Here is a 171,837-nt window from a genome sequence, read left to right on the forward strand (position 1 = left end):
CTGGTCGTGCCCGCCTTGCGGCGATAGGTCTCCCGCAGGTAACTTGGGCGCATTCGCGTCACCGGGAAATTACGGATGGGCGCGGCGCGAATAGATGCAAAAAATGCGGATCGCACGCGGCTGAAAGTCTCGGCTGCGGTGTTTTGTCCGACATGACAAAAATGTCAGCTCAAATTGAGCTGGGGTGGCTTGCGGCTCGGAACCGAATACGGTCCAAGTCGCGCATTGGATGGAGGGCACAAACCAATGAACTTTCCCTATCTCGTTCGCTTTCAACCCGTTCTCTTGAGCCTGTTTCGCTTTATGACTGGACTCCTGTTGCTCCAGTACGGCATCGCCAAGCTGTTCAAGTTTCCGGTGCTTCCCTACTTCGCAAACATCCCGCCGATCATCTACGCAGCCGGTACGCTTGAGCTCGTGCTTGGCGCGCTGCTGATGATCGGCCTGTTCACCCGCCTCGCGGCGTTCATCCTCTCGGGTGAGATGGCCTTCGCCTATTTCATGGGCCACATGTTCAAGGGCGAGACGCCGGTGTTCCTGCCGCTGCTCAATGGTGGCACCGCGGCGATCCTGTTCTGCTTCGCCTGCCTCTATCTCTCGGCAGCCGGCGGCGGCTCGGTCAGCGCCGATGCGGCGATGGGCAAGGACTAGCGGCACAACCGGCGGCGCGCTCGCGCGGCGCTGAGGCGTCAGCAATTGATTCGTGAATAAAGGGATGGCACCAGTATATTTACGGGTGCCATCTCAGCGCGAGCCCAGCACGTTCCAGACCAGGACGAGGACCGCGACGAGCAGCATCGACATGATGAGGCGATGAACGAATCGGTTCATGTCCGCTCCCATCGCATTCGATCGCGACTAAAGACCCACACAATTTTCTCCGACTTGACGAGCCATGCGCCCACGCGGCGCATTTCCGCATGGATGTCTGCGCATGCAGCTCGCGGACGCCGCTTGCGCGGCAGCCCGTCGCACGCGTCCATTCATGATTGGTAAGAATTTCATGCTACCGACGCGAGCAACAATAACCATTCCGTCGAGGCCGTGATGAAGCTGCTGAGTCACCTCAAGATCCGCACCAAGCTCGCCAGCATGGTCTGTCTCTCGGCGCTCACGGTCACGGCCATCATCGGGGTGTCGTCCGTGCTCAGCAAGAGCCGCATGCTGGAGGACCGCGTCCAGCAGATGCGGACCGCGGTCGATATGCTCCACAACCTCGCCCAATCACTTGAGGAGGAGGTCGGCGCCGGCAAACTGACGCAGGCCGAAGCGAAGGCCCAGTTCCATCTGCGCGGCCGCCGCATGAGCTTCAATGGCGGCCAAGGCTATCCGGTGGTCTACAACGCCGATACGTCCCTCATCGTCAACGGCGCCAACCAGCAGCTCGAAGGCAAGATTACCGGCGCAAAGGACTCCAATGGCGTCCTGATCGCCGACGCTATTATCAAGGCCGGCGCTGAGACCGCACAGGGCGGCGTAACCTCGTATCTCTATCCCCGCCCCGGCCAGACGGAGCCCGTCCGCAAGACCGTGTTCGCGCGCAAATTCGCGCCCTGGAACGCGACGATCAGCTACGGCCTCTATGTCGACGACATCGACGCCGACGTGCGAGCCTTGACGCTGGAATTGGGTGCGATCGGCATCGGCCTGATGCTGCTGATGGCGACACTGTCCTGGCTGATTGCCCGCGACGTGCTCGGCGCGCTCGACCGCCAGAAGAACCGCATGCAGGCCATTTCCGAAGGCGCGATCGACGCGGCGGTCGAGGAGACCGGTCGCGGCGACGAGATCGGCCGCATGGCCGAGACCCTCGAAGTGCTCAGGCAGACCGCGCTGACGGCGCGCAAGCTGGAGGCCGAGCAGGTCGCCACCAAGACCCGCAGCGAACAGGAGAAGCGTGACGCGCTGATCTCGCTCGCCGACCGGTTCGATGCCTCGGTCGGCCAGCTCGTCGGCCTGATGGCCTCGGGCTCCGGCGAGCTGGAGGTCACCGCCAAGTCGATGTCGTCGACCGCGGAAGGCACCAACCGCCGCGCCGCCGTCGTCGGCTCGGCCGCCACGGAAGCCAGCCAGCGCGTGCAGACGGTCGCCGCCGCCGCCGAGGAGCTCTCCTCCTCCATCACCGAGATCAGCCGTCAGGTCGCGCAGTCCGCCGTGGTCACCGGCCGCGCCGTGGACAGCGCACGCCGCACCGACACCATCGTGCGCGCGCTCTCCGATGGCGCCCAGCAGATCGAGCATGTCGCCGAGCTGATCTCCAGCATCGCGGCGCAGACCAATCTGCTCGCGCTCAACGCCACCATCGAGGCCGCACGCGCCGGCGAAGCCGGCCGCGGCTTCGCCGTTGTCGCCTCCGAGGTGAAGTCGCTGGCGAGCCAGACCGCGGAAGCCACCCGCGAGATCGGCGAAAAGATCGCCCAGATCCAGGGCGCGACCAAGGAAGCGGTGGACGCCATCGGCGGCATCACCGCCACCATCGAGGAGGTCAGCCGGATCGCCACGTCGATCGGCGCTGCGATCGAGGAGCAAGGCGCCGCCACCGCCGAGATCGCCCGCAGTGTCTCGCAGACGGCTGAGGCGACCCAGGAAGTCACCACCAATATCGGTGGCGTCAGCACGGCAGCGAACGAGACCGGCAATGCCGCGGGCATGGTGCTCGCCGCGGCCTCGAACCTCTCCAAGCAGGCCGAGCAGCTCTCCGGCGAAGTCGGGACCTTCCTGGCCGGCGTGCGCGCGGCGTAGGCGGCCGGAATGCTCACAATGATCTCGTCATGCCCGGGCTTGTCCCGGGCATCCACGTCCTTGACGCCGCGGGACAAGGCGTGGATGGCCGGGACAAGCCCGGCCATGACGCCGGAGACAGCTGCTCGCCGCTATCGCCGCGCGAGGGTGCAGCCGCTTGATAGCTGACGCGTCGATCCGCTCGAGCCATCGTTCGACTGCGACGGGAATTCCTCGAACGGCGAGTTCTGTTTGCCGGTGTTGAATTCGAAGATCTTGCGGAATAGACCCGGCGCCATCGCCGAAATCGGATTGACGCGCATCACCGGCGCGGCGGGCGTGCCGACGACCTCGTAGGTCACGCCGATCAACCCTTCATTGTTGCCGCCGCCGAGGAAGATACCGAACAGCGGTATCTGGCCGAAGATGTTGTTGACGCCATACATCGGCACGAAGGTGCCGCTCATGCAGACCTGATTGCCGGGAAAGTCGATTGAGCCCTCGATGGTGGCGCCGATCATCGGCCCCTTGACCACGCCGTCGCGGATCGTGAGCGCGCCGTTCTGCCGCGTGAACTCCGCACGCAACGCCGTGAAGGCCACGCCGCTCTGCGCACCGTTGGGAGCGCCCGCCGCGACGCGATCGAGTTGATCCATTCCCTTGACCGAGAAGTCGCGCACATTGATCAGGCCTTCCCGTGTCGTAGGCTCTGACGTCGGCGGCTCCATGGCCACCACCATCTGGCCGCCGTAGACCTTGTTGGTGGTGTCTGTGAAGCGCAGGAAGTTGCCGGCATCGCTGGTCTGGAGATAGATGACCTCGCGGTTGCCCTGGGCGCGGCCGCCGCGCAGGTCGGCGGCCACGGGCGTGTCTTTTCCGATCCTGCCGCTCAGCGTGAAGGCTTTGACCGCACCGTTGCGCCGCGACATCTTGGCTTCGACGCTGCGCATCGCCTCGCCGTTGAAACCCATGACGGCGCCGAGCTTCACGTCCATGTCGAAATCGACGTTCTTCGTCTTGCTCTTGGCGTCGTCCTTGGAATTGCCTGAAATCGCCGATTTCAGGAAGCCGCGGCCGTCGAATACGTCGCCGCGCATCGTGCCCTTGACCACGCCCTCCTGGCTGCGCTCCACCTTCAGCGACGCCTTGTCGCCGTCTGACGGCGCATAGGTCGGGAAGTTCGCGTTCATGAGATCGCCGTTGGCATCGACCTCGAGCGACCCCTTGATCGAGGCGCCGCCGCCTTCGATGACGATCTCCTCCAGACGCGTCGATTGCGCCGTCGGCACCACCTTGAAGCTGGCCTTGCCCGCTCTGCCCGGCAGCTTGACCCAGCCGGGCAGGATGTTGTCGAGCTTGACGGAGGTCAGGTCGGCCTCGATGCCGAGCTTCGTCGTCTGGTCGGGCCCCCCTGCGATCTTGCCCGACAGCTTGATCGGCACCGATCCGCTGACGGCGGGACCCAAGTCAAATCCGAGGCGCGCGCGGCTCGCATCGTCGAGCGTGGTCTGCAATTTGACGTCCGCGTCGCCCTCGGCCGGTTTGCGGTAGTCGAGCGAGGCCGCCTGCCCGTTGATCTTGACGTCGCCCTTGACCTGGTAGCCCTGGTTGCTCGCGACGATCTTGAGGTTGTTGGCCTCCAGCTTCTGGTTCATCACGAGCTTGTCGGCACCAAAACCGTTGAGATCGGCGGTAACGCTGTAGGTGGTGTCGGCTTTGGTCAGCTCGCCCTTGACCGGCAACCCAAGCTGGACGTTCGCCGAGAACGTCCCCTTGCTCGTATTGGGATCGATGACGGTCGACGACAGATCGCTCAGGCGATCGTTGGAAAGCATTTCGGCGGCCGCAGGCACCGGGCCTTCGACACGGAACCTGGTCCGCGACGGCGAAGGCTTGGGCGCCATATCGGGCACCTCGAAGACAAAGTCGGAAATCGTGACCTTGCGGCCTGCTGGCGTATCGGCAATGCCCTGCCCGATATTCACCGTCGCGGTGCGACCGGTCACGCGTGCCTTCAAATCGGCATCGTGCACCACCGGCAAGCCATCCACGGGGCGAACCGTGACACCGCTCGCTACGATATTGACCGACAGGCCGTCGTCGGGAATGGGCGGGCCCTTGCGCGGAAGATTCTTCGTCGGTGAATTAACGCCGATCTCGATGCGCTGGAGCGTTCCACGCTCGATCCGCTCGATCACCCATTCGCGCAACTCGGGAACGACAAGCGTCGGCCACATCCGCTTGAGCGCGGAGGCCGACATCGGCGTTCCCGCAAAACCCAGTGTCAGCCGCGGCTCGCCCGAATAGTCGATGGCACCGGTGCCGGCGACGCCGATCTCCCCGTTGGAGATATCAGCCTGCGTCAACAGCAGCCTCTTGTGGTCGGTGTCGAAACGGAAGCCGATCGCAATACGGTTGAAGACCAGCGGCGGCTCGTTGTCGATGCCGCCGAGCAGGATCGAACCGCCGCTGAAACCCAGCTGCCAGTCATTGACGGTACCGTTGGGCGGCTCGACATGAGCCAGAAGCGTCAGACGGTTCGCGCCCGAGAGGACCTTGAAGGGAGCGACCAGCACCCGCCGATTGGCGTCCCACTCGACATTGATCTCAGCCGAGTCGATCGCCATCGGATAGTCGGGCGTATCGGTGTCGATGATGTTGCCCGCGCCGACCGCGATCTTGCCGCGAAAGAAGGTCGGCACGCCGTCGCGGCCGAGCTCGCCCTTGAGCTCGCCGGTCAGCGGCAGGTCGGCGGTGTAGGTGAGGTCCTTCACCCGCAGCGCCAGCAGGATGTTGGCGGTCGAGACCTTGTCGGCGCGGATATCGACCGAGCGCACGCCGTTCTCGGCGGGGCCGATCGTGGCGCGCAACGACCACGGACGCGGGCCCTCCTCGCCGAGGCTGAGCGCGACGCCGCCACGGCTCGGTCGGCGCAGGCTGAGCGTGATGTTCTCAAACGTCCATTTGCTGCCGCGCTGCTGATCGTCGACGATCAGATTGCCGTTCTTCAGGCCGATCTCGTTGAGGTTCTGGCCGTCGAGGCCGGTCATGCTCAGACTGTCGAGCCAGTCGAGGCCCTGAAGAATGCCAGTCGGGGCCGCGGCCTGGGGCGCGGCTTGCGATGCGTCGGGGGTCGCAGGCTCGGTGGCGAACGGCGGCGGTGGCACACCGTTGCGCGGGAAAGTCGGCGGCAGCCCCGCGTCCTTCTTGGAGGCGACGCCGGTTGCGAGCGGCTTTGCGGTGTCGCCAGCCGACACCGTAACGGTGCCGTCAGGCGCGATCCGGATCGCGAGCTCGGCATCGACGAGGTTGAGGCTTTCTGCGCGCAGATGCCCCATCAGCAGGCCCGCACCCGACAGCTTCACCTCGGCCTTCGGTGCGGTGGCGACAATGACGTGATCGTGGTCGCGCACGACGATATCGCGGATGCGCACGGCAATGCGGATCCGCCCGGCCCGTTCGATCTGCGTGCCGCCGACCTCCACGGTGTTGCCGTGACCGATATTGTCCTCGATCGCGGCGGCGAGCCACGGCGTCGCAATGTCGAGATTGATGGGACCGGCGCCGAGTCGCCACCACAGCGCGCCGAAACAGCCGACGAAGATGACGATCAGGGCACCGACGACCACGGCCACGCGCTTCAGCCAGCGACCGCCGCCCAGCCAGCGGCGCAGCGGCCCAAACCCGTCAGCGAAGCGATGGAAGCCCGAATTGGAACGCGACAACAGCCGGCGCGCCCGATAGCCCGCCGCCGCTTCCTGATCCGGATCCCAATCGGCGTCGTCCCATTGCTGCGACTCTGTTTGGCTGCCGCGCCGATCCAAATCCCGATTGTAATCCTGGGGCGACGTATTCCTTGCCATTGCCTCTCGATACAGGCGCCCGTCGTGGGATTGAGCGCCGCCGGGGCCGCAGCCGTCGACGGGAAGCGAAGCTTCCCGCGCCGGCATTGCCGCCATACCTCGAATATTCCTTCTGTTCGTCATGTCGCCCCGGGAGCGCGTTCAACGAGCAGTGGGGTGGTGCGTGGAATTCCTTGTAACCAGACTCCGGCGTCGTCAGACTCGCCCTGCCGAGGGCACGATTCCGGCATAGCGGAAAAGGGCTGCAATACCGCTTTGGTTGACCCGCCGAAAGCGACGAAAGGAAGGCGTATGTCCAAGAAATCCCAAAAGAAATCGTCCAAAGCGCCCTCCGGCAGTCCGACGGCTAAAAAGACGCCCGTGAAAGCGCGGGCTGCGACTCAAACCAAGTCCGCGAAAACACAGCGGACACCGGCGAGCAAATCAACTGGGACCATAGCAAAGACAGCATCGCATAAGGCCGCATCGAAACGGTTAAATTCTTCCAAATCGGCACCCGCACCCGAAAAGGCGACGAAGGCCGGCCTGGCCGAGGGTCAGGATGCTCCCGCCTTCCGCCTGCCCCGCGACGGTGGCGGTGTCGTCGCGCTGTCGGATTATACCGGCCAGAAGCTGGTCCTGTTCTTCTATCCCCGCGCCGATACGCCGGGCTGCACCAGGGAAGCCATCGATTTCACCCGGCTGACCGGCGCCTTCGCCACGGCTGGCACCGCCGTGCTCGGTATCTCCGCCGATCCGGTCAAGGCTCAGGATAAATTCCGCGACAAGCACGGTCTCGACGTGCCCCTGATCTCGGACGAGACGCACGCGATGCTGGAGGCCTACGGCGCCTGGGGCGAAAAGTCCATGTATGGCAAGAGCTTCCTGGGAGTTCTTCGTACCACGATGCTGCTTGGCGCCGACGGCAGGATCGCCCGGATCTGGCGCAATGTCCGCGTCGATGGCCACGCCGACGAGGTCTTGGAAGCGGCAAGAACCCTTTAACCAATCATTTAAATTCAAGCGGTTCCGTTTCCGGAAAATTAACCATGACTGGCCCAGATTGCCGCGGCAATTAGGCCGTACGGACTCATCCGACCGGCGCGGGAGTGCCGATGTCGAAAAGTTCTGCCCAGCTCTCGCAGTACCCCCAACATCACCCCCACGACCACGGACGAGCCTTTCATCGCCGTGCTGCCGCGGTGGCAACCGCGCTTCCCCTTCCGGACACCGACGACGCCTACACCATCGTGCATCACGGCAAGCAGGTTCGCCTGGGGCCCGTGGTGTTCTGGATCGTGGTCGGCACCGTGGTGTTGCTCGGGCTCTGGTCGGCCGCGACCGCGACCTATTTCGCCTTCCGCGACGACGTCCTCACCCGGCTGATCGCCCGGCAGGCCGAGATGCAATACGCCTACGAGGACCGCATCGCCGAGCTGCGCGCCAAGGTCGACCGCACCACCAGCCGGCAGCTGCTCGACCAGGAGCAGTTTGACCAGAAGCTCGACCAGATCATGAAGCGCCAGACGGCGCTGGAGTCCCGTGCCACGGCGCTCGGGTCCATGCCGGACGTGACCGGATCGATTCCCCGTTCCAACCCGCAGCGTGGCGATGCCAGCCAGACGACGCAGGGCACGCCAAAGCCCTCGCCGATCAGCGACACCGTGATCTTCGTGGCGCCGCCGGATCGCGAAGCGCGGCTCGAGTCGCGCGCGCCGACCCTCGCAGCTCCGCCCGTCAATCAATTCGCCAAGAATCAAGGGTTCGACAACGTCGTCGTTCGGCTCACGACCTCGCTGGACCAGGTCGAGCGTCGCCAGATGGCGGCGCTCAACGCCGTCGAGGAAGGCATGGATTCACGCATGCGCCGGATGCGCGGCGTCGTCAGCGATCTCGGCCTGAACCTCGCAAATCTCGAAGCCGCCGTGCCGCGCACGGCAATGGGCGGGCCCTTCGTACCCGTAAAGCTCACCGCCAGTTCGGGGCCGTTCGAGAAGCAGCTTCACCGCATCAACAGCACCCGCGCCGAGATGGACCGGCTCAATCGCACGCTCGCACTCGTGCCCTATCGCAAGCCCGTCATCGGCGAGGTCGAGTTCACCTCCGGCTTCGGCGTGCGCAGCGATCCATTCCTCGGCCGGCCCGCGATGCACACCGGGCTCGACTTCCGCGCCGCGAGCGGCGATCCCGTTCGCGTCACCGCCAACGGCAAGGTCGTCTCGGCCGGCTGGTCAGGCGGCTACGGCCGCATGATCGAGGTCGATCACGGCAATGGTCTTGCGACCCGTTATGGCCATCTCTCCGAGATCAACGTCAGGGTGGGCGAGATCGTGAAGATCGGCCAGGTGGTTGGTCTCGTCGGCTCGACCGGCCGATCCACCGGCCCGCATTTGCACTATGAAACCCGCATCGACGGCGAAGCGGTCGATCCGCAGAAATTCCTGCGCGCCGGCGTGCGCCTCAGCGCGGGCTAGGCCTGCGCTTCTCGCATTCTATTGGCCGCGCTCGTGGCCGACCTCACCGGTGATGACGTCGCCGAACAGCTCCCAGGCCTGCCCGTTGAAACGCATCAGCTGCATCTGCTCGATCGGGAAATAATCGTCGGGCGACGTATTGACCATGATGCCGGGCAGCATCAGGTCGGTGTGGAAATCCTTTAGGTTCGTGGCCTGCTTCATCACGTTGTCACGTGTGAGGTTGTCGCCGCACTGCTTCAGCACCTGCGCCATCGCCTCCGCCTGGACGTAGCCGTAGACATTGTTGGAATTGGCCTTGTCGCCGTCAGGGTAATATTTGTCCATGAACTCGCGCCATTTGATCACCGCAGGATCCTTGTCCCAGGTCGGATCGGTCGGGTCCTTCAGATAGACGGTCGAGATGATGTCCTTGGAATAGTCGAGCCCGGCTGGCTTGAGCACCGAGGCGACCGAGGTCGCGGTGTTGGCCAGAAAGAATTTTGGCTTCCAGCCGAGCTCGCCGACCTTCCGGATCGCCTGCGCCGATCCCTTGGGCGCGGCCCATGAGAAGAAGATGTCGGCGCCGGAATCGTGAAGCGCGACGATCTGCGAGTCGATCGAGGGATCGCTGACCTCATAGGATTTATCGGCGATGATCATATTGGCCTTGTCGCCGAGGCCGTCCTTCAGGCCCTTGAACTGGTCCTTGCCGGCGTCGTCGTTCTGCCAGAACACCGCGATCTTGCTGTTCGGAAACTTGTCACGGATATATTTTGCGTAGATCCGCCCCTCGCTCTGGTAGTTCGGCTGAAATCCCATGGTCCACGGGAAATTCTTGGGATCGCCGAACTTGGTGCCGCCGGAGGCGACGAAGAGCTGCGGCACCTTCTTGGAATTCATGTATTTCATGATCGCTGAGTTCGAAGGCGTGCCGAGCGGCTGGAAGATCAGCAACACCTCGTCGCTCTCGACCAGCTTGCGCGCCTGCTCGATCGCCTTCGGCGGCGAATAAGCGTCGTCATAGCTGATGAAATTGATCTTGCGCCCGTTGATGCCGCCCTGATCGTTGATCATCTTGAAGAACGCGGCCTCAGTCTTGCCGATCACGCCATAGGACGATGCCGGCCCGCTATAGGGCATGATGTTGCCGAGCTTGATTTCGGTGTCGGTGGCGCCGGGATCGTATTTTTTCTGCGCCAGGGCCGGTGTCGTGACGAGCACGCCGGCAGCAAGAATGGCGAGGGCAGCAAGGCTTTCGCGACGACCCGGCATCGTTCTCTCCCCTGTGTTTTGTAGTCTTGTTTTGCCGAGAGTGTCGCAAGGCCGCCTGCGGCTGGCAAGCGCCACGATTTTCCGTGAGGTGAAACGGCCGCTCCAGAACTATGTGCCGCGCCGCAGCAGGTTCAGAACGCGCCCATCGATCACCAGCAATGCACTGCCGATCACGATCGCGCCCGCGATCTCACGCATCGAGATCGGCTCGCCCAGCACCAGCCATCCCAGAAGGATGGCGGTGACGGGAATGAGCAGCGTCACCAGCATCACATTGGTCGCGCCCGACCGCCGCAGTATCTGGAAGAAGACGATATAGGCGAGCGCCGTCGACAGGCCGGCAAGGCCAAGCACCGCGAGCCATGTCGTCACGCCCGGCATCGGGAGACGCCACGGCTGCTCCATCGCGCCGACAACGATCGCCATCATCCCCGTGGAAGCCATCAGTTGAAATGCTGCCGTCCCCAGCGGGGCGGCATCCTTCAACAACCGCCGCGCGGCCAACGCCGCAAAGCCATAGCTGAAGGCGCCGCCGAGGCAGAGCAGGATGCCGAGCCCCTGCCCTGCTCGTGTCTCGACACCCCATCCACGCAGGATGATCACGCCGGCGAGACCCAGTGCCACGCCGCCGACGCGGCGCAGCTGCAAGGCCTCTTCGCCTGCCGCCGCCATCACGATCACCGTGAACAGCGGCGTGGTGGCATTCAGGATCGACGCCAACCCGCTTGGAATGAAAGTCTGACCGATCACGATCAGCGAGAACGGGATGACGTTGTTGAGGAGTCCAATCGCAAAGAACGGTTTCCAGCCCCTCACGCCCTTTGGAAATCGGATGGCCTGGATACGGAGCAGCGGCAGCAGAATGGCCGCGCCAAGCGCGACACGCAAAAGCACCAACGTCAGCGGCGGCAATTCCCGCAGCGCCGCGCCGTTGAAAAAGAACGAGCCGCCCCAGAGCACCGAGAGCACAGCGAGCAGCGACCAGTCTCGCGCGTCGATCCGGTTGTCATTCGGGGGCATGGCGTCTCGTGTCGGTAGGCGAGACAGCCGCCCTAGGACAACGCGGCGAAAAGCGCCACCCGATTTCCGATGACGCGTCGGTTTACACAACCGATGCTCGAACGAGGCTGCGTATGCGGATATGATCCGCTACGACGGCTTCTTCGGCCGCGACACCAGCTCGATCATCTTGCCTTCATCGTCGTCAGGCATCGCGGCCTTGGCCTGCGCGTAGGCCTCGACCGCGGCGCGCGCGACCAGCGGCTTGTCGGCCAGCAGGCTCTCGGCGAGCTTCACCGCGTAGGCGGCATCCTTGTGCCGCAGCGCCGCCGTGAACGTCGCGCCGGAAAAATCGCGGGCGACCATGCGCTTGGAGTGACGCTGCACCTGCGGACTTGCGGCAACGCCAGCCTGAATCGAGTCCAGCACCAGGTTCATGTCGAGCCCGGCCTGCTCGGCAATGGCAAGACCCTCGGCGAGGCCGGCGATCTGGATCGCGCCCATCAGATTGTTGATCAGCTTGTAGACCGTGCCAGCGCCGACCGCGCCGAAATGGCGGATGGTCGAGCCGATCGGCGTCAGATAAGGCCGCGCGCGTTCGAGATCGGCGGCATCGGCGCCAACCAGCAGCGTCAGCTTTCCGCTGGCGGCGGCATCCGGCAATCCCGTCACGGGGCAATCGATATAGATCAGCCCACGCGCGTTCATTTCGCGGCCCATCTCGCGCGCGTGGTCATAGGAGACGGTGGAGCATTCGATCGCGATGGTGCCGGCCTTAGCCGTCTTGGCCGCGCCCTCGGGCCCGAGCCAGACCGCACGCGAGGCCTCATCATCGGCGACCATGGTGACGACGGCGTCGGCGTCGATCGCGGCATCCTCAGGCGAGGTCGCCCATTGCGCGCCGCGCGCGATCAGGTCTTCCGCCTTCGCCTTGCTGCGATTCCACAGCGTCACCGTGAAGCCGGCATCGAGATAGCGGCCGGCCATGCCGTGGCCCATCCGTCCAAGCCCGATGAAGGCGATCCGGGGCATCAGTCGACGTCCTCGATGTCGGCGCCGGGAGTGCCGAAGGCGCGCTGCGCCAGGGTCGCGGCCATGAAGTCGTCGAGATCGCCGCCGAGCACGCCTGATGTGTCGGAGGTCTGCACACCCGTGCGCAGGTCCTTCACCATCTGGTACGGCTGCAGCACGTAGGAGCGGATCTGGTGGCCCCAGCCGATGTCGGTCTTGGCGGCCTGGTCGGCGGCGGCTTTCTCTTCCCGCCGCTTCAGCTCGATCTGGTAAAGCCGGGCGCGCAGCATGTCCCAGGCCTGCGCCTTGTTCTTGTGCTGCGAGCGACCGGCCTGGCAGACCACGGCGACGCCGGTCGGGATATGCGTCAGTCGTACCGCGGACTCGGTCTTGTTGACGTGCTGGCCGCCGGCACCACCGGAGCGCATGGTGTCGACGCGGACGTCGGATTCCTTGATGTCGATCTTGATGGTGTCGTCGATCACCGGAAACACGGCTACGGATGAGAACGAGGTGTGCCGCCGCGCGTTGGAGTCGAACGGCGAGATCCGCACCAGGCGGTGCACGCCCGCCTCGGTCTTCAGCCAGCCATAGGCATTGTGGCCGGAGACCTGGATGGTCGCGGACTTGATGCCGGCCTCTTCGCCTTCGGACTCTTCCAGCATCTCGACCTTGAAGCCGTGGGTTTCGGCCCAGCGCGAGTACATGCGGAGCAGCATCTGCGCCCAGTCCTGGCTCTCGGTGCCACCGGCGCCGGCATGCACTTCGAGATAGGAATCGAAACTATCGGCCTCGCCCGAGAGCAGCGCCTCGAGCTCGCGCCGGGCGACTTCCTTCTTGAGATTCTTCAGCGCGGCTTCGGCTTCCTTGACGACGCCCTCATCGCCCTCGGCTTCGCCGAGCTCGATCATGCCGATGTCGTCTTCGAGCTCCTGCTCGACCTTGCCGATACCGGAGAGCGAGTCCTCAAGCGAGGTGCGCTCCTGCATCAATTTCTGGGCTTTCTGGGGATCGTTCCAGAGGTTGGGATCTTCTGCGAGCTTGTTCAGCTCAGCGAGGCGCGCCGTCGATTTCTCGACGTCAAAGATGCCTCCTCAGCAGCCCGACAGACTGCTTGATCTCTTCTACCAACCGTTCGATTTCGGCGCGCATGGGGTTCTCTGATCTCGCGGAATTGTTCCGCGTCTAATGACAACGGGATGTAGCGGCGGCGGCTGCAAAGCGCAACCGCCGCGGCGAAGAACGCCCTTATTGTCCTAAGTCCTAGTACAGCCCGCCGGTGCCCGGCCGCATGAAGAAGCCGGAATCCGGCTGCTGCTGCTGCGACGCCGGCATGCGGCCGTCGGCATCGGCAACGCCGATGACCGAGTAATTGTCCGGCGGCGCCGTGCCCGGCTTGAAGGCTTCGAGGATGGTTCCGCCGGTCTCGCCCGGACCGGCGCGCATGCCGGACTTGGCGACAACCCGCACCAGCTTGATGCCGGCCGGCACCTTGAACGGGACCGCAGGCTTGTCGGCAAGCGCGAGCTGGAGGAAGTCGCGCGCGATGGGAGCTGCGAGATGGCCGCCGGTCGCGGCGTTACCCTTGCCGAGCGGACGCGGCTTGTCGTAGCCCATATAGATGGCGACGGCGACGTCGGGCGAGAAGCCGACGAACCAGGCGTCCTTGGCCTCGTTGGTGGTGCCGGTCTTGCCGGCGATCGGCTTGCCGACCTGCTTGACAACGGTCGCGGTACCGGCCTGGACCACGCCCTCCATCAGCTCCGTGATCTGATAGGCGGTCATGGAATCCAGCACCTGCTCGCGGCGATCGATCAGCTGTGGCTCGTTCTGGTTCTTCCAGCCGCCCGGTGCGTCGCAGCCGCGGCATTCGCGCTGGTCGTGCTTGAAGATGGTGTGGCCGTAGCGATCCTGGATGCGGTCGATCAAGGTCGGCTTCACTCGGCGGCCGCCATTGGCCAGCATCGAATACGCCGTGACCATGCGCATCGCCGTGGTCTCGCCGGCGCCGAGCGCGTAGGACAGATAGTTCGGCAGTTCGTCATAGACACCGAAGCGGCGGGCATATTCGCCGATCAGGGGCATGCCGATGTCCTGGGCGAGGCGCACCGTCACCGTGTTGAGCGACTGCCGCAGCGCGTTGCGCAGCGTCACCGGCCCCTGGAACTTGCCCGAGGAGAAGTTTTCAGGCCGCCACACGCCCGCGCCCTGGCCCTGGTCGATTTCGATGGGCGCGTCGAGCACGACCGTCGAGGGCGTATAGCCGTTGTCGAGCGCGGCCGAATAGACGATCGGCTTGAACGACGAACCGGGCTGCCGATAGGCCTGCGTGGCGCGGTTGAACTGGCTCTGGTCGAACGAGAAGCCGCCGACCATCGCCAGCACGCGGCCGGTCCAGGGGTCCATCACCACCATCGCGCCGGACACTTCGGGAATTTGGCGCAGCCGGTACTGACCTTCGACAGGCTGGGCGTCCTTGTACAGCGGATCGGCGTAGATCACGTCGCCGGGCTGGAGCACCTGCGACACTGCGCTTGCCGCCCTGCCCTTCGCAGCCCCCGAGGCTGCTCTTGCCCATTTGATGCCGTCGAGCGTGATGAGGCCGGTCTCGCGCTGCTTGCTCACGGCGCCGCCGAGTTCACGGCTCGGCTGGAAGCCGATGCGCGCCGACTGGTCGCTGGTCTCCAGCACCACGGCCATGCGCCATGGCGAGATATCGGACAGAGACTTGATCTCGGCGAGCTTCACGCCCCAGTCGCCCGAAATGTCGAGCTTGCTGATGGCACCGCGATAGCCCTGTTGCTCGTCATAGTTCACGAGACCGGCGACCATGGTCTTGCGCGCCATGACCTGAATCTTGGGATCGAGCGTGGTGCGGACCGAAAGGCCGCCCTCGTACAGCTTCTTCTCGCCATAGCGCTCGAAGATGTCGCGGCGCACTTCCTCGGCGAAATATTCGCCGGCGAAGGTGTGGGCGCCGTTGGAACGGCTGGTAACGGCCAGCGGCTCCTTGCGCGCCTTGTCGGCGTCAGCCTGCTTGACCCAGCCGTTCTCAACCAGACGATCGATCACGTAGTTGCGGCGCTCGATGGCGCGGTCGCGGTTGCGGACGGGATGCAGCGTCGCGGGCATCTTCGGCAGCGCCGCGAGATAGGACGCTTCCGCCACCGTCAGCTCGTTCACCGACTTGTCGAAATAAACCAGCGACGCGGCCGCGATGCCGTAGGCGCCGAGGCCCAGATAGATTTCATTCAGATACAGCTCGAGGATCTTGTCCTTCGAGTAGGTCTTCTCGATCCGCATGGCCAGCAAGGCTTCCTTGATCTTGCGGGCGAAGGAGACCTCGTTGGTCAGAAGGAAGTTCTTGGCGACTTGCTGGGTGATCGTGGAAGCGCCCTGCGGACGGCGATTGGAGCCGTAGTTCTGGATGTAGACCACGCCGGCGCGCGCCATGCCGGTGTAGTCGATGCCGCCGTGCTCGTAGAAATTCTTGTCCTCGGCCGCGAGGAAAGCGTTGATCACGAGTTTCGGCACCGCCTGGATCGGCAGGTACAGCCGCCGCTCCTTGGCATATTCGCCGAGCAGCGAGCCGTCGGTCGCGTGCACGCGGGTCATCACCGGCGGCTCGTAATCCTGAAGCTGAGAGTAGTCAGGCAAGTCCTTGGAGAAATGCCAGATCAGGCCTGCGACGGCACCCACCCCGACAAGGAACAACACCGTTCCCGCGGCGAACAGGAAGCCCATGAACCGCACCAGCAAGCGCATTATCTATTTATCCGTTCAAACTCTGGATCAGCCCAAAGATCAGCCCAAGACCAGCTTAAGATCAGCCCTCGGCACCCGAAACAGGCGCCAAACCATCGCGAATTCACCGGCCTTACTCAATACTATCAGTGCCGGACCCAAGACGCTTGCCGAACGGGATTCTCGCCGATTCCGGAACCCCCTGCGGCGTTTTTATAAAGCGCCCGCTGTGGCCAAACTAGGGCTTTTGCGGCGTGACGGAAAATCACTCTCAATTCGTGGCCCCCCCGGTCGTCAGTTCGATCCGGCCGTGGCCATCCGCTTGGCCAAGAACCCGTCGATCGCCTGTGCCATCGAGCCGACCGCACGCGACCGCCATCCTTCGGAGACCAGATGCTCGAGGTCGCCCTTGTTGGAGACATAACCGATCTCGACCAGGACCGACGGCACGTCGGGCGCCTTCAGCACTCGGAAGCCGGCCGACTTCAGGGGATGCTTGTGCATTCGCACCGTCGACTTCATTTCGCCCATCAACAGCCGGGCAAAACGACTTGAAAATGTGCGGGTTTCCCGCTGGGTGAGATCGATCAGGATGTCGGCGACATCGGTAGGCTCCTCCGCGAGGTTGAAGCCCGCGATCGCGTCCGCCCGGTTTTCCGCATCCGCCAGCCGCTGCGCCTCGGCGTCGGAAGCCTTGTCGGACAAGGTGTAGATGGTCGCGCCCTGCGCATCGCCCTCGGCACGCGGCAGCGCGTCGGCATGGATCGAGACGAACAACGCAGCCTTGAGGTTGCGGGCGACTTTGACCCGGTCGTTGAGCGGGATGAAGGTGTCGTCGTCCCGTGTCATCACCACGCGATATTTGCCGGTCTTTTCCAGCCGTTCGCGCAGCGCTAGGCCAAAGGCCAGCACCAGATTCTTCTCGCTCTCGCCGCTCGACTGCGTGCCGTTGTCGATGCCGCCATGGCCGGGATCGATGACGACCACCGCGCGGCCATCGGCCTTCTGCCCGGCTTCAGGGTGTGCAGATGCGGGAACCGTCGCGGGCGGCGGATCGGCAATTGCCGGCCGCAGTTCATGACGGTTTTCCGGAGCCAGCGACGGCACGAAGGCGGTGCGCTCGACCTCCTCCAGTTCGAGCACCAGCCGCGCCGGCTGACCGTTGGCTGCCTCCACCACGTAGGAATTGGCGATCTTGGCCGGGCCCGTCAGGTCGAACACGATTCGGGAGCCGCCGGGCATCACCAGCCCATAGCGGAAGGCCTTGACCAGCCCGCGTCCGCCGGCCCCGGTGCCGGCGGGAAGCTGAAAATTGACCTGGGGGACGTCGACCACCACCCGATACGGGTCGGCCAAGGCGACGGCGCGGAAGCTAACGGTCTGGTCGATGTCGAGGACAAAGCGAGTTTGCCTCCCGTCACCGGCCAGCCGGGCGGCCGAGGCCGTCGGGAAATTCGCTGATGCAACAGGGAGTTGAGGCTGACTTTCCGCGGCCTTCAGGCGCGAGGAATCAGCACATGGCAATGCCGCCGCGCAGAGCAGCACGCATCCCAACAAGATCCTTTGATTTGCGCGGCTCGCCACCGATTCCGTGCCTCCGAGCAGCCTCTTTAACGCAATAGAACCACAGGGTTAAACGATCCTTAATGACAGACACGCGAAACTCGCTGACTGTGACCGCCGTGCGACGCTCCTTGCACGGATGGTCCAATCCACGTATGTACGGAATGCTGACGGCCGATATTTCCGGTTGTGTCGCATTCAGCCTCCCGGTGCAGCGCCGGAACTCTCAAGGTTTGGGAATTCCAGCGTTTTTCCGTTCCCCTCTAGGTCCAGCGCGGTGCGCGGCAGCGAGGTGGAGCGGGGCAAGCCCCGGCGGCGGACGGTCTCCGGTTACCACCACGTTTCCGGGACGGTTCTGACAGCGGCGCAACCCGTTACCCGGTCCCTTAATCTCAAGGGAGCGGTTCGTACTACCCAAGGCGAGCGCGCTCGCGCCATGCCTGGCCAACAGCAACTGATTGAGGGGCGGCCCCGCCGCCCAATGTTTCATACGGGCCGACGCTTGATGCGCCAGACTGTGCCGACCAATTCTGAAGGACCATTCGCGACGCTGCGGAGTGACAATTCCGCGCGCCGCTTTGGCCCTCCGGCTTCCGGTTCGGCAAGGCGCGAGAGACGGCGTTTCGGCCTTCCCCTCACCCCCGAATCAGGTGGACCGTCGCGTCACCCGGCAGCGCTGATGGCGCCCACGGTGAATCGCGCCCGCCGCCGCCAAGAGTTAAGACATGCCCAACAAGATGTTGATCGATGCCACCCACCCGGAAGAGACCCGGGTTGTCGTGGTCCGCGGCAATCGCGTCGAAGAGTTTGATTTCGAGACCGCGCAACGCAAGCAACTGCGCGGGAATATCTACCTCGCCAAAGTCACAAGGGTCGAACCCTCGCTCCAGGCCGCTTTCGTCGAATATGGCGGCAACCGCCACGGCTTCCTCGCCTTCAGCGAAATCCATCCCGACTATTACCAAATCCCCGTTGCCGACCGGCAGGCGCTGATCGAAGCCGAAGAGCAGGCCCATCGCGAGGCCGAGGAAGAGAGCGAGAACCGCTCCCAGGGCCGCCGCCGGTCGCGCCACCGCAATTCCCGCCGCCGTAGTCATGGCGAGCGCGTCCGCAGCGACGTCGTCGAAGGCACCGATCCCGCCGCCCAGCAGGTCCAGGGCGAGGCCCTGCCCGAGGGCGCTTCGCACGAGGGCGAGCACCTGCATGCCGGCGCAGAGCATCACGGCGAGCACGAAGGCCACGATCATCACGGCCACGAAGCACGTGACCACGAAGGGCATGACCACGACGATCATCATGCCCATGGTGACGATCATCACGCCCACGATCATCACGACCACGACCACGATCATCATGGCGAACACGATCATCACGACCATGATCATGCCGACGAGACACCGGCGCCCGTCGCAGCGATCGGCGCCGAGCCCGCGGTCGCCACAGAGGCCGTTGCCGAGCCGCAGGAGGTTGCCTCCGACGCCCACGCCGACGATCTCGCCGAGGCCGTGACAGCGGCTGCTGAGCCTGCCGACGCCGTGTACGCCGCAGGCGAGAGTGCGCAGCCTCCGCATCACGAATCCGAAGCGACGGCCGAGGATGACGACGAAGACGAGGACGACGAGGAAGCCGAAGAGGACGTCGTTGAATCCGTCGGCGGCGACGATGTGCTGGAGGAAGTGCCGGAGCGCACCTTCCGTCCCCGCCGCCAATACAAGATCCAGGAAGTCATCAAGCGCCGCCAGGTGATGCTGGTGCAGGTCGTCAAGGAAGAGCGCGGCAACAAGGGCGCAGCGCTGACGACCTACCTCTCGCTCGCCGGCCGCTATGCCGTCTTGATGCCGAACACCGCACGCGGCGGCGGCATCAGCCGCAAGATCACGAGCGCGCAGGACCGTTCGCGCCTGAAGGAAGTGGTGCAGGATCTCGACGTGCCCGAGGGCATGGGGATCATTCTGCGCACCGCCGGTGCCGCCCGCACCAAGCCCGAGATCAAGCGCGATTTCGAGTACCTGATCCGGATGTGGGAGACGGTGCGCGACATGACGCTGAAGTCGCAGGCCCCGACCCTCGTCTACGAGGAAGGCTCGCTGATCAAGCGCTCGCTGCGCGACCTCTACAACAAGGAGATCGACGAGATCTCGGTCGCCGGTGAATCCGGCTACCGCGAAGCGCGCGACTTCATGAAGATGCTGATGCCCGCCAATGTGAGCGCGGTGAAGCAGTATCGCGACGGCCAGCCGCTATTCTCGCGCATGGGCGTCGAAAGCCAGCTGGATGCGATGTTCTCGCCGACCGTGCAGTTGCGCTCCGGCGGCTACATCGTGATCAACCAGACCGAAGCGCTGGTCTCGATCGACGTCAACTCCGGACGTTCGACCCGCGAGCACCATATCGAGGACACCGCGCTCAAGACCAATCTCGAGGCTTCTGAGGAGGTCGCGCGTCAGCTTCGGCTGCGCGACCTCGCCGGCCTGATCGTCATCGACTTCATCGACATGGACGAAAAGCGCAACAATCGCGCGGTCGAACGCAAGCTGTCCGACTGCCTCCGGCAGGACCGCGCGCGGATCCAGGTCGGACGCATCTCGCATTTCGGCCTGCTCGAGATGTCACGTCAGCGCATCCGCGCCAGCGTGCTGGAATCCTCGACCGATCCCTGCACGCATTGCGGCGGCACCGGCCATGTGCGCTCGGTATCCTCGGTTGCGCTCCAGTTGCTGCGCGGCCTCGAAGAGATCTTGATGAAGGGCGCGACCCACAATCTGGTGGTCCGCACCCGCACCGACGTCGCGCTCTATGTGCTGAACCACAAGCGCGGCCATCTGCGCGACCTCGAGAACGGCTTCAAGGTCACGTTGGCGGTGATCGCCGACCCGAGCGTCAGCGGACCGCAGGCCTATGTCATCGACCGTGGCGAGCAGGTGCATACGCTGGAAGCCGCCAAGGCTCTGCTGGTGGCGCAGGCGGCCGCAAGCCCGCCGCCCCTGATCGAAGAGGCCTATGACGACGAGGAGTTCGATCCTGAGACCGAATCCGAGGTCGAGACCGAGGAGACCGAAGGTCTCGCCGAGGAGCAGACGGCAGGCGATGCCGCTACCGAGCAGGACGGCCAGCGCCGCAAGCGCCGCCGCCGCCGCCGCGGTCGCGGTGGCCCGCGCGACGAGGAGACGCGCGAGGATGGCGCTCCCGCTATTGCCGAGACGGCCGTGGCAGCCGGCGAAGGCGAAGAGGATACCGAGGCCGAGCCGGACGGCGAGGAAGGCGAGGAACAGGCAGCCCGTGGCGAGCAGCAGGGCAGCGCCGATCGCCGTCGCCGGCGTGGTCGCCGTGGTGGCCGCCGCCGTCGTGGTCCTGGCGAGGAAGGTCTCGCCGGCTCCATCAGCGACGAGCTCGCAGCCAATGCGCCGTCGGAAGCGACCGACGCAGTCGCAGATTTCGACGGTTTTGGCGGCGAGGCTGCGCCCTCGATCGCGCAGGCCGAGCACACCTCGCAACCGCAGGTCACCCAGCCAGAGCCGCGCGCCGAGGCAAAGATCGAGGCACGGATCGAGGCAGCGCCCCAACCTGAGCCGGCTCCTGCTGCAGCGGACGATGAGCACGCCGACGACAAGGCCGCACGACGCCGTTCGACGGTTCGGGAAAAGGTAAGCTTCCTGTCGAGCAGCCAGAGTGAACCGGCACCGGTCGCTCAGGCGGCCGAGCCGGTTGCCCCGCCCGCACCGGCTCCGGAGCCCGCGCCCGCAGCGGCAAGCGAAACGTCGGCCGCACCGCGTCGTGCCGGCTGGTGGTCGCGCCGCTTCGGCGGCGGCGAATAGACGAGCAAGACAGTTGAAACCGCCCGGCCAAACCGGGCGGTTTTGATTTGGCGAGGTCAGTTTGATGCAAAGCGCGATCGTACTCGGCGGCGGCATGATCGGCGTCAGCGCGGCGCTGCACCTCCAGCAGCGCGGCTGGTCCGTCACGCTCATCGACCGCAGGGAGCCGGGCCGCGAGACCAGCTACGGCAATGCCGGGATGATCCAGGCGGAAGCGGTGCGCCCCTATCCGATGCCGCGCGACCTCGCCACGCTCCTGAAGATCGCGACCGGCCGCACCAACGACGTGCGTTACAGCCTGTCGTCGCTTCATCTCCATATCGAGCCCCTGCTGCGCTATTGGTGGCATTCGGCACCGAAGCGGCATCGTGAAGCCATCGACGCCTGGGCGCGGCTGATCGCCTACGCGACGGCGGAGCACGACATCCTCATTCGCGAAGCCCACGCCGACAATCTGATCCGCCGCGCGGGGTACCGGCACCTGCATCGCGACGCAGCTTCGTTCGATCTCGCCGTCAAGGCGGCGGAAGAGGACGAGCGCGAATTCGGCGTGAGGTTTCGGGCGCTCTCGGGCGCCGAGCTCGCCAAGGCCGAACCTGTCCTGCGCGACGATCTGCCCGGCGCGATCCATTGGCTCGACACCTGGACGGTGTCCGATCCCGGTGCGCTGGTCACGGCCTATGCCGATCTGTTCGAGCGCCTCGGCGGCAATATCGTGCTTGGCGATGCCCAGACCTTGCAGCAGACCGCGGCCGGCTGGTCGGTCGCGACCGACATTGGACACATCGAAGCCGCCCACGCCGTCGTGACGCTCGGGCCGTGGTCGCCCGATCTCCTGCTCAAATTCGGCTATCGCGTCCCGCTGGTGCGCAAGCGCGGCTACCACATGCATTACAGCGGCGGCGCCTCGCTCGATCTGCCGCTGGTCGACAAGGCCGGCGGCTACGCCATGGGTCCGATGGCCAAAGGCATTCGCATCACCACCGGCGCGGAGTTGACCGGCCTGGACGCGCTCGCAACGCCCGTGCAGCTCGCCAGCGCGGAAGCCTCCGCGCGCGAGTTAATTGACCTCGGCAAGCGGGTCGAGCCCGACCCATGGTTCGGCACCCGCCCCTGCACGCCCGACATGCTGCCGGTGCTCGGCCCTGCCCCACGCCATCCCGGCCTCTGGATGAACTTCGGCCACGGCCACCAGGGCTTTACGCTGGGACCAGCGACCGGGCGCCTGCTGGCCGAGATGATGAGCGGCGAAACGCCCGCGATCGATCCGACTCCTTATCGGCCGGAACGGTTCTAGCGCTCTGCGCTCGCGGCGAGAATCTCGAGTGTCGCCGCAAGAAAAAGGGCTGATCGAGGATCTCGACCAGCCCTGCTATTTCAAGACCTGACGGCGCGCCTGGCGCCGTCGGTGAAAGCTTGCAGATCAGTCCGTCGTGAGCGCCGTTTCCATGTCGGTCGGATCGATCTGCCTGGCGAGGTTGGCGTTGAGCTTGTCGCGATCGAGCTCGCCCTCCCACCAGGCGATGATCACGCAGGCAACGCCGTTGCCGCACAGATTGGTCAGCGCGCGGCACTCGCTCATGAACTTGTCGATGCCGAGCACGATCGCCATGCCCGGCACGAGGCGCGGATCGACCACGGCGAGCGTTGCCGCCAGCGTGATGAAGCCCGCGCCCGTGATGCCGGAAGCGCCCTTCGAAGTCAGCATCGCCACCACCAGGATGGTGAGTTGCTGACTGAAGGAGAGATCGAAGCCCAGCGCCTGCGCGATGAACAACGTCGCCAGCGTCATGTAGATGTTGGTGCCGTCGAGATTGAACGAATAGCCCGTGGGCACCACGAGGCCGACCACCGATTTGGAGCAGCCGAGGCGCTCGAGCTTTTCCATCAGGGACGGCAACGCGCTTTCCGAGGACGAGGTGCCGAGCACGATCAGCAGCTCGTCCTTGATGTAGGCTAGGAACTTGAAGATGGAGAAGCCGGCGAAGCGCGCGATGATTCCGAGCACGACGAAGACGAACAGCGCCGCGGTCACGTAGAACGTCGCGATCAGGCCGATCAGGTTGAGGATCGCCCCGGTGCCGAACTTGCCGATGGTGTAGGCCATCGCGCCGAAGGCGCCGATCGGCGCCGCGCGCATCACGATGGAGATGACGCCGAACACCGCATGCGCGGCGTCGTCGATGAAGCTGCGGATGGTGTGGCCGCGTTCGCCGAGCCCCATGATGGCGAAGCCGAACAGCACCGAGAACAGCAGCACCTGCAGGATCTCGCCTTGCGCGAAGGCGCCGACGACGGTGTCCGGAATGATGTGCAGCACGAAGTCGACCGACTTCTGGCCTTCGGCCTGCTTGGCGTAGTTTGCTACGGCCTGCGCGTTGGCGGCGGCGCCGCCGAAGCCCGCACCCGGCTTCACCAGATTGCCGATGATCAGTCCGATCACCAGTGCGAAGGTCGAGACGATCTCGAAATAGACCAGCGCCTTGACGCCGATGCGGCCGACCTTCTTGGCGTCCTGTATATGGGCGATGCCCGAGACCACGGTGCAGAAGATGATCGGCGCGATCACCATCTTGATCAGCTTGATGAAGCCGTCGCCGAGTGCCTTGATCCACTCATTGGTGGCGACTAACGGCCAGAGCCAGCCGACGATGGCGCCGAGCACGATCGCGATCAGCACTTGGATATAAAGTACTTTGTACCACGGCTTGGCGGCGGGCGGCGCGACCGGCGCCCCCGCCATCGTTGTCGTCGTCATTGTTTCACTCCCCCTCAAACGCCAAGCCAGCCAAGATCAACTTGGCCGGCCCTGTCAATCGGAACTGCTCGTTATTGCGCGCTTTACCCGCGATCGACCACCCGGCGTGTCGCCGGCATCAATGTCGCGCCCAGCGCGTTCTTGACCAGCGACGCCGCAACGAACGGCATCAGGCCAACCTGCCACGCTTTTGCGGCGCCAAGGCCGAGACCGAACGCCAGCCAGCCAAAGCCCGCGGCCAGAATGAGGATGTGGCCGACGGCCATAGCGGCAAACAGCAGAAATACGCTGCGATCCCAGCCGCGCTCGGTGAGCCAGCCGGTGACGAAGGCGGCGCCAATGAAGCCAAACAGATAGCCCGCGGTCCGGCCGACCAGCGGTGCAATTCCACCGACGGGGCCGGCGAACACCGGCAGGCCCATTGCGCCCTCGGCGAGGTAGGCGATCATGGTTGCGCTGCCAAGCCGCCAGCCATAGGCGGCGCCAATCATCAACACGACCAGCGTCTGCAACGTCATGGGCACGTAAGGCAGCGGCAGGTTCACCTTGGCTGACAGGGCCATCAAGGCGGAACCGAGCGCAATCAGCACGACAGCACGCAAAGCGCCGACGGTTTCACCGGGCCGGACTGGCCACATCAATGCGGCGAGAGGAGAATGCGTGGCGGTAGACGGGGCGGAACGGTCAGGCAAGTTGCACTCCAGAAGGCTGTCGAAAACTGGCGGCTATTTAAGCCAGTGAGCGATCCGGTCAACTGCTTCCCGCATCTCCGCAGCCGAACGCGCATAAGAGAGCCGTATGAATGAACGACCATGGATGGGATCGAAGTCGAGGCCCGGCGTGGCCGCGACATGGGCCTGCTCGAGCATCTGCTTGGCGAACTCGAAACTGTCGGAAGTGAAGTCCGAGACGTCCGCATAGAGATAGAATGCGCCGTCGGCCGGCAGAAACCTGGTCAGGCCGGCCTTGGGCAATCCCTCGATCAGGATGCGCCGGTTTTCCTGATAGCCGTGCTTGATCTCCTCCATCTCAGCCGCGCCGTCGAAGGCCGCTTCGGCCGCGATCTGCGACAGCGACGGCACCGAGATCGACAGGTTCTGCTGCAGCCGCTCGATCGGCCGCACCAGAATCTCGGGCACGACCATCCAGCCGACGCGCCAGCCCGTCATGCAGAAATACTTCGAGAACGAGTTGATCACGAGCGCGTGGTCCGACAGCGCCGCAGCCGTCACCGCGGGAAATGCGTAGTCGAGCCCGTGATAGATCTCGTCCGAGATGAAACGGATGCCCGCGTCTTCCGCCGCCGCGATCAGGCCGGCGAGCGCCTCGCGGGACATCATGGTCCCGGTCGGATTGGCGGGGCTGCCGACCAGCACACCCTTCAGCGGCGCCTTGCGATGGGCGGCCAGCAGCGCCTCGCCGGTCAGCGCATGCCGCGTCTCGTTCGTGGTCTCGATCAGCACCGGCTCGCAGCCGAGCGCGGTGAGGATATGTCGGTACGGCGGATAACCCGGCACCGTCACGGCAACGCGGTCGCCCGGCTCGAACATCGCCAAGAAGGCCAGGATGAACCCGCCGGAGGAGCCGGTGGTCACCACGATCCGCTCGGGGCTGATGTCACAGCCATAGGCATCGCGATAATGCCGCGCGATGCGCGCGCGCAAGGAGGGGATGCCGAGTGCGGAGGTATAATCGATCCGCCCTGCCTCGAGCGCCGCATGGGCGGCCGCAATCGCGGTCTTCGGCGCGCCCGCGGCGGGCTGGCCAACCTCCATGTGGATGACATGGCCCCCCGCCGCCTCGATCCGGGCCGCGGCGGCCATGACGTCCATCACCATGAACGGGGGAACATCGCTGCGGCGGGAGGGCTCAAGCCACTGCCCCAACCGGTTCCTCAATGTCGTATCGTGCATCGATTTCTGCTATTCGCTGGCGAACCGGTCCGTCCGACCCGGAAACGGGGTGCTTGCGCCCCAGACTGGCCGCATTGTACGGCTCATAAGGGGTACGGCTCAAAGGGGCATATCGCGTATCCGGTCCGCCGCCAATCGCCAAAAACCAATCACGAAACTGCTTGACCAAGAATGCCTGACAAGCCTGCCGACAAGACCCGTTTGACCCAGACCGCTTGATGTTATTCCAGATCGCATTGCGCAAGAAGGCCACCGCCCTCACCTCCCTCGTTGCGGCGGCTGCGATCGCGCTGACGCCGTTCTCGGCCGCGCATGCGCAGGCCAAGGGGCCGCCGGTCCTGCGCGACACCGAGACCGAGCAGCTGCTGCGCGAATACACGCGTCCGATCCTGCGCGTCGCGGGTCTGGAGAAGCAGAACATCCAGATGGTGATCGTCAACGAGGGCTCGTTCAACGCGTTCGTCGCCGATGGCCGCCGCATCTTCGTCAATTACGGCGCGATCCTCCAGTCGGAGACGCCGAACCAGATCATCGGCGTGCTCGCGCACGAGACCGGGCATCTGGCCGGCGGCCATCTCTCCAAGCTGCGGGAGCAGCTCGCCAACGCCCAGACCCAGATGATCATCGCCATGCTGCTCGGCGCTGGCGCGATGGCCGTGGGCAGCACCCGCGGCAGCGGCAGCGCCGGCAACAATGGCCTTGCCAATGCCGGAGCCGCCGCCCTCGCCGGCCCGCAGGAGATGATCCGCCGTACGCTGCTGTCCTATCAGCGTCAGCAGGAGGAGAACGCCGACCGCGCCGGCGTGAAATTCCTGACGGCGACCCAGCAGTCGCCGAAGGGCATGTACGAGACCTTCAAGCGCTTCACCAGCGAGAGCCTGTTCGCGGCACGCGGCGCCGATCCCTATCTCCAGTCGCACCCGATGCCCGCCGAGCGCGTCGCTTCACTCCAGGAGTTCGCCAGCGCGAGCCCTTATTGGGACAAGAAGGATGATCCCGCGCTCCAGCTCCGCCACGACATGGTGCGCGCCAAGATCTCCGCCTTCATGGAACGGCCGGAGACGGTGTACCGCCGCTATCCCCTGACCAACGACAGCATGCCGGCGCGCTACGCCCGCGCCATCAGCACCTATCTGCATGGGGATTTGCGCAGCGCGCTCGCCCAGATCGACGCACTGATCCAGGTCCAGCCCAACAACGCGTATTTTTACGAGGTGCGCGGCCAGGCCCTGCTGGAGGGCGGCAAGCCGGCTGAGGCGATTCCTGCCCTGCGCAAGGCTGTCGCACTTTCGAACAACGCGCCCCTCATCGAGATGTTACTTGGGCAGGCTCTGGTTGGGTCCGATAATAAGGCCTACACCGATGACGCCGTTCGGATTCTCCGGGCCGCGGTGGCACGGGAACCGGAGGCCGTTCTCGGCTACATGCAGCTCGCGATGGCCTATGGCCGCAAGGGCGACTATGCCGAGGCCGATCTGGCGTCGGCGCAGGCCGCTTATCTGCGCGGCGACAACAAGACCGCCCGCGAGCTTGCGACGCGCGCGAAAACCCGTTTCGCCGTCGGCACCCCCGGATGGGTCAAGGCCGACGACATCGTGGCGTCGAAACCGCCGCGCAACTGACAAGACCAAGACGACGCCTTGCACCACGACGTCACGACACCGAGCTTAAGTCCGCCGGGACGTTTTCCGAAACCTGCTTTGGATAAGAGGATTTGCCTATGCCTTCGCTGCGCCTGCTTGCTCCCGCGCTGTTTGCGCTCGCCATGTTCGGCGCAGCCGCGCCCGCGTCGGCCGACAGCTTTTCCGATGCCCAGCGCACGGACATCGAGGTGATCATCAAGAACTATCTCGTCACCCATCCCGAGGTGCTCGAGGAAGCGATGACCGAGCTCACCAAGCGCCAGGCCGCCGCCGAGACGCAAAAACACGAGGCCAGCGTCGCACAGAATTCCGATGCGATCTTCAACTCGCCGCGCCAGGTCGTGCTCGGCAACAAGGACGGCGACGTCACCTTCGTCGAGTTCTTCGACTACAATTGCGGCTACTGCAAGCGCGCGATGGACGACATGCTCACCCTCATGAAAGGCGATCCGAAGCTGAAGGTGGTGCTGAAGGAGTTTCCGGTGCTGAGCCAGGGCTCGGTCGAAGCAGCCCAGGTCGCCGTCGCCGTGCGCATGCAGGATCCCTCCGGCAAGAAGTACCTCGACTTCCACCAGAAGCTGCTCGGCGGTCGTGGCGCGGCCGACAAGGCGCGCGCACTTCAGGCGGCCAAGGAAGCCGGCCTCGATACCGCGAAGATCGAGAAAGACATCGGCAGCGCCGAGGTGCGCACCACCATCGAGGAGAACTTCAAGCTCGCCGAAGCAATGGGCATGAACGGCACGCCGAGCTACGTGATTGGCAAGCAGATCGTTATTGGCGCCGTCGGTGTCGAAAGCCTGAAGGAAAAGATCGCTGTGGCCCGCTGCGGCAAAGCGACTTGCTAACAAGGCGACTTGCTGATCACGTCTACAACTCACGCATGCAACGAGGCCGGCTGAAAAGCCGGCCTTTTCATTGCGCCGAAATCTGGCGCGCGCGTTCATCTGGCATTCAACAAACAAATGCCGCGGAACCGCCAATGTTCCGGAACTCCTGATACCTCCTTTCGTTGTCGGCGCGGGCAATGACGCAGAGAAACACGTGAGGAGAATTCAATGTCTAACCGCTTTATGATCTCGGTCGCCGCGCTCGCGCTCGTCGCCGGTACCGGTCTGGCGAACGCACAGGGCACCATGAACCGCGACAGCGGTGGCGGCGCAGGCGCGCAGCCGACGCAGCACTCGCAGCCTTCCGGCGCCGCCGAGCGCGGCGGCTCGATGGGCCGTGAATCCGCTCAGGAGAAGGGCACCGTCGGCCAGACTGGCGGCGCCATGAAGCCCGGCGGAGCAGCCGAGGAGAAGTCGTCGGGCGGGATGGACAAGTCCGGCGCGATGAACAAGAACGCGGCCGACGAGAAGGCCGGCGCGGCGAAGGGTGAGCACGCCCAGGGCGCGCAGGACAAGTCCGCGCAAGACAAGTCCACGCAGGACAAATCCATGCATGACAAGTCAGCGCAGGATAAGGCAGCGCAGGACAAGTCGAAGAGCACGATGGACAAGTCCCAGACGGACAAGACCAAGAGCACGGAGACTGACACCAAGAGCGGTAACATGAACGCCCAGACCAAGGGCGCAGACAGTCAGACCAAGGGTGCAGACAGCAAGGCTGCCGATACCAAGTCTCAGACCACGACCGGCACGGCCTCCGCGACCGCTTCTGCGCCGCCGCCCGAGAAGCGGACCGAGATCTCATCCGCGATCAAGTCGACCAAGATCGAGGAAACGACCAACGTCAACTTCAACATCTCGGTCGGCGCGACCATCCCGGCGAGCGTTCGCTTCCATCCGCTCCCGCCCCGGATCGTCGAGATCTATCCGGAGTGGCGCGGCTACGAGGTGATCTTCGTGCACGGCCAGTACGTCATCGTTCGCCCGCAGACGCGCGAGATCGTATACGTCATCGAAGGCTAAGCTGCCTCGCTGATGCCCAAATGAGCCCTTGCCGAGAGATCGGCAGGGGCTTTTGGGCTATCGGGCGCTCCTCCCCCGCCTCTCCCGTCCGGCAGCCACGATTAGAACTGGTTAACAAGCAATTTCCGTAGCTTGCGCACAGGTTTTTGCACCCCGGATGAGGCATCTGAAGCCACCTCGGAGGTCCTTCAAGGCTTCCCCTCACGCGCTTTGTTACCTATAACCCCCGCCACGCCGAAGCACCTCTTGCGGGATTGGAATGGCCGAACCAGCAACCGACACGATCCTTGTCCTGAACGGGCCGAACCTCAACATGTTGGGGACACGCGAGCCCGAGAAGTACGGGCATGCGTCGCTGGCCGACGTCGAGGCGCTGTGCCGGGAAACGGCGGTGACGTTCGGCCTCAAGGCCGACTGCCGGCAGTCCAACCGCGAAGGCGAGCTGATCGACTTCATCCACGAGGCGCACGCCCGCAAGATGAAGGGCATCATCATCAATGCCGGCGGCTATTCGCACACGTCGATCGCCCTGCACGACGCGCTGCTTGCAGTGCAGATCCCGACGGTCGAAGTGCACGTCACCAATATCCACGCCCGCGAGAACTTCCGGCATCATTCCTACACCGCGCGCGCGGCCTTCGCTTCGCTCTGCGGTTTCGGCATCGAGGGCTACCGCCTCGCCATCCAGGGCCTTGCCGCCAAGCTCGGCATCAAGCCCAAAGCCTGACGCTCCCCCTTCACACAGAACATTCGGATCAAACAACATGGCGCGCCAGCCAGACGACAAAGCAGCCGCAAAGTTTTCCAGCGAGGATTCCGCCCTCGTCCGCGAGCTCGCCTTGCTGCTCGATGAGACCAGCCTCACCGAAATCGAGATCGAGCGTGCCGGCCTGCGCCTGCGCGTCGCCCGCAACATCAGCGTCGCCGCGACCATGCCGATGCAGATGGCGGCCGCCCCCGCCGCTCTCCCAGCGGCCGCCGTTGCCGCCGCGCCTGCCGCTGCCGACCTGTCGAAGCATCCCGGCGCCGTGACCTCGCCGATGGTCGGCACCGCCTATTGGGCGCCGGAGCCCGGCGCCAAGCCGTTCATCGAGGTCGGCAGCAAGGTCTCAGTCGGCCAGACGCTGCTGATCATCGAAGCCATGAAGACCATGAACCAGATCCCCTCGCCGCGCGCCGGCACGGTGACGCAGATCGTGATCGAGGACGGCCAGCCGGTCGAGTACGGCGAGCCCCTCGTGATCATTGAGTGACGGTCGAGGGCGGTCTCATCGCCCTGGCCGCTTTCCGCGCGTCAGTCCAATAAGGACACCATGTTCGACAAGATCCTCATAGCCAATCGCGGCGAGATCGCCCTTCGCATCCTCAGGGCCTGCAAGGAGCTCGGGATCGCGACCGTCGCCGTGCACTCCACCGCCGACGCCGATGCCATGCATGTGCGCCTGTCGGACGAGAGCGTGTGCATCGGGCCTCCGGCGTCCAAGGACAGCTATCTCAACGTGCCCGCGCTGCTCGCGGCCTGCGAGATCACCGGTGCCGATGCCGTGCATCCCGGCTACGGCTTCCTGTCGGAGAACGCGCGCTTCGCCGAAATCCTCGCCGAACACAATCTGCATTTCATCGGCCCGAAGGCCGAGCACATCCGCCTGATGGGCGACAAGATCGAGGCCAAGAGGACTGCCAAGAAGCTCGGCATTCCCGTGGTGCCCGGCTCCGACGGAGGGGTCGGCCCCAACGACGACGCGATGGCGATCGCCAGGAAGATCGGCTTCCCCGTGCTGGTCAAAGCCGCGGCGGGCGGCGGCGGCCGTGGCATGAAGGTGGCCGAGAGCGAGGCCGATCTTCAGGTCGCGCTGTCGACGGCCGCCAACGAGGCCAAATCCGCCTTCGGCGATGCCTCCGTGTACCTTGAAAAATATCTGCAGAAGCCGCGTCACATCGAGATCCAGATCCTCGGCGACGGCCGCGGCGGCGCGATCCATCTTGGCGAACGCGACTGCTCGCTGCAGCGACGTCACCAGAAGGTCTGGGAGGAAGGCCCCTCGCCCGTGCTGACCGCGGCTGCACGCGCCAAGATCGGCGAGACCTGCGCCAAGGCGATGCGCGAGATGAAATATCTCGGCGTCGGCACCATCGAATTCCTGTTCGAGGACGGCGAGTTCTACTTCATCGAGATGAACACGCGCATCCAGGTCGAGCATCCCGTCACCGAGAGCATCACCGACATCGACCTCGTGCTGGAGCAGATCCGCATCGCCGCCGGCGGCGACCTGCCGGCGCGGCAGGACGAGGTCCAGGTCATCGGCCACGCGATCGAGTGCCGCATCAACGCCGAGAATCCGCAGACCTTCCGTCCTTCGCCCGGCCGCATCACGCAATATCACCCGCCCGGAGGGCTCGGTGTGCGCATCGATTCCGCCGTCTATCAGGGCTACACGATCCCGCCTTATTACGATTCGCTCGTCGGCAAGCTGATCGTGCACGGCAAGACCCGCGGCGAGTGCCTGATGCGGCTGCGCCGGGCCTTGGACGAGATGGTGGTCGAGGGTATCGAGACCACCCTGCCGCTGTTCCGCGCTCTGGTGCGCGAGGACGACATCATCAACGGCGACTACCACATCCACTGGCTGGAACAATATCTCGCCGGCAAGGCGGAACCCGCCTCGAAGTAGTCGTCCCTCCGCATGGAACCCTTTGGCCCCAATCGCGTTTGGGACGATGGGGACAGTTCCGAGGGGGCGTTTTGAAGTCCGGCAAGCCTGACCGAGCGAGACCGTCGTGACTGCTGACGCACAGCGACGGCGTACATTTTGGCAGATCCTGCTGTTCGCGGCGGGGCTTCTCGTGCTGACCGTGATCAGCGCCGGCTCCGTCTACCTCGTCAACAAGGCGAGAGACGACAGCAAATGGGTGGTTCACACCATCGAGGCGGAGAACCAGATCAACGCCCTCCTGCTGGAGATCCGGCGGGCCGAGAGCGCCGCCCGCGGCTACCTTCTGACGCAAGGAGAGGATTTCAAGGCCGACCATGACAAGTCCGTGGCGGCCATCATCCCGGCTCTCGACAAGCTCACGCGCCTGATCGGCGACAATCCGGCGCAACGCGAGAACATCGAGAAGCTGAGCGCGTCGATCGAGACCAGGCTCGGGCAGTTCGTGCGGGAGATGGATTTCATCCGGCGGGGTGAGCCGGAGAAGGCCGCAGCGCTGGTCCGCGAGATCGCCTCCACGGACGCGACAGCCGCGATCGCCAAAGTCGCGACCGGGATGATTCAGGAAGAAGAACGGCTGTTCCGGCTTCGAACGGTCAATTCGGACCGCAGCCAGACCCTCGCGGCGTCGATGACCGGCATCGGCTCCGGCCTCGTCGTGCTGCTGGCACTGATCTCGATCTGGCTGGTGCGGCACTCGGTCCGTGCCCGTGACGATGCCGAGGCGCGCCTGCGCGATGCTAATGTCAATCTGGAGGCCGTAGTGGACGAACGCACGGCCGATCTGCGCGAAGCCAACAACGAGATCCAGCGCTTTGCCTATATCGTCAGCCACGATCTGCGCTCGCCACTCGTCAACATCATGGGCTTCACCAGCGAACTCGAGGAGCTCGGCGGCGACATTTTCCGCCGCATCGGCGGCCTTACCCATGTCCCGGCCGACGGTCCGCCGCCTTCGACCGGCGAGATCGCGCTCGAAGGTCCCGATAAGCAGCTTTCAGCGGATTTTGCCGAGGCGCTGGGCTTCATCAAGTCGTCGATCGCCAAGATGGACCGCCTGATCTCGGCGATCCTCAATCTCACCCGCGAGGGCCGGCGCGAGTTCCAGCCGGAAAAGATCGACACGCGCGAGTTGATCGAAGCCATCGTGTCGACGCTGGCGCATCAGGCCGCCGAGGCGCAGGCAGAAATCCATGTCGCCCCCCTGCCCAATCTCGTCAGCGACCGCCTGGCGCTGGAGCAGATATTCTCCAATCTGATCGACAACGGCATCAAATATCTCAAGCCCGGCGTCCCCGGCGAGATCAGAATTCGCGGGCGTACCAAGCTCGGCTACGCTATCTTCGAGATCAGCGATAACGGCCGCGGCATCGACCCCAAGGACCACCAGCGGATCTTCGACCTGTTTCGCCGCGCCGGAACCCAGGACAAGCCCGGTCAGGGCATCGGTCTTGCGCATGTGCGTGCACTTGTGCGTCGCCTCGGCGGCACCATGTCGGTATCATCGGAACTGAATACGGGCAGTACCTTCACCATCACGCTGCCCATCACCTGGAACGCCAGCAACCGGAACGCGGATCAATGACTCAACCCGTCAGCATCATCATGATCGAGGACGACGAAGGACACGCGCGGCTGATCGAGCGGAACATCCGAAGGTCCGGCGTCAACAACGAGATCATCTCCTTTGCCAACGGCACGGACGCGATGAAGCACCTGTTCGGGCCCGACGGTAGCGGGCTGGTGCAGAAAGGTAATGCGCTCCTGATCCTGCTCGATCTCAACCTTCCCGACATGACTGGGATCGACATCCTCAAGCAGATCAAGGAGAACAAATACCTGAAGGCCTCGCCCGTGGTGGTGCTGACCACCACCGACGATTCCCAGGAAATCAAGCGCTGCTACGAGCTCGGCTGCAACGTCTACATCACCAAGCCCGTGAACTACGAGAATTTCGCCAATGCCATCCGGCAGCTTGGCTTGTTCTTCTCGGTCATCCAGGTCCCGCCCGCCGCCCCATGAATCAACGTACGCCCACACTGCTCTACATCGACGACGACGGGGCGCTTGCGCGCTTGGTCGATCGCGGCCTGACACGGCGCGGCTACAAGGTCGTCCATGCCGCGAGCGGCGAGGAGGGCCTCGAGCTCATCCGCCGCGCGGGCACGACCGGCGGCATCGACGTGGTGGCGCTCGACCAGTACATGCCCGGCCTCGACGGGCTGGAGACGCTGGAGCAGATCATGGCGATCCCGGGCGCGCCGCCGGTGGTGTTCGTCACGGCGTCGCAGGATTCCAGCATTGCGGTGACCGCGCTGAAAGCGGGCGCGGCCGACTATCTCGTCAAGGACGTCAAGGGCGAGTTCATCCCCCTGCTTCACGTCGCGGCCGAGGGCGCGCTGCGCCAGGCCGAATTGCAGAAGGCGCGCGAGGAAGCTGAAGCCGAGATCCATGCCTCGCGCGACCGCTACGCAGCGCTTGCTGCCGAACGCGAACTGCTGCTGCGCGAGGTCAACCACCGCGTCGGCAACTCGCTGCAGATCATCGCCTCCCTGCTGCACCTGCAGGCAAGCTCCGCCGCGCAGGACGAGGTCAAGGCTGCGTTGACCAATGCGATGGGTCGCGTCGCCGCGGTCGCGCAGGTGCACCGCCGCCTCTACACCTCGCAGGACCTCAAGAGCGTGGTCCTGAACCAGTATCTGGACTCGCTGCTCGAGGACTTGCGCCGCTCGGCCGAGGGCAACCGGATGTCGCGGCTGACGCTGAAGGCCGAACCGATCGAGATCGATCCGGATCGTGCGGTCGCCGTCGGCATCATCGTCAACGAGCTGGTGATGAACGCGGTGAAATACGCCTACCCCGACGGCGCCGGCCCGATCCATGTGGAGCTGACTTCGCAGGGCGACGATCTCCTGCTGTCGATCAGCGACGATGGCGTCGGCGACAACGTCAAGGCCGATCCGCGCTCCACTGGCATGGGCCAGCGCATCGTCGCAGCCATGGCCACCAAGCTCGACGCTTCGGTCGAGCGCGACCCCACCCATTCCGGAACCCGGGTCATGTTGAGGTTCCGCCGTGTACCGGCCGCCGCCAGCAAGCCGGCTGCTGCCGCAGCGAACTGATCCGCACCGCCCATCGCAACCGCATTGCGATCCTGCTATTGTGGCGAGCCATGACTTCGCGCGACTCTGCCCCGTCTGAAATCACGCCGGCCGTGCTGCTGCGTGCCTATGCCTGCGGCATCTTTCCGATGGCCGAAAGCGCCGATGATCCGACCCTGTTCTGGGTCGAGCCGGAGTTGCGTGGCGTCATCCCGCTCGACGGATTTCGCGTGGCCTCGCGGCTCGCGCGCACCGTGCGTTCGGATTCATTCCGCGTCACCGTCAATACCGCCTTCAAGGCCACGATCGCCGGCTGCGCCGCGCCGCAGGCCGGGCGCGAGGACACCTGGATCAACAAGCGCATCCGCGACCTCTATGGCGGGCTTTACGAGCTCGGCCATTGCCACAGCGTCGAGGCCTGGCAGGGCGAGGACCTCGTCGGCGGGCTTTACGGCGTCAGCCTGGGGCGGGCTTTTTTCGGCGAGAGCATGTTCCACACCGCGCGCGATGCCTCCAAGGTCGCGCTGGTGCATCTGGTCGCGCGGCTCATCCATGGCGGCTTCGAGCTGCTCGACACCCAATACGTCACCGAACACCTGAAGAGTTTTGGCGCGGCCGAGATTTCGCGGCGGCGCTACACGGCGTTGCTTGACAAGGCGCTCGCGGGCGAGCCCGGCGATTTCCTGAGGCTCTCCGCCGGTGAAGCGATCCCGGGCGCACGCGCGCTCGAGATCATCGCCGCACGCCAATAACCAGGCATTTCCGACCGAATTCGGGGGATTTGGCCTAGCGGCCAAACCCGGGGATACCGAACAGACCCGGGCGCTGCTCGGGCGGCGGAGGTGGCGGCGGCGGAGCCGGCTGCTGCTGCTGGATCGGCGGCAAGGGCTGCGGCGGACGCTGCTGCACCTGCTTGGGCGCTGCTTTCTTCTGCGCGGGCGGCGGCGGTGCTGCCGGCTTGGTGCCGGGATCCGGTGCCGCGGTCGCAATCGTTTGCTGCGGCTCTTTGCAGTCGGTGAGCCAGATATCGTAGATCGGGTGCTCGACGCCGTGCAGGCCCGGACTTGCCGCGTACATCCAGCCCGAGAAGATGCGCTTCACCTCACCCTGCAAGGTGATCTCATCGACCTCGACGAAGGCGTCGGTGTTGGCGGCCTCGGTCGCGGGCCGGGTGTAGCAGGCGTCGGTTTTGACCCGCAGCGCCCCGAACTGCACGGTCTCGCCGATCTCCTCGTCGAAATTGATGATGCGCCCGGTGATCTTGTCGAGGCCGGAGAAGGTCGCCTTCTTGTTCACGATCTTCTGGGCCGGCGGCTCGGTAACGACCTCGTCGCCCGGCTGAAGGCTCGCCGGAGTCTGCGGGACTGCGCCGCCCGGCCCGCCCTTCTGCTGTGGCTGGCGCTGACCGGGCGCACCCGGGGCGCCTTGCGGACTGGGCGGAGCGACCGCGACGGGCGGCGGCTGGTTTGGCGGAGCGGCGCTAGAACCGGGCGGCGGCGCCAGAGGCTGGGTCTCGACCGGGCCCGGCATCACATTGCCCTGCCGGCCCGGCGGCGGCGCCATCGGACGCGACGGCAGCACACGGCCCTGCGGCGGCAGCTCCGGCACCTCTTCGTCGTCGTCGGGGATCTGCTGCTGCGGCTGGGGCTGGCCCCGTGGAATGTTGCCGGGCGGCCGCAGCGGCGGCGGATCGGAAAAGATCGTGCCGATCTGCGCCTGCGCCGGCGTCGCAGCCGTCAGTGCGGTGGCGGCCAGAAGCGCCGCAAGACCTGTCAGGGTAAATGTTCGAAACATCTCGCGCGGCTTCAACAGCGAATCGGGCTTGCTGGACATTCTACAGGGGATACCGCCGCTCGCAGGCCATCCGGTTAACACGGCGAATACGGCGGGGGAAGGGCGGCATCCCTGCCCTTCCCGGCCTGGTCTGGCCAGATCGGCCCCCGGATGGGATAGTCGAGCGCCCTTCCCCGGGGGCCAGGCGGCGCCGCTCCCAAAAAGAACTCCAACCATAACTGGAAACCCAGAGGTCGCTTCCCCATGTCCGTCGTGCTCGATCCCGATGCTGCCGCCGTCTACAAGGCCTTCCAGGAGGCCGGCCGCCCCGCCTACGAGACCCTGACCGCCCCGGAAGCGCGCGCCTATTACGCGCAGGCGCGCTTTGCGACCAATCCCGAGCCACCGGACCTCGCGCGCGTCACGCCGCTGTCGATCCCGGCACCGCACGGCGCCATTCCCGCGCGCCTCTATGTTCCGAAGGAGCCGCGCCGGCACGATGGCTTGTCCCCGGCGCTGGTGTTCTTCCATGGCGGCGGCTGGGTGATCGGCGATCTCGACTCCCATGACGTCGTCTGCCGCCAGCTCGCCGACGCCGGCGCGCTGATCGTGATCTCGGTGGACTATCGCCTCGCGCCCGAGCACAAATTTCCCGCCGCCGCCGATGACGCGATCGCCGCGACCAAATGGGTCGCCGCCAGCGCGCGCGAGCTCGGCATCGACGCCTCCCGGCTTTCGGTCGGCGGCGATAGCGCCGGTGGCAACCTCGCCGCGGTCGTCGCGCTCGCCGCGCGCGACGGCAACGGACCCGCCATCGCGGGCCAGTTGCTGATCTACCCCGCGACCGATTTCGCCATGACGCACGGCTCCCACAGCGAGCCCGAGACCAGCGTGCTGCTGACGCATTCGGTGATCCGCTGGTTCCGCGACCATTACCTCAACGGCGCCGCCGATATCCACGACTGGCGCGCCTCGCCGGCACGGGCGGAAAACCTGGCCGGCTTGCCGCCGGCCTATGTGCTGATCGCCGGCGCCGATCCCCTGCGCGACGAGGGCGACGAATATGCCGAACGTCTGAAGCAGGCCGGCGTGCCCGTGGCTACCAAGCATTATCCCGGCCAGTTCCACGGCTTCTTCACGATGGGAAAATTGCTGCGAGAGGCCAATGTCGCCGTGAGCGAGATCGGCGCGTGGCTGAAAGGATTGGGCTGAAACGCCATTCCCGATGCCGCCCGTTCTTCAAAGCATATTCGCCCTCCCCCTGCGCGGGCTGACATGGCTCGGTGGCCAAGGCACCCGCGCGGTCGCCGCCGTCGTGTTCATCGCGCTCGCGGTGCCGCCGCTCGGTGCGTTGCTGCGTCCCTACGTCACCGAGGCGATCTTCGTCCTGCTCTGCATCTCCTTCATGCGGGTCGATCTGGCCGCGCTCTCCGGCCATCTGCGGCGGCCGGCGCTGGTGGCGACCGCGACCGTCTGGACCATGATCGGCGTGCCTGTGATCGTCGGGCTGATCGTCCATCTCACCGCGCTCACGGCGCGCGCGCCCGACCTTGCCCTGGCATTGATGCTGCAGAGCATGGCGTCGCCGATGATGGCCGCGCCGGCGCTGGCCGCGCTGATGGGCCTCGACGCCACGCTGGTGCTGGTCACGCTGGTGAGCGCGACCGCGCTGGTGCCGTTCACGGCATCGCTGTTCGCAAGCCTGTTCCTCGATGGCATGCTCAGCATTTCGCCGCCTGCGCTGGGCTTGAAGCTGCTCGGCATCCTCGCAGCATCGCTGCTGGCCGCGACCGTGATCCGACAGATCTTCGGCGCGGCCGCGATCCAGCGCCACAGGCAGCCGATCGACGGCTTCAACATCGTCATTCTGCTGGTCTTCGCGACCGCGATCATGGGCGACGTCGCGAGCGATCTCGTCGCCCGGCCGGTCTCCACCCTCGGCTTCGCAGCGCTCGCCTTCGCGATCTATTTCACGCTGCTCGCCGTCACCACGGTGCTGTTCCGCCGTATCGGCTATGAGCGCGCGCTGGCGCTCGGGCTGATGGTGTCACAGCGCAATCTGGGCCTGATGCTCGCCGCGACCGCCGGCGCGCTGCCGCCCACCACCTGGCTCTATTTCGCGATGACGCAGTTTCCCATTCACCTGGCGCCCTATATGCTGATGCCGATCGCGCGGCGCTTGACGGCGCGCGCACAGGCCTCGGGCGCCGCGGCAACCGACGGCAAGGCCGCATCGGGCTGAATCAATCTTCACGTCATGTCCGCTGTGCCATCGCGAAGCCGCTGGTGACCAGGCGAATGTCGTCACGCAGCGCGCCAATTTCCCTTGTGAATATCGAACTTCACAGCGCCTTCGTCACGCATCTTCAACAGGAGCGATTGGCAGTCGTCCTGGTTCTTGATGTTCACGCGCTTCATGACTTCGAAAGTCTTCAGAGGCTTTTCACGAAGGGCAATCAGGATCTTTTCTCGATCGGTCATTGGGGTTCCTTGCATAGGTATCGGCGACGGTACGTGTTGTACCGATCGTCTACAACGGGTGCATCCGCTTGACGAGGTCCGTTCCGGGTCAAAAGGCGGAACGCCCGGCCATATGCAAGTCTGCTCACCCGCTCAAGCGGGCTCTCCAACCCGATCAATTCTCCCTACCCGGCCCTTGCCGCGCGCCGCAGCGCCTGCGGCGGCTGGCCGAAAGCACGGATAAAGGCACGACGCATGCGCTCGGGATCGCGAAAACCTGTCGCCTCCGCGACGAGCTCGATCGCCTCGCGCGAGGACTGCACGCGCTCGCGCGCGACCTCGATGCGCAAGCGCTCGATGGCCTTCGAGGGCGTCGTGCCGGTCTCGGCGGCAAAGGCGCGGGCAAAATGCCGCGCACTCATGCCGGCGCGGTCGGCGAGATCTTCGACCGTCAACCGGGCGTCGAGGTTCTCGCGCGCCCATGACAGCAGCGCGCCGAAGCGACCGTTCGGCGTCTTCAATTCCAGAAGTGACGAGAATTGCGACTGGCCGCCGCTGCGGCGATGATACAGCACGAGCTGCCGCGCGGTGTCCTGCGCGATCTGCTCACCGTGATCCTCCGTCACCATCGCGAGCGCGAGGTCGATGCCCGCCGTGATGCCTGCCGACGTCCACACATTGCCATCGCGCGTGAAAATCTGGTCCGGCTCGAATTTCACCTTGGGATAGCGCGCGACGAAATCCCGCGTGCGTCCCCAATGCGTGGTGGCGCGGCGGCCGTCGAGCAATCCCGCCTCGGCCAGCACATAGGCGCCCGAGCAGACGCTTGCGACCCGCACGCCGCGCCGCGCCAGCCGCTGCACGAAGGCGCGCGTAATCTCGCAGCGCGCGGCATCCGTCACGCCCGCGCCTCCCGCCACGACCAGCGTCGTGATCGCATTCGCCGACTTGAAGTCGCGCGCCATCATCTCCACGCCGGACGAGCTGCGCACGGGCCCCGCGTTCACCGCCAGCACGCGGATCCCGGTCGTCGTCTTGCCCGTACACCGCGCCGCGATCTCGAACACCGAGATCGGGCCGGCCGCATCGAGCAACTGGAAGTCCGGGAAGATCAGGATGCCGATCATGGTCATGTCCGAAAGCGAGGGAAATACGCCATTTTGGACAGAAGGGCATCATGACAGGCTGCCTCCGTCAAGCTCATAATTGGAGGCTCTCATGTCGTCCCCGCTCCAGATCGGTCTCTTGGTGTTTCCGCGCGTCACCCAGCTCGATTTTACGGGTCCCTTGCAGGTGTTCTCCTCCGTGCCCGGCGCAAAGCTGCATTTGATCTGGAAACGGATCGAGCCGGTGCCGAGCGATTCCGTGCTGACGCTGACGCCGACCACGACATTCGCCGACTGCCCGCAGCTCGACGTGATCTGCGTGCCCGGCGGCGGCGGCACCAACGATCTGCTCAATGACGAGGAGGTGCTCGGTTTCCTGCGCCGCCAGGCCGAGGGCGCTAAATACGTCACCTCGGTCTGCACGGGATCGCTGGCGCTCGGCGCCGCCGGCCTCCTGAAGGGCTACCGCGCCGCCACGCATTGGAGCGCGATGGAGATGCTCAGCCAGTTCGGCGCGACCCCGACCAAGACGCGCGTCTGCGTCGACCGCAACCGCGTGACCGGCGGCGGTGTCACCGCGGGAATCGATTTCGCGCTGACCCTGGTGTCGATCATGGTCAATCGCACCACCGCGGAGGCGATCCAGCTTCAGCTCGAATACAATCCGGCCCCGCCGTTCAATGCCGGCTCGCCGGATACCGCGCCGGCGGAAGTGGTGGCGTTGCTCAGAGAGCGTGGCGCGCAAGGCCAGGCGCGCCGCCTCGAAGCGGTGAAGCGCGCAGCCGAGCGGATGACCTAGTCTCCACTCTCGTGTCCCGGACGCGCTGCAGCGCGTAGCGGTACTGCGCAGAGCCGGGACCCAACAAGCCACGCGGCACGCCGCGGCATGGGCCCCGGCTCTGCAGCGCATCACTCCGTGCTGCGCCGCGTCCGGGGCACGTGACGTCCAGTTGTCCCTTCACGAAAGAAAAAGGCCGCCCGGTTTCCCGGCGGCCTTTCCTGTCTTACGGCGGCTGCACATTTCATCGGGCGATTTCGGAGCTTCCAGACCGGGGGCCTATCTCCCGATCGAGTCCTGGTCGGCGGCCGCTGCATTTCGAGACAGTCGCGAACTGTTGCCCGAACCGAACGCGATGGTCTCCCATCTCCGTAAGATGCGACCATTGAGCCGCATCGCTCGCACGGCTGCAACCAGTGCGCAGCAATCATCCCCGCTGTTCCCGCTGTCCACAGCAAAGCGAGGCGGATGCGGGTGCATCCACTCCTACGACAAGGATTCAGGCGGGGATCGGAAGCCTAGCTGGGCGTCCAGGGCTGATAGTCGCCGGTCGCCTTCGGCCGCTTGCCGCTGGCGAGCGTCGAGCCCGAAGGACGGTAGGCGTTCGCCGTGCCGGTGAGATTGGGCTGGTGCGGCTTTTCCCATTCGCGCGGCTGGTAGTTGTCCTGCGTCGGCGGCACGTCGACGGTGTGATGCATCCAGCCGTGCCAGGACGGCGGGATACGGCTGGCCTCGGCATAGCCGTTATAGACCACCCAGCGCCGCTCGAAGCCGAGCGCCGGATCGATCGCCCCGCCGCGGGTGCGATAATAGAGGTTGCCCTGTTCGTCCTGGCCGACCAGCTCGCCGTAGCGCTTGGTCCAGAGTTGAGTGCCAAACGTCTGGCCATTCCACCAGGTGAAAAACTTGAGGAAGAACTGTTTCATGCGGCAAGGGCCCTGCTTCGTCGGGTCCTGATGCCATCCGGACGGCGAAATGTCCAGTTCGGCGCGGGCGGCGGTGCCCCGCTGCAGATGCGGTCGCCGGGCACACGGACGCTGCCGCAAATCGGACGCGATCCGTTCATGCCGGATACAGCGTGGCCATGAAAGCTTATCCTCGCACGCAAACCGCCGTGATCCCAGGAACTACAGCCCTTTCATGGGGTTTGCTTCCGGGAAAAGGAGTTTTGATCATGAAGAGTCTGAAAGTCTTGAGCGCGGCTGCGGCCGTGGCGCTGGTTCTCCCGTTGGCGACGCCAAGCTTCGCGCAAGGTCGCGGCGGACATGGCGGTGGCGGCGGTGGGCATTTCGGCGGTGGCGGCGGTGCCCACTTTGGCGGCGGAGGTGGCGGTGCCCACTTCGGCGGCGGTGGCGGCGGCGCTCACTTCAGTGGTGGGGGTGCTCACTTTGGCGGTGGCGGCGCCCGCATGGGCGGCGGCAGTTTCGGCGGCGCGAGGATCGGTGGTGGCGGTGGCAATTTCGCCGCCGGCGCAGCGGTACGTCCCAGCGGTGGCAGCTTCGTAGGCGGCACCGCGAGCCGACAGGCCTTTTCGCCGTCCTACAGCGGGACACGCAGCGTCGCGACTGCGGGCAACTGGCAGGGCGGTAGCGGCAATTGGAGTGGTCGTCACTGGCATCATCGTCGCGGCGGCGGGTTCTGGCCCGGTGTCGCCGCGGGTGCTGCGATCGGCGGCCTCGGCTCGTACGCCTATTACGGCGGCGGCTATTACAACGACCCCTACTACTATGGCGACGACAGCTATTATGACGAGCCGTCAGTGGCCGTGGTCCCCGATAGCGGCGGCGACTCCGAGGGCTACTGCGCGCAGCGCTACAAGTCCTACGATCCGGCGTCCGGCACCTATCTGGGCTATGACGGCCAGCGTCATCCTTGCCCGTAAGCACACCGGCAACATTTGAAGAAGAAGGCGTCGCAGCGATGCGGCGCCTTTTTGCATTGGGGCGCTTCACCTGTTTCGCGTGTTCGTCATCTGCAATGCCGCGTACCAACCGACGCGAGCGGACCTTTATTCACCGCACCGTGCATATCTACCCTTATCCAATCCCAAATTGACCCGACGCGCGATTCACCTGTATCAACTTGGCTATGGGGACTTCGATGACTGGGAAGTGTCATGCCGCGTATTCTCGTGGTTGATGACGATCCGATGGTCGGCGCGACCATCGAGGTCCTCCTCCAGCGCCAGGGCTTCGACGTCACGTTGACTGACGGCGGAGAAACGGGTTTGGCTGCGCTCGAAACACAGAGTTTCGATGTGATGCTGGTCGACATCTTCATGCCGCATATGCGCGGCTTCGAGTCCATTCGCATCTTTCACGAGCGCGCGCCGGCGGTTCCGCTGATCGCGATGTCCGGCTACGCCTTCGCGTCATCCGCCTCGCCCTCTCCCGACTTCCTCCGGATGGCGCTGGAGCTCGGCGCGACCCGCTGCCTGCGCAAGCCGTTCACGCCGGACGCGCTGCTGACCACGATCCGGGAATGCATCGCCGGGCCGGGCGATGGCTCACAGCCGAAGGACAAGAAAGAAGCCCCTTGATCCCAACGCAGCGCGTCATTCTCGGTGCTGGACTTGCCATCCTCCTGATCATCACCGCAGCCTCGATCGGCCTCGACGTCAAGTCACGGTCCGATGCGGCATGGGTCAATCACACCGTCCAGGTGCTGAAGAAGATCTCCGACCTGCGGGTGCTGATGCGCAGCGCCGAGAGCGCCGCACGCGGCTACGAGATCTATCGCAGCCCGAGCTTCAGCGAAGAATTCCAGGCGGTGCACGCCCGGATCGCACCGGCACTCGCCGACCTCAAGCGCAGCGTGCGCGACACGCCCGAACATGTCGCGCTGCTCGAGGGCACCGAGCCGCTGGCGCTCCGCCGGATCGAGATCGCCGCCGAAGTGATGCGCCTGCGCGCCGGAAACGATCAGGCCGGCATTGCCGCGGTGCAGGGCAAGGGCGAGGGCCGTGGCCTCATGGACACGGTGATGGGCAATTTCGATCGTTTGAGCGCAGAGGAAGAACGATTGCTCGCGGCGCGCTCCCAGGATTCGCGCCGTACCGGCATCGTGCTGCTCGGCATCGACCTCGCCGGCGCGCTGGTGATCCTGCTGCTGGTCGTGATGATGATGCGCGAGAGCCGGCGCACCGAGGGCGCACTCAAGAGCACGCTATTGGAGACCACGGCCGCCAAGCAGCAGCTCGAGTCCGCAGTGGCCGAGCGCACCGAGCATCTGGTCACCGCGCATGACGAGCTGCGCCTGTCGGTCAACGTGCTCCAGAGCACGTTTCACAGCATGGCGGAGGCCGTGCTGGTCATCGATGCCGAGGGCAACGTCCTTCTGTCCAATCCGGCCGCGGAGCGCATGCTGCTGCACCGGAGCGGCATGAACCTGCGCAATCTGCGCGCGATGTCCAGTGTGCTTCACGGCGACGGCGTCACCCCGCTCAAGCCCGACGAGCTGCCGTCGGCACGCGTGCTTCGCGGCGAGCCGTTCGAGAATATGGAGATGATCGTCCGCCCGCACAGCGGCAATCCTTCCCGCCATCTCATGATCAGCGGCCGGCCGATGCTGGACGGGCAAGGCAACGTCTCCGGCGCGGTGCTGGTCTATCACGACGCGACCATGTCGCGCGAGACCGAGCGGCAGTTGTACCAGTCGCAGAAACTGGATGCCATCGGCAAGCTCACCGGCGGCGTCGCGCACGACTTCAACAACATGCTCACCGTGATCTCCGGCAATACGGAGACGCTGGTGGCAAGCCTGAAGCAGCAGCCCGACCTCCAGCGCGTGGCGCGCCTGATCGACGAGGCCGCCGAACGCTGCGCCGAGCTGATCCAGCATCTGCTCGCCTTTGCGCGCAGGCAGCCGCTCCAGCCGCGCAACGTCGAGATCAACACCGCGGTCGGGGACATCGCGAAACTGCTGCGCCCTACCCTCGGCGAGCAGATCGAGATCGAGACCGTGCTCGAACAGGGGCAGATGACCGCGCACATCGATCCGTCCCGCCTCACCAATGCCCTGCTCAACATGGCCATCAACGCCCGCGACGCCATGCCGAACGGCGGCAAGCTGCTGCTCGAGGCCCACCGCGTCGTGCTCGACCAGGCCTATGCGCAAAACAATCCCGACGTACGGCCCGGCCCGTACGTGATGCTCGCCGTCAGCGACACCGGCACCGGCATGCCGGCCGAGGTGCAGCAGCAGGCGTTCGAGCCGTTCTTCACCACCAAGGAGGTCGGCAAGGGCAGCGGCCTCGGCCTCTCCATGGTCTACGGCTTCGTCAAGCAGTCCGGCGGCCACATCAAGATCTACAGCGAGGAAGGCCACGGCACCACGATCAAGCTCTATCTGCCGCCGGGCGAAGGCATGGCCGAGGCGGCCCCCACCACGACGCCGCAGGCGGAAGGCGGCGCCGAGACCATTTTCGTGGTCGAGGATGATACTCTGGTGCGCAACTTCGTCACCGTGCAGCTCCAGAGCCTCGGCTACCAGACCGTCGCCGCGCCCGACGGCAAGGCCGCGCTGGAGTTGATCCGGGCCGGCCAGCCGTTCGACCTGCTGTTCACCGACGTCGTCATCCCCGGCGGCATGAGCGGGCGCGAGCTCGCCGACAAGGTGGCGACGATCCGCCCCGGCGTGAAGGTGCTCTACACCTCGGGCTATACCGACAACGCCATCGTCCACCACGGCAAGCTCGACGACGGCGTGATGCTGCTGACAAAACCCTACCGCCGCAACCAGCTCGCCGAGATGATCAGGAAGGCGCTGGGAGGCATGCCGGCCGGCTAGCGCATCTGCTTGGCGACACATCCAATGGCGTTGCAGATGATCCGCGCTGCGCAGATTGCCCCGATATTCTGCACATCACGCTCCGGCACCAATTCGACCAGATCGAGACCGACAATTCTGGCCTTCGAGGCGACGCCCGCGATCAAGTCTATGACGTCGAAATAGGACAGGCCGTGTACATAACGTCGGCTCACCAAGGCCAAGCGGAAGCTCCTACGTTGGGCGTGATCGGCGACTTGTGACCCAGTCCGGACATTCGTGGCGCGGGTTTTGTTCGTCGACTTCGATTTTTGACGGGAACCTCTTCGCTTCAAAGCCATCCAAGGAGACAGCAAGGAGAGCGCCGATCAGACGGGGCCTGAACGCCAACAGTGGCGGCGTACCCGTTGGCATCGGAGGACGCCGAGCTACGACACACCGTGCTCAAGGCGGTGAGGCCTTTTGAGCCATCTCTAAGGAGCTGCCAATGACAAAGACTCGTTCGACTTCCATCACGCGACGAAGCATCGTCGCAGGATTGGCGATGATTGCTGTCCCCATGGCTTTGGCGAGTGCGGACAACGCGCAAGCACAGAACAAGCAAACCACGCCTGAGAAAAGCCTCTATGAGCGGCTGGGCGGCGCTTTCGCCATCGCGGCTGTAGTGGATCACTTCAGCGATGCCGTCGTGAAGAATCCCATCGTCGGCCAGAAGTCCAAGAATCCGCAGCTCCGAGAATGGCACACCAAGAGCCTGGAAAGGCTCCCCGGCCTCAAATTCATGCGCACGTTGTGGGTCTGCGACGTTTCGGGTGGCCCCTTCAAGTTTGCAGCAACCAGGCCCGGCGCAACCCCGCTTGGCCTTGAGGAGGCCCATCGCAACCTCCGGATCTCACCTGCAGAGTTCGACGAGGTCGCAGCGGAACTCGGACGGACCCTGGATCACTTCAAAATCCCGAAGCGCGAGAAAACCGAAGTTCTGGAAGCCTTCGCTGCCCACAAAGACGAGGTCACCGCGGGCGCCAAGCGCGGCTGAACCGTCATAACGCCCCGGCCTTGGCGGAATTGTTAGCTGCGCGCTGACGCGGGCGATCGAAAGTTGCGAACTGCTGAGTCGCGATGCGTCCGCTCGTGGGCCCATTGCTCCAGTTTGCGCTACAGCGAAGTGTCCGAAGCCGGGAGTAGACCGGAAGTCGTCGAGCTACCGGCGAACCAACGTGTATGCCCCCGAAGCAGACCTTCACTTCGAGTTCTGCGTCCGAGGCATTGTTATCAACCACGCTTCCTCGGGGAATGCGGCCTCCAGGTCAGCCAGGCGATGCTCGGCTGCCTATTCTTTATTTTCTGAGTGCTGCCAGCAACTCCTTGGCCAGGAGCCCGGCCGAGGCGGGATTCTGGCCAGTGATGAGGCGTCCGTCGACGACGACGTGAGGTTGCCAGTTTGCTGCGGACGTATACTCGGCACCCTCTGCCCGCAGGGCATCTTCGAGTTCGTAAGGAACGTCTTCGCGTGCGTAGTCGTACTCTTCCTTCTTCGAGAACGATGTAAGCTTCTTGCCCTGCACGAACGGCTTGCCATCGCCTAGGTCTACCCCGAGCAGCGCGCACGGACCGTGACAAACGGCAGTTACAAACTTTCCAGTGCTCCAGGCACGCACGACTGCATTTTGAACGACGGGGTTACGCTGAATGTCGACCATCGGTCCAAGACCGCCTGGCACGAAGATGGCTTCGTAATCGGCAGCATCCACCTCAACTAGTTTGCGACTGCGATTCAAACGGCGAAAGGCCTTGCTTTCGAGAAAAGACTTCTGCGCGGGATCTTTCTCGTCGTAGGCATTATATGGCGTCCACCCGCCCCTTAGAGAGGCGAACTCAACGGCAATGCCTGGCTTGTCAAGCACATCGAACGGATGTGCGACCTCGGCAAAAAAGAAGCCCGTCTTACGATTGTGCGGACCGATCACGGCCGCGTTGCTGACAATAACCAGGACGTGTTGAGTCATCGTATTCCCCTTGAGTCTTGTGAAGGCACTAAGCCCAAACGTCGTAATATTGCCGCCAGCATGGTGCCGGTGATATCAATCTGCTTCTCCGGCTGCGCTTTCGATGAAGGCTGCAACTTCCCGCGGGTGAGAGAGCATCGCGGCATGGCTGCTCGGCAGCTCGGTAAGCTTCGCTTTTGCTCGCGAAGACATGAAGCGCTGTGTGCTGGGCGGCACCATGTGATCTTGCGTTGTCAGCATGTAGTGCACGGGCTTGTCTTTCCATGCTGCGCCAACGATCTTGTGTTCGACCGCTTTGAGTCCCCACGGAACTTGTGCTGCGGCCATGAAGGCGGTGATGGACGGATCAACATCCTGCGCGAACGCAGTCGGAAACTTCGCCGGATCAACCAGAAGAAAGCCGCCGCTCGGCGGCAACAACGGTGCACCGGCCTCGCCCGGAGTAGGACGCGTCGCGAGCTCGTAGACGGATTCTCCGACCTCTGGCGCGAAAGCGGCAATATAGACAAGCTTGCGAACCTTGGGATCGCTTCCGGCTTCGGTGATGACGGCACCGCCATACGAGTGGCCTACCAAAATGATCGGCTTTCCCGCCTTGCGTATGACCTCCCGCGTTGTCTCGACATCACCGTCGAGCGTTGCAGTCGAGTTCTGGACGACCAAAACCTCATAACCGTCGCGGGTCAGAATGTCGTAGACAGCCTTCCAGCCCGAGCCGTCAACGAAGGCGCCGTGTACGAGAACGATCGAGACGGGCTTGCTTGCGGGCGTCTGCGCGAACGAAGGAAGGCTGGCCGCCATGGTGAGGAGTGCTCCCAGGATCAGGTGTTTCATTGCGATACCTTTCGGACGGACGAAACTGCGATCGAGCGACTATAGTCCGGTGGGCGGTGCGGATCGGTTAAATCAGGTAAATCCGCCGTTCGTGGCAGGGGCCGCACGAAGCCCAAGGAACGCTTTGGATCCTGCGACAAAATGCTCGCTGCGATCGTGCTTTTCAAAATCGCGATGTTCAGCAGCCTTGTGACGCATGATATTTTCAACGCACTGTCGCGTCGTTTGGCAGTGAAGAATGCGGGCTACCACGGAGACATTGCAGAGAGGCCGGCGTCGAGAGGAACTCACGTTTTCCTTTGGGCCATTCCAACTCATTCCGCGCCGCCAGCTTCTTCTTTTCGATGGCCACCCGGTCAAAATGGGCGCCGCGCCTTTGAGCTGTTACAGCCAGATCCGCCCAACGTCACCCGCATCGGTATCTCGACCTCCCTGGAGTATGCCAGCAGGTGCTCGAAGACAAACTCCCGATGACTAAAAGTGCTCCGTTAAGGCGAATGCAGAGGCCATCGCCTCAATGCGTTCACATCGCCTTGGCGAGCGCGAACAGCCGGAAATCCTCGAGCGCCGCGTGCCGATGCGGGGCGGCTTCGCGCCGGTAAGTCTCGGTATCGACGATCGAGCGGAAGGTGGCGAAATCGCCGTATTCATTGATCGCCGCTTCGTCCCAGCGTTCGCCTGGCGCGCCGACGAGGCTCGTCAGGACCGGCCCGGAAAACATTCGCACGAGCGGCTTACCGGCCGCGAGGCGCCGAAATGCCGGCCTATAGCGTTCATGAAGGGCTTCGCGGCCCGAGCAGGGCGCGGCGTCGAATCCGTCCTCGTAACGCGCATACGCGCGGTAGCGCAGCAGATTGAGCATATAAACCGGCTGGCCGGGTGGAATCGCGCGCTCGGCGGCGTCGAGGGCTTGCAGGGTGATTTCGATGGGGTTCATGGGACTTCCCGCGGTTTCTAGCGGCGCAGATTGCGCGCTGACACTCCGTATTTAGCCGCTAGGGAATGGCTCTTGTAGTGACTGCATAGCCATGACTATGTGGACTGCATGTCCACAACGACTTTACCTCCCGACCTCTCACGTCTCCTCGCCTTCGTCCGTGTCGTCGAGGCGGGCTCCTTCGCCGAAGCCGCGCGGCGGGCGGGGACGACCACCTCGGCAATGTCCAAGGCGGTCGCCCGCTTCGAAAAGGCTCGCGGGTTGCGGCTTTTGCATCGCTCCACCCATTCGTTGGCGCTGACCGAAGAGGGCGACAGGCTAATGGCGGCGGGACGCGCGTTGGCCGAAAGTCTCGCCCGTGTCCAATCCGCGCTCGGCGAAGTCGCGTGCGACGATGGCGGACGTGTGCGCGTGACCGCCCCCGCCTCGTTCGCGCGCGCCTGCATCCTGCCGCGACTGCCCGCATTCCTGCGGGTACGGCCGGAAATCGAGATCGAGGTCAAATTCCGCAACGAGATTCTCGATCTCGCGGCGGAAGGCGTCGACGTCGCGATCCGCTCAGGGCCCCTCGACCGCGCGCCCGGCCATCAGGCGCGGCGGCTTTGCACGTTCTCCTAGATCGCTTGCGCCTCGCCTGCCTATCTGAACGCGCGCGGCGCGCCGGCTACGCCATACGAGCTTTCCGCGCACGACCACGTCGGCTTCCGGAATCCCGCGAGCGGTCAGATCCTCACCTGGCGCTTCGCCGACCCGCGCGGCAAAGGACTCATTCGCGTCACGCCCAAGCCCAAGCACATTTGCGACGACGCGCACGCTTCGCTCGCTTTGATCGCGAATGGGTTCGGCATCGGCTGGGGGCCGGCGTGGCTCGTCCATGAAGACCTGCGCGCCGGCCGGCTGGTCGAAGTGCTTGCGCCCTGGCGCGCGCCGGCGGAGCCCCTATGGATGCTGCGCACCTCCGACCGCCGCCCGCCCCTGCGCACACAGCGCGTGATGTCGTTCCTCACCACGCTTCCCGCTGCGTTCGGAGACAAGGCGGTGTGAAGCGTCGGTCGTCACCGAAATTTAGGCGCCTACCGCGTTGCCAGCACCACCGCCGCCAGCGTGAAGATCAGCGCGGCAATCTGCCCTGCTCCCAGCGGCTCGTGGAGTGCGATCGCGGATGCCACGACGCCGATGACGGGCACCGCCATCGTGCCGATCGCGGCGACGGAAGCCGGCAGGCGCGCCAGGGCAGCGAACCAGCTGACATAGGCGATGCAGAACTGCACCACGGTCGAATAGACCAGCAGCCACCATCCGACCGGCGTCACCAGCTCCAGATGGGTGGTCTCGACGGCGAGGCCGATGATCGTGATCGGCAGGCAGCCGATCCCGATCTGCCAGGCCGCGGCCGTGATCGGCGGCAGGCGGATCGGGTACTTCTTCGAAAACACCGTGCCGAGCGCGAAGCCGAACGCGCCGCACAGCGCCATGATGATGCCCGGCAGCTTGTCCGCGGTGGCGGCAAAACCGTTGCCGCCCATGATCGAGGCAAGCCCGGCAAACGCCATCACCAGCGCGATGGTGCGCAACAAGGTCGGGCGCTCACCCAGCACCGGCCAGGCGATCAGCGAGGCCCAGACCGGCATGGTGTAGGCGATCAGCGCGGCTTCGCTCGCCGGCAGCCACAGCAGCGCCAGGCCCATCAGCACCATCCAGCCGGTGACGTTGAGGATCGCGGCGGTCACGAGCCGCGGCCAGATCTCGCGCGGGACCCGGAGGCTGTCGCGGCGGATCAGCGCCAGCGCCGCCAGCAGCACCGCGCCCAGCACGCCGGTCACCCCGCGCAGGGTCAGCGGCGGCAGCTCGGAGAGCAGGAATTTCGTCACCGGCCAGTTGAAGCCCCAGCCCACCGAGGTGATGGCGAGGAACATCAGGCCGGCCGGGGCGATGCGCGCGCGCGCATCCCGGCGGGTCGAATCAAGCATGTGGGTAGTCCGGCAAAATCAAGCGCAGCTTGGCGCGGATTCGCGCCTCCCACCACCAGCCCGGCGGGCATGCCTGCCCTTACCTACCGTAGCCCTACGTGAGTCCCGCTGAGGCAAGCCCGCGACTTAAAAATATACCTGCCCTGTGAACAGCGGGGTGAAGCCTCAGCAGGACCACCAGATGCAAATTTTTTCGGTTGGGAATCCCTGAGGACTCACTGATACTTGGCTCCACAACAGGTGCGGGCTTGCCCCCTGTTATCCCCCACAATCCACCATATTTAGTATTTGATTCAGGAACTCGCACTAGTTCTTGACGGGCGCAACGGAGAGTCCTAGTTTTCGATCCGTTCGGCGCGAGTGTGTTTGCGTCCCGCCGGCACTCCCCCAAAGGGTCTGCAAAACAGCACTCCGCCAAGCCAGACAAAGGCAGCGGGATACGGGCTTGTCTGCCCGGCGAGAGCGGACTTTTCGGGCGCCTGAACGGGCTGGAAACAGGCTCGGATGGCAATGGTTGAAGACGTGACGTTGTGGGGCGTTGAACGCATGTCGGGCTCATCCCTTTGGGGCGGATGGGTCTGGACGTGCCGGCGGATGATCGGTGCGCGCATCGAGCAATCGCGTCGGGAGAAAACGGGCCGGGTCTACCGGCTGAACTGCGATGCCAGGGGCCAGGCGGCCGCCGAGCACCGCGAAATGAAATGATGACCCGGCACGCCTGAACGGAGGCGGTTCGGTCAAAGATAGGACGGGGCAAGACCATGCGGATTGAGCGGCGCCACACCACTTCGGGACAGTCACCTTACGCCGGCATCGATTTCCGGCTGACCACGTCGGAGATCAGGAATCCCGACGGCTCGGTCGTGTTCAAGCTCGACAATGTCGAGGTGCCGACCGCGTGGTCGCAGGTCGCCTCCGACGTCCTGGCCCAGAAGTACTTCCGCAAGGCCGGCGTTGCCGCGCGCCTGAAGAAGGTCGAGGAAGAGTCCGTCCCCTCCTTCCTGTGGCGCTCCGTGCCCGACACGGAGGCGCTCGCCCTCCTGCCCGAGAAAGAGCGCTATGTCAGCGAGCTCTCGGCCAAGCAGGTGTTCGACCGTCTCGCCGGCTGCTGGACCTATTGGGGCTGGAAGGGCAACTACTTCTCCTCCGACGAGGACGCCCAGACCTTCTACGATGAGCTCCGCTACATGCTGACCATGCAGATGGTCGCGCCGAACTCGCCGCAATGGTTCAACACCGGTCTGCACTGGGCCTATGGCATCGACGGCCCCGGCCAGGGCCATTATTACGTCGACCCCTTCACCGGCAAGCTGACGCGCTCGAAATCCTCCTACGAGCATCCGCAGCCGCACGCCTGCTTCATCCAGGGCGTCGGTGACGACCTCGTCAACGAGGGCGGCATCATGGACCTCTGGGTCCGCGAAGCCCGCCTGTTCAAATACGGCTCCGGCACCGGCTCCAACTTCTCGCGCCTGCGCGGCGAAGGCGAACGCCTCTCCGGCGGCGGCCGCTCGTCCGGCCTGATGAGCTTCCTCAAGATCGGCGACCGCGCCGCCGGCGCGATCAAGTCGGGCGGCACCACGCGCCGCGCCGCCAAGATGGTCGTCGTCGACGTCGATCACCCCGATATCGAGACCTATATCGACTGGAAGGTGAAGGAGGAGCAGAAGGTCGCCGCTCTCGTCACCGGATCCAAGATCAACCAGAAGCACCTCAAGGCCGTGCTCAAGGCCTGCGTCAATTGCGAAGGCTCGGGCGACGATTGCTTCGATCCCGAGAAGAACCCTGCCCTGCGCCGGGAAATCAAGCTCGCCCGCCGCAGCCTCGTGCCCGACAATTACATCAAGCGCGTCATCCAGTTTGCCAAGCAGGGCTACAAGGACATCCAGTTCGACGTCTACGACACCGACTGGGATTCGGAAGCCTATCTCACGGTCTCCGGCCAGAACTCCAACAACTCGGTCTCGCTCAAGGACGACTTCCTGCGCGCGGTCGAGACCGACGGCGACTGGAATCTCGTCGGACGCACCACCAAGAAGATCACCAAGACGCTGAAGGCGCGCGACCTCTGGGAAAAAATCGGCTACGCCGCCTGGGCGTCGGCCGACCCGGGCCTGCACTTCAACACCACCATGAACGACTGGCACACCTGCAAGGCGTCCGGCGACATCCGCGCTTCCAATCCGTGCTCGGAATACATGTTCCTGGACGACACGGCGTGCAACCTCGCCTCCGCCAATCTGCTGACGTTCTACGACATCCCCTCCAAGCGTTTCGACGTCGAGGGCTACGAGCACCTCTGCCGGCTCTGGACCATCGTGCTCGAAATCTCGGTGATGATGGCTCAGTTCCCGTCGAAGTCGATCGCCGAGCTCTCCTACGAGTTCCGCACGCTCGGCCTCGGCTACGCCAATATCGGCGGCCTGCTGATGACCATGGGTCTGTCCTATGACAGCAAGGAAGGCCGCGCCATCGCCGGCGCGCTGACCGCGATCATGACGGGCATCACCTACAAGACCTCGGCCGAGATGGCTTCCGAGCTCGGCACCTTCCCCGGCTACAAGAAGAACGCCGCGCACATGCTGCGCGTGATCCGCAACCACCGCCGCGCCGCCCATGGCCAGTCCAACGGCTACGAGGCGCTGAGCGTCAACCCCGTGCCGATGGACCTGGTGTCCTGCCCGCAAGGAGACCTCGTCACCCACGCGCAAGCGGCCTGGGATGCGGCGCTCGAGCTCGGCGAGAAGCACGGCTATCGCAACGCCCAGACCACGGTGATCGCGCCCACGGGCACGATCGGCCTCGTCATGGATTGCGACACCACCGGCATCGAGCCTGATTTTGCGCTGGTGAAGTTCAAGAAGCTCGCCGGCGGCGGCTACTTCAAGATCATCAACCGCGCGGTCCCCGCCGCGTTGCGCGCGCTCGGCTATCGCGAGAGCGAGATCGCGGAGATCGAGGCCTACGCCGTCGGCCACGGCTCGCTCTCCAACGCGCCCGGCATCAACGCCTCGACGCTGAAGGCCAAGGGCTTCACGGACGAGGCCATTGCCAAGGTCGAGAAGGCGCTGCCGACAGCGTTCGACATCAAGTTCGCCTTCAACAAATGGACTTTTGGCGAGGACTTCATCCGCGACCAGCTCGGCATCGGCGCCGAGGCGATCGCGGCCCCCGGCTTCGACCTGCTCCAGGCCGTGGGCTTCACTAAGCGCGAGATCGAGGCGGCCAACGTCCACATCTGCGGCGCGATGACGGTGGAAGGTGCCCCGCACCTCAAGGCCGAGCACTATCCGGTGTTCGACTGCGCTAACCCTTGCGGCAAGGTCGGCAAGCGCTATCTCTCGGTCGAGAGCCACATCCGCATGATGTCGGCGGCGCAGCCCTTCATCTCGGGTGCGATCTCCAAGACCATCAACATGCCGAACGACGCCACCGTGGAGGACTGCAAGTCCGCCTACATGCTGTCGTGGAAGCTGGCGCTCAAGGCCAACGCGCTCTATCGCGACGGCTCCAAGCTCAGCCAGCCGCTCAACTCGCAGCTCATCGCCGACGATGAGGACGAGGACGATGCGGTCGAGCATCTCTACGACAAGCCGATGGCGGCACGCACCGCCCAGGTCTCGGAAAAGATCGTCGAGAAGCTGGTCGAGCGCATCATCGTGATGCGCGAGCGCGAGAAGATGCCGGATCGCCGCAAGGGCTACACCCAGAAGGCGGTCGTCGGCGGCCACAAGGTCTATTTGCGCACCGGCGAATATGACGACGGCCGCATCGGCGAGATCTTCATCGACATGCACAAGGAAGGCGCGGCACTGCGCTCCTTCATCAACAACTTCGCCATCGCGGTGTCGCTGGGTCTCCAGTACGGCGTGCCGCTCGACGAATATGTCGACGCCTTCACCTTCACCCGCTTCGAACCCGCGGGCCCCGTGCAGGGCAACGACAGCATCAAGTATGCGACCTCGATCCTCGACTACGTCTTCCGCGAGCTGGCGGTGAGCTATCTCAGCCGCTTCGACCTCGCCCATGTCGATCCCAGCGAGACCGGGTTCGACGTGCTCGGCAAGGGCGTCGAGGAAGGCAAGGAGCCGGATGATCACGGCCAGCGCGCCTCCAAGCTGGTGTCGCGCGGCCTCACCCGCTCCCGCACCGACAACCTCGTGGTGATGCGCGGCGGCTCGACCGCGGTCGCGCAAGGCAACGACAGCGCTCCGGCCGGCGGCAGCAAGGTGACCTCGCTCGCCTCGCACGGCGCAGGCCGTGCCGGCGACGTCCTGGAAGGCGCGGTCGCGCTGAAGCAGGAAGTGGCCCACGACCTCTCGCCCACCGAGAAGTTAGAGGCCCTGCAATGGAGCAAGGCCGGCAGCGCGCAAGTCGCGGTGCCCAGCAAAGCCGAGCGCCGCGCGGAAGCCAAAGCCAAGGGCTACGAAGGCGAGATGTGCAGCGAGTGCGGCAACTTCACGCTGGTGCGGAATGGCACGTGTATGAAGTGCGATACTTGCGGAAGCACGACGGGGTGTAGCTGATACCAATAGCGCAAGCCGCCCGGAGGCATTGATGCCAGTTGCATTACGCCAGGGCGGCTTGCGTTACTACTTCTTCTCAAATGAGGGGCAGCCACCCGAGCTGCCCCATATACATGTCAAAGGCGGCGGCCGGGACGCCAAGATTTGGCTTGAGCCTGGCATATCAATAGCCGACAGTTATGGCTTCAATCCGCGGGAACTTTCGAATATCCTGCGCGTCGTGGAAGACAACCGCGAGCTTCTTCTGAAGGCTTGGCATGACCATTTCGGCAACTAGCGTTCGCTTCGACGAACACACGATGTGGGTCGAACTGTCCGATGGAAGGACACTCGGGATCCCGCTTGCGTGGTTTCCGCGCCTGCTCCATGCAACGCCAGACGAACGCAACCAGGTCGAGCTAAGCCGCGTCGGCTTGCACTGGGAAGCGCTTGACGAAGATATCTCCGTTGCCGGCCTTCTCGCGGGCCGCGGCGATGTAACGCGATCCACGGAACACGCCGCCTAACTGGCTGATCCGTCCGCGGACGCCTCGCCCTGAGCTGCACGCCGCCCCTACTTCGTATTGGCCTCGACCGCGTCCCTCCGCGGCATCTCGCGATGGGACCTCGCAGAAGCGCGAGGGCTTGTTGCTGTTCCTGTTCAGCGCTTGCGTGTCCACAACGGGGTTGTTGCGGCGGCCGGCGTAGAACCCGGGAATTACGATGACAGTGCACCAAATTAATTCGCTCCGTCCTGCCGATCTGCGGCTTCGGCTCGCGTTTGACGGACGGCTTCGATTAAGTGAACTGTCAATGTAGTCGCCGTGATCCAGATTGGTTCCAGCTTCGATGCTCATCAACACCCCGCCGCCGAAATTACCTTTGCGGTCGAGCCCTTCCCTCCTAAACTCCGACCACCGCCGGCATCGGTTCCGACGGCCCGGTAGAAGCGGAGTCAGATTATGCCCAAACCGGAAAGCTTCCCGATCGAGAAGATCTTCGTTCCCACGAAGCAGAAGAAAGCCATCAAGCCCGAGATCGTCGGGGAGATCGCTGAAAGTATGCTGGACATCGGACAACAGGAACCCATTTCCGTCCGGCTCGACGGAGACCGCCTCGTTCTGGTCGAGGGACTGCATCGGCTCGAAGCCTGCAAGGCGCTCGGCGAGACAACCATTATCGGTGTCATCGTCCCGGCGGAGGTGGCTCAACACAGGCCGCTGCTGTCCGAAGGACCCGCAGTCGAGGCAGAGCGCCTCAAGATGGCGCGATTGAAACAGTTGCGCCTGGAGAAGGAAGCCGCGGAGGCATCGATCGCTGGCTCGAAGAGCGTCAACGGAACGGAAGCGCCGCGCACCCGTCCGACGAAAGGCGTTCGCGACAATCCGAAGGCATCACCGGGCCGGACCGTGGGATCGACACCGAAAACATTGTCGGACTGGATCACGCAGCAAAAGGGCCACGGCGGTCGCTATTGATCGCCGGCGATGACGGTGACAGTGCACTTCACCTGTCGATGTAGATTCAGTGCACGTCGCCGTAATGCGGGATATGGTCAGGCCGACACGACCGCAAACGCCCGCGCCCCCCTCGGCCCCTACTTCGTATTGGCATCGACCGCGTCCAGCAGCGGCATCTCGCGATGCGACTCGCAGAAGCGCGAGAGCTTGTTGCCGTTCTTGTTCAGCGCTTGCGTATCCACGACGGGATTGTTGCGGCGGCCGGCGTAGAACCCGGCGAGCCAGACGTTCACGGTCTGCATGTGGGTAATACGCTGGGTGATGTACTGGTCGCAGCTGATCTTGGAAACGTCGACCAGCACCTGTGCCTTGGCCGGCACGGCCAGCAGCAGGGCCGCGAAGGCACCAAGGATGATCGCTCTTGTCTGAACCATGTGTTCCTTCCGATGAATGTCTGCACGGTGGCGACGGTCGGGCGCTGCATGCTTGATCCAGATCAAGGGCGCCCGTTGCATACCCCGCGACCGCCCCACCCCGAGGCCTCGCCATAATTTCTCCTTCGCACGCGCGTTGTCTTGGACGGCGGCAAGACTTATCGTTCGGACGATCGGACTGCCGCACTTCCCATTGACGCCGACTGGATCGAGAGCGCATCGGTGCCCGAGACGAACGACCCCAAACCTGACGACCACAAGCCAGACGCGCCCAAGCCCGATGCGCCCAAGCCGGACGTGGAGCGCGCCGACGGCGGGCTGGCGCGGGCCTACGACCGGATCAAGAGCGCGGAGCAAGACCTGGCGCGGCTGGACCGGCTGGTTTCCGGAATGGAACGCGGCAGCGAAAGCCCACGGCCCTCGCGAGCAAGCGCCGGTGCGGAGACTGTCGAGACTCCCAAGGACAAGGCTCCCGAGGACAAGACTCCCAAGGCCGCGGCGCTGGCGCCGGCCAGCACGGTTCGCACCCAAGGCCTGAAGGCGGATCGGCCCATGATGCGCGCTCTGGTCGGTCTCGTGCTGGCGATCGGCGTTCTCGGTGCCGCCTTCGCTTCGCAATATCGCGATGAGGCCAGGTCGATGGCCAAATCGATCATGGCGCGATGGGCTCCGCCGGCCGCAACTGAGCCTCCGCAAGCGTCCGCGGTGGAAAGTCCGGCGCAACCGCCGGCCGTGCAGCTGGCTGCCGCGGATGACCCCGGCACGGTGCCCGCGCCGCCGGCCGGCAAGGACACGGAGAGCAATGCAGGGTTTGACGCTTCAAGACCCGACGCTCCAAGGCCCGACGCTTCAAGACCTGACGCTTCAAGAACTGGCGCCACAACGCCTGCCCCCTCGTCGTCTGATCTCGCGCAATCGCTCAAGACCATCACCAGCGAGCTTGCGAACATGAACGGAAAGCTCGAGCAACTGAAAAGCCGCAACGAACAGACGCTGCGCGAGCAGGCCGACACCATTCAGCAGCTCAAGGCGGCGCAGGAGAAGGATGCGGCGGCCAATGCGCGCCTCGCCGCACAGGTCCAGGCGCTGCAAAAGGAGCTGACGACGTCATCCGCATCTTCATCCGCACCCGCATCGGCGAAACCCGCCGCGCGCAGCGTGATGAACAACGAGACCGCTGCGCCGGCACGGCCGCACGCGCAAGCGGCCGCACCTCGGCGACCCCGGCCGTCACGAGGGCCGTGGATGCCGCCGCCCTATATGGTTGATCCCTATTACGGCGATCCGGATTGGTGAGCCCGCAGGGCAATGCGAGCACGTCTGCGCCGAAGCTCGCGGACCGGCCTCAATCACGCGGCGAGATCTGAAGCTCCATCAACGCCATGCGCTCCAGGACGACGGGGTCTCGCTCGCCCTCCTTCGCTGTGCGAAGGATTGTTTCCGCGATCGACCGGACATGCGCGGAGCTGACCGGGGCCGGCAGTGACGCAACCGCCGTGTCCAGCGCAGTTTTCATGATGCCGATGGTTTCAGGCGTAAAAGATGCATTCGAAAAGTCTAACATGCTGAATCCGATCCGGAGGTCATCACGAGCGTCGCTTGGTTCGAATGGCTGCGAATCTGCGCAATGCGGTCGACCAGGGCCGTCAGATGTTGCGGCAATGGGTCGTGCTCGCCGCGAAGCTTGATCCGCAGGCGGTCTGCTATTTCATGAGAGATCGCCAGGCTGGAGCCGCGGTCGATCTGAATCGGATTGCGAACATCGGGGTTGTTCATGAAGATTTCCGGTTGGTACGCACGGAGCACGCTTCGCGCCGAGCCGCGCTCACAACGCGACGGCGGTTACTCAGGCGAGGATCGGAGGTTCGATCTCGCTACGCTCGGGGATCACAGGCTCAACGGCCCCATCGGGCCAGAGTTCCCTCCGAACACAACTTAGGTTTGGATTTCACCGATGGCGTTCATGCGGAAAATTCAACGCGGCATGCGGGTCAACGCGATAAAGCGGCAGCTTCTGCGGCTTGCGGCGGTCAAGGACCGTAGCCCGGATGGAGCGCAGCGAAATCCGGGATCTCGCGCCAAGCTACGCTGGTCCCGGATTGCGCTGCGCTCCATCCGGGCTACAGCGACCTCAGACCATCGCTTCCGTGTCCGCCACCGGACGTTTTCCGCCGTCTGCTCCTGAGTGAGGCGTCCTGCTTCCCGCCGCGAAGATGTCGTGCACCAACCCGAGCTTACCAAGCCCGAGAATGATCAGGCCGTTGATGTCGATCTCGTACCAGGCGTGCGAAATGTAGGCGTCGCGCGGAAACCGGTGATGGTTGTTGTGCAGGCCTTCGCCGAAGGTGAGGATCGTGGTCACGAACTCGTTGGTGGTGCCGTCGTCGAGATCGAAGCGGCGGTAGCCGTAGCGGCCGTCGCTGTGGCAGACCGAGTTGACCAGCGATGTCGCCATGGTCATGAGGTAGCTGCGGAACAGGCCGGAGAACAGGATGCAGCCGGTCATCGTGTGCACGCCGCCGAACGCGTAGCCGATCGCGCCCGGAATGATCACCGCCGAGAGCGCGTACCAGTACCAGCGCGTCCTGGTGAAGAACATGGCGATCGGGTCGGCCAGGATATCCTTGGCGTAGTATCCGGCATCGGTGGTGGCCTGGTCCCACACCCAGCCGCCTTGCGCGTGCATCATCCCCTTGGCGAAGGTGACATAGGGGTTGCCGTCGCCGTCATAGTAAGGGCTGTGGACGTCGCCGGGCTTGTCGGAGTGAAGATGATGCCGGCGATGATTGCTCACCCATTTCAGGATCGAGCCCTGCACCGCCATGGTGGCGATAGCCGCGAACAGCGTCCGCATCACCGGACCGCAGCGAAAGCTGCGGTGGACGAAGTAGCGATGCATGAAGCCGATGCCGACCGTGGACAGCGCGAATGTGCCGGCGAAGACCGAAACCTCCACCCAGCCGATGCCTTGCCAGAAGGCCCAGACCAGCGCCGCGATCGAACCGCCGATCATGATGACGAAGGAGATGTAGGAATCGCGAAACTTGGCCTCGACCACCGGCCCTTCGACCAGCACGCCCGGCGGCATTTTCCGCTCCGCAGCTTCCGCCGACACCACGCTTTCGATTACGGTCATTCCAGTCGATCCATTCACACAAAATTAACCCTGCTGCGGCGCACACTACAACCTCGGGTTATTTCCATCAAGGATGCGAGCTGCCGTGGGAGTACGGAGCGGCGACTTGAAAGGGCGCGACCAGAGGGAAAAGAAGCCGGATTTCAAGGCCTGGTGACCGCGTTAACCAGGTGCAAAGCCTCCGCAATGCACTCCCGGAAGACCGATGCCAGGAAGAAGCAAGCCCCTCCTCCCTCGCCTTCGCAAGCTGCGGCGACGCACGCGATGGCTGCGAAAGACTTTCGCGCGCGCACCGCGCATGGTTCGGATCGCGAGCGGCGCGGCGATGCTGCTTGCGGTCGTCGGGCTCGTCAACATCGCCTATCAAACGATGCGCAAGCCGACCGAGCTGTTCGGCCTTGTCGGCCACGCGCTCGACAAGGAGCCATCGGAGACTTGGCGGCAATACGGGCCGCTGTTTCGCAAGCATTCCACCGCGACGATCACGCCCGAATTGCTGGCCGCGCTGGCGCAGGTCGAGACATCGGGCAATCCGCTCGCGCGCACCTACTGGCGCTGGCGATGGAGTTTTAATCCGCTCGCGATCTACCGGCCCGCCTCCAGCGCCGTCGGCCTCTACCAGATGCTGGACGCAGCCTATGCCGACGCCGCGCGGTTCTGTATTCGCAGCAACGCGGTCACGGAGGCCGGCTGCGGTTCTCCCTTTCTCTACATCCGCGCGCTCCCGAGCCACGCCGTCGAGCTGGCATCGGTCTATCTGGACCGCAATGTCGCTGATGTCTTGACCCGTGCGGGCGATGTGAAGGCGAGTGCGCGCGAGAAGCAGGATCTGGCCGCCTTCATCCATCTCTGCGGCGCCGGCCCCGCCACGGCCTACGCACGCCGCAAGTTTGCGATGATCGCCGACGAGCGCTGCGGCGATCACCTCGTCGCAAGCTACGTCGCGAGGGTCAACGCGATGAAGCGGCAGTTTGTGCGGCTTGCTGCCGACGACGGCGATTAGGAACGTAGCCCGGATGGAGCGAAGCGTAATCCGGGATTCGTGCCATGCGGGCGGTCATGCGATGCGGATGGTCCGGCCCCGGATTACGCTTCGCTCCATCCGGGCTACAGGCGCCAATCAATTCCGCGTCCGTCGGTGGTCTTCACCACCAGTACGGCCACCGCCAGCCCTCGTAGCGGACATACGACGACACCAAAGGCGGACCGTAGGGATCGACCCGGTCGTCTTCCGGGCGATAGCGATAGCGTGGAACGATATTGTAATCCCACGGCGTCGGCCTGAGCACGGGGACATCCACCCTCAGCCGTTGTTCATCCACCACGCGGACCTTCCGCGTTCGGGCTTCGGCATCCGATATCCCGAGATTGCACAGCACCAGGGCGGTTCCGAGCGCACACGCGACAGTCATGATCTTCATGCGTTGGTCTCCTTCCCGCCAGAGTGCAAAAGGATGCCAAGCAAGGCAAGCGAATTTGTCCCGAGTCTTCCGCTCAACGCAGACCGGTCGTCACGCGCCGGGCTCGCCATCCAACAACGCGAGCGCCCGCGGCACCTGATCGCGGTCCGCAACCAGCACATATTCCTGCCGCGCCAGGCTGGCGCCGCTCGCGATCACGATCGATTGTTTCGGGCAAAGGCCGAAGCATCCGGTCACGATCAGCTTGGCCGGCTTGTTGCCGTCGCGCTTATTCGCCTTCAGTTCGGATTTCAGCGCACGCCTGACGTCGCGGCCCTCGTCGCTGCGCTTGAGGCACTTGCGGCACACCAGGACCGGCGCCGCGCGGCGCGGGCGCGCGATTATCGGGCTTGCAGAATTGAGGCTTTTAGAAATCGACGGCTTTTCAGACATGGCAACCTATGTGGGACGTCAGTCCATATAGGCATGGAACCGCGACCTCGCCGCCAAGGACGACGACGCGGCGCGCATGGCCGGGCATTTACTCCCGCGCGCGACGCACAGCCTCCGCCAGCTTCATCCTCTGCTTGTCCCACCGGCTCTGCTCCGCCTCGGCGCGTTCGTCCAGCGCAACTCGCTCCGCTTCGATCGCCTCCGCGCGGGCGTCGTGCTCCCGCCTCGCCTCGTCCAGTGCCGCCTGCGCGCTCGCGACCGCTTTCTCGCGGCGCGCGCGCTCCTTGGCGCGGGCGGCCTCCTCCTTGCGGCGCTCGGCTTCCCGCCGCCGCTCTTCCTTCTCGAACGCCGCGGCGGCCTTGCGCGCCTGTTGATCGTCGACCTTGCGTGATGGTTGCTTTGCGGCTTTCGCCCGACGATTTGTCGGCTTGGACTTCGCTTTGCGCTTTGGCTTGGCCTCGTCGTCAGCGAGATCGGTCGGCAACTCGGAATGCTCGGTGAACGGACCGTCCGATCCGACCGGACGCCGGAGCACCACGCCCGGCTTCTCCATCGTCGCCGCGACGATGTCGGGGTCGTCCGTCTCTTTCGCAGCGCCCTGATGAAACAGATTGGACCTGGCGCCCCAGGCGTCCAGCGCCGCCTTCATTGAGGGCGCGGCAATCGCCTGGTCGTAGAAGCCGAGTGAGGTCTGGTAGGTCTTCAGTTTTCTTTTTGGTGTCTTCGGCATGTCGCCCCACGGCCCGGCGAGGCACCATCACGCCAACCTTCGCCACGATGACATCATGCCCCTGTTTTGCCCGACGAGTCAAACTCGATTCGGTATCGCCGAAGTCGATGCGGGGCCCGTAGCCCGGATGGAGCGTCCGAGCTACCCCATTTCCGTGGTAGTCCGTCTTGTCCGCCATAGTCCAAAAAAGCCTATAAGATAGACGGTTCCAGCTTCAAGGCCTGTCCTTGCGAGTGTACCATGCCCGCCGAAATGTACCCTTGTCCGACGTCGGATCGGGGGAAGGATCGGGGGATAGATCAATGCGGACCTGGGATCGGCTGTCAGCGACATTCGTGCGCGGCCTCAAGAAGCCGGGAAAATACTACGACGGCGGCGGCCTGATGTTACAGGCGACGCCGACCCGGACCAAGGGTGTCGTCACCAAGGCATGGTTGCTGCGCTACCAGATCGACAAGCGCGAACGATACATGGGGCTCGGCTCCGCCCGCGTCGTCAGCCTGGCCGAGGCCCGCGCCAAGGCCAACGAGGCCCGCAAGCTGGTGGCCGCCGGCGTCGACCCGCTCGCCCACCGCAACGCCGAGCGGATGGCCGCCCGCGTCGCCGAATTGCACACCGCGACATTCAAGCAGGTGCTTGAGCAGTTGCTCGAAAGCCACGGCGACAAATGGCGGCACAAGCATGCGACGCAATACGCGAACAGCATGATGACCTACGCCAAGTCGTTGTTCGACGTGGCAGTCGGCGATATTGACACCGCGTTGGTCGTCGGGGTGATCGAGCCGGAGTGGAAGCGCGCACCGCAGACCATGGACCGGGTGCGCCGGCGGATCGGCGAGGTGCTCGGCTTTGCCGAGGTGCGCGGCCTTCGCAAGCCGGGACCGCTGCCGACGCGATGGAAGGGCCATCTTGACAAATTGCTGCCGCATCCGCGCGCGTTGAAGCCGGTCGAGCATCACCCGGCGATGGGCTATGCGGCGGTGCCGGACCTGTTTGCAAAGTTGACGGCCACCGACGCAGTGCCGGAACTCTGCCTGGCGCTGTTGATCCTGACAGCGACGCGATCCGTCGAAGCGCGCGGCGCGCGGTGGGACGAGTTCGACCTGGCTGCCAAGCTCTGGACGGTGCCGCCCGAGCGCATGAAGCGCAAACGGGAGCATCGCATCCCGCTGTCGGCCGAGGTGGTGGCACTGCTCAAGCGGCTGCCGCGCAAGGGCGAGCACCTGTTCACCATCAACGGCAACGGCAAGCCGATTGTCGCCATGAGCCTGCGAAAGGCGCTGCATAGGCATGGCGGCGACGCCTTCACGGTGCACGGCTTCCGGTCGGCATTCCGCGATTGGGGCGGCGAGCGCAGCAATGCGCCGCGCGAGTTGCTTGAAGTGGCGCTGTCGCACGCGATCGGCAACGCCACCGAAGCGGCCTATGCACGCGGCGACCTATTGGAAAAGCGCCGCAGGGTCATGCAGGCGTGGGCCAGCCATTGCGCGACGCCGGCGGCGCCGGTTCGCGGCAAGGTGGTGGCGCTGCGCGGTGCCGGCCGTGGGTGATCGCAGCGAAGACGACGCCGTGATGGCACTGGTCGTGGCGGAATTGCTCGCCAACCCGGAGGCCCGCCCGACGCCGGATTACTGGCGTGCCATGCTGCAACGGTTGCTCGAATTGCTCGAACAGGAAACCGCCCGACGGCCAACCGGCCGGCCGCGCGATAACACCGGGCGGCTGGTCGCGATCCTGGTCGAGGTCGGCGCGAGCGAGGAGCGCGCCATCGCGCAAATCGCAAAGACGAAGCAAAAGACCATTGAGAACGTCGCGCGACGCTATCGCGATTACCTGCGAGAGCGGCGTGGCGGAAAGTAAGCCGTAGTTTCCGCCGTTTTGGCGGAAAACCCCTCCCTACTTTCCGCCGCGCGACAGCCGCGCCGAGAGCGTTCATCGTCGTCCGCGTCAAGCGCGGAGACACCCCATGAACGAAGACGACGATATCGACATTGCCAGCGTCGAATTTATCACCATGCCCGAGGTGCTGCGGATCACCCGGCGCTCGCGATCGTCGATCTATAGCGATCCCAATTTTCCGCTTCCGGTGTCGTTCGCCGAGCCCGGTCGCGCGCGGCGCTGCACCCGCTGGCTGCGGCACGAAGTTGAGGCCTGGATGCGAGACGTGATCGCACGCCGCGACGCCGAAGCCGACCAGCGGCGGCGCGATCTCACCGAGCGGAGAGAGCGCAAGCTGGCCAGGCAGCGCACCGGCACCACCGCATAACCCGGCCGCGCCTTGCGCGAGCGCAGACGCGAGCCGGATCAATATCGGTGCGGTGGAAACGTGCCTGATATGCCAATTTTCGCGACTGCTCGCAAGGCCGGCCCTCGATCGAGAGGCGCCACCATGTCCGACCCCGACCTCCCGCTGCTCGCAGCTCGTGCCGAGCTCAATAGTCGCGGCGATCCAACCATCGATTGGCTCGACTATATCAGGAACAACGCGCTCGACGTTCCGACCATCTGCCGATTTGCCGGGCTGCTCGCGGTGACGCACTGCGTTTTTTACGATCACCGCCGGTTCGATTTTGCCGACTCGGCCGAGCGCGAGGCCGAGGCGGCTGCGGTGATCGAGGCCTACGGCGACGACGCCGAGACGGTGATCGACCTGGTGGCCTGGCCGGTGATTGCACCCGGCCGGTTCGGCAGCCTGTTCGGCGATGCCATGCTGCTCGGCGTCGACCGGGTCGGCAATCCCGCGACCTATCATGCCGGGAAGCACCTTCAACTTTTCAAATATCCGTTGTCCTGGCTGCAAGCCGGCTGCACCGGGGCCGTGATCATCGATCCGCACGGCGCGCGACTTATTCTGCGTCGCGCATTGGGTCCGGTCGCCGGCGAAGACATCGACCACGCCAGAGCAATCCAGAAATTGACGAACTTCCCGCCGTGCCGGGTACTCGCGCCACTGAGGGCGGCATGACCGAATTTGCGCCGATGGACGACGCGCGCCACGGCGCGCATCAGGGCGAGGCGGGCTCAAAGCGTACCGTCCTGCCCGGCACCGACTATGCCGACATGACCACGGTGAGCGCAAAGCGATGGTTGGTGCACCATTTGCTCGCCCTTGGTGAGGTGTCGGTGCCGTATGGCGAGCCGGGATCGGGCAAGTCGGTGCTGGCCGAGGACATTGGCTTGCATGTCGCGGCTGGCATGGCTTGGCATGGCCGCCAGGTGACGCAAAGCGCGGTGCTCTATGTCGCACTGGAACGCGCCGCCGTGGTCGCCCGCCGCGCGATTGCGTTCGGCCGCGAGCATGGGCTCGAAACGGCGGCGCTACCGTTCAAAATGATCCGCGGGCCGCTCGATTTCCGCGATGCCCGGATCGCCGTCGAGATTGTCGCCACCATGACCGACCTGGCCGCGCGCTATCGCTGTGATCCCGGTTTGCTGATCGTCGACACGGTGAGCCGCGCCCTCTGTGGCGGTGACGAGAACAGTCCGAAGGACATGGGCGCGCTGATTGCCAACCTCGGCCGCATCCAGGGCCATAGCGACATCCATCTGTTGTTGACGCACCACCAACCCGCCGAAAAGGAAAGGATGCGCGGCCACGGCGCATTGCTCGGCGCCGTCGATACCACCATTCACGTCACCAAGTCGGCGACCGGCCGCCTGGCCGAGGTGGTGAAGTCGTCAGATCACGAGGAAGGCCAGCGCATCGCCTTTTCGCTCAAGAGCGTCACAATCGGCCAGGACGAGCACGGCGACCCTGTCACGGCGCCGGTGGTGGTCGAGGAAGCGGTGCCGTTCGCGTCGGTCAAGAAAGGCACGCTGCCGGCGGCCGCCAAGGTGGCGCTCAATGCGCTGCAAGAAGCCATCGACGACCTCGGCGTGATCCCGCCGGCATCGAGCCATATCCCAGCGATGATCAAAGCCGTGACCATGGATCAGTGGCGCGCTTACGCTTACCGGCTCGGCATCAGCGGATCGGAAGAACCTCGCGCCAGGCAGCAAGCCTTCGATCGCGCCATGAAAACCCTGGTAGCGGCGAAGGCGATCGGCATTTGGGAGCCTCACGCATGGGCCGCATAGGCGAACAAAGCGAACAAAGCGAACATTTTGACCGGCCACGCTGGCGATCACAAAGCGAACACACCCCTATAGGGGTGTTCGCCTTGTTCGCCATGGCTGGATGTTTGGTCCGGTGCTGCGATATCAAAGTGTGGCACGTCTTACGCGAGGCACGTCCGAGGGTCGCGGATTGAAGCCTTAATTGCGGAGGTGAATGCCCAAAATAAAACCCTGGGCATCGCCCAGGGCTTGTTGTTCATTTACTTCGCCAACTTTTCGATAGGGACCCATTCGCCATTGCGCAAGGCGTTCCACCATTTGTATCCATTCGGAGCATGACAAGACTCGCTGACCGTCTTACCCGCGACAAGGGCGGCCTTGCTCGGACTGTCGTAGATTTCATCGTTGAACTCGATCATCCCGTTCGCCACCGTGGCGTAAAGATCCTTCCCAAGATATCGGTGCCACAGCTTCTCACCGTGGGGGAGTTCGAGACGGCGACCGTTGGTGATCGCCACGAACGGCTTGGTGTCGTCATTCGGTCGATCCGTGGCTTGAGCTGTCGTTTTTCCCTCATACTGGGCGATCAGTTCGGCCACCTTTATCGCCAGAACAGGATCGGTTACGTTAAAAGTAATGGAATTCGACATTTAAAAGCTCCTTATCCCGGTGCAGCACCGCGTTGCACTTCAATAGTCTTGTTGTGCTGGTTTTTGTCGGGTTTGTCAACTATTAAAGTATGGCTTCGCCATGCTCAGTGCCTGGTCGCGTATGGAGGGCGTGCTGCCAGGGGCGGGGCGAGCAATTTTCCGAACTGCTTCGGTCGGGAGCGGCGCGCTGAATTTTCTGCATCCATTTATATGGACTGATCGTCCAGAAACGCCGCCGAACCGCGGGACCAACAGTAAGGTCCGCCTTGAACCTCAACGCCAGCGGTCCCGACCAATGTCTACTGGAGGATTGCAGTTTCCAGTTCCAGCGTAGCGCCACTGAGCATTATTGGCTTGGTGGCGTTTTCGTTTACTGGCCCGTATGGAACTCAGAGCGGCCGGCGCGCGAAGGCGTCCTTCACCGTCTCCAGTGCCTTCGGTAACGCTCCGCCAGTTTGAGATATTCTTCGGGGCTCATCATTTGGAACGAGTGTCCACTATGATACTTGGAGACTCACTTTAAGGCTTGGGTGATAGCAGTGGACCGCGATTTTAAGAACGAAGTTTTTTCGAGCTTCGACCCCACCCCGGCACAATCATGCGGCGAGTGTGGCAGAAAGCCCCGCTCCGTGTTGAAAATGTTGAACCCGCAAAGAGCGCAGACTTGGACCGAGGCCGAGAAGTAGCCCACTGAGTAGTGTTGGCTTGGCGGCGTTCAAGGAGGCGCAGTTTGGGGCGGTGTGCACCGCGCGTTTCGCCAAAATCCAGAGCGCAAAGGCCCGGTTCGATGGGGTCTCTCCGGGCCTTCGGCTCCGCTTCGTCGAGCGCCGGTTCGGGATCGAAAACCGCCACAGACGAGACGCCGGCAACGAATGCAACTACAGCCTGAGTCGGATGGTGGAATTGAGGCGCGCAGAGCGCGGGCTGCTCGCCAACGCGCGACGGCCAGAGGGCACCTCAGAAGGAAACGATAAGCATTCCCACCAGCACGACGTTGAACAAGCCCATCGCGACCACGGCGATGTCGACAACGCGGGTCAAGCTGATCATTGGTGTCCCCGATTCACGCCAACCGGGTAGTATGATGCGCCCGCTATGACCGGGCGTCTATGCAGTTCGTGCCACCCTTCACCTGACCATCGCAGCAACGTCGGGCCGCCACACCGCCAGCAACGCCAGGTTCTCGGCTGGCGACCGATCGAGGCCGGCGAGCCGAGCGCGGTGAGCCAGGACGCCGCCGGCGACCTCGAACCCGGCGCCAGGCACCACGATCAGGAATGCCCAACAGCGCGCATCCCTGAGCGCGACCTCGACATCGAGCAGCGTGAGTTGCGGGTTCTCGCCGAGCACATCGCGCACGGCGGCAGCAATTGCTTGGACGTCGAAAGTGCGATCGGCCACGATCAGGGCACGGCGCTGTTTCGGTGAAATCGACATGGCTGTGAGCATAGCAGAATTGCTTTCCGCAAAAACCCGCGTAGACTCGACGTGCTCGCGCCAATGCAGTCAGTGGACGCACCGGCAACGCACCGCGAGCGATGGCATATGCCCCGAAATCACCAGCGGCAATCCGGCCGCAACGGGAAGGCATGTGTCATGGGCGTTGCGACCGATCGCGATATTCTTCGCCGACAACTCAAAAACGACATCATCGAACACCTTCGCCGCGAGCGCGGTGCGCCGGCGCCGGCTCAGACGTTCGCGAAGGTGGTGACCGCCATGGCGCTCGGCCGACGTGACGGCATGTCCGCGGCTGCGGTTGCCGCGCGGGATTTTGCGTATGACAACGACGTGGTGCGCGGCCTGGCGAAGCCTGGCGCAATTTTCAAGGCGGCGAGCGGGCCGGCCCGCACCGACACCGCCGGTTGGGCGGCCGAACTCGCCGGCACCACCGTGGCCGGCGTGTTGACGGTCATCGCGCCAGCGAGCGTCTATGCGCAATTGGCGAGTATGCCGGCCACGATCAGGGTCGATCTGTCCGGCAGCGTCGCCGCCAAGGTGCCGAGCCGCGCGCCGACGCCGAGCCTGGCCGCCCCGTTCGTCGGTGAGGGCCAGCCGATCCCGGTGCGGCAACTCGCGCTGAGCAACGCGACGCTGGCGCGGAAAAAGGCCGCGGTGATCAGCGCGCTGACCGCCGAAATGTTGAACCACAGCGCGCCCGATCTTGAAAAGCTGATCCGCTCGATCATGGCCGCCGACACCAGCCAGGCGATCGACGGCGTGCTGCTCGACGCCAACCCGGCCACCGCCATCAGGCCGGCCGGCTTGCTCAACGGCGTCACGCCGACCACTGCGAGCGCCGGCGGCGGCTTGCCGGCGTTTGGCGGCGACGTTCGCGCGCTGGCAGCGGCTATCGAGGCCACCGGGCCGCTGGCCGCGCCGGTGCTGATCATGTCGATCACCTCGGCGCTGATGTTGGGCACGCAATTGCTCGGCACCATGGCATCGAGCAGCATTCTCGACATGCCGATCATCGCCGCGCCGACGGTGCCGGCGAAACAGTTGATCATGGTCGACACCGCGAATTTTGCGTCCGGCGAAGGTGACACGCCCGACCTGATGACGACCACCGAAACCACCCTGCACATGGAGGACACGACGCCGCTCGCGATCGGCGTGCCTGGCGCAGTGCCAGGGACTGACCCGAATGTCGTCGCGGCGCCGTCGCGCAGCATGTTTCAAACCGCATCGATCGCGATCCGGCTATTGCAGGATGTCGAATGGACGATGACCAGGAGCAACCGCGTTGCATACGTCAACAGTGTCACCTGGTGACCGCCATGACCTTCAAAACCCCGACCGATTTTCTCGCCGAGCCGGAAGCCATGACGGACGTCGACGCGCTCCGCGACAAGCTCGCCGAAGTCGCGGAAAACGCCGCGGATGAATTGAGGATTTTGCCTGTTGAACATATCTGGCCTCAGCTCCAACGCCTGATCATCGCAATGAGCTATTCCGAGCCGGGGCGGCGCCTCGACGCGATCGAGCGGTTTCTCGATGACCTCGGCGATTTCATTTGCGACGCGCGCGACCGGCTGCGGCCCGACTATGGCGAGCGGCATCCGACAGCACGCCGCAGATTGCGCGAGCAGCGGGCCGAGCCGTCGATCGGATTTTTTGCGACATTGCGGGACGATCAGAAATGACCGTTCTCGACCTCTACGGCAACAGCATCGATGACGCCGATGCCGGCGAGCACCGCCAGCCGTTCGGCCGCGTCTGCGGCTTGCACGATCAGAGCGCCAGATATTTCAAATACGATCTGGCGGCCTTCAATGGCAGCGAATGGCGTGCGCGCTATGACGATCCGGGGCCGCTGCCTGGCGACGGGTGGGCGCTCGCTGCGAAAGGCAACCGCGGCAAGCCAGGCGAGCGTGGCGCCGACGGCGTGCACGTCACCGGCATCGCAGTAGTCGGCTATTCGATCAAGATCGAGCTGTCCGACGGCACGACGGTGAGCGCGAATTTGCTGCCGACGCTCGAACGGTTCGCGCGCGAGAAACGGGACGGCCGAACGTGACGTCGACAGCGCGGCAATTGAGCCTCTTTCGATCGCGCCGGCAGCGCGGCCAGGCACCGCCGGCGCCGAGTGAATATCAATTACACTGCGCCGTGGTCGACACGTTACGGCGCTGGCTCATGCCAGGCTGGATTTATACGCACATTGCGAGCGGCGAAAAGCGCGACCAGGTGACGGCGGCGCGGCTGAAACGGATGGGCGTCAACGCGGGATTTCCCGACCTGATGTTTATCGGCCCTCGCGGCCAAGTGTGCTGGATCGAACTCAAGGCGCGCGGCGGCCGGCTCGGTGAGGCACAGGCTGCCGTCGCTGCGCACCTGGTGGCGGCCGGCCACGGTTATCTCTGCTCAAGCGACTATCGGGACGTGGTCGAGACGTTGAAGGCCTGGGGCGTGCTGCGGGCGATCGTCAGCGTGCAGTGACGCGGTGGGCTACGCCGGCGCTTTCACCACTCGTTAGGTTTTCAAAGCCTCCTGCAACGCCTTGAGAAATACCGTCGTATCCAGGAAGTAATTCGGATAGGCGCGCTCCAACGCAACGAGAGAGTCGACCGACACAAGCACTGCCTCGGCGCCGACCATGCCAGTAATCTGCTTTTCGACCTCAAGATACCGAGCAGAGGCGCGGTCTATATCCTGACGCGGAAATCCTTCAATGGTCATCCTGCCAACAGAAGGTTCAAGTCGCAGGAGAAAGTAGTGGTTCCCCTTTTGTGTCTGCTCTCGACCGACAGTGAGCACGCGGCTGTACATTCGCAGTGTGTTTTCAGCATTCAGCAACGTCGAGAAATGAGCCAGTTCCTTTATGAGTTCTGCATTCGAGACGGGCGTGTCTGGCACTCGCGCGGGTGAATTTTCGCGGATAGCTATCGCGGCGCTGGCAAGGGCAAAGAACCTCAGCCACTCTTCCTCGCCCTGACTCGACTTGAGCGATTGACTTAAAAACGTACCGATAGTTTCGACAGCGGTCGCCCATGCGTGTTGCAGCCGCGATCGTATTTGAACCTCAATATAGAGGCCATTGTAGATCGCGGGTGCCTGCTTATCGCTGAAATATTTGTAGATCAGATGAACGCCGCGATACCCTGAGGCCTTGGGACTTTCCATATAGTCGTCGACATCGTCTACGACGTGTTTCAGGTCTCCCTCGCGATAAAGGTCTACGAGTGCTCTGACCTGCGCCGTGGTGTTGACGATAGCACGGCAGCCACCGATGTCCTGCATTTGCGATAGCCGCAAGCTGGGAAACCGGCGCAGCTTTGCTGCGATCGAACTCAACCGCTTGATCCGTTGAGCGACAATGCGATCGGGATCGACCGCCTCGGCCTTACGCCTGAGCGTCACTTTAAATGTGTTCAACGGATAGTAGTGAACGGCCCGATAGTTATTGATCGCCTGTAGCGCAGCCTCAAAGCGCGGGTCCCATGGCTCCAAATCAACGTCGACCAGGGTCTTTCCCGCCTTGTCGATCTGCCCTTTCGAGTGTTTCGGTCTTGCCCATTCCATGATCCGATTTTTGAACGAAATATCTGGCGATTGGAACAGTCCCGCCTCAATTTTCCCGGTAAATCGTCCGTTTGAATGCCGCTATTGGGCAACCAAACATCGCTTCAGACATGCGGGCGCCAATCAGGCGGCATCCGCTCGCCGCGAGCGAAGCGTCGACGTTTTTCCGCGGTCCATGCCTGGTGATCGCGCCAAGCCTGAAAATCGGCCTCGGTGCGCCTGGCGAAAAACATCCCCCATGCCGCCTCGAACGCCGCCCGGGCCGCCTCGTATGACGGCGCCGAGCCACCGCGGTCCTCGCCTGGGTTTGAGCCGGGATAAAAACCGCACTGCCATTGCCAGCTTTCCGCCGCGCCGGGGTTCCCGACGGCTTTTCCGATCGTGCCGACATGCACGTCGCCGAAATAGATGCGCCAGCATAGGGCGCGGTGGGGATCGCTGCGGCGGGTGAGGACGGGCATCGTCGCATTTAAGCGAACCGTGAGAGGTGCGACAATCCGATGCAACCCGGATAACTCCCCCTAAACGTCTAACGACGCAAGGGACTGGTGTCCTGGACCAAGGTCGCTCCAATCCGGTCTACGTTCCAAAATCATATGCCGCAACTTCCTGGGGATAGTGTCGATGTAAAAGTTACAGGCGGGCTCGCCCTCATGAGCGTAGCGCAACTCTTCAAAGGCGCGCGCACCATGCGACAAGGCCTGCCGGACGTCGTCGCTGATGGTGCCGTGAAATCGCGCGGGAAGCCTCTTTCGGAACGCCTCTCGATTTTCGTTGTCCGCTGTCCAGAGGGCCGAAAGCTCTTTTTGAGTTTTGCCGTTCAACCTGTCGAATAGATTTTTGAGATGGTGTCCGCGCGGAATGGGATGACCTTCGAGGCAGATCAGGCATTTGATGTAAAGCTCGATGCTGAAAGCCTGCATCACAATACACGGCACGGCCACGTAAGCACCGATTTCGGGAGCGGTCAGCACCTCGCGGCTGCGTAGCTTCTCATTTGCGAACAGGAAGCGTTCAGCCTGTATATAAATCCGCAGTGGATCGATCGCCGGCTCATCTGCGCGCACTGGCCGCCCCTTTTGCCCGGAGCAAAAGCTACCGCAGGTTGGGCTGTGGCGCGCGGATCAGGCATTGGCTGTGCACAGCTATTCGCGCCGGCTCACCTGATTGCGTCGGCGAGCAATTTGTCGAGGACGCGCTGATCCTCGGCGTCGACCTGGGGCGAGCCGCCGGTGATGCCGGCGCGTCGTTGCTGGCGCTCAAAGCGTTGGCGCAGCCGCTTGCCCAATTCCTCGGCGCTGTCGCACTTCAACGCCCACCGGACCATCACCCGCAAGCTCGGCGGGCGCGGCGTGTCCTGGTAGCGCAGGCGGCGCAGGGAGCGGATTTCGGGTGGCGGGACGTCATCGGGCATCAGGTATTTCTCCCCGTCGACCAGCGGCGGCACCAGGGCCAGGCTCACCGGCACATGCTGCACCGAGCCGTAACCGGACAACGTCGGCATCAGGATGACCATGCTCGGTGCCATGGCCGCGCACGGTGAGCGCGTCGCGACGATCACGCAAGTGGGGCAAGCACCGCCGCTGGAAGGGCCGCCACGTTCGCAGCGCGTGCCGGTAATGCGTTTTGGCGCGATGGGCGTGGAAAGGCCGCGGCGCGCCTCAACGCCCCTAAGGCCTTCCTGGGCCGAGGCGTCACCGCGCCGATCGATGGGGGAAATATCGGGGTAAGGATCGCCAAGCGGCAAAATAACTCAATACTATCAGAGCAATTGCCCGGATGGAGCGAAAGCGTAATCCGGGACGGTGCCCGCCGCAGGACTCCCGGATTGCGCTTCGCTCCATCCGGGCTACGGTCCAACACCAACGATTTTTCGGATTTCCAACACACTGAAATCCCTCGGGATTTCTACTGTGCATGGGGTTGTTTTCGAGGTTTTTGTTTTGGCGGGTCGCCACCTACGCCGCGTCGACATCCTCGGGCGCCGGCCCGGCAACGAGCCCGTCGAGACCAACCATCAGCAGATCGGCGATGTGCATCAGTTGATACAGCGGAATGTCCGCCTCGCCCTGCTCGGCCAGCGACACGAAGGCCGACGTGGCGCCGATGAGCTCGGCGAGCTGGCCTTGCGTGTAGCCGCGCTTGTCGCGCGCAACCTTGAGGCGCGCACCGATCCCGAGTCTGTGCCGGGACTGCTCGTCGGTGGTCATCATCACGGCCTGCTCGTCCGCGCTCGCATAGCCGGCCACGAACGCGCTGCCGATCAGCCTACCCTTGCGCCAGGCGACGCGGCAGTCCTTGCGCAGTCCGCTGCTGAAGACCAGGGTGAATTGGTCGGCGACCCAGAGCGAGGCGTTGAGGCCGAGGCGCGCGCCGGTGCCGGAGACATCGCGGATCGTGCAGGGCGCGTTGATGATCTTGCCGGTGCCGTTGTCGAATTCGACGATGCCGGTGCGCAAAATGTGATGTCTGACTGCGGCGCGATGCTCGCTCATGACCAGAACGCTCCCTTCCGCGGCAACGTCGAACGAACGCCGCGTAAACCCGGACCTCGATACCGCAAACTTTTTCCTGAACTCCTAAATTTCCAAGGGTTCCACCAGGACTGAAAGCCATGGTAAAGGATTTGCTCCCAATCCATCTTTTTCCGGCGGAAAGCGTGCGGCGCGCCCGTGACGGGCGACGAGGCAAACGATGACCGACGCGATGAAATGTCCGACCTGCAACTCCGAACACGCCTATCAGGATCGCGGCCTCTGGGTCTGCCCGGAATGCGGCCATGAATGGAGCGGCACGGCGGAGGCCGCCACCGACGCCGCACAGGATTCCGGCGTGCGCGATGCCAACGGCAATGCGCTCGCCGATGGCGACAGCGTCATCGTGATGAAGGATCTCAAGGTCAAGGGTTCCTCCTCCGTCGTCAAGGGCGGCACCAAGGTCCGCAACATCCGCCTGCAGGACGCCACCGACGGCCACAACATCGCCTGCAAGATCGACGGCATCGGCGCGATGAATTTGAAATCGGAGTTCGTGAGGAAGGCGTAAGCCGCGGCCCAGTGTTCAAAAGTGGACATACGCTGCTGCGTCAGACCGGTACCCATCAGTCGACATCCGCACGACAATTTTGGGAGGCCGCTCTGCGAGGACCGCCAACAAGCGACGCGACCCGGCCAAACCCGACCGATGACATGTTCGACAATCTGAGCGACCAGGCCGTTTTGCGACTGTACGAAAACATCCGGCATCAGGTCGCCGCCGACAAGGCGCTCGGAGGCAGGTATCGGCTGCTCGGCAAATCCGCCAGCGAGCGCGCCGAGCGGCTCGGGCGGGAGCTGACCGGCCGCGGCGTCAAGTTTACCGCCATCGAATGGTAAGCGCCGTTTAGGGTCCGCGATCTATCGCTGCCGCTGCGCCAGATAGAATCCGCACAGCACCGTCACCAATCCCGCCGTCTGCAATAGTGTCGGCGGCTCGCCGAGCAGGAGCCAGCCGGTGAGCACCGTCAGCGCCGGCACGCAGGCGGGGACAACGGCGGCGCGGGCGACGCCGAGACGTTGGACCGAGACGGCGAACAGATAAAGCGCAGCCGGGCCTGCAAGCACGCCCTGCGCCAGCGCCTGGATGGCGTTCTCGCCGATACCGATCGCCGCGATCCGCGCCAGCCCGCCGGTCATGAGGTAGATCGGCAGCAGCAGCAGCGACAGCACGTTGATGACGAGCGCGGCCGACACGGCGGAGACACGCCAGTGGCGCAGCAGCGCGCCGAAACCTGCGAACATCAATCCGGTCAGCACGAAGGTGAGATCGCCGAGCACGCCGTCGACCCCGATATGGCCGATCGATTCCGCGCCGATCACACCGAGCCCGCCGACGATGACGACAGCGCCGGCGATGCGCGACGCGGAGACATGCTCTTTCAGGAACAAGGCGGCGAGCAGCAGGCCGCCGAGCGTCGCGCAGGAGGGCTGGATCACGCTGCCATGGCCGAGCGGCACGAACAGAAAACCAGTGTAGGAGATCAGCGACATCACGGGGCCGCCGAGCACCATCAGCGCAAGGCCCCTGCCCCAGCCGATGCCGCAGAGATCGGAGATCCCGCCGCGTATCACCAGCGGCAGGAATGCGATGCCGGACCAGACATAGCGATGCACCAGCAGATCGACCGGCGTGAAGCCGACCTTGAGCCCGTGCCGCGTGCCGGCAAAGCCGAGCGCCCAGAACACCGCCGCGGCGAGGCCGCAAAGCACGCCGACAAGCGCCGGCGCCGCATCGCTTTTCTGAGTGAGAGCGTCGGCGCCGCTCGTCCGCTGATCCATCAGCAAGCCTTATGTCAGCGCGCGACGAGGCTCAACCCACGCGGTTGCAGATCTGGCTAGAAAAATCCGGGGCTGAGATCGAGCCCATACGTCAGGCTCAGAACGAACACGAACAGCGCGGCGGCCGCGAACAAGGCGAGATGCCTGAGAATGAACGCGCGCGGCGAGACGCTTGCAACAACGGCTTTCTGTGCAACAGGCATGACTACTCCATTATGAAAATGATTCTTGGCTGCTCAATCAGCGGCGCCCGCATCAAGCGCCGCGATCTGCAAAGCAACTATTAAAGAGATCACACTCGCTTTGAACGGCCGTACACAAGTGGCAAGTGATCATGACTAGCTGCGCCAAAAAAAGACCGCGCTCCCGAAAGGGAACGCGGTCCTGGCAGGCTCGAGAAAACGAGCCTGCATCACGTTAGCTTGATGTTGGCTTGTGGCGCCCCCAGATCAGCGGGCGCTGCCGGTCGTGACATCAGCCGTCTTCACCTTGCGCGACGAGAGAACGCGGGCCTGGTGGATCGAAGCGACATTGGTCGGCGCCGAGGCCTGCTGCTCGACATGCGCGGCACCGAGCACGCGCACCTGCATCGGGGACACAGGAAAACCGTTGGCCTCATAAGTCGGCAGCTCGGCGGCGAAAGCCGCGGTGCTGCCCGCGATCGTCAGGATGGCGGCGGCGATCGACAGAGTCTTCTTGTTCATGGGTGATGCTCCTTCAGTGGAAGATTCGGAGCACATTTAAGCGCGTTTTGCTGCATTGCGACATGCATTGTTGCAACGCAACAACGCGCCGGGTGCATGGCAATATGTTTAATGCGCGCAACGCTTTGGCAAAATCACCGCCCGGCGCGACATGACGCTTTTATGGCGGTGTCAGCCGCCGAGCACGTGGCCCCAGCCGTCGAAGACGTAGGCCTTCCAGATCACGGTTCCGTCCTGGCCCGGCCGGCTGGCACGCCTGAAATCGTCGGCCTGCTCAGCGGTCCAGGTGATGATCGTATCGGAGAGCTGGTCGTGCAGGATGGCGGGCTCGGTGGGGTCGAAGGCGTCCATGGGACGAAGCGAGGAGTGCGTCATGGGCGCCTAACGCGCTAGCCGCAGCAAAGTTGCCGCAAGGCGTCGGGCACCGCACCACACAGCTCATTTGAGTGCTGTCGCCAGCGATTGCAGCTTTGCGACGAGGTTGGTGCCGAGGGCGTAGATGATCTCGATGATCGCGAGCGCGATGCCTGCTGCGATCAGTCCGTATTCGATCGCGGTAGCGCCGGATTCATCGGCGGCGAATTCAGCCCATTTGCATTTCAGTTTCATGCGCGTGTCCTTCCCAACTCTGCCGGAAATCGCCGGCACGGGAGACTTGCACGACCACAATCCAAGATTGAGTAAATTCGACCGCCTCAAGTTGACGACAATGAATACTGCATTTGCAGGCCGTTTCGGCTGCGGCACCCCTTGAAACCGCAATGGAACCCGCGTTGCCCGCGCGCAACACCCGCTCGAAAAGCCCTCTTTCGCCGAATTGCGCCATTGCGCCGCCACACCGTCCTCCGAACAATCGACGCGCGGCGTGCCTTTTCGTGCAAGACTGTTTGTCAAGACTGTTTGGTCAAGACTGTTCGGAGAAGACGAGGTTCGACAGAACCGTTTGGAGGCAGGGATCATGAATGATCGGCGGTCTCTTCTGGTGGCGGTCTCCTGCCCCTCGGCGGTTCTCGCCGGCTGGCTGGCGCTCTCTTTGTCCGCCTATGCCCCTGCCCTCATCGAGAACAGCGGCGCCAATGCTTCTGCCGTCTCGCGCGCGAAGGATCTCAGCCGGCTTGACCTCGCAGACATCCCGCACGCTGCGGCCATCGAGGACGGCGTCGCCCTGACCGCCGATATCGCGGCCGCCGTCGCTGCGACACCAGGCACGGTCACCGCTGAAGCGGAAGCGCCCGAGGCGCCAGCTCCGGCCATCAAGCTCGCCTCGGCCGACCCAGTGCTGATCTTGCCGACCGAAGCGCCGCTCGCGCCGCAGATTTCGCCTGACCCGACACCAGTCGCCAGCGAGGTTGCTCCGGCTCCGGCGCCGGAGCCCGTGATCAAGCTCGCATCCGCCGATCCCACCGAGATCGTGACGACGGACGCGCTGTCGCCCGCGACGATCGCAACCGGCCCTGCGCCTGCCGCGAGCAAGGCCTCGCCGTCCGCGGACACGACCGCAGTACTCGACGAATGCTACGTCATGGAAGCCTGTATCGACCGGTATCTCTGGGCGCTCTACCAGCGCACGGCCAAGGAAGACTCGATCAAGGTCACGGATCGCCGCGCCGTCACCGTCAAGCGCAAGGGCAAGATGGTGACCGTGATGCGCAGCTTCACGAAACTGGTCGACGAGGACTTTGGCTGGAAGGATCCGAAGGCGGCCGACCGCGCCGGCCTGTCGATGATGGACTACGTCATCGGCGGCATGGACAAGAGTTTCAAGAAAAAGCTGTTTCGCACGTTGCTCGCGGCTGAGGCTGCCGGGCTTTCGCCGGGCATCACCAGCGCGTTCCGCGACGACTATCGCCAGTCGATCGCGAGCGGCCTGAAGGCCGCCTCCGACCGCTCCTATCACGGCGGCAGCACGCGCGGCGGCTACGGCCACGGCATGGCGGCCGACATCGTCAGCACCAAGGGCGACAACCGCGCGCAACGCTGGGTCTCGACCGAGGTGCTGTGGAAGTGGGTCGATGCCAATGGCAAGGCGCTCGGCATCGGCCGCCCCTATCTTGGCCGCGATCCCCCGCATGTCGGCCCGGTCGACGGGACGGAATACGTCTCGCGCCGAGGCACGTCGGACCGTAAGGAAGCCAACGTCAAGCCCAGGAAGGCGCGGGCCGTGGCAAGCGCAAAGCCGCCAAAGGCGCAGGCGACGCGCGAGCAGAAGGTCCCGGCAAAGCCGCAGAAATCAGCGCAATCGGCCGCGAAGCGCGCGACCTGAGTATGGCGGTCTACCGTCCGGGCGTCGGCAGCGGCACGAGCCGCATCTCGGCGGTGCCGGCCTCCTGCGTGCGCACCAGCACTGCGAAAATGGTTTCGACTGCGAGCCGCACCGCCGCCTCGGTCACTGTGCCCCTAGCCAGATGTGCCGCGATCAGGCCGGTGAGGAGATCACCGGTGCCTGAGGGGCGGATCGGCAGGCGCGGCGTCGCAAAGCGCGACAACTGACCGTCGGCGCACAGAATCGTTTCCACCTGCCCTTCCGCCGTATCAGTGAGCGTGCAACCGGTGGCGACCACGTCGATGCGCCCGGTTCCGGCCAGCGCCGCGCACGCCGCGCGCAGACCCTGCGCATCCAATATGTCGAGGCCTGTGAGCAGGCCGAGTTCGAACTGGTTCGGCGTGGTCAGATTGGCAGCCGGCAGCAGCCGGTGCCGGACCACGTCTAGGATGCCGTCAGCGACATAGACCCGGCCGTCATCGCCGATCACGGGGTCGCAGAGATAGACCAGCTTCGAATTGCGGGTCAGCGCCCGCTCGACGAAATCGGCAATGACAGCGGCATTGCCGGGCGAACCGAGATAGCCGGTGACGATTACCGCGGCCTCGTCCACGAGATCGCGCTCCTCGACGCCTCTCAGCAGATCTGCAACGAGCTCGGTCTCCAGCACCCGCCCGCGCACGGTCGGATAGCGCGGATGGTTCGACAGCAGCGTTGTCGGCACCGCCGCGACATTCACCCCTTCCGCCTGCATGGCATAGGCCGCGGCGCTGTTGCCGACATGGCCGTGGACCACCTGGCTTTGAATGGAGATGACAAGCATGAAAGTCCGTAGGGTCAAATGCCGCGCGAGACAAGGGTCGCCCGGATCACGAAAGACCATACCCAAGCCCGGGCCGCAGCGCCTGCATCTTCCGCGCCAGCCGCCGATGCCCGGTCTCCTCCGACCGCGCCAGCCGGTCCACGACCGCGACGTGATCCGCATCGCTCTTGTGCTGGTTGAGCTTGGCCTGCCCCTCGACGGTATCTACCACGAGATCGATGACGCGAATGGCGGCCAACATGGTCTCGCGCTTGTCCGGCTCCATCTGTGCCAGGTCCAGGGCGCCTTCGGCAGCCGCGCTTCGGCGACCGCGAGTAGCGTATCGCCGTGCCCGCGGTTCTCGTCGAGCCCGCGCAGATGCGCCACGCCGGACAGGTGCACGGCCTCGTAAAGCCAGGTCGAGATGTTGTCGCGCGAAGAATACCAGTCGTTGGAGATGTAGGCGTCGTCGCCGGCAACGATCAGCAGAAAGCGCCGCGCCCCATCCGCGAGCGGGACGAGCGGATTTCTGGCGGTGAGATGGATCTGGACGATCGCGCGCCCCTCGCGTTGCTCCAGCACGAAGGGCACATGCGAGGCGCGCGGCCCGCGCTCATCGGCCGGCACGATCATGCCGAAGCCCCGTCGGGTTGCGAATTCCAGCGCTTGCTGCTCCTCGATGCGGAATTGGGGGCGGAGGACATGCATGGCGGCGCTCGTTGACTGGCTGGAGGAGAAACCGAGGCTAACTCATGATCCCGTCAAGTCGGAAACGATATTGGCCCGCGAACGCGGATGTCAGGAATGACTTCGTCGCCGCGCAAGCTCATCGATATAGGCGCAGAACATGTCGGCCATTGCGTCAGCATGACGCGCGATCTCCGCCTCGTTGCGCGGTGTCTCCGAGAACTGCTTGCCAACCTCGCTCAGCGTCGTCTTGATCAGCTCGCCGGCAAGCTCCCGCGTCGCATCCGGCGCCTCGGGCAGGGCCTCCCGCATGAAGGCCGCGACGATGCCCTTACCGGCGGCCCGCGCGTCGTGTGCTTCGGGCGCGTCGCGATAAAGTGGTGCGGCGTCATCGAGCGCCCCACGGATCGCAGCCTCCTCGCACTCGGAACGAATGAAGGCGTGGACCAGCGCGCGCAGCCGCACCAGTGGCGGTTCCGCCCGGTGCGCCAGGATGCCGCGCAGGAGCTCGCTCGTGCGCCGCCACTCGTCGCTCTGGAGGCGGAACAGGATCGCCGCCTTGTTCGGAAAATATTGATAGAGCGACCCGACGCTCACCCCGGCCCGCTCGGCCACCCGCGCCGTCGTGAAGCGCTGCGCCCCCTCCTTGGCCAGGACCTGAACAGCCGCGTCCAGAATGGCCGCCACCAGCTCGTTCGAGCGGGCCTGCTGCGGCTGTTTTCGTGAGGAAACTGAACGGCTTCGACGATCGGCCATGGCGCCCTCGGGCAATGCGAATAGCGAATGCGACGAATTAGTCGTATTTCAATTCTCACGCAAGCACTCGCCTCGCGGCGACATCTGGAGACTACACATGACCACCCCGACCATCATATCACTTGCGCCACTGCTCGATCGTCTGTTCGACCAGGACGAAGCGGCGCGCGGCGCGATGCGAGCCGCCTTCGCCGATGTGACCGACGCCGACCGCACACGGATGATGCGGAGCAAGACCGCTTACCGCGACCTCTACGGGCGGCTGAAGGACGCACCGCTCGCAGTCTCCCGCGAGACCGGTCACCTGCTTTACATGCTCGCACGCAGCTCCCGCGCCAAAGCGATCGTCGAGTTCGGCACCTCGTTCGGCATCTCGACCCTGCACCTTGCCGCGGGCTTGCGCGACAATGGCGGCGGTCGCCTCATCACCACCGAATTCGAACCGTCCAAGGCGGCCCGGGCGCGCGAGAACCTCGCGGCCGGCGGGCTGCTGGACCTCGTCGAAATCCGCGAAGGCGACGCGCTGAAGATGCTTCAAGTCGACCTGCCCGACACGATCGATCTCGTGCTGCTCGACGGCGCCAAGGCGCTCTACGCCGATATCCTGGATCTGGTCGAAGGCCATCTCCGGCCGGGCGCGATCATCGTAGCCGACAACGCCGACGACAGCCCCGACTATCTGGCGCGCATGCGCAGGCCCGGAAGCGGCTACATGTCCACGGCCTTTGCCGAGGACGTTGAACTCTCCGTGCGGATCAACTAACGCCGCCACCAATGAGCCGCCGCGCGAACCATCGCGCGGCGGTTTCGTGCTGCGCTCCGCCGTGTCGCAGGCTCGTCACTGACACGTGATAGCTGGACCCGGGCAAACGTCACATTCCCCGTACCGCGCGGTATCTTTCTCTGCGCAACACGCCCGAGCCCGTGATGACTTCCGCCTTCAATGCCTACGCAGCGCTTGCCCTCGCTATCGTCCTCGAGGTCACGGCGTCCGCCTTCCTCCAGCAATCCGTGCAGTTCACGCGGCTGTGGCCGACACTGGCGATGGTGCTGTTCTATGTCGCCTCGTTCTACGCGCTGTCGGTCGCGATCCGGGTCATCCCCCTGAGCATCGCCTATGCGATTTGGGGCGGGGTCGGCATCATCCTGACGGCAACCGTCTCCTTCGTGCTGTTTCGCCAGATGCTCGACGCTGCGGCCTTCGTCGGTATCGCGCTGATCGTGTCCGGGGTCGTGGTCATCAACCTGTTCTCGGCGACCACGGTGCATTGACGCCGGCAAGCACGGTATTCACGGGCAAGGCCTTCGGATTCGCGACGCCCTGCGGCAGCCGACTAACGCCTACTGGCTTTGCGACGACTTGGGAGCACGCGGCCCCGATCGCTTCGCGCCAGGTTTGGCCGCAGCCGGCGCCGCATCGACCGCTTCCAGATAGGAGGCAAGCGCCTTGGCTGTGTCCGAACTGGTTGCGTAATGATCCTTCAGGAACCAGGACAGCGTCAGGTTGAAGCGCCCTTTGGCAAGGCCGCGCGGGCTGCGATGGCAGGTCGCGCACCCATCGGCGAAGAGCTTCTGCGGCGACTTGCCGGCATCGAGATTTTGTGCGGCGGCAAATGTCGCTGTAAGGACTGCCGCGGCTGCAAGAGTCATCGTTGGAAGAATCATAAGGGGCGCGATCACGCCGCGCCCCGGTCGAAATGGCGAAATCAATGTCGTCCCCTGCCCGGTCTTGCGGTCAGGCCGCCAATAGCTGATCGAATTCGGGCGGGGCGTAGGCCTTGCCGTCCTGGTCGGTGATGACGACCTTCCACCCCTCGCTTGCCCAAACCTTTGCCTTCGCCACGATCAGCAACCGGCTCTCACGGGCATAACTGCACTTCTCATTGTCGCGTTCTGCGATCATCTTGTAGGCCAATGCGCATCCCCTTGCGTTGCCCTGCACCCGATCTCGTCGTGGCAGCGGGCTTTGGCGGCAATTCGCCGGGAGCGTGGCAATTTGATGCCATCCAAGGCAGCATTGTGCCTTGCTCGGCGGAACGATGGAGGTTGATCGTGCGTCGCGTCATGAATGCGATTCTGCTTGTCGCGGGCTTGCCTGGTGCGGGCTTGCTCGGCGTGACGCCGACAGCCGCGCAGACCTACGACCCGCGCCATCCCGTCTGCATCGAGATCTACACGATCGACGGCCGCAGCATCGATTGCAGCTTTGCGACGATCGCGCAGTGCGCCGCGACCGCCTCCGGGCAATCCGCGCAGTGCTACGCCAATCCTTATGCCACGCAGAGCCGACAGCTGAACTTGGTTCCGTCGCCGCCGCGACGAAGCCGATAGCATCAGGTCTGCGCTCCGATCAGTGGACGCGAATGATGTGGGGGCGGCCAAGATCAATCAGCCCCTGCACCGCCGAGAGGCGGTCGTCGAGGGCTGCGATGGTCAGCAACAGATTGTTGCGGCGTTCGTCGAGAAGGCCCATCTCGGCGCCGGAGAGTTTGGTGCTCGATCGCTCCTTGTGAATCATCTCGAGAGATTGGCGCAATCCGGCAATCAGGCCGGACAGCTGCTTGGCCTCCTTGGTCATCGACCGCTTCGCGACATTGTGGCGGCGCGTCTCCGCCTGGTTCTGTCTCATCGTCGTCATCCTCCCGTGCCCCGCTGCCCCGAGTGGAATGCTTGCAGCTTTGAGTAGACATATTACGATCGATGAAATCTACCCGCGAAGAACTTTCTTAAATTATACGCGCCGGGAACCCGGTCCGACCCAAGCAGAAAGCCCGGCGCGAGGGCCGGGCTTTCGTTGGCAAATTTAGTGCTTCTGGTGTCCGCCGCCGGGACCGCCGGCCGGCGCACCGCCGCCGCGCGGCGCGGCGTTGATGTGAGGAGCGCCGCCGCCGCCGTGCGGCATCGCGGGCGCAGCCGCGCGCGGCCCCGGCATCTGGGCATGAGCATTCATTGGCGAGCCGTGGCTCAAACTGGGCTGGGCCACATGCGGCATCGCGGGCCGGCTTGCGGGAGCGGCTGACACCCGCGGCGCCTCATGCGGCCGCGCCATCGGTTGCGCACGCACAGCCGCGCGGCTCGCGGCCTGCTCGTGCATGATACGGGCCTGTGCATCGCGCGGATTGCGGCTCTGCAGACTGGTCCGCTCATGCGCGACGCGCTCGGTTCGTGCAGCACGGCTCCGGTCCGTCGTCACCGCAGTCTCGCGCCTGGCGATGGCGGCGTCATGCCGTGAAGTTGCGGCATCACGGCCGGAGACCGCGGCCGCGCCCTTGACACTTTCCTTGGCATTCGCGCCGGTACGCCCGAGTGCGACCGCCGCATCGCGCGTTGCCGCGCGGCCGATGCGAGCCGCGCGCGGATCGATCGTCATCCGCGTCGCGTCGCGCTGATGCGAAGTCCAGTAGGTGTTCCAGTGGGCATGCCGCCGATACCAGGGCCGCCCCTCATAATACCTCGACCAGTACGAGGTCAGCACGAAGGGAACGATCGGCACGTCGATCTCGTCGACATAGTCGGGAAGATAGACGTAGTGATTGCGGTAGAGATATTCGAGATATTGCGACGACACCCAGCCACGGTCATCCGAGAAGCTCACGTCGCACCAGGCTTTGCCGCGAAGGCAACCATGGATGTCGACGCGGGCGCCCTCGGGGATGCGATCGACCAGGGGAAAGCCCGAACCCGGCCCGGCGCGCAGGCCGGTCGAGACGGTGACCATGCCCGGTGCGGCCATTGCGGCCGTCGGGGCGAGCAGCAATGCGGCTAACAATACGCTTCGGAATTTCATGGCGTAGTCCTCCTCTTTCGAGTCGGAACGCGCAAGCGGAACGGGCGTTCCGCGTACGAAGGTCACATCCGCCAAAAGATCGAAACGGATGCCGCGCGCGGTTCAATATTCATTCGCCGTTCATCGACACAGCGCGCAACAGCGCCGCCGGCCCGTCAGTTCAGTTGCAGCATGAAGCCGTCGAAGTACGCAGCAAGCGCAGCAAAATCGTCCAGCGGCAGCACGGTCGCGACGTACTGATCCGGCCGCACCACGACCATGCAGCCGACCTTGCGATCGATGCCGCGCATGGTGAAAACGTCCTGACCATTCTTGAGGTCCGGACAGAACATCTTCTCGTAGTCGATCAGGCCGTACCGGCCCTTGCGCGGAAGCAGCAGCGCGGGCATCGCCTCGACGGCGAGCTCGCGATGATCTTGCTGGAAGACCGCCCGCAGGTCGATCACGCTGTCGACGTCGGCGGCCGCGGGCGTGTAACGCCGGACCGGCGACTCCCGCGCCTCGGAGAGAATACTGCACAAGGCGCGAATGGCCGAGCCGGCTGCTGCGGGATTCTCAGCGCCAGAGAAAGCGTAGATGCGGAAGCGGCCATCCGCCGGCGCAGCGTGACCGAGATGCACGGGCTTCGCATCCGCCAGCCGGATCACCGGTGCGGAATGAAAGCGCGTGCCGATGACGAACCCTTGCGCGAGATGCTGGTGCGACGTCGCTCCGGTCAGAACCGACGGACGGTAATGCGTCGCGGTGCCCGCGGTGTAGCGACCGTGCCTTACGAAATAGTCCTGCGTCTTGGCGGCATCGGCGCCGCCGGCCTTGGCGGCGGACGCAAGAATCCCCGCCCATTCGCGGTCGAAATCGATCAGCTCTTTCGCGACCGCCTGGCGCTCGGCCGAATAGGAATGCAGCAGGCTTGGCGCGGACTGCTTCCGCAGAACGGCAGCAAGCTTCCAGCCGAGATTGAAGGCGTCCTGCATCGAGACGTTCATGCCCTGCCCCGCCTTCGGGCTGTGGGTGTGGCAGGCATCGCCGGCGATGAAGATCCGCGGCAGACGCGTAGCGATCTCGGTCTCCGGCACGTCGTCGAACTTGTCGGTCAGTCGCTGGCCGATCTCGTAGACCGACCACCAAGCGATCTCCTTCACATCGAGCGCATGCGGCTTCAGGATCCGCTGCGCTTTCGCGATCACGTCATCGGCGGTGATGTTGCGATTGGCGACGCGCTCGCCGATGTCGAGCTTGGCGAGTTCGACGTAGAGGCGGACCATGTAGCCGCCCTCGCGCGGGATGATCAGCAGGCTGCCGTCCTTGGCGGACTGGATCAGGGCCTTGAAGCGGATGTCCGGAAAATCGGTCACCGCCAGCACGTCCATCACGCCCCAGGCATGATTGGCGGAATCGCCGAGCAACTCGCGGCCGATCGATTTGCGCACCATGCTGCGGGCGCCGTCGCAGCCGACGACATAGCGCGCCTTGATCGTCTCGACCTTGCCCTCGATCCTGGCATCGACCCGTTCGAGCCGCGCCGTCACGGCATGGTCGGCGGGACCCGCGGCCGGATCGACCTGAAGGTCGAGCAGGCGCCGGCTATAATGGGGCTCGAGCCTGGCCGGCGCTTTGTGCATAACGTCGAGAAAGCCATCATGGATGCGCGCCTGATTGAGGATGACGTGCGGGAATTCCGACAAACCGTCCTCGACGTCCTGCACCCGGCCGCTGCGGACGATATTTTCCGGCGCCCGCTCGTCCGGTTTCCAGAACGTCGTCTCGTTCACCCAACAAGCTTCCTTCAGGACGCGCTCGCTGAATCCGAAGGCGTGGAACATCTCCATGGTGCGGCATGCGATGCCGTCCGCCTGCCCGACCAGCAAGCGGTCCGGCTTCTGCTCGACGATGCAGGTCTTTATGTCGGCAAACTGCGCAAGCTGGGCAGCGAGCGTCAGGCCCGCAGGGCCACAGCCCACGATGAGGACATCCACTTCGTCAGGCACGGCCCCGGTGGCGCCGGAGGCCTGAATGCGCGCGGCGGGATCGGCGATTTCAGGATCGCCCGGCTGAAATCCATTGAGATGGAATTGCATGAGCACCTCTCCCCCGATGTTTTGCTTGGATGTTGCTCAGTATGCTGACTATCAGTATACTTGTCAACGACACCGGCCGACCTGCCCCAATGGAGAAATTCGGTGAAAGACAACAACGACATGCCCGGACATCTGGCGCGCCGATTCCAGCAGATCGCAGTCGCGGTGTTTCTGGCCGAGGTTGGAGACGCCGGCTTCGACCTTACGCCGGTGCAATACGCCGCGCTCGCGACCATCAAGGCCAATCCGGGGCTCGACCAGGTGACGCTCGCAGGATTGATCGCCTACGACCGGACCACCATCACCGGCGTGATCGACCGCCTCGTGCAGAAGGGGCTCGCGGAGCGCCGCGCCTCGAGCCGCGACCGTCGTGCCCGCGAGCTCGACATCACCGACGAGGGCCGCCGCACGTTGCGCAAGATCACGCCGGCGGTCGAATCCGCGCAACGCATCATGCTGCGCGGCCTCAGCGCCAAGGAAGGTGAGGATTTGATGCGCCTCCTGCACAAGACCATCGCCGCCGGCAACGAGCTCAGCCGCGCCCCGCTGCGCGAAGCGCAGGCATAGAGCGTTTTCGAGCGACGTGGATGCCGGTTCGCGTCAAGAAAACGCGCCAGGACGATCAGCCCCGTAATTCTACCCGTCATTGTCGTAGATCCGCGAAACCAGGAACTAACCTTCGGCTGTTAGGGTCGGCCGCATTCGGCGTTTAACGCGCGATTAACTTTGCCGGTCTGGAGTTTCGGATGTTCAGGTTCCTCATTGCGGCGGCGGCCATCGCACTCTCGAGCGTTCCGGCGCTCGCGAATGGCCATGGTGGCGGCGATGCCCCTCCTCCGCCGAAGCCCGCGACCTCACCGGCGAAGGTGATCCTGACCAAGCAGGGTCCGACGCTCGTCGACCTCAACGGCATGACGCTCTACTATTACGAGCGCGATACCACCGGCAAGACGTCGAACTGCAACGGCAAATGCGTCGAGAGCTGGATTCCGCTATCGGCAACGGCCGATGCCAAGGCGATCGGCGATTTCACCGTGATCAGCCGCAACGACGGCAGCAAGATGTGGGCATATCGCTATCGTCCGCTCTACACCTCGCCGGCCGACAAGGCGCCGGGCGAGGCCAACGGCAATGCCACGACGTTGCAATGGCGCATTGCACGTCCCGAGAACTAGGGCGACCTCACCCGCGCCAGCTGGGCCGCGCCTCGACCTGCGCGTTCTGTCCGGGCGGCAGCACCACGACCATCGAATTGAGCTTCACCCGGTCATAGAGATCGATCACGTCCTCGTTGCGCATCCGGATGCATCCGGACGAGATCGCCTGCCCGATATATTCCGGCTGGTTGGTGCCGTGGATGCGGTAGAGCGTGTCCTTGTTGCCGGCATAGAGATAGATGCCCCGCGCACCCAGCGGATTGGCGGGACCGCCGGGCACGCGCGCCGGATAGGGTCCGAGCCGCGCCTGGATGTCCGCCGTCGGAACCCAGTCCGGCCATTCCGCCAGACGACCGACCCGCGCCACTCCGGAGAACGCCATGGCTTCCTCGCCGACCGCGACACCGTAGCGGATCGCCTTGCCGTCGGGCAGCACGAAATAGAGATAGCGCGCATCGGTATCGACCAGGATCGTGCCCGGCTGCTCCTTGCGCGGATAATCGACGATGTGACGTAGATATTGCTCGGGCACGCTCGCCTGCGCGTAAGGCGTATGCGCGAGCAGCTGCCGGTCGCGCGGCGTCATGCTCGCGTCCGTCGATGGCGAAAGCGTCGTCTGCATGCAGCCGCCCAGCGGAAGCATGGCAAGGACGAATAGAACGAATAAGGATCTTGGCACCGCCGGCCCCGATAGCGATAGCAGCACCCCCAGCAACACCAGATGCTGCCAAAATCGTGCTGAAAACAAGGCATTGCGGAACACGTGCCCGCGTTTGATGTACCGGGTTCCATCACCACAAACGGCGCAAGAGCGTCGCACAGTCTCCATCCCCTCGCCTTGCTTTGGTCAAACCCGGCTGGACTCGTGCGTCATGTGCTTGGGCCTCGGGGAATTGGATGGGCTCGCCTCACGGATCTGCTCGCGCGAATGCGGACGGCCAAAACTTCAACTACTCAACACCTGGACTTCAAAACACCCAGGCTTCAAAGGAGCTGCGATGCTCTCGACACTGAACTCTCGGCAAATCGTCGATGAGATCGTGAAAGACACGGTCACGAACAACGACCCGCACGACGCCGTGCAGATTTCGCCTGACATTGTGCTGGCCTCGCGCCCTCTCAGCGTCGCGCCCGCGCTCGCGCCTGAGATCACGACCCGTCCGGAACCCAAACTAGATCCGGCGTTCACGCTGAAGCCCAGAATGGATCCGGAGCCGAAGTTCAGTCCCGTCCGCGAGCCGCAGGCGGCAGCGCCCTCGGTCGACACCGCGGTGCGCGTCGCACCCGGTGATGGTCTCAGCCGGCAGAAGCGCTCCTCCGCCGGTAAATGGCTGCGCGGTGCGTTCGTCACGATGCTGTTTGCGGGCGGAAGCGCGGCCGCCACTGTCGCCTGGGAGAAACATGGCGACACCGCAAAACAGATGCTCGCCGAATGGACCCCGGCAGTGGCGTCGCTGCTGCCTTCGACCTCACAGACGGCACCGGTCGCCGCCGCACAGGCCGCGCCGCCCGCGGACCAGGCCGCAACCGATCAAGCGGGAACGGATCAAGCGGCCGACCAATCTGCGGCTCCGCCTGCCACCCCGGTTGCAGCAGCGGTGCCCACGGCAACACAATCCGATCCTGTACAATCGGTGCAGTCGATGACGCGCGATCTCGCCGCGATGGCGCAACAGATCGAGCAGCTCAAGGCCAACATCGCTGAGTTGAAGGCCGGGCAGGAGCAGATGGCACGCGAGATGACGAAGCCGCCCGCGGCGAAGCCGGTGGCCGATGCGAAGCCGCGCATCGATCCGCGCGCGCAAATGTCCGCGCTGCCGCCGCGGCCCGCGACGCCGCCGGTTCGCAAACCCAAGCCGGTCGTCTCGCACACCTACATGCCGGCTTATTCGCCCGCGCCGCTCGCACCGCCGCCGCCGTCGCAGGCTGCCGCAGTGCCTCCGCCAGCTGCCATGACGACGACGCAAGCCGTTGCCGACGACGACGGACCTGTCGTGCGCCCGCCAATGCCGCTGCGCTGAACGATCTCACGCGAGGACATGAAGCGTCGCGCCAGGGACGCTGTCCGAGTCGATGTGATGCGTTGAGTCCGGGTGACTACGGGAAGCAATGCTTCCATTGTTTTCCATCAAGAGAAAAGGCCGTCGGGATCTATGCCGGCGGCCTTCTCTTGCAGCTGCCGGTTCCCGGAGCCCGGTTCTGCTGCAATTCCATGGCTCATGATCACGCCGACATATTTAATAAAATCTTAACACGGTTGAATGTTGCACATCATTTCTGCGCCATAAGCACAGAGATTGCGCGCGCCGTTCATTCGATAAACATCGACTCAGTGGTACCATCAGTCATGTGTTGAAAGCCGAAGCTCAATTCGTCACACCGGGGAATTCGGATGCCTTACTATTCCTTCGATCTCGTGGTTGGTGAAGAGTTCAAGAACCAGGGCGGTATCATCCTCGAAGACATCGAGGTCGCCTCCGATCGTGCCGTTCAACTGGCCACCGAGCTGTCGCAGGTGAAGCCCGAGTTGCAAAGCAAGGGTTGCGCTGTGCGCGTCACCGACCGCGATCACAAAGAGGTCTACCGCACGCCGCTCGATCCCGTGCCGGCCTGGCGGCGCTAGCTCGCCGGCCGCTTCGCTCCCGCACGCCATCCCCATTGCGGAGCGTCGCGCCAGCCGCTAGCCTTCCCGAAAATTCGGGGAGGTACCAAGGATGCGGACTGGTTTTCTGATGACGGCCCTGTTGCTGCTGGCGGCGCCGGCCCAAGCGGCCGACCATCCACGTTCGACCTATGTCACGTTGGTCTTGCAGGCCTTCGCCGCCAAGGTCGAATGTCCCGGCACGGATGTCGTCTACCAGGATCTGGTGCAGAAGGCGGAGCAGATGCAGCTGCCCGAGGGCACCACCGAGAAGGTCCGCAAGGCGATCGCCTGGATGCACACCGGCGGCAAGATGGGCGAGAAGCAGGACGACGATCTGATGGCCGAAGTCGCGGTGGCCACCCAGGCGACCGACCTCAACCAACGCCGCCTCGGCATGCCCAGCTGGTGCGAGGCCCAGAAGACCAACCTCGCCGGCCTGATCCGCAGCAAGGGCGGCTAGGGTTCTCACGTGGCGTTAAGCACGCCGCGCCGGAACTTTTGCTTCGGCCAATAATCGTCACATTCCTCGCCAGCATGCGGCTCTCTTCGAAACTCGAACAGGGGAGCCCCATGCGGATCAACCATGTCCTTCTCGCCGTCGCGTTTGCCGTCGCGGCGGTGCTGACTGCGCCCGTGCTGGCGAAGAATTCCGATGCCCAAAAGGGCGAGGACAAACCGACCTCGTCGTCATCGTGCAGCGCCTATCAGCAGGCGCCGGACGGCTCGTGGGAGCCGCTCCCCTGCAAGGAGACGGGCGAGCGCTCCCAGCCGACACAGAATCGCACGTCGCCGCAGGGCGCCGACCGCGGGGAGCGTTGAGCGCGCGGGAGTGTCAGCTCTGGTGCGGGCCGCGTATGATCTTCATCGCGTCGGCGATGTGACGCCACTCTTTGGCCTCATCGCCCTCGCCGCGGCCCTCGCAGGCCCTGGCCTGTTCAGCGGCCTTCGCGATCGCCGCAAAACCATGCTGTTCCAGCATCTGGCGCGCGACGGTGTGGACCTGGACCTCGGTCATCATGGGCGTTCTCCCGTTTGACGAAACCGCGGTGCATCGCGCCGCCGCGGGTTGTTCACAACGATTGAGCCCCTGACCTCGTTCCGCAGCGTTCCGATCGGCGCGCAAAAGGCGGCCCGCTATGCCCAGCGGACCGCCTTCTCACCCACCCCAAATTTTGAAGCGTCGCGGCCGAGGTCCCTACCCGACTGCCGCGCGCCTGCGCTCGAAATCGTTGGGCACCTCGATATCGACCTCGAGGGTCGAGACCTCGTCGCCGCGATCGAGCCGGACGATGACCTTGGTCGGGTCCAGCGTGACGTGCCTTGAGACGACCGCGAGAATTTCCTCACGCAGCACACCGAGCAGATCGGGCTGGCCGCGCAGTCCGCGTTCATGGGCAAGCAGGATCTGCAACCGTTCGCGCGCGACGGGTGCAGAGGCCTTGTTGCCGCGAAGAAGCCGAAGCAGACCCATGCTCATGCGGCCCTCCGTCGCAGCAGGCGGTCCATGAAGCCCTTGCGCTCGGTCGGCACCTGCATCGGCACAGTGTCGCCGCACAGCCGTCGCGCCGCGTCGATATAGGCCCGCGCCGGTGCGCCTTCCGCGTTCGACAGCGTTACAGGCGTGCCGACGTTGGATGCGCGCAGCACGTCCTGGCTCTCCGGGATAATGCCGAGCAAGGGCGTTGCGAGGATCTCGAGGATGTCCTCGATGGTCAGCATCTCGCCGCGCGCGGCGCGCGAGGGATCATAGCGGGTGATGAGAATATGCTTCTCGACCCGCTCGCCCTTCTCGGCCCGCACCGTCTTGGAATCGAGCATGCCGATGATGCGATCGGAATCGCGCACCGAGGAGACTTCGGGATTGGTGACGATCACGGCTTCGTCGGCAAAGCGCATCGCCATGGAGGCGCCGCGCTCGATGCCGGCCGGGCTGTCGCAGATCACCCAGTCGAAACGACTGCGCAGATCCTCGATGACCTTGCCCACGCCCTCTTCGGTCAGCGCGTCCTTGTCGCGGGTTTGCGAGGCCGGCAGCAGCCAGAGGTTCTCCAGCCGCTTGTCCTTGATCAGCGCCTGCGGCAGCTTTGCGACCCCCTGCACCACGTTGATGAGGTCGAACACGACGCGGCGTTCGGCGCCCATCACGAGGTCGAGGTTGCGCAGGCCGACGTCGAAATCGACGACGACAACCTTTTCGCCGCGTTGCGCGAGCGCAGCTCCCAGCGCGGCGGTCGTCGTCGTCTTGCCGACGCCCCCCTTGCCTGATGTCACGACCAGTACCTTGGCCATCTCTGAAATCTCCTTCTGGTCAGTTCAGCGCAGTAATTCGCATGGTGTTGCCCTGGAGCCAGGCCTGAGCCGGCTTGCCGCGCAGGGCCGCGTCGATATCGTCGGCGGTCTGGTAAAAGCCATCGATTGCAAGCAGTTCGGCCTCGATCTTCTGACAATAGATACGTGCGCTCGTGTGACCGTTCACGCCCGCCATGGCACGGCCGCGCAGCGCGCCGTAGATGTGAATGGAACCGCCGGCGACGACTTCGGCGCCGGAGCCGACCGAGCCGAGAATGGTGACGTCGCCTTCGGGGAAGATTACGGTCTGGCCGGAGCGCACCGGGCTTTCGAGCAGCAGGGAGGTCGGCTTGGTCTCGACCTTCGCCTCAGGCTTCTTCGGAGCGCTCGGTTCGATGACGCAGCTCCGCCCGCCCGACAGCAGCGGCGGCATCATGGGGGTCAGCCGGCTCTCCTCCACGCCCTCGATCCCGAGCACGCGGATGTTGCGGTCCTGAAGGCTGGTGAGGAGATGGCCGATGCCGGATTGGCTGAGATCGACCGAGGACAGGTCGATCACCACGGGGCGGCCGGCGAAGAAGCCCGGCGAGCGCGCGATGGTGGTATCGATCTCCTGCAGCCAGTCCTGGATGGGAACCGTCGGCACGAATACGAAGGCCACATAGGAGCGCCCGCGCAGGCGCACCATTTGGCGTTGAGGTTTTACTGCAGCCTCCATAGCGGCCGACTCGTTCCCTGTTATTGAATGGTTAACGATGCCGCCGATATGGTTAATGGCCGGTTAATTTCTCCGTGGGGTTAGGTGGGGCGGGCGTCGGGCCGTGGCCCTCGGCGACGGGCAGCCGCCCCAGATCTCCGGTGTCGTCCTGGCGAAAGCCAGGACCCATACCGCGGAATCCATCGATGCGGACGGTGGGAGTACCGAACCACAAGTCTTCGCCAAACCACGCCCTGGGGTAATGGGTCCTGGCTTTCGCCGGGACGACGATAAGGAAGCCGCCCTACTTCTTCACCTTGCTCGCGTCCATCTTGATGGCGGGATCGAGCATCTTCGTCGTGAACGCCGTCGTGACATCGAACGGCTTTTCCATGCCGAGATAGGTCTGGACCAGCTCGTAATCCTTCTTCATCCGCTCGCCGTCGATCCAGCCGAGCGACTTCGTCGTCGTGAATTCGTCGGTCATCAGGAATTTGATGCGCTCCCACTGGCGCTCCTGGTTCTCCTTGTCGAGACCGGAGACCTGATCGAGCAAGGCCTTCAGGCAGGGCGCGGCGTCGGCGACGCAGGTCGCGAAGGCCTTTTGCGTGACCCGCACGAACTCCTCAACCAGCTTCGGGTTCTTCTGCAGATAGCCGCCGTTGACGATCAGCGAATTGCCGTAAGGATTGAGCCCGATGTCCTTCCAGTTGACGTAGCCGAGATCGCTTCCGAACTCGATCACCTTCAAATCGTGCTCGTTGTAGAAGTCGCTGATGATGTCGACGGTATGGCTCTTCAGCGCGGCGATCTTCGCGGTCGGCCCGACATTGACGAAGCCGACGGAGTCGGGTGCAAGCCCTGCGGCCTTGGCGAAGGCCGGCCACATCACGCGCGAGGCGTCCCCGGGCGGATTACCGATCTTGTGGCCGGCAAAATCCTTCACCCCGTTTACGCCGTAGCTCTTCAGCCAGTAAAAGGTCTGGCCGGTGTTGGCGTAGACGCTCATCACGGCCACAGCATCAGCCCCCTTGCTCTTCGCCACCAGCATGGTGGCGAGATCGGCGACGCCGAAGGGCGAACCGCCGGAGCCGACCTTGGCGGCGGAGACGCCGGAGCCCTTGCCGACCTCAATGGTCAGATCGATGCCCGCCTTCTCGTACCAGCCTTGTGCCTTGGCGTAATAATAGGGCGAGTGATCGGCCGTCGGCGCCCAGTTCAGGATCAGATTGACCGCCTCACCCGCGTTCGCCGGCATCGCCGGTGAACCGAGCATCAGGGCTACAGCCAGGGCCGAGCCCGCCGCCTGCAAACGCTTCATCGCATCTCTCCTCGTTGCCCGCGACCCGGCTTGTCGCTCTCCCCCTGTGAGGATACCAATGCAACAAGGCCGCCCTCAACTTGTCAACTGTTTGGTTGGAAATGCCCGCAAAACGTTCAGGCGACACCGTGCCGCAGCGGCGCGACCCGGTCGCCACCCGCAAGAAGCTGCTCACCGCGGCGCGCGAGGAGTTCGCCCGGCACGGCTTTGCCGGCGCCCGTGTCGACGAGATCGCGGAGCGCGCCGGCGTCAACAAGCAGCTCGTCTACCACTACTTCGGCGACAAGGACGCGCTCTATCTTGCCGTCCTCGAATGGGTTTACGCCGATATTCGCGAACAGGAGCGCCAGCTCAATCTCGAAGGCCTGCCCCCGGAAAAGGCGATCCGGAAACTGATCGAGGCCTCGTTCGATTACCTCGCAACAAACCCCGATTTCATCGTGCTTCTGAACGACGAGAACCGCGGCGGTGCCCGCCACGTCCGCGGCTCGACGCGGCTGGAGGCGATGCATTCGCCGTTGGTGAAGAGCGTGTCCCACATCCTTCACGAGGGCGTCCGCGCCGGCATGTTCCGCAAGGGGATCGACCCGATCCAGCTCTATATCTCCATCGCGGGCCTCAGCTATTTCTATCTCTCAAACACGCCGACGCTGTCGGCGATCTTCGGCAAGGACCTGTCAAGCCGGGCCGCGCGCCGCGCCCGCCGCCGGCACGTCGCCGATCTCGTGCTACATTCGCTCCGGCCGTAATCAACCAACTGGTTGAAACTTCCCTCAAGGCCGGTTAGGCTTGCGACCAGCGGCAAGGTGGCCGCTGCAACAGGGAGCAACCGGTGACAGGAGACGGCGCCCGCAATACGCGCAGCTTTGCGATCGTCCTGATCGTGCACCTCGCCGTGCTCGTGCTCTGGCAGGTCCTGGTCGACGCCTTCCACGTGCCGAAGTTCATCCTGCCCTCGCCGCTCGCGACGATCCAGACGCTGGGAACCGCGAGCTACGCCTGGGGCGCCAATACGCTGGTGACCGCGATCGAGATCCTCGGCGGCTTTGCGCTCGGCGCATTCGTCGGCGTCACGTTTGCCGTCATCTTCAGCTGGGCGCCGTTGCTCAGCCTCGTGCTGCTGCCGCTGTTCGTGACGCTGAACATGATTCCGAAGGTCGCGCTCGGCCCGCTCCTCATCGTCTGGTTCTCCTACGGCATCGTGCCGAACATCCTGATCGCCTTCAGCATCTGCTTCTTTCCGATCCTGCTCACCACCGCGCGCGGCTTGCGCGAGGTCGAGCCGGATCTGCTCGATCTCGTCAAATCGCTGCGCGGCTCGCGCTGGACGCTGTTCCGCAAGATCCAGCTGCCGGGATCGCTGCCATACATATTCTCCGGCATGAAGGTCGGCGCCATCCTCGCTGTCGCCGGCGCCATCGTCGGCGAGTTCATCGCCTCCGAGCGCGGGCTCGGCTACCTCATGATCCAGGTGCAGTCGTCGCTCGACACGCCCGCGATGGTGATGGCCGTCGTGCTGCTGACGCTGCTCGGCGTCGCGCTTTACGGCTTCGTGCTCGTCCTCGAACGCATGTTCGTGGTCGGTGACGCAACACCGACTTGAAACGGCAGAGCCAAGACCAAGGACCAAAACCATGCTCCTCACCCGCCAGACACTGCCGAAGACCATCCCTGATATCGCCGCGCTCGACGATCTCCTGTGCCGGCCGACGCAGGCTTTGATCGACGACCTCGCCAGGGTCGAAGGCGACATCATGATCCTAGGCGTCGCCGGCAAGATGGGGCCGACGCTGGCGGGGCTGGCCAAAGCCGCAGCGCCCGATCGCCGCGTCATTGGCGTCGCCCGCTTCAGCGACGCCGGCGTCAAGGACTGGCTGCACGCGCGTAGCGTCGAGACCATCAATTGCGACCTGATGGACGAGACCGCGATTCAGGCACTGCCGAAGGCGCCCAACATCATCTTCATGGCCGGCCGCAAATTCGGCGCGGAGGGCGATCTGTCGCTGACCTGGGCGATGAATGCGCACGTGCCGGCGCTGGTCGCGCAGGCCTTCCCGTCGTCGCGGATCGTGGCGTTCTCGACCGGCTGCATCTATCCCTTCGTTCCCGTCGACGGCAAAGGCTCGAGCGAGGACATGGCGCCGAACCCGCCCGGCGAGTACGCCCAATCCTGCGTCGGCCGCGAGCGCATGTTCGAGTATTTTTCGCGCAAGCTCGGAACGCCCGGGCGGCTGTTCCGCCTCAACTACGCGATCGACATGCGCTATGGCGTCCTCCACGACATCGCATTGAAAGTGCTCACGGGCACTCCGATCGATGTTAGCATCGGCCACGTCAATTTCATCTGGCAGGGCGATGCCTCGTCCCAGGCGCTGCGCTGTCTCGCGCATTGCACGGCGCCGACCTCGCCGATCAATGTCAGCGGCCACGAGATTTTGGCGGTGCGCGACCTCGCAGCACGATTCGGCGCCAGGTTCGGCCGCGCGCCGGTCCTGACAGGAAACGAACAGCCGACGGCATGGCTGACCGACACGTCCAAGGCAGTCGAGCTGTTCGGCCTGCCGGTCGTCGACACCGAGCAGCTGATCGCCTGGACCGCGGATTGGATCTCCCGCGCCATGCCGAGCCTCGGCAAGCCCACCAAATACGAGGTGCGCGATGGACGCTACTGACGCTCCGCGCGTCATCCGGCTTGGCGTCGAGGATGCTGCGGCAGGCCTCGCGCTCTCGACAGAGGCGCACTGGAACCAGAATGAAGACGACTGGCGCTTTTTCCTAAGCGACGGCATCGTGTTCGGCATCCGTGATGGCACGCAACTGGTCGCGACCGCGGCGCTCTTGCCCTACCCCGGCAACAACGCCTGGATCAGCATGGTGCTGGTGACGGCAAGCCACCGCCGGCGCGGTCTCGCCACGCGGCTCGTCGACGCCTGCCTGGCGACGGCAGGCAAACGCAACCTGACGAGCTGGCTCGACGCGACGCCGGATGGTGCCGCCGTCTATGGGCCGCTCGGGTTCACGCCGACCCTGCAGTTGCGCCGCCTCAGGCTGGTGAAATCCGCTTCAACGTCGGAGCAGGCACCTTCATCCGCGCCGCTCGACGCGCTCCGCGCGCGTGACCGGCGCGCTACGGGCCTCGATCGAACCGCCCTGCTCTCTGCCTTTGCGCAGCGGCCCGGCTCACGCATCGTCTCCGCGAGCGGCGCCATCGCGCTGGTTCGCGACGGACGCACGGCGCGCCATATCGGCCCGCTTTTTGCCGACGACGCCGCAGCCGCGCTGACCTTGGTCGATGCCATCGCGCGATCGGAAACCGGCCCGCTGCTGCTCGACGCCGTCGCGTCGCAACCTGGGTTCCCTGAAGGATTGACCGCATCGGGCTGGAGCATCGAACGTCCGTTCCAGCGCATGCGGTTCGGCCCCGCCACTGCCACAGGTGAAGAAATGCCATTCGCCGTCGCCGGCCCCGAATTCGGATAGGACATCATGCACCACAGCCAGATCAACAGCGAGATCCGCAAGCTGATCGCCGACGGCACCGTGCTGCCGGCGCATCCCCTCGCGCTCACCGCCGAACGCCAGCTCGACACAAAGCATCAGCGCGCGCTGACGCGCTATTACATCGACGCCGGCTCCGGCGGCCTTGCGGTCGGCGTGCACACCACGCAGTTTGCGATCCGCGATGTCGGCCTCTACCGTCCCGTGCTCGAACTCGCCGCCGAGACTGCGGCGAACTGGACCAAGCGTCCGCTGGCGCTGGTCGCGGGCCTCGCCGGTCCGACCAGGCAGGCCACCATCGAAGCCCGCACCGCGCGCGACATCGGCTACCACGCAGGGCTCCTCAGTCTCGCTGCGATGAAGGGCGCGTCGGAGGACGAGATCATCGCGCATTGCGCAGCGGTCGCTGCCGAAATTCCGCTGGTCGGCTTCTATCTTCAGCCGGCCGTCGGCGGCCTGGTCCTGTCGAGCCGGTTCTGGCAGCGTTTTGCCTCGATCGACAATGTCATCGCGATCAAGATCGCGCCCTTCAACCGCTACAGGACCCTTGATGTTCTGCGCGGCGTCGCGGCGGCCGGCGCGCTCGACCGCGTTGCGCTCTATACCGGCAATGACGACCACATCCTGCTCGATCTGATGCTGCCGTTCGACCTCCGTGACAACGGAATCACCACGCGCACTTATTTCAAGGGCGGACTGCTCGGCCACTGGTCGGTTTGGACCGCGAGCGCCATAAAACAGTTCGAGCGCTGCAGAGCGGCACGGCACAAGGACAGCGTCCCGGCCGATTTGCTCGCGCTCGATGCCCGCGTCACCGACTGCAACAGCGCATTCTTCGACGTCGCCAACAATTTTCACGGCTGCATCGCCGGCTGCCATGAGGTGCTGCGACGACAGAGCCTGATGCAGGGCCTGTGGTGCCTCGATCCGAACGAGGGCCTTAGCCACGGCCAGAAGGATGAGATCGACCGCGTCACTCGCGAGCATTCCGACCTCAGCGACGACGCGTTCGTGGCCGCAAACTTGAACAAATGGCTGGCATGAGCTCAAACCCCTTCATCAGCCTGCAAGGCGTCCGCAAGGTGTATCGCAGCGGCGGAGCCGAATTCCTGGCGGTGTCCGACGTCACCATGGACGTGCAGGAGGGTGAGCTTGTCTCGCTGGTCGGCCCATCCGGCTGCGGCAAGACCACGGTGATGAAGATTTTGGCCGGCCTGCACGACGCCGACGGCGGCACGGTGAAGATCGGCAATGCCAAAAGCCCGTTCGATCCGACCCGCGACATCGGCATGGTATTCCAGCAGGCGCTGCTGCTGAAATGGCGGACGATCCTGGACAACGTGCTGCTGCCGGCGGAGATCGTCGGCCTTCCCATCAAGGCCGCGCGCGAGCGGGCGCGCGATCTGCTCAATCTGGTGGGACTTGCCGGCTACGAGCAGAAATATCCGCGAGAGTTGTCCGGCGGCATGCAGCAGCGCACCGCCATCGCGCGCGCCTTCATTCACGACCCGAAACTGATCCTGATGGACGAGCCGTTCGGCGCGCTCGACGCCTTGACCCGCGAGCAGATGAACTTGGAGATGCTGCGGATCTGGCGCGAGAGCGGCAAGACCATCATCTTCATCACCCACTCGATCCAGGAGGCCGTGTTCCTGTCATCGCACTGCGCTGTGCTGACAGCAGGCCCGGCGAAGATGGCCGATTATTTCCCGATCGACCTGCCCTTCCCGCGTGACCTTCCGCTCAAGACGACGGACGCATTCGGCGCCTATGCACGGCGGATTTACGAGAAGCTCGGGCTGGGCGCGGCTTAATTTACCGCACGATAGATGCTGTAGGGTGGGCAAAGCGAAGCCTGCCCACCATGGCGAGTCAAGCAAGCAGTGGTGGGCACGGCGCAAGTGCGCCTTTGCCCACCCTACGGGAGTTTTGCGCACTCAAGCCTTGTTGCGCATCTTGCCGAGCAGATAATTGTCGTAAAAATTCTCCGCGATCTGCGTGTAGAACAGCAGCTCCTTCATATAGGCGTCGTGGCTTTCCTTGGTGCGCTTGAACAGGTCGCTCTTGGTGGCGAGCTCGTTCAGATGGTCCTGGGTCGCGGCATAACAGGCCTCCAGCACCGGCTGCGGAAACGCCTTCAGCTCCGCGCCATTGGCGATCAGCCGCTTCAGCGCCGCCGGATTCACGCTGTCGTATTTCTCGAGCATCCAGGCGCCCGCGGCCGACGCGGCCTGGTTGACGATCGACTGGTACTGCTTGGGCAACGACGCCCACTTCTCGTCGTTGACGATCATGTGCAGCATGGCGCCGCCCTCCCACCAGCCCGGGAAGTAGTAGTATTTGGCGACCTTCTGGAAGCCGAGCTTTTCGTCGTCATAGGGGCCGACGAATTCGACCGCGTCGATCGTGCCCTTCTCCAGCGCCGGATAGATATCGCCGCCCGCGATCTGTTGCGGCACCACGCCGAGCCGCGCCAGCACATGGCCGCCCATGCCGGCGATGCGGAATTTCAGGCCCTTGAGATCGTCGACGGTCTTGATCTCCTTGCGGAACCAGCCGCCCATCTGGGTGCCGGAATTGCCGCAGAGGATCGCATGCGCCTTGAACGGCTTCAGCGCCTCGTTGGTAAGGTCGGCGCCGCCGCCGAAATGCCACCAGGACTCCTGATGGCGATGGTTCATGCCGAATGGCGCGCCGGTCGCATAGGCCAGCGCCGGCTCCTTGCCGATGTAGAAATAGAGCGGGGTCTGCGCCATGTCGACAGAGGCTGTGCTGACCGCATCGAGCGCCTGCAGGCCGGGGACGAGCTCGCCGGCCGCAAAGGTCTGGATCTGGAATTTGTTGTCGGTGGCCTCGGCAACATATTTCGCAAAAGTCTGCGCGGTGCCGTAGATGGTGTCGAGCGACTTCGGGAAGCTCGACGTCAGGCGCCATTTGATCTCGGGCGCGCTCTGCGCAATCGCGGGTGCGGCAACCAGCGTCGTCGCGCCGGCGAGCGCGCCTCCCTTGAGAAATGTACGGCGTTTCATGATGGGTCTCTCCCTGAACTATGTTTCAACGTATCGGCTTGAGCGCGATCTTCGCAGACCATTGCCTGTCCCTATAGCGGAGTCCAAGCCGTGAGCGGTAGCCCGGATGGAGCGCAGCGCAATCCGGGAATCTCCCCAAATATTTGCCGTGTCGCTCTCAGAGCAGCTTGGCGCTGACAAACAGCGCGCGCACGGCGTTGGTCGCCTGCACGACGAGCATGGCGTTCTCGGCGGCGCCTTCGAGCGCTGCGACCGCGTCTTCATGCAACGAGCGGAATTCCATCCACTCGACCGATTTGAAGTTGGTGAGGAATTGATAGGCCTGGCCGACGGTCGCAATCGCCAGCGTGTCGCCGTTCAGCTTGATCTTGAACGTCGTGCGCAGCGGGGTCTCGGAATTTTGCGGATCACTCATGGGCTGCTTCTGGACGATGACGGCTTAACGAAGGGAAAACGGCAGCCCCGCCGTAGCAGGCAAATATCAGGCGCAGATATCAGGACTCAGTGCTCGCGCGCTGCGAGGCAGTCGCCGACGGGGTCAGCCGGGGCACCACGACCAGACGGTTGAACTCACCGTTGTCGTAGGCCTTCATGAATCGATCATAGTCCTTGATCGAAACGCAACCGTTGGAGTCGCCACGGGGCCCGAGCATGTAATTATGGGTGAGCAAGCCGACGCGGCCGAGCGCGCTGGTGCCCTCGGTGGGCGTCAAGCGCAGTGCGCGGACGCCGTGAAACAGTTTCTCGCGCGGCTTCAGGTCGTAGGTCGCGGGCGGGGTGGCGCCAACCATGCGCTGGTCGACGTGCTCCGGGTCGTCCATCAGCGCGCCCATGCCCGAATGCGCTTCCAGCGCGAGGCCGCTCGGCAGGTAAAGCGCCTTGGCCGAGATGTCGTAGACCGCGGTGCGCGAATCGTAACCGAGCGCGGCGAGATCGGGCGCCTTGCCGAACAGGCCGCTGTCGGGCGTCAGCGAGGCCAGCCTGATCTTGTCGGTGAATTTTTCGAAGAAGTTGCGGTTGTCGACCCGGGGGTTGGTCTCGGCATAGGCCTGGCTCGAGGCGATCTGGGCAGAGATGTCGGCTTGGGGCGGGCGCGAGCGCGGCATCGGGATCGCGTCAACACGCTGCGAAAGTCTCGCCTCTTCGGAAATGTGCCGGTCGTCGTCGGTCAGGGTCGAGCGCCAGTCGTCGCCCTGGAGCTTCTGGGCGAGCATCGCCTTGGCGTCGCGCAGCTTGAGCTGGACTGCACTCACTGCCGAGCGCTCCAGCGTCCGCAGGCCGAGCTCGCGGGCGGGCGGGCTGCCCGATGCCGAAGCGAAACGATCATCGAATGAAGGGGCATTGGCCGGCGGCAGTGCGGCGGTGACAAGCGAGGCCGAGCCGCCGATGTCCGCGACCCAGGCGGCGGCGCCCAGCGCCAGCGCGACGGCGGCCAGAGACAGCAATATCGTCTCGGCTCGCCCAATACGGCGGCGCGACAATAGCCTCTCGGCTTGTGCCCGGTCGGAAACCATCAGCTCCCCAAAATCGACCCCCGGGGGGACCCACCCCCACCCGGAGATTCTATACCAGCTACCACATTGGGAGCCAAAAGTTAGGCATAATCGGGGCCGGCAGGGGTCTGGCAAGGGTCTGGCAAGGCTCCGGCAAGCCATTCCGGGGTATCCCAAGGTATATTATGACTGATCCGTTCGATCTGGAACGCTTTGTCCGGGCCCAGGACCCGGTCTATGGCGACATCCAGGAGGAGCTGACCGGGGGCCGAAAGCAGAGCCACTGGATGTGGTTCGTCTTCCCCCAAATCGCCGGCCTCGGCTTCAGCGCCATGTCGCAGCGCTACGCCATCGCCTCCCGCGCCGAGGCCAGCGCCTACCTCGCCCACCCCATCCTCGGTCCGCGCCTGATCGAATGCACCCGCCTTGTGCTCGCTGTCGAAGGCCGGAGCATCAACGCCATCCTCGGCGCGCCCGATGACGCCAAATTCCGCTCGTCGATGACGCTGTTCGGCGCCGTGTCGGATGAGCCCGTTTTCGACGAGGCGCTCGCCCGGTATTTCTTGGGCGAGCGCGATCAGGCAACGCTCGATATCCTTGCGGCCCTCGACCGACGGCCCAAGTGGTCGCGGCCACCAGCGTAAACCCGGGATTAACATCGCCTGCCTATTGTCCGTGCAAATAGTTTCCCGCGCCAGTTGCCGGACAGAATCATGAAAATCGGTACGCTCCTGACCACCGCCATCGTTTCGCTCTCGACTGTGGGCGGCGGCCTCGCCGTCTACGTCGCCGTGACGAAATACCAGACGATGGAGCGGATCACCGAAGCTCAGGGGCGGCTGGCGATCGTCCGGGCCGTCAGCGACATCCCGCGCTACCTCAATCCCGAGCGCGGCTTTTCCACCAACATCCTGTATGGCCCTCCCGCCGTCGACCCGGCGCTGCTTGCCGAGCAGGGCAAGCTGCGAAAGCAGACCGATGCCGCCCGCGACACGATGAACGCGCTGCGCAAAGACCTGCCCGGCCCGTTTGACGACGGCAACACGACCGGCGGCAACATCGACGCCATCAACTCGAAGTTCACCGCACTGCGCGAGGCCATCGACAAGGCGATGTCGGGCCCGCCTGAGGCGCGCAAGGACGCTGCCAAGAAGATCGTTGCCGACAACGCCGTTCTTAACGCCGGCGTGACCGCGCTGCTCAACGAGCAGGTCCGCCGCATGGCGATCCTCAACGGCGATGCCTATCGGCAGGCCAGCTACGCCAACATCGCGATGACATTGCGCGACGTGGGCGGCTTCAACTCCAGCCTGCATAAGAATCTCGTCGGGGGCAAGAAGCCAGCGACCGACACCGAGAAGGCCGAGATCAGCCGCTCGCAGGGCCGCAACGATCAGATCGTGATGTCGCTGCTGGAGTTGCGTGGCAATCCCGCAACGCCGGCTAACGTCGCCGCGGCGCTGGAAAAATTCAACGCGATCTACATCGAAGAGTTCGGCCGCGAGCTCAAGCTGGTGAAGGAGGGTGCGGTCAGCGGCAAGTACGAACACGACATGGACACCTATTACACCGCCACGCAGCGCGGCCTCAGCACCATCATCGAGGTCCGCGACGCCTTCTACGACAACGCCGAACAGATTCTCGCCGGTGCTTCCACTGCGGCCCACACCAGCTTCACCATCGCACTCGCGGGCCTCCTCGCCGTGCTGATCGCCAGCGCCGGCCTCATCGTCACGGTCCGCCGCCGGGTCTGCGCTCCGATCGTCAACCTGACGACGCGGATGTCGCGGCTTGCCGACGGCGAGGTCGCGGAAGAGATTCCCGGCGCCGAGCGTTCCGACGAAATCGGCGCGATGGCCGCGGCTGTCCGGGTCTTCAAGGACAACATGATCCGGGCCGACAGCCTCGCGGCGGAGAAGCAGGCCGAGAACGACGGCAAGATGCGCCGCGCACAGGCGCTCGACGGGATCACCCGCGCGTTCGAAGCCAAGGTCACCGAGCTCGTCGGCGGACTGTCGAAAGCCTCCTCCACCATGGAAAGCACGGCGCAGTCGATGACCTCGACGGCGGCCCAGACCAACAGCCAGGCCGCGGTCGTCGCCGCCGCCTCGCAGCAGACATCGAGCAACGTGCAGACCGTCGCGAGCGCCACCGAAGAGCTGACCTCTTCGATCTCGGAGATCGGCCGTCAAGTGGCCCAATCCACTGAGATCGCGGCCCGCGCCGTCGACAACGCCCGCCGCACCGGCGACACCGCCCGCGCGCTGGCCGAGGGCGCGCAGAAGATCGGCGACGTCGTGACGCTGATCCAGAGCATCGCCGAGCAGACCAATTTGCTGGCGCTGAACGCGACCATCGAGGCCGCCCGCGCCGGCGAGGCCGGCCGCGGCTTTGCGGTGGTTGCTGCCGAGGTGAAATCGCTGGCGGGCCAGACCGCCAAGGCCACCACCGAAATTTCCGAGCAGATTTCGGCGATCCAGGCCGCGAGCGACGAGACCGTGACCGCGATCCGCAACGTCGCCGACGTGATCGGCGAGATCGACCAGATCGGCACCGCGATTGCGGCCGCGATCGAGGAACAGGGCTCGGCGACCAAGGAGATCGCCCGCAGCGTCCAGGAGGCCGCGCGCGGCACCCAGGAGGTCAACACCAACATATCGGGCGTGCAGCGCGCCGCCGACGACACCGGTACGGCCGCGCGGGAGGTGCTGGGCGCAGCCGAGCAGCTCTCGACCCAGTCACGCGATCTCGCCGGACAGTTCGACCGCTTCCTCGGTGAGGTCAGGTCGGCGTAAGCGCGGCAAACGCGCAGCTTCCTAGCCCGGATGGAGCGAAAGCGTAATCCGGGAATCGTGCCGCAAACACCGACGGCCCCGGATTGCGCTTCGCTCCATCCGGGCTACGGGACCGTCAATACGGGGCTGTCAATAAGGCGGCGCCTTGCGCGCCCGTTGCGCCTTGGCGGCCTCGATCCACCAGGCGAGATCGTCGGCGAAGCGCGGGAACGAGCGTTCCAGCGCCTTGCCGCCCTCGCCGATTGGCTCGCCCGCCTCCGACAGCGTCTGAGCGATCGGGCCGACGCCGATGGTGCTCGACACCACCACCATGCCCATCTCCGACAACGTGCCATGCCAGGCGGTCGAGGCGCGTGCGCCGGACAGGCGGCCGGCCGAGTAGCTCACGATCGCGGCTGGACGCCAGAACCACTCCTCGAGGAAGTGGTCGGTAAGATTCTTCAGGCCGGGCTGGATTCCCCAATTGTATTCGCCAGTGACGAACACGAAACCATCCGCGCCGCGGATATCTCCGGCCAGCTTCTCCAGCGCCTCGGGTGCGGTGCCCTTGGGATATTCCTTGTACATGCGATCGAGCATCGGCAGGCCGATCGCCTTGGCGTCGATCAACACGACGTCGTCGCCGCGGGCGCGCAGGCGATCGATGACGAAATTCGCAAGGCGGATGCCCATGCGGTCGGAACGGTAGGAACCGTAGAGGACGAGGATGCGATTGCTCATAACCGGTAGTATAGCACGGATCATCAGACCGGCCTCAACGTTTTGACGGCTAGGTTCGCCGTCCGCATTCAAGCGTTTGCGACGGTGTCTCGCCGAACTGGTCCCGATAGCTTCTGGAGAAGTCGCCGAGATGCCAGAAGCCGAACGCCAGCGCAACGGCCTTGACGCTGTCGGCACCGGCGAGCAGCCGCTGGCGCACCAGCCACAGCCGCCGCAGGCGCAAGTAGCGGTGCAGGCTCATGCCGCGATAGCGGCGGACGACGTCGTGCATGGTGCGAACGGACAGACCGAGCTTGCGCGCGATCTCGTCGCTGTAGATGGGCTGCGAGAGGTCGTCGGAAAGCAGCGCGCGGATGTCCTGAAAGACCTTGAAGTTGCGCTCGTCATTGGGGCGCAGGGTCCATCGCGCAGGAACGATGCTTTCGAAAACTGCGTCCACAGCGCCGAGCAGGGTCTCCTTCATGGCGGCCGCCTTCAGCGGCACGTCGGGCGCATCGACCGGCTCCGAAGCGGCTGCCAGCACCTCCCGAACCACACCGCGGAGCCGGTTCAAGCCCGCCGCGGTCGTTTCGAAGATGTTGAAGCAGAAGGCTGCTTGTGGCCAACCGCGATCCGTCACCTCCGGCCTGAACACCACCGAGGCGATTTGCCGCTGCACCTCCTCGATGGTGGTGTAAGCCGCGCCGCCATTGCCGATGACGATGACGGGTCGTGTGCGCTGCGTGCCGTTGAATCGAACCGGGACGTCCAAATCGTCCATCGTGAATCCGATCGCCGTACAATTCTCGACGAGCTGTGCGTCGACGACCCGCGGAAATGCCCGCGTCAGATTCACGTCGCAGCCGGGCAGCGACAGAATGGTCTGCTCGGCCGAAATCCTCCGTACGAAAGGCGTGAACTCGAAGTTCAGGCCTCGTATGGCACTTCGAAATTCATCGACGTCGGTGAAACGAAATACCTTCGGCGCCAGCGTCGGCGCATCATCACTTCTGTTCATGGCAATGTGACTTCGCATCGCAACACACGCGCGTCCGGCGACGATGCTGGCCCAACTTCCCCGTTCCGGTGTCCCCTTAAGTCTGAAAGAATCACTTCGAACTATGCTGACCAGTTGGCGAGCGTCGAAGTCCAAGGACAAGGCGACGCATCAAATCTCGCCAATTTTCGATAGCGTTTCCCGTGTGGCCTGCGGTGCACATATACCTAGACGAGCAAAATCCAAATTTCAAATTAACGTTTGTCGAGCGGAATAGGCGCAGTTCGATAGTCCAAATTAATTTTGAGTCAGGCCCCTGCCATGATGGCAAATTCGCCTGCTGATATTCTTGCTGAATTGGAAGAGACGGTCGCAACGTGCCCGGCGGAGCGTTGCGCACGCATTCTCTCCGGCATGGTGCAGTTGCTCATTGGCAGCCGCGACCAGTGCCGGGAATTGCTCAGCAACGTGGTCGACGGTGTTCTGCTGCGATTGACGGAACGGGTCGAGGCCAGCGCACTGGTCCAGCTCAGCACGGCGCTCGCTGAGCTTGACATCGCGCCTCCCGAAACATTGTGGCGTCTCGCCTCGCACGATAATCCGGACGTGGCATGTCCTGTGTTGCTCAAGTCGCGTGCACTTTCCGCAGCCGATCTCGAGGCTGTCATTGACTCCCGTGGCGAGTGGCATCGACGCGCGATCGCCGACCGCAGCGACATCGCGCCGGCCGTGACCGAGGCGTTGATCAAGCACGGCGGCCCGATCTGCCTTGCCCTGATCAAGAACCCGGGAGCGAAATTCTCCGACGCAGCCTATGCAGCGCTGATTGCCAAGGCCGACCAGGACGGCGAGATCACGAAGGCGCTGGTACTCCGGCCCGGCACGCCCGACCTGGTCGTGCGCAAGCTGCTCTCCGTCCCACCAATCCGGAAGGCACCGGCGACGCCCAACCCATCCGCCGCGGCGCCGGTGCCGGAAGCGGAGCCGGCTGCGCCAAAGCGGCCTTGCCGGGCCGACTACGCAAGCGCGAGGCCGGAGATCGTCGTCCTCAACCGAATCGGCAAGCTCAATGATTCCACGGTGAACCGTTTTGCGATCCGCGGCGAGACGGCCAACCTGTTCACGGCGCTGTCGGTGCTTTCAGGGGCGCCGCTTGAAATCATCGAGCATGTCGTGAGCGACGACGATTGCGAGGGGCTGGTCATGGCGTGCCGGGCTTCGCGGCTGAACTGGCAGACCACCCTTACCATCCTGAGCAACCGCAGCGGCAAAAGGCTCTCCTATGCCGAGCGCGAGCGCGCGCAACGGATCTTCGAGACGCTGCTTCTGTCCACCAGCCAATGGACAGTGCGATGGGGGGAAATAGCGGCAAGCGCCAACACGAGCGATCCGGCAAATCGCGGCGCGAAGATGGGGGTTGGCCGATGAAGTTCGACGGTCGCAAGGCGCAGCGCGTGAAAATGGATCACAAGCAGCCGGTCAATCTGATGGGCTCGGACGGCACGTGGCGGCGCAGTTGCGTTCTGCTCGACATATCGCAAAGCGGTGCGAAGATCGAAGTCGAGGGCACGCTCGACGTTCTGCGGGCCAAGGAATTCTTCCTGCTGCTGTCGTCGACGGGGCTCGCCTACCGGCGCTGCGAATTGGTCTGGATCGACGGCACCACGGCGGGCGTGCACTTCGTCACCGTAGACGGAAAGAGGAAACCGGCAGCCGCCGCCGCCGCCGCTGCCGCTCAGAGCAAATAGGCCCAAGGATTCATCGGTCACATCCACTCAGCATAATTCAGGTCAACCGTGCAGAGCGCGCGAATTATATCCCGCCCCGTCAAAGGCGACGGCGGCATCCGAGAGAAGGAAGCGGCACGCCCGTTCGTGCATGTGCTGGCTGATTCCTCAGACAAATTATCGAGCGTCTGTTCGATTCTCGAGCAGCAGTTTGCCGTCTCAGGCGAACGGCTCGACGCGGAAGCCAAGCTGTCCCAGGTGCCGTTCGCGATCGTCATCCGCGCGGAATTGCGTGACGTCCGCACCATTGCGGCCATCAAGAAACGAGCCGTAAAGCTCGCGAAGGCAACGAAGCGCATCTTCCTGGTCGAGCACTCCTCTCACATGAGTATTTCGCAGGCCTACGCGCTCGGGGCCACGCTCGTCCTTCCCGGAACGATCGACAAGATCAAGCTGCTGGCAGTGCTGGCGGAGCCCGCCGAAGTGGCGTCTGCTTTCTCAGGTCACGCGGCGCAGCCGGACAATGCAGTCGAGACCGCGGCGACCGCGATCGCATCGATGTTCACCTCGGTGACATCGGGCCAGCCGATCGACGTCAACGGCGCCAGAGAAGCCGGCCGCCAAATCGCCGATCGCATCAGCCAGCATGGCCTGTCGGAATGGCTCACGACGGTGCGGCGCCATCACGAGGGGACCTATCAGCATTGTCTCCTCGTCACCGGCGTCACCATCGACTTCGGCCTGAGCCTCGGCGTCGGCAGGCCCGATCTGGAGCGCCTGTATACGGCGGCCATGTTCCACGACATCGGCAAGGCCCGGATCCCTCTTGCCATCCTCGACAAGCCCGGCCGTCTCGATCCGGAGGAACGTGCCATGATCGAGACTCACCCGGCAGCGGGCTACGATTTTCTGAAAGACCACGACGATATCTCGCCGGAGATCCTCGATGCCGTGCGGCATCATCACGAATATCTCGACGGCAGCGGCTATCCGGATGCGCTCGGGGCCGAGAGCATTGGCGATATCGTGCGGATTCTCACGATCTCGGACATCTTCGCGGCCCTGATAGAGTATCGGCACTACAAGCCGACGCTGCCACGCGGCGAGGCCTATGACATCCTATGCGGGATGAGCGGAAAGTTGGAGAAGGCACTGCTGATCGCGTTCAGGCAGGTCGCGCTCACGCGATAAGCGCGTCACACCCGTCTCGACTCCAGTCTAGTGCGCGGCGCGATGTCTGGTGCGGCGCGGAACGGACCGGCAGGCGAGCCCGTTGGCCAGCAGCTTCATGTCCTCATGCCGGCCGCTGCGGATCAGCCGGCCGAACTCTTCGGGGGTGAAAGGAAGACTTGGATCATCATCGATCGGACGCCGCACTCGCGGGCCGAAGAACCGTCGAACCAGGCTAGCGAGCCGCCGCATGTCAATTCCCTCGCGCCAGCATCAAACCTTTCAGTCCGCACATTGTTCCTCCCGCACGATCGAGATTGCAAGAGGCCGCCAAGCGGTCCGCACCAAAAAATTTCAGGCGAGAGAATAATCTCCTCTGCCTGCACTACTCCGCGAATCCGACGTAGCGCACGAAATCGTCGTTGCCCTCGCGATCGGAACGCACGGCGTTCGCGGCAAAGTTGTCGTCGGGATAGCCCATCGCTACGCAGGTCATGATCACCTCGTCCTTCGGAATGTTCGCGACCTCGCGCACGATGTCGGAACGCATGATGCCCTGCCCGTTGATCACCGAACCGAGACCACGGTCCCAGGCCGCGAGCACGATGCCGTAGCAGAGCGCGCCCAGATCGAAATGGCAGACCGCGCCGGGATCGAGCACGCGGTCATAGGTCAAGACCAGCGAGACCGGCGCGTCGAACTGGCGGAAGCCGCGCAGCACCCAGTCCTGCCGCATCGGCTTGTCGTCGCGCGCGATTCCCATCGCGCCGAACAGTTTCTTGGCGACGTCGACTTGCCGCGTGCGGTGCACGCCTTGGTATTCGCCATGGCTGACGATGTCGCGCTTGACCTTGGCGCCGCCGACCATTTCCTCCATGTTGCGTCGGCGCAGTTGTTCCAGCGGTCCGCCTGTGAGCACGTGGACATGCCAGGGCTGGGTGTTCATCGACGACGGCGCACGTTTGGCGCTGTCGATGATCGCCTCGATCACCGCGCGCGGCACCGGCTCGTTCTTGAAGCCACGCACGCTGCGGCGCGACTGGACCAGCGTTTCGAATTCCACCTCAAGACCTCCCTGCCCGTTCATTCCCGGCATTGCCACATGCGAGCGGTTGCCGATGCGGCGCGCAAAATCTATGCTAACCCTCAACCAAGACCAAGAACCCTGTGAGGATCCCCATGAAAGCCAACATGGCCGCACCGCTCGATCCCGTCATCGCCCAGATCATTCCGCTGCTGCCGATGCGCGATCACACGACGATGACGCCACAGAGCGCCCGCGATTCCTTGCGCGCACTGGCTGCCTCGCGCGCGGCCATACCGCCGCCGCCGGTCGACATCGTCGCGGATATCAAGGTGAAAGGCGGCGCCGGCCCGCTCGACGCACGGGTCTACCGGGTCGGCACCACGCAGGCGCCGACCGTGGTGTTCTTCCATGGCGGCGGCTGGGTCGCGGGCGACCTCGAGACCCACGACCGACAGGCACGCAACCTTGCGATCGAGACCGGCGCGGTCGTCGTCTCCGTCGACTATCGCCGCCCGCCCGAAACGCGCTTTCCCGGTGCGTTCGAGGACGCCTTTGCCGCGGTCAGCGACGTGTTTGGCCGCGTTGCGGAATTTGGAGGCGATGCAAAACGCCTCGGCGTTGCCGGCGACAGCGCCGGCGGCAATCTCGCAGCCACCACCGCGATCGCCTGCCGCGACGCCGGCATCAAGCTCGCGGCGCAACTCCTGGTCTACCCCGTGACCGACGTCCTCGGGAGTTATGCGGACGCGCGCGAGAACGCACGCTTTCCCTCGCGCGCCGAGAATGCCGAAAGCTACTTTCTCTCACGCGCGGTGATGGAGTGGTTCTGCGGCCATTATCTCGCCGATCCCTCGCACGCCACCGACTGGCGCGTTTCACCGCTGCGCGCGAAGTCGCTTGCCGGCGTCGCGCCCGCGATCGTCACCACCGCCTGGTTCGATCCCCTGCGCGACGAAGGTGCCGCCTATGCACGCGCGCTGGAAGCCGCCGGTGTGCCGGTGAAGCATCATGAGGGCCCCGGCCTGATCCACGGCTATTTCGGCCTCGGCGACGCCTCCGAGGTGGCGCGGTCCGAAGCGCGGCGTGCACGGGCGGACTTCAAGGCGCTTCTCGCGCGGGGCGTATGATGTCGGGAGCGGCAGGATCGACCGCCGCGCCGGCCAGCGGTCAGACCTTGGCAGCAGGCACCTCGAAGAAACCCGTCGCCTGAACGAGCCGGCCGTCGTCGCCGAAGCGGCCGAAGCTCTCGCCCGTGACGAACACGTCACCGGCGCCGTCATACATCGTCCAGCGAAAAAGCCCCTGATCATGGTGCTCGAGGAAGCTGTCATTGCTGAAATGCGCGCCAGGAAACTTGAGCTGGGTTTGACCGATGCGCGCCATCAAGGCGTCACGTCCCTCAATCTGCGAGCCCGGATCGGTATACACGCAGTCCGCGGCAACGCTTTGCTCGAGCAGCCGACGCCGCGCGTCCTCATCGATGGGTCCCCACGCCGCCTGATAGGTGTTCCAAGTCTTCAATCGCGCTTCATCGTTCATCTCGCAGAACCTCTCATGGCCCCATGCAGCTTTGTGCAAATTGACAATTATCGTTATTTTGTCAATATGGCCGACGTTCAATTCCGACCCTCGTGAGGCTCATGGCTCGTTCCGGCATTTCGAAAGAAGAGCTCGCCGTCGGGGCTGCGACGGAAGTCTTCTCCCGCTACGGCCATGCCCGCACGACGATGGGCGACATCGCCGCCAAGGCGGGAATGTCGCGGCCGGCGCTCTATTTGCTCTTCCCCGACAAGGATGCCGTGTTCGCGGCGGTGATCCAGCGAATGGACGAGCAGAAGCATCGGGAGATCAGGGCCGCCATCGCGCGCCTCGACGGCCTTCACGCCAAGCTGCTCCATGCCTGTAAATCCTGGGGATCGCATGGCTTCGACCTGATCGAGGCGCATCCCGATTCGGCAGATCTGTTCGACCTCCGTTTCCCCGCGGTTCGGAAGGTCTACGACAACTTCCAGTGTTTGGTCGCCGACCTCATCCGCGATCAGGTGAAGGCCGCTGGGATAGCGGACGAGCCGGAAGTGCTGGCGCGATGCCTGGTGTTCGGCATGCGGGGGCTGCGCGAAACCGCCCGAAGCGGCAAGGAGATGCGGCGGCTGATCGCCGTTCAGGTCACCGTGCTCGTCAGAAGCATCGATGACGGCCGTTGAGCTGCGAAGAGCCGCCTATCGGGTGCTCCGCGCCCGTTGCGCGTCGGTGTGCCCCCACGTCTGGTCCCAGTCCTGACCGGCGGCATCGACGACGCGGCCGTCGGCTTCGAAGAATTTGTTCGGCACCTGGAAGATCGCCAGGATCAGGGCGCCCTCCGGGCACCAGACGGCATGCCGGCTGCCCGCCTCGCGCCAGATGAATTCGCCGGCCTTGCAGGCGATGCCGCTGGCCGGTCCCTCGTTGTCGACGAGAGCGCCCTCGATGACATAACTCTGCTCGACGCCGACATGCTCGTGATCGGGCAGCACCGAACCCGGCGCAAAGCGCATCAAGGCCGTCATCAGACCGCTGCTGCGATCGAACAGCAGCGTCTTGGCCTCGCAGCCGGGAAAGCGCGTCTTTTGCCATTCCATCTCTTGCGGCCGAACCAGGTGAGAATGCCGGTCGGAAGCGGCATTCGGCATGTTCGCAATCAGGGTCTCCGTCACGATGCTCCCTCCGGCTAAACTCGCCCGAAGCTAGCAGGATTGCCCGGCCCGGTCAGCGAGCAGTGCAGCAGGCGGTGGGCCCTGTCGCACCCGCGCTCGGAAAATCGCTGGGAAGACCGGACGGCAGGCGCTGATCCAGCTTGATTGCGCCACGATTCCCGGCTCCAATCCGCGCGCCATTTCTGGTTTAGGGAGACAATCATGATGAAGCGGATTTTCCTGGCTGCGATCGTTGCCACTTTTGCAGCGGGTTCGGCCTTCGCGGACGACACCTGCGAAAGCAAGGCCGTCGGCAAGGACGGCAAGGCCTTGGCTGGAGCCGCCAAGAGCTCGTTCATGAAGAAGTGCAAGGCCGACGCCTGCGCGCCCAAGGCCGTCAGCGCCGAGGGCAAGCCGCTCGCCGGCGCCGCAAAGAACAGCTTCATGAAGAAGTGCGAGATGGGCGCGTAAGGCGTCGCGAACTCGCTGCATCTTTAGCGGGCAATCGCCAAACGAACACTGTCATGGCCGGGCCTGTCCCGGCCATTCGCGTTTGTGCTTCCAGTGCCGGCGTCCAGACCAAATCATCCGAAAGCCGCCACCCTAGACAGGAGCTCTCGACTGACCGATCATACGGTGCTGAGCGAACCGGGGCGCATCGACAGGGCTTTCTAGGAAAGGGACGTCAAGATGTGGCAACCTCGAGTGCGTCATCACTTCATCGCGGCAATGAGCTTGCTCTTCGCTCTGCTCATCGGACTTGAAGCCGCGAACGCGCGGGGCCCGGGACTGCCCAACGTCATGGTGCTCGCAACCGGCGGCACGATCGCCGGCAGCGGGGCGAGCAGCACCACCGTGGTCGGCTACACCGCAGCTACGGTGGGCATCGAGACCCTCCTGAATGCCGTCCCCGAACTGAAAACGGTGGCCAACGTCAAGGGCGAGCAGGTTTTCCAGATCGCCAGCGAGAACATGAATAACGACTACTGGCTCAAGCTCGCAAAACGCGTCAACACGCTGCTCGCGCAGGACGACGTCGATGGGATCGTGATCACGCACGGGACCGATACGATCGAGGAAACCAGCTATTTCCTCGACCTCGTCGTCAAGAGCAAGAAACCGGTCGTCGTCGTCGGTGCGATGCGGCCGTCGACGGCGATCAGCGCGGATGGGCCGATCAACCTCTTCAACGCGGTGATCCTCGCGGGCAGTGACGAGGCCGTCGGCAAGGGCGTGCTCGTTGCTCTCAACGATCAGATCAACGCGGCTCGCGATGTCACCAAGAACAACACCTCGACGGCGGACACCTTCCGGACACCGGAACTCGGCTTTCTCGGCTACATGCAGGGCAACAAGCCGTACTTCTATCGTCAATCGACTCGGCGGCATACGGCGGACTCCGAATTCGACGTCTCCAGCCTCGATGTCCTGCCGCAAGTCGACATCGTCTACGGCTACGCCAACATGAACCGGGTCGCGATCGACGCCTTTGTCGCCGCCGGAGCCAAGGGGATCGTGCATGCCGGCGTGGGGGACGGCAGCCTGGCTCGGCCCGCGGTCGAGCCGGCCCTCGACGAAGCCCGCAAGAAGGGGGTCGTCATCGTGCGCAGCAGCCGGGTCGGCAACGGCATCGTCGCGCGCAACGGCGAGGCCAAGGACGACGAACACGACTTCGTCGTCTCGGATACGCTCAATCCTCAAAAGGCGCGCATTCTGCTGATGCTGGCGCTGACCAAGACGACCGACACGAAAGAAATCCAGCGGATGTTCTTCACTTACTAGACCGTCCGACGTGCGGTCCCTCCACGAACTCGTCATGCCCGGGCTTGTCCCGGGCATCTACGTTCTTGTTTCCGCGTAGAAGGTCGTGGATGGCCGGGACGAGCCCGGCCATGACGGCGAGGCGGTCGCCTACTCCCGCTTGAAACGGTAGTCAAAGGCGGCGCCGAGCGGCTTGATCAGCCCGACGGTCGGCGTTGGAAAATGAATCGGCAGGATCAGCGTGTCGGTGTCGGCGACGGAAGCAAAAAACTTTCGCCGCGACACCGCCGACTGCTTCGCGTCCCAATCCGGCTTGGCCGACCAGTCCGGCTCGCGGCACTGAATCTGGTGGTGCATGAGGTCGCCGGCGACCACCGCGCGGCGCCCCTTCGAGAAGATGTTGACGCAGCAATGGCAGGGCGAATGCCCCGGCGTCGGCGTCAGCGTGACGGTGTCGTCGAGCGCGTAATCATCATCGACCAACAGCGCTTGGCCTGCCTCGACGATCGGCAGGCAATTGTCGCGAAACACGGTGCCGGGCGGGTTGCTGCCCTTGGCATGCTCGGCCTCCCAGGCCGCATATTCTCCCTTGTGGAAGACGTATTTCGCATTCGGAAACGTCGGCACCCAGCGGCCGTCGCGCAAGGTCGTATTCCAGCCGGTGTGGTCGATATGCAGATGCGTGCAGAAGACGTAGTCGATCTGCTCGAAGCCGATGCCGAGCGCGAACAGCTCGTTGCGCCAGCGCGCCTTGCCCGGAAAATCGAACGGCGGCGGATGGCCCTTGTCCTCGCCGGTGCAGGTATCCACCAGGATGGTGTAGCGCGGCGTGCGCACGACGAAGGTCTGATAGGTGATCATCATCATGCCGCGCGCGGCGTCGAACACCTCCGGCTCCATCGTCGGCAGATGGTGGTTGAACACACCCTCGTCATAAGCCGGGAAAAAATCCTGCGGCCGCCGCCACGGCCCCTCCCGCTCGATCACCGCATCGATGGTGATGTCGCCGATGCGCAGCTGCTTCATGGCTGTGTCACTCCCGCTTTTTTAAGCAGCGTAGCGAGAGCCCCTGAAACGTGCAAGCGAGCGAATGGATTGCAAATCTCTCGATCTGGTTGTAGCCCGGATGGAGCGAAAGCGTAATCCGGGAAGGTGCTCGCGTGGTTCGCTATCGGCGCAATTTCGTCCCTGGCGGGACCTTCTTCTTCACGGTGACGCTGGACGATCGACGATCGTCCGTGTTGGTCGATCATGTGGATAAGCTGCGCCACGCATTCCGAGTGGCACGCGAAGAAAGGCCGTTCACGATCGACGCGATCGTCGCCCTCCCCGATCATCTGCACATCATTATGACGCTGCCGAACAATGACGCTGATCTTTCCGGCCGATGGCGGCGGATCAAGAGCTCCTTCACGCATCAACTGCCTATTTCAGGTGTCCCCATCAGCCGCAATCGTCGGGGCGAATTCGCATTGTGGCAGCGACGTTTTTGGGAGCATACCATTCGCGACGAGACCGATTTCGAACGCTGCGCGAACTACATTCACTACAATCCGGTCAAGCACGGCCTTGTCGCGTCACCGATAGACTGGCCGCATTCGTCGCTTCACCGCTACGTCCGCGAAGGCCTGCTTCCGCTCGATTGGGGAGGATCGGGAGAGATTGTTGGTAGCTTCGGTGAACGCGAAGACTGACCCGGATTGCGCTGCGCTCCATCCGGGCTACAAGATTTCGATGGGCTACTGAACTCCTGTAGCCCGGATGGAGCGCAGCGTAATCCGTGGCCGGAGCAACCGCATCGTGCGACTGCCCGCGCGGCTCGAAACCCGGATTGCGCTTCGCTCCATCCAGGCTACCGATCCCATCTAGCTCCGCAACCCCGGCGCTTCGTGCCCTGTGCGCGCGACATATTCGGTGTAGCCGCCGCCGAACTGGTGGATGCCCTCGGGCGTCAGCTCCAGCACGCGGTTCGACAGGACGCTGAGAAAATGCCGGTCATGCGAGACGAACAGCATGGTGCCCTCGAAATCCGACAGCGCCGTGATCAGCATCTCCTTGGTGGCGAGGTCGAGATGGTTGGTCGGCTCGTCCAGCACCAGAAAGTTCGGCGGATCGAACAGCATCTTCGCCATCACCAGGCGCGCCTTCTCGCCGCCCGACAGTACGCGGCAGCGCTTCTCGACGTCGTCGCCGGAGAAGCCGAAGCAGCCGGCGAGCGCGCGCAACGAACCCTGCCCCGCGGTCGGAAACGCGTATTCGAGTGACTCGAACACCGTCTGCTCGCCGTCGAGCAAATCCATCGCATGCTGGGCGAAATAGCCCATCTTGACACTGCCGCCGACCGCCACCGTGCCCTCGTCCGGCTCGCTCGCACCCGCGACGAGCTTGAGCAGTGTCGATTTGCCGGCGCCGTTGACGCCCATCACGCACCAGCGCTCCCTGCGGCGGATCATGAAATCGAGCCCGTCATAGATGCGCTTGCTGCCGTAGCCCTTGAACACCTTTTTGAGCGCAACGACGTCCTCGCCGGAGCGCGGCGCCGGCGGGAAGTCGAATGCCACGGTCTGGCGGCGGCGCGGCGGCTCGACCCGCTCGATCTTGTCGAGCTTCTTCACCCGGCTCTGCACCTGCGCTGCATGAGAGGCGCGCGCCTTGAACCGCTCGATGAACTTGATCTCCTTGGCGAGCATCGCCTGCTGACGCTCGAACTGCGCCTGCTGCTGCTTCTCGCTCAGCGCACGCTGCTGCTCGTAGAACTCGTAATTGCCGGCGTAGGTGGTGAGCGATCCTGAATCGATCTCGACCACTTTCGAAATCACGCGGTTGATGAACTCGCGATCGTGCGAGGTCATCAGCAGCGTGCCTTCGTAATCGTGCAAGAACTTCTCCAGCCAGATCAGGCTTTCGAGATCGAGATGGTTGCTGGGCTCGTCGAGCAGCATGACGTCGGGACGCATCAAAAGGATGCGGGCGAGCGCCACGCGCATCTTCCAGCCGCCGGAGAGCTTGCCGACGTCGCCGTCCATCATCTCCTGGCTGAAGCCGAGGCCGGACAGCGCCTCGCGCGCGCGGCCGTCGAGTGCGTAGCCGTCGAGCTCTTCAAAGGCGTGCTGCACCTCGCCGTAACGCGCGATGATCTCGTCCATCTGATCGGCCTTATCAGGGTCGGCCATCGCCGTCTCGAGCTCGCGCAGCTCGGCCGCGACCGCACTCACCGGCCCCGCCCCGTCCATGACCTCGGCCACGGCGCTGCGGCCGGCCATCTCGCCGACGTCCTGGTTGAAATAGCCGATGGTGATGCCGCGATCGGTCGAGACCTGCCCCTCATCGGGCAGTTCCTCGCCGGCGATCATGCGGAATAGCGTGGTCTTGCCCGCGCCGTTCGGGCCGACGAGCCCGATCTTCTCGCCCTTGTTGAGGGCGGCGGACGCTTCGATGAACAGGATCTGGTGGCCGGCTTGCTTGCTGACGTTGTCGAGGCGGATCATGAGGTCTTTTTGGGGGATTGTTGCGTTGCAGCGTCAATAGGCCATGCGGGCCGCCAGGGGAAGCCCGGCCGGACCCGGATTCCGCCCTGTCCGCCGCCAAACTCCCGCAATTCGACCCGCAGCTTACGGCTTATAGACCTCCACGGTCTGCATCATGCCCATCTCCTCATGGTTCATCATGTGGCAGTGGAGCATGTAGACACCGGTGAAATCGATGAAGCGGGAGCGGAACACGACCACCCCGCCCTTGCGCTCCACGATCACGGAATCCCGCCATTCCGGCACCGCCAGCGCCTTGCCATTGGCCGAGATCACCTGGAACGGGTTGGTATGGATGTGGAACACGTGGTCGTCGTGCTCATGCGTGTTGACGATGGTCCACTCCTCGACCGCGCCCAACTTGACCCGTTGATCGATGCGGCTGGGGTCGAACTTCTTGCCGTCGACGAAGAACTGGAATTCCTGCCAATGGCCGGCCGCATCGGCCTCCGGCGCGGTGGCCGACAGCACCACCTTGCGGCGGTTGGTGATCTCGGAATCCTTGATGGTCGCGAGCGGCGCCGGCGGCAGGGTGCGCGGCAGCTTCATGTCCATCGGCGCGCCTGAGACCACGACCCGGGCCAGCGGTCCCACCGGCGACGGATGCCCCTGGTCGTAGGGCGCGGCATTGAAGGCGTAGGTGCCGGGGGCGCCTGCCTTCACCAGAATGTCGGCGCGCTGCCCAGGCGCGATCAGGACCTGCTTGAGCGGCTGCATGGCGCCGAGCTGGATGCCGTCATAGGCGATCGCATGCAGATCGTGCTTCTCCAGGTCGAGCAGCATGTCGTCCTGATAGGCGGCATTGAGGATGCGCCAGCGCTGCACCTCGCCTGGCCGCATCTCGATCATCGGCCGGCGCTGGCCGTTGATGGCGAGAAAGCGCGTCGCGGTCTCGGGAAACAGCGTCTCGAAATTCTCGACCATGCCGTTGGAATCGTAGACCACCTGGGTGAGCACCATGAGCCGTTCGCGAGCCGTAGCGATCTCGGGAACGTCGGCGAAATCACCCTCGATGACGACGGCGCCCACCATGCCGGAGGACATCTGGATGTCGGCGCTGCCGTGGTGATGCGGGTGATACCAGTAGGTGCCCCTGGTGTGATCGGCCGGCAGGGTGATTTCGATGTTGTAGCTGCGGCCCGGCGCCATCGAGCGCATGACGTTGTCGGAAATCCCGCTCGGGCTGGTATGCGCGCCGTGGAAATGGAAATTGGTGTTGTTGAACTGGTGCGGATGGCTGATGTCGGCCGGCAATCCATCGCGGTTCGGCGGCAAATCGTTGATCATCTTGATGCGCAGGGTTTCGCCGGGCTTCATGCGCAAGGTCGGTCCGGGGCTGCCGCCCTCATAGGATCTGACATAGAGCCTGACGCCGCCGATCTGGCGATAGGCATAGCCGACGCGCAACGTCGTGCTCAGCACGCCATTGACTGACCGCCGCACCTCGGGCTCGACCAGCGCTTGGTCCATGGCGGGAACGGGCGTTTCAGCGACCATCCCCATGCTCGGCGACATGTCCGCAGTGTGGGACGTGCCCGCATGGTCGTGCATGGCGTGCTGGGCATTTGCGGCACCTGCGAACAGCGACAACGCGCCCGCTTTGAGACCGCAATCCAGCAATTGGCGGCGCGACAGTGTCGTCGTGCCCATCGCCCTGGTGACTGAAGACGCACCGTTCGGATCCTGCTGCATTTGAATTGCGCCCCCCTGTTGCCGGACCGTCTTCCGTTCGATTCGATTCTAAAGCAAGCACGAAACCACAATTCGATCTGCGAGCGCACGACATTCAGCGGTTGTAAACCTTCTCACCCGTTCTATCGTCGCATGATGCATCGTGACGGATTCGCGCTGGCGCGCGCCTATGCCCTTCGGACATCGCATGCTGACGGCATCCCGATGTTCTCGAAATTCTGTACAAGGATATGATCATGGGGACTTCGCGACGCGAGTTCGTGAAGTGGTTGTCGGCGGGAGGCATCTCGGTCAGCCTGTCACATCTGGCGTCCGCGGCCGGTGTGCCCTTCGCAGCGCACGAGACGCTGCCTGGACGCGGCAAGTTCAATCCCGCGACAACGGGCGCCGGCCGTGTCGACGGCGTCGCCAAGGTCACCGGCGCAAAACTTTACGCCTCCGACTTCCGCGCCAACGATCTCCCCGGCTGGCCGCAGGCCACCTCGCACGCCATCCTGGTCCGCGCCAACGACGCCACGCATGTCTATACCGGGCTGGACCTCGCCCGCCTCGGCGGCGCGCTCAAGCCGTCGGTGGTGGTGACTGCCGCCGATCTCGACCGGATCGGGACACAGGTGCCGGAATTCTATGCGGGCGACCTGTTGTGTCCGATCGGCAAGACGCCGCTTTATCTGGGACAGCCGGTCGCGCTTTTGATCTTCGAGAAGTTCGACGCCTTCGACCAGGCGCGTCTGGCGCTGCGCGACGGCACGTTCGTCCAGTTCGGCGAGGAGACCGGGCCCGTCGTCGTCCCCGATTACGGGGCCTTCCGCTTCACCCGCGTGGCCGGTCCCTCACCTGACAAACCGGATGTCTATTCGCCGCTCCAGGCCGGCTGGGTCTCGCCCAAGAAGGTCCAGAGCGCGGCGCTGCCGGTGTGGTCGCCGCTCGCGAAGGACATGCCGGCGGATTACGCCAAGGCGGCGAAATATGGCGAGCAGATCCGCGGCGAGCTTGCCGCGGATGATGCCTCGATGCTGGTGCTCGACCGCGAGTTCGAGACGCAATCGGTCGACCCGATGTTCCTGGAGCCGGAATGCGGGCTCGCCTGGTACGACGGCAAGGGCGGCAATCTCGAACTGCTGCTCGGCGTCCAGTCGCCTTACGAGGCGGCGGAGTCGATCGCGCATCTGCTCGGCAAGGCCCGCGCGCCCTACAAGCCGGCGCACATCAACGCGCAGTTCGCCCATGTCGGCGGGGGCTTTGGTGGTCGCGATCACACGCCTTTTATTCTCTATGTTGCGCTTGCGGCGGTCTGCTTTCCTGGCAAGCCGGTGCGGCTGGCGCATGACCGCTACCAGCAGTTTCAGGCTGGCATCAAACGCCACGCGATCAAGATGCGCTCGCGCATCGGCATCGATCGCGCGACCGGCAAGATCAAGGGGTTCGCCGCCGATCACGTGCTCGACGGCGGCGGGCTCGCCCATTTCTCAGCCAGCGTCGCCGTCGTCGCAGCCACCGGTGCAATCGGCATCTACGACATTCCGAAGGTCGACGTCAGGACCGTCGCGGTGCACTCGCGCGGTGTGAGCGCGGGCTCAATGCGCGGCTACGGCATCCTGCAAGCCATGACGGCGCTGGAGGTCCTGATCGACGAAGCCGCGTCCGAGCTCAAACGCGATCCGATCGAATTCCGGCGGCGCAACGCGCTGCCGCAAAACGGCCGGACCATGACGGGCAATCCCTACATCGTCTCGGTGCGCACGCCCGAAATCCTCGACAAGCTCGAGAAGCACCCGATCTGGCAGCAGCGGGCGCAGTTCAAACAGACCTCATCGGATCGACTGGTCGGCACCGGCGTCGCCTGCGTGACGAAAGACTATGGCTCCGGCGCGGACGGCTCGCTCGGACGCGTGGAGCTTGGACCTGACGGCAAGATCGTCATCTATTGCGATCATGTCGAAATGGGCAACGGCATCGGGACGGCGCTGGCCAACCGGGTCGCCGGTCATCTCGGCGCCATCGCCGACGAGGTCTCGGTCGCCCGCGTCGACAGCTATGACGTGCTCGGGCTGGTCACATCAGGCGATCCCTCCACCATGGACCAGAAGACCCAGGATGCCGCGGAGAAAAATCCGCGCTGGGTGCCCGCGATCAGCTCGCCGACAAGCTCCTCGATCGGCGCGCATGTCGGCACGCATTCCGCCGCGGAAGCCGCCCGCGTGATTTTCCGCTTCGGCCTGTGGCCGGCGGCGCTCGAGCTGTGGCGCATCGCAAAGACTGATCCGCGCGCGCGGCAATGGGCCAGCGCAAGTTGGCAGAATGGCCAGCTCACAATGCCCGGCCTCGAACCGCTCGCCCTTCCCGTGCTCGCGGCAACAGCTCACGCGCGCGGCTTCGTCACCGGTGCGGTCGCGCACAGCTTCTCGCGCTGGGCGTGGTCGCGGGCACGCTTTCCGCTGTCCGGCGAGCAATACCGCGCCGACATCGACGCGCTGGCGATCCGCAAAGGCAACGGCAAGTTCGAGCGGATCAACCGCACCAGCGTCAAGTTTCCGCCGACCGACAACAACCGGATCGGCACCGCCTACACCTCGATGTGCGGCACGGTCGTTCGCGTCGAGATCGAGCGCGCAACCGGGAGCTTGCGCATCGCCAAGGCCTATAGTGTGCTCGAATGCGGCACCGCGCTCGTGGCCGAGGTGGTGATGGGCCAGGCCCAGGGCGGCTTCGCCATGGGCGTCGGCTACGCGCTGCTCGAAACCCTGCCCCCGTTCGAGGGCGGGCCGGGCAACGGCGAATGGAATCTCGGGCGCTATCTGGTCGCACGCGGCTCTGACCTGCCGCTCCGCGATCTCGAGATCGAGATGCTGAAGCCGCAAACGGCAGACGAAGCACCGAAGGGCATGGCGGAGGTCGTGATGATCCCGATCGTGCCGGCGCTGATCAACGCCATCCACGACGCCACCGGCCATCGCTTCCGCGCGCTGCCGGTCACCGCAAGCCTATTGAAGGGAGTGCTCGCGTGACGACCCTCAGCCTCACCATCAACGGCCAGAAGCACGGCCCGATGGACGTCCGCGAAGATCTCTCGATGAACGATTTTCTGCGCGAGATGCTGGGCATGACCGGCACCAAGTTCGGCTGCGGCGCCGCGCAATGCCTGAGCTGCGCCGTCATCATCGATGCGCCCGACGGCACCAGCACCACCAGCCCGACCTGCGTCGCGCCCGCCGTGAATTTCGACGGAAAGTCGATCCGCACCGTCGAGGGGCACGCGAGGGACGGCGAGCTCTCGACCCTGCAAAAGGCCTTCATCGCGCATTTCGCCTTTCAGTGCGGCTATTGCACCGCCGGCTTCCTCAATGAGGGCCAGGTCTTGCTGGAGCGCCTGTCGCGGACACCGGTCGCGCGCGAGGCGCTGGAGCAGACCATCGCGGATGCGCTCGACGGCCATCTCTGTCGCTGCACCGGCTACATCAAATATCACGAGGCGGTGCGCGACGTGATCCTCGCCGACTCGAAGCGCTACCTCATGGCCACCAAGTGACACGCATCATGATCTTCGACGTGCGGTTCAAGATGATTGCCGTGGTCGCCGCCCTCGCCGGCAGTCTCAGTGCGGGCTACGCGGCGTCGGGGACGGCAGGCCACGCCCTCGCGTCACCCGAGAGCTTTGCTTCGATCGGCGACACAGACAAGCGTTCGGCCGCAATCTTCACCGAGCTCGGCAAGGTGCTGACGCATCCGCGCTGCACCAATTGTCATCCGGCCGGCGACAGGCCGCACCAGGGCGACAATGCCCGCCTGCATCAGCCGCCGGTCACGCGCGGCGCTGACGGCCACGGGCTCGAGGCGATGCGCTGCAACACCTGTCACCAGAAGGCCAATTTCGAGCCCGGCCGCATGCCCGGCCATCCCGAATGGCATCTCGCCCCGCGCGAGATGGCCTGGGAGGGCAAGACCGTCGGCGAGATCTGCGAGCAGATCAGGGATCCCGCGCGCAATGGCGGGCGCAAGGTGGAAGACCTGATCGACCATATCGGCAAGGACACCCTCGTCGGCTGGGCCTGGAAGCCCGGCTTCGGCCGCACGCCCGCCCCGGGCACGCAAGAGCAGGCCGGCGCGCTGGTCGAGGCCTGGGTGAAGACCGGAGCGGCGTGTCCGGCGCCGTGACGACGTCGAAGTGGTCCGGTCCGCGAACGGCGTTCAATCAAACTTGTCTTCCACGCCGAGCGTCATCATGTCATGGCGCGGCTTGATCGTTTCCGACGGCACCGCTGCCACCCGAGGAGTTCACCACGCATATCGCACCACGCCCTTGCCGGCGTAGCTGCGCGTCACGTTGGAGAACTCGCCGTCGAAAGTCGCGGCGGTCGACCAGCCGTTCATCCATTTGGTTTCGGCGGATGCGGTGAGAAGCGCGGAATCGCTAGCCTGCGGGGCGCCGTTGACGAATAAGCTGGCGCCCGGCAGCGTCTGGAACGTCGCACCGATGCCGCGGTCGGAACTGAAGTCATGCGCCCAGGCCACGCGGCCGCGCAGCGTCAGCATCGCGCTCTGCATGGCGAAGGATTTGTCGGCGCGCACGCCGAGTTCGCTGCGGGTGTCGGTCACGCTCTTCGCCGTATAAGCGAGCGTAAAGGTGTTGTTGCCCGAGATGACACCTTCCGCATAGGCCGGCAGTTCGAACGTGGTGAACTGGCCCGCCCCGTAGGGCGTGAAGCCAATTCCGCCGATCAGGGGCGCCACGAAGCGGTAGCCGCCCTCGACGCGGCCCGACCAGGCATTGGCGTTGAACTGCGCGCGCAGCCGATCGATGCCGGCGACGGTAACGGTGCGATCGGTGGTGACGTCCTGCCAGCCATAGGCGAGCGCGCCGGAGACATAGGCGGCGTCGATAGTGTGCCGAACGAACGCGCCGGCCTGGAACAGGTCGGAACGCCCGGTGCCGTTATTGGCGACGCTGAAACTGGTGCCGCCGCCGGCCAGCGAGAAGCCGGCGATGGTAAACGGCGAGAAGCGATAGTCGGCGCCAACAGCTGTGCCATAGACCTGCGACGTCGCCGCATTGGAGCCGGTCACGTTGTTGCCATCCGTCGTTTGCGAGCCGCCGAAGCCGGCCGCCCATACGCTCCAGCGCTGCTGGAATGGCACCGCAGCTGGCGCCTTGGTGTAAATCGCCGCCAGCGCATCGCTCGGATTGCGTTTCTTCGCGGCATGCGCCAGCGCTTCCGCGTCGGCGTAACCTGGCGCCGTGCCGGGCGTGTTCGCGCCTTCGTCCCTCCCGGCAATGAACGGGTCGGTCATGACGCCCATGAACTGGTTCATCGCGTTGAACGTGGATTGCTGCGATCCCGTTCCGGTCTCGCCGGCCGCCTGCGAGAGCCCCTTCGGCGACATGTTTGCGAACACTGCGGGAATGCCGCCGGTGGTGTTGAAGAACTTCGTCAGCGCGTCGCCGACCGCCTGCTGATTGGGGTTGAGGCCGCCTGGAATGGCGAAACTCAGCACCATGTCCAGGTAGACGTTGTTGGCATCGTAGCTCAACGTCGAAGAAAAGTTCGATGGCGCACCGGAAGTAATCACGCCACCGAAGGTACCGCCGACGCCACCGGTCGCGGTGAGGATGGTGTACTTCTTCTGCACATAGGTCCCGGGCGCAAAGCTGGCGCCCACCGCAGCGCCGCCAAGCGTCGCTGTACCGTTGACGACCGCAAAAGAGGCGGTCGTGGGGTCGATTTGGGCCAGATATTGCGCGGCCGCCTGGAACGCGAGATTGCCTGTTATCGCCATCGACGAACCTGGCGTGCCGTTGCCAGGCGCAAAGATGCCGGAGATCGTGCTGTTGGCGCCGGTCACTGTGCCGGCGCCTTGCAAAACGGCGAATGTCTGGTTGAAGCCGTTCAAATCCAGCGTCGCGCCGCCCGCGACCGAAAACTGGTCGCTGGTCCCGAACGCGGCGGCATGTCCGGCGCGCAGCGTTCCGCCGTCTACTATCGTTGCGCCGCTATAGGTGCTGGCCGCCGAGAGCACCAGCGTGCCGACGCCGTTCTTGTTCAGTCCCCAGGTTCCGGCGTCGACACCCGTGCCGCCAGAACCGGTCTGGTCGGCGATGCCGTCCGAAAGCGTTTGCGTCGCACCGCCGCCGGGCTGGAAGTTGAGGATGCCGTTGCCTTGAAGGAAGATGCCGGCTCCGAAGGCAGAACCGCCACTACCCGCCGTGCCATTGTCCACGCCGCCAAAACCGTTGCCGCCGGCGCCGCCGACTCCCCCGGCGACGCTGCCGCCGTTGACGTTGAACGCGCCGGCGATCGTTAGCGAGCCGCCCTCCTGAACGAACAGCGCGCCGCCCAATCCGGCACCGCCGCCTCCGCCGCCGCCTCCGCCACTCCCACCGTTCGCCGCGATGCTGCTGCCGTTTCCGGCGCCGCCACCGCCAAATCCTCTACTCCCGCCCGTTCCGGCCACCTCACCCAAGTGGTCGGCCCCGCCGCCGCCGCCGCCGCCGCCGCCAACGCCACCAGCGCCTCCCTGATGGCCCGCTATCGAGTGCCCCCCTGCGCCGCCGCCGCCAAATCCCCCTGTGCCGCCTCTGTCGTCCGCAGCGCTATGACCGCCGCCGCCGCCGAATCCGCCTTGGCCATTGCTGAATATAGGACTTCCACCGATCCCGCCGGCGCCTCCATCGCCGGCACCTCCGCCGTTAATGCCACCGGGGGAACCGCCGAAACCTTGTCCGCCACTTGCCGCGCCCACGACAATGCCCGCTCCACCTCCGACCCCTGTGTCGCCATCGGCGCCGCGTCCGACACCGCCACCGGCCCCACCCCCTGCATTGCCGCCGAGACCGCCGCCTCCGCCGCCGGCCGTTCCTGCGCCCGGCACGCCGTCACCGCCGACAGCGCCGGCGCCGCCCGTTGCGTTGTTGCCCGAAAGAACGACGTTGCTCACGGTCACATGGCCGCCGCTCGCCACGAACAGCGCGCCGCCGGCACCGAGTCCGCCAGCGCCGCCCCCGCTACCGAATCCAATGGTGCCCCCATTGCCGCCGAGCGCCTGGGTGTTCTGGATCGTCAGATTGTTGACGGCGACAGTGCCTGCGTAGACAAAGAACCCGCGCTGCACACCACCGCCGTCCAGCCTGAAGCCGCCGCCATTCACCGTGACGTTGCTGGTGGTGTTGAAGGCGCTCAGCGTGTCGGCCGCTGCGCCAGTCAGCGTTATGTTGTTCTGGAAATTGATGACATAACTCGCGCTGGCATTGCTGTCGGCCTGCGCGATCGCCGCCGACAGGCCGGCGCTGTCGGACACATTGATGACCGTCTGGGCGTGCGCACAGGTGCAACCGATCAGGGCATAAGCCGTGCCGCTCAGGAGAGCTGATCGCATTAGAAGCTCGCGGCGCTGTCGACGGGCAGGCAGATTCTTCACTTCATTGCTCCACCGCCGGCACCCTGGCCGGTGGAAGCTGCGAGTGCCGGAATAGCGCCTGAGAGGACGAAGAAAGGGTCGGGCCATCGCCTGTCCGTCCGGCCTTCGCCGGGCCATCTAAGCCGGGCGCGCCCGTCGTCGTACGCATCGCTGATCTCCCAATGTCGCTACGCTGAGAGAATCCGTCTTCCCAGTCACGCCGCCGAATATCGCGCCGCTGGATAGGTCTGAGAACTACCTAGAAAGGTGGTTCGCCGTGCTTTATGTATGCCCGCGCAGGTCGGCGACCTCTGAGGTCGGAGAAACTCTGCACGCGCACTGGGAATGACATGCTTCTCTCCACGGATCCCATCGATCCGCAAAATCAAGAAATCTATGCGCTCTGGGATCAGTTGGCCGACTTCTCGGTTGCCGATGGTGATGCGGCGCTGACCCACCTGATGTCCGCACTGCGAACCATGTTGTCGGCACGCAATGTGCTGTGGGGCGTGGTCGTGCGATTGCCTTCGCCGAAGCGGGCCGATCCCCTGCTGGGCTGGCGTCCGCGCTTCGTCAGGGTGCTGGACCCGATCCCCGCGGTCGCGGCATCCGTGCAGAAGCAGTACGATACGCTCTGGTCCGACGACGTCGACCTGTCGCAGATCCTGTCAATGTCGGGCGATGAGCCGTTCCGCGTCCGCCTGCTGTTCGAAACGCTGCCGCCGGAATGGTTCGAGGGCAAGCACTATCGGCGGCACTATCTGGATGTCGGCTTCGCCGACAGCATTTCCGTGCGCATTGCGCTCAATGACGATTTGAGGATTCGCCTGTTCGTATTTCGTGATGCGCAGCAACCCCGCTTTACGGCACAGGACGGCCAGCGTCTGGGCTTCGTGATGCGCGCCTTGAGATGGTTTCACCGTCAACAATTGCTCAGCCACGGACTGCTCATCGCCAACGCGCCCCTCACACCCGCTGAACGCCGGGTGCTGCTCGGACTGCTCGCCGGGGACACGGAAAAGCAGATCGCACAGAAGCTCGACCAAAGTCCGAACACCACGCATTTCCACGTCAAGTCGATCTACGCCAAGTTCGCTGTGCGCAGTCGCCAGTCGCTCGCCGCGCTGTGGCTCGGCAGGCTGCGATAATGGGCGAGCAAATGTATTGCTGCTCGATTGTTTCGCCGTAGGATGGGAGCACAAGCTGGAGGGGTGAAATGACTTCTTTTCGAAGGTTGGTGATGGGGATTGTCGAAGCAATGGCGGTGCTCTCGATACTTTTCGGCACGATTGTCGGAGGACTTTATGGTGCAGCGTCTGGAGCGGTTTGGTCGAGCATTTTCGGAATTTCTCCCAACGTTGACATCCGGTTGCAAGGCATGGGCCAGGTAGCGACTACTGGAGTCGTGTTCGGGGTTATCATTGGCGCTATTCTAGGATTTGTTGTCTCGTCAACATTTGGAGGCACCGTCTTCTTTTTTGCCCAAATTGAACGGAACACCCGTAGTCCATTGGAAAGAGAACGCTCTGAAGAGCCGACACAATATCGGATCGCCCCGCGCTTCTAAGCATCCGCTGACGACTCAATGTCGTAGTTGGGTCACTTGCCGATATCGGCCCAAGTCGCACGTCAGGCCTGCTCTACCTTCGCAAGCGGACACCCAGAATTCTAAGCAACCGCCCTACGCCCTTCTCATCAGCTTGAGCGATGCTGCCAACCGCAAGCTACGCTTGCCCGCCAGTGCGATGCCTTCGAGTTCGCCGCTGTCGGCGGTGCAGGTTCCGGAGAAGCCGATCCCGACCTCGTAGCCCCCGAACACGGGGTTTTCGCCTTTCGCTGGCGTGTGCTCCTGGTTGAGCATCTCGCCCTTCCAGCGGCCGTCCGCCGAGGAATAGGAGCCGAGGTAGTAGAAGAACGCATCTCCGCCCAGGATGCGGCCGTCCATCAGCAGCATCACGCCGGAGAGTCCGGCATCGACGCCGTCGAGCGCGCGCAGATGGATCGCATAGAGCCCGTTCACGACCCCGCCCGGACCAACCGTCCCCTGCGGCGGCAACCCCTCGTCATCGAGCCGCGTGAGATTGGCCCAGAAGCCGGCGCCCGGCATCGTGTCCGCGCTGCCCGCGAGACGGATCTGGTTGCCGACGAGCCGGCCGCGTGCGCCGATCGAGGCGACGTCAGCCCCCATCAGCGGCTGGTAGTTGGGATCGTCGTTATGCCGTTCGGTGATGACTTCGGCGATGATCTCGCCGTCGCGCTCGAAATAGCTTCCGAGATGCGCGAAGGCCGAATTGCCGCCCAGCAGCTTGCCCTCATGCATGCACATGATGCTGCGGCCGAAGGCATCGTTGACGCCGTACTCAACCTTGTAGAGCCCGTCCAGCAACGCAAGTGACCCGCAAAATCAGAAGGAAAGCACGCGCTACCTAGCACCGCCATCGCACCAAGACCATCGGGCTTTTTCGCGCAGGCCATTCGCGAAGCCACACCCTGCCATGATGCCATCATGCGCCTGTTTTGCCCGACGGCGCAACCGATTTCGGCATTTCCGCAAGTGGCGATTTCAACAGCATTGCAGAGCTGTGATTTCAACCACTTGGCTACTGTGCATGGGGTTGTTTTTCGACTTTTTGTTTTGGCCGGGTCGCGAACGGCCCTTATGCACTGACCAAAGCCGGCTTCGAACCCCGGCTGAGGCGCACGACAAAGCAGCATGGATCAAATGGAGCCATCAACCGAGGCGCAGATCGCAACCCTCATCGCAAGCGCGGCGAAGCTGCCGCTGCTCGATGCCGCCTTCGAGCTCTGGCTCCGACGCTATCAGCTGGACTCGATCGAGGGGCGCCCCACCGCCGCAGAGGTCCGCGTCAACCGCCTCACACCGGAGCAGAGCAGCGCGAAGTACCGCCGGGATCGCCACCACGCCCATGAGGGACCGACGTTCGGTTATGTGAAGCGTGCTCATCCCGGCGCCGATGACACTGCGATCAGGCAGGCCATCATCACCGCCGTCAGGTTCGAGGACGCGACCTTCACGCATTTCAGCTGGGACGGCGATTTCTGGGACTGCGTCGTCCGCGCGGTGGCGAAGGCCTCCGCGCACTATCCGGATTTTCTCTAGACGAGCTATCGCGACGCCCGCAACAACGTCGCCTACTACTACAAGTGAAGCTACAGCATGATCCGGAAAAGTGCGCAGCGGTTTTATAAACCTAAAGCGCGTTCATCGCGCTTTAGAAGCACAGCGTGGTGACGAGCTTGCCCTGCTTGTCCTTGAGCGCATAGGGACAGCGCAGCCGCTCCAGCGCCTGCTTGGCATCCTCATCGCCGAGCGCCGCGGCGCGCTCGTAATAGGATTTCGCGGCGTCCTTGTCCTTTGGTCCGCCGCGGCCTTCCTGCGCGAAGGCGCCCATCCGCTCCAGCGCCCCGGGATGGTTTTGCGCCGCCGCCTTCTCGAACAGCGCACGCGCCGCGGCGTCGTCCTTCGCACCGCCCGTGCCTTCGGAGAGCATCACGCCGAGCTGGTACTGCGCCTCGGCATTGGTCTCGGCGGCCTTGCCGAGCAATGCGCGCGCCTGCGCGGGATCGGCCGGCGCGGCACCGCCGGTGCCGCCGAGCGCGGCGAGATTGCTGATGCCGCGGGGATTGCCGGCCTGTGCCGCCTTCTCGAACAGTTTGCGCGCCTGCGCTTCATCTCTGGCGACGCCGGAGCCGGTGCCGTAGGCCACACCGAGCTCGACCATCGCCGCACTCGATCCCTTGTCGGCGGCCTTGCGCCAGGCAGCCATCGCGTCCGCCGGCTGCCGGTTGGCCGCATAGGCACGGCCGAGCGCGAACATCGCGCGCCGCGATGATGGCGCAGCCTGCTTGCAGAACTTAATGGCGGTCGCAACGTCGGAGGCCGCAATCTCCGTCACGCCCCTCATATCGGCCGGCTTGTCGGGATCGCTGGGATCGGCGGCGACCCGGTCGCACAGGACGAGATCGGCCGATTGCGCATGCGCCGATAACGGTGCCGCAAGCGTGAGAAGGATGGCAACGAGGAAAGTTCGCATGGACACCAGGTTGCTTCGCAGTCCTGGCAAATTCAAGGCTCGAGTCCCGATTTGCGCAGCACCGGGACGACCTCGGGCGATGCCAGATAGCGCAGCAGCCGATCCGCGGCGTCGGCGTGCTCGGCGCTTGTCATCCTGCCGGCGGAGAACACGGCCGGCGTCTGCAGATCGTGCGGAATCGGGCCGACCACCTCGATGCCTTCGACCTGCTTCAGCTCGCTGATCTGCTGCACGGCGAGGTCAGCCTCGCCGCTCACGAGCCGCTCCGCGGTAAAGCCCTGCTCGACGATGGTGGCTTTGGCGTTGATCTCTGCCGCGATCCCCATCTGCGCGATCAACCGGGCGAAATAGACCCCGCTCGCGCCCAACCGCGAATAGGCCACGGACCGCGCCGCCAGCAGCGTGTTGCGCAGTGCGGATACGGTGGCGATGTCGGGATGTGCTTGCCCTGCCCGCACCGCGATGCCGACGAAGGAGCGCGCGAGATCGGCCGCGCTCTCGGCGATCACACGGCCCTCGCCGATCATCTCGTCGAGCCCTTCACGGGTGAGGATCACGAGATCGGCAGCTTCGCCCTCGCGCAACCGCTTGAGCAGTGCCAGCGTCGGCGCGAAATCGGCGTCGATGTGGACGCCGGTCGCGGTCTCATAGGCGGAGGACAGGCTGCGCATTGCGCCCATCAGGCCGAGCGTCGAAAGCATGCGAATCTTTTCCATCAGCGATTCCCGTGGCGATCAGGCGCGGTGCATCAGCTTGAGCGCGGCGGTCAGGCGCAGACTGCGCTTGCCGGCGAGCGCCGTTGCCTCCAGCACCGCCTGCTCGGCATCATAACTGCCGGAGAACCCGATGCCGACCTCGTGGCCGCCGAAGATCGGATCGTCCTTGGCCGGCGTGTGCTCCTGATTGAGGATCTGGCCCTTCCAGCGCCCGTTGGCGGCGGTGTAGCTGCCGAGATAGTAGAACGATGCATCGCCGCCGAGGATGCGGCCCTTGTTGAGCAGCATCACGCCGGTGAGACCGCCGTCGATGCCATCGAGCATGCGCAGATGCACCGAGTAGAGCCCGTCGGCGATGCCGGCCTCGCCGACGCCGCCGGCGATAGGCATCTCGTCCTCGGTGATCGGCGTCATCACCGATTGAAAGGGTACGCCGGGCAGCTCCTTGAGCTCGCCCTTGAAGCGATAGAGATCGCCGTCGGCCCATCCCTTGGCCAGCAGGGTCGCATCGTCCGTGCCCGCCATGGCGCGATAGTTCGGATCGGGGTTGTGGCGGACGGTGTCGATCACGACATCGACGCCTCCTTCGGTCTTCGTGTAGGTGCCGATATGGGCGAAGGCCGAATTGCCGCCGAGCATCTTGCCATTGCCGGCATGCATCACGCTTCGGCCGACCGTGTCGCCGAGCTGAAATCTCACCTTGTAGAAGCCTTCAAACACCAGCCGTCCCCGGCCTTGCGCGCACCCAGACGCACTCTATCCCGCTTTCGGCGGCGATGGACAAGTTTCCCGCCATGAGGTCCGAGGAGTCTCCGCAACGGCTGTCATCAGAATGAAAAATCCGCCGAAGCCTTTCGGCTTCGGCGGATCGAAGTCCAACCCGGGCCAGCCCCCCAGCCCGGGCCGGGAGGATCTTAGGCGGCGGCCTTCTTGTCGGCCGGCACGGAGGCGATCGTCTTCAGGATCTGCGAAGCGATCTGGTATGGGTCGCCCTGCGAGTTCGGACGACGGTCTTCCAGATAGCCCTTGTAACCGTTGTTGACGAAGGAGTGCGGCACGCGGATCGAAGCACCGCGATCGGCAATGCCGTAGCTGAACTTGTTCCAGGGCGCGGTCTCGTGCTTGCCGGTCAGACGCTTGTCGTTGTCCGGGCCGTAGACGGCGATGTGGTCCATCAGGTTCTTGTCGAAGGCCGCCATCAGCGCCTCGAAGTACTCCTTGCCGCCGACCGTACGCATGTACTCGGTCGAGAAGTTGGCGTGCATGCCGGAGCCGTTCCAATCGGTGTCGCCGAGCGGCTTGCAGTGGAACTCGATGTCGATGCCGTACTTCTCGGTCAGGCGCAGCATCAGGTAGCGGGCCATCCACATTTCGTCAGCGGCCTTCTTGGAGCCTTTGCCGAAGATCTGGAATTCCCACTGGCCCTTCGCGACTTCCGCGTTGATGCCTTCATGGTTGATGCCGGCTGCCAGGCAGAGGTCGAGATGCTCTTCGACGATCTTGCGGGCAACGTCGCCGACGTTCGAGAAGCCGACGCCGGTGTAGTACGGACCCTGCGGGGCCGGATAGCCGGAGGCCGGGAAGCCGAGCGGACGGCCGTCCTTGTAGAAGAAGTATTCCTGTTCGAAGCCGAACCAGGCGCCGGAATCGTCGAGGATGGTGGCGCGCTTGTTGGTCGAGTGCGGGGTCTTGCCGTCGGGCATCATGACTTCGCACATCACGAGCACGCCGTTGGTGCGGGCGGCATCCGGGAACACCGCGACCGGCTTCAGCACGCAATCGGAGCTGTGGCCTTCAGCCTGCTGGGTGGAGGAGCCATCGAAGCCCCAGAGCGGAAGCTGCTCGAGCGTCGGGAACGACGCGAATTCCTTGATCTGAGTTTTGCCGCGCAAGTTCGGAGTCGGCGTATATCCGTCGAGCCAGATGTACTCGAGCTTGTACTTGGTCATTGAGCCTCTCTGTAGATGATGCGAAAGGTGGGGGCCGCAGGCCCCCGCACGATTGTTTACCCGGCCAACATCGGCCGACCCCTTCCAAGCATTTAACGTGCCAAAAGGCCGCAGCGCGTGAGGTTTTCCACCGCGACCGGCCTCCTCTCCCGCCCGGCGGATGGTCGACTGCGCCGTGCGTCATAGCGGCGCACCTTTGCGTGAAGCTGCACCGCAGAAATCCCGCGGAAAACGCCCGATTCTGGAGCAGGCAGGCTGGCGCCAGAGGTTGCCGACTAAACGCGCATCAACATCCGGCAATATTCGCCAAGTCTGTGCCCGTGGCCCGCAACCTTCGCAATGGCCCACGCGTTAGCCACCCGACCGTTGCCTTAGAGGAAGCAGAATGCAGTCTGCCTACAAAATAGGCCAACGCTGATTTCCTTTTCAGCACTTTGCATTTCGGAATGCACGGCCGATATGGGGATTCCAGTAACCACAAGCCAACGAGTCGGGCGCACCATGGAGGCCCAGCGCTGCGATCTCGGGAGATACCGCAATGATGAACAATGGACTGAGTCACGGATCTGCACAGATCTATCAATTCCCTGTCGGGGGCCGCTCGGCTCTCGGGGGGCGCCGCAACGGTGAGACCCGCCTTCCCGCCAACCACGCCTCGCTCCCCGCGAACGAGACGATTTGCAGCGGCAGCTGGTACCATCAGGAAGCAGTCGATGAAGCCAAGCCGAAATGGGATCGCTGATGCCTGCGTTCGGTTCAATACCGCCGCGCTCTCTGAAGCGGCCGGCGTCAGTTTGAAAAGGGTCGAAACAACGAAGTTTCGGCCCTTTTTGATTTTTGTGGAAATGCCGCCGTTCAGATGCCCGCGCAGGCCGTGACCGGCCGCTTCAGATGCTTGACCGTGGTGCTGCCGGTCTTGCCGATCACCAGCGTGATCCCCGCCCCCGAATAGCGCGCGCCGGAGACCGTGATCCGCTTGGCGAGCGTAACAGGCTCGCCGTCGATCTGGAGGAAGGCGCGCTTGTCGGCATCATAAAACCCAACAATGAACTGCGTACCATCGACGCACCGATAGGTCCGGAACGTCTGCGCATCGGCCTGCCGCGCTCCGATCATTGCGCCCGCCAGCATGGCGACCGTCAAAAGAATGGCCTTGTGCCGGCCCATGATCGCCCCCTGTAATAGATCTCAAGGACGCCCGTCGTGCGTCCAATGGAACCATAACGCAAGCTGATCTCATGCAAGACAAGTCCCCGCAAGATAACTCCGGACAAGACTCCCCTGCCCGCCATCTCGCCCTGCAGGGCGCCAGCAATTTTCGCGACCTCGGCGGCTATCCGACCGCAGATGGCCGTACCACGCGCTGGCGGCACATCTTCCGCTCCAACCATCTCGGCCAGCTCACTGCTGCCGATGTCGAGATCGTCCGCGCGCTGGGCGTGCGCAGCGCCTTCGATTTTCGAGGCGTCGAGGAGCGCGCGGCGGGCGTCTGCGTGATCAACGAGATCGCCGTGCATTCGCTGCCGATCGAGCCGACGGTCGTGGCTGCACTGCGCGCCGAGCTCGCCAGGGGCAGGCTGACCGCGCCGGTCGCGCTCGAACTCATGCGCGAGTCCTATCGCAATTATGTCCGCCACAACACAGCCAGTTTCCGCACCCTGTTCGCGCATCTCCTGGAGGACCGCGCGCCGCTCGTCATTCACTGCACCGCCGGCAAGGACCGCACCGGCTTTGCCAGCGCGCTCATCCTGCATGCGCTTGGCGTGCCGGATGACGTCATTGCCGAGGACTATCTGCTGACCAACCAGCACTACAAGCGCGATGCGACAGCTGCCACCGATCTGCCCGAAGACATACGCAATGCCATCGGTAGCGTAGAGGCGTCGTACCTTGCCGCAGCTTTCGAAGCTGTCGGAGCCGAATATGGCGATCTCGAAACCTATCTGCGCGACGGGCTCAAGCTCGGCGCGCCCGAGCGGAGCACGCTCAAGGAGCGCTATCTCAAGTCGTAATCAGGCATGGGCATCTTTGCGTTGCACCGGTCGCCGTTAGGATCGCCGAACGCAGAGCCCGCGCGACTTGCATGGTGCTCCAGTCGCTCTGGTGCAGCTTCAACTCGTCGTCCGGAGCGAGCAGTTGCTCGAGCGAGACGTTGTTGTGCTCGTTCCAATGCCGCATCAGCGCCCAGCGCTGGAACAAATTGACTTTGGCGTCTTGCGCCGCGGCCCTGATCGCCGAGACCATCTTCTCCGAGAGCTTGGCATTGTCCCCGAGCATGGCCGTCACGTATTGCGGGTTGATGAGGATGACATCCGTGGTGGGACGGGCGCGCAGAAGGACCAGTCCCTCGGCGATCTTAGCCACCACCTCATCGAAGTCGAATGCATCGCTGCGAAACACGGCGTTGGTTCCGACCTGCCAGAGCACCAGCGAAGGATTGTCGGCAAAGATGTCGTCTTTGAACCGAGCCACTTCCTGCGGCGCCTCTTCGCCGCCCTCGCCACGGTTGAGCACGTCGATCCGGATGTCCCGATGCGGATCGTCATCCTTGTAGTGCTTTCTCAAATACAGCTCGAGCCGCCCAGGATATGCGACGATGTTGCCAAGTCCGGCCGTCGAAGATGACCCCATCGCCACGATGCGCACGGGCCCCCTTCCGCTCAATGCCTTCCTGAAGTTCGGCAGCGGATACTGCAAATCAACGATCGCAGCAGGAAACTCGAGGGTCGGCAAATTGTCGGTCATGAAACAGCCTCCTCCACGATCTAAAGTTGCATCTTAGCCCAATTTGGAGCCGGCCGCCATTGCAAGTCCAATTCGGGCCGCGCAATAGTCGGCGACAGGTGAAGGACGGAGAGTCTCGTGCAGGGAAAAGTCGTTGTGGTGACCGGCGCACTCGGCTCGCTCGGCAAGGTGGTCGCCGAGACCGCACTGGCACGCGGCGCGCGCGTTGCCGGCATCGACCATGCGCCGTCGCAGATCCCCGCAATGCCCGAGCGCATCGAGATCGGCGGCGTCGACCTGTCCGACGCGGCGCAGGCGAAGACGGCGGTCGAGGCGGCGGCGAAGCATTTCGGCCAACTCGATGCGCTGATCAACATCGCCGGCGGCTTCGCCTTCGAGATGGTCGGCGACGGCGACGTGAAGACATGACAGCGCATGCATGCGCTCAACCTGCTGACGGCTCTCAACGCCTCGCACGCGGCGCTGCCGCATCTGGCCGCGTCCAAGGCCGGCCGCATCGTCAATATCGGCGCCATGGGTGCGCTTCAGGCCGGCTCCGGCATGGGCCCCTATGCAGCGTCGAAAGCCGGCGTCCATCGTCTTACCGAGGCGCTGGCGAGCGAGTGGAAAGGCAAGGTGACCGTGAACGCGGTGCTGCCCTCGATCATCGACACCAAGGCCAACCGCGCCGACATGCCAAAAGCCGACTTTGCCAAATGGGTGACACCGCAGGAGCTCGCCGAAGTCATCCTGTTCCTCGCCAGCGATGCCGCCAGCGGCGTCACCGGCGCGCTGATCCCGGTCGGCGGGCGGGTGTAGTCGCATACCGGTTTGCTTGTCTCTGCGCCGGCTCCGATTCTATCGAAGCCAGGAAGGCTCTACACTGCCCGCAACTGATTCCCCGATCGGACGTAACACTCGGAAGCTTTCCTTGGAAACCACGCTCTACCTGCCTGTCAAACGGTTCCTCGAAGAGCTCGGCTTCACGGTCAAGGGCGAGATCGGCGGCTGCGATCTCGTGGGCCTCAGCGCCGGCGATCCGCCGGTGGTGGTGATCGGCGAGCTCAAGCTGAGCTTCAATCTCGAGCTGATCCTTCAGGCGGTCGATCGTGCACCGGCCGGCGACGAGGTCTGGATTGCCGCAAAGATGTCAGTGCGCGGCAAGGGACGCGAGACCGACGCGCGCTATCGCAATCTCTGTCGCCGCCTCGGCTTCGGCATGCTCGGGGTGACCGACCGCGGTCAGGTCGAGGTGCTGGTGAAGCCGCCGTCGGCAGCCCCACGCCGCGAGCCGAAGGTCCGTTCGCGCCTCGTCGCAGAGCATCAGCGCCGCCAAGGCGATCCTGTGCTGGGCGGTAGCACTCGCGCGCCGATCATGACGGCCTATCGGCAGCAGGCGCTGGCTTGCGCATCGGAACTCGCGGCGGGCCCGCGGCGGGTGAGCGAATTGCGCCAACGCTGTCCCGATGCCGGCAAGATCATGCTTAACAATGTGTATGGCTGGTTCGAACGCACCGAGCGGGGGATCTACGGGCTGACGGAAGCGGGCCATGCGGCGCTGAAACGCTGGCCACAACAGCGGGTTGAGGATGTTGCCGGTGTCGCGTCACCACCCTGACATCCAACCCGTGCATAGCTGAGATGCCACACCGATTTCATATTGCAATGCAACATAGACGGCACTAGGTATCCCGGCATCGAAACGAGGCCGTTATGAACGCAGACTGGAATACCAAATATGGCACGCGGCGCGTGCGCCACGATCCGCCGACCCTAGACGAGGCGATCTTCGCCGCCGTCGGCATCACCGACGATCAGGAGCAGCAGGCCGAGATCGCCGCAGCCCTGATGGGCATGCCGCTCGATGTCGTCCAGGCCGAGGTCAAGAAACAGGTTCGCACCAACAGCCGCATCACCTCGACCCGCGTGATCGCCGGCGAACAGGGTGCGCAGCGCTCGGTGGTGGTCGAACGCCGTGTCGTGCGCCGCTTCGGCAACGACAAGCGCACCGGCACCTGACGGCCTAGTTCCCTACATCCAATACAAAAGCGGACCGGTTTTGCCGGTCCGCTTTTTGATTCCAGTCGGCTTTTTCAGGTCAGGCGGCGCGATTGCCATAGATGCTGGAGATGATCTTCCAGCAGGTCGAGTTGAAGCTGATAAGAGCGCGGCCGGCCGTGAATGGCGAGGCCGCGAGATCAGCAAGTTCGTCCTCAGGCGCCTTGGCAAGATCAATCGTACCGGTCGATTCGCCATGACGGAATTGCAGATGCGCCCCGAATTTCCTGGCGAGCGCCCGCATTGCGTGATTCTCGGCGCCGGTGGTGATGCGCAGGCGCTTGTAGCCTTTCCAGCGCGCTTCCGCGATCAGGCGGCTGAACAGCACGGTGCCGACGTTCTGGCGCCGCGCCGAGGCTTCCACGCTGAAGGCGACCTCGGGCAGCGAATCCCCCTCGGGCGGATGCAGCTCGGCCGCACCGCGGACCACGCCGTCGACGATATAGGCGACGATCACAGTGCCGTCCTCGGCACAGCGGGCGGCGTAACGCTCGATAAAACTGTCGTCGAGAAAACCGTTGAAGCGATCGTGCCGGCTTTCGGCATCGAGCCTCAGCAGATGATCGCGCAAAAGCGGCAATTCTTCCTGCTGGCTCAAGGTGCGCACGTAGCCCTGAACGGACTTCGGGCGGTTGGTTACTTCAAGTCCCAAATCTGCTGCGAGTGACAAGTCAAAACTCCTCTTGGTGTCCCTCGAGGAGGCGTTCGAATCCCTAGGCCTCCAATATTGTGCATCGCAACAAACTTTTCAAGACGGGAACCTGCCCAAGTTTCGGGCATTGGAGGCGCCTAATTCGTTAATAAAATCAAGCCCCCGTATTCATACGAGGACCAGCTGGGTCTGCGTCACCACGGCGACCAGCTTGCCGTCCTCGGTCTCCAGCCGAGTGGTCCAGACCTGCGTCCGCCGGCCCCTGTGGATTGGGGTGGCGATCGCGATCACCGTGGTTCCCTCCTTGGCCCCGCCGATGAAGTTGGTCTTGCTCTCGAGCGTGGTCGTACCCTTGGCGTCGTCCGGCAGATTGATCACGGTGGCCGCTGCGCCGACGGAATCCGCCAGCGCCATCACCGCGCCGCCGTGGATGGTGTGATGAAGCGTGCAGAGATCGGGCCTGACCGTCATCCGCGCCACCACGCGATCTTTCCCGGCCTCGACGAACTCGACGCCCTTGAGTTCGGCAAACGGCATCTTCATCGCTTTAAGTTTCTCGAGCGGCGTCATCGGATCTCCTCCCAAATCATTCTGCTCGCAGGGTGAATTGCTCCGCGCGGCAAAGCAATGACGTCCGAGGTAATCAGTGCGAGCGCGGCGAAGCAATCCAGACTCTTTCCGCGGATACATTTCTGGATTGCTTCGCTGCGCTCGCAATGACGGGGGAGACAGCCTTCGACCTCACGTCACCGCATTCACTACCTGATACTCCGGACGCCGCCACACCTCGCCCGCAATCACCTCCTCGATGATCTCGGCTGCCTTCATCACCTCGGCCTCGCCGATATACAGCGGCGTGACGCCAAACCTCATGATGTCAGGCGCGCGGAAATCGCCGATGACGCCACGGGCGATGAGGGCCTGCATCGCGGCGTAGCCGCCGTCGAAGGCGAAGGAGACCTGAGAGCCGCGGCGCTGATGCGTGCGCGGCGTGACGAGCTTCAAGGACGGGCAGCGGCGTTCGACCTCGGCAATCAGGAGATCGCCGAGCGCCAGCGAACGCGCGCGGACTTCCCTGATATCGACGCGATCCCAGATGTCGAGCGAGGCCTCCAACGCCGCCATCGCCAGCACCGGCGGCGTTCCGACGCGCATGCGCTCGACGCCGCCGGCGGCCGCATAGGCAAGCTCGAACGCGAACGGCTTTGCGTGCCCCATCCACCCCGACAAAGCGGCGCGCACGCTGTCGGCATGGCGCGGCGCGACGTAGAGGAAAGCCGGCGCGCCAGGGCCGGCGTTGATGTATTTGTAGGTGCATCCGGCGGCGAAATCAGCGCCGGTGCCTGCAAGGTCCACCGGCAGCGCGCCGGCCGAATGCGCGAGGTCCCACACCGTGACGATGCCGAGCGCATGCGCTCTTGCAGTCAGCTTCGCCATGTCGTGGCGCCGTCCGGTGCGGTAATCGACCTCGGTGATGTAGAGCACCGCGATCTCCTCCGATAACGAAGCCTCGATCTCCTCCGGCGCCACCAGGCGCAATTGATGGCCACGGCCGAGCGTCGTGATCAGGCCTTCGGCCATGTAGAGGTCGGTCGGAAAATTGCCGGTGTCCGACAGGACGACCTTGCGCGATGCGTTCATGTCCAGCGCGGCGGCGAGCGCCTGATAGACCTTGAGCGACAGCGTATCTCCGACCATGACGGAGCCGGCTTCCGCACCGATCAGTCGCGCGATGCGATCGCCGACATGACGCGGCTGGACGTACCAGCCCGCCGTATTCCAGGCGCGGATCAACTCATCGCCCCACTCGGCGGTGATGACGCGGCTGACGCGCTCGGCGACACCAAGCGGCAACGCGCCGAGCGAATTGCCGTCGAGATAGATCACACCGTCCGGCATATGGAACAGCGCTTTGGTGTCGTCGTAGACGCGAAGCTTGGTCATGAAAATCTCTACAGGATCGTGCGCACGCGCCAGAGTTCAGGAAACAGCTCGACCTCCAGCATGCGCTTGAGATAGCTGACGCCACCGGTGCCCCCGGTGCCGCGTTTGAAACCGATGACGCGCTCGACTGTCGTCACATGGTTGAAGCGCCAGCGCCGGAAGTAATCCTCGAAATCGACCAGCTTCTCGGCGAGCTCGTAGAGCATCCAATGCGTTTCCGGCGCCTCGTAGACGATACGCCAGGCCTGCAGCACACCTTCGTTGAAACTGTGAGTCTCGCGAACATCGCGCGCCAGCACGGCCGCAGGCATCTTGAGTCCGTTGCGGTCGGCGAGCCGCAGCACCTCGTCGTAAAGGCTTGGGGTCGCGAGCTCGGCTTCGAGCAGTTGCGTGGTTTCCAGATCGTGCGCGTGCGGCTTGAGCATGGCGTGGTTGCGGTTACCAAGGAGGAATTCGATCAGCCGATATTGCCGCGACTGGAAGCCTGAGGACTGGCCAAGCTGCGAGCGGAAGCGCGTATACTCGCTGGGCGTCATGGTGCGCAGCACGTCCCAGGCGCCGTTGAGCTGCTCGAAGATCCGCGACATCCGTGCCAGCATCTTCATCGCAGGCTGCACCTCATCCTTCGCGATCGAACGGCGTGCGGCGCTGAGCTCGTGGATGGCGAGCCGCATCCAGAGTTCGGTGGTCTGATGCTGGATGATGAACAGCATTTCGTCATGGGCTTCCGACAGCGGATGCTGCGCGCCGAGGATCGCATCCAGCGCCAGATAGTTGCCATAAGACATGCGCCGGGCGAAATCGGTCTCGGCGCCTTCGCTTGCGGGATCGTATTGGCTGGACGTCATGGCAGGCCCTTTCGATCGATCTTCAAGGCCTCGTCAGTCGAGGCCGATCAGGCGCGCGGTGATTGGCGACGACGGGTCCTTGAGGGCGTCGATCACGGTGAAATGGTTCAGCCCGGGATCGACGACAAGACGCGTCGGCACGTCGAAGCCAGTCCAGACATTGGCCATCAGATCGGACTGGCGGATGAATTCTGGCCGCTCATTGCCGCCGACCCAGGCGGTCACGGGGGAAGGCCCACGCGGCAGATGCAGCGCTGCGCTTTCCAGCGTCGCCTCCTCCATCGTCATGCGCAGGGTGTCGTTCATCCTGGTCTTGAGCAGCGGACGCAGATCATGCAGGCCGCTGATGGAGAGCGTGCCGGCGATGCGGTTGAAGATGGCGGGATCGAGCCGGCTATCATTGCACAGCATACGCGTGACGAGATGACCGCCCGCGGAATGGCCGCCGAGCCGGATCGGACCCGCGACGAGAGCGGCCGCCTTGGCGATCGCTGCGGTAATTTCCGTCGTAATGTCGGAGATGCGCGCGGCCGGCGTCAGTGTGTAGCTTGGCAGTGCCACCGTCCAGCCATGATGACGCGCGCCTTCTGCAAGATCGGTCCATGTCGATTTGTCGAAGCGCATCCAGTAGCCGCCGTGGACGAACACGACGAGGCCCTTGCTGTCGCCGTCTGGCAAGATCAGGTCGAGGCGCTGGCGCTCGCCGGGGCCATAGGCGATGTCGGCGCGAAACTCCTTCAGCTCGGCACGATAAGCCGCAGCCCGCTCCGCCCATAACGCCGGGATCTTGTCCGAGCCTGGGATATGGGCCGAATTGGCGTAAGCGTCATCCCAATCGCGCATCGTTGCTTCCTCGACGGACTCGGGTCTTGTGCAGCTGCCGCCAGTCTGCCACCGGCGCGGGCGGCATCCTAGTCTTTAGTTTAAGCTTAAAGGATTTGGGGCGCCGCTGGATTGGGCAGCCCCGTCATTGCGAGCGCAGCGACTTGTCCGCCGAAGCTTTAGCAAAGGCGGAAGCATGCAGCCTGCCTTCGCGGTGGCAGTCTGGATTGGATCGTCGCAAGGGCTCCTCGCAATGACGGCGGAATGGCCCTACCCCTTCTCCACCCCGCACCAATCCGCGATGAACAGCGCCATCGCCTTGGTGGTCTTCTTCAGCGAGTCCAGATCGACATATTCATTGAAGCCGTGCATCTCGCCGCCACTCGCGCCGAAGCACAGGCTCGGGATACCGTGATTGAGTCCGTAGAAGCGGGTGTCGGTGAGCGCGGTGAAGACGAGGTCTTCGATTTCGCCGCCATAGACGGTGTTGAAGGCCTTGCCGAACGCCGCCTCGGGCGCGGCGGCATCAGTCAGCTCATAGCCTTCCGACAAAAAGCCCGACCATTCGAGCTTCGGGGGATTGTTGGCGAGGAAGCGGTGGTTGCGCGCGGCAGCAGCAACGCAGGCCATGATCTCTTTCTGGTGATCGGCGATCGACCAGCCCGGCAACACGGCTATCCGGCAATCGACGTCGCACCAGGCCGGCACGCTGGAGGCCCAGTCGCCGCCCTTGATGATCCCGGGATTGAAGTTGATGGGATGGTTCAGCGTCTTGAAGTGACGATCGGCTTTCGCGCGCTCGTTCCACTCGATCTCAAGTTTTTGCAGCGCCTGGATCAAATGATAGGCCGCCATGATTGCGTTCGCGCCGGAGCCGGCGAAGGCGACATGGGTCGGATGGCCCTTCACGCGCAGGCGGAACCAGATCACGCCGACCTGCGAGCGCACCATCTTGCCGCCGGTCGGCTCGGGGATGAAGCAGGCATCGGCACGATAGCCGCGTTGAAGCGTCGAGAGCGCGCCGACGCCGGTGCTTTCTTCCTCGATCACGGACTGGAAGTGAATCCGCGCCGTCGGCCTGAGGCCCGCGGCCTTGATCGCATCCAACGCATAAAGCGCGCCGATGGTGCCCGACTTCATGTCGCAGGCACCGCGGCCGAACATCTTGCCGTCCTTGACGACGGGCGAGAACGGCGGGGTGTCCCACAATTCCAGCGGCCCGGCTGGTACGACGTCGCAGTGGCCCTGGAGGATCAGCGATTTGCCCGCCTCGGTTTCGGGCCGGTACGTGCCGACCACAGTGCGCGCCTTCGAAAAATCGTGCTCGATGGGCCCGAAGCCGCGCAGATCCTTGAGGTCATCGACATTGATGTGCCAGTCGTCGACCTCGTAGCCGCGCGCACGCAGGAGGTCGCCGATCATGTCCTGGCATGGCCCCTCCGCCCCACGGGTCGAGGGGATCGCGACGAAATCGCGTGTGGTCGCGAGCTGGGCTTCGAAGCCGGCATCGACGGCGTCAAGAATCCTCTGCTGCGTTTCGGCATTCATCAGGCAACTCCAATCGGGCATTGAGATCATGGATGGAGCGCAAGCTAGCCGATTTCAGCCGTTCGGGTACTCTGCAAAATAGGCATCCCGCAATGCATCTTCGAGCAGCCGACCCTCCGAATAGCCGTTCAGTGTCGCCGGCCGGCGCACGCCGTCGAGCAGCCGCGCGCAAGGCTCCGGCGCGCCCATCACGGTGCGCACCGGGATGCGCTCGGCATAGATCGGCAATGCATAGTCCTCGTCGTCGTCGGCGACACCCTTGGCCCGGACTTTCGCGGAGGCTTCCTCGATCTCCATCGCGATAAAGGAGGTCGCCTTGATCTCCTGCGGATTGCTCGCCCGCAGGCTCGCGGTGCGGTCCGGGAAAAAGCGGTCGACCATCGCGATCACCGCGCGCTCTTTCTCCTCGGGATCGGTGACGAGATAGGCGGTGCCGAACGCCATCACGGCGCGGTAGTCGGCGGAGTGATTGAACCCGCAGCGCGCCAGGACCAGACTGTCGAGATGAGCGACCGTCAAGCACACACGCTCGCCCCGGGTCTGGTTGCGCAGCATGCGGCTGGCGCTCGAGCCATGCCAATACAGCTTCGTCCCTTCGCGCCAGAAGAAGGTCGGCGTGCAATAGGGTTGGCCGTCGATCGCGTAGGAGACGTGGCAGAGCATCGAGGAATCCAGGATGCGATGAACGGTGTCGTGATCGTAGAAGCCGCGGTCGTGACGGCGCTTCACCTGGTTGCGCGCGGACGTCGGATAGGAATTTGGGTTCTCGGTCTGGCTCACGGCCGCTCCTGTCGGATTGGAACAATTCCAGGGCAGTTGTAGCTGCGGATTTGGTCTGCGATAGTGCCAATTCCATGCGAAAAATTCCGACCAATTTAGTCCCCGCGCCCGCCAAGGCCGAGCTGCCGCTCGATCTCGCAGGCCCGCACGTCACGGCTGGCGCCTCGTCGGCGCACCGGCTGTACCAGGCGCTGTGCGAGATGATCGTTGCTGGCCTCGTCAAGCCGGGCGAGCCGTTGCCGCCGTCGCGCACGCTGGCCAAACAGACCGGCTTTCGGCGCAATGCCGTCGTCACAGCCTATGAGCGGCTGATCGCCGATGGCTTCGCCGACGCCACCGTCGGCTCTGGCACCTTCGTCGCCGCGCGCATCCCCGCACGCGCGGCCGAGCCGAAGCGGCCGAAGATCATCGTCGAAACGCCGGGGCAAGGCGCGTTTTCGCTCGGCTGCACCCATATCGACGCGCGCGCAGTACAGCGTTTCCGCGCCTTTGTCGGCCGTCGCATGCGAGCCTTCGGCGCGGAGCATCTGCACTATGGCGACCCCCGCGGCAGCCGCGAGCTGCGTGCGGCGATCGCCGATCATCTGTTGTCGGCGCGGGGCCTGCGCTGCGATCCCGATCAGATTATGCTGACGTCGGGCACACTGCACGCGCTGCGCATCGTGCTGAGCGCGATCCTGAAGCCCAACGACCAGGTCTGGTGCGAAGACCCCGGTTACCCCGCCGCGCGCAAAACCATCGCGCATTGCGGCTATCGTGCCGTGTCCGTTCCCGTCGACGCGCTCGGCATGCGTGTCGCCAGAGGCCGCGCAGCGGCGCCGTCCGCGCGCGCAGCGTATGTGACGCCGTCGCACCAGTTTCCGCTGGGTGTGCAGATGTCGATGCCGCGGCGGCTCGAGCTGCTGGACTGGGCCAGGCAGGCCGACGCCTTCGTGCTGGAAGACGATTACGACAGCGAATTCCGTTACGACGGCGCGCCGCTGATGTCGCTGGCCGGCATCGATCACCTCCAGCGCGTGATCTACATGGGCACGTTCGCCAAGACGTTGTTTCCGGGCTTACGCATCGGCTATTGCGCCCTGCCCGAGCGCTTGCTTGCGGATGTCGCCGCCGCGCGGGCCGCGCTGGACCGCTTTCCCGGCACGCTGATGGAGGGCGCGGTGGCCGACATGCTCAACTCCGGCGCCTTCGCGGCGAACCTGAAGCGCGTGCGCAAGCTCTACCGCGAGGCGCGCGACGCGCTCGCCGGGACGCTCGAAGCCGCATCCGACGGCGTGCTGTCGGTGCCGGTCCCATCGCAGGGCCTGCATCTTGTCGCCCGGTTCGATTCCTCGGTCGATCTGGCTGTGGCGGCAGACGCCAAGCAGGCCGCCGGCGCCGAAGGCTGGCTATTGGGCGACACCTATTCACGCGCGCGTCCTCTGCCCGGTTTCGTGCTGGGATTTTCCGGCCACGCGATTACGAATCTCGTGGCATCCGCCGAGCGGCTCGCGCGGGAATCGCGAGCGGCCTTGCATGCGAGGAGCAAGCCGGCCCGGCGCGCATGACCAACGTTCACTATGAGAATCGGCTGCCGCTCCCTACATTGCGGCATCGATGCCGGGAGCTCACAACATGCTGTTACGCCGTGCGACTTGCCTCTCGCTCCTGATCTTCATCGCACTCGCCGCGACGGCGCGCGCAGGCACGGTCGGACGCGAGCAGGACATCGTCGATCTCAAGCTCGGCCAGCGCGTGCAAGTGGACGACGGAACTTGTCCCGCCGGACAGGTCAAGGAAGTCCGCGGCGCCAAGATGACCGACAAGGGCGTCGCACGGACGAGCACCTGCGTGTCGCGGTTTGGTCCGAAATCAAAGCGATGAGCGCTACTTCGCCGGATCGAACATGCATTGCAGGGTCGGCTTGGCTATCTTGGTGAAGGTCGGGCCGATTTCGGTCTGCTTTGCGGCCGGCACCCAGTCGGTCTCGATCGTCGGCACCCCGGTCTCGCTGATGCCCCGCAGCAGGGCCTCGCGGAGATCGCGATCCTCGACGACGGCGGCAGCATGATCGTGCAGGCAGCCGCAGACCTCTTCCGGATGCTCCCATCGTCCGAGCATGCGCGGCGCGCATTGCCTCACGAACTCAGTACGTGGATCGGGTAATCTGGAGGGAGAGCGCACCTGCGCCTGAGCGGCACTGATCGTCAGAAGGGATATGAACGCCGCAGCGCAGAAACGAACAAGCATGACGGCCTTTATCGGCTGATTTTTCTTGTTGACGATCAGAAGCGCGCGGCAACCACGATTGGCTGCGGCGCCGGGGTCGTGATCGGCGAGCCGCTGTACTGGAAAGTACCGATGCCCGGGACATTGCCATCCGGCGAGCCTGCGAACGAGGAGCCGGCGAGCACGAAAGCGAAAGCAAGGATGAGGCTGAGCGTGCGCATGGAGTTCTCTCTGAATTCGGTGGCCGGCGTGCGCCGTCGTCGTTGTGAGGTTGATAACCATGGGCGGTTTCGCGCGTGATGCGCCAAAGCCGGAAAATGGTTTCATCTCCGTGAGAATTGTTTCGTCCCGCTCGCGGCGACGACATATTCGACGGAAAATCTCAATCTTTTCAGATGGGTCATGCGGCCACCCAATATGGCCTGGCAGGTTCCGGGCGAGTTCGGATGCGCGCCGGAACGCCGGCGCCGTCATCATCCCGCCTCACACCCTTCACATGCGTTTTACGTTTTTCTGTTGAAGAGAAGCCGAACGACGGCTGGGTCCTGTCGAACCGGGGGCGCTTCGACTGCGACCCAAGCTACCGAGACGCCCGGGGCATCGCCGAGTGCGTTCATGTGAGGAACGGCCATCATGACGGCGCAGAATCGCGCAACGACGCGCGATGCGGACCAACGAACGGACCGCCGGGAGCAACAACCTGTTCGCAGCAGCGCCAATTCGCCTGGCGAAATGGCGCTGCAATCGAGCCGGGGCTTTGAGGCAACGCCGCAGTCATTCGTGCGGCTGACCGGCTCCCATCTTGCAAAACCGCGTGGCAGCCGGGCTGACGTCACCGAGTGAACGCAAGCGCGTCACTGAGTGAAAAACTCTCCGCACTTCTGGACGTTGGCGTCCGCCGGTCCCCACGGCATGATCGGCACGGTCGAGGTCGAGTTCTTCGGCGACCCCTCGATCAGCCTGTCCGAATAGACCATGTAGACCAGCACGTTGCGCTTGGCGTCACAGCCGCGCACGATCTGCATCTTCTTGAAGAACAGCGAGCGGCGTTGGCGGAACATGTCGTCACCCTGCTCCATCTTGTTCTTGAACTTGATCGGACCGACCTGACGGCAGGCGAGCGAAATGTCCGAGACCTCCTCCGCAAGGCCCAGCCAGCCCTTGAAGCCGCCCTTCTCCGGCACCGTGAAATGACAGGCCACGCCCTCGACTTCGGGATCGTCGAGGCCGTAGGTCGCAAGCTTGTCGTTCGGGCTCATCCATTTGAACACGGTCGAACGGCGGAAGATCAGATCTGGCTCGTCCGCGGCGAAGGCGGACGCTGCCGGCACGGCCAACGCCAAGAGGAAAGCGAGCACTTTCAAGCGGATGCTGGAAAGACTGGGGAAACGAGATGACATGAAGTTCTCCGGTAACAAGTCCCAGCAATGTAGGCATCGGGCGACCGATCGGGAAGACGACCGGCAAGCCGACACGGCCGCCGTTTACCGCTCCGTGAGGCTTTTTTGCTACGCTTTGGACAAAAGTAGCTGATCGCAGAACCGCCGTGCTGGTGAACGCGTATCCCCTCTGAGAGACTAACATCCGATTTGGATTGTGGATTCGATGATGAACAGCGTGAACGGGTCTGGTTTTTCTGCCAAGCCGGCGCGATTTTGGCAGGTCGCTATTTTGACGGCGGCGGGTGCGATCGGTACGGCGAGCCAGGCGGACGCAGCATTTTATTACTGGACGGATTATTCCGACGGATCGTACGGGCGCCAGGAGCGCCATCCCGAAGTCCCGCGCCAGAAGCCCCAGAAGCGCGGTGGGGCCGGCAAGAAAGACCTCGTTGCCGAAAAAGAAGCCGGCACGAAACCGCAAGGTCCCCTCGTCATCGTCGTCTCGATCGACCGGCAGAAGGTCACGGTCTACGACACCAAGGGCGTGTTCGCGGAATCCCCCGTGTCGACGGGCATGAAGGGCCATTCGACGCCGATGGGTGTGTTCAGCGTCATCCAGAAGCACAAATTCCACCACTCCAACATCTATAGCGGCGCGCCGATGCCGTACATGCAGCGGATCACGTGGTCGGGCGTTGCCATGCATGCCGGTGTGCTGCCGGGCTATCCGGCCTCGCACGGCTGCATCCGCATGCCGATGGCGTTCGCTGTGAAGATGTGGAACTGGACCAAGATGGGCGCGCGCGTGATCGTTTCGCCCGGTCAGATGTCGCCGCAGAATTTCTCACATCCGCTACTTGCATCGGTGCGCGTGCCGCCGCAACCCGCGGCCAGCCTCGAGCCGCAGACCAATGCCGGCGACAAGGCCGATAAGGTCGCGGCCAATACCGGAGCCGCCGAAGCAAAGCCGGTTGAAACGAAGACCGCTAGCGCGGACGGCGTGCTCGAGCTGCGCTCGTCGGTCGGTCACACCGTGATGTCGGACGTGACCACCGGATATGCCCCGGCCCGCGAGGAGCCGGCGACGTCCGCCGACCAGACCGAGACAACGGCAAAGCCCGAGACCAAGACCGCTGAGGCGCCGGACGCGGCCAAGCCTCAGGCCGGAGACGCCGCGCAGCCCGCGAGCACTGAAGCGAAGCCTGTCCAGGCCGCGGAGACGCCGAAGTCCGAAACCACAAAGTCCGAAACGGCAAGGCCCGAACCCGCGAAGACGCCCGATGCGCCGGCCGTGGCGCCAGCGCAGGCGGCAACGCCCGACGTCAAGAAGGACGAAACCCGCGTTGCCGATCCGGCGCCCGTGGCAAAACCTGACGCGCCCAAGCGGGCGGGCCAGATCGCGGTCTTCATCAGCCGCAAGGATTCCAAGCTCTACGTGCGGCAGAACTTTGCGCCGCTGTTCGAGGTGCCTGTAACGATCGCCGCGAGCGATCGGCCGCTCGGCACGCATGTCTTCACCGCCGAAGTCGACAAGACCGATTCCAATGCGCTGCATTGGTCGGTGGTGTCCTTGCCAGTGTCCGTTCGCTCTGCCGCGCGCCAAGATGACGGCCGCCTGACAGGCCGCCAGCGTGGCGCGGCCGTGATTCCCGTCGCTGCCAAGCCTGTGGTCACGCCGGACAGCCCGGCCGAAGCCCTCGACCGCGTCTCGATCCCCGCCGACACGATCGCGAAGATCAACGAAATGCTGACGTCAGGCGGCTCGATCATCGTCTCCGACCAAGGGATCAACCAGGGCGAGACCGGCGAAGGCACCGATTTCATCGTCCGCCTGTACTAGCGCGGCAGATAACGCGGTGTTGACGACGCCGCTCGCACCGGAGGGGTAACATCCGCCCGGATCATTTCGGGGGACGCCGTCATGATGAACCGCAGGACCATGCTCATCGCCGCCTTTGCAAGCACGCTGGCGCCGGCGACGCGTGCACTGGCGGATGGCGGCATGAGCCGAATCTCCGCCTACGCCTTCTCTTTCCCGGCATTGTCAGGCTACGACATCCGGCTTGCGGCCTTCACCGGCAAGCCGCTGCTGGTGGTCAACACCGCTTCGCTTTGCGGTTACACGCCGCAATATGCCGGTCTGCAAGAAATTTGGGGCGAGTTTCGCGAGCGCGGCCTCACCGTCATTGGCGTGCCCTCCAACGATTTCGGCGGACAGGAGCCCGGCGGCACCAGCGAGATCTCGGAGACCGCCCACCACCAATACGGCGTTACCTTCCCTATTGCGGCCAAGGCCGTCGTCGTCGGTGCAAAGGCGCATCCGTTTTACAGATGGGCGGCAGAGGCACGCCCGCGGGAAGTTCCGCGCTGGAACTTCCACAAATATCTGATCGGCCGGGACGGCTATATTGCCGACGTCTTTACATCCACCGTGGAGCCGGCCGACACGCGGATCAAAACGGCAATCGCCAAGGCTCTGGCCGACACTTGACGCCACACGTCTCCCCAACCCGGTTGGGCACAATTGTGTTGGGGCGCCAAACAGCCGTTGCAATGGCGAGGGCCCACCATCTAGGCTAGGATCGTTAGGGGCAGGATGGTTTTGCCGGAGGCGAAAAGCCGCGGCGGAACAACGGGATCAATCTCGAGGACAACACCATGCGTGTGGCGGCAGGACTGATTTTGGCAAGTGCGATGTCTCTTGCGATGACGGGCGCGGCATGGTCGCAGACCCCGCCTGCAAAGCCCGCTGCCGCGACGCAAGCCCCTCCGGTGGCAACGCCGGCTGCGGCTGCGCCCGCTGCGGCTCCGGCACCCGCTCCTGCAGTAGCGGCCGCCGCGCCGGCGGGTTTCGTCAATCCTCCCCCGCCCAAACAAGCTCCGCAACCCGCCCGCGCAGCCTGCAACACGCCGGGCGCGCTCGGCGTCGCCCGCACTGTCGAGATCGACACCACCGGTGGTCCCGGCTTCGGCTTCGAGCATTTCAAGGAGCTCGATTTCCTGCGCGACCACGAGGTGGTGCTGACCTTCGATGACGGCCCCTGGCCTAAAAACACGCCCGCGGTGCTGAAGGCGCTCGCCGACGAGTGCACCACCGGCATCTTCTTCTCTATCGGCAAGCACGCGACCTACGAGCCGGAGATTCTCAAACAGGTTTACGCGGCCGGCCATACCGTCGGCACCCACACCTGGTCGCACGCCAACCTCAACAACAAGAAGCTCACGGAAGCGCAGCGCAAGGAAGAGATCGAGAAGGGCCTGTCTGCCGTGAAGTGGGCGCTCGGCGGCATTTCGCCCTCGCCGTTCTTCCGCTTCCCGGCGCTCCAGCATCCGCCGGAGATGGTCACCTATCTCGGCAACCGCAACACGGCGATCTTCTCCTGCGACATCGACTCCTTCGACTTCAAGGCCTCGAAGCCGGAGAAGGTGGTCGAGACCGTCATGAAGAAGCTCGACAGCAAGGGCAAGGGCATCATCCTGATGCACGACTTCCAGAAGCACACTGCGGAAGCGCTGCCCGAATTGCTCAAGCGCCTGAAGGCCGGCGGTTACAAGGTGGTCGCGATGCGCGCCAAGTTCCCGGCCTCGACGCTGCCGGAATACGATCAGGAGCTGCTCAAGGACGTCAAGCTGCCGACGGTGAGCACCCGGCCGGTCAACAGCGTCGTGACGACGGTCTCCGAATAGCCGCGCCATTGTCCTTTCGGATCGAAGGCTACGTCATCGTCTCCGCGGACGGCATGCTCGCCGACGCGGCCCATGTCATGCCCGACAGCCTGAAATTCGAAGGCGACAAGCTGTTCTTCGAGCAGGCGCTCGATCGCGCCGCGCTGATCGTGCACGGCCGTCACTCGCACGAGCAGCAGCCGAATTCAGCAAAGCGCAAGCGCCTGATCCTGACCCGCAAGATCAAGGCCCTGACCGTCGATCCCGAGATGCCGAACGCGACCTTGTGGAATCCGGATCACGCCAGCTTCGAAGACGCCTGCGCGTTCGCCGATGTCGCTTTCGGCACCGTCGCAATCATCGGCGGGCCCGTCGTGTTCGACATGTTCATGGACCGCTACGACACGTTCTGGCTGTCGGAAGCCCCGCATCTGCGGCTGCCCGGCGGCGAAGGCTGTTTTGTCGAAGTACCGTCGCGTACACCTCGGGAAGTGCTGGCCTCACACGGGATGAAGCCGGGAGCGCCGTATCTGCTCGATGCGGCGCATGACGTGACCGTCACGCCGTGGCGCAGGACGTAGTGGTTTAACCTTCACACGTCCCCGTAGGCTGCCTCCGCCGGACGCGTGACGCGGCCGTAGCCCATGATCATGAACAGCGCGCCGATGATCGACAGGTTCTTGAGGGCGTCGACCAGCATCTTGCCGTTGTCGGGCGGAACCTGGTTCCAGAAGTCGTAGAACAGGAAGGTCGCGACCGCGAGATAGACGATCATCAGCATCGCGAAGAAGCGCGCGCCGAAATTCAGAGCGATCATCACCCCCGCGACGATCTCGAGCACGCCGACCACGATCGCCAGCAGTTGCGGCGTGGTCATGGCCGTCGCCGTCTCGACCTGCTTGGTGTAAGGCGCGATCATGTCCGGCACGACAACCTTGGCGGCGATGAAATCAACCGTCGCCTGCATGGCAAACAGTCTTGCCGCACCCGTGTAGATGAACAGCACGGCGAACAGGATCCGCCCAAAAGTCACGAACGCTGGCATGATCGGCCTCTTTGCTCAGGCTTTTTGAAACCGGATTTTTGGCGAAAGCACTAAGGGATTATGGAGAGTCATTCGCCGGTTTACAAACGGGGAAATGGAAAACTGCGAGCAATTCAAAGTTGGTGGCGCGCTATTCGCTTGGCGCTCCCTAGCGGAATCGAAAAAAGCAGCGACCGCACCGCCCTCGGCGTCGTGGCCGGGCTTGACCCGGCCATCCACGACTTACCTCGCCGCACCAAGAACGTGGATGCCCGGGACATCTAGCGCGAAGACGCGCTTCTGCCCCGGCACGAGGAGCCTGCGGAACGATCGCGGCTCCGAAAGACGCCCAACGTGCCGCCCCGCCTTAGGTAAACAACGTCGGCTGTTGCCGCGACGCGCGCTCCTGCGCTTCCACCACAGCCACCGCGGTCATGTTGAGGATGCCTCGCGCCGTCACCGACGGCGTCAGGATGTGGGCCGGGCGCGCCGGGCCGATCAGGATCGGACCGACCGGCAGCGCGTCCGCCAGCGACTTGATCATCTGATAGGCGACGTTGGCAGTGTCGAGGCTTGGCATGATCATGATGTTGGCCTCGCCCTCAAGGTTGGAGTGCGGCAGCACCATTTTGCGCGCAGCGGCCGAGAGCGCGGTGTCGCCCTGCATCTCGCCGTCGGCCTCGAGCTCCGGATGCTTCTCCTTCAGGAGCTGGGTTGCCCGGCGCATCTTGCGCGAGGATTCGGTATCGTAGCTGCCGAAATCCGAATGCGAGACGAAGGCGATCTTCGGCTTGATGTTGAAGCGTTGGACGTGGACCGCTGCGAGCGAGGCGATCTCGGCGAGCTCTTCGGCGCTCGGATTGGGCCGCACCTGGGTATCGGCGATGAAGAAGGCGCCCTTGCTCGTGATCAGCAGCGCCAGAGCCGCATAGTCGCTGATCCCCGGCGTGAACCCGACGATCTCGCGGACATGGCGCAGATGGCTCATGTAGCGGCCCTCGACGCCGCAGAGCATGGCATCCGCCTCTCCGCGCACCACTGCGAGCGCCGCGATGACGGTGTTGTTGGTGCGCACCACCGTGCGCGCCGCATCCGGCGTCACGCCGCGGCGGCCGGCGACCTCGACATAGGACTGCACGTAGGAGCGGTAGCGCGGATCGTCCTCGGGATTGACGAGGTCGAAGTCCTTGCCGGCCTTGATCGACAGGCCAAAGCGCTTGATGCGCGCCTCGACCACCGAGGGACGTCCGACCAGGATGGGCGTCGCCAGCTTCTCTTCCAGCACCACCTGGGTCGCGCGCAGCACGCGCTCATCCTCGCCTTCGGCGTAGATCACGCGCACCGGCTGGGTCTTGGCCTTGGCGAACATCGGCTTCATGACGAGGCCGGAGCGGAAGGCGAAGCGCTCGAGCAGTGCGGTGTACTCGTCGAAATTGGTGATGGGCCGGGTCGCGACGCCCGACTCCATCGCGGCCTTCGCCACCGCCGGCGCGATGCGCAGGATCAACCTCGGATCAAAGGGACTTGGAATCAGCGAGCCCGGGCCAAACCCTTGCGTCTCGCCGGTATCGAAGCCTTGCGCGACCGCATCGGACGGCGCCTCGCGCGCGAGCTGCGCGATGGCCTCCACGGCCGCGTGCTTCATCTCTTCGTTGATGGCGCTGGCGCCGACGTCGAGCGCGCCGCGGAAGATGAAGGGAAAGCACAGGACATTGTTGACCTGGTTCGGAAAATCGGAGCGGCCGGTACAGATCATGGCGTCGGGACGCACCTTGCGCGCCTCCTCCGGCATGATCTCCGGCGTCGGATTCGCGAGCGCCATGATGAGCGGCTTGTCGCCCATCGCCTTGGCCATCTCGGGCTTGAGAACGCCCGGTGCAGAGAGGCCGATGAAGATGTCGGCGCCGCCGATCACGTCGGCGAGCGTACGCTTGTCGGTCTTCTGCGCATAGACCGCCTTCCAACGATCCATGGTGGTGTTGCGGCCTTCGTGCACGAGGCCGTCGATGTCGCAGACCCAGATGTTCTTGCGCTGCGCGCCCATCGACACCAGCAGGTTCAGTGTCGCGAGTGCTGCGGCCCCTGCCCCCGATGCCACGATTTTGACGTCCGACAGGTTCTTGCCGTTCAGGCGCAGCCCGTTGGTGATCGCGGCGGCGACGATGATCGCGGTGCCATGCTGGTCGTCATGAAAGACCGGGATCTTCATGCGCTCCTTGAGCTGCGCCTCGATCTCGAAGCATTCCGGTCCGCGGATGTCCTCGAGATTGATGCCGCCGAAGGTCGGCTCGAGCGCGGCCACCGTCTCGACCACACGTTCGATAGTGTCGGCCGCGATCTCGATGTCGAACACGTCGATGCCGGCGAATTTCTTGAAGAGGACCGCCTTGCCCTCCATCACCGGCTTCGAGGCCAGCGGGCCGATATTGCCGAGGCCGAGCACGGCGGTGCCGTTCGAAACCACGGCGACCAGATTGGAGCGGATTGTCAGCGTCGCCGCTTCCGCGGGGTTCTTGGCGATCTCCATGCAGGCGGCGGCGACGCCCGGCGAATAGGCCAGCGCGAGGTCGCGCTGGTTGGCAAGCGGCTTGCTTGCCTGGATCTCGAGCTTTCCGGGGCGCGGCAGCCGATGATAGGCCAGCGCCGCCTGGTGGAGATCATCAGAATAGGACGACATGCGGTGTCTTGCCTCGCGTTACCGGCCTCAAACTACGTTGTCCTGACCGGTCCGCCTTCGGGTGGTATTTCCGGATCATGGAAACGGGATGAAGCACGCCGGGCGCCCCGGTGGCAACATCCGATTGCGGCCCCATCAACAGGGCGCGCGGACAAATATCTGATAGCGCTAGCTTTCCCTGGACCGCGCGTTGCTTTGCGAATATGGCAGGTTGCCTCGTGCAACGCGGGCAACTGGAGCTGGGAATGAAGCGAATCCTGATCGGCCTGATCGTCGTGACCGTGGTCGCCGCGAGCGGATGGTTCGGCTTCAGCTTCTACGCAAAACATCGCGTCACTGCCGAGATCGAGGCGGCGTTCGAGCAGATCCGGGCCAGTGGCGGCAAGGCGAGCCACGGCAAGGTGGCGTTCGATCTGACGAGCCGGACGTTGACGATCGAGGATATCGCGGTTGAGCCTGCCAACCAGCCACAGGCTCATGTCAAGATCGCCGCGATCAAGGGCGTGGGCCTCCGCCAGGTCGAAGAGACACGCTTCGCGGCCGACAGCATCGATATCTCGGGCTTCGAGGTCGCGCTGGACGAAATCGGCCCCGCGAAGCTGAAAGTCTTCTACAAGGTGCCGCAGTTGACCATGCGGGATTACGTCGGTCCCATTCATGCTCAGAACGCGCCGACGTCAGGCTCCCTGATCGACATGTACCGTTTCGTGCTCGATCAATACGCAAACGTGACGGCTTCTTCCATCATAGTGCCGACCCTCGCAGTCGCCTTCGATGCGGGCAAAAGCGCCGCAGGCAGTGGCGAGGTCGCCTATTCGGGTCTTGCGATCCAAAAGCTCGGCCAGGGCAAGATCGCCACGATCAAGGCGGAGCGCGCCAGTTTCACGATCAACGTGCCGCAGCCGGGCAAGGCGGACAAGCTGACCGGCGAGGTGTCCGACATCATCATCAATGATTTCGATTCCACCGCGATGGCCGCCGCGCTCGATCCCCAGAAGGCCAACGACGACAGCTATCATCGTGTCTACGGACAGATGTCCAGCGGCACTTATGTCGTGACGTCGACGCTCGGCATCCGGATGCAGGTCGATGGGATCGCCATCACCGACATCGCGGTGCAACCGTCGAAATTCCGGCCCGCCGAGATCCTGGCGCTGCTGCCGGCGGACAGCTCGGTCCCGCCGACGCCGGCGCAATCGCGCGAGATGATGGAAAAGCTCGCCGGGTTCTATGAAGGCCTTCGCGTCGGCAAGATCGAGATCGGCACCATGTCGATGACGACCCCGCAAGGAACGCCCCGGCTGAGGGCCATCAGATACCAAGAGGGCGAGTTCGCGCTCGAGGGCCTCGATGCGCCGACGCCGCAAGGTCAAATCAAGATGGAGCGCTTCGCACTCAAATCGCTCAGCATCGCGAATTTGATGCGTTGGGCGGCAAGCCTCACCACTCCCGGGCGGGCGCCCTCGCCGGATCAGATGCTCGGGCTGTTCGGCGTGCTCGCAGGCGCGGAGATCAAGGGCGTGACGGCGCCGTTCAAGACCACCAAGAAGCTGGTCACGATCGACACGCTGAGCCTGGACTGGGGGCAGCTGGTCGGCTCGATCCCGAGCAAGGCGCATGTGGTTGCCAAACTTGTCACGCCCACCGATCCTTCCGATCCGAATCAGCTTCCATTGCTAGCCGCCGGCGTCGACAAGCTCGCCATCGACCTCGATCTCGGCGCCGCCTGGACCGAACAGTCCAACAGCTTCGCCCTGACGCCCGCGACCCTCGACATCGGAGGGATCGCAAGAGCGCAACTGCGTATCGGCCTCGGCAACGTACCACGCGAGGTGTTTTCGGCCGATCCCGCCCAGCTCATGGGCCAGGCGGCCCAGATCGAGGCGGGCACGCTCGAATTTTCATTGCGCGACGGCGGCGTCGTCGATCTCGTCGCGGCACAGTTCGCGCGCATGCAGAATGTCAGCCGCGATACCGCACGCCAGGCGCTCGTCGAGAGCATCAAGGCTAAACGCGAGCAAGTTGCTTCCGCCAATCCGGATGCAAACGCGGCCGTGGACGCGATCGCCCGCTTCGTCGAGACACCGGCCAGACGCTTTCCATCAAGCTGTCCCCGCGCGCCAAGGCACCGCTGATGCAATTGATGCAGCTCTTGCAAACCGACCCACAGAGCGCGCTTGCGCAGTTCAGGATCGAGGCGTCGACGGGGCTATAGGGAACGACGCTGCGCGCGGGGATGGCAGTTGGACCGGCGAAAATCCCTCCCCGTCATTGCGAGCGTAGCGAAGCAATCCAGGATTCCTCCGCGGAAAGACTCTGGATTGCTTCGCTACGCTCGCAATGACGCTGTGGAGACAGCGTCACTTCTGCGGCAGATTCACCTTCACATGCAGCTCGCGGAGCTGCTTGGGGCTGGGCTCCGACGGTGCGCCCATCAAGAGGTCCATAGCCTGCTGGTTCATCGGGAACAGCGAGATCTCGCGCAGATTGTTGGTGCCGCACAAGAGCATGACGATGCGGTCGACGCCGGCGGCCATGCCGCCATGCGGCGGGGCGCCGTACTGGAAGGCGCGGTACATGCCGCCGAAGCGATCGACGACTTCCTGCTCGCCATAGCCGGCGATCTCGAACGCCTTCACCATCGCTTCCGGCACGTGGTTGCGGATTCCGCCGGAGGCGATCTCGTAGCCGTTGCAGGTGATGTCGTACTGGAACGCCTTGATGGTCAGCGGGTCCTGACCCTTCAGCGCCTCGAGGCCGCCCTGCGGCATCGAGAACGGGTTGTGCGAGAAGTCGACCTTCTTGTCTTCCTCGTTGTACTCGTACATCGGGAAGTCGACGATCCAGGCGAGCTCGAACCGCTCCTTGTCGGTGAGGTTCAACTCCTCGCCGACCTTGTTGCGGGCCAATCCTGAAAACTTCCAGAACTTGTCGGGATCGCCGGCGACGAAGAACGCGGCATCGCCTTCCTTCACGCCGATCTGCGCGCGGATCGCGGCGGTGCGCTCAGCACCGATGTTGTTGGCGAGCGGACCGGCCCCCTCGCCGCCCTCGCGCCACATGATGTAGCCGAGGCCCGGCTGTCCCTCGCCCTGCGCCCAAGAATTCATGCGGTCGCAGAAGGCGCGAGAACCGCCGCCCGGCGCCGGGATCGCCCACACCTGGTTCTTGGGGTCCTCCAACATCCGCGCGAACACCTTGAAGCCGGAGCCGCGGAAGTGTTCGGAGACGTCCTGCATCTCGATCGGGTTGCGCAAGTCCGGCTTGTCGGAGCCGTATTTGCGCAGCGCCTCGGCGAACGGAATGCGGCGCCAGCCCTTGGTCACCGGCTTGCCCTTGGCGAACTCCTCGAACACGCCGGTGATGACAGGCTCCATCGCGGCGAAGACGTCGTCCTGCGTGACAAAGCTCATCTCGACGTCGAGCTGGTAGAACTCGCCCGGCAGACGATCCGCGCGCGGATCCTCGTCGCGGAAGCAGGGCGCGATCTGGAAGTAGCGATCGAAGCCCGACATCATCAGGAGCTGCTTGTACTGCTGCGGCGCCTGCGGCAGTGCATAGAACTTCCCGGGATGAATGCGCGATGGCACCAGGAAGTCGCGCGCGCCCTCCGGCGAGGACGCGGTCAGGATTGGGGTATTGAACTCGAAGAAGCCCTGCCCCTCCATGCGCCTGCGCATCGACTTGATGATTTCGACCCGCGTCATGATGTTCTGGTGCAGCTTCTCGCGACGCAGGTCGAGGAAGCGGTACTTCAGGCGGATGTCTTCAGGGTATTCCTGGTCCCCGAACACCGGCAGCGGCAGGTCGCCGGCCGGGCCCAACACCTCGATCTCGCTGACATAGATCTCGATCTTGCCGGTGGGCAAATCGTCATTGTCGGTGCCTTCGGGACGGCGGCGGACCTTGCCGTCCATCTTGACCACGAATTCCGAGCGCAGCTTCTCGGCCTGCGCAAACGCCGGCGAGTCCGGGTCGACCACGCACTGGGTCAGGCCGTAATGGTCGCGCAGGTCGATGAACAGCACGCCGCCGTGGTCGCGAACGCGATGGACCCAGCCTGACAGGCGGACCGTCTCGCCGATGTTGCTCTCGCGGAGCGCGCCGCATGTATGTGACCGGTAGCGATGCATGGTCGTCCCAAATTCAATGTCGGAGGATCGAATCGAACCGCCGAGACGGCAGGCCCAAAGTTGCGGCAGGGTTTACCCGACGAGGCCGGGTGCGGCAACCAATGGAACGGCCCGCTTTCGGCTGGAAGTGCCCATTTTTGCCCAATCTGGGCTCAAGCCTTTGCCATCAGGCGTTCCACGCCTATCTTGAGGCCATGACAGTCCATTTCCCGTTCCAGAACTCCTATTCGGCGCTGCCCGACAGCTTTTTCGCCCGGGTCGCACCGACGCCGGTGGCGGCGCCCCGGCTGATCAAGCTGAACCGGCCGCTGGCGGTCCAGCTCGGGCTCGATCCAGATGTGCTGGAGACCCCTGAGGGCGCCGAAATCCTGGCGGGCAAGACGGTTCCCGCCGGTGCCGATCCAATCGCCATGGCCTATGCCGGCCACCAGTTCGGACAGTTCGTGCCTCAGCTCGGCGACGGACGGGCGGTGCTGCTCGGCGAAGTCATCGACAAGGATGGCATCCGCCGCGACATCCAACTCAAGGGCTCGGGACCCACCCCGTTCTCCCGCCGCGGCGATGGCCGTGCCGCGCTCGGGCCGGTGCTGCGCGAATATATCGTGAGCGAAGCGATGTTCGCACTGGGCATCCCGACCACGCGCTCACTCGCTGCCGTCGTCACCGGCGAGCACGTCATCCGCGAAACCGCGCTGCCCGGCGCGGTGCTGACCCGCGTCGCCTCGAGCCACATCCGCGTCGGCACCTTCCAGTTCTTCGCCGTCCGCCGCGACACCGACGCCATTCGCCGGCTCGCCGACCATGTCATCGCCCGTCATTATCCGGAGCTATCAGGCGCCAAGCGGCCCTATCACGCGCTGCTGTCCGGCGTCGTCGCACGCCAGGCCGATCTGGTCGCACGCTGGCTGCTGGTCGGCTTCATCCACGGCGTGATGAACACCGACAACTCATCGATATCCGGCGAGACCATCGATTACGGCCCCTGCGCCTTCATGGACGCTTACAACCCTTCGCAGGTGTTTTCCTCGATCGACGAGATGGGCCGCTATGCCTATGCCAACCAGCCGCGCATCGCGCTGTGGAATCTGACGCGGCTGGCCGAATGCCTGCTGCCGCTGTTCTCCAACGATCAGGAAAAGGCGGTCGCCGAGGCCCAGGACATTCTCGGTGCCTTCTCCGAGACGTTCAGCAACGCCTATCAGACGGGCCTGCGCAAGAAGGTCGGCCTGTTCACGGAGCGCGACGGCGACGATGCGCTGATCCAGGACCTGCTCGACGCCATGGCGAAGAACCAGGCCGACTTCACCCTCACCTTCCGCAAGCTTGGTGATGCCGCTGGCGATCCGGCTGCGGACGATGCACGCGCCCAGTTCATGGACCCCGGGGCGTTCGATGAGTGGGCCAGGCGCTGGCACGAGCGCACAGCCCTGGAGCCGCAGAGCCCAGCCGAACGGCAAGCCGCCATGCACGCCGTCAACCCGATGTTCATCCCGCGCAACCACCGCGTCGAGGCCGTGATCCAGGCCGCCGTCAACAACGACGACTACACGCTGTTCGAGGAATTGGTGAAGGTGCTGGCAATGCCGTTCGAGGACCAGCCGGACTACGCCGCCTACGCCGATCCCCCGCTGCCAGACCAGCGAGTGCTGCAGACGTTTTGCGGGACGTAGCGACAAACTCGGTGGGTAGCGTGGATTAGCCGAAGGCGTACCGAGCCGAGCTTGTGGACGCCTCGCGCCACCGGAACCGCTGTCATCAAACTGAAACACTCGCACTCTAACGGCCTGTCAGGGTCGTCTTGCCGGAGGCGCCTGTCCTCCAACAGTCCTGACAAGCGCCATGCCCTTCAAATTCATCCACATTACAGACACGCATCTCACGAACCCCGGGCTGAAGCTGTATGGCCTCGACCCGCGCGCCCGGCTTGACGCTGCGATTGCCGACATCAACAAGCATCACGTCGACGCCGCCTTCGCGGTGGTGACCGGCGACCTCACCCATTGGGGCGAGGCTGAATCCTACGCCAATTTCGCCGACGCAATGGCGGCGCTGGAAATCCCCCACATTGCCATGGTCGGCAATCACGACCGCCGCATCACCTGCCTCGATAGGCTGAAGTCCGCCCCGCGCGATCCCAACGGTTTCGTGCAGGGCACGCGCACCACCGAGCACGGTCTGTTCGTGTTTCTCGACACGCTGGACGAGACCAGCCACGCCGGTGAGATGTGCGCCAAGCGCCTGGGGTGGCTCGCAAGCACGCTGGCAGCCGCGCCGGCGGACATGCCGTTCGTGATCTTCATGCATCATCCGCCGTTCCCGGTCGGCGTCCACGCGATGGACGAAATCTCGCTGGCACAGAGCGCCGAGTTCGCCGAGGTGATCGCGCCCTATCGTTCGCGCATCCGCCACCTCTTCTTCGGCCACGTGCACCGGCCTATCTTCGGCAGCTACGGCAAGATCCCATTCTCGACGCTTCGCGGCACCAACCACCAGGTCTGGTTCGAGCTCGACGCTGCCGCGGCCGAGCATCTCGCCAGCCATGAGCCGCCGGCCTACGGCGTGGTGTTGATCGAAGGCGAGAACCTGGTCGTCCACAGCCACGACTTCCTCGACACCAGTCTGCGCTTTCCCTTCGAGCCACCGGCGGGAGTGGACGGCCGCGACTATGCGCTCAATTTCCCGGCGCGATGAGATGAGCTTCGCAGAACCCGCGGCTCTCCCGGTCGCGGCCTCGGCGCCGCCGCGCCTGCATATCCTGAATCGGTTGTCTCACCGATTCAAAACCTCGCTGCCCGCCTATCTGCTACTGCTGCCCTCGCTCGTCTTCCTCGCGCTGTTCACCTATGGTGCGATCGGCCGCGTCCTCGTCGACGCGCTCTATCAGCGCGCCACGCCCAGGGCGCCGGTCCGTTTCGTTGGTCTCGACAACATCGCAGCGGTGCTTGCGGACCCCGCCTTCACCGGCGCGGTTGTCAACAATCTCGTCTATGCCGTCGGCACCGCGGTCCCGAGCATCGGACTTGCATTGCTGTTCGCGCTGGCGCTGTCGCGCACCAACGCCGTGACCAGCGTGCTGCGCGCCGCGCTGTTTCTACCGGTGCTGATTCCGATGGTCGCGGCCTCTGCGCTGTTCCTGTTCATCTTCCTGCCCAATGTCGGACTGCTCGACTATTACATCGGCAGCCTGCTTCCGGTGCTGCCGAACTGGCTCGGCGATTCCGACATCGCGCTTTATGCGATCATGGTCATCACGATCTGGAAGAACGCCGGCTACTACATGCTGTTCTTCCTGGCCGGCCTGCAGGCGGTGCCGGAAGATGTCATGGAAGCCGCCCATCTCGACGGCGCCGGTCCGTACCAGCGGCTGCGCCACATCATCCTCCCCGAGCTCAAGCCCACCTTCCTGTTCGTCACGGTCATCGCCACGCTCAACGCGGTCACGCAGGTCGACCACGTCTTCGTCATGACTAAGGGCGGCCCGTCCAACGCGACCAATCTCGTGCTGTTCTACATCTACCAGCAGGCGGTCGAACATTACGACATCGGCAAGGCCTCGGCAGCGACACTGCTGACGCTTGCGGCGCTGATGGGTCTCACCGCGCTCTCTTTCCGGACCATGGCAAACCGCGAGGGGTCATGAAGCTGGTCGACCGTCTGTTCAGGGACGTCCCGCTCGCCACGCGCCGCGAAATCACGCCCAAGCTCGGCTTCGCGCTGACCGTGCTGCTCGCGGTGGTCTGGCTGATCCCGTTCCTGTGGATGGGCGTGGCGACGTTGCGTCCGGCATCCGACGGCATCAATCTGATGGCCGAGCTGATGCCGAGCCTGAAGCCGACGCTCGACAACGTCAGGGATGCCTGGGAGATCGGCGATTTCCCGCGCTACACCCTCAACACTATCATCATCTGCACCGGCATCCTCCTGGTGCAGGTCTTCACGATCACGCTGGCGGGCTTTGCCTTTGCCCGGCTCGACTTCGCCGGCAAGACGCTGATCTTCTATCTGTTCCTGATGCAGCTGATGCTGGTGCCTGTGCTGCTGATCGTGCCCAATTTGAGCCTGGTGGCGCAGCTCGGCCTCTACGACACGCTCACCGGCGTGATGATGCCGTTCTTCGCTTCGGCCTTCGGCACCTTCCTGATGCGGCAAGCGTTCGAGGCTATACCGACCGAGCTGGAAGACGCCGCCCTGATCGACGGCGCCAGCCTTCTCCAGCGCATCCGCCACATCTACGTGCCGCTGTCGATGCCGAGCTTCTCGGCCTTCGCCATCATCTCCGTGACCAGCCATTGGAACGACTTCCTGTGGCCGCTGATGGTGATCAACTCGCCGGACAAGCGGCCGCTCACGGTCGGGCTCTCGGTATTCACCGCGACCGCGGAAGGCACGCAGGCCTGGGGCACCATCGCCGCCGGCACGCTGATGGTGATCGCACCGCTGCTGATCACCTTCCTGATCTTCCAGAAACGCTTCATCAGCTCTTTCGTCACCTCAGGTATCAAATAGGAGATTTCTCGATGCTGTTTTCCCGCAGGCTCATGCTTGGCTTTGCTATCGCAGGCACTTTGGCAAGCGCCCTCACCTTCCCGGCACTGGCCGAAGGCCCGACCGAGATCGACCTGTTCTTCCCCGTTCCCGTCGACGGCACGCTCGCCCGCGACATGGGCACCCTGATCAAGGAGTTCAACGAGACCCATCCCGCGATCAAGGCGACCGCGGTCTACACCGGCTCTTATGACGACACGCTGATCAAGACGCGCGCCTCGATCAAGGCCGGCAAGCCGCCGGCTGCCGTGATCATGTCGGCGAACTTCCTGCTCGATATGCAGATCGAGAACGAGCTCACAAATCTCGATCCCTTGATCGCCGCCGACGGCACCACCAAGGAGCAGTTTCTGGGCCAGTTCTTTCCGGCGCTGCAGGGCAACGCGGTGATCAACCGCTCGGTCTACGGCGTGCCATTCCATAATTCGACGCCGCTGCTCTACATCAACGCCGACAAGGCGAAGGAAGCGGGCCTCGATCCGAGCAAGCCGCCGCAGACCTGGGCCGAATTGACCGACTGGGCCAAAAAGCTCACCAAGCGCGAGGGGGACAAGGTGACCCAATGGGGCATCGCGATCCCCTGCGCCTACGACTATTGCGGCTGGATGATGGAAACGCTCACCATGACCAATGGCGGGCGCTACTACAACGAGGAGTTCGGCGGCGAGGTCTATTACGACACGCCCTCGATGCTGGGCGCGCTGACCTGGTGGAACGACCTCGTCACCAAGCACAAGGTTCATCCTCCCGGCGCAACGCCCGGCCCTGCCGTCAGCACCTCCTTCATCTCCGGCAACGCCGCGATGATGATGCTCTCGACGGGCTCGCTCACCTATGTGCGCGACAACGCCAAGTTCGCCTACAAGGTCGCCTTCATCCCGCGCAACGTCCGCAACGCCGTGCCGATCGGCGGCGCCTCGCTGATCGTCCCCGCGGGCCAGGGAGCCGACAAGCAGAAGGCCGCCTGGACGTTGATCAAGTGGATGACCTCGCCCGAGAAGAGCGGCTGGTGGAGCCGCGCCACCGGCTATTTCGCCCCGAACATGGCCGCCTACAAGACGCCTGAGATGGTCGAATTCCTGAACAAGAACCCGGACGCCAAGACCGCCGTCGAGCAGCTCGACGTCGCAAAGCCGTGGTTTGCGACCTACAAGACCGTGCCGGTGCGCAAGACGCTGGAGGACGAGGTCATGCTGGTCCTCAACGGAAAGAAGCAGCCGAAGGAGGCCCTCGTCGCCGCCCAGAAGGCCGCGGACGAGACGCTGAAGCCGTACAATGCGGAGACATCGCTGAAGCTGCCGTAAGGCCGGCGACATCGGCAAGACAAGCCTCGGCGCTCCGTCATGCGGGGCGCCGAATTCGTTGGTCGGCCGCCCCCGTTAACCCAGCGTCCACCATCCGGCCCACCCCGGGCGCCGGTAACCACGAGAATTAACAAACCCTCAATTCGCCCCAGACAAGTTTAGCGATGTTTCTGAGGGGTTTTGCCGTGGATCTGTTGGTTTTCGAGTTCCTGGGGCTGGCGCTGGTCGCCATGTGCGTGGTCGTGGTGGCGCTGCCTTGTGCGCGCAAACCCTCCCGGCGGGTCCGCTACGAATAGGATTTTCGTCGGAAAATGCGATTCCGGCCCAAATGCAAGGCTCGAATTCGCTTCGAGCCCCTTGACATCACAGCGCTTTCGGCAGAACGGCTGATGGACTTGTCATGGGCCGTTCATGGATTTAATTACCACCACCGCTGACCTTGCGGCTGCCTGCAGCCGGCTGGCCAAGCACCCCGTCATTACCGTCGATACCGAGTTCCTGCGCGAGACCACCTATTACCCGCTGCTGTGCGTGGTGCAGATGGCCAGCGCCGAGGAAGCGATCGTCATCGACACCCTGGCCGCGGGCATCGACCTCAAGCCGTTCTTCGAGCTGATGGCCAATGAGGCCGTGCTGAAGGTGTTCCACGCCGCCCGGCAGGACATTGAGATCATCTGGCACCAGGCGGGCATCATCCCGCACCCGGTGTTCGATACCCAAGTCGCGGCCATGGTGCTCGGCTACGGCGACAGCATCGCCTACGACGCGCTGGTCGAGAAGGTCACCGGACACCGTCCGGACAAGACCCACCGCTTCACCGACTGGTCGCGCCGGCCGCTGACCAAGGAACAGATGCATTATGCGGTGTCCGACGTCACGCATCTGCGCGACGTGTTCGCCGCGCTCGATGCCGACCTCAAAAAGCGCCGCCGCAGCGAATGGGTCTCGATCGAGATGGAGGTCCTGACCTCGCCCAAGACCTACGACTTCCACCCCGAGCGCGCCTGGGAACGGCTCAAGACGCGGGTGCGCAAGCCCAAGGACCTCGCGGTCCTGATGGAGGTCGCCGCCTGGCGCGAGCAGGAGGCGCAGAGCCGCGACGTGCCGCGCGGCCGCGTGCTGCGCGACGAAGCCGTCAGCGACATCGCGACCCACGCGCCGAACACGATCGAGAAGCTCGCAAACCTGCGCTCCGTGCCGAAGGGTTTTGAGAAATCCAAATGGGGCGCCGACATCGTCGCCGCCGTCGAGCGCGGTCTGGCGCGCGATCACGCCACGCTGCCGAAGCTGGAAAAGCCGCGCAACAACAACAATGGCGCCGCGATCGTCGAGCTGTTGAAGGTGCTGCTGCGCATGACCGCGGAGCGCCATGCGGTCGCCAGCAAGGTGATTGCGACCGTCGACGATCTCGAGGAGATCGCGGCCGACGACGAGGCCGACGTGCCGGCGCTACGCGGCTGGCGCCGCGAGCTGTTCGGCGAGGCCGCACTGAAACTGAAGCGCGGCGAGCTGGCGCTGGCGGTCGAGAAAGGCCGCGTGATCGGGGTTCAGCGGGCGGAATAGGCCCGATGCCTCCTTGTCGTCCCGGCGAAGGCCGGGACCCATACCGCAGAATCTATCGTGGCGGGCGGTGGCTGTACCGAGTCGTCCGTGAACAAGGCTCTAAGCGATTGAGCAGGAGTCAGTTTTCCGGTTGCGGCGGCATTTGAGATTGCAGGGATTGGGGGCTTGAGGCCCCCAAACCTTGCAATTTTCGTTTGTGGATTCCCTTTCGCTGCGGACCATGATTCTGTGGTGCATCGGAGGGGCCGATGCGACCGAAGAAGCACAGGACGACGGGATCGAACGATCTGTTCCGGGCGCGGCTGGACCAGATCATCAAC

The 171,837-nt window shown here is 64.2% G+C and carries 177 protein-coding genes and 3 pseudogenes (1 of these 180 running past the window's edge); 93 read left to right on the forward strand and 87 right to left on the reverse strand.

The features are described from left to right. From AC0L3P_RS05790 to AC0L3P_RS05800, 3 genes are all read left to right on the forward strand, one after another. Window positions 1-27: the 3' end of an MFS transporter gene (locus AC0L3P_RS05790; RefSeq protein WP_275171922.1), read on the forward strand. The gene continues 1,245 nt to the left of window position 1, outside the view; the window shows 27 of its 1,272 coding nt (coding positions 1,246-1,272); its start codon lies off the left edge, out of view; it ends in the stop codon at window positions 25-27. Window positions 28-246: 219 nt separating this feature from the next. Beyond that, window positions 247-651, forward strand: coding sequence for a DoxX family protein (locus AC0L3P_RS05795; RefSeq protein ID WP_275171921.1), 405 nt, complete (start codon window positions 247-249; stop codon window positions 649-651). Window positions 652-1,047: 396 nt separating this feature from the next. Further along, a complete protein-coding gene (locus tag AC0L3P_RS05800; RefSeq protein WP_275171920.1) occupies window positions 1,048-2,742 on the forward strand; it encodes a methyl-accepting chemotaxis protein in 1,695 nt (564 codons plus the stop codon). Between the two features lie 131 nt (window positions 2,743-2,873). Here the strand turns inward: AC0L3P_RS05800 and AC0L3P_RS05805 are convergent, their stop codons facing one another. Next, complete coding sequence (locus AC0L3P_RS05805; protein ID WP_354057459.1) at window positions 2,874-6,671, reverse strand: YhdP family protein; 3,798 nt, start codon at window positions 6,669-6,671, stop codon at window positions 2,874-2,876. A 204-nt stretch (window positions 6,672-6,875) separates the two neighbouring features. Between AC0L3P_RS05805 and AC0L3P_RS05810 the strand changes: the two genes are divergently transcribed. After that, a complete protein-coding gene (locus AC0L3P_RS05810; protein ID WP_473301256.1) occupies window positions 6,876-7,568 on the forward strand; it encodes a peroxiredoxin in 693 nt (230 codons plus the stop codon). Window positions 7,569-7,678: 110 nt separating this feature from the next. Beyond that, window positions 7,679-9,037, forward strand: a complete 1,359-nt coding sequence (locus AC0L3P_RS05815) for a M23 family metallopeptidase (RefSeq protein ID WP_473301257.1) — start codon at window positions 7,679-7,681, stop codon at window positions 9,035-9,037. Between the two features lie 18 nt (window positions 9,038-9,055). On the opposite strand, the gene AC0L3P_RS05820 is transcribed toward AC0L3P_RS05815, so the two are convergent. From AC0L3P_RS05820 to AC0L3P_RS05850, 7 genes are all read right to left on the reverse strand, one after another. Beyond that, entirely contained in the window at window positions 9,056-10,291 is a 1,236-nt protein-coding gene (locus AC0L3P_RS05820; protein WP_473301258.1) for an ABC transporter substrate-binding protein, read from the reverse strand. A gap of 108 nt (window positions 10,292-10,399) precedes the next feature. Then, window positions 10,400-11,311: a DMT family transporter gene (locus AC0L3P_RS05825; RefSeq protein ID WP_354203714.1), complete on the reverse strand. Its 912-nt coding sequence runs from the start codon at window positions 11,309-11,311 to the stop codon at window positions 10,400-10,402. A 129-nt stretch (window positions 11,312-11,440) separates the two neighbouring features. Further along, window positions 11,441-12,322 (reverse strand): NAD(P)-dependent oxidoreductase, encoded by an 882-nt coding sequence (locus AC0L3P_RS05830; RefSeq protein ID WP_473301259.1) that lies wholly within the window; start codon window positions 12,320-12,322, stop codon window positions 11,441-11,443. Then, a protein-coding gene (gene prfB, locus AC0L3P_RS05835) for a peptide chain release factor 2 (protein ID WP_473301260.1) occupies window positions 12,322-13,453 on the reverse strand; the annotation gives its coding sequence in 2 pieces (ribosomal slippage) (window positions 12,322-13,383 and window positions 13,385-13,453; 1,131 coding nt in all). The genes AC0L3P_RS05830 and prfB overlap by 1 nt, the downstream gene beginning before the upstream one ends. Window positions 13,454-13,564: 111 nt before the next feature. Next, the gene (locus tag AC0L3P_RS05840; RefSeq protein WP_275171916.1) at window positions 13,565-16,066 is read right to left on the reverse strand and encodes a penicillin-binding protein 1A; all 2,502 of its coding nucleotides are present in this window, start codon (window positions 16,064-16,066) and stop codon (window positions 13,565-13,567) included. Between the two features lie 273 nt (window positions 16,067-16,339). After that, the gene (locus tag AC0L3P_RS05845) at window positions 16,340-17,629 is read right to left on the reverse strand and encodes an N-acetylmuramoyl-L-alanine amidase (RefSeq protein ID WP_473301261.1); all 1,290 of its coding nucleotides are present in this window, start codon (window positions 17,627-17,629) and stop codon (window positions 16,340-16,342) included. 614 nt (window positions 17,630-18,243) lie between these two features. Beyond that, complete coding sequence (locus tag AC0L3P_RS05850; RefSeq protein WP_473301263.1) at window positions 18,244-19,317, reverse strand: hypothetical protein; 1,074 nt, start codon at window positions 19,315-19,317, stop codon at window positions 18,244-18,246. Here AC0L3P_RS05850 and AC0L3P_RS05855 point away from each other — a divergent pair. Next, entirely contained in the window at window positions 19,273-21,423 is a 2,151-nt protein-coding gene (locus tag AC0L3P_RS05855; RefSeq protein WP_473301264.1) for an Rne/Rng family ribonuclease, read from the forward strand. The genes AC0L3P_RS05850 and AC0L3P_RS05855 overlap by 45 nt on opposite strands. A gap of 64 nt (window positions 21,424-21,487) precedes the next feature. Next, complete coding sequence (locus AC0L3P_RS05860) at window positions 21,488-22,720, forward strand: NAD(P)/FAD-dependent oxidoreductase (RefSeq protein WP_473301265.1); 1,233 nt, start codon at window positions 21,488-21,490, stop codon at window positions 22,718-22,720. A gap of 126 nt (window positions 22,721-22,846) precedes the next feature. On the opposite strand, the gene dctA is transcribed toward AC0L3P_RS05860, so the two are convergent. The 3 genes from dctA to AC0L3P_RS05875 form a co-directional block, all read right to left on the reverse strand. Next, window positions 22,847-24,181 carry a C4-dicarboxylate transporter DctA gene (gene dctA, locus AC0L3P_RS05865; protein WP_473301266.1) on the reverse strand — a complete coding sequence of 445 codons (1,335 nt, stop codon included), beginning with the start codon at window positions 24,179-24,181 and terminating at the stop codon, window positions 22,847-22,849. An 83-nt stretch (window positions 24,182-24,264) separates the two neighbouring features. Beyond that, the gene (locus AC0L3P_RS05870; RefSeq protein ID WP_473301363.1) at window positions 24,265-24,819 is read right to left on the reverse strand and encodes a biotin transporter BioY; all 555 of its coding nucleotides are present in this window, start codon (window positions 24,817-24,819) and stop codon (window positions 24,265-24,267) included. Between the two features lie 87 nt (window positions 24,820-24,906). Then, window positions 24,907-26,094 carry a pyridoxal phosphate-dependent aminotransferase gene (locus tag AC0L3P_RS05875; protein ID WP_275171910.1) on the reverse strand — a complete coding sequence of 396 codons (1,188 nt, stop codon included), beginning with the start codon at window positions 26,092-26,094 and terminating at the stop codon, window positions 24,907-24,909. Window positions 26,095-26,312: 218 nt separating this feature from the next. On the opposite strand from AC0L3P_RS05875, the gene AC0L3P_RS05880 reads away from it, so the two are divergent. The 10 genes from AC0L3P_RS05880 to aat all read left to right on the forward strand — a co-directional run bounded on the left by AC0L3P_RS05880 (window position 26,313) and on the right by aat (window position 36,211). After that, entirely contained in the window at window positions 26,313-27,716 is a 1,404-nt protein-coding gene (locus AC0L3P_RS05880) for a M48 family metalloprotease (RefSeq protein ID WP_275171909.1), read from the forward strand. A gap of 98 nt (window positions 27,717-27,814) precedes the next feature. Beyond that, the gene (locus tag AC0L3P_RS05885; protein ID WP_275171908.1) at window positions 27,815-28,582 is read left to right on the forward strand and encodes a DsbA family protein; all 768 of its coding nucleotides are present in this window, start codon (window positions 27,815-27,817) and stop codon (window positions 28,580-28,582) included. 210 nt (window positions 28,583-28,792) lie between these two features. Further along, window positions 28,793-29,647, forward strand: coding sequence for a DUF1236 domain-containing protein (locus AC0L3P_RS05890; protein WP_275171907.1), 855 nt, complete (start codon window positions 28,793-28,795; stop codon window positions 29,645-29,647). Window positions 29,648-29,906: 259 nt separating this feature from the next. Next, entirely contained in the window at window positions 29,907-30,374 is a 468-nt protein-coding gene (aroQ, locus tag AC0L3P_RS05895) for a type II 3-dehydroquinate dehydratase (RefSeq protein ID WP_275171906.1), read from the forward strand. Between the two features lie 37 nt (window positions 30,375-30,411). Further along, window positions 30,412-30,900, forward strand: a complete 489-nt coding sequence (accB, locus tag AC0L3P_RS05900) for an acetyl-CoA carboxylase biotin carboxyl carrier protein (RefSeq protein WP_275171905.1) — start codon at window positions 30,412-30,414, stop codon at window positions 30,898-30,900. Window positions 30,901-30,960: 60 nt separating this feature from the next. Continuing rightward, window positions 30,961-32,319 (forward strand): acetyl-CoA carboxylase biotin carboxylase subunit, encoded by a 1,359-nt coding sequence (accC, locus tag AC0L3P_RS05905; RefSeq protein WP_473301269.1) that lies wholly within the window; start codon window positions 30,961-30,963, stop codon window positions 32,317-32,319. Window positions 32,320-32,425: 106 nt separating this feature from the next. Then, on the forward strand, window positions 32,426-33,943 hold the full coding sequence (locus AC0L3P_RS05910) for a sensor histidine kinase (protein WP_473301271.1): 1,518 nt from the start codon (window positions 32,426-32,428) through the stop codon (window positions 33,941-33,943). After that, window positions 33,940-34,380, forward strand: a complete 441-nt coding sequence (locus tag AC0L3P_RS05915; protein WP_007609730.1) for a response regulator — start codon at window positions 33,940-33,942, stop codon at window positions 34,378-34,380. The genes AC0L3P_RS05910 and AC0L3P_RS05915 overlap by 4 nt, the downstream gene beginning before the upstream one ends. Further along, on the forward strand, window positions 34,377-35,480 hold the full coding sequence (locus tag AC0L3P_RS05920; RefSeq protein WP_473301272.1) for a sensor histidine kinase: 1,104 nt from the start codon (window positions 34,377-34,379) through the stop codon (window positions 35,478-35,480). Before AC0L3P_RS05915 ends, AC0L3P_RS05920 begins: the two co-directional genes overlap by 4 nt. Window positions 35,481-35,530: 50 nt before the next feature. Beyond that, window positions 35,531-36,211 carry a leucyl/phenylalanyl-tRNA--protein transferase gene (gene aat / locus AC0L3P_RS05925; protein ID WP_026232743.1) on the forward strand — a complete coding sequence of 227 codons (681 nt, stop codon included), beginning with the start codon at window positions 35,531-35,533 and terminating at the stop codon, window positions 36,209-36,211. 34 nt (window positions 36,212-36,245) lie between these two features. Here aat and AC0L3P_RS05930 read toward each other — a convergent pair whose 3' ends face one another. Then, entirely contained in the window at window positions 36,246-37,292 is a 1,047-nt protein-coding gene (locus AC0L3P_RS05930) for a DUF2155 domain-containing protein (RefSeq protein ID WP_473301273.1), read from the reverse strand. A gap of 204 nt (window positions 37,293-37,496) precedes the next feature. On the opposite strand from AC0L3P_RS05930, the gene AC0L3P_RS05935 reads away from it, so the two are divergent. Beyond that, window positions 37,497-38,444 carry an alpha/beta hydrolase gene (locus AC0L3P_RS05935; RefSeq protein WP_473301274.1) on the forward strand — a complete coding sequence of 316 codons (948 nt, stop codon included), beginning with the start codon at window positions 37,497-37,499 and terminating at the stop codon, window positions 38,442-38,444. Between the two features lie 13 nt (window positions 38,445-38,457). Further along, window positions 38,458-39,474, forward strand: coding sequence for a Na+-dependent transporter (locus tag AC0L3P_RS05940; RefSeq protein WP_354203745.1), 1,017 nt, complete (start codon window positions 38,458-38,460; stop codon window positions 39,472-39,474). Window positions 39,475-39,536: 62 nt separating this feature from the next. On the opposite strand, the gene AC0L3P_RS05945 is transcribed toward AC0L3P_RS05940, so the two are convergent. Beyond that, window positions 39,537-39,713 carry a hypothetical protein gene (locus tag AC0L3P_RS05945; protein ID WP_275171898.1) on the reverse strand — a complete coding sequence of 59 codons (177 nt, stop codon included), beginning with the start codon at window positions 39,711-39,713 and terminating at the stop codon, window positions 39,537-39,539. A gap of 164 nt (window positions 39,714-39,877) precedes the next feature. Further along, a complete protein-coding gene (locus AC0L3P_RS05950; RefSeq protein ID WP_473301275.1) occupies window positions 39,878-40,819 on the reverse strand; it encodes a GlxA family transcriptional regulator in 942 nt (313 codons plus the stop codon). A 91-nt stretch (window positions 40,820-40,910) separates the two neighbouring features. On the opposite strand from AC0L3P_RS05950, the gene AC0L3P_RS05955 reads away from it, so the two are divergent. After that, window positions 40,911-41,597, forward strand: coding sequence for a DJ-1/PfpI family protein (locus AC0L3P_RS05955; protein ID WP_354203749.1), 687 nt, complete (start codon window positions 40,911-40,913; stop codon window positions 41,595-41,597). A 497-nt stretch (window positions 41,598-42,094) separates the two neighbouring features. Here AC0L3P_RS05955 and AC0L3P_RS05960 read toward each other — a convergent pair whose 3' ends face one another. Continuing rightward, window positions 42,095-42,502, reverse strand: coding sequence for an NADH:ubiquinone oxidoreductase subunit NDUFA12 (locus AC0L3P_RS05960; RefSeq protein WP_354054866.1), 408 nt, complete (start codon window positions 42,500-42,502; stop codon window positions 42,095-42,097). 248 nt (window positions 42,503-42,750) lie between these two features. On the opposite strand from AC0L3P_RS05960, the gene AC0L3P_RS05965 reads away from it, so the two are divergent. The 3 genes from AC0L3P_RS05965 to AC0L3P_RS05975 all read left to right on the forward strand — a co-directional run bounded on the left by AC0L3P_RS05965 (window position 42,751) and on the right by AC0L3P_RS05975 (window position 46,364). After that, window positions 42,751-43,458, forward strand: a complete 708-nt coding sequence (locus AC0L3P_RS05965; protein WP_473301277.1) for a BA14K family protein — start codon at window positions 42,751-42,753, stop codon at window positions 43,456-43,458. A gap of 234 nt (window positions 43,459-43,692) precedes the next feature. Next, entirely contained in the window at window positions 43,693-44,115 is a 423-nt protein-coding gene (locus AC0L3P_RS05970; protein ID WP_275171893.1) for a response regulator, read from the forward strand. Beyond that, entirely contained in the window at window positions 44,112-46,364 is a 2,253-nt protein-coding gene (locus tag AC0L3P_RS05975) for a CHASE3 domain-containing protein (protein ID WP_354054870.1), read from the forward strand. The genes AC0L3P_RS05970 and AC0L3P_RS05975 overlap by 4 nt, the downstream gene beginning before the upstream one ends. Here the strand turns inward: AC0L3P_RS05975 and AC0L3P_RS05980 are convergent. After that, a complete protein-coding gene (locus tag AC0L3P_RS05980) occupies window positions 46,361-46,558 on the reverse strand; it encodes an arginase family protein (protein WP_473301364.1) in 198 nt (65 codons plus the stop codon). The two genes, AC0L3P_RS05975 and AC0L3P_RS05980, sit on opposite strands and share 4 nt — an antisense overlap. Before the next feature lie 329 nt (window positions 46,559-46,887). Between AC0L3P_RS05980 and AC0L3P_RS05985 the strand changes: the two genes are divergently transcribed. After that, entirely contained in the window at window positions 46,888-47,379 is a 492-nt protein-coding gene (locus tag AC0L3P_RS05985) for a group I truncated hemoglobin (protein ID WP_275172012.1), read from the forward strand. Window positions 47,380-47,680: 301 nt separating this feature from the next. Here the strand turns inward: AC0L3P_RS05985 and AC0L3P_RS05990 are convergent, their stop codons facing one another. The 3 genes from AC0L3P_RS05990 to AC0L3P_RS06000 all read right to left on the reverse strand — a co-directional run bounded on the left by AC0L3P_RS05990 (window position 47,681) and on the right by AC0L3P_RS06000 (window position 50,120). Beyond that, window positions 47,681-48,349: a type 1 glutamine amidotransferase domain-containing protein gene (locus tag AC0L3P_RS05990; protein WP_473301278.1), complete on the reverse strand. Its 669-nt coding sequence runs from the start codon at window positions 48,347-48,349 to the stop codon at window positions 47,681-47,683. A 75-nt stretch (window positions 48,350-48,424) separates the two neighbouring features. Next, complete coding sequence (locus AC0L3P_RS05995) at window positions 48,425-49,183, reverse strand: alpha/beta hydrolase (protein WP_473301279.1); 759 nt, start codon at window positions 49,181-49,183, stop codon at window positions 48,425-48,427. A 523-nt stretch (window positions 49,184-49,706) separates the two neighbouring features. Then, the gene (locus tag AC0L3P_RS06000) at window positions 49,707-50,120 is read right to left on the reverse strand and encodes a hypothetical protein (RefSeq protein WP_473301280.1); all 414 of its coding nucleotides are present in this window, start codon (window positions 50,118-50,120) and stop codon (window positions 49,707-49,709) included. A 108-nt stretch (window positions 50,121-50,228) separates the two neighbouring features. Here AC0L3P_RS06000 and AC0L3P_RS06005 point away from each other — a divergent pair. Next, window positions 50,229-51,164, forward strand: a pseudogene (locus AC0L3P_RS06005) (LysR family transcriptional regulator). A gap of 29 nt (window positions 51,165-51,193) precedes the next feature. Here the strand turns inward: AC0L3P_RS06005 and AC0L3P_RS06010 are convergent. Then, window positions 51,194-52,090, reverse strand: a complete 897-nt coding sequence (locus AC0L3P_RS06010) for a DMT family transporter (RefSeq protein ID WP_473301281.1) — start codon at window positions 52,088-52,090, stop codon at window positions 51,194-51,196. 504 nt (window positions 52,091-52,594) lie between these two features. On the opposite strand from AC0L3P_RS06010, the gene AC0L3P_RS06015 reads away from it, so the two are divergent. From AC0L3P_RS06015 to AC0L3P_RS06035, 5 genes are all read left to right on the forward strand, one after another. After that, a complete protein-coding gene (locus AC0L3P_RS06015; RefSeq protein ID WP_473301282.1) occupies window positions 52,595-52,795 on the forward strand; it encodes a hypothetical protein in 201 nt (66 codons plus the stop codon). A 56-nt stretch (window positions 52,796-52,851) separates the two neighbouring features. Beyond that, entirely contained in the window at window positions 52,852-56,616 is a 3,765-nt protein-coding gene (locus AC0L3P_RS06020) for a vitamin B12-dependent ribonucleotide reductase (RefSeq protein ID WP_473301283.1), read from the forward strand. Between the two features lie 31 nt (window positions 56,617-56,647). Continuing rightward, on the forward strand, window positions 56,648-56,893 hold the full coding sequence (locus tag AC0L3P_RS06025) for a DUF4160 domain-containing protein (protein WP_473278017.1): 246 nt from the start codon (window positions 56,648-56,650) through the stop codon (window positions 56,891-56,893). Beyond that, window positions 56,874-57,122, forward strand: a complete 249-nt coding sequence (locus tag AC0L3P_RS06030) for a DUF2442 domain-containing protein (protein ID WP_473301284.1) — start codon at window positions 56,874-56,876, stop codon at window positions 57,120-57,122. The genes AC0L3P_RS06025 and AC0L3P_RS06030 overlap by 20 nt, the downstream gene beginning before the upstream one ends. A gap of 435 nt (window positions 57,123-57,557) precedes the next feature. Further along, the gene (locus AC0L3P_RS06035) at window positions 57,558-58,073 is read left to right on the forward strand and encodes a ParB N-terminal domain-containing protein (protein ID WP_473301285.1); all 516 of its coding nucleotides are present in this window, start codon (window positions 57,558-57,560) and stop codon (window positions 58,071-58,073) included. Window positions 58,074-58,192: 119 nt separating this feature from the next. Here AC0L3P_RS06035 and AC0L3P_RS06040 read toward each other — a convergent pair whose 3' ends face one another. After that, entirely contained in the window at window positions 58,193-58,489 is a 297-nt protein-coding gene (locus AC0L3P_RS06040) for an HdeA/HdeB family chaperone (RefSeq protein ID WP_473301286.1), read from the reverse strand. Window positions 58,490-58,711: 222 nt separating this feature from the next. Between AC0L3P_RS06040 and AC0L3P_RS06045 the strand changes: the two genes are divergently transcribed. Next, window positions 58,712-59,785 carry a hypothetical protein gene (locus tag AC0L3P_RS06045; protein ID WP_473301287.1) on the forward strand — a complete coding sequence of 358 codons (1,074 nt, stop codon included), beginning with the start codon at window positions 58,712-58,714 and terminating at the stop codon, window positions 59,783-59,785. Between the two features lie 49 nt (window positions 59,786-59,834). On the opposite strand, the gene AC0L3P_RS06050 is transcribed toward AC0L3P_RS06045, so the two are convergent. The 3 genes from AC0L3P_RS06050 to AC0L3P_RS06060 form a co-directional block, all read right to left on the reverse strand. Beyond that, complete coding sequence (locus AC0L3P_RS06050; protein ID WP_275171878.1) at window positions 59,835-60,053, reverse strand: hypothetical protein; 219 nt, start codon at window positions 60,051-60,053, stop codon at window positions 59,835-59,837. Next, on the reverse strand, window positions 60,047-60,265 hold the full coding sequence (locus AC0L3P_RS06055; RefSeq protein WP_473301288.1) for a hypothetical protein: 219 nt from the start codon (window positions 60,263-60,265) through the stop codon (window positions 60,047-60,049). Before AC0L3P_RS06055 ends, AC0L3P_RS06050 begins: the two co-directional genes overlap by 7 nt. Before the next feature lie 355 nt (window positions 60,266-60,620). Next, a complete protein-coding gene (locus AC0L3P_RS06060) occupies window positions 60,621-61,625 on the reverse strand; it encodes an acyl-CoA desaturase (protein WP_473301289.1) in 1,005 nt (334 codons plus the stop codon). Between the two features lie 205 nt (window positions 61,626-61,830). On the opposite strand from AC0L3P_RS06060, the gene AC0L3P_RS06065 reads away from it, so the two are divergent. After that, the gene (locus AC0L3P_RS06065) at window positions 61,831-62,628 is read left to right on the forward strand and encodes a lytic transglycosylase domain-containing protein (protein ID WP_473301290.1); all 798 of its coding nucleotides are present in this window, start codon (window positions 61,831-61,833) and stop codon (window positions 62,626-62,628) included. 142 nt (window positions 62,629-62,770) lie between these two features. Here AC0L3P_RS06065 and AC0L3P_RS06070 read toward each other — a convergent pair whose 3' ends face one another. The 3 genes from AC0L3P_RS06070 to AC0L3P_RS06080 form a co-directional block, all read right to left on the reverse strand. Further along, entirely contained in the window at window positions 62,771-63,046 is a 276-nt protein-coding gene (locus AC0L3P_RS06070; protein WP_275171874.1) for a hypothetical protein, read from the reverse strand. Window positions 63,047-63,136: 90 nt separating this feature from the next. Then, on the reverse strand, window positions 63,137-63,478 hold the full coding sequence (locus tag AC0L3P_RS06075; RefSeq protein ID WP_473301291.1) for a hypothetical protein: 342 nt from the start codon (window positions 63,476-63,478) through the stop codon (window positions 63,137-63,139). An 88-nt stretch (window positions 63,479-63,566) separates the two neighbouring features. Next, a complete protein-coding gene (locus AC0L3P_RS06080) occupies window positions 63,567-64,208 on the reverse strand; it encodes a cell envelope biogenesis protein TolA (protein ID WP_473301292.1) in 642 nt (213 codons plus the stop codon). 302 nt (window positions 64,209-64,510) lie between these two features. Between AC0L3P_RS06080 and AC0L3P_RS06085 the strand changes: the two genes are divergently transcribed. The 5 genes from AC0L3P_RS06085 to AC0L3P_RS06105 all read left to right on the forward strand — a co-directional run bounded on the left by AC0L3P_RS06085 (window position 64,511) and on the right by AC0L3P_RS06105 (window position 68,285). Next, the gene (locus AC0L3P_RS06085; protein ID WP_473301293.1) at window positions 64,511-65,758 is read left to right on the forward strand and encodes a tyrosine-type recombinase/integrase; all 1,248 of its coding nucleotides are present in this window, start codon (window positions 64,511-64,513) and stop codon (window positions 65,756-65,758) included. Then, window positions 65,751-66,068, forward strand: a complete 318-nt coding sequence (locus tag AC0L3P_RS06090; protein WP_473301294.1) for a hypothetical protein — start codon at window positions 65,751-65,753, stop codon at window positions 66,066-66,068. Before AC0L3P_RS06085 ends, AC0L3P_RS06090 begins: the two co-directional genes overlap by 8 nt. 106 nt (window positions 66,069-66,174) lie before the next feature. Further along, window positions 66,175-66,474, forward strand: coding sequence for a helix-turn-helix transcriptional regulator (locus AC0L3P_RS06095; RefSeq protein WP_473301295.1), 300 nt, complete (start codon window positions 66,175-66,177; stop codon window positions 66,472-66,474). A 123-nt stretch (window positions 66,475-66,597) separates the two neighbouring features. Continuing rightward, the gene (locus AC0L3P_RS06100; protein ID WP_473301296.1) at window positions 66,598-67,173 is read left to right on the forward strand and encodes a hypothetical protein; all 576 of its coding nucleotides are present in this window, start codon (window positions 66,598-66,600) and stop codon (window positions 67,171-67,173) included. Between the two features lie 14 nt (window positions 67,174-67,187). Beyond that, window positions 67,188-68,285, forward strand: coding sequence for an AAA family ATPase (locus AC0L3P_RS06105; RefSeq protein WP_473301297.1), 1,098 nt, complete (start codon window positions 67,188-67,190; stop codon window positions 68,283-68,285). Between the two features lie 239 nt (window positions 68,286-68,524). Here AC0L3P_RS06105 and AC0L3P_RS06110 read toward each other — a convergent pair whose 3' ends face one another. Together AC0L3P_RS06110 and AC0L3P_RS06115 are read right to left on the reverse strand one after the other, a co-directional pair. Next, a complete protein-coding gene (locus tag AC0L3P_RS06110; protein WP_473301298.1) occupies window positions 68,525-68,914 on the reverse strand; it encodes a hypothetical protein in 390 nt (129 codons plus the stop codon). Between the two features lie 1,128 nt (window positions 68,915-70,042). Then, window positions 70,043-70,363: a hypothetical protein gene (locus tag AC0L3P_RS06115; protein WP_473301299.1), complete on the reverse strand. Its 321-nt coding sequence runs from the start codon at window positions 70,361-70,363 to the stop codon at window positions 70,043-70,045. A gap of 147 nt (window positions 70,364-70,510) precedes the next feature. On the opposite strand from AC0L3P_RS06115, the gene AC0L3P_RS06120 reads away from it, so the two are divergent. From AC0L3P_RS06120 to AC0L3P_RS06135, 4 genes are all read left to right on the forward strand, one after another. Next, entirely contained in the window at window positions 70,511-71,689 is a 1,179-nt protein-coding gene (locus tag AC0L3P_RS06120; protein ID WP_473301300.1) for a phage major capsid family protein, read from the forward strand. Then, window positions 71,635-72,060, forward strand: a complete 426-nt coding sequence (locus tag AC0L3P_RS06125) for a hypothetical protein (protein ID WP_473301302.1) — start codon at window positions 71,635-71,637, stop codon at window positions 72,058-72,060. Before AC0L3P_RS06120 ends, AC0L3P_RS06125 begins: the two co-directional genes overlap by 55 nt. Then, a complete protein-coding gene (locus AC0L3P_RS06130; protein WP_473301303.1) occupies window positions 72,057-72,434 on the forward strand; it encodes a hypothetical protein in 378 nt (125 codons plus the stop codon). Before AC0L3P_RS06125 ends, AC0L3P_RS06130 begins: the two co-directional genes overlap by 4 nt. Window positions 72,435-72,553: 119 nt before the next feature. After that, entirely contained in the window at window positions 72,554-72,856 is a 303-nt protein-coding gene (locus tag AC0L3P_RS06135; protein WP_473301304.1) for a hypothetical protein, read from the forward strand. A 33-nt stretch (window positions 72,857-72,889) separates the two neighbouring features. Here the strand turns inward: AC0L3P_RS06135 and AC0L3P_RS06140 are convergent, their stop codons facing one another. The 5 genes from AC0L3P_RS06140 to AC0L3P_RS06160 form a co-directional block, all read right to left on the reverse strand. Further along, window positions 72,890-73,939 (reverse strand): RelA/SpoT domain-containing protein, encoded by a 1,050-nt coding sequence (locus AC0L3P_RS06140; RefSeq protein ID WP_473301305.1) that lies wholly within the window; start codon window positions 73,937-73,939, stop codon window positions 72,890-72,892. 104 nt (window positions 73,940-74,043) lie between these two features. After that, window positions 74,044-74,400 carry a hypothetical protein gene (locus AC0L3P_RS06145; protein WP_473301306.1) on the reverse strand — a complete coding sequence of 119 codons (357 nt, stop codon included), beginning with the start codon at window positions 74,398-74,400 and terminating at the stop codon, window positions 74,044-74,046. 60 nt (window positions 74,401-74,460) lie between these two features. Continuing rightward, window positions 74,461-75,006 carry a hypothetical protein gene (locus AC0L3P_RS06150; RefSeq protein WP_473301307.1) on the reverse strand — a complete coding sequence of 182 codons (546 nt, stop codon included), beginning with the start codon at window positions 75,004-75,006 and terminating at the stop codon, window positions 74,461-74,463. Between the two features lie 92 nt (window positions 75,007-75,098). Next, window positions 75,099-75,455 carry a hypothetical protein gene (locus AC0L3P_RS06155; protein ID WP_473301308.1) on the reverse strand — a complete coding sequence of 119 codons (357 nt, stop codon included), beginning with the start codon at window positions 75,453-75,455 and terminating at the stop codon, window positions 75,099-75,101. Between the two features lie 442 nt (window positions 75,456-75,897). Continuing rightward, the gene (locus AC0L3P_RS06160) at window positions 75,898-76,434 is read right to left on the reverse strand and encodes a helix-turn-helix domain-containing protein (protein ID WP_473301309.1); all 537 of its coding nucleotides are present in this window, start codon (window positions 76,432-76,434) and stop codon (window positions 75,898-75,900) included. A gap of 199 nt (window positions 76,435-76,633) precedes the next feature. Here AC0L3P_RS06160 and AC0L3P_RS06165 point away from each other — a divergent pair, with 199 nt between their 5' ends. Further along, window positions 76,634-76,984, forward strand: a complete 351-nt coding sequence (locus tag AC0L3P_RS06165; RefSeq protein WP_473301310.1) for a zinc ribbon domain-containing protein YjdM — start codon at window positions 76,634-76,636, stop codon at window positions 76,982-76,984. 143 nt (window positions 76,985-77,127) lie between these two features. Continuing rightward, on the forward strand, window positions 77,128-77,313 hold the full coding sequence (locus tag AC0L3P_RS06170) for a hypothetical protein (RefSeq protein ID WP_275171869.1): 186 nt from the start codon (window positions 77,128-77,130) through the stop codon (window positions 77,311-77,313). A gap of 21 nt (window positions 77,314-77,334) precedes the next feature. Here the strand turns inward: AC0L3P_RS06170 and AC0L3P_RS06175 are convergent, their stop codons facing one another. From AC0L3P_RS06175 to AC0L3P_RS06195, 5 genes are all read right to left on the reverse strand, one after another. Next, the gene (locus AC0L3P_RS06175) at window positions 77,335-78,255 is read right to left on the reverse strand and encodes a DMT family transporter (protein ID WP_473301311.1); all 921 of its coding nucleotides are present in this window, start codon (window positions 78,253-78,255) and stop codon (window positions 77,335-77,337) included. Window positions 78,256-78,311: 56 nt separating this feature from the next. Next, window positions 78,312-78,458: a hypothetical protein gene (locus tag AC0L3P_RS06180; RefSeq protein WP_167552239.1), complete on the reverse strand. Its 147-nt coding sequence runs from the start codon at window positions 78,456-78,458 to the stop codon at window positions 78,312-78,314. Between the two features lie 246 nt (window positions 78,459-78,704). Continuing rightward, entirely contained in the window at window positions 78,705-78,959 is a 255-nt protein-coding gene (locus AC0L3P_RS06185; protein ID WP_354054916.1) for a hypothetical protein, read from the reverse strand. 171 nt (window positions 78,960-79,130) lie between these two features. After that, complete coding sequence (locus AC0L3P_RS06190) at window positions 79,131-79,334, reverse strand: hypothetical protein (RefSeq protein WP_247297420.1); 204 nt, start codon at window positions 79,332-79,334, stop codon at window positions 79,131-79,133. A gap of 63 nt (window positions 79,335-79,397) precedes the next feature. Further along, on the reverse strand, window positions 79,398-79,568 hold the full coding sequence (locus tag AC0L3P_RS06195; protein ID WP_007609602.1) for a Flp family type IVb pilin: 171 nt from the start codon (window positions 79,566-79,568) through the stop codon (window positions 79,398-79,400). Between the two features lie 349 nt (window positions 79,569-79,917). On the opposite strand from AC0L3P_RS06195, the gene AC0L3P_RS06200 reads away from it, so the two are divergent. Next, entirely contained in the window at window positions 79,918-81,222 is a 1,305-nt protein-coding gene (locus AC0L3P_RS06200; RefSeq protein WP_473301312.1) for a M15 family metallopeptidase domain-containing protein, read from the forward strand. Between the two features lie 10 nt (window positions 81,223-81,232). Here AC0L3P_RS06200 and pdxY read toward each other — a convergent pair whose 3' ends face one another. From pdxY to AC0L3P_RS06215, 3 genes and pseudogenes are all read right to left on the reverse strand, one after another. Then, a complete protein-coding gene (pdxY, locus tag AC0L3P_RS06205; RefSeq protein WP_275171864.1) occupies window positions 81,233-82,045 on the reverse strand; it encodes a pyridoxal kinase in 813 nt (270 codons plus the stop codon). Window positions 82,046-82,091: 46 nt separating this feature from the next. Beyond that, window positions 82,092-82,732, reverse strand: a pseudogene (locus AC0L3P_RS06210) (FMN-binding negative transcriptional regulator). A gap of 90 nt (window positions 82,733-82,822) precedes the next feature. Continuing rightward, window positions 82,823-83,467, reverse strand: coding sequence for a TetR/AcrR family transcriptional regulator (locus AC0L3P_RS06215; protein ID WP_473301313.1), 645 nt, complete (start codon window positions 83,465-83,467; stop codon window positions 82,823-82,825). 97 nt (window positions 83,468-83,564) lie between these two features. Between AC0L3P_RS06215 and AC0L3P_RS06220 the strand changes: the two genes are divergently transcribed. Then, complete coding sequence (locus tag AC0L3P_RS06220; protein WP_473301314.1) at window positions 83,565-84,230, forward strand: O-methyltransferase; 666 nt, start codon at window positions 83,565-83,567, stop codon at window positions 84,228-84,230. A 164-nt stretch (window positions 84,231-84,394) separates the two neighbouring features. After that, window positions 84,395-84,739 carry a DMT family transporter gene (locus tag AC0L3P_RS06225; protein ID WP_275171860.1) on the forward strand — a complete coding sequence of 115 codons (345 nt, stop codon included), beginning with the start codon at window positions 84,395-84,397 and terminating at the stop codon, window positions 84,737-84,739. Window positions 84,740-84,808: 69 nt separating this feature from the next. Here the strand turns inward: AC0L3P_RS06225 and AC0L3P_RS06230 are convergent, their stop codons facing one another. Beyond that, the gene (locus AC0L3P_RS06230) at window positions 84,809-85,117 is read right to left on the reverse strand and encodes a hypothetical protein (RefSeq protein ID WP_473301315.1); all 309 of its coding nucleotides are present in this window, start codon (window positions 85,115-85,117) and stop codon (window positions 84,809-84,811) included. A gap of 85 nt (window positions 85,118-85,202) precedes the next feature. Further along, a complete protein-coding gene (locus AC0L3P_RS06235) occupies window positions 85,203-85,409 on the reverse strand; it encodes a hypothetical protein (protein WP_345946791.1) in 207 nt (68 codons plus the stop codon). 110 nt (window positions 85,410-85,519) lie between these two features. On the opposite strand from AC0L3P_RS06235, the gene AC0L3P_RS06240 reads away from it, so the two are divergent. Beyond that, window positions 85,520-85,798, forward strand: a complete 279-nt coding sequence (locus tag AC0L3P_RS06240) for a DUF3551 domain-containing protein (RefSeq protein ID WP_473301316.1) — start codon at window positions 85,520-85,522, stop codon at window positions 85,796-85,798. A 19-nt stretch (window positions 85,799-85,817) separates the two neighbouring features. Here AC0L3P_RS06240 and AC0L3P_RS06245 read toward each other — a convergent pair whose 3' ends face one another. The 3 genes from AC0L3P_RS06245 to AC0L3P_RS06255 all read right to left on the reverse strand — a co-directional run bounded on the left by AC0L3P_RS06245 (window position 85,818) and on the right by AC0L3P_RS06255 (window position 89,332). After that, the gene (locus AC0L3P_RS06245) at window positions 85,818-86,096 is read right to left on the reverse strand and encodes a hypothetical protein (RefSeq protein ID WP_275171857.1); all 279 of its coding nucleotides are present in this window, start codon (window positions 86,094-86,096) and stop codon (window positions 85,818-85,820) included. Window positions 86,097-86,270: 174 nt separating this feature from the next. Continuing rightward, the gene (locus tag AC0L3P_RS06250) at window positions 86,271-87,254 is read right to left on the reverse strand and encodes an SH3 domain-containing protein (protein ID WP_473301317.1); all 984 of its coding nucleotides are present in this window, start codon (window positions 87,252-87,254) and stop codon (window positions 86,271-86,273) included. A 155-nt stretch (window positions 87,255-87,409) separates the two neighbouring features. Then, window positions 87,410-89,332, reverse strand: a complete 1,923-nt coding sequence (locus AC0L3P_RS06255; protein WP_473301318.1) for an FAD-binding monooxygenase — start codon at window positions 89,330-89,332, stop codon at window positions 87,410-87,412. Window positions 89,333-89,434: 102 nt separating this feature from the next. Between AC0L3P_RS06255 and AC0L3P_RS06260 the strand changes: the two genes are divergently transcribed. Together AC0L3P_RS06260 and AC0L3P_RS06265 are read left to right on the forward strand one after the other, a co-directional pair. Then, window positions 89,435-89,899 (forward strand): MarR family winged helix-turn-helix transcriptional regulator, encoded by a 465-nt coding sequence (locus tag AC0L3P_RS06260; RefSeq protein ID WP_354054936.1) that lies wholly within the window; start codon window positions 89,435-89,437, stop codon window positions 89,897-89,899. Between the two features lie 179 nt (window positions 89,900-90,078). Continuing rightward, window positions 90,079-90,507, forward strand: a complete 429-nt coding sequence (locus AC0L3P_RS06265; RefSeq protein WP_473301319.1) for a COG4315 family predicted lipoprotein — start codon at window positions 90,079-90,081, stop codon at window positions 90,505-90,507. Window positions 90,508-90,514: 7 nt separating this feature from the next. Here AC0L3P_RS06265 and AC0L3P_RS06270 read toward each other — a convergent pair whose 3' ends face one another. Continuing rightward, window positions 90,515-91,132, reverse strand: coding sequence for a L,D-transpeptidase (locus tag AC0L3P_RS06270; protein WP_275171852.1), 618 nt, complete (start codon window positions 91,130-91,132; stop codon window positions 90,515-90,517). Between the two features lie 355 nt (window positions 91,133-91,487). On the opposite strand from AC0L3P_RS06270, the gene AC0L3P_RS06275 reads away from it, so the two are divergent. The 4 genes from AC0L3P_RS06275 to AC0L3P_RS06290 all read left to right on the forward strand — a co-directional run bounded on the left by AC0L3P_RS06275 (window position 91,488) and on the right by AC0L3P_RS06290 (window position 93,952). Beyond that, a complete protein-coding gene (locus tag AC0L3P_RS06275; RefSeq protein WP_473301320.1) occupies window positions 91,488-92,510 on the forward strand; it encodes a hypothetical protein in 1,023 nt (340 codons plus the stop codon). 371 nt (window positions 92,511-92,881) lie between these two features. Next, window positions 92,882-93,112, forward strand: coding sequence for a DUF6894 family protein (locus AC0L3P_RS06280; RefSeq protein WP_007591727.1), 231 nt, complete (start codon window positions 92,882-92,884; stop codon window positions 93,110-93,112). A 91-nt stretch (window positions 93,113-93,203) separates the two neighbouring features. Continuing rightward, complete coding sequence (locus AC0L3P_RS06285) at window positions 93,204-93,593, forward strand: hypothetical protein (protein ID WP_275171851.1); 390 nt, start codon at window positions 93,204-93,206, stop codon at window positions 93,591-93,593. Between the two features lie 110 nt (window positions 93,594-93,703). Further along, window positions 93,704-93,952 carry a peptidase associated/transthyretin-like domain-containing protein gene (locus AC0L3P_RS06290; RefSeq protein WP_275171850.1) on the forward strand — a complete coding sequence of 83 codons (249 nt, stop codon included), beginning with the start codon at window positions 93,704-93,706 and terminating at the stop codon, window positions 93,950-93,952. A 13-nt stretch (window positions 93,953-93,965) separates the two neighbouring features. Here the strand turns inward: AC0L3P_RS06290 and AC0L3P_RS06295 are convergent, their stop codons facing one another. The 5 genes from AC0L3P_RS06295 to AC0L3P_RS06315 all read right to left on the reverse strand — a co-directional run bounded on the left by AC0L3P_RS06295 (window position 93,966) and on the right by AC0L3P_RS06315 (window position 97,440). Continuing rightward, entirely contained in the window at window positions 93,966-94,151 is a 186-nt protein-coding gene (locus AC0L3P_RS06295) for a hypothetical protein (RefSeq protein ID WP_219683905.1), read from the reverse strand. A gap of 177 nt (window positions 94,152-94,328) precedes the next feature. Continuing rightward, window positions 94,329-94,610, reverse strand: a complete 282-nt coding sequence (minE, locus tag AC0L3P_RS06300; protein WP_275171849.1) for a cell division topological specificity factor MinE — start codon at window positions 94,608-94,610, stop codon at window positions 94,329-94,331. Further along, a complete protein-coding gene (gene minD / locus AC0L3P_RS06305) occupies window positions 94,607-95,422 on the reverse strand; it encodes a septum site-determining protein MinD (protein WP_275171848.1) in 816 nt (271 codons plus the stop codon). The genes minE and minD overlap by 4 nt, the downstream gene beginning before the upstream one ends. 19 nt (window positions 95,423-95,441) lie before the next feature. Then, a complete protein-coding gene (gene minC, locus AC0L3P_RS06310; protein WP_275171847.1) occupies window positions 95,442-96,140 on the reverse strand; it encodes a septum site-determining protein MinC in 699 nt (232 codons plus the stop codon). A 283-nt stretch (window positions 96,141-96,423) separates the two neighbouring features. Continuing rightward, a complete protein-coding gene (locus tag AC0L3P_RS06315; protein WP_275171846.1) occupies window positions 96,424-97,440 on the reverse strand; it encodes an ABC transporter substrate-binding protein in 1,017 nt (338 codons plus the stop codon). Window positions 97,441-97,541: 101 nt separating this feature from the next. Here AC0L3P_RS06315 and AC0L3P_RS06320 point away from each other — a divergent pair, with 101 nt between their 5' ends. From AC0L3P_RS06320 to AC0L3P_RS06345, 6 genes are all read left to right on the forward strand, one after another. After that, window positions 97,542-98,189: a TetR/AcrR family transcriptional regulator gene (locus AC0L3P_RS06320; protein WP_007591743.1), complete on the forward strand. Its 648-nt coding sequence runs from the start codon at window positions 97,542-97,544 to the stop codon at window positions 98,187-98,189. 83 nt (window positions 98,190-98,272) lie between these two features. Next, window positions 98,273-99,043, forward strand: coding sequence for an ABC transporter permease (locus AC0L3P_RS06325; protein WP_275171845.1), 771 nt, complete (start codon window positions 98,273-98,275; stop codon window positions 99,041-99,043). Between the two features lie 31 nt (window positions 99,044-99,074). Continuing rightward, on the forward strand, window positions 99,075-100,112 hold the full coding sequence (locus AC0L3P_RS06330; protein ID WP_473301322.1) for an NAD-dependent epimerase/dehydratase family protein: 1,038 nt from the start codon (window positions 99,075-99,077) through the stop codon (window positions 100,110-100,112). Continuing rightward, window positions 100,099-100,920: a GNAT family N-acetyltransferase gene (locus AC0L3P_RS06335; RefSeq protein ID WP_275171843.1), complete on the forward strand. Its 822-nt coding sequence runs from the start codon at window positions 100,099-100,101 to the stop codon at window positions 100,918-100,920. The genes AC0L3P_RS06330 and AC0L3P_RS06335 overlap by 14 nt, the downstream gene beginning before the upstream one ends. A gap of 6 nt (window positions 100,921-100,926) precedes the next feature. After that, window positions 100,927-101,982, forward strand: coding sequence for a dihydrodipicolinate synthase family protein (locus AC0L3P_RS06340; RefSeq protein WP_275171842.1), 1,056 nt, complete (start codon window positions 100,927-100,929; stop codon window positions 101,980-101,982). Beyond that, complete coding sequence (locus tag AC0L3P_RS06345) at window positions 101,970-102,752, forward strand: ABC transporter ATP-binding protein (protein WP_275171841.1); 783 nt, start codon at window positions 101,970-101,972, stop codon at window positions 102,750-102,752. The genes AC0L3P_RS06340 and AC0L3P_RS06345 overlap by 13 nt, the downstream gene beginning before the upstream one ends. 123 nt (window positions 102,753-102,875) lie before the next feature. Here the strand turns inward: AC0L3P_RS06345 and AC0L3P_RS06350 are convergent, their stop codons facing one another. The 3 genes from AC0L3P_RS06350 to AC0L3P_RS06360 all read right to left on the reverse strand — a co-directional run bounded on the left by AC0L3P_RS06350 (window position 102,876) and on the right by AC0L3P_RS06360 (window position 105,412). Next, window positions 102,876-103,967, reverse strand: coding sequence for a TRAP transporter substrate-binding protein (locus AC0L3P_RS06350; protein ID WP_473301323.1), 1,092 nt, complete (start codon window positions 103,965-103,967; stop codon window positions 102,876-102,878). A 157-nt stretch (window positions 103,968-104,124) separates the two neighbouring features. Beyond that, window positions 104,125-104,382, reverse strand: a complete 258-nt coding sequence (locus AC0L3P_RS06355; protein WP_275171839.1) for a hypothetical protein — start codon at window positions 104,380-104,382, stop codon at window positions 104,125-104,127. 79 nt (window positions 104,383-104,461) lie between these two features. Continuing rightward, the gene (locus tag AC0L3P_RS06360; RefSeq protein ID WP_473301324.1) at window positions 104,462-105,412 is read right to left on the reverse strand and encodes a DUF2778 domain-containing protein; all 951 of its coding nucleotides are present in this window, start codon (window positions 105,410-105,412) and stop codon (window positions 104,462-104,464) included. Between the two features lie 233 nt (window positions 105,413-105,645). Between AC0L3P_RS06360 and AC0L3P_RS06365 the strand changes: the two genes are divergently transcribed. Both AC0L3P_RS06365 and AC0L3P_RS06370 read left to right on the forward strand, forming a co-directional pair. Next, the gene (locus AC0L3P_RS06365) at window positions 105,646-106,104 is read left to right on the forward strand and encodes a DUF1810 domain-containing protein (protein WP_473301325.1); all 459 of its coding nucleotides are present in this window, start codon (window positions 105,646-105,648) and stop codon (window positions 106,102-106,104) included. Window positions 106,105-106,173: 69 nt separating this feature from the next. Then, window positions 106,174-108,255, forward strand: a complete 2,082-nt coding sequence (locus AC0L3P_RS06370) for a methyl-accepting chemotaxis protein (RefSeq protein WP_354054966.1) — start codon at window positions 106,174-106,176, stop codon at window positions 108,253-108,255. Window positions 108,256-108,384: 129 nt separating this feature from the next. On the opposite strand, the gene AC0L3P_RS06375 is transcribed toward AC0L3P_RS06370, so the two are convergent. Both AC0L3P_RS06375 and AC0L3P_RS06380 read right to left on the reverse strand, forming a co-directional pair. Continuing rightward, window positions 108,385-108,975, reverse strand: a complete 591-nt coding sequence (locus AC0L3P_RS06375) for an NADPH-dependent FMN reductase (RefSeq protein ID WP_354203826.1) — start codon at window positions 108,973-108,975, stop codon at window positions 108,385-108,387. A gap of 49 nt (window positions 108,976-109,024) precedes the next feature. After that, the gene (locus AC0L3P_RS06380) at window positions 109,025-109,972 is read right to left on the reverse strand and encodes an AraC family transcriptional regulator (protein ID WP_354054970.1); all 948 of its coding nucleotides are present in this window, start codon (window positions 109,970-109,972) and stop codon (window positions 109,025-109,027) included. Between the two features lie 300 nt (window positions 109,973-110,272). Between AC0L3P_RS06380 and AC0L3P_RS06385 the strand changes: the two genes are divergently transcribed. The 3 genes from AC0L3P_RS06385 to AC0L3P_RS06395 are packed head-to-tail and all read left to right on the forward strand — an operon-like array spanning window position 110,273 to window position 112,869. Further along, window positions 110,273-111,379, forward strand: coding sequence for a DUF2336 domain-containing protein (locus AC0L3P_RS06385; protein ID WP_354054972.1), 1,107 nt, complete (start codon window positions 110,273-110,275; stop codon window positions 111,377-111,379). Beyond that, entirely contained in the window at window positions 111,376-111,699 is a 324-nt protein-coding gene (locus AC0L3P_RS06390) for a PilZ domain-containing protein (protein WP_275171833.1), read from the forward strand. The genes AC0L3P_RS06385 and AC0L3P_RS06390 overlap by 4 nt, the downstream gene beginning before the upstream one ends. Window positions 111,700-111,747: 48 nt before the next feature. Next, entirely contained in the window at window positions 111,748-112,869 is a 1,122-nt protein-coding gene (locus AC0L3P_RS06395; protein WP_473301326.1) for an HD-GYP domain-containing protein, read from the forward strand. Between the two features lie 27 nt (window positions 112,870-112,896). On the opposite strand, the gene AC0L3P_RS06400 is transcribed toward AC0L3P_RS06395, so the two are convergent. Together AC0L3P_RS06400 and AC0L3P_RS06405 are read right to left on the reverse strand one after the other, a co-directional pair. Continuing rightward, entirely contained in the window at window positions 112,897-113,100 is a 204-nt protein-coding gene (locus AC0L3P_RS06400; protein ID WP_354213822.1) for a hypothetical protein, read from the reverse strand. A 133-nt stretch (window positions 113,101-113,233) separates the two neighbouring features. Further along, window positions 113,234-113,911: a nitroreductase gene (locus tag AC0L3P_RS06405; protein ID WP_473301327.1), complete on the reverse strand. Its 678-nt coding sequence runs from the start codon at window positions 113,909-113,911 to the stop codon at window positions 113,234-113,236. A 128-nt stretch (window positions 113,912-114,039) separates the two neighbouring features. Here AC0L3P_RS06405 and AC0L3P_RS06410 point away from each other — a divergent pair, with 128 nt between their 5' ends. Continuing rightward, the gene (locus AC0L3P_RS06410; RefSeq protein WP_473301365.1) at window positions 114,040-115,002 is read left to right on the forward strand and encodes an alpha/beta hydrolase; all 963 of its coding nucleotides are present in this window, start codon (window positions 114,040-114,042) and stop codon (window positions 115,000-115,002) included. Window positions 115,003-115,042: 40 nt separating this feature from the next. Here the strand turns inward: AC0L3P_RS06410 and AC0L3P_RS06415 are convergent, their stop codons facing one another. Next, a complete protein-coding gene (locus tag AC0L3P_RS06415) occupies window positions 115,043-115,414 on the reverse strand; it encodes a nuclear transport factor 2 family protein (protein ID WP_275171829.1) in 372 nt (123 codons plus the stop codon). Window positions 115,415-115,515: 101 nt separating this feature from the next. Between AC0L3P_RS06415 and AC0L3P_RS06420 the strand changes: the two genes are divergently transcribed. Next, window positions 115,516-116,079, forward strand: a complete 564-nt coding sequence (locus AC0L3P_RS06420; protein ID WP_275171828.1) for a TetR/AcrR family transcriptional regulator — start codon at window positions 115,516-115,518, stop codon at window positions 116,077-116,079. A gap of 15 nt (window positions 116,080-116,094) precedes the next feature. Here the strand turns inward: AC0L3P_RS06420 and AC0L3P_RS06425 are convergent, their stop codons facing one another. Further along, the gene (locus AC0L3P_RS06425) at window positions 116,095-116,544 is read right to left on the reverse strand and encodes a cupin domain-containing protein (protein ID WP_473301366.1); all 450 of its coding nucleotides are present in this window, start codon (window positions 116,542-116,544) and stop codon (window positions 116,095-116,097) included. A gap of 225 nt (window positions 116,545-116,769) precedes the next feature. Between AC0L3P_RS06425 and AC0L3P_RS06430 the strand changes: the two genes are divergently transcribed. Both AC0L3P_RS06430 and AC0L3P_RS06435 read left to right on the forward strand, forming a co-directional pair. Next, window positions 116,770-117,018 (forward strand): hypothetical protein, encoded by a 249-nt coding sequence (locus AC0L3P_RS06430; protein ID WP_275171827.1) that lies wholly within the window; start codon window positions 116,770-116,772, stop codon window positions 117,016-117,018. 219 nt (window positions 117,019-117,237) lie between these two features. Continuing rightward, the gene (locus tag AC0L3P_RS06435) at window positions 117,238-118,329 is read left to right on the forward strand and encodes a type II asparaginase (protein ID WP_275171826.1); all 1,092 of its coding nucleotides are present in this window, start codon (window positions 117,238-117,240) and stop codon (window positions 118,327-118,329) included. Window positions 118,330-118,458: 129 nt separating this feature from the next. Here the strand turns inward: AC0L3P_RS06435 and AC0L3P_RS06440 are convergent, their stop codons facing one another. Next, window positions 118,459-119,334, reverse strand: coding sequence for an MBL fold metallo-hydrolase (locus AC0L3P_RS06440; RefSeq protein ID WP_275171825.1), 876 nt, complete (start codon window positions 119,332-119,334; stop codon window positions 118,459-118,461). 134 nt (window positions 119,335-119,468) lie between these two features. Here AC0L3P_RS06440 and AC0L3P_RS06445 point away from each other — a divergent pair, with 134 nt between their 5' ends. After that, on the forward strand, window positions 119,469-120,002 hold the full coding sequence (locus AC0L3P_RS06445) for an REP-associated tyrosine transposase (protein WP_473301328.1): 534 nt from the start codon (window positions 119,469-119,471) through the stop codon (window positions 120,000-120,002). A gap of 171 nt (window positions 120,003-120,173) precedes the next feature. Here AC0L3P_RS06445 and AC0L3P_RS06450 read toward each other — a convergent pair whose 3' ends face one another. Together AC0L3P_RS06450 and AC0L3P_RS06455 are read right to left on the reverse strand one after the other, a co-directional pair. Continuing rightward, a complete protein-coding gene (locus tag AC0L3P_RS06450; protein WP_473301329.1) occupies window positions 120,174-121,796 on the reverse strand; it encodes an ABC-F family ATP-binding cassette domain-containing protein in 1,623 nt (540 codons plus the stop codon). Between the two features lie 123 nt (window positions 121,797-121,919). Further along, entirely contained in the window at window positions 121,920-123,527 is a 1,608-nt protein-coding gene (locus AC0L3P_RS06455) for a multicopper oxidase family protein (protein WP_473301330.1), read from the reverse strand. A gap of 236 nt (window positions 123,528-123,763) precedes the next feature. Here AC0L3P_RS06455 and AC0L3P_RS06460 point away from each other — a divergent pair, with 236 nt between their 5' ends. Genes AC0L3P_RS06460 through AC0L3P_RS06470 form a run of 3 tightly spaced genes read left to right on the forward strand, consistent with a single transcriptional unit; the run spans window position 123,764 to window position 127,682 of the window. Next, window positions 123,764-126,535: a xanthine dehydrogenase family protein molybdopterin-binding subunit gene (locus tag AC0L3P_RS06460; protein ID WP_473301331.1), complete on the forward strand. Its 2,772-nt coding sequence runs from the start codon at window positions 123,764-123,766 to the stop codon at window positions 126,533-126,535. Then, window positions 126,532-127,056 carry a (2Fe-2S)-binding protein gene (locus AC0L3P_RS06465; protein ID WP_354203853.1) on the forward strand — a complete coding sequence of 175 codons (525 nt, stop codon included), beginning with the start codon at window positions 126,532-126,534 and terminating at the stop codon, window positions 127,054-127,056. Before AC0L3P_RS06460 ends, AC0L3P_RS06465 begins: the two co-directional genes overlap by 4 nt. A gap of 8 nt (window positions 127,057-127,064) precedes the next feature. Continuing rightward, window positions 127,065-127,682 carry an Isoquinoline 1-oxidoreductase subunit gene (locus tag AC0L3P_RS06470; RefSeq protein WP_473301332.1) on the forward strand — a complete coding sequence of 206 codons (618 nt, stop codon included), beginning with the start codon at window positions 127,065-127,067 and terminating at the stop codon, window positions 127,680-127,682. Between the two features lie 120 nt (window positions 127,683-127,802). Here the strand turns inward: AC0L3P_RS06470 and AC0L3P_RS06475 are convergent, their stop codons facing one another. Next, the gene (locus tag AC0L3P_RS06475) at window positions 127,803-130,898 is read right to left on the reverse strand and encodes an autotransporter domain-containing protein (RefSeq protein ID WP_473301333.1); all 3,096 of its coding nucleotides are present in this window, start codon (window positions 130,896-130,898) and stop codon (window positions 127,803-127,805) included. Between the two features lie 371 nt (window positions 130,899-131,269). On the opposite strand from AC0L3P_RS06475, the gene AC0L3P_RS06480 reads away from it, so the two are divergent. Next, window positions 131,270-132,067 carry a helix-turn-helix transcriptional regulator gene (locus AC0L3P_RS06480; protein WP_275167137.1) on the forward strand — a complete coding sequence of 266 codons (798 nt, stop codon included), beginning with the start codon at window positions 131,270-131,272 and terminating at the stop codon, window positions 132,065-132,067. 68 nt (window positions 132,068-132,135) lie between these two features. Then, window positions 132,136-132,486, forward strand: coding sequence for a hypothetical protein (locus AC0L3P_RS06485; protein WP_354055005.1), 351 nt, complete (start codon window positions 132,136-132,138; stop codon window positions 132,484-132,486). A gap of 114 nt (window positions 132,487-132,600) precedes the next feature. Here AC0L3P_RS06485 and AC0L3P_RS06490 read toward each other — a convergent pair whose 3' ends face one another. After that, complete coding sequence (locus AC0L3P_RS06490) at window positions 132,601-133,305, reverse strand: GrlR family regulatory protein (RefSeq protein WP_473301334.1); 705 nt, start codon at window positions 133,303-133,305, stop codon at window positions 132,601-132,603. Window positions 133,306-133,641: 336 nt separating this feature from the next. Here AC0L3P_RS06490 and AC0L3P_RS06495 point away from each other — a divergent pair, with 336 nt between their 5' ends. Further along, a complete protein-coding gene (locus tag AC0L3P_RS06495; protein WP_473301335.1) occupies window positions 133,642-134,040 on the forward strand; it encodes a hypothetical protein in 399 nt (132 codons plus the stop codon). A 112-nt stretch (window positions 134,041-134,152) separates the two neighbouring features. Here AC0L3P_RS06495 and AC0L3P_RS06500 read toward each other — a convergent pair whose 3' ends face one another. The 4 genes from AC0L3P_RS06500 to AC0L3P_RS06515 form a co-directional block, all read right to left on the reverse strand. Then, window positions 134,153-134,974, reverse strand: a complete 822-nt coding sequence (locus tag AC0L3P_RS06500) for a tetratricopeptide repeat protein (protein ID WP_473301367.1) — start codon at window positions 134,972-134,974, stop codon at window positions 134,153-134,155. Between the two features lie 32 nt (window positions 134,975-135,006). After that, entirely contained in the window at window positions 135,007-135,690 is a 684-nt protein-coding gene (locus AC0L3P_RS06505) for a substrate-binding domain-containing protein (RefSeq protein ID WP_473301336.1), read from the reverse strand. 18 nt (window positions 135,691-135,708) lie between these two features. Then, window positions 135,709-136,410, reverse strand: coding sequence for a GrlR family regulatory protein (locus AC0L3P_RS06510; protein WP_473301337.1), 702 nt, complete (start codon window positions 136,408-136,410; stop codon window positions 135,709-135,711). A gap of 194 nt (window positions 136,411-136,604) precedes the next feature. After that, window positions 136,605-137,639 carry a glutamine synthetase beta-grasp domain-containing protein gene (locus AC0L3P_RS06515; protein ID WP_354055017.1) on the reverse strand — a complete coding sequence of 345 codons (1,035 nt, stop codon included), beginning with the start codon at window positions 137,637-137,639 and terminating at the stop codon, window positions 136,605-136,607. A 541-nt stretch (window positions 137,640-138,180) separates the two neighbouring features. On the opposite strand from AC0L3P_RS06515, the gene AC0L3P_RS06520 reads away from it, so the two are divergent. Next, a complete protein-coding gene (locus tag AC0L3P_RS06520) occupies window positions 138,181-138,381 on the forward strand; it encodes a DUF2735 domain-containing protein (protein ID WP_473301368.1) in 201 nt (66 codons plus the stop codon). A gap of 113 nt (window positions 138,382-138,494) precedes the next feature. On the opposite strand, the gene AC0L3P_RS06525 is transcribed toward AC0L3P_RS06520, so the two are convergent. Then, complete coding sequence (locus AC0L3P_RS06525) at window positions 138,495-138,806, reverse strand: MliC family protein (protein ID WP_354203865.1); 312 nt, start codon at window positions 138,804-138,806, stop codon at window positions 138,495-138,497. Between the two features lie 71 nt (window positions 138,807-138,877). Between AC0L3P_RS06525 and AC0L3P_RS06530 the strand changes: the two genes are divergently transcribed. Continuing rightward, window positions 138,878-139,651 carry a tyrosine-protein phosphatase gene (locus AC0L3P_RS06530; RefSeq protein WP_473301338.1) on the forward strand — a complete coding sequence of 258 codons (774 nt, stop codon included), beginning with the start codon at window positions 138,878-138,880 and terminating at the stop codon, window positions 139,649-139,651. Here the strand turns inward: AC0L3P_RS06530 and AC0L3P_RS06535 are convergent. Then, window positions 139,641-140,384: an SGNH/GDSL hydrolase family protein gene (locus tag AC0L3P_RS06535; RefSeq protein WP_473301339.1), complete on the reverse strand. Its 744-nt coding sequence runs from the start codon at window positions 140,382-140,384 to the stop codon at window positions 139,641-139,643. The genes AC0L3P_RS06530 and AC0L3P_RS06535 overlap by 11 nt on opposite strands. A gap of 117 nt (window positions 140,385-140,501) precedes the next feature. Between AC0L3P_RS06535 and AC0L3P_RS06540 the strand changes: the two are divergent. The 3 genes and pseudogenes from AC0L3P_RS06540 (at window position 140,502) to AC0L3P_RS06550 (ending at window position 142,382) form a co-directional block, all read left to right on the forward strand. Beyond that, window positions 140,502-141,182 (forward strand): annotated as a pseudogene (locus AC0L3P_RS06540) (SDR family oxidoreductase). A 112-nt stretch (window positions 141,183-141,294) separates the two neighbouring features. After that, window positions 141,295-141,981: a DUF2161 domain-containing phosphodiesterase gene (locus AC0L3P_RS06545; protein WP_473301340.1), complete on the forward strand. Its 687-nt coding sequence runs from the start codon at window positions 141,295-141,297 to the stop codon at window positions 141,979-141,981. Window positions 141,982-142,076: 95 nt separating this feature from the next. Continuing rightward, the gene (locus AC0L3P_RS06550; protein ID WP_007591844.1) at window positions 142,077-142,382 is read left to right on the forward strand and encodes a hypothetical protein; all 306 of its coding nucleotides are present in this window, start codon (window positions 142,077-142,079) and stop codon (window positions 142,380-142,382) included. A gap of 79 nt (window positions 142,383-142,461) precedes the next feature. On the opposite strand, the gene AC0L3P_RS06555 is transcribed toward AC0L3P_RS06550, so the two are convergent. From AC0L3P_RS06555 to AC0L3P_RS06585, 7 genes are all read right to left on the reverse strand, one after another. Next, window positions 142,462-143,073, reverse strand: coding sequence for a GNAT family N-acetyltransferase (locus tag AC0L3P_RS06555; RefSeq protein ID WP_275167789.1), 612 nt, complete (start codon window positions 143,071-143,073; stop codon window positions 142,462-142,464). Between the two features lie 168 nt (window positions 143,074-143,241). After that, window positions 143,242-143,643 carry a PaaI family thioesterase gene (locus AC0L3P_RS06560; protein WP_275167150.1) on the reverse strand — a complete coding sequence of 134 codons (402 nt, stop codon included), beginning with the start codon at window positions 143,641-143,643 and terminating at the stop codon, window positions 143,242-143,244. 171 nt (window positions 143,644-143,814) lie between these two features. Further along, entirely contained in the window at window positions 143,815-145,017 is a 1,203-nt protein-coding gene (gene kynU, locus AC0L3P_RS06565; protein WP_473301341.1) for a kynureninase, read from the reverse strand. A gap of 8 nt (window positions 145,018-145,025) precedes the next feature. Continuing rightward, window positions 145,026-145,865 (reverse strand): tryptophan 2,3-dioxygenase, encoded by an 840-nt coding sequence (kynA, locus tag AC0L3P_RS06570; RefSeq protein WP_473250730.1) that lies wholly within the window; start codon window positions 145,863-145,865, stop codon window positions 145,026-145,028. A 33-nt stretch (window positions 145,866-145,898) separates the two neighbouring features. Next, window positions 145,899-146,708 (reverse strand): alpha/beta hydrolase, encoded by an 810-nt coding sequence (locus AC0L3P_RS06575; RefSeq protein WP_473301342.1) that lies wholly within the window; start codon window positions 146,706-146,708, stop codon window positions 145,899-145,901. Between the two features lie 249 nt (window positions 146,709-146,957). Next, complete coding sequence (locus AC0L3P_RS06580; RefSeq protein WP_473301343.1) at window positions 146,958-148,235, reverse strand: ArgE/DapE family deacylase; 1,278 nt, start codon at window positions 148,233-148,235, stop codon at window positions 146,958-146,960. A gap of 54 nt (window positions 148,236-148,289) precedes the next feature. Beyond that, on the reverse strand, window positions 148,290-149,015 hold the full coding sequence (locus AC0L3P_RS06585) for a pyridoxamine 5'-phosphate oxidase family protein (RefSeq protein WP_473301344.1): 726 nt from the start codon (window positions 149,013-149,015) through the stop codon (window positions 148,290-148,292). Between the two features lie 74 nt (window positions 149,016-149,089). Here AC0L3P_RS06585 and pdxR point away from each other — a divergent pair, with 74 nt between their 5' ends. Together pdxR and AC0L3P_RS06595 are read left to right on the forward strand one after the other, a co-directional pair. Next, entirely contained in the window at window positions 149,090-150,562 is a 1,473-nt protein-coding gene (gene pdxR, locus AC0L3P_RS06590) for a MocR-like pyridoxine biosynthesis transcription factor PdxR (protein WP_473301346.1), read from the forward strand. 67 nt (window positions 150,563-150,629) lie between these two features. Beyond that, the gene (locus AC0L3P_RS06595) at window positions 150,630-150,878 is read left to right on the forward strand and encodes a DUF6719 family protein (RefSeq protein ID WP_027517580.1); all 249 of its coding nucleotides are present in this window, start codon (window positions 150,630-150,632) and stop codon (window positions 150,876-150,878) included. A 3-nt stretch (window positions 150,879-150,881) separates the two neighbouring features. Here AC0L3P_RS06595 and AC0L3P_RS06600 read toward each other — a convergent pair whose 3' ends face one another. The 3 genes from AC0L3P_RS06600 to AC0L3P_RS06610 all read right to left on the reverse strand — a co-directional run bounded on the left by AC0L3P_RS06600 (window position 150,882) and on the right by AC0L3P_RS06610 (window position 152,623). After that, window positions 150,882-151,244, reverse strand: a complete 363-nt coding sequence (locus AC0L3P_RS06600) for a hypothetical protein (protein WP_354203880.1) — start codon at window positions 151,242-151,244, stop codon at window positions 150,882-150,884. 35 nt (window positions 151,245-151,279) lie between these two features. After that, on the reverse strand, window positions 151,280-151,444 hold the full coding sequence (locus AC0L3P_RS06605) for a hypothetical protein (protein ID WP_354203882.1): 165 nt from the start codon (window positions 151,442-151,444) through the stop codon (window positions 151,280-151,282). Window positions 151,445-152,077: 633 nt separating this feature from the next. Next, a complete protein-coding gene (locus AC0L3P_RS06610) occupies window positions 152,078-152,623 on the reverse strand; it encodes a CreA family protein (protein ID WP_473301347.1) in 546 nt (181 codons plus the stop codon). 208 nt (window positions 152,624-152,831) lie between these two features. Here AC0L3P_RS06610 and AC0L3P_RS06615 point away from each other — a divergent pair, with 208 nt between their 5' ends. The 4 genes from AC0L3P_RS06615 (at window position 152,832) to AC0L3P_RS06630 (ending at window position 156,852) form a co-directional block, all read left to right on the forward strand. Then, the gene (locus AC0L3P_RS06615; protein WP_473301370.1) at window positions 152,832-154,445 is read left to right on the forward strand and encodes a L,D-transpeptidase; all 1,614 of its coding nucleotides are present in this window, start codon (window positions 152,832-152,834) and stop codon (window positions 154,443-154,445) included. 81 nt (window positions 154,446-154,526) lie between these two features. Next, complete coding sequence (locus AC0L3P_RS06620) at window positions 154,527-155,096, forward strand: glutathione peroxidase (protein ID WP_473301348.1); 570 nt, start codon at window positions 154,527-154,529, stop codon at window positions 155,094-155,096. A 167-nt stretch (window positions 155,097-155,263) separates the two neighbouring features. Continuing rightward, window positions 155,264-156,292, forward strand: a complete 1,029-nt coding sequence (locus tag AC0L3P_RS06625; protein ID WP_473301349.1) for a polysaccharide deacetylase family protein — start codon at window positions 155,264-155,266, stop codon at window positions 156,290-156,292. 8 nt (window positions 156,293-156,300) lie between these two features. Further along, window positions 156,301-156,852, forward strand: a complete 552-nt coding sequence (locus AC0L3P_RS06630) for a dihydrofolate reductase (protein WP_473301350.1) — start codon at window positions 156,301-156,303, stop codon at window positions 156,850-156,852. Window positions 156,853-156,863: 11 nt separating this feature from the next. On the opposite strand, the gene AC0L3P_RS06635 is transcribed toward AC0L3P_RS06630, so the two are convergent. Then, window positions 156,864-157,316, reverse strand: coding sequence for a DoxX family protein (locus AC0L3P_RS06635; protein ID WP_473301351.1), 453 nt, complete (start codon window positions 157,314-157,316; stop codon window positions 156,864-156,866). Between the two features lie 346 nt (window positions 157,317-157,662). Beyond that, entirely contained in the window at window positions 157,663-159,972 is a 2,310-nt protein-coding gene (locus tag AC0L3P_RS06640; protein WP_007609425.1) for an NADP-dependent malic enzyme, read from the reverse strand. Window positions 159,973-160,217: 245 nt separating this feature from the next. Between AC0L3P_RS06640 and AC0L3P_RS06645 the strand changes: the two genes are divergently transcribed. Continuing rightward, on the forward strand, window positions 160,218-162,107 hold the full coding sequence (locus AC0L3P_RS06645; protein ID WP_473301352.1) for a hypothetical protein: 1,890 nt from the start codon (window positions 160,218-160,220) through the stop codon (window positions 162,105-162,107). A 225-nt stretch (window positions 162,108-162,332) separates the two neighbouring features. Here the strand turns inward: AC0L3P_RS06645 and aspS are convergent, their stop codons facing one another. Beyond that, window positions 162,333-164,105 (reverse strand): aspartate--tRNA ligase, encoded by a 1,773-nt coding sequence (gene aspS / locus AC0L3P_RS06650; protein WP_275167165.1) that lies wholly within the window; start codon window positions 164,103-164,105, stop codon window positions 162,333-162,335. A 194-nt stretch (window positions 164,106-164,299) separates the two neighbouring features. Between aspS and AC0L3P_RS06655 the strand changes: the two genes are divergently transcribed. The 6 genes from AC0L3P_RS06655 to rnd all read left to right on the forward strand — a co-directional run bounded on the left by AC0L3P_RS06655 (window position 164,300) and on the right by rnd (window position 171,517). After that, a complete protein-coding gene (locus AC0L3P_RS06655) occupies window positions 164,300-165,775 on the forward strand; it encodes a protein adenylyltransferase SelO (RefSeq protein ID WP_473301354.1) in 1,476 nt (491 codons plus the stop codon). Between the two features lie 169 nt (window positions 165,776-165,944). Further along, entirely contained in the window at window positions 165,945-166,796 is an 852-nt protein-coding gene (locus AC0L3P_RS06660) for a phosphodiesterase (protein WP_473301355.1), read from the forward strand. 1 nt (window position 166,797) lies between these two features. Then, on the forward strand, window positions 166,798-167,745 hold the full coding sequence (locus AC0L3P_RS06665; RefSeq protein WP_473301356.1) for a carbohydrate ABC transporter permease: 948 nt from the start codon (window positions 166,798-166,800) through the stop codon (window positions 167,743-167,745). Next, entirely contained in the window at window positions 167,742-168,611 is an 870-nt protein-coding gene (locus AC0L3P_RS06670; protein ID WP_473301357.1) for a carbohydrate ABC transporter permease, read from the forward strand. Before AC0L3P_RS06665 ends, AC0L3P_RS06670 begins: the two co-directional genes overlap by 4 nt. A gap of 11 nt (window positions 168,612-168,622) precedes the next feature. Continuing rightward, window positions 168,623-169,954, forward strand: coding sequence for an ABC transporter substrate-binding protein (locus AC0L3P_RS06675; RefSeq protein WP_473301359.1), 1,332 nt, complete (start codon window positions 168,623-168,625; stop codon window positions 169,952-169,954). A gap of 411 nt (window positions 169,955-170,365) precedes the next feature. Then, window positions 170,366-171,517, forward strand: a complete 1,152-nt coding sequence (gene rnd, locus AC0L3P_RS06680) for a ribonuclease D (RefSeq protein WP_007591909.1) — start codon at window positions 170,366-170,368, stop codon at window positions 171,515-171,517. A 118-nt stretch (window positions 171,518-171,635) separates the two neighbouring features. Here rnd and AC0L3P_RS06685 read toward each other — a convergent pair. Next, on the reverse strand, window positions 171,636-171,837 hold a 202-nt coding region (locus tag AC0L3P_RS06685), incomplete at its 5' end, for a hypothetical protein (RefSeq protein WP_473301360.1).

It is taken from the genome of Bradyrhizobium sp. WSM4874, assembly GCF_055811835.1.

Coding starts and splice junctions, on each gene's coding strand:
- AC0L3P_RS05795 (WP_275171921.1), top strand. CDS start 247: ATGAACTTTCCCTATCTCGTTCGCTTTCAACCCGTTCTCTTGAGCCTG.
- AC0L3P_RS05800 (WP_275171920.1), top strand. CDS start 1,048: ATGAAGCTGCTGAGTCACCTCAAGATCCGCACCAAGCTCGCCAGCATG.
- AC0L3P_RS05805 (WP_354057459.1), bottom strand. CDS start 6,671: ATGCCGGCGCGGGAAGCTTCGCTTCCCGTCGACGGCTGCGGCCCCGGC.
- AC0L3P_RS05810 (WP_473301256.1), top strand. CDS start 6,876: ATGTCCAAGAAATCCCAAAAGAAATCGTCCAAAGCGCCCTCCGGCAGT.
- AC0L3P_RS05815 (WP_473301257.1), top strand. CDS start 7,679: ATGTCGAAAAGTTCTGCCCAGCTCTCGCAGTACCCCCAACATCACCCC.
- AC0L3P_RS05820 (WP_473301258.1), bottom strand. CDS start 10,291: ATGCCGGGTCGTCGCGAAAGCCTTGCTGCCCTCGCCATTCTTGCTGCC.
- AC0L3P_RS05825 (WP_354203714.1), bottom strand. CDS start 11,311: ATGCCCCCGAATGACAACCGGATCGACGCGCGAGACTGGTCGCTGCTC.
- AC0L3P_RS05830 (WP_473301259.1), bottom strand. CDS start 12,322: ATGCCCCGGATCGCCTTCATCGGGCTTGGACGGATGGGCCACGGCATG.
- AC0L3P_RS05840 (WP_275171916.1), bottom strand. CDS start 16,066: ATGCGCTTGCTGGTGCGGTTCATGGGCTTCCTGTTCGCCGCGGGAACG.
- AC0L3P_RS05860 (WP_473301265.1), top strand. CDS start 21,488: ATGCAAAGCGCGATCGTACTCGGCGGCGGCATGATCGGCGTCAGCGCG.
- dctA (WP_473301266.1), bottom strand. CDS start 24,181: ATGACGACGACAACGATGGCGGGGGCGCCGGTCGCGCCGCCCGCCGCC.
- AC0L3P_RS05870 (WP_473301363.1), bottom strand. CDS start 24,819: ATGTGGCCAGTCCGGCCCGGTGAAACCGTCGGCGCTTTGCGTGCTGTC.
- AC0L3P_RS05875 (WP_275171910.1), bottom strand. CDS start 26,094: ATGCACGATACGACATTGAGGAACCGGTTGGGGCAGTGGCTTGAGCCC.
- AC0L3P_RS05880 (WP_275171909.1), top strand. CDS start 26,313: ATGTTATTCCAGATCGCATTGCGCAAGAAGGCCACCGCCCTCACCTCC.
- AC0L3P_RS05885 (WP_275171908.1), top strand. CDS start 27,815: ATGCCTTCGCTGCGCCTGCTTGCTCCCGCGCTGTTTGCGCTCGCCATG.
- AC0L3P_RS05890 (WP_275171907.1), top strand. CDS start 28,793: ATGTCTAACCGCTTTATGATCTCGGTCGCCGCGCTCGCGCTCGTCGCC.
- aroQ (WP_275171906.1), top strand. CDS start 29,907: ATGGCCGAACCAGCAACCGACACGATCCTTGTCCTGAACGGGCCGAAC.
- accB (WP_275171905.1), top strand. CDS start 30,412: ATGGCGCGCCAGCCAGACGACAAAGCAGCCGCAAAGTTTTCCAGCGAG.
- accC (WP_473301269.1), top strand. CDS start 30,961: ATGTTCGACAAGATCCTCATAGCCAATCGCGGCGAGATCGCCCTTCGC.
- AC0L3P_RS05915 (WP_007609730.1), top strand. CDS start 33,940: ATGACTCAACCCGTCAGCATCATCATGATCGAGGACGACGAAGGACAC.
- AC0L3P_RS05920 (WP_473301272.1), top strand. CDS start 34,377: ATGAATCAACGTACGCCCACACTGCTCTACATCGACGACGACGGGGCG.
- aat (WP_026232743.1), top strand. CDS start 35,531: ATGACTTCGCGCGACTCTGCCCCGTCTGAAATCACGCCGGCCGTGCTG.
- AC0L3P_RS05930 (WP_473301273.1), bottom strand. CDS start 37,292: ATGTCCAGCAAGCCCGATTCGCTGTTGAAGCCGCGCGAGATGTTTCGA.
- AC0L3P_RS05935 (WP_473301274.1), top strand. CDS start 37,497: ATGTCCGTCGTGCTCGATCCCGATGCTGCCGCCGTCTACAAGGCCTTC.
- AC0L3P_RS05940 (WP_354203745.1), top strand. CDS start 38,458: ATGCCGCCCGTTCTTCAAAGCATATTCGCCCTCCCCCTGCGCGGGCTG.
- AC0L3P_RS05945 (WP_275171898.1), bottom strand. CDS start 39,713: ATGACCGATCGAGAAAAGATCCTGATTGCCCTTCGTGAAAAGCCTCTG.
- AC0L3P_RS05950 (WP_473301275.1), bottom strand. CDS start 40,819: ATGATCGGCATCCTGATCTTCCCGGACTTCCAGTTGCTCGATGCGGCC.
- AC0L3P_RS05955 (WP_354203749.1), top strand. CDS start 40,911: ATGTCGTCCCCGCTCCAGATCGGTCTCTTGGTGTTTCCGCGCGTCACC.
- AC0L3P_RS05960 (WP_354054866.1), bottom strand. CDS start 42,502: ATGAAACAGTTCTTCCTCAAGTTTTTCACCTGGTGGAATGGCCAGACG.
- AC0L3P_RS05965 (WP_473301277.1), top strand. CDS start 42,751: ATGAAGAGTCTGAAAGTCTTGAGCGCGGCTGCGGCCGTGGCGCTGGTT.
- AC0L3P_RS05970 (WP_275171893.1), top strand. CDS start 43,693: ATGCCGCGTATTCTCGTGGTTGATGACGATCCGATGGTCGGCGCGACC.
- AC0L3P_RS05985 (WP_275172012.1), top strand. CDS start 46,888: ATGATTGCTGTCCCCATGGCTTTGGCGAGTGCGGACAACGCGCAAGCA.
- AC0L3P_RS05990 (WP_473301278.1), bottom strand. CDS start 48,349: ATGACTCAACACGTCCTGGTTATTGTCAGCAACGCGGCCGTGATCGGT.
- AC0L3P_RS05995 (WP_473301279.1), bottom strand. CDS start 49,183: ATGAAACACCTGATCCTGGGAGCACTCCTCACCATGGCGGCCAGCCTT.
- AC0L3P_RS06000 (WP_473301280.1), bottom strand. CDS start 50,120: ATGAACCCCATCGAAATCACCCTGCAAGCCCTCGACGCCGCCGAGCGC.
- AC0L3P_RS06010 (WP_473301281.1), bottom strand. CDS start 52,090: ATGCTTGATTCGACCCGCCGGGATGCGCGCGCGCGCATCGCCCCGGCC.
- AC0L3P_RS06015 (WP_473301282.1), top strand. CDS start 52,595: ATGGCAATGGTTGAAGACGTGACGTTGTGGGGCGTTGAACGCATGTCG.
- AC0L3P_RS06020 (WP_473301283.1), top strand. CDS start 52,852: ATGCGGATTGAGCGGCGCCACACCACTTCGGGACAGTCACCTTACGCC.
- AC0L3P_RS06025 (WP_473278017.1), top strand. CDS start 56,648: ATGCCAGTTGCATTACGCCAGGGCGGCTTGCGTTACTACTTCTTCTCA.
- AC0L3P_RS06030 (WP_473301284.1), top strand. CDS start 56,874: ATGACCATTTCGGCAACTAGCGTTCGCTTCGACGAACACACGATGTGG.
- AC0L3P_RS06035 (WP_473301285.1), top strand. CDS start 57,558: ATGCCCAAACCGGAAAGCTTCCCGATCGAGAAGATCTTCGTTCCCACG.
- AC0L3P_RS06040 (WP_473301286.1), bottom strand. CDS start 58,489: ATGGTTCAGACAAGAGCGATCATCCTTGGTGCCTTCGCGGCCCTGCTG.
- AC0L3P_RS06050 (WP_275171878.1), bottom strand. CDS start 60,053: ATGTTAGACTTTTCGAATGCATCTTTTACGCCTGAAACCATCGGCATC.
- AC0L3P_RS06055 (WP_473301288.1), bottom strand. CDS start 60,265: ATGAACAACCCCGATGTTCGCAATCCGATTCAGATCGACCGCGGCTCC.
- AC0L3P_RS06060 (WP_473301289.1), bottom strand. CDS start 61,625: ATGACCGTAATCGAAAGCGTGGTGTCGGCGGAAGCTGCGGAGCGGAAA.
- AC0L3P_RS06065 (WP_473301290.1), top strand. CDS start 61,831: ATGCCAGGAAGAAGCAAGCCCCTCCTCCCTCGCCTTCGCAAGCTGCGG.
- AC0L3P_RS06070 (WP_275171874.1), bottom strand. CDS start 63,046: ATGAAGATCATGACTGTCGCGTGTGCGCTCGGAACCGCCCTGGTGCTG.
- AC0L3P_RS06075 (WP_473301291.1), bottom strand. CDS start 63,478: ATGTCTGAAAAGCCGTCGATTTCTAAAAGCCTCAATTCTGCAAGCCCG.
- AC0L3P_RS06080 (WP_473301292.1), bottom strand. CDS start 64,208: ATGCCGAAGACACCAAAAAGAAAACTGAAGACCTACCAGACCTCACTC.
- AC0L3P_RS06085 (WP_473301293.1), top strand. CDS start 64,511: ATGCGGACCTGGGATCGGCTGTCAGCGACATTCGTGCGCGGCCTCAAG.
- AC0L3P_RS06095 (WP_473301295.1), top strand. CDS start 66,175: ATGAACGAAGACGACGATATCGACATTGCCAGCGTCGAATTTATCACC.
- AC0L3P_RS06100 (WP_473301296.1), top strand. CDS start 66,598: ATGTCCGACCCCGACCTCCCGCTGCTCGCAGCTCGTGCCGAGCTCAAT.
- AC0L3P_RS06105 (WP_473301297.1), top strand. CDS start 67,188: ATGGACGACGCGCGCCACGGCGCGCATCAGGGCGAGGCGGGCTCAAAG.
- AC0L3P_RS06110 (WP_473301298.1), bottom strand. CDS start 68,914: ATGTCGAATTCCATTACTTTTAACGTAACCGATCCTGTTCTGGCGATA.
- AC0L3P_RS06115 (WP_473301299.1), bottom strand. CDS start 70,363: ATGCTCACAGCCATGTCGATTTCACCGAAACAGCGCCGTGCCCTGATC.
- AC0L3P_RS06120 (WP_473301300.1), top strand. CDS start 70,511: ATGGGCGTTGCGACCGATCGCGATATTCTTCGCCGACAACTCAAAAAC.
- AC0L3P_RS06125 (WP_473301302.1), top strand. CDS start 71,635: ATGGACGATGACCAGGAGCAACCGCGTTGCATACGTCAACAGTGTCAC.
- AC0L3P_RS06130 (WP_473301303.1), top strand. CDS start 72,057: ATGACCGTTCTCGACCTCTACGGCAACAGCATCGATGACGCCGATGCC.
- AC0L3P_RS06135 (WP_473301304.1), top strand. CDS start 72,554: ATGCCAGGCTGGATTTATACGCACATTGCGAGCGGCGAAAAGCGCGAC.
- AC0L3P_RS06140 (WP_473301305.1), bottom strand. CDS start 73,939: ATGGAATGGGCAAGACCGAAACACTCGAAAGGGCAGATCGACAAGGCG.
- AC0L3P_RS06145 (WP_473301306.1), bottom strand. CDS start 74,400: ATGCCCGTCCTCACCCGCCGCAGCGATCCCCACCGCGCCCTATGCTGG.
- AC0L3P_RS06155 (WP_473301308.1), bottom strand. CDS start 75,455: ATGGTCATCCTGATGCCGACGTTGTCCGGTTACGGCTCGGTGCAGCAT.
- AC0L3P_RS06160 (WP_473301309.1), bottom strand. CDS start 76,434: ATGAGCGAGCATCGCGCCGCAGTCAGACATCACATTTTGCGCACCGGC.
- AC0L3P_RS06165 (WP_473301310.1), top strand. CDS start 76,634: ATGACCGACGCGATGAAATGTCCGACCTGCAACTCCGAACACGCCTAT.
- AC0L3P_RS06170 (WP_275171869.1), top strand. CDS start 77,128: ATGTTCGACAATCTGAGCGACCAGGCCGTTTTGCGACTGTACGAAAAC.
- AC0L3P_RS06175 (WP_473301311.1), bottom strand. CDS start 78,255: ATGGATCAGCGGACGAGCGGCGCCGACGCTCTCACTCAGAAAAGCGAT.
- AC0L3P_RS06180 (WP_167552239.1), bottom strand. CDS start 78,458: ATGCCTGTTGCACAGAAAGCCGTTGTTGCAAGCGTCTCGCCGCGCGCG.
- AC0L3P_RS06185 (WP_354054916.1), bottom strand. CDS start 78,959: ATGAACAAGAAGACTCTGTCGATCGCCGCCGCCATCCTGACGATCGCG.
- AC0L3P_RS06190 (WP_247297420.1), bottom strand. CDS start 79,334: ATGACGCACTCCTCGCTTCGTCCCATGGACGCCTTCGACCCCACCGAG.
- AC0L3P_RS06195 (WP_007609602.1), bottom strand. CDS start 79,568: ATGAAACTGAAATGCAAATGGGCTGAATTCGCCGCCGATGAATCCGGC.
- AC0L3P_RS06200 (WP_473301312.1), top strand. CDS start 79,918: ATGAATGATCGGCGGTCTCTTCTGGTGGCGGTCTCCTGCCCCTCGGCG.
- pdxY (WP_275171864.1), bottom strand. CDS start 82,045: ATGCTTGTCATCTCCATTCAAAGCCAGGTGGTCCACGGCCATGTCGGC.
- AC0L3P_RS06215 (WP_473301313.1), bottom strand. CDS start 83,467: ATGGCCGATCGTCGAAGCCGTTCAGTTTCCTCACGAAAACAGCCGCAG.
- AC0L3P_RS06220 (WP_473301314.1), top strand. CDS start 83,565: ATGACCACCCCGACCATCATATCACTTGCGCCACTGCTCGATCGTCTG.
- AC0L3P_RS06225 (WP_275171860.1), top strand. CDS start 84,395: ATGACTTCCGCCTTCAATGCCTACGCAGCGCTTGCCCTCGCTATCGTC.
- AC0L3P_RS06230 (WP_473301315.1), bottom strand. CDS start 85,117: ATGACTCTTGCAGCCGCGGCAGTCCTTACAGCGACATTTGCCGCCGCA.
- AC0L3P_RS06245 (WP_275171857.1), bottom strand. CDS start 86,096: ATGAGACAGAACCAGGCGGAGACGCGCCGCCACAATGTCGCGAAGCGG.
- AC0L3P_RS06250 (WP_473301317.1), bottom strand. CDS start 87,254: ATGAAATTCCGAAGCGTATTGTTAGCCGCATTGCTGCTCGCCCCGACG.
- AC0L3P_RS06255 (WP_473301318.1), bottom strand. CDS start 89,332: ATGCAATTCCATCTCAATGGATTTCAGCCGGGCGATCCTGAAATCGCC.
- AC0L3P_RS06265 (WP_473301319.1), top strand. CDS start 90,079: ATGTTCAGGTTCCTCATTGCGGCGGCGGCCATCGCACTCTCGAGCGTT.
- AC0L3P_RS06270 (WP_275171852.1), bottom strand. CDS start 91,132: ATGCTTCCGCTGGGCGGCTGCATGCAGACGACGCTTTCGCCATCGACG.
- AC0L3P_RS06275 (WP_473301320.1), top strand. CDS start 91,488: ATGCTCTCGACACTGAACTCTCGGCAAATCGTCGATGAGATCGTGAAA.
- AC0L3P_RS06280 (WP_007591727.1), top strand. CDS start 92,882: ATGCCTTACTATTCCTTCGATCTCGTGGTTGGTGAAGAGTTCAAGAAC.
- AC0L3P_RS06285 (WP_275171851.1), top strand. CDS start 93,204: ATGCGGACTGGTTTTCTGATGACGGCCCTGTTGCTGCTGGCGGCGCCG.
- AC0L3P_RS06290 (WP_275171850.1), top strand. CDS start 93,704: ATGCGGATCAACCATGTCCTTCTCGCCGTCGCGTTTGCCGTCGCGGCG.
- AC0L3P_RS06295 (WP_219683905.1), bottom strand. CDS start 94,151: ATGATGACCGAGGTCCAGGTCCACACCGTCGCGCGCCAGATGCTGGAA.
- minE (WP_275171849.1), bottom strand. CDS start 94,610: ATGAGCATGGGTCTGCTTCGGCTTCTTCGCGGCAACAAGGCCTCTGCA.
- minD (WP_275171848.1), bottom strand. CDS start 95,422: ATGGCCAAGGTACTGGTCGTGACATCAGGCAAGGGGGGCGTCGGCAAG.
- minC (WP_275171847.1), bottom strand. CDS start 96,140: ATGGAGGCTGCAGTAAAACCTCAACGCCAAATGGTGCGCCTGCGCGGG.
- AC0L3P_RS06315 (WP_275171846.1), bottom strand. CDS start 97,440: ATGAAGCGTTTGCAGGCGGCGGGCTCGGCCCTGGCTGTAGCCCTGATG.
- AC0L3P_RS06320 (WP_007591743.1), top strand. CDS start 97,542: ATGCCCGCAAAACGTTCAGGCGACACCGTGCCGCAGCGGCGCGACCCG.
- AC0L3P_RS06330 (WP_473301322.1), top strand. CDS start 99,075: ATGCTCCTCACCCGCCAGACACTGCCGAAGACCATCCCTGATATCGCC.
- AC0L3P_RS06335 (WP_275171843.1), top strand. CDS start 100,099: ATGGACGCTACTGACGCTCCGCGCGTCATCCGGCTTGGCGTCGAGGAT.
- AC0L3P_RS06340 (WP_275171842.1), top strand. CDS start 100,927: ATGCACCACAGCCAGATCAACAGCGAGATCCGCAAGCTGATCGCCGAC.
- AC0L3P_RS06345 (WP_275171841.1), top strand. CDS start 101,970: ATGGCTGGCATGAGCTCAAACCCCTTCATCAGCCTGCAAGGCGTCCGC.
- AC0L3P_RS06350 (WP_473301323.1), bottom strand. CDS start 103,967: ATGAAACGCCGTACATTTCTCAAGGGAGGCGCGCTCGCCGGCGCGACG.
- AC0L3P_RS06355 (WP_275171839.1), bottom strand. CDS start 104,382: ATGAGTGATCCGCAAAATTCCGAGACCCCGCTGCGCACGACGTTCAAG.
- AC0L3P_RS06365 (WP_473301325.1), top strand. CDS start 105,646: ATGACTGATCCGTTCGATCTGGAACGCTTTGTCCGGGCCCAGGACCCG.
- AC0L3P_RS06370 (WP_354054966.1), top strand. CDS start 106,174: ATGAAAATCGGTACGCTCCTGACCACCGCCATCGTTTCGCTCTCGACT.
- AC0L3P_RS06375 (WP_354203826.1), bottom strand. CDS start 108,975: ATGAGCAATCGCATCCTCGTCCTCTACGGTTCCTACCGTTCCGACCGC.
- AC0L3P_RS06380 (WP_354054970.1), bottom strand. CDS start 109,972: ATGAACAGAAGTGATGATGCGCCGACGCTGGCGCCGAAGGTATTTCGT.
- AC0L3P_RS06385 (WP_354054972.1), top strand. CDS start 110,273: ATGATGGCAAATTCGCCTGCTGATATTCTTGCTGAATTGGAAGAGACG.
- AC0L3P_RS06390 (WP_275171833.1), top strand. CDS start 111,376: ATGAAGTTCGACGGTCGCAAGGCGCAGCGCGTGAAAATGGATCACAAG.
- AC0L3P_RS06400 (WP_354213822.1), bottom strand. CDS start 113,100: ATGCGGCGGCTCGCTAGCCTGGTTCGACGGTTCTTCGGCCCGCGAGTG.
- AC0L3P_RS06410 (WP_473301365.1), top strand. CDS start 114,040: ATGGCCGCACCGCTCGATCCCGTCATCGCCCAGATCATTCCGCTGCTG.
- AC0L3P_RS06415 (WP_275171829.1), bottom strand. CDS start 115,414: ATGAACGATGAAGCGCGATTGAAGACTTGGAACACCTATCAGGCGGCG.
- AC0L3P_RS06420 (WP_275171828.1), top strand. CDS start 115,516: ATGGCTCGTTCCGGCATTTCGAAAGAAGAGCTCGCCGTCGGGGCTGCG.
- AC0L3P_RS06425 (WP_473301366.1), bottom strand. CDS start 116,544: ATGCCGAATGCCGCTTCCGACCGGCATTCTCACCTGGTTCGGCCGCAA.
- AC0L3P_RS06430 (WP_275171827.1), top strand. CDS start 116,770: ATGATGAAGCGGATTTTCCTGGCTGCGATCGTTGCCACTTTTGCAGCG.
- AC0L3P_RS06435 (WP_275171826.1), top strand. CDS start 117,238: ATGTGGCAACCTCGAGTGCGTCATCACTTCATCGCGGCAATGAGCTTG.
- AC0L3P_RS06440 (WP_275171825.1), bottom strand. CDS start 119,334: ATGAAGCAGCTGCGCATCGGCGACATCACCATCGATGCGGTGATCGAG.
- AC0L3P_RS06450 (WP_473301329.1), bottom strand. CDS start 121,796: ATGATCCGCCTCGACAACGTCAGCAAGCAAGCCGGCCACCAGATCCTG.
- AC0L3P_RS06455 (WP_473301330.1), bottom strand. CDS start 123,527: ATGCAGCAGGATCCGAACGGTGCGTCTTCAGTCACCAGGGCGATGGGC.
- AC0L3P_RS06460 (WP_473301331.1), top strand. CDS start 123,764: ATGGGGACTTCGCGACGCGAGTTCGTGAAGTGGTTGTCGGCGGGAGGC.
- AC0L3P_RS06470 (WP_473301332.1), top strand. CDS start 127,065: ATGATCTTCGACGTGCGGTTCAAGATGATTGCCGTGGTCGCCGCCCTC.
- AC0L3P_RS06475 (WP_473301333.1), bottom strand. CDS start 130,898: ATGCGATCAGCTCTCCTGAGCGGCACGGCTTATGCCCTGATCGGTTGC.
- AC0L3P_RS06480 (WP_275167137.1), top strand. CDS start 131,270: ATGCTTCTCTCCACGGATCCCATCGATCCGCAAAATCAAGAAATCTAT.
- AC0L3P_RS06485 (WP_354055005.1), top strand. CDS start 132,136: ATGACTTCTTTTCGAAGGTTGGTGATGGGGATTGTCGAAGCAATGGCG.
- AC0L3P_RS06495 (WP_473301335.1), top strand. CDS start 133,642: ATGGAGCCATCAACCGAGGCGCAGATCGCAACCCTCATCGCAAGCGCG.
- AC0L3P_RS06500 (WP_473301367.1), bottom strand. CDS start 134,974: ATGCGAACTTTCCTCGTTGCCATCCTTCTCACGCTTGCGGCACCGTTA.
- AC0L3P_RS06505 (WP_473301336.1), bottom strand. CDS start 135,690: ATGGAAAAGATTCGCATGCTTTCGACGCTCGGCCTGATGGGCGCAATG.
- AC0L3P_RS06515 (WP_354055017.1), bottom strand. CDS start 137,639: ATGACCAAGTACAAGCTCGAGTACATCTGGCTCGACGGATATACGCCG.
- AC0L3P_RS06520 (WP_473301368.1), top strand. CDS start 138,181: ATGAACAATGGACTGAGTCACGGATCTGCACAGATCTATCAATTCCCT.
- AC0L3P_RS06525 (WP_354203865.1), bottom strand. CDS start 138,806: ATGGGCCGGCACAAGGCCATTCTTTTGACGGTCGCCATGCTGGCGGGC.
- AC0L3P_RS06530 (WP_473301338.1), top strand. CDS start 138,878: ATGCAAGACAAGTCCCCGCAAGATAACTCCGGACAAGACTCCCCTGCC.
- AC0L3P_RS06535 (WP_473301339.1), bottom strand. CDS start 140,384: ATGACCGACAATTTGCCGACCCTCGAGTTTCCTGCTGCGATCGTTGAT.
- AC0L3P_RS06550 (WP_007591844.1), top strand. CDS start 142,077: ATGAACGCAGACTGGAATACCAAATATGGCACGCGGCGCGTGCGCCAC.
- AC0L3P_RS06560 (WP_275167150.1), bottom strand. CDS start 143,643: ATGACGCCGCTCGAGAAACTTAAAGCGATGAAGATGCCGTTTGCCGAA.
- kynU (WP_473301341.1), bottom strand. CDS start 145,017: ATGACCAAGCTTCGCGTCTACGACGACACCAAAGCGCTGTTCCATATG.
- kynA (WP_473250730.1), bottom strand. CDS start 145,865: ATGACGTCCAGCCAATACGATCCCGCAAGCGAAGGCGCCGAGACCGAT.
- AC0L3P_RS06575 (WP_473301342.1), bottom strand. CDS start 146,708: ATGCGCGATTGGGATGACGCTTACGCCAATTCGGCCCATATCCCAGGC.
- AC0L3P_RS06580 (WP_473301343.1), bottom strand. CDS start 148,235: ATGAATGCCGAAACGCAGCAGAGGATTCTTGACGCCGTCGATGCCGGC.
- pdxR (WP_473301346.1), top strand. CDS start 149,090: ATGCGAAAAATTCCGACCAATTTAGTCCCCGCGCCCGCCAAGGCCGAG.
- AC0L3P_RS06595 (WP_027517580.1), top strand. CDS start 150,630: ATGCTGTTACGCCGTGCGACTTGCCTCTCGCTCCTGATCTTCATCGCA.
- AC0L3P_RS06600 (WP_354203880.1), bottom strand. CDS start 151,244: ATGCTTGTTCGTTTCTGCGCTGCGGCGTTCATATCCCTTCTGACGATC.
- AC0L3P_RS06605 (WP_354203882.1), bottom strand. CDS start 151,444: ATGCGCACGCTCAGCCTCATCCTTGCTTTCGCTTTCGTGCTCGCCGGC.
- AC0L3P_RS06610 (WP_473301347.1), bottom strand. CDS start 152,623: ATGTCATCTCGTTTCCCCAGTCTTTCCAGCATCCGCTTGAAAGTGCTC.
- AC0L3P_RS06615 (WP_473301370.1), top strand. CDS start 152,832: ATGAACAGCGTGAACGGGTCTGGTTTTTCTGCCAAGCCGGCGCGATTT.
- AC0L3P_RS06620 (WP_473301348.1), top strand. CDS start 154,527: ATGATGAACCGCAGGACCATGCTCATCGCCGCCTTTGCAAGCACGCTG.
- AC0L3P_RS06625 (WP_473301349.1), top strand. CDS start 155,264: ATGCGTGTGGCGGCAGGACTGATTTTGGCAAGTGCGATGTCTCTTGCG.
- AC0L3P_RS06635 (WP_473301351.1), bottom strand. CDS start 157,316: ATGCCAGCGTTCGTGACTTTTGGGCGGATCCTGTTCGCCGTGCTGTTC.
- AC0L3P_RS06640 (WP_007609425.1), bottom strand. CDS start 159,972: ATGTCGTCCTATTCTGATGATCTCCACCAGGCGGCGCTGGCCTATCAT.
- AC0L3P_RS06645 (WP_473301352.1), top strand. CDS start 160,218: ATGAAGCGAATCCTGATCGGCCTGATCGTCGTGACCGTGGTCGCCGCG.
- aspS (WP_275167165.1), bottom strand. CDS start 164,105: ATGCATCGCTACCGGTCACATACATGCGGCGCGCTCCGCGAGAGCAAC.
- AC0L3P_RS06655 (WP_473301354.1), top strand. CDS start 164,300: ATGACAGTCCATTTCCCGTTCCAGAACTCCTATTCGGCGCTGCCCGAC.
- AC0L3P_RS06660 (WP_473301355.1), top strand. CDS start 165,945: ATGCCCTTCAAATTCATCCACATTACAGACACGCATCTCACGAACCCC.
- AC0L3P_RS06665 (WP_473301356.1), top strand. CDS start 166,798: ATGAGCTTCGCAGAACCCGCGGCTCTCCCGGTCGCGGCCTCGGCGCCG.
- AC0L3P_RS06670 (WP_473301357.1), top strand. CDS start 167,742: ATGAAGCTGGTCGACCGTCTGTTCAGGGACGTCCCGCTCGCCACGCGC.
- AC0L3P_RS06675 (WP_473301359.1), top strand. CDS start 168,623: ATGCTGTTTTCCCGCAGGCTCATGCTTGGCTTTGCTATCGCAGGCACT.
- rnd (WP_007591909.1), top strand. CDS start 170,366: ATGGATTTAATTACCACCACCGCTGACCTTGCGGCTGCCTGCAGCCGG.